216 protein-coding genes, 1 tRNA gene and 7 pseudogenes (2 of these 224 only partly in view) are annotated in these 226,331 nt (G+C 61.0%); 129 read left to right on the top strand and 95 right to left on the bottom strand.

The genetic code is table 11. The features are described from left to right. The 5 genes in view from PF1751_RS16155 to tusD are tightly spaced (at most 1 nt apart) and all read right to left on the bottom strand, a layout consistent with a single transcriptional unit that may run on beyond the window. Positions 1-536 carry the 5' portion of a glycosyl transferase family protein gene (locus tag PF1751_RS16155; RefSeq protein WP_021492755.1) on the bottom strand. The gene continues 466 nt to the left of window position 1, outside the view, so the window shows 536 of its 1,002 coding nt (coding positions 1-536); its start codon is at positions 534-536; its stop codon lies beyond the left edge, outside the window. Beyond that, positions 533-868 carry a TusE/DsrC/DsvC family sulfur relay protein gene (locus tag PF1751_RS16150; RefSeq protein WP_010209617.1) on the bottom strand — a complete coding sequence of 112 codons (336 nt, stop codon included), beginning with the start codon at positions 866-868 and terminating at the stop codon, positions 533-535. The genes PF1751_RS16155 and PF1751_RS16150 overlap by 4 nt, the downstream gene beginning before the upstream one ends. Continuing rightward, positions 865-1,143 (bottom strand): sulfurtransferase complex subunit TusB, encoded by a 279-nt coding sequence (gene tusB / locus PF1751_RS16145; protein WP_010209618.1) that lies wholly within the window; start codon positions 1,141-1,143, stop codon positions 865-867. Before tusB ends, PF1751_RS16150 begins: the two co-directional genes overlap by 4 nt. Beyond that, positions 1,143-1,493: a sulfurtransferase complex subunit TusC gene (gene tusC, locus PF1751_RS16140; RefSeq protein WP_010209620.1), complete on the bottom strand. Its 351-nt coding sequence runs from the start codon at positions 1,491-1,493 to the stop codon at positions 1,143-1,145. The genes tusB and tusC overlap by 1 nt, the downstream gene beginning before the upstream one ends. Before the next feature lies 1 nt (position 1,494). After that, on the bottom strand, positions 1,495-1,887 hold the full coding sequence (tusD, locus tag PF1751_RS16135; protein ID WP_021492753.1) for a sulfurtransferase complex subunit TusD: 393 nt from the start codon (positions 1,885-1,887) through the stop codon (positions 1,495-1,497). Between the two features lie 157 nt (positions 1,888-2,044). Here tusD and PF1751_RS16130 point away from each other — a divergent pair, with 157 nt between their 5' ends. Next, positions 2,045-3,226, top strand: coding sequence for a CaiB/BaiF CoA transferase family protein (locus tag PF1751_RS16130; protein ID WP_044287352.1), 1,182 nt, complete (start codon positions 2,045-2,047; stop codon positions 3,224-3,226). A 105-nt stretch (positions 3,227-3,331) separates the two neighbouring features. Here the strand turns inward: PF1751_RS16130 and PF1751_RS16125 are convergent, their stop codons facing one another. Continuing rightward, positions 3,332-3,826, bottom strand: a complete 495-nt coding sequence (locus tag PF1751_RS16125) for a SprT family zinc-dependent metalloprotease (protein ID WP_010209629.1) — start codon at positions 3,824-3,826, stop codon at positions 3,332-3,334. Positions 3,827-3,954: 128 nt separating this feature from the next. After that, positions 3,955-4,557: a Yip1 family protein gene (locus PF1751_RS16120; RefSeq protein ID WP_010209630.1), complete on the bottom strand. Its 603-nt coding sequence runs from the start codon at positions 4,555-4,557 to the stop codon at positions 3,955-3,957. Positions 4,558-4,819: 262 nt separating this feature from the next. On the opposite strand from PF1751_RS16120, the gene ttcA reads away from it, so the two are divergent. Continuing rightward, the gene (gene ttcA / locus PF1751_RS16115) at positions 4,820-5,644 is read left to right on the top strand and encodes a tRNA 2-thiocytidine(32) synthetase TtcA (RefSeq protein WP_010209631.1); all 825 of its coding nucleotides are present in this window, start codon (positions 4,820-4,822) and stop codon (positions 5,642-5,644) included. Positions 5,645-5,711: 67 nt separating this feature from the next. Continuing rightward, positions 5,712-6,383, top strand: a complete 672-nt coding sequence (locus PF1751_RS16110) for a DNA-3-methyladenine glycosylase I (RefSeq protein ID WP_010209632.1) — start codon at positions 5,712-5,714, stop codon at positions 6,381-6,383. Positions 6,384-6,471: 88 nt separating this feature from the next. Here PF1751_RS16110 and PF1751_RS16105 read toward each other — a convergent pair whose 3' ends face one another. From PF1751_RS16105 to arsC, 3 genes are read right to left on the bottom strand one after another with little or no spacing between them, the layout of a single operon-like run. Beyond that, positions 6,472-6,888, bottom strand: coding sequence for a DUF2069 domain-containing protein (locus PF1751_RS16105; protein ID WP_010209633.1), 417 nt, complete (start codon positions 6,886-6,888; stop codon positions 6,472-6,474). Beyond that, the gene (gene wrbA, locus PF1751_RS16100; RefSeq protein WP_010209634.1) at positions 6,872-7,486 is read right to left on the bottom strand and encodes an NAD(P)H:quinone oxidoreductase; all 615 of its coding nucleotides are present in this window, start codon (positions 7,484-7,486) and stop codon (positions 6,872-6,874) included. Before wrbA ends, PF1751_RS16105 begins: the two co-directional genes overlap by 17 nt. Further along, positions 7,483-7,836, bottom strand: a complete 354-nt coding sequence (gene arsC / locus PF1751_RS16095) for an arsenate reductase (glutaredoxin) (protein WP_010209636.1) — start codon at positions 7,834-7,836, stop codon at positions 7,483-7,485. The genes wrbA and arsC overlap by 4 nt, the downstream gene beginning before the upstream one ends. A gap of 115 nt (positions 7,837-7,951) precedes the next feature. On the opposite strand from arsC, the gene PF1751_RS16090 reads away from it, so the two are divergent. Beyond that, positions 7,952-8,413, top strand: a complete 462-nt coding sequence (locus PF1751_RS16090) for a TlpA disulfide reductase family protein (RefSeq protein WP_010209638.1) — start codon at positions 7,952-7,954, stop codon at positions 8,411-8,413. Positions 8,414-8,552: 139 nt separating this feature from the next. Here PF1751_RS16090 and PF1751_RS16085 read toward each other — a convergent pair whose 3' ends face one another. From PF1751_RS16085 to PF1751_RS16070, 4 genes are all read right to left on the bottom strand, one after another. Beyond that, positions 8,553-8,957 (bottom strand): META domain-containing protein, encoded by a 405-nt coding sequence (locus PF1751_RS16085; protein WP_010209641.1) that lies wholly within the window; start codon positions 8,955-8,957, stop codon positions 8,553-8,555. After that, positions 8,954-9,394: a hypothetical protein gene (locus PF1751_RS16080; RefSeq protein WP_010209642.1), complete on the bottom strand. Its 441-nt coding sequence runs from the start codon at positions 9,392-9,394 to the stop codon at positions 8,954-8,956. The genes PF1751_RS16085 and PF1751_RS16080 overlap by 4 nt, the downstream gene beginning before the upstream one ends. 70 nt (positions 9,395-9,464) lie before the next feature. Beyond that, positions 9,465-10,454, bottom strand: coding sequence for a 2-hydroxyacid dehydrogenase (locus PF1751_RS16075; RefSeq protein WP_010209643.1), 990 nt, complete (start codon positions 10,452-10,454; stop codon positions 9,465-9,467). A 122-nt stretch (positions 10,455-10,576) separates the two neighbouring features. Continuing rightward, positions 10,577-13,330, bottom strand: a complete 2,754-nt coding sequence (locus tag PF1751_RS16070; protein ID WP_021492751.1) for a response regulator — start codon at positions 13,328-13,330, stop codon at positions 10,577-10,579. A gap of 206 nt (positions 13,331-13,536) precedes the next feature. Between PF1751_RS16070 and PF1751_RS16065 the strand changes: the two genes are divergently transcribed. Further along, positions 13,537-14,265: a response regulator transcription factor gene (locus PF1751_RS16065; RefSeq protein ID WP_021492750.1), complete on the top strand. Its 729-nt coding sequence runs from the start codon at positions 13,537-13,539 to the stop codon at positions 14,263-14,265. Continuing rightward, positions 14,252-15,622, top strand: a complete 1,371-nt coding sequence (locus tag PF1751_RS16060; protein WP_010209646.1) for a sensor histidine kinase — start codon at positions 14,252-14,254, stop codon at positions 15,620-15,622. Before PF1751_RS16065 ends, PF1751_RS16060 begins: the two co-directional genes overlap by 14 nt. Here PF1751_RS16060 and PF1751_RS16055 read toward each other — a convergent pair. Beyond that, a complete protein-coding gene (locus PF1751_RS16055) occupies positions 15,619-16,134 on the bottom strand; it encodes a DUF2062 domain-containing protein (protein ID WP_021492748.1) in 516 nt (171 codons plus the stop codon). The genes PF1751_RS16060 and PF1751_RS16055 overlap by 4 nt on opposite strands. 135 nt (positions 16,135-16,269) lie before the next feature. Here PF1751_RS16055 and PF1751_RS16050 point away from each other — a divergent pair, with 135 nt between their 5' ends. The 8 genes from PF1751_RS16050 to murB all read left to right on the top strand — a co-directional run bounded on the left by PF1751_RS16050 (position 16,270) and on the right by murB (position 23,090). Continuing rightward, positions 16,270-18,495: a DNA internalization-related competence protein ComEC/Rec2 gene (locus tag PF1751_RS16050; protein ID WP_226994522.1), complete on the top strand. Its 2,226-nt coding sequence runs from the start codon at positions 16,270-16,272 to the stop codon at positions 18,493-18,495. Positions 18,496-18,568: 73 nt separating this feature from the next. Then, positions 18,569-19,204, top strand: coding sequence for a MotA/TolQ/ExbB proton channel family protein (locus tag PF1751_RS16045; RefSeq protein ID WP_010209649.1), 636 nt, complete (start codon positions 18,569-18,571; stop codon positions 19,202-19,204). Further along, a complete protein-coding gene (locus PF1751_RS16040; protein WP_010209650.1) occupies positions 19,201-19,629 on the top strand; it encodes an ExbD/TolR family protein in 429 nt (142 codons plus the stop codon). Before PF1751_RS16045 ends, PF1751_RS16040 begins: the two co-directional genes overlap by 4 nt. Further along, on the top strand, positions 19,629-20,639 hold the full coding sequence (lpxK, locus tag PF1751_RS16035) for a tetraacyldisaccharide 4'-kinase (protein ID WP_044287350.1): 1,011 nt from the start codon (positions 19,629-19,631) through the stop codon (positions 20,637-20,639). The genes PF1751_RS16040 and lpxK overlap by 1 nt, the downstream gene beginning before the upstream one ends. A gap of 24 nt (positions 20,640-20,663) precedes the next feature. Beyond that, positions 20,664-20,849 carry a Trm112 family protein gene (locus tag PF1751_RS16030; RefSeq protein ID WP_003174668.1) on the top strand — a complete coding sequence of 62 codons (186 nt, stop codon included), beginning with the start codon at positions 20,664-20,666 and terminating at the stop codon, positions 20,847-20,849. Next, on the top strand, positions 20,846-21,610 hold the full coding sequence (kdsB, locus tag PF1751_RS16025) for a 3-deoxy-manno-octulosonate cytidylyltransferase (protein WP_010209652.1): 765 nt from the start codon (positions 20,846-20,848) through the stop codon (positions 21,608-21,610). Before PF1751_RS16030 ends, kdsB begins: the two co-directional genes overlap by 4 nt. Beyond that, positions 21,610-22,074 carry a low molecular weight protein-tyrosine-phosphatase gene (locus PF1751_RS16020; protein WP_044287349.1) on the top strand — a complete coding sequence of 155 codons (465 nt, stop codon included), beginning with the start codon at positions 21,610-21,612 and terminating at the stop codon, positions 22,072-22,074. The genes kdsB and PF1751_RS16020 overlap by 1 nt, the downstream gene beginning before the upstream one ends. Then, positions 22,071-23,090 carry a UDP-N-acetylmuramate dehydrogenase gene (gene murB / locus PF1751_RS16015; protein WP_010209654.1) on the top strand — a complete coding sequence of 340 codons (1,020 nt, stop codon included), beginning with the start codon at positions 22,071-22,073 and terminating at the stop codon, positions 23,088-23,090. The genes PF1751_RS16020 and murB overlap by 4 nt, the downstream gene beginning before the upstream one ends. A 62-nt stretch (positions 23,091-23,152) precedes the next feature. On the opposite strand, the gene PF1751_RS16010 is transcribed toward murB, so the two are convergent. Beyond that, entirely contained in the window at positions 23,153-23,824 is a 672-nt protein-coding gene (locus PF1751_RS16010; protein WP_003174664.1) for a Bax inhibitor-1/YccA family protein, read from the bottom strand. A gap of 152 nt (positions 23,825-23,976) precedes the next feature. On the opposite strand from PF1751_RS16010, the gene PF1751_RS16005 reads away from it, so the two are divergent. Next, positions 23,977-24,067 (top strand) — tRNA-Ser (locus tag PF1751_RS16005). Between the two features lie 233 nt (positions 24,068-24,300). After that, a complete protein-coding gene (locus tag PF1751_RS29510; RefSeq protein ID WP_226994521.1) occupies positions 24,301-24,798 on the top strand; it encodes a hypothetical protein in 498 nt (165 codons plus the stop codon). 179 nt (positions 24,799-24,977) lie between these two features. Here the strand turns inward: PF1751_RS29510 and PF1751_RS28465 are convergent, their stop codons facing one another. Together PF1751_RS28465 and PF1751_RS15990 are read right to left on the bottom strand one after the other, a co-directional pair. Then, positions 24,978-25,952: a fimbrial protein gene (locus tag PF1751_RS28465; protein ID WP_226994520.1), complete on the bottom strand. Its 975-nt coding sequence runs from the start codon at positions 25,950-25,952 to the stop codon at positions 24,978-24,980. Positions 25,953-26,161: 209 nt separating this feature from the next. Beyond that, complete coding sequence (locus PF1751_RS15990; protein WP_021492744.1) at positions 26,162-27,019, bottom strand: sensor domain-containing diguanylate cyclase; 858 nt, start codon at positions 27,017-27,019, stop codon at positions 26,162-26,164. Positions 27,020-27,218: 199 nt separating this feature from the next. On the opposite strand from PF1751_RS15990, the gene PF1751_RS29280 reads away from it, so the two are divergent. The 7 genes from PF1751_RS29280 to PF1751_RS15960 all read left to right on the top strand — a co-directional run bounded on the left by PF1751_RS29280 (position 27,219) and on the right by PF1751_RS15960 (position 33,100). Then, the gene (locus tag PF1751_RS29280) at positions 27,219-27,380 is read left to right on the top strand and encodes a hypothetical protein (RefSeq protein WP_167337370.1); all 162 of its coding nucleotides are present in this window, start codon (positions 27,219-27,221) and stop codon (positions 27,378-27,380) included. Between the two features lie 5 nt (positions 27,381-27,385). After that, on the top strand, positions 27,386-27,703 hold the full coding sequence (locus tag PF1751_RS15985; RefSeq protein WP_010209663.1) for a hypothetical protein: 318 nt from the start codon (positions 27,386-27,388) through the stop codon (positions 27,701-27,703). Between the two features lie 385 nt (positions 27,704-28,088). Beyond that, positions 28,089-28,838: a hypothetical protein gene (locus tag PF1751_RS15980; RefSeq protein WP_031291146.1), complete on the top strand. Its 750-nt coding sequence runs from the start codon at positions 28,089-28,091 to the stop codon at positions 28,836-28,838. Between the two features lie 134 nt (positions 28,839-28,972). Then, positions 28,973-29,242, top strand: a complete 270-nt coding sequence (locus PF1751_RS15975; RefSeq protein ID WP_044287348.1) for a hypothetical protein — start codon at positions 28,973-28,975, stop codon at positions 29,240-29,242. Positions 29,243-29,434: 192 nt separating this feature from the next. Continuing rightward, positions 29,435-31,552, top strand: coding sequence for a TonB-dependent receptor family protein (locus PF1751_RS15970; RefSeq protein ID WP_044287347.1), 2,118 nt, complete (start codon positions 29,435-29,437; stop codon positions 31,550-31,552). A gap of 76 nt (positions 31,553-31,628) precedes the next feature. Then, complete coding sequence (locus PF1751_RS15965) at positions 31,629-32,171, top strand: sigma-70 family RNA polymerase sigma factor (protein ID WP_010209668.1); 543 nt, start codon at positions 31,629-31,631, stop codon at positions 32,169-32,171. Then, entirely contained in the window at positions 32,168-33,100 is a 933-nt protein-coding gene (locus PF1751_RS15960) for a FecR family protein (RefSeq protein WP_010209669.1), read from the top strand. The genes PF1751_RS15965 and PF1751_RS15960 overlap by 4 nt, the downstream gene beginning before the upstream one ends. Here the strand turns inward: PF1751_RS15960 and PF1751_RS15955 are convergent. Beyond that, positions 33,097-34,914, bottom strand: a complete 1,818-nt coding sequence (locus PF1751_RS15955; protein WP_010209670.1) for a sigma-54-dependent Fis family transcriptional regulator — start codon at positions 34,912-34,914, stop codon at positions 33,097-33,099. The genes PF1751_RS15960 and PF1751_RS15955 overlap by 4 nt on opposite strands. Positions 34,915-35,178: 264 nt before the next feature. On the opposite strand from PF1751_RS15955, the gene PF1751_RS15950 reads away from it, so the two are divergent. From PF1751_RS15950 to PF1751_RS15925, 6 genes are read left to right on the top strand one after another with little or no spacing between them, the layout of a single operon-like run. Further along, on the top strand, positions 35,179-36,273 hold the full coding sequence (locus PF1751_RS15950) for an ABC transporter ATP-binding protein (RefSeq protein WP_010209671.1): 1,095 nt from the start codon (positions 35,179-35,181) through the stop codon (positions 36,271-36,273). Next, a complete protein-coding gene (locus tag PF1751_RS15945; RefSeq protein WP_044287346.1) occupies positions 36,273-37,370 on the top strand; it encodes an ABC transporter ATP-binding protein in 1,098 nt (365 codons plus the stop codon). The genes PF1751_RS15950 and PF1751_RS15945 overlap by 1 nt, the downstream gene beginning before the upstream one ends. After that, positions 37,367-38,233 (top strand): carbohydrate ABC transporter permease, encoded by an 867-nt coding sequence (locus tag PF1751_RS15940; RefSeq protein WP_010209674.1) that lies wholly within the window; start codon positions 37,367-37,369, stop codon positions 38,231-38,233. Before PF1751_RS15945 ends, PF1751_RS15940 begins: the two co-directional genes overlap by 4 nt. A 10-nt stretch (positions 38,234-38,243) precedes the next feature. Beyond that, positions 38,244-39,044: a carbohydrate ABC transporter permease gene (locus PF1751_RS15935; protein WP_003174634.1), complete on the top strand. Its 801-nt coding sequence runs from the start codon at positions 38,244-38,246 to the stop codon at positions 39,042-39,044. Between the two features lie 10 nt (positions 39,045-39,054). Continuing rightward, positions 39,055-39,327, top strand: coding sequence for a DUF2160 domain-containing protein (locus PF1751_RS15930; RefSeq protein WP_010209675.1), 273 nt, complete (start codon positions 39,055-39,057; stop codon positions 39,325-39,327). A gap of 32 nt (positions 39,328-39,359) precedes the next feature. Then, positions 39,360-41,102 carry an ABC transporter substrate-binding protein gene (locus PF1751_RS15925; RefSeq protein WP_010209676.1) on the top strand — a complete coding sequence of 581 codons (1,743 nt, stop codon included), beginning with the start codon at positions 39,360-39,362 and terminating at the stop codon, positions 41,100-41,102. Positions 41,103-41,177: 75 nt separating this feature from the next. Here the strand turns inward: PF1751_RS15925 and PF1751_RS15920 are convergent, their stop codons facing one another. Beyond that, positions 41,178-42,191 carry a hypothetical protein gene (locus PF1751_RS15920; protein ID WP_010209677.1) on the bottom strand — a complete coding sequence of 338 codons (1,014 nt, stop codon included), beginning with the start codon at positions 42,189-42,191 and terminating at the stop codon, positions 41,178-41,180. A gap of 48 nt (positions 42,192-42,239) precedes the next feature. Then, entirely contained in the window at positions 42,240-42,671 is a 432-nt protein-coding gene (locus PF1751_RS15915; RefSeq protein WP_010209678.1) for a hypothetical protein, read from the bottom strand. Between the two features lie 163 nt (positions 42,672-42,834). On the opposite strand from PF1751_RS15915, the gene PF1751_RS15910 reads away from it, so the two are divergent. Then, entirely contained in the window at positions 42,835-43,836 is a 1,002-nt protein-coding gene (locus PF1751_RS15910; protein ID WP_044287345.1) for an ABC transporter substrate-binding protein, read from the top strand. A gap of 72 nt (positions 43,837-43,908) precedes the next feature. Here PF1751_RS15910 and PF1751_RS15905 read toward each other — a convergent pair whose 3' ends face one another. Next, positions 43,909-44,697, bottom strand: coding sequence for an AraC family transcriptional regulator (locus PF1751_RS15905; protein WP_010209679.1), 789 nt, complete (start codon positions 44,695-44,697; stop codon positions 43,909-43,911). Between the two features lie 86 nt (positions 44,698-44,783). Here PF1751_RS15905 and PF1751_RS15900 point away from each other — a divergent pair, with 86 nt between their 5' ends. The 3 genes from PF1751_RS15900 (at position 44,784) to PF1751_RS15890 (ending at position 47,536) form a co-directional block, all read left to right on the top strand. After that, positions 44,784-45,782: a bile acid:sodium symporter family protein gene (locus PF1751_RS15900; RefSeq protein WP_010209680.1), complete on the top strand. Its 999-nt coding sequence runs from the start codon at positions 44,784-44,786 to the stop codon at positions 45,780-45,782. An 86-nt stretch (positions 45,783-45,868) separates the two neighbouring features. Continuing rightward, positions 45,869-46,228 carry a type 1 fimbrial protein gene (locus PF1751_RS15895; protein WP_044287344.1) on the top strand — a complete coding sequence of 120 codons (360 nt, stop codon included), beginning with the start codon at positions 45,869-45,871 and terminating at the stop codon, positions 46,226-46,228. A 123-nt stretch (positions 46,229-46,351) separates the two neighbouring features. Then, positions 46,352-47,536, top strand: coding sequence for a sugar transporter (locus tag PF1751_RS15890; RefSeq protein WP_010209683.1), 1,185 nt, complete (start codon positions 46,352-46,354; stop codon positions 47,534-47,536). A gap of 21 nt (positions 47,537-47,557) precedes the next feature. Here PF1751_RS15890 and PF1751_RS29505 read toward each other — a convergent pair. Next, positions 47,558-47,632: pseudogene (locus PF1751_RS29505) on the bottom strand (transcriptional regulator); the annotation flags it as partial. A 117-nt stretch (positions 47,633-47,749) separates the two neighbouring features. On the opposite strand from PF1751_RS29505, the gene aqpZ reads away from it, so the two are divergent. Beyond that, positions 47,750-48,517 (top strand): aquaporin Z, encoded by a 768-nt coding sequence (aqpZ, locus tag PF1751_RS15885; protein WP_044287343.1) that lies wholly within the window; start codon positions 47,750-47,752, stop codon positions 48,515-48,517. On the opposite strand, the pseudogene PF1751_RS28460 reads toward aqpZ, so the two are convergent. Next, positions 48,447-48,660 (bottom strand): annotated as a pseudogene (locus PF1751_RS28460) (NAD(P)/FAD-dependent oxidoreductase); the annotation flags it as partial. The gene aqpZ and the pseudogene PF1751_RS28460 sit on opposite strands and share 71 nt — an antisense overlap. Between PF1751_RS28460 and PF1751_RS30015 the strand changes: the two are divergent. After that, positions 48,647-48,775, top strand: a pseudogene (locus PF1751_RS30015) (FGGY-family carbohydrate kinase); the annotation flags it as partial. The pseudogenes PF1751_RS28460 and PF1751_RS30015 sit on opposite strands and share 14 nt — an antisense overlap. Positions 48,776-48,913: 138 nt before the next feature. Here PF1751_RS30015 and PF1751_RS15875 read toward each other — a convergent pair. Beyond that, positions 48,914-49,858: an aliphatic sulfonate ABC transporter substrate-binding protein gene (locus tag PF1751_RS15875; RefSeq protein WP_010209689.1), complete on the bottom strand. Its 945-nt coding sequence runs from the start codon at positions 49,856-49,858 to the stop codon at positions 48,914-48,916. 245 nt (positions 49,859-50,103) lie between these two features. Between PF1751_RS15875 and PF1751_RS15870 the strand changes: the two genes are divergently transcribed. Genes PF1751_RS15870 through PF1751_RS15850 form a run of 5 tightly spaced genes read left to right on the top strand, consistent with a single transcriptional unit; the run spans position 50,104 to position 55,234 of the window. Beyond that, positions 50,104-51,042, top strand: a complete 939-nt coding sequence (locus PF1751_RS15870) for an aliphatic sulfonate ABC transporter substrate-binding protein (protein ID WP_021492729.1) — start codon at positions 50,104-50,106, stop codon at positions 51,040-51,042. Next, positions 51,039-52,364 carry an LLM class flavin-dependent oxidoreductase gene (locus tag PF1751_RS15865; RefSeq protein ID WP_010209693.1) on the top strand — a complete coding sequence of 442 codons (1,326 nt, stop codon included), beginning with the start codon at positions 51,039-51,041 and terminating at the stop codon, positions 52,362-52,364. The genes PF1751_RS15870 and PF1751_RS15865 overlap by 4 nt, the downstream gene beginning before the upstream one ends. Before the next feature lie 53 nt (positions 52,365-52,417). Next, the gene (locus PF1751_RS15860; protein ID WP_044287342.1) at positions 52,418-53,476 is read left to right on the top strand and encodes an ABC transporter substrate-binding protein; all 1,059 of its coding nucleotides are present in this window, start codon (positions 52,418-52,420) and stop codon (positions 53,474-53,476) included. After that, complete coding sequence (locus PF1751_RS15855) at positions 53,463-54,452, top strand: ABC transporter permease (protein ID WP_010209697.1); 990 nt, start codon at positions 53,463-53,465, stop codon at positions 54,450-54,452. The genes PF1751_RS15860 and PF1751_RS15855 overlap by 14 nt, the downstream gene beginning before the upstream one ends. After that, a complete protein-coding gene (locus PF1751_RS15850) occupies positions 54,446-55,234 on the top strand; it encodes an ABC transporter ATP-binding protein (RefSeq protein WP_010209699.1) in 789 nt (262 codons plus the stop codon). The genes PF1751_RS15855 and PF1751_RS15850 overlap by 7 nt, the downstream gene beginning before the upstream one ends. Positions 55,235-55,389: 155 nt before the next feature. On the opposite strand, the gene PF1751_RS15845 is transcribed toward PF1751_RS15850, so the two are convergent. Continuing rightward, positions 55,390-55,815 (bottom strand): hypothetical protein, encoded by a 426-nt coding sequence (locus PF1751_RS15845; protein ID WP_044287341.1) that lies wholly within the window; start codon positions 55,813-55,815, stop codon positions 55,390-55,392. A gap of 145 nt (positions 55,816-55,960) precedes the next feature. Further along, the gene (locus tag PF1751_RS15840) at positions 55,961-56,683 is read right to left on the bottom strand and encodes a pirin family protein (protein ID WP_010209706.1); all 723 of its coding nucleotides are present in this window, start codon (positions 56,681-56,683) and stop codon (positions 55,961-55,963) included. Between the two features lie 180 nt (positions 56,684-56,863). On the opposite strand from PF1751_RS15840, the gene PF1751_RS15835 reads away from it, so the two are divergent. Both PF1751_RS15835 and PF1751_RS15830 read left to right on the top strand, forming a co-directional pair. After that, positions 56,864-57,814, top strand: a complete 951-nt coding sequence (locus PF1751_RS15835; protein ID WP_010209707.1) for a GlxA family transcriptional regulator — start codon at positions 56,864-56,866, stop codon at positions 57,812-57,814. A 95-nt stretch (positions 57,815-57,909) separates the two neighbouring features. After that, the gene (locus PF1751_RS15830; RefSeq protein WP_010209708.1) at positions 57,910-59,433 is read left to right on the top strand and encodes an ATP-binding protein; all 1,524 of its coding nucleotides are present in this window, start codon (positions 57,910-57,912) and stop codon (positions 59,431-59,433) included. Here the strand turns inward: PF1751_RS15830 and PF1751_RS15825 are convergent. Beyond that, positions 59,380-62,142, bottom strand: a complete 2,763-nt coding sequence (locus PF1751_RS15825; protein WP_044287340.1) for an ATP-binding protein — start codon at positions 62,140-62,142, stop codon at positions 59,380-59,382. The genes PF1751_RS15830 and PF1751_RS15825 overlap by 54 nt on opposite strands. A gap of 58 nt (positions 62,143-62,200) precedes the next feature. Further along, positions 62,201-62,599 carry a helix-turn-helix domain-containing protein gene (locus PF1751_RS15820; protein WP_010209711.1) on the bottom strand — a complete coding sequence of 133 codons (399 nt, stop codon included), beginning with the start codon at positions 62,597-62,599 and terminating at the stop codon, positions 62,201-62,203. A 206-nt stretch (positions 62,600-62,805) separates the two neighbouring features. On the opposite strand from PF1751_RS15820, the gene PF1751_RS15815 reads away from it, so the two are divergent. The 5 genes from PF1751_RS15815 (at position 62,806) to PF1751_RS15795 (ending at position 68,291) form a co-directional block, all read left to right on the top strand. Then, complete coding sequence (locus PF1751_RS15815; RefSeq protein ID WP_010209712.1) at positions 62,806-63,714, top strand: LysR family transcriptional regulator; 909 nt, start codon at positions 62,806-62,808, stop codon at positions 63,712-63,714. Positions 63,715-64,137: 423 nt separating this feature from the next. Then, positions 64,138-64,728: an antibiotic biosynthesis monooxygenase gene (locus PF1751_RS15810; RefSeq protein ID WP_010209713.1), complete on the top strand. Its 591-nt coding sequence runs from the start codon at positions 64,138-64,140 to the stop codon at positions 64,726-64,728. Next, positions 64,725-66,563, top strand: a complete 1,839-nt coding sequence (locus PF1751_RS15805) for an amidohydrolase (protein WP_010209714.1) — start codon at positions 64,725-64,727, stop codon at positions 66,561-66,563. Before PF1751_RS15810 ends, PF1751_RS15805 begins: the two co-directional genes overlap by 4 nt. A gap of 29 nt (positions 66,564-66,592) precedes the next feature. After that, positions 66,593-67,210 carry an isochorismate family cysteine hydrolase YcaC gene (ycaC, locus tag PF1751_RS15800; protein WP_010209715.1) on the top strand — a complete coding sequence of 206 codons (618 nt, stop codon included), beginning with the start codon at positions 66,593-66,595 and terminating at the stop codon, positions 67,208-67,210. A gap of 199 nt (positions 67,211-67,409) precedes the next feature. Then, the gene (locus tag PF1751_RS15795; protein WP_044287339.1) at positions 67,410-68,291 is read left to right on the top strand and encodes a LysR family transcriptional regulator; all 882 of its coding nucleotides are present in this window, start codon (positions 67,410-67,412) and stop codon (positions 68,289-68,291) included. Here PF1751_RS15795 and PF1751_RS15790 read toward each other — a convergent pair. Together PF1751_RS15790 and PF1751_RS15785 are read right to left on the bottom strand one after the other, a co-directional pair. Then, positions 68,278-69,315: an AraC family transcriptional regulator gene (locus PF1751_RS15790; RefSeq protein ID WP_044287338.1), complete on the bottom strand. Its 1,038-nt coding sequence runs from the start codon at positions 69,313-69,315 to the stop codon at positions 68,278-68,280. The two genes, PF1751_RS15795 and PF1751_RS15790, sit on opposite strands and share 14 nt — an antisense overlap. 1 nt (position 69,316) lies before the next feature. Next, the gene (locus PF1751_RS15785) at positions 69,317-70,231 is read right to left on the bottom strand and encodes a GGDEF domain-containing protein (protein ID WP_044287337.1); all 915 of its coding nucleotides are present in this window, start codon (positions 70,229-70,231) and stop codon (positions 69,317-69,319) included. Between the two features lie 381 nt (positions 70,232-70,612). On the opposite strand from PF1751_RS15785, the gene PF1751_RS15780 reads away from it, so the two are divergent. The 5 genes from PF1751_RS15780 (at position 70,613) to PF1751_RS15760 (ending at position 77,028) form a co-directional block, all read left to right on the top strand. Beyond that, positions 70,613-73,126: a TonB-dependent receptor gene (locus tag PF1751_RS15780; RefSeq protein WP_044287336.1), complete on the top strand. Its 2,514-nt coding sequence runs from the start codon at positions 70,613-70,615 to the stop codon at positions 73,124-73,126. A gap of 65 nt (positions 73,127-73,191) precedes the next feature. Continuing rightward, the gene (locus PF1751_RS15775) at positions 73,192-75,057 is read left to right on the top strand and encodes a phytase (protein ID WP_031291138.1); all 1,866 of its coding nucleotides are present in this window, start codon (positions 73,192-73,194) and stop codon (positions 75,055-75,057) included. A 46-nt stretch (positions 75,058-75,103) separates the two neighbouring features. Beyond that, a complete protein-coding gene (gene tolQ / locus PF1751_RS15770; protein WP_010209725.1) occupies positions 75,104-75,796 on the top strand; it encodes a protein TolQ in 693 nt (230 codons plus the stop codon). A gap of 15 nt (positions 75,797-75,811) precedes the next feature. Next, positions 75,812-76,258, top strand: coding sequence for a protein TolR (gene tolR / locus PF1751_RS15765; protein ID WP_021492721.1), 447 nt, complete (start codon positions 75,812-75,814; stop codon positions 76,256-76,258). Further along, the gene (locus PF1751_RS15760) at positions 76,255-77,028 is read left to right on the top strand and encodes an energy transducer TonB (protein ID WP_010209729.1); all 774 of its coding nucleotides are present in this window, start codon (positions 76,255-76,257) and stop codon (positions 77,026-77,028) included. Before tolR ends, PF1751_RS15760 begins: the two co-directional genes overlap by 4 nt. A 68-nt stretch (positions 77,029-77,096) precedes the next feature. On the opposite strand, the pseudogene PF1751_RS29900 reads toward PF1751_RS15760, so the two are convergent. The 6 genes and pseudogenes from PF1751_RS29900 to PF1751_RS15740 all read right to left on the bottom strand — a co-directional run. Then, positions 77,097-77,219 (bottom strand): annotated as a pseudogene (locus tag PF1751_RS29900) (dihydrofolate reductase); the annotation flags it as partial. A gap of 14 nt (positions 77,220-77,233) precedes the next feature. Next, entirely contained in the window at positions 77,234-78,412 is a 1,179-nt protein-coding gene (locus PF1751_RS15755; RefSeq protein ID WP_044287335.1) for an acyl-CoA dehydrogenase family protein, read from the bottom strand. Beyond that, positions 78,409-78,546 (bottom strand): hypothetical protein, encoded by a 138-nt coding sequence (locus PF1751_RS29120; protein WP_010209731.1) that lies wholly within the window; start codon positions 78,544-78,546, stop codon positions 78,409-78,411. The genes PF1751_RS15755 and PF1751_RS29120 overlap by 4 nt, the downstream gene beginning before the upstream one ends. A 13-nt stretch (positions 78,547-78,559) precedes the next feature. After that, positions 78,560-79,534, bottom strand: coding sequence for an ABC transporter substrate-binding protein (locus tag PF1751_RS15750; protein ID WP_044287334.1), 975 nt, complete (start codon positions 79,532-79,534; stop codon positions 78,560-78,562). Between the two features lie 406 nt (positions 79,535-79,940). Then, entirely contained in the window at positions 79,941-81,524 is a 1,584-nt protein-coding gene (locus PF1751_RS15745) for a rhodanese-related sulfurtransferase (RefSeq protein ID WP_044287333.1), read from the bottom strand. Next, positions 81,521-82,132: a cysteine dioxygenase family protein gene (locus tag PF1751_RS15740; RefSeq protein WP_021492716.1), complete on the bottom strand. Its 612-nt coding sequence runs from the start codon at positions 82,130-82,132 to the stop codon at positions 81,521-81,523. Before PF1751_RS15740 ends, PF1751_RS15745 begins: the two co-directional genes overlap by 4 nt. Positions 82,133-82,349: 217 nt before the next feature. Between PF1751_RS15740 and PF1751_RS15735 the strand changes: the two genes are divergently transcribed. Beyond that, positions 82,350-83,255: a LysR family transcriptional regulator gene (locus tag PF1751_RS15735; protein WP_042572179.1), complete on the top strand. Its 906-nt coding sequence runs from the start codon at positions 82,350-82,352 to the stop codon at positions 83,253-83,255. A gap of 107 nt (positions 83,256-83,362) precedes the next feature. Continuing rightward, positions 83,363-84,157 carry a class II aldolase/adducin family protein gene (locus PF1751_RS15730; RefSeq protein WP_042572180.1) on the top strand — a complete coding sequence of 265 codons (795 nt, stop codon included), beginning with the start codon at positions 83,363-83,365 and terminating at the stop codon, positions 84,155-84,157. Positions 84,158-84,196: 39 nt separating this feature from the next. Here PF1751_RS15730 and PF1751_RS15725 read toward each other — a convergent pair whose 3' ends face one another. From PF1751_RS15725 to PF1751_RS15715, 3 genes are all read right to left on the bottom strand, one after another. Next, complete coding sequence (locus tag PF1751_RS15725) at positions 84,197-85,279, bottom strand: LLM class flavin-dependent oxidoreductase (RefSeq protein WP_021492714.1); 1,083 nt, start codon at positions 85,277-85,279, stop codon at positions 84,197-84,199. 199 nt (positions 85,280-85,478) lie between these two features. Next, positions 85,479-86,783 carry an ATP-binding protein gene (locus PF1751_RS15720; RefSeq protein ID WP_021492713.1) on the bottom strand — a complete coding sequence of 435 codons (1,305 nt, stop codon included), beginning with the start codon at positions 86,781-86,783 and terminating at the stop codon, positions 85,479-85,481. Further along, positions 86,780-87,520 (bottom strand): response regulator, encoded by a 741-nt coding sequence (locus tag PF1751_RS15715; protein ID WP_010209741.1) that lies wholly within the window; start codon positions 87,518-87,520, stop codon positions 86,780-86,782. Before PF1751_RS15715 ends, PF1751_RS15720 begins: the two co-directional genes overlap by 4 nt. A 293-nt stretch (positions 87,521-87,813) precedes the next feature. Between PF1751_RS15715 and PF1751_RS15710 the strand changes: the two genes are divergently transcribed. Continuing rightward, positions 87,814-89,235 (top strand): serralysin family metalloprotease, encoded by a 1,422-nt coding sequence (locus PF1751_RS15710; RefSeq protein ID WP_044287332.1) that lies wholly within the window; start codon positions 87,814-87,816, stop codon positions 89,233-89,235. Between the two features lies 1 nt (position 89,236). Here PF1751_RS15710 and PF1751_RS15705 read toward each other — a convergent pair whose 3' ends face one another. Then, complete coding sequence (locus tag PF1751_RS15705; protein WP_042572181.1) at positions 89,237-90,640, bottom strand: aminotransferase-like domain-containing protein; 1,404 nt, start codon at positions 90,638-90,640, stop codon at positions 89,237-89,239. A gap of 123 nt (positions 90,641-90,763) precedes the next feature. Between PF1751_RS15705 and PF1751_RS15700 the strand changes: the two genes are divergently transcribed. From PF1751_RS15700 to PF1751_RS15690, 3 genes are all read left to right on the top strand, one after another. After that, entirely contained in the window at positions 90,764-91,396 is a 633-nt protein-coding gene (locus PF1751_RS15700; RefSeq protein WP_010209745.1) for a LysE family translocator, read from the top strand. A gap of 80 nt (positions 91,397-91,476) precedes the next feature. Further along, positions 91,477-92,535, top strand: coding sequence for a diguanylate cyclase (locus PF1751_RS15695; RefSeq protein WP_029529114.1), 1,059 nt, complete (start codon positions 91,477-91,479; stop codon positions 92,533-92,535). A 48-nt stretch (positions 92,536-92,583) separates the two neighbouring features. Then, the gene (locus PF1751_RS15690) at positions 92,584-93,813 is read left to right on the top strand and encodes a M20/M25/M40 family metallo-hydrolase (protein ID WP_044287331.1); all 1,230 of its coding nucleotides are present in this window, start codon (positions 92,584-92,586) and stop codon (positions 93,811-93,813) included. Here the strand turns inward: PF1751_RS15690 and PF1751_RS15685 are convergent. The 6 genes from PF1751_RS15685 to PF1751_RS15665 all read right to left on the bottom strand — a co-directional run bounded on the left by PF1751_RS15685 (position 93,791) and on the right by PF1751_RS15665 (position 104,209). Then, entirely contained in the window at positions 93,791-94,402 is a 612-nt protein-coding gene (locus tag PF1751_RS15685) for a hypothetical protein (protein ID WP_329605911.1), read from the bottom strand. The genes PF1751_RS15690 and PF1751_RS15685 overlap by 23 nt on opposite strands. Continuing rightward, positions 94,396-94,680 carry a hypothetical protein gene (locus PF1751_RS28450; RefSeq protein WP_080923214.1) on the bottom strand — a complete coding sequence of 95 codons (285 nt, stop codon included), beginning with the start codon at positions 94,678-94,680 and terminating at the stop codon, positions 94,396-94,398. The genes PF1751_RS15685 and PF1751_RS28450 overlap by 7 nt, the downstream gene beginning before the upstream one ends. A 37-nt stretch (positions 94,681-94,717) precedes the next feature. Further along, on the bottom strand, positions 94,718-95,086 hold the full coding sequence (locus PF1751_RS15680) for a hypothetical protein (RefSeq protein WP_044287329.1): 369 nt from the start codon (positions 95,084-95,086) through the stop codon (positions 94,718-94,720). Further along, the gene (locus PF1751_RS15675) at positions 95,083-99,882 is read right to left on the bottom strand and encodes an RHS repeat-associated core domain-containing protein (protein ID WP_044288139.1); all 4,800 of its coding nucleotides are present in this window, start codon (positions 99,880-99,882) and stop codon (positions 95,083-95,085) included. Before PF1751_RS15675 ends, PF1751_RS15680 begins: the two co-directional genes overlap by 4 nt. Positions 99,883-100,016: 134 nt before the next feature. Beyond that, positions 100,017-103,100: an efflux RND transporter permease subunit gene (locus PF1751_RS15670; protein WP_044287328.1), complete on the bottom strand. Its 3,084-nt coding sequence runs from the start codon at positions 103,098-103,100 to the stop codon at positions 100,017-100,019. 2 nt (positions 103,101-103,102) lie between these two features. Further along, on the bottom strand, positions 103,103-104,209 hold the full coding sequence (locus tag PF1751_RS15665) for an efflux RND transporter periplasmic adaptor subunit (RefSeq protein WP_010209755.1): 1,107 nt from the start codon (positions 104,207-104,209) through the stop codon (positions 103,103-103,105). A gap of 99 nt (positions 104,210-104,308) precedes the next feature. Between PF1751_RS15665 and PF1751_RS15660 the strand changes: the two genes are divergently transcribed. From PF1751_RS15660 to PF1751_RS15650, 3 genes are all read left to right on the top strand, one after another. Further along, the gene (locus PF1751_RS15660; protein WP_044287327.1) at positions 104,309-105,514 is read left to right on the top strand and encodes a multidrug effflux MFS transporter; all 1,206 of its coding nucleotides are present in this window, start codon (positions 104,309-104,311) and stop codon (positions 105,512-105,514) included. Positions 105,515-105,590: 76 nt separating this feature from the next. After that, entirely contained in the window at positions 105,591-106,457 is an 867-nt protein-coding gene (locus tag PF1751_RS15655; protein ID WP_010209757.1) for a pirin family protein, read from the top strand. A gap of 177 nt (positions 106,458-106,634) precedes the next feature. Further along, on the top strand, positions 106,635-108,080 hold the full coding sequence (locus tag PF1751_RS15650; RefSeq protein ID WP_021492314.1) for a mechanosensitive ion channel family protein: 1,446 nt from the start codon (positions 106,635-106,637) through the stop codon (positions 108,078-108,080). A 4-nt stretch (positions 108,081-108,084) separates the two neighbouring features. Here the strand turns inward: PF1751_RS15650 and PF1751_RS15645 are convergent, their stop codons facing one another. Continuing rightward, entirely contained in the window at positions 108,085-108,522 is a 438-nt protein-coding gene (locus PF1751_RS15645) for an Rrf2 family transcriptional regulator (RefSeq protein ID WP_029529115.1), read from the bottom strand. 144 nt (positions 108,523-108,666) lie between these two features. On the opposite strand from PF1751_RS15645, the gene PF1751_RS15640 reads away from it, so the two are divergent. Further along, entirely contained in the window at positions 108,667-109,551 is an 885-nt protein-coding gene (locus PF1751_RS15640) for an NAD(P)/FAD-dependent oxidoreductase (protein ID WP_010209761.1), read from the top strand. A gap of 98 nt (positions 109,552-109,649) precedes the next feature. Here the strand turns inward: PF1751_RS15640 and PF1751_RS15635 are convergent, their stop codons facing one another. Continuing rightward, entirely contained in the window at positions 109,650-110,228 is a 579-nt protein-coding gene (locus PF1751_RS15635) for a TetR/AcrR family transcriptional regulator (protein ID WP_029529116.1), read from the bottom strand. A gap of 54 nt (positions 110,229-110,282) precedes the next feature. Continuing rightward, positions 110,283-110,423, bottom strand: a pseudogene (locus tag PF1751_RS29735) (alpha/beta fold hydrolase); the annotation flags it as partial. 202 nt (positions 110,424-110,625) lie between these two features. Here PF1751_RS29735 and PF1751_RS15630 point away from each other — a divergent pair. Next, a complete protein-coding gene (locus tag PF1751_RS15630) occupies positions 110,626-111,213 on the top strand; it encodes a LysE family translocator (RefSeq protein ID WP_010209766.1) in 588 nt (195 codons plus the stop codon). On the opposite strand, the gene PF1751_RS15625 is transcribed toward PF1751_RS15630, so the two are convergent. The 7 genes from PF1751_RS15625 to PF1751_RS15595 all read right to left on the bottom strand — a co-directional run bounded on the left by PF1751_RS15625 (position 111,155) and on the right by PF1751_RS15595 (position 118,114). After that, positions 111,155-112,048 carry an AraC family transcriptional regulator gene (locus tag PF1751_RS15625; RefSeq protein ID WP_044287325.1) on the bottom strand — a complete coding sequence of 298 codons (894 nt, stop codon included), beginning with the start codon at positions 112,046-112,048 and terminating at the stop codon, positions 111,155-111,157. The genes PF1751_RS15630 and PF1751_RS15625 overlap by 59 nt on opposite strands. 63 nt (positions 112,049-112,111) lie before the next feature. Beyond that, positions 112,112-114,574, bottom strand: a complete 2,463-nt coding sequence (locus tag PF1751_RS15620) for a TonB-dependent siderophore receptor (RefSeq protein WP_021492311.1) — start codon at positions 114,572-114,574, stop codon at positions 112,112-112,114. A 98-nt stretch (positions 114,575-114,672) separates the two neighbouring features. Further along, entirely contained in the window at positions 114,673-115,623 is a 951-nt protein-coding gene (locus PF1751_RS15615) for a FecR domain-containing protein (protein ID WP_021492310.1), read from the bottom strand. Then, positions 115,620-116,132 carry a sigma-70 family RNA polymerase sigma factor gene (locus PF1751_RS15610; protein ID WP_010209776.1) on the bottom strand — a complete coding sequence of 171 codons (513 nt, stop codon included), beginning with the start codon at positions 116,130-116,132 and terminating at the stop codon, positions 115,620-115,622. The genes PF1751_RS15615 and PF1751_RS15610 overlap by 4 nt, the downstream gene beginning before the upstream one ends. 252 nt (positions 116,133-116,384) lie before the next feature. Next, positions 116,385-116,810: a GNAT family N-acetyltransferase gene (locus PF1751_RS15605; protein WP_042572188.1), complete on the bottom strand. Its 426-nt coding sequence runs from the start codon at positions 116,808-116,810 to the stop codon at positions 116,385-116,387. Between the two features lie 2 nt (positions 116,811-116,812). Beyond that, positions 116,813-117,304, bottom strand: coding sequence for a GNAT family N-acetyltransferase (locus PF1751_RS15600; RefSeq protein WP_010209781.1), 492 nt, complete (start codon positions 117,302-117,304; stop codon positions 116,813-116,815). A gap of 207 nt (positions 117,305-117,511) precedes the next feature. After that, entirely contained in the window at positions 117,512-118,114 is a 603-nt protein-coding gene (locus PF1751_RS15595; protein ID WP_010209782.1) for a LuxR C-terminal-related transcriptional regulator, read from the bottom strand. 116 nt (positions 118,115-118,230) lie between these two features. Here PF1751_RS15595 and PF1751_RS15590 point away from each other — a divergent pair, with 116 nt between their 5' ends. Next, a complete protein-coding gene (locus tag PF1751_RS15590; protein ID WP_010209785.1) occupies positions 118,231-119,844 on the top strand; it encodes a hybrid sensor histidine kinase/response regulator in 1,614 nt (537 codons plus the stop codon). On the opposite strand, the gene PF1751_RS15585 is transcribed toward PF1751_RS15590, so the two are convergent. From PF1751_RS15585 to PF1751_RS15575, 3 genes are all read right to left on the bottom strand, one after another. Beyond that, positions 119,834-120,169, bottom strand: coding sequence for a hypothetical protein (locus PF1751_RS15585; protein ID WP_010209787.1), 336 nt, complete (start codon positions 120,167-120,169; stop codon positions 119,834-119,836). The two genes, PF1751_RS15590 and PF1751_RS15585, sit on opposite strands and share 11 nt — an antisense overlap. Positions 120,170-120,556: 387 nt before the next feature. After that, complete coding sequence (gene chrA / locus PF1751_RS15580; protein ID WP_010209788.1) at positions 120,557-121,762, bottom strand: chromate efflux transporter; 1,206 nt, start codon at positions 121,760-121,762, stop codon at positions 120,557-120,559. A 214-nt stretch (positions 121,763-121,976) separates the two neighbouring features. After that, complete coding sequence (locus PF1751_RS15575; protein WP_021492307.1) at positions 121,977-122,903, bottom strand: universal stress protein; 927 nt, start codon at positions 122,901-122,903, stop codon at positions 121,977-121,979. A 255-nt stretch (positions 122,904-123,158) separates the two neighbouring features. Between PF1751_RS15575 and PF1751_RS15570 the strand changes: the two genes are divergently transcribed. Both PF1751_RS15570 and PF1751_RS15565 read left to right on the top strand, forming a co-directional pair. Continuing rightward, positions 123,159-124,232 (top strand): NAD(P)-dependent alcohol dehydrogenase, encoded by a 1,074-nt coding sequence (locus tag PF1751_RS15570; RefSeq protein WP_010209790.1) that lies wholly within the window; start codon positions 123,159-123,161, stop codon positions 124,230-124,232. Positions 124,233-124,308: 76 nt separating this feature from the next. Beyond that, positions 124,309-125,547, top strand: a complete 1,239-nt coding sequence (locus PF1751_RS15565) for an MgtC/SapB family protein (RefSeq protein ID WP_010209791.1) — start codon at positions 124,309-124,311, stop codon at positions 125,545-125,547. On the opposite strand, the gene PF1751_RS15560 is transcribed toward PF1751_RS15565, so the two are convergent. Continuing rightward, positions 125,489-126,448, bottom strand: coding sequence for a GGDEF domain-containing protein (locus PF1751_RS15560; RefSeq protein ID WP_010209792.1), 960 nt, complete (start codon positions 126,446-126,448; stop codon positions 125,489-125,491). The genes PF1751_RS15565 and PF1751_RS15560 overlap by 59 nt on opposite strands. Before the next feature lie 200 nt (positions 126,449-126,648). Between PF1751_RS15560 and PF1751_RS15555 the strand changes: the two genes are divergently transcribed. After that, on the top strand, positions 126,649-127,563 hold the full coding sequence (locus PF1751_RS15555) for a universal stress protein (RefSeq protein WP_010209793.1): 915 nt from the start codon (positions 126,649-126,651) through the stop codon (positions 127,561-127,563). 111 nt (positions 127,564-127,674) lie between these two features. On the opposite strand, the gene PF1751_RS15550 is transcribed toward PF1751_RS15555, so the two are convergent. Both PF1751_RS15550 and fnr read right to left on the bottom strand, forming a co-directional pair. Next, positions 127,675-128,238, bottom strand: a complete 564-nt coding sequence (locus PF1751_RS15550; protein WP_010209795.1) for a GNAT family N-acetyltransferase — start codon at positions 128,236-128,238, stop codon at positions 127,675-127,677. 239 nt (positions 128,239-128,477) lie between these two features. Next, on the bottom strand, positions 128,478-129,224 hold the full coding sequence (gene fnr / locus PF1751_RS15545; RefSeq protein WP_021492303.1) for a fumarate/nitrate reduction transcriptional regulator Fnr: 747 nt from the start codon (positions 129,222-129,224) through the stop codon (positions 128,478-128,480). A 319-nt stretch (positions 129,225-129,543) separates the two neighbouring features. Here fnr and PF1751_RS15540 point away from each other — a divergent pair, with 319 nt between their 5' ends. Continuing rightward, entirely contained in the window at positions 129,544-130,446 is a 903-nt protein-coding gene (locus tag PF1751_RS15540) for a universal stress protein (protein WP_021492302.1), read from the top strand. Between the two features lie 36 nt (positions 130,447-130,482). On the opposite strand, the gene PF1751_RS15535 is transcribed toward PF1751_RS15540, so the two are convergent. After that, positions 130,483-130,992, bottom strand: coding sequence for an HIT family protein (locus PF1751_RS15535; RefSeq protein WP_010209800.1), 510 nt, complete (start codon positions 130,990-130,992; stop codon positions 130,483-130,485). Between the two features lie 125 nt (positions 130,993-131,117). Between PF1751_RS15535 and PF1751_RS15530 the strand changes: the two genes are divergently transcribed. Beyond that, positions 131,118-131,447 carry a DHCW motif cupin fold protein gene (locus tag PF1751_RS15530; RefSeq protein WP_021492301.1) on the top strand — a complete coding sequence of 110 codons (330 nt, stop codon included), beginning with the start codon at positions 131,118-131,120 and terminating at the stop codon, positions 131,445-131,447. A 71-nt stretch (positions 131,448-131,518) separates the two neighbouring features. On the opposite strand, the gene PF1751_RS15525 is transcribed toward PF1751_RS15530, so the two are convergent. Together PF1751_RS15525 and PF1751_RS15520 are read right to left on the bottom strand one after the other, a co-directional pair. Further along, a complete protein-coding gene (locus tag PF1751_RS15525; RefSeq protein ID WP_044287324.1) occupies positions 131,519-131,986 on the bottom strand; it encodes a copper chaperone PCu(A)C in 468 nt (155 codons plus the stop codon). Next, on the bottom strand, positions 131,986-132,594 hold the full coding sequence (locus PF1751_RS15520; RefSeq protein ID WP_010209804.1) for an SCO family protein: 609 nt from the start codon (positions 132,592-132,594) through the stop codon (positions 131,986-131,988). Before PF1751_RS15520 ends, PF1751_RS15525 begins: the two co-directional genes overlap by 1 nt. Before the next feature lie 164 nt (positions 132,595-132,758). Between PF1751_RS15520 and PF1751_RS15515 the strand changes: the two genes are divergently transcribed. From PF1751_RS15515 to ubiT, 11 genes are all read left to right on the top strand, one after another. Then, positions 132,759-133,142 carry a DUF2946 domain-containing protein gene (locus tag PF1751_RS15515; protein ID WP_021492300.1) on the top strand — a complete coding sequence of 128 codons (384 nt, stop codon included), beginning with the start codon at positions 132,759-132,761 and terminating at the stop codon, positions 133,140-133,142. Positions 133,143-133,204: 62 nt separating this feature from the next. Next, entirely contained in the window at positions 133,205-133,750 is a 546-nt protein-coding gene (locus PF1751_RS15510) for a putative natural product biosynthesis protein (RefSeq protein ID WP_010209806.1), read from the top strand. A gap of 195 nt (positions 133,751-133,945) precedes the next feature. After that, on the top strand, positions 133,946-135,262 hold the full coding sequence (locus PF1751_RS15505) for an OprD family porin (RefSeq protein WP_010209807.1): 1,317 nt from the start codon (positions 133,946-133,948) through the stop codon (positions 135,260-135,262). A gap of 76 nt (positions 135,263-135,338) precedes the next feature. Continuing rightward, positions 135,339-135,782: a membrane protein gene (locus tag PF1751_RS15500; RefSeq protein WP_010209808.1), complete on the top strand. Its 444-nt coding sequence runs from the start codon at positions 135,339-135,341 to the stop codon at positions 135,780-135,782. A 43-nt stretch (positions 135,783-135,825) separates the two neighbouring features. Next, positions 135,826-137,001: an NnrS family protein gene (locus PF1751_RS15495; protein WP_044287323.1), complete on the top strand. Its 1,176-nt coding sequence runs from the start codon at positions 135,826-135,828 to the stop codon at positions 136,999-137,001. Between the two features lie 170 nt (positions 137,002-137,171). After that, positions 137,172-137,819, top strand: coding sequence for a pyridoxamine 5'-phosphate oxidase (pdxH, locus tag PF1751_RS15490; protein ID WP_010209810.1), 648 nt, complete (start codon positions 137,172-137,174; stop codon positions 137,817-137,819). An 83-nt stretch (positions 137,820-137,902) separates the two neighbouring features. Next, positions 137,903-138,457 carry a molybdenum cofactor biosynthesis protein B gene (gene moaB, locus PF1751_RS15485; RefSeq protein WP_010209811.1) on the top strand — a complete coding sequence of 185 codons (555 nt, stop codon included), beginning with the start codon at positions 137,903-137,905 and terminating at the stop codon, positions 138,455-138,457. Next, the gene (locus tag PF1751_RS15480) at positions 138,454-139,680 is read left to right on the top strand and encodes a molybdopterin molybdotransferase MoeA (RefSeq protein WP_010209812.1); all 1,227 of its coding nucleotides are present in this window, start codon (positions 138,454-138,456) and stop codon (positions 139,678-139,680) included. Before moaB ends, PF1751_RS15480 begins: the two co-directional genes overlap by 4 nt. A gap of 9 nt (positions 139,681-139,689) precedes the next feature. Beyond that, a complete protein-coding gene (gene ubiU, locus PF1751_RS15475) occupies positions 139,690-140,685 on the top strand; it encodes a ubiquinone anaerobic biosynthesis protein UbiU (protein WP_010209814.1) in 996 nt (331 codons plus the stop codon). A 10-nt stretch (positions 140,686-140,695) separates the two neighbouring features. Continuing rightward, entirely contained in the window at positions 140,696-141,586 is an 891-nt protein-coding gene (locus PF1751_RS15470; protein ID WP_044287322.1) for a U32 family peptidase, read from the top strand. After that, positions 141,580-142,041: a ubiquinone anaerobic biosynthesis accessory factor UbiT gene (ubiT, locus tag PF1751_RS15465; RefSeq protein ID WP_044287321.1), complete on the top strand. Its 462-nt coding sequence runs from the start codon at positions 141,580-141,582 to the stop codon at positions 142,039-142,041. Before PF1751_RS15470 ends, ubiT begins: the two co-directional genes overlap by 7 nt. Before the next feature lie 73 nt (positions 142,042-142,114). Here the strand turns inward: ubiT and narL are convergent, their stop codons facing one another. Beyond that, positions 142,115-142,762, bottom strand: a complete 648-nt coding sequence (gene narL / locus PF1751_RS15460) for a two-component system response regulator NarL (protein ID WP_010209820.1) — start codon at positions 142,760-142,762, stop codon at positions 142,115-142,117. Continuing rightward, positions 142,759-144,561 carry a HAMP domain-containing protein gene (locus PF1751_RS15455; protein ID WP_021492292.1) on the bottom strand — a complete coding sequence of 601 codons (1,803 nt, stop codon included), beginning with the start codon at positions 144,559-144,561 and terminating at the stop codon, positions 142,759-142,761. The genes narL and PF1751_RS15455 overlap by 4 nt, the downstream gene beginning before the upstream one ends. A 308-nt stretch (positions 144,562-144,869) precedes the next feature. On the opposite strand from PF1751_RS15455, the gene PF1751_RS15450 reads away from it, so the two are divergent. From PF1751_RS15450 to PF1751_RS15390, 12 genes and pseudogenes are all read left to right on the top strand, one after another. Continuing rightward, positions 144,870-146,120 (top strand): MFS transporter, encoded by a 1,251-nt coding sequence (locus PF1751_RS15450; RefSeq protein WP_029529118.1) that lies wholly within the window; start codon positions 144,870-144,872, stop codon positions 146,118-146,120. Positions 146,121-146,122: 2 nt separating this feature from the next. Further along, positions 146,123-147,520: a NarK family nitrate/nitrite MFS transporter gene (locus PF1751_RS15445; RefSeq protein WP_029529119.1), complete on the top strand. Its 1,398-nt coding sequence runs from the start codon at positions 146,123-146,125 to the stop codon at positions 147,518-147,520. 57 nt (positions 147,521-147,577) lie between these two features. Next, a complete protein-coding gene (locus PF1751_RS15440; protein ID WP_044287319.1) occupies positions 147,578-151,351 on the top strand; it encodes a nitrate reductase subunit alpha in 3,774 nt (1,257 codons plus the stop codon). Position 151,352: 1 nt separating this feature from the next. Then, positions 151,353-152,891: a nitrate reductase subunit beta gene (gene narH, locus PF1751_RS15435; RefSeq protein WP_010209830.1), complete on the top strand. Its 1,539-nt coding sequence runs from the start codon at positions 151,353-151,355 to the stop codon at positions 152,889-152,891. Between the two features lie 3 nt (positions 152,892-152,894). After that, positions 152,895-153,650, top strand: coding sequence for a nitrate reductase molybdenum cofactor assembly chaperone (narJ, locus tag PF1751_RS15430; RefSeq protein ID WP_010209831.1), 756 nt, complete (start codon positions 152,895-152,897; stop codon positions 153,648-153,650). Further along, positions 153,643-154,323: a respiratory nitrate reductase subunit gamma gene (narI, locus tag PF1751_RS15425; protein ID WP_010209832.1), complete on the top strand. Its 681-nt coding sequence runs from the start codon at positions 153,643-153,645 to the stop codon at positions 154,321-154,323. Before narJ ends, narI begins: the two co-directional genes overlap by 8 nt. A gap of 10 nt (positions 154,324-154,333) precedes the next feature. Beyond that, entirely contained in the window at positions 154,334-155,149 is an 816-nt protein-coding gene (locus PF1751_RS15420) for a peptidylprolyl isomerase (RefSeq protein ID WP_010209833.1), read from the top strand. A 1-nt stretch (position 155,150) separates the two neighbouring features. Continuing rightward, entirely contained in the window at positions 155,151-156,137 is a 987-nt protein-coding gene (moaA, locus tag PF1751_RS15415) for a GTP 3',8-cyclase MoaA (RefSeq protein ID WP_010209835.1), read from the top strand. 175 nt (positions 156,138-156,312) lie between these two features. Next, positions 156,313-158,520, top strand: a pseudogene (locus PF1751_RS15410) (ribonucleoside triphosphate reductase). Continuing rightward, positions 158,517-159,212, top strand: a complete 696-nt coding sequence (locus tag PF1751_RS15400; protein ID WP_021492289.1) for an anaerobic ribonucleoside-triphosphate reductase activating protein — start codon at positions 158,517-158,519, stop codon at positions 159,210-159,212. The pseudogene PF1751_RS15410 and the gene PF1751_RS15400 overlap by 4 nt, the downstream one beginning before the upstream one ends. Positions 159,213-159,282: 70 nt before the next feature. Next, entirely contained in the window at positions 159,283-160,902 is a 1,620-nt protein-coding gene (locus tag PF1751_RS15395) for a methyl-accepting chemotaxis protein (protein ID WP_044287317.1), read from the top strand. A gap of 163 nt (positions 160,903-161,065) precedes the next feature. Further along, on the top strand, positions 161,066-161,275 hold the full coding sequence (locus tag PF1751_RS15390) for a DUF3079 domain-containing protein (RefSeq protein WP_042572200.1): 210 nt from the start codon (positions 161,066-161,068) through the stop codon (positions 161,273-161,275). Here the strand turns inward: PF1751_RS15390 and PF1751_RS15385 are convergent. Together PF1751_RS15385 and PF1751_RS15380 are read right to left on the bottom strand one after the other, a co-directional pair. Next, positions 161,264-161,542 carry a hypothetical protein gene (locus tag PF1751_RS15385; protein ID WP_031290936.1) on the bottom strand — a complete coding sequence of 93 codons (279 nt, stop codon included), beginning with the start codon at positions 161,540-161,542 and terminating at the stop codon, positions 161,264-161,266. The two genes, PF1751_RS15390 and PF1751_RS15385, sit on opposite strands and share 12 nt — an antisense overlap. A gap of 65 nt (positions 161,543-161,607) precedes the next feature. Continuing rightward, on the bottom strand, positions 161,608-162,084 hold the full coding sequence (locus tag PF1751_RS15380; protein ID WP_010209845.1) for a hemerythrin domain-containing protein: 477 nt from the start codon (positions 162,082-162,084) through the stop codon (positions 161,608-161,610). 266 nt (positions 162,085-162,350) lie between these two features. Here PF1751_RS15380 and PF1751_RS15375 point away from each other — a divergent pair, with 266 nt between their 5' ends. Further along, on the top strand, positions 162,351-162,557 hold the full coding sequence (locus PF1751_RS15375) for a PLDc N-terminal domain-containing protein (RefSeq protein ID WP_010209848.1): 207 nt from the start codon (positions 162,351-162,353) through the stop codon (positions 162,555-162,557). Between the two features lie 62 nt (positions 162,558-162,619). Here the strand turns inward: PF1751_RS15375 and PF1751_RS15370 are convergent, their stop codons facing one another. Continuing rightward, the gene (locus tag PF1751_RS15370) at positions 162,620-163,180 is read right to left on the bottom strand and encodes a type 1 glutamine amidotransferase domain-containing protein (RefSeq protein WP_044287316.1); all 561 of its coding nucleotides are present in this window, start codon (positions 163,178-163,180) and stop codon (positions 162,620-162,622) included. Positions 163,181-163,379: 199 nt separating this feature from the next. Between PF1751_RS15370 and PF1751_RS15365 the strand changes: the two genes are divergently transcribed. From PF1751_RS15365 to PF1751_RS15355, 3 genes are read left to right on the top strand one after another with little or no spacing between them, the layout of a single operon-like run. Continuing rightward, a complete protein-coding gene (locus PF1751_RS15365; RefSeq protein ID WP_010209852.1) occupies positions 163,380-163,592 on the top strand; it encodes a hypothetical protein in 213 nt (70 codons plus the stop codon). A gap of 2 nt (positions 163,593-163,594) precedes the next feature. Then, the gene (locus PF1751_RS15360) at positions 163,595-164,026 is read left to right on the top strand and encodes a hypothetical protein (RefSeq protein ID WP_010209854.1); all 432 of its coding nucleotides are present in this window, start codon (positions 163,595-163,597) and stop codon (positions 164,024-164,026) included. Next, on the top strand, positions 164,023-164,760 hold the full coding sequence (locus PF1751_RS15355; RefSeq protein ID WP_044287315.1) for a DUF72 domain-containing protein: 738 nt from the start codon (positions 164,023-164,025) through the stop codon (positions 164,758-164,760). The genes PF1751_RS15360 and PF1751_RS15355 overlap by 4 nt, the downstream gene beginning before the upstream one ends. Here PF1751_RS15355 and PF1751_RS15350 read toward each other — a convergent pair. Next, positions 164,725-165,510 (bottom strand): DeoR/GlpR family DNA-binding transcription regulator, encoded by a 786-nt coding sequence (locus PF1751_RS15350; protein ID WP_021492284.1) that lies wholly within the window; start codon positions 165,508-165,510, stop codon positions 164,725-164,727. The genes PF1751_RS15355 and PF1751_RS15350 overlap by 36 nt on opposite strands. Before the next feature lie 121 nt (positions 165,511-165,631). Between PF1751_RS15350 and PF1751_RS15345 the strand changes: the two genes are divergently transcribed. Beyond that, complete coding sequence (locus PF1751_RS15345) at positions 165,632-166,792, top strand: alpha-hydroxy acid oxidase (RefSeq protein WP_021492283.1); 1,161 nt, start codon at positions 165,632-165,634, stop codon at positions 166,790-166,792. Between the two features lie 191 nt (positions 166,793-166,983). On the opposite strand, the gene PF1751_RS15340 is transcribed toward PF1751_RS15345, so the two are convergent. Then, entirely contained in the window at positions 166,984-167,910 is a 927-nt protein-coding gene (locus PF1751_RS15340) for an alpha/beta hydrolase (protein WP_010209861.1), read from the bottom strand. A gap of 163 nt (positions 167,911-168,073) precedes the next feature. Here PF1751_RS15340 and PF1751_RS15335 point away from each other — a divergent pair, with 163 nt between their 5' ends. Together PF1751_RS15335 and PF1751_RS15330 are read left to right on the top strand one after the other, a co-directional pair. Next, complete coding sequence (locus PF1751_RS15335) at positions 168,074-168,931, top strand: SDR family NAD(P)-dependent oxidoreductase (RefSeq protein WP_010209863.1); 858 nt, start codon at positions 168,074-168,076, stop codon at positions 168,929-168,931. Between the two features lie 11 nt (positions 168,932-168,942). Beyond that, positions 168,943-169,530, top strand: a complete 588-nt coding sequence (locus PF1751_RS15330; protein ID WP_021492281.1) for an NUDIX domain-containing protein — start codon at positions 168,943-168,945, stop codon at positions 169,528-169,530. A gap of 199 nt (positions 169,531-169,729) precedes the next feature. On the opposite strand, the gene PF1751_RS15325 is transcribed toward PF1751_RS15330, so the two are convergent. Further along, positions 169,730-170,143: a hypothetical protein gene (locus PF1751_RS15325; protein ID WP_021492280.1), complete on the bottom strand. Its 414-nt coding sequence runs from the start codon at positions 170,141-170,143 to the stop codon at positions 169,730-169,732. A 144-nt stretch (positions 170,144-170,287) separates the two neighbouring features. On the opposite strand from PF1751_RS15325, the pseudogene PF1751_RS15320 reads away from it, so the two are divergent. Beyond that, positions 170,288-170,826, top strand: a pseudogene (locus PF1751_RS15320) (GDP-mannose pyrophosphatase). Positions 170,827-171,022: 196 nt separating this feature from the next. On the opposite strand, the gene PF1751_RS15315 reads toward PF1751_RS15320, so the two are convergent. Both PF1751_RS15315 and PF1751_RS15310 read right to left on the bottom strand, forming a co-directional pair. After that, complete coding sequence (locus tag PF1751_RS15315; RefSeq protein ID WP_044287314.1) at positions 171,023-171,412, bottom strand: hypothetical protein; 390 nt, start codon at positions 171,410-171,412, stop codon at positions 171,023-171,025. Positions 171,413-171,415: 3 nt separating this feature from the next. Further along, positions 171,416-176,188 carry an RHS repeat-associated core domain-containing protein gene (locus tag PF1751_RS15310; protein WP_044287313.1) on the bottom strand — a complete coding sequence of 1,591 codons (4,773 nt, stop codon included), beginning with the start codon at positions 176,186-176,188 and terminating at the stop codon, positions 171,416-171,418. 201 nt (positions 176,189-176,389) lie between these two features. Here PF1751_RS15310 and lexA point away from each other — a divergent pair, with 201 nt between their 5' ends. The 6 genes from lexA (at position 176,390) to uvrA (ending at position 186,444) form a co-directional block, all read left to right on the top strand. Further along, complete coding sequence (gene lexA / locus PF1751_RS15305; RefSeq protein WP_021492567.1) at positions 176,390-177,007, top strand: transcriptional repressor LexA; 618 nt, start codon at positions 176,390-176,392, stop codon at positions 177,005-177,007. Further along, entirely contained in the window at positions 177,007-177,621 is a 615-nt protein-coding gene (gene imuA, locus PF1751_RS15300; RefSeq protein ID WP_010209873.1) for a translesion DNA synthesis-associated protein ImuA, read from the top strand. The genes lexA and imuA overlap by 1 nt, the downstream gene beginning before the upstream one ends. Before the next feature lie 7 nt (positions 177,622-177,628). Next, complete coding sequence (locus tag PF1751_RS15295; RefSeq protein ID WP_044287311.1) at positions 177,629-179,041, top strand: Y-family DNA polymerase; 1,413 nt, start codon at positions 177,629-177,631, stop codon at positions 179,039-179,041. After that, positions 179,017-182,109: an error-prone DNA polymerase gene (locus PF1751_RS15290; protein WP_226994519.1), complete on the top strand. Its 3,093-nt coding sequence runs from the start codon at positions 179,017-179,019 to the stop codon at positions 182,107-182,109. The genes PF1751_RS15295 and PF1751_RS15290 overlap by 25 nt, the downstream gene beginning before the upstream one ends. A 109-nt stretch (positions 182,110-182,218) precedes the next feature. Then, positions 182,219-183,931, top strand: coding sequence for an ATP-binding protein (locus PF1751_RS15285; protein ID WP_010209882.1), 1,713 nt, complete (start codon positions 182,219-182,221; stop codon positions 183,929-183,931). Beyond that, on the top strand, positions 183,928-186,444 hold the full coding sequence (gene uvrA / locus PF1751_RS15280; protein WP_042572208.1) for an excinuclease ABC subunit UvrA: 2,517 nt from the start codon (positions 183,928-183,930) through the stop codon (positions 186,442-186,444). Before PF1751_RS15285 ends, uvrA begins: the two co-directional genes overlap by 4 nt. Before the next feature lie 52 nt (positions 186,445-186,496). On the opposite strand, the gene tkt is transcribed toward uvrA, so the two are convergent. Beyond that, positions 186,497-188,554, bottom strand: a complete 2,058-nt coding sequence (tkt, locus tag PF1751_RS15275) for a transketolase (protein ID WP_042572209.1) — start codon at positions 188,552-188,554, stop codon at positions 186,497-186,499. Positions 188,555-188,729: 175 nt separating this feature from the next. Here tkt and PF1751_RS15270 point away from each other — a divergent pair, with 175 nt between their 5' ends. Continuing rightward, a complete protein-coding gene (locus tag PF1751_RS15270) occupies positions 188,730-188,954 on the top strand; it encodes a DUF465 domain-containing protein (RefSeq protein WP_010209888.1) in 225 nt (74 codons plus the stop codon). Positions 188,955-189,131: 177 nt separating this feature from the next. On the opposite strand, the gene hglS is transcribed toward PF1751_RS15270, so the two are convergent. Further along, positions 189,132-190,508 (bottom strand): 2-oxoadipate dioxygenase/decarboxylase HglS, encoded by a 1,377-nt coding sequence (gene hglS / locus PF1751_RS15265; protein WP_044287309.1) that lies wholly within the window; start codon positions 190,506-190,508, stop codon positions 189,132-189,134. Positions 190,509-190,797: 289 nt separating this feature from the next. Here hglS and PF1751_RS15260 point away from each other — a divergent pair, with 289 nt between their 5' ends. Together PF1751_RS15260 and PF1751_RS15255 are read left to right on the top strand one after the other, a co-directional pair. Continuing rightward, positions 190,798-192,207 carry an OprD family outer membrane porin gene (locus PF1751_RS15260; RefSeq protein WP_044287308.1) on the top strand — a complete coding sequence of 470 codons (1,410 nt, stop codon included), beginning with the start codon at positions 190,798-190,800 and terminating at the stop codon, positions 192,205-192,207. A gap of 69 nt (positions 192,208-192,276) precedes the next feature. Next, positions 192,277-194,913, top strand: a complete 2,637-nt coding sequence (locus PF1751_RS15255; protein ID WP_044287307.1) for an MGH1-like glycoside hydrolase domain-containing protein — start codon at positions 192,277-192,279, stop codon at positions 194,911-194,913. 44 nt (positions 194,914-194,957) lie between these two features. Here the strand turns inward: PF1751_RS15255 and PF1751_RS15250 are convergent, their stop codons facing one another. Beyond that, positions 194,958-195,320, bottom strand: coding sequence for an NUDIX hydrolase (locus tag PF1751_RS15250; protein ID WP_010209895.1), 363 nt, complete (start codon positions 195,318-195,320; stop codon positions 194,958-194,960). A 127-nt stretch (positions 195,321-195,447) separates the two neighbouring features. On the opposite strand from PF1751_RS15250, the gene PF1751_RS15245 reads away from it, so the two are divergent. Both PF1751_RS15245 and PF1751_RS15240 read left to right on the top strand, forming a co-directional pair. Further along, positions 195,448-196,428, top strand: a complete 981-nt coding sequence (locus tag PF1751_RS15245) for a Gfo/Idh/MocA family protein (protein WP_021491604.1) — start codon at positions 195,448-195,450, stop codon at positions 196,426-196,428. A 36-nt stretch (positions 196,429-196,464) separates the two neighbouring features. Further along, positions 196,465-197,094: a ribonuclease T2 family protein gene (locus tag PF1751_RS15240; RefSeq protein WP_010209899.1), complete on the top strand. Its 630-nt coding sequence runs from the start codon at positions 196,465-196,467 to the stop codon at positions 197,092-197,094. Here the strand turns inward: PF1751_RS15240 and PF1751_RS15235 are convergent. Then, positions 197,085-197,951, bottom strand: coding sequence for an AraC family transcriptional regulator (locus PF1751_RS15235; RefSeq protein WP_044287306.1), 867 nt, complete (start codon positions 197,949-197,951; stop codon positions 197,085-197,087). The two genes, PF1751_RS15240 and PF1751_RS15235, sit on opposite strands and share 10 nt — an antisense overlap. Positions 197,952-198,071: 120 nt before the next feature. Here PF1751_RS15235 and PF1751_RS15230 point away from each other — a divergent pair, with 120 nt between their 5' ends. Further along, positions 198,072-198,482 carry a hypothetical protein gene (locus PF1751_RS15230; RefSeq protein ID WP_010209901.1) on the top strand — a complete coding sequence of 137 codons (411 nt, stop codon included), beginning with the start codon at positions 198,072-198,074 and terminating at the stop codon, positions 198,480-198,482. Positions 198,483-198,505: 23 nt separating this feature from the next. Here PF1751_RS15230 and PF1751_RS15225 read toward each other — a convergent pair whose 3' ends face one another. Next, entirely contained in the window at positions 198,506-198,853 is a 348-nt protein-coding gene (locus PF1751_RS15225; RefSeq protein ID WP_010209902.1) for a hypothetical protein, read from the bottom strand. Positions 198,854-198,943: 90 nt separating this feature from the next. Here PF1751_RS15225 and PF1751_RS15220 point away from each other — a divergent pair, with 90 nt between their 5' ends. Both PF1751_RS15220 and glsB read left to right on the top strand, forming a co-directional pair. Then, a complete protein-coding gene (locus tag PF1751_RS15220; RefSeq protein WP_029529123.1) occupies positions 198,944-199,288 on the top strand; it encodes a hypothetical protein in 345 nt (114 codons plus the stop codon). 55 nt (positions 199,289-199,343) lie between these two features. Further along, positions 199,344-200,252 (top strand): glutaminase B, encoded by a 909-nt coding sequence (gene glsB, locus PF1751_RS15215; RefSeq protein WP_010209905.1) that lies wholly within the window; start codon positions 199,344-199,346, stop codon positions 200,250-200,252. A gap of 135 nt (positions 200,253-200,387) precedes the next feature. Here the strand turns inward: glsB and mddA are convergent, their stop codons facing one another. The 5 genes from mddA to PF1751_RS15190 all read right to left on the bottom strand — a co-directional run bounded on the left by mddA (position 200,388) and on the right by PF1751_RS15190 (position 204,745). Next, positions 200,388-201,155 (bottom strand): methanethiol S-methyltransferase, encoded by a 768-nt coding sequence (gene mddA / locus PF1751_RS15210; protein WP_044287305.1) that lies wholly within the window; start codon positions 201,153-201,155, stop codon positions 200,388-200,390. A 128-nt stretch (positions 201,156-201,283) separates the two neighbouring features. Further along, a complete protein-coding gene (locus PF1751_RS15205) occupies positions 201,284-202,552 on the bottom strand; it encodes an NAD(P)/FAD-dependent oxidoreductase (RefSeq protein WP_044287304.1) in 1,269 nt (422 codons plus the stop codon). Then, positions 202,549-203,301, bottom strand: coding sequence for an amino acid ABC transporter ATP-binding protein (locus PF1751_RS15200; protein WP_010209910.1), 753 nt, complete (start codon positions 203,299-203,301; stop codon positions 202,549-202,551). Before PF1751_RS15200 ends, PF1751_RS15205 begins: the two co-directional genes overlap by 4 nt. Next, the gene (locus tag PF1751_RS15195; protein WP_021491600.1) at positions 203,298-203,966 is read right to left on the bottom strand and encodes an amino acid ABC transporter permease; all 669 of its coding nucleotides are present in this window, start codon (positions 203,964-203,966) and stop codon (positions 203,298-203,300) included. Before PF1751_RS15195 ends, PF1751_RS15200 begins: the two co-directional genes overlap by 4 nt. Then, the gene (locus PF1751_RS15190; RefSeq protein ID WP_010209912.1) at positions 203,963-204,745 is read right to left on the bottom strand and encodes an ABC transporter substrate-binding protein; all 783 of its coding nucleotides are present in this window, start codon (positions 204,743-204,745) and stop codon (positions 203,963-203,965) included. Before PF1751_RS15190 ends, PF1751_RS15195 begins: the two co-directional genes overlap by 4 nt. Before the next feature lie 215 nt (positions 204,746-204,960). Between PF1751_RS15190 and PF1751_RS15185 the strand changes: the two genes are divergently transcribed. Continuing rightward, complete coding sequence (locus PF1751_RS15185; protein ID WP_010209913.1) at positions 204,961-205,740, top strand: IclR family transcriptional regulator; 780 nt, start codon at positions 204,961-204,963, stop codon at positions 205,738-205,740. Between the two features lie 174 nt (positions 205,741-205,914). Here PF1751_RS15185 and PF1751_RS15180 read toward each other — a convergent pair whose 3' ends face one another. Both PF1751_RS15180 and PF1751_RS15175 read right to left on the bottom strand, forming a co-directional pair. Continuing rightward, positions 205,915-207,159, bottom strand: coding sequence for a saccharopine dehydrogenase family protein (locus PF1751_RS15180; RefSeq protein ID WP_010209914.1), 1,245 nt, complete (start codon positions 207,157-207,159; stop codon positions 205,915-205,917). 28 nt (positions 207,160-207,187) lie between these two features. Beyond that, positions 207,188-208,285, bottom strand: coding sequence for a carboxynorspermidine decarboxylase (locus PF1751_RS15175; protein WP_044287303.1), 1,098 nt, complete (start codon positions 208,283-208,285; stop codon positions 207,188-207,190). A gap of 277 nt (positions 208,286-208,562) precedes the next feature. Between PF1751_RS15175 and PF1751_RS15170 the strand changes: the two genes are divergently transcribed. From PF1751_RS15170 to PF1751_RS15140, 7 genes are read left to right on the top strand one after another with little or no spacing between them, the layout of a single operon-like run. Beyond that, the gene (locus tag PF1751_RS15170; protein ID WP_044287302.1) at positions 208,563-209,582 is read left to right on the top strand and encodes a LacI family DNA-binding transcriptional regulator; all 1,020 of its coding nucleotides are present in this window, start codon (positions 208,563-208,565) and stop codon (positions 209,580-209,582) included. Continuing rightward, a complete protein-coding gene (locus PF1751_RS15165) occupies positions 209,566-210,570 on the top strand; it encodes an ABC transporter substrate-binding protein (RefSeq protein ID WP_010209918.1) in 1,005 nt (334 codons plus the stop codon). Before PF1751_RS15170 ends, PF1751_RS15165 begins: the two co-directional genes overlap by 17 nt. After that, entirely contained in the window at positions 210,571-211,389 is an 819-nt protein-coding gene (locus PF1751_RS15160; RefSeq protein ID WP_021491596.1) for an ABC transporter permease, read from the top strand. It abuts the gene before it with no gap. Beyond that, entirely contained in the window at positions 211,386-212,180 is a 795-nt protein-coding gene (locus tag PF1751_RS15155; protein WP_044287301.1) for an ABC transporter permease, read from the top strand. Before PF1751_RS15160 ends, PF1751_RS15155 begins: the two co-directional genes overlap by 4 nt. Further along, entirely contained in the window at positions 212,177-213,208 is a 1,032-nt protein-coding gene (locus PF1751_RS15150) for an ABC transporter ATP-binding protein (protein ID WP_010209921.1), read from the top strand. Before PF1751_RS15155 ends, PF1751_RS15150 begins: the two co-directional genes overlap by 4 nt. Positions 213,209-213,217: 9 nt before the next feature. Then, positions 213,218-214,051, top strand: coding sequence for a phosphodiesterase (locus PF1751_RS15145; RefSeq protein ID WP_042572216.1), 834 nt, complete (start codon positions 213,218-213,220; stop codon positions 214,049-214,051). A 7-nt stretch (positions 214,052-214,058) separates the two neighbouring features. Beyond that, a complete protein-coding gene (locus PF1751_RS15140; protein WP_021491595.1) occupies positions 214,059-215,378 on the top strand; it encodes an OprD family porin in 1,320 nt (439 codons plus the stop codon). 170 nt (positions 215,379-215,548) lie between these two features. On the opposite strand, the gene PF1751_RS15135 is transcribed toward PF1751_RS15140, so the two are convergent. Continuing rightward, on the bottom strand, positions 215,549-216,133 hold the full coding sequence (locus PF1751_RS15135; protein ID WP_332880389.1) for a GNAT family N-acetyltransferase: 585 nt from the start codon (positions 216,131-216,133) through the stop codon (positions 215,549-215,551). An 88-nt stretch (positions 216,134-216,221) separates the two neighbouring features. Between PF1751_RS15135 and PF1751_RS15130 the strand changes: the two genes are divergently transcribed. Continuing rightward, positions 216,222-216,830 (top strand): LysE family translocator, encoded by a 609-nt coding sequence (locus PF1751_RS15130; RefSeq protein ID WP_021491593.1) that lies wholly within the window; start codon positions 216,222-216,224, stop codon positions 216,828-216,830. An 86-nt stretch (positions 216,831-216,916) separates the two neighbouring features. Here PF1751_RS15130 and PF1751_RS15125 read toward each other — a convergent pair whose 3' ends face one another. Next, positions 216,917-218,071, bottom strand: a complete 1,155-nt coding sequence (locus PF1751_RS15125) for an acetyltransferase domain-containing protein (RefSeq protein WP_010209932.1) — start codon at positions 218,069-218,071, stop codon at positions 216,917-216,919. A gap of 292 nt (positions 218,072-218,363) precedes the next feature. Here PF1751_RS15125 and PF1751_RS15120 point away from each other — a divergent pair, with 292 nt between their 5' ends. Together PF1751_RS15120 and yfcF are read left to right on the top strand one after the other, a co-directional pair. After that, on the top strand, positions 218,364-218,912 hold the full coding sequence (locus PF1751_RS15120; protein WP_010209933.1) for a DUF924 family protein: 549 nt from the start codon (positions 218,364-218,366) through the stop codon (positions 218,910-218,912). Positions 218,913-219,008: 96 nt separating this feature from the next. Next, positions 219,009-219,626 carry a glutathione transferase gene (gene yfcF, locus PF1751_RS15115; RefSeq protein WP_044287300.1) on the top strand — a complete coding sequence of 206 codons (618 nt, stop codon included), beginning with the start codon at positions 219,009-219,011 and terminating at the stop codon, positions 219,624-219,626. On the opposite strand, the gene PF1751_RS15110 is transcribed toward yfcF, so the two are convergent. After that, positions 219,601-219,873 carry a hypothetical protein gene (locus PF1751_RS15110; protein WP_010209937.1) on the bottom strand — a complete coding sequence of 91 codons (273 nt, stop codon included), beginning with the start codon at positions 219,871-219,873 and terminating at the stop codon, positions 219,601-219,603. The genes yfcF and PF1751_RS15110 overlap by 26 nt on opposite strands. Before the next feature lie 131 nt (positions 219,874-220,004). Between PF1751_RS15110 and PF1751_RS15105 the strand changes: the two genes are divergently transcribed. After that, positions 220,005-220,649, top strand: a complete 645-nt coding sequence (locus PF1751_RS15105; protein ID WP_044287299.1) for a hypothetical protein — start codon at positions 220,005-220,007, stop codon at positions 220,647-220,649. Between the two features lie 36 nt (positions 220,650-220,685). Beyond that, the gene (locus tag PF1751_RS15100) at positions 220,686-221,027 is read left to right on the top strand and encodes a hypothetical protein (RefSeq protein ID WP_010209939.1); all 342 of its coding nucleotides are present in this window, start codon (positions 220,686-220,688) and stop codon (positions 221,025-221,027) included. Between the two features lie 53 nt (positions 221,028-221,080). Here PF1751_RS15100 and PF1751_RS15095 read toward each other — a convergent pair whose 3' ends face one another. Continuing rightward, positions 221,081-221,827, bottom strand: a complete 747-nt coding sequence (locus PF1751_RS15095; RefSeq protein WP_021491591.1) for a creatininase family protein — start codon at positions 221,825-221,827, stop codon at positions 221,081-221,083. A 30-nt stretch (positions 221,828-221,857) separates the two neighbouring features. Then, entirely contained in the window at positions 221,858-222,571 is a 714-nt protein-coding gene (locus PF1751_RS15090) for a murein L,D-transpeptidase catalytic domain family protein (protein WP_044287298.1), read from the bottom strand. A gap of 39 nt (positions 222,572-222,610) precedes the next feature. Here PF1751_RS15090 and PF1751_RS15085 point away from each other — a divergent pair, with 39 nt between their 5' ends. Continuing rightward, complete coding sequence (locus PF1751_RS15085) at positions 222,611-224,206, top strand: L,D-transpeptidase family protein (protein ID WP_021491590.1); 1,596 nt, start codon at positions 222,611-222,613, stop codon at positions 224,204-224,206. On the opposite strand, the gene PF1751_RS15080 is transcribed toward PF1751_RS15085, so the two are convergent. Next, positions 224,121-224,696, bottom strand: a complete 576-nt coding sequence (locus PF1751_RS15080; protein WP_044287297.1) for a P-loop nucleotide/nucleoside kinase family protein — start codon at positions 224,694-224,696, stop codon at positions 224,121-224,123. The genes PF1751_RS15085 and PF1751_RS15080 overlap by 86 nt on opposite strands. A gap of 73 nt (positions 224,697-224,769) precedes the next feature. Between PF1751_RS15080 and dapF the strand changes: the two genes are divergently transcribed. Beyond that, positions 224,770-225,573 carry a diaminopimelate epimerase gene (gene dapF / locus PF1751_RS15075; RefSeq protein WP_044287296.1) on the top strand — a complete coding sequence of 268 codons (804 nt, stop codon included), beginning with the start codon at positions 224,770-224,772 and terminating at the stop codon, positions 225,571-225,573. Here dapF and PF1751_RS15070 read toward each other — a convergent pair. Further along, a protein-coding gene (locus PF1751_RS15070) for a PAS domain-containing sensor histidine kinase (protein WP_010209947.1) crosses the window boundary here: on the bottom strand, positions 225,561-226,331 show its 3' portion. 372 nt of this gene lie beyond the right edge of the window; the window shows 771 of its 1,143 coding nt (coding positions 373-1,143); its start codon lies off the right edge, out of view; it ends in the stop codon at positions 225,561-225,563. The two genes, dapF and PF1751_RS15070, sit on opposite strands and share 13 nt — an antisense overlap.

Here is a 226,331-nt window from a genome sequence, read left to right as displayed (position 1 = left end):
ATGCGTTGCAGTTGCGGCGCCCAGTCACCCAGCGGGATAAACGCCAGGTTGCCTTGCGTGTAGGCGCTCTCGACCTGCTGCCAGTTACGGCATAGCGGGATCTGCAAACCTTCCAGCAATTGCTCGGTGTACAGCCGCCCCGCCGTGTGTGCGCCGCCGCCGTGCATGAGAATACGCACGCCATTTTGCGCCAGGCACTTGGCCGCCAGCAGATACCACGGCAGATGGCGCTTCTTTCCGGCATAGGTTGGCCAGTCGACATCCACGTTCAGCGCCGGGGCGGCCAGGCGTTCGCGCACGGCCTCAGTGAAACCGGCGAGTTCTTCCGGGCTTTCCTCCTTGTGGCGCAGCAGCATCAGGAAGGCGCCGAGCTGGGTGTCTTCGACTTTTTCGTCGAGCAACATGCCCATGGCTTCGCGCGCTTCCTCGCGGGTGAGGTTGCGCGCACCGCGCTTGCCTTTGCCCAGGATGCGCACGAACTGCGCAAACGGGTGCTCGGCAGGGGTTTCGAGGGTCAGCGGGGCAAAGTCGGTCATAAGCAATTCGTCGGCCTGGGCAGGCCCGCCAGTTTGGCGGCGAGTTTGGCGGGAGTGCCGTTGAACAGTTTGTTGAGGTGCAGGCTGTTGCCCTTTTCCGGGCCGAGTTTCAAGGCCGTGTACTTGATCAACGGGCGTGTGGCCGGTGACAGCTGGAATTCGGCATAAAACTGGCGCAGCAATTCGAGGATTTCCCAGTGGGCCTCGGTCAGCTCCAAAGCTTCGGCGGCGGCCAGGGCATTGGCGACGTCAGCGGACCAGTCGTCCAGGTGGGCCAGGTAGCCGTCCTTGTCCAGTTCCAGGGTGCGTGCGCCTACGGTCAGGGTGTTCATAGCCAGGTGTTGACCTTGTCGTAGTCAATCGACAATTGCACGAAGCCTGGGTAGTCCACGCTGTCGGCCCAGTCCGGGAGCGGCAGATTGCGGGCCTGCATGTCTTCGGCCAGCACAAACACCTTCACGCCCTTTGTTTGCAGCGCCGCGTTGTGCAGCCCATAGGCGCCATCGCCGCAGAGCAGGATGGCGTCCGTGGCGCCGCAGATGCGCAGGCAGCTTGCGAGGCGGCTATCGGTAAACGGGGAATGGGATACCACATGTAGAGTCGACATCAGAGGGTAATCACCTGGTCGTAACGGTCAATCAGTTCGCAGATCGCTGCAGTGTCCAGCGGCTGGGCGTTGGCGGGTGTTGAGAGACCGCGCTCGGCCAGGCTGTGGCTGCAGGCGAACACTTCATCAATGCCGAACAGACCCAGTGCTTGAAGGTTGGCGCTGAGGTCTTTTTGCTGCACGGCTTTGGCGTCCTGGTGCGGCGCGAGCTGGAACACACCGTCATCGAGGAACAGCAGGCCGATCGGCAGATCGAAAGCGCCGCCGGCCAACACGATGTCCAGCGTTTCGCGGGCGCTTGGCCCGGACCACGGCGACTGGCGGCTGATCACCAAAAGAGATTTGGACATATCACGCCCCTCCAAAACAGATCAGGCGGTCGGCGGACTGGGCGGCATCGTGCAACTGCCCCAGGCCCGACAACGCCCAAGGTGCGTCGAGGTTGACCGCGCTGCGCTGATAACGCGTGGCTTCCTCCTGGTTGAGCACGCCGCGGCGCAAGGCGGCGGCAATGCACACCACGCCATCAAGCGAGTGCTGGCTGACAAACTCGCGCCATTGTCGGGCGATGTCTTGCTCATCTTGAGGCGCAACGATGTTGCTGGACGCGCTGTGCACGCCGTCCTGATAGAAAAACAGCCGCACAATCTCATGCCCGCCGGCCAATGCCGCCTGGGCGAACAGCAGGGCACGGCGCGAGGAGGGCGCGTGGGCGGCGGAAAACACTGCAATCGCAAACTTCATGGAACACTCTGCAAGCAAACGTGAGCCAATGATAAAGCCGCCGCCACGAAAAAGCCCGCCGTGATCAAAACGGTCACTGTCGGTGACCGTTCCGGCGATTGCCCTCAGGGGCAAGGCTGCCTAGTCTGTGGGCAGTCGAAACGGAAATGGAGTGCCCATGTCAGGTCCCTTGGCGTCCCTCAAAGTGCTGGATTTTTCCACCCTGCTGCCCGGCCCGTTTGCCTCCCTGATGCTGGCGGACATGGGCGCCGAAGTGCTGCGTATCGAGTCGCCCACACGCATGGACCTGTTGCGGGTGCTGCCGCCCCATGATCAGGGCACTTCGGCCAGCCACGCCTACCTCAATCGTAACAAGCGCAGTCTGGCACTGGACCTCAAGCAGGCCGAGGCGCTGGAGATCGTACGGGCACTGGTGAACGACTACGACATTCTGCTCGAACAATTCCGACCTGGGGTAATGGATCGCCTAGGGTTGGGCTATGAGGCACTGAAGGCGATCAACCCCCGGCTGATTTATGTGGCGATCACCGGTTACGGCCAGACTGGCCCCTATAAGGACCGCGCCGGGCACGATATCAATTACCTGGCGCTCGCCGGAGTGGCCAGCTACACCGGGCGCCAGGACGCCGGGCCTTTGCCCCTCGGCGTGCAGTTGGCGGACGTGGGCGGTGGTTCGCTGCATGCGGTGGTGGGGTTGCTGGCGGCGGTCATCGCTCGGCAGCAGAGCGGGGTGGGGCAATACCTGGATGTGAGCATGACCGATTGCTCGTTCAGCCTGAACGCGATGGCCGGCGCGGGTTACCTGGCGTGTGGGGTGGAGCCTGAGTGGGAAAGCCATGTGCTCAATGGCGGTAGTTTCTACGACTATTACCGGTCACGGGATGGGCGTTGGATGTCGGTGGGCAGCCTGGAACCGGCGTTTATGCAACAACTCTGCACAGCCTTGGGCCGCCCCGAACTGGCCGCGCAAGGTTTGTCGCCCAAGCCGGAACAGCAAAAAGCCCTCAAGCAGGCGCTGCAGGTCGAGTTTGAAAAGCGCAGTTTTGATGAGCTGTGTGCGCTGTTTGCCGCGACAGATGCCTGTGTGGAACCGGTGTTGACCCTGAGCGAAGCCGTGGCGCATCCGCAGTTGAAGGCGCGTGCGCTGGTCAGCCAGGTGCCGCGGGGCGACGGCTCGACCCAGTCGCAGCTTGCCTGTCCGTTGAAGTTTTCCGACGGGTTACCGGCGCCTCGGCATATTGGCGTTGCCGTGGGCGCACACAGTGATGAGGTGTTGGTGGAGCTGGGGCTTAGTGCCCAGCGGATAGCCGAGCTGCGACAGGCCAAGGTGGTTGGGTAGTGCCTGATCTGACGCTTTCGCGAGCAAGCCCGCTCCCACAACCGAACGTGTTCTGACCTTGGAATACAGGCGAATGTGGGAGCGGGCTTGCTCGCGAAGAGGCCCTCACTCCACCCGAGTTTCCCCGGTAAACACCAGCGTCTGCCGACACCTGCGACACAAATACCGCCGCCCCTGAGCCACCATGCCATGTCGCTGCGACGAAAACGGAAAGTCGCTATCGGCACACGGGCAACGATAGATATAGCGAGTCACCTGACGACGCTTCACCTCATAGGTATGGCAACGATCCGGCGGCAGTTCGTAGACCCCGCGCATGATCAATTGCCATTCCTCGCCATGGGGCTGGATACGTTCGCCAAACAATTGGTGGGCAATCAGGTGCGCGACTTCGTGGGCCACGGTCTGTTTCAGGAAGTGCTGGCTGTTTTCACGGTACAACTGTGGGTTGAAACGCAGCAGGTTCTCGTGCAAATGCGCGACACCGGCCTTTTGCCCACGCAGCTTGAGGCTGACCTGGGGGCGTTTGAAGCTTCGTTTGAAAAAGGATTCGGCTTGCAGGAAACAATCTTCGACGCGGGTATTGAGTTGCTCGGGCATGCTGTACATATCTCCAGAGACGTCCAGTATGCCGCAAAGCTGGGTGTTTCCGAATCTGTCAGGCGCCGAATGGTCATGCATGATGCACAAAGCCACCTTGCGGTGGCTTTGCCTGGGGGTTGAAAAGGTCAGTTGGTGTAGATAGGGCCCACGCCCAGGCCCCAGACGACCACGGTAAACGCCATGATTGCCACCAGGACCACCAGGCCCACGGCCAGTACCGAGCTGGAAAACAGGAAGCCTTCATCGGGGTCGATGTTCATGAAGGTCGGCAGCCCGACATAGAGCAAGTACACCGTGTAACAAATGGCCGCCGTACCCACGACCATGCCCAGCCACATATGCGGATAGAGCGCGGCCAGCCCACCGATAAACAACGGCGTAGCGGTGTAGGTGGCAAAGGCCACGCAACGCGCCATGCTGGGGTTGGCGTCGTAGGTGCGTGCCATCCAGTGGACAAACGCGCCCATTACCGCCACGCCGCCGAGCATGGCGGCGTAAGACATGAGGGTCATCCACAAGGCGCTTTCCTGGGTCAGCATCACCGGTGCGCGATTGCCGATGACCCAGCCGACCTGGGTGGTGCCGATAAAGGCGGATACGGCGGGGATCGCCGCAAGAATCAAGGTGTGAGTGAGGTACATGTGGCCGATGCTTTCTTCTTTATCGCCACGGATTTCCCGCCATTCCTGGTCGGGATGGGTAAACAGCCCCACGACGTGATGGATCATGCCAGTCACTCCTGTCGTTATTACCATCGCCCCCCATCGGAGCGCCCACGGGCCAAATGGCCTCAAAGGTCCGGATAGATGTGCGACCTCTAGTCGCAGTATAGGAAGTGATGACCGGAATAACTGTAGGGCCTTTAGAGCAAATTGCGCTGTAAACATTGAGCTTAATCGCGGCGAGGTCTTTTACCGCTAGCCCTTTTGATGGTTTTTTTGCGTAAAATAACCGGCTTTTCGTCACACACCTCTAGCGGATCCAAGCGCCATGGGCACTCTTACGGTCAACCAGAACAAACTGCAAAAACGCCTGCGTCGCCTGGCCGGGGAAGCGGTCGCCGATTTCAACATGATCGAGGACGGCGACAAGGTCATGGTCTGCCTCTCCGGCGGCAAAGACAGCTACACCATGCTCGACGTGCTGCTGCACCTGCAAAAGGTCGCGCCGATCACATTCGAGATCGTCGCCGTCAACATGGACCAGAAACAACCGGGTTTCCCTGAGCACGTGCTGCCGGCCTACCTCAAGGCGCTGGGTGTCGAGTATCACATCGTCGAAAAAGACACCTACTCGGTGGTCAAGGAGCTGATTCCGGAGGGCAAGACCACCTGCTCGCTGTGCTCGCGCCTGCGCCGTGGCACGCTGTACACGTTCGCCGACGAGATCGGTGCGACCAAGATGGCACTGGGTCATCATCGCGATGATATCGTCGAGACCTTCTTCCTCAACATGTTCTTCAACGGCTCACTCAAGGCCATGCCGCCCAAGCTGCGCGCCGATGACGGGCGCAACGTGGTGATCCGCCCGCTGGCGTATTGCAACGAGAAGGACATCCAGGCCTACTCCGACTTCAAGCAATTCCCGATCATTCCGTGCAACCTGTGCGGCTCCCAGGAGAATCTGCAGCGCCAGGTGGTCAAGGAAATGCTGGTGGACTGGGAGCGCAAGACCCCAGGCCGTACCGAAAGCATCTTCCGCAGCCTGCAGAATGTGATTCCCTCGCAGTTGGCCGATCGTAACCTGTTCGACTTCACCAGCTTGAAGATTGATGAGACCGCTGCGTCGCGCTTCGTCAATGTTGTGAACCTCTGAGTCGATTCAACGCTCTGACACACGGCGCTTGCGGGCGCCGTTTTCAATTCAATTGCTAGGAGAGGGCATGCGCGATTACAAGTGGCTGCACGAATACTGTCTGAACCGATTCGGTTCGGCGGCCGAGCTGGAAGCCCACCTGCCTGTACCCAAGACCCCGGCGCAATTGCGCAAGATCAGCGATGATCGCTACCTGTCGACCCTGGCGTTGCGTGTGTTTCGTGCGGGCTTGAAGCACAGCGTAGTGGACGCCAAGTGGCCGGCCTTCGAGCAGGTGTTCTTCGGTTTTGACCCGGAAAAGGTCGTGCTGATGGGCGCCGAGCACCTGGAGCGGCTGATGCAGGACACGCGCATCATCCGTCACTTGGGCAAGCTCAAGAGCGTACCGCGCAATGCGCAGATGATTCTCGACATCGAGCAGGAGAAGGGCAGTTTCGGCGCGTTTGTCGCCGATTGGCCGGTGACCGATATCGTCGGGTTGTGGAAATACCTGAGCAAGCATGGTCACCAGCTCGGCGGGCTGTCAGCGCCGCGCTTCCTGCGCATGGTCGGCAAGGACACCTTTGTGCCGAGTTATGACGTGGTGGCGGCGCTGAACGCGCAGAAGATTGTCGACAAGGCGCCGACCAGCCTGCGCGACCTGGCGACGGTGCAGGGGGCGTTCAACCAGTGGCATGCCGAGAGTGGGCGGCCGATGTGCCAGTTGTCGATGATGCTGGCGTATACGGTGAATCATTGAGACCACGTTGATGCTTTCGCGGGCAAGCCCGCTCCCACAGGGGAATGCATCCAAATGTGGGAGTGGGCTTGCTCGCGAAGGCTGAGTTTCAGGCGTCGCGGGCTTCAACCAATCGCCGATTCAACTGATGCCGCCACCGCACATACAACAACGCCGTACAAAACACCGCCAGGCTCGCCAGCATCTCAAGTACCCCGAACCACTGCCGGTTCGGGTCATAGGCCGCCAGCGCGCCCTTGATGAAGTACAAATTCACCACAAAGCACATCCACGAATGCCCGCGCGCGCTGCCCAGCAGCATGCCCGGCGTCAGCACCAGCAGCGGCACCAGTTCGATCAGCAGGATCACCCACGGCCGTGCGCCGTGCAGATCAGCAACGAACAGGTAGTACACGCACAGCAACCCCACCAAGCCGAAAAACGCCAGCAGGCTCAGCACGCGCGCCAGCTTGACCCGCGGCTCCAGCCACGCCTGGGGCGGCAGGACCTTAGGCTTTCTGGCCACGGCCGTTCTCCAGCAGCGTGGCGGTGGTGGCCAGGCGCAGGCCGAGTGCGCGGCACAGGGCGATTTCATGTTGATCGAGCAAGCGCTTGCCGTCAGGCCCGGCATGGTGGCTGGCGCCATACGGCGTGCCGCCGCCCTGGGTGTCGAGTAACGCCTGTTCGCTGTAGGGCAGGCCGGTGATGAGCATGCCGTGGTGCAATAGCGGCAACAGCATCGACATCAACGTGGTTTCCTGGCCGCCGTGCAGGCTGGCGGTAGAGGTGAACACCCCAGCCGGCTTGCCGACCAGGGCACCGGTAAGCCACAGGTTGCTGGTGCCGTCGAGGAAATACTTGAGCGGCGCGGCCATGTTGCCGAAGCGGGTCGGGCTGCCCAGGGCCAGGCCCGAGCAGTGCTTCAAGTCATCGAGGCTGGCGTACAGCGCGCCTTCCTCTGGAATACTCGGCGCCACGGCTTCGCACTCGGTGGAGATCGCCGGCACGGTGCGCAGCCGGGCTTCCATGCCGCCTTGCTCGATGCCCCGGGCAATCTGCCGGGCCATTTCGCTCACCGAGCCATTGCGGCTGTAATACAGCACCAGCACATACGGCGACGTCACGGCAGAATCTCCAGCACGTTTTCCGGCGGACGGCCAATGATGGCGGTGTCGGCGGTTTCCAGGATAGGGCGTTCCATCAGCTTCGGATGCTCGGCGATGGCGGCAATCAACTGTGCTTCGCTGAGGCTGGCGTCCGCCAGGTTGAGGGTTTTGTATTCATCTTCACCCGTGCGTAGCAGTTGGCGGGCGCTGATGCCCAGCTTGCCCAGCAACGCCTTCAATTGCGCGGCGTCCAGCGGGGTTTCCAGGTAGCGCACCACCGTCGGAGTGAGGCCGCGGGCTTCCAGCAGTTCCAGCGCACCGCGGGATTTCGAGCAGCGCGGGTTGTGATAAAGCGTCAGATCGGTCATGTGCGGGTCGCATCTTGCGTAAGGTGGCAGGTATTCTACCCGCGCAGCGACCTGTCCTTAAACCGTAAGAGGCGATAGGTCGCAGCCAACGTTCATTTTTGCGAAGGATTACCCCATGACAAGGCGACTGATCGGAGCATTGGCGATCATCACAACCCTGCTGCTCAGCGGCTGCGGTAACGATTACGGCGTTGACCAATATGGCAAGAAGGTAGCTTCCGAACGCCTGGACAAGCAATGGCTGGTGGTCAACTACTGGGCCGAATGGTGTGGCCCGTGCCGTACGGAAATCCCCGAACTCAATGCGTTGGCCGAGCAGTTGAAGGCGCAGAACGTAGGCGTATTTGGGGTCAATTTCGACAACGTGCAGGGCGAAGAACTGAAAGCCGCCAGCGACAAGCTGGGCATCAAGTTCACGGTGCTGGCGCAGAACCCGGAAGAGATTTTCGATATTCCACGCAGCGAAGCATTGCCGGTGACCTACATCATTGATGACAAGGGCAAGGTACGTGAGCAGTTGATGGGTGAGCAGACAGCGGAAGGGGTGTTGGCCAAGCTCAAGGCCTTGCGCGGCTAAAACCACGACTCAAAACACCTGTGGGAGGGGGCTTGCCCCCGATGACGGCATGTCAGCAATAATATATTGACTGATCCACCGCTACCGGGGGCAAGCCCCCTCCCACATTCAGCTTCCATCAATCCATCGATTGGGTAAATCAGCCTTCTTCGAGCCACAAGCGGATCGGCTTGCCTTCGGCCGGCCAGAACCGCGTCTGCTCGATGGGCGAGATATCCCAACGCTGCACGCCTTGCAGGGCCTGGAAGAAGCGGTGTTCCTGCTCCATCAGGGCCTCGGCGCAGAGTTTGCGGGTGCTGCCGATCTTGCCGAAGCTGAGGCTGTCGCCGTCGACGGTGTAGGGCGCAAACCAGTGGTTGCAGCCGCCATTGCCGTAGGCGCGGCCATCGGCGCCAAGGGTGACGGTCAGGTGCGCATAGTCCATCAGCGGGCGTTCACCAATCCATTCCACCACGTAGCTGTGATCCTGCTTGAGCTTGACCGAATCCCCGGCGCAACCCGTCAGGGCCGCACCGATGGCGGCGAGCAGAAGCAGGCCTCTCATTGCGCGGCCTTCTGGCATTTCGGGCAGCGGTGCTTGTCACCCTCGCTGGCCCAGCCCAGTTCGGCAATGCGCGCATTCGCGGCGGGTTGCAGCGGCTCTTTGGTCAGCTTGGTTTCCACCGCGAATTCGAACTCCAGCACGGCCTCGCAGCTGTCGCAGTTGACCTTCCAGGTGTGAATCTCCAACTCGCCGAACTTCGGCCCCTGGGCCATGGCGACCCACTGGCCTGCCGGGCGGATGGAGTAGCGCGCGTCACCTTCGACGGTGAGGCGCATCGACAGGGTTTTACTACCGCGCAAGGTGACGATCAGCACGTCGCCGTGCTTGATCGAACCACCGTTGCCAGTGACCTGATAACGGCCCGGCACCAGGGCGCGGCATTCGATCAGGGTGTGTTGCGGGCTCAGCAAACTGAAGCGGAAATCGTGTTCGGCCATGGATCCTCCAAATAGGCGCGGCATCCTATCACGGTGCTGGCTCATCATGAGCCCGGTATGTGACCGCTGATCATCCTTCGACAAGGTTCTGCGCCCGCCCATCGGCCCAGGCGGCAATGTTGGCCAGGGTGGTGCCGGCAATCGCCGCCAGGGCCTCGCGCGTGAGGAACGCCTGGTGGGCGGTGATGATCACATTGGGGAAGGTCAGCAGGCGCGCGAGGACGTCGTCCTGCAGGGGCAGGTCGGAGCGGTCCTCGAAAAACAGCTGGGCCTCTTCTTCATACACATCGAGTCCCAGATAGCCGAGCTGGCCGTCCTTGAGCGCCTCAATCAGCGCCGGGGTGTCGACCAGGCCGCCGCGACCTGTGTTGATCAGCATCGCGCCCGGCTGCATCTGCGCCAGGGAGCGGGCGTTGATCAAGTGCTTGCTGTCGGCGGTGAGCGGGCAATGCAGGCTGATGATCTGTGCCTGGGCGAGCAGTTCGGGCAGGCTCACGTAGCGCGTGCCCAGGGCCTGTACCTGCGGGTTGGGGAAGGGGTCATAGGCGAGCAACTGGCAGCCGAAGCCGGCCATGATTTTGGCAAACGTAGCGCCGATCTGCCCGGTGCCAACCACGCCGACGGTCTTGCCCACCAGGTCGAACCCGGTGAGGCCATGCAGGCTGAAATCGCCATCGCGGGTGCGGTTGTAGGCCCGGTGCAGTCGACGGTTGAGGGCGAGGATCAGTGCGACCGCATGCTCGGCCACCGCATGGGGCGAATACGCCGGTACCCGCACGATGGTCAGGCCCAGGCGCTTGGCGCAGGCCAGGTCCACATGGTTGTAACCCGCCGAACGCAAGGCGATCAACCGCGTGCCACCCTTGGCCAGATGCTCCAGGACCGGGGCGCTGAGGTCGTCGTTGATAAAGGCGCAGACCACTTCGTGATGCTCGGCCAGGGCTACGGTGTCCAGATTGAGACGGGCTGGCTGGAACTGAAGCTCCAGGCCAGGCGGCAGCGGTTCGCCGAGGAAACTGTCGCGGTCGTAGGTCTGGCTGCTGAAAAGAATGACGCGCATGGAAATGCTCCCTGCAATGACAAATGAAGGCACAGGCGTTTGTGGTGAGCGGGCTTGCCCCGCTCGCGCGATACGGCGAGCCGACAAGCCCGCTCACCACAAACGCCGGTACCTGTGCAAAATCAGGCGTTGACCCGCGCTTCACTGGCGAGTCGGGCGATGGCCATGTCCAGTTCGTCCAAGGCATGCTGGGCCTTGGCGTCGTCCTGCTTGAGCAGGGTTTCGGCGCGGTGGCAGGCGGCCCGCAGTTGCGGTACGCCGCAATAACGGGTGGCACCATGCAGTCGGTGCACACGCTCGATCAGGGCGTTGTTGTCGTTGGCGTCACGCGCAATGGTGATGGCGAGTCGGTCGGCCTCCAGGGAGGCGAGCAACATGGCGAGCATGTCCGCCGCCAGATCCGCCTTACCGGCGGCCAGGCGCAGGCCTTCTTCATGGTCAAGCACAGGCAGTTGTACGCCGGGGCCGAGGCCATCCGCTACGCGTTCCGGGCCTTGATTGCGCAGGGCCAGGCCGGTCCACTTCAATACCACCTGAGCCAGCTGCCGCTCGCTGATGGGTTTGGTCAGGTAATCGTCCATGCCGCTTTGCAGCAAGGCGCGTTTTTCGTTGGCCATGGCGTGGGCGGTGAGGGCGACCACTGGCAATGGCGTGCCGCTGCGTTCGCTTTCCCACTGGCGGATCGCCTCGGTGCTCTGGCGGCCATCCATGCCGGGCATTTGTACGTCCATCAGCACCAGGTCGAAGGTGTCCTGTTTCACGGCGTCGATGGCGGCATAACCGCTTTCCACGGCACGCACCCGCGCGCCCATGTCTTCCAGCAGGGTCTGTACCAGCAGCAGGTTCGCCGGATTGTCATCCACGCACAATACGCGCGGCGCACGGCTGGACAACGGTTCGCCCGGTTCACTGCGCGACGGACGCGGGCTGATCAGGTCGGACAGCGCACGGCGCAGTTTGCGCGTGCACGCCGGCTTGGCCTGCAACTGGCTGTTGGGGTTGGGCACAGACTGGTTGAACAGCATCTGCTCGGTGGTGGGGCACAGCACCAGCACTTTGCAGCCCAAGTGTTCGAGGTCCCACAGGTGCTGGTTGAGGCGTTCGGGCGGGATGTCGTTGGCCGTCACGCCGAGCACCGCCAGGTCGATGGCCTGTTCGGTCTGATGGGCGCTGGTGATGCCGTTGGTCAGACTTTCCAGGCTATTGAACGGGGTGACTTCCAGGCCGCAGTCTTCCAATTGATGTTGCAGTGCCTGGCGTGCCAGTTCGTGGTTTTCCAGCACGGCGACGCGATGACCCAGCAGGGGCGCGGAAGGCAAGTCTTCGACGTCGTCGCGGGTCTTGGGCAGGTTCAGGCTGATCCAGAATTCCGAACCTTCGCCCGGCGTGCTGTCGACGCCGATTTCGCCGCCCATCTGCTCGATCAGGCGCTTGGAAATCACCAGGCCCAGCCCCGTGCCGCCGGGTTGGCGCGACAGCGAGTTGTCGGCCTGGCTGAAGGCCTGGAACAGCGCGCGCACGTCCTGGCTGGACAGGCCGATACCGGTGTCCTGCACGCTGATGCGCAATTGCACGCTGTCCTCCTGTTCGTCCTCGATCATTGCCCGGGCCACGATGGTGCCCTCGCGGGTGAACTTGATCGCGTTGCTGATCAGGTTGGTGAGGATCTGCTTCAAGCGCAGCGGGTCGCCGACCAACGCCAGCGGCGTGTCGCGGTACACCAGGCTCACCAGTTCCAACTGTTTGGCATGGGCGGCGGGTGCGAGGATGGTCAGGGTGTCTTGCAGCAAGTCCCGAAGGTTGAACGGGATGCTGTCGAGCACCAGCTTGCCGGCTTCGATTTTCGAGAAATCGAGGATCTCGTTGATGATGCCCAGCAGGTTGTCGGCGGACTTTTCGATGGTGCCCAGGTAGTCGAGCTGGCGTGGGGTCAGCTCGCTTTTTTGCAATAAGTGGGTAAAGCCAAGGATGCCGTTGAGCGGCGTGCGGATCTCATGGCTCATGTTGGCCAGGAACTCCGATTTGATGCGGCTGGCCTCCAGGGCCTCCTTGCGTGCCAGGTCCAGCTCAATGTTCTGGATCTCGATGGTTTCCAGGTTCTGGCGCACGTCCTCGGTAGCCTGGTCGATGCTGTGTTGCAGTTCTTCCTGGGCATTCTGCAAGGTCTCGGCCATGCGGTTGATGCCGGAAGCGAGCTGGTCCAGTTCCTGGCTGCCCAGGGGCGGCAGGCGGGTTTCCAGATTGCCGTCCTTGAGTTGAGCCACGGCTTGTTTGATCTGGCCGATCGGCGAATTGATCGTGCGGCTGATGCGCAGCGCCAGCGCGGCGGTGCAAATCAGGCCGATGGCGATCAGCAACAGGCTGGCGAACAGGCTGCGGTAGCCGCGCAGCAACATGCCGTTGTGGGACAGTTCCACCTCGACCCAGCCCAGCAGGCGGTCGGCTTCATCCGGAATCAGCTCGCCGGCAAGGTTGCGATGGCGCCCGAACACCGGCAGCAAATAGCGGGTGGCGTCATTGCCGGTGCGTTGCAGCAGGTGAGAGCTGTTGCCGACCGGCGGTTGGTTGAGCATGGTCGGGCCGGCGTGGGCGAGGGACGCGCGTTCGGGGCTCAGGAAGGACACGGCACGCACGTCCGGCTGTTCCAGGGATTGAGTGGCGATGCGCTCAAGCAGATCGGTGTTGCGCGCGCTGAGGGCGGGCGCGACCAGCGGCGCCAATTGCTCAGCAATCATCTCGCCGCGTTGCAGCAATTGGGTCTGCAGTTCCGAGAGCTGCATCCAGGTGAAATAGCCCCCCAACAACGAGGCCATCAGGCTGGTCGGTAATAAGGTCAGCAACAGTACGCGGCCTTTTATCCCCATTCTTGTCAGCACGCCACTCTCCTGCTACCACATTGATATCTACGAAATTGCGCGGGCATCCGGTCCGCGCCACCTGCGCAGTGTAGCCATTTGCGCGGCGAGGAATCTTGCAAATTAATGACATACGGCAATCTTCAAGGCATTTGGCGCGCGGTGGCGATTGCCTGTGGCGGGTGAATCTTGAATAATCAGTGATTGAGAATGACTTGCAGATACTAATGAATCCCGCAGCGATTGGCCTACCCAGTGTCCTGACCATTGAAGATGACCCCGTGCTGGGCGCCTATGTCCAGGAGCACCTGGGCCGCTGTGGTTTCCACGTCACCTGGTGCCAGAACGGCCAGCAAGGCCTGCAGATGGCGCGCAATCAAGTGTTTGACGTGGTGCTGATGGATATCCTGCTGCCGGGGCTGGATGGGTTGTCGATCCTGACCCACCTGCGTCAGAGCCATTCGATCCCGGTGATCCTGATGTCGGCACTGGGGGCCGAGGCCGATCGCATCAGCGGTTTCCGCCTGGGCGCCGATGACTACCTGCCCAAGCCGTTCAGCATGATCGAGCTGCGTGTGCGCATTGAAGCCATCCTGCGCCGGGTGGCCCTGGACCGACGCCCATTGCCGAGCCTGGCACCCGCACGTGACGATGCCCGCACCCTGCGCTTCGACGATCAATTGTGCGATGTCTTCCACCTGGGGCACTGGGCCGGCTTGACCCGCAGTGAATACCGGCTGTTGGAAACCCTGCATCGCAACGCTGAAGAAGTCCTCAGCAAACCCTTCCTTTACCAGCATGTGCTGCAACGCGGTTACGCGCCCCATGACCGCAGCCTCGACATGCACATCAGCCAGATCCGCCGCAAGCTCAAGGCCATCGGCTACACCGAGCGCGAAGTGCGTACGGTGTGGGGCAAAGGCTATGTGCTGAGCGGTGCCGATGACAGCCTTTGAACGCCCCTTGAAGCGGCTGCCGGGCAAGCACTCGTTGTTCTGGAAGCTGGCCTGCCTGTTGATCGCCTTCTGTTTGCTGATGATCTGGCTCAGTTGGTCGTGGGGTCGGTACATGGAGCAGAAGAACGCCTACCTGTCCGATGAAGCGCGGATCACGTTGAGTGGCTACGCAGTCGGTGCCGAGCAGGCGTGGAGTCAGGGTGGACGTGCGGGTGTCGACGCTTGGCTGCAGGCGATGGGCAAGCGTGAAACCACCTGGATAGGCGTGATCGGCAATGACCTGCAGTCGCTCAGCAGTTACCCGCTGACCGATAAGGAAAGCCAGCGCCTGACCTTTCTGCGTGGCCTGGATTGGCCGGTGAGCCGACATGTCAAAGGCCTGCCGTGGCTGAAAATCCCGTTCCCCGTCGACCCCAACGCGGGTTCGCTGGTGATCGAGTTGCCGCAGCGCTTCATGCCGGGGCGCTATCAGCTGTTCTGGCGGGTGGTGACCAATGGCGTTATCCCCGGTCTGTTTACCCTGTTGTTGTGCGTCGGCCTGTATCGGTTGCTGATCGTGCCCCTGAATCAACTGCGTGAGCAGGCCAACGCCTGGCGTGCCGATCAATTGAATACCCGGTTATCCCACGATGCGACCAGTCGCCGGGATGAATTGGGCGAGCTGGGCCGTGCGTTCGACCATATGTCCGAGCGTTTGCAGGGTACCGTGGTGTTGCAGCAGCAACTGCTGCGGGACATGTCCCACGAACTGCGCACACCGCTGAGTCGTCTGCGGGTGGCCTGTGACAGTGAGCAAGACCTGACGCAACTGCGCGAGCGCCTCGGCCGTGAGATCGACGCCATGCAACGCCTGGTCGAAGACAGCCTGCAACTGGCCTGGCTGGACACTGAACGGGCGCCGCTGCCTCAGGAAGATATCCAGCTGCAGGCCTTGTGGGACATGCTGCGCGAAAACGCGTGTTTCGAGAGCGATTGGCCGGCATCGCGTCTGCCGTGCCTGCTCGGCCCGGATTGCTGGGTGCGAGGCAACCTGAACGCGTTGGCCCAGGCGCTGGAAAACATCCTGCGCAATGCCATCCGCCACTCACCCGTGGGCGGTGTGGTCAGCCTGGATGGGCGTCGCGAAGGTGACTATTGGCATGTGTGGCTGGAGGACCAGGGCGGCGGGATAGATGAAGGGGATCTGGAGCGGATCTTCGCACCTTTTACCCGGCTGGACGGTTCACGCCCGGGCGATGGTGGCTTCGGCCTGGGCCTGAGCATCGCGCGCAATGCCGTGCAGCGCCAGGACGGTAGCCTCTGGGCAGAAAATACCGGGCAAGGGTTACGGGTGCATCTGCGCCTGCGGGCTTGCTAGGCGCGACGTTGTTTGCGTTTTTTCCATTGGTGGGCCACCCACCAGCGCCAATAGCCCATGGTCAGGCAGTACGCGATCGCGCCCAATACCAGCCCCAACACCACTGAACCCAGCAGGAACGGCTGCCATAACGTGCTCAATTGGCCGCTGATCCATTCCCAGGTCAGGTCATCCGGCAAGCTGCGCGGCGGCACATTCATCAGCCAGGCGCCGGTCATGTAAGTACAGATAAACACCACAGGCATGGTAATCGGGTTGGTCAGCCATACCAGGCTGACCGCGATGGGCATATTGGCGCGCACGGTGATCGCCAGGACGGCTGCCAGCAACATCTGCAACGGAATCGGGATAAAGGCCGCGAACAAACCCACGGCCATTGCGCGTGCGACCGAATGCCGGTTCAGGTGCCAGAGGTTCGGGTCATGCAGCAAGGTGCCGAGAAACTGTAATGACTTGTGTTCCCTGATACTGCTGGGGTCAGGCATGTATCGTTTGAATAAGCGCCGGGGCATAAGGGGTCCAGGTCAGTTCGAGGGGCAAGTATGCCCGCATTCTATAAACAGAAAATTCAGACTTTGTGACAAAACATCATAGGCCGTATTGGACAACCGGCTAAGACTGAGTGGATCACTCGAAAAGGAGGATCCATGAGGACAGGGATGTTCGCGTTTGCGCTGGGGTTGCTGGCCTTGCGCTTTTTACCGGCATTGCCGCCGACCGGTTGGCTGATCGCCCTGCTGGTGTTGGCCTTGATGCTGTTGCCGTTTCGCACTTATCCCTTGGCGTTTTTTCTGTTGGGGCTGAGTTGGGCCTGTATCAGCGCGCAGTGGGCGCTGGATGACCGTCTCAGGCCCGCGCTGGAGGGGCAAACACGCTGGGTGGAAGGGCAGGTCAGCGGGCTGCCGCAACAGACGGGCGATGGCGTGCGCTTCGTACTCACCGACAGTCGGTCGCGTAACGCTCGGTTGCCCAAGCGCATCCGGGTGTCCTGGCGCGGTGGGCCGCCCGTGCGCAGCGGTGAACGCTGGCGCCTGGCAATCACCCTCAAGCGGCCGGCCGGGTTGCTGAACTTTCATGGGTTTGATCAGGAGGCCTGGCTGCTCGCCCAGCGCATCGGCGCCACGGGTACGGTAAAGGACGGAGAGCGCCTGGCCCCGGCTACCGCCGCCTGGCGTGACAGTGTGCGTCAGCGCCTGCTGGCGGTAGATGCCCAAGGCAGGGAGGCAGGCCTGATTGCCTTGGTGTTGGGCGATGGCTCTGGATTGGCGGCGGCTGATTGGCAGGTACTGCAGGACACCGGCACTGTGCACCTGCTGGTCATCTCCGGCCAGCACATCGGCTTGCTCGCTGGCTTGATCTACGGATTGATCGCCGGCCTGGCGCGCTATGGGTTCTGGCCTCGAACCTGGCCGTGGCTGCCGTGGGCCTGTGGGCTGGCGTTCACCACGGCATTGGGTTATGGCTTGCTGGCCGGGTTTGGCGTGCCGGTACAGCGCGCCTGTGTGATGGTTGGGTTGGTATTGTTGTGGCGATGGCGCTTGCGCCATCTCGGGCTGTGGTGGCCGTTGTTGCTGGCGCTCAATGGGGTGCTGGTCCTGGAACCATTGGCCAGTGTGCAGCCGGGTTTCTGGCTGTCATTTGCGGCGGTGGCGGTGCTGATCCTGGCGTTTGGCGGACGGCTGGGGCCCTGGAGCCTATGGCAGGCCTGGACCCGGCCGCAGTGGTTGATTGCCATCGGGTTGTTTCCGGTCTTGCTGGTGTTGGGGTTGCCCATCAGCCTGAGCGCACCATTCGCTAACCTGGTGGCGGTGCCATGGATCAGCCTGGTGGTATTGCCGTTGGCCCTGTTGGGCAGCGCATTGCTGGTGCTGCCGTTTGTGGGGGAAGGATTGCTCTGGCTGGCGGGAGGGGCGCTGGATGCCTTGTTTAACGGCTTGGCGTGGCTCGCCGGGCAGATGCCGGCCTGGATTCCGGCCGAAGTACCGCCGGGGTATTGGCTGGTGAGTCTGCTGGGCGCCACGTTGCTCCTGTTGCCCAAGGGCGTGCCGTTTCGTGTGCTGGGCTGGCCGATGCTGTTGCTGGCGGTGTTTCCACCGCGAGCGCCGGTGCCTGACGGGCAGGTGGAGGTGACGCAGCTTGACGTCGGCCAGGGGCAATCGCTGATTTTGCGTACCCGCCATCACACCTTGCTGTACGACGCCGGCCCGCGCTCCGGAGCCTTTGACCTGGGGGCCCGCGTGGTACTGCCATCTTTGCGAAAACTCGGGATAGGGGAGCTGGACATGCTGCTGCTCAGCCACGCCGACGCCGATCATGCCGGTGGCGCAGCAGCCATTGCCAAAGGCATGCCGATCAAGCGCGTGGTGGGCGGAGAGACCGAAGGCCTGCCAATATCGCTCGGCACCCAGCCTTGCGTCAGTGGCGAGCGCTGGACCTGGGACGGCGTGACCTTCGAACTCTGGCAATGGCCTGACGCTATCAGCGGCAACGCGAAGTCCTGCGTTTTGCAGGTGCAGGCCAAGGGTGAGCGCCTGTTGCTGACCGGTGATATTGACCGCGCAGCCGAACACGCCATGCTCGCGTCCCCCCTTGCGGTGCCCACCGATTGGCTGCAGGCGCCGCACCATGGCAGTCGCAGTTCTTCGTCCTGGCCCTTTGTGGAGCGACTTGCGCCGCGATCCGTGCTGATCTCGCGTGGGCGCAGCAACGCGTTCGGCCATCCCCATCCGCAGGTGATGGCGCGTTACCAGCGGTTGGGCAGCCAGGTGTATGACTCTGCCGAGCAGGGCGCCGTGCGTCTGCGATTGGGGGCTTTCGCAGCGCCGGTTGTTGCGCGCAGTCAACGCCGGTTCTGGCGCGAGCGGTTACCTTAGCCGAGGCCGATGGGGTCTGTGGTCTACGCACCTATATGGTAAAGTGGCGCACTTTTTCGAGGGGACATTCACTGTGTGGGAATTGGTCAAATCCGGCGGCTGGATGATGTTGCCGATCATCATGAGCTCTATCGCCGCACTCGGCATCGTCGCCGAACGCCTGTGGACCCTGCGCGCCAGCCGCGTGACCCCCGAGCATCTGCTGGGGCAGGTCTGGGGTTGGATCAAGAACAAGCAACTGGACAAGGAAAAGCTCAAGGAACTGCGCGCCAACTCCCCGTTGGGTGAAATCCTTGCTGCAGGCCTGGCCAACTCCAAGCACGGTCGCGAGATCATGAAGGAGTGCATCGAAGAGGCCGCCGCCCGCGTCATTCATGAGCTTGAGCGTTATATCAATGCCCTCGGCACCATCGCCGCGATGGCGCCGTTGCTCGGCTTGCTCGGCACAGTGCTGGGCATGATCGATATTTTCAGCTCATTCATGGGCGCCGGCATGACCACCAACGCGGCCGTACTGGCCGGCGGTATCTCCAAAGCGCTGATCACCACAGCCGCAGGCCTGATGGTGGGTATTCCTTCGGTGTTCTTCCACCGTTTCCTGCAACGTCGCATTGATGAGCTCGTGGTCGGCATGGAACAGGAAGCCATCAAGCTGGTGGAAGTGGTGCAAGGCGACCGTGACGTCGACCTGGTTGGGGGCAAAGCGTGAAATTTCGCCGCAAGCAACGGGAAAACGTCGATATCAACCTCGCGTCGCTGATTGACGTGGTGTTTATCCTGCTGCTGTTTTTTGTCGTCACCACCACCTTCACCCGGCAGACCGAGCTGCGGGTCGACCTGCCGGAAGCCGTGAGCGGCTCGCCGGCCGAAGACCAGCAAGTCAAGCAACTGGACATCGCCATCAGCGCCGACGGGGTGTTTTCGGTGAACAACCAGTTGCTTGAGAAAAACGACCTGGCCAGCCTGATGGACGCCTTGCAGAAAGAGTCCGGCGGCGACACCAAGCTGCCACTGTCCATCAGTGCCGACGGCAAGACCCAGCACCAGGCCGTGATCACCGCGATGGACGCCGCCGGAAAGCTCGGCTTCAGTCATCTGCGCATGACCACCGTCGAGGCGGCGGGCCAACCCTGATGGCCATGTCCGATCGTTTGCTCAAGGCCTGGTACGAGGGCCATCCGGCACTCTTGCTGCTCCGCCCGCTGGAGTCCTTGTACCGTGGGGTTGTGCAGCGCAAGCGTGCGCGCTTCCTGGCGGGTGAGGGCGAGATCTATCAATCGCCGGTGCCGGTGGTGGTGGTCGGTAATATCACCGTGGGTGGCACTGGCAAGACGCCATTGATCCTGTGGTTGATCGAACATTGTCGACGCAGCGGCTTGCGCGTGGGGGTGGTCAGCCGCGGTTATGGCGCCAAGCCGCCACAGTTGCCATGGCGGGTTGAAGCCAGCCATAGCGCCGAAGTGGCGGGTGACGAGCCTTTGTTGATCGTGCAGCGCTGCGGCGTCCCGTTGGTGATCGACCCCAACCGTAGCCATGCGGTCCAGGCGCTGTTGGCCAGCGAAACCGTGGACCTGATCCTTTCCGACGACGGCCTGCAGCACTACCGCCTGGCCCGTGACCTTGAACTGGTCCTGATCGACGCCGCCCGCGGCCTGGGCAACCGTCGTTGCCTGCCGGCGGGGCCGTTGCGTGAGCCGGTGGAGCGGCTGCAGAGTGTCGACGCGTTGCTGTACAACGGCGCCGTCAGTGATCGAGACGATGGTTTCGCCTTTCGCTTGCAACCCACGGCACTGGTCAACCTGCTGACCGGCGAGCGGCAGCCGGTGGATCATTTTCCCGCCGGCCAGCCGGTGCATGCGGTCGCCGGTATTGGCAACCCGCAACGTTTCTTCAATACCCTTGAAACGCTACACTGGCAGCCGATACCCCATGCATTTGCCGACCACGCGCCCTACAGCGCTGAGGTCCTGAATTTTACGCCGTCATTGCCGCTGGTCATGACCGAGAAGGACGCGGTGAAGTGCCGCGCCTTTGCCCAGCCCGACTGGTGGTACCTTGCGGTGGATGCACTGCCGTCGCGGGCGTTCATCGCCTGGTTCGACACGCAGCTGATGCGTCTGCTGCCTGCCCGTCTTTTGCCTTAAACCGCTGCTTTCCAGGAACCACTCATGGACACCAAACTGCTCGACATCCTCGCTTGCCCGATCTGCAAAGGCCCGCTCAAGCTCAGCGCCGACAAAACCGAGCTGATCAGCAAAGGCGCCGGCCTGGCTTACCCGATCCGCGATGGCATCCCGGTGATGCTGGAAAGCGAAGCCCGCACCCTGACCACCGACGAGCGTCTGGATAAATGACCACCGCCTTTACCGTTGTCATTCCTTCCCGCTACGCATCGACCCGTTTGCCGGGCAAGCCGCTGCAATTGATCGGCGACAAGCCGATGATCCAGCGGGTGTGGGAACAGGCCTGCAAAAGCAGCGCCGAGCGTGTGGTGGTGGCCACCGACGATCCGCGCATCATCGAAGCCTGCAAGGGGTTTGGCGCCGAGGCGGTGTTGACCCGCGAAGACCATAACTCCGGCACCGATCGCCTGGCTGAAGTTGCCACCCAGCTTGGCCTGGCACCGGACGCCATCGTGGTCAACGTACAGGGTGACGAACCCCTGATCCCGCCCAGCGTGATCGACCAGGTCGCTGCCAACCTGGCCGCCCATGGCGAAGCGCGCATGGCGACCCTCGCCGAGCCGATCGAAGACATCGAGACCCTGTTCAACCCCAACGTGGTGAAAGTGGTCAGCGACATCAACGGCCTGGCGCTGACGTTCAGCCGCTCGGTCTTGCCTTGGGCGCGCGACGCCTTCGCCAAGAAACCTGACGTATTGCCGGAAGGCGTGCCTTACCGTCGCCATATCGGCATTTACGCCTACCGCGCCGGTTTCCTGCATGACTTCGTCAGCTGGGGCCCGTGCTGGCTGGAAAACACTGAATCCCTGGAGCAACTGCGGGCCCTGTGGCACGGCGTGCGTATCCATGTGGGCGATGCGCTGGAAGCGCCGCCGGCCGGTGTCGATACCCCGGAAGACCTTGAGCGCGTCCGTCGCCTGCTGGGGGCCTGATGGAGGTTCTGTTTGTCTGCCTGGGCAACATCTGCCGTTCGCCCACAGCAGAAGGCGTACTGCGTCATAAATTGCGCGAAGCGGGGCTGGCGGGGCAGGTGGAAGTAGCGTCTGCAGGGACGGGTGAATGGCATGTCGGCAACCCGCCGGATCAACGCAGTCAGCGTGCGGCGTTGGTGCGCGGCTACGATCTGTCCGCCCAGCGTGCCCAGCAGGTGTCTCGCGCCGACTTTGCGCGCTATGACCTGATCCTGGCCATGGATCACAGCAACCTGCGCAACCTCAAGGCTCTGCAACCGGGCCAGGGCAAGGCGGAGCTGGACCTTTTCCTGCGCCGCTACGACGCCGAAGTGGACGAAGTGCCGGACCCGTATTACGAAGGTGAACAAGGCTTCGAACGGGTCCTGGACCTGATCGAACGCGCCTGTGATTTATTGGTGATCGAATTGAAGGAGCGGTTATGACCTTGCAAGTGCTTGCGCAGGTATCGCTCAAGCCATTCAACAGCTTTGGCATTGATGTCAGTGCCCAGTTGTTTGCCGAGGCCCACAGCGATGATGACGTCCGTGAGGCGCTGGCCTATTCAGCGGTGCACGCGGTGCCGCTGTTGGTGATCGGCGGTGGTAGCAACTTGCTGTTGACTCAGGACATTCCGGCGCTGGTCCTGCGCATGGCTACCCAAGGCATCCGTGTGTTGCATGACGACGGCACGCAGGTGGTGGTCGAAGCCGAAGCCGGCGAAGCCTGGCATCCGTTCGTGCTGTGGACCCTGGAACAGGGATTCTGCGGCCTGGAAAACCTCAGCCTTATCCCCGGCACCGTCGGTGCAGCTCCGATGCAGAACATCGGCGCCTACGGCGTGGAGATCAAGGATGTATTCGCCGGCCTGACTGCTCTGGATCGCCACACCGGCGAGCTGCGCGACTTTAGCCTGGACGAGTGCAACTTTGCCTACCGCGACAGTCTGTTCAAACACGAAACCGGACGCTGGCTGATCCTGCGAGTGCGCTTTGCCCTGAGTCGCGCCAGCCACCTGAAACTCGACTACGGGCCGGTGCAACAGCGCCTGGCGGGGCAGGGGATCACCGAGGCGACGCCGAGTGACGTCAGCCGCGCGATCTGCAGCATCCGCCGGGAAAAACTGCCGGACCCGGCAGAACTGGGCAATGCCGGCAGCTTCTTCAAGAACCCGCTGGTGTCCCAGGCGCTGGCGGCTGAGCTGCAAGCGGTGTATCCGGACCTGGTGGCGTACCCGCAGGCGGATGGGCAGATGAAGCTCGCGGCCGGCTGGCTGATCGACAAGGCGGGGTGGAAGGGCTTTCGCGACGGCGATGCCGGCGTACACAAGTTGCAGGCGTTGGTGCTGGTCAACTATGGCGATGCCACGGGGCACGATATTGCGAACTTGGCCCAGCGTATCCAGCGCGACATCGCTGAGCGTTTCAAGGTTGATCTGGAAATGGAGCCCAACCAGTATTAACTCCCTTGAAACAAAAATGCCCCGCATCTTTCGATGCGGGGCATTTTTTATTGCGTTAACAATCAGTCATCACGGCTCATGATGCCGAAGATCTGCAACAGGCTGATGAACAGGTTGTAGATCGACACATACAGGCTGACGGTCGCCATGATGTAGTTACGCTCGCCACCATGGATGATTGCGCTGGTCTGGAACAGGATGCACACCGAGGAGAACAGCACGAAACCTGCGCTGATCGCCAGTTGCAGGCCGCTGATCTGGAAGAACATGCCCGCAACCACCGCCGCCAGCAGCACGAAGAAACCAGCGGTGATGAAGCCACCCAGGAAGCTCATGTCCTTACGGGTGATCAGCACGTAGGCCGACAGACCACCAAACACCAGCGCCGTCATGGCGAACGCCGAGCTGACCACTTCCGCGCCGCCAGCCATGCCGAGGTAACGGTTGAGGATCGGGCCGAGGATAAAGCCCATGAAACCGGTCAAGGCAAACGCCGACACCAGGCCCCAGGCCGAGTCACGCAGCTTGTTGGTCAGGAAGAACAGACCATAGAAGCCGATCAGCACGACAAAGATATTCGGGTAGCCGACACGCATCTGCTGGGCCACGAACGCCATCACGCCGCTGAATGCGAGGGTAAGGGCGAGCAAGCCATAGGTGTTGCGCAACACGCGGCTGACTTCAAGCTGCTCAGCCTGCGCGTTACCATTCACTGCGTAATTCTGTTCGCGCATGGCGACACTCCTTCGATTTTGAAACGTTCAGTCGCAAAGATCATAACAGACGCTCTGTAACAAGCGATGGCAAGAGTTTGACAGTGTGTTTCATTCGGGTATTATGGCGCCCGCTGAGACGGGATGGGCTACTATAATCCTGTGATGCACAAGGGAAATTGGCAGAGTGGTTGAATGCACCGGTCTTGAAAACCGGCGGACGTTAATAGCGTCTCCAGGGTTCGAATCCCTGGTTTCCCGCCAAGATTCAAACAAAAGCCCCGCGATTGCGGGGCTTTTGTGTTTCTGGGATTAGGTGGTGGAAGATCAGCTTTTACTCGTCATCTCTTTGTTTTTTTACTACTATTGTCCGTCTGTGCGCTCAAGGAAGAGAGGCTGAGTGCCTTGAGTCTGGTAGAGAATTTACACTCGAAGATTGAGTGGGTTATTGCTTTTACCCAGAACCTAACGACTCAGCCAACCATAATGACCTCTTGGTGAACCCGATGGATAAAATGTGTGGCATCGTTGTAGTGGTAGGACTTGCCCTCGCGGGATGCGCTACGAAAACTCCAGAAAAAAAACCTGAAGTGACTCCACCTCCCGCCGTCGTCCATGAAGCACCACCTGAAGTCGCACCTTCGTCACCACCCAATTGGACTGTGCGATATGAGGCTGCACCTGCTAACGCGGCGGCCCACGCCTCTCCAGAGTCCGCTCAGCCAGAATCAGAAACAGACTTAAACCAGAATCGCGCTGAGCAATGCCGTAAAGAGCTGGATGTCTTAAAGGTTTACAACAAAGCGTCCTACGTTAAATACGAGGCGGAATACCAAGCCATTGCTGCCAAGACGGCTAAATATATGGAAATCAAGGACTCGTTGGGTTCCGATTTGAACTATATGGTTATGCCCGCGTATCAATTTCAAATTCGTGAGTTCTGCTTCCGCGTGAAAACCCGGCTGTCGGAGCTTGTGCTTCGCCAAGCCAAATAATTCAGGCGAACCCGCTGCGAGTGGTTTCTGGTCTAGAGAGGTCAGGTGGGGGCCGTAAGGCTTAAAAACCCTGTTGACGTATCCAAGACCACAAAAGTTAATGCCTCGACTTGTCGGGGCATTAACTTTTAGGCGGTGCTGGCGGCGTTTTAACACAGCCAATGCCGACACTCAGCGTGCTACAGATAGTTCATTACAAAGGTAACCGACGCGTTGGCAGTGCCGGCCTTCAGTTCGCCGTCAGCCAGGCGGTAATAAGCCGCAGAAAGAGGGATTTTGAAGCTTGTGCCTGTGGTACTGAAGCCATTGAATGGGTAGGTAGTACCCAGGACAATAGGTTTACCGGTGTCGTCCATCAGTTTCAGGCCGATGCCTTTTGCGGTCGAACTGGCGTTCAACGCTACGATGCCTTGTTGCTGATCAATCACTTGAGAAGTGGCTTTAAGGGCATAGGTGACCTTCTGGATACCTGTCTGGCATTGGTTAAGACCAATGTTGAATCGAACGCTTTGTGACGTATCACCAATCTTGCTGAATTCATCAAGGTAATAGTCATCTCCCATTTGAACAGAAACATCTGGGGTCTCGCAGGATGCAGCGTTCAAGATGATTGGGTTGGTCAGGTTAACCTTCACAAGATCAATATCGCCGTACCGATGCGCTCCCAGGTTGCCTGCGGGAACCTCATTTTTCGATGACAGTTCACCTGATTTAGTAATTTCAAGGGTGTACGTCCTGCTTGGGTCCAGGTAATTCCCGGACATAACCCTGTCTGCACTTAAATAGCCATTTTGTGAGGTCTTGATTTTCATTGACAGCCCTGTTTTACCCAGGGGGAAAGTAGTACCAGTCTTAACGCTACCAAATGTCGGGTTCAGACTAAAGATAAAGGGTGACGATACAGTGCAGTTAAAACCCTGCTTCGGTGCTGTGATGGTTTCTTCGTACACCACCGTGCCTGCGGGCGTATCTCGAGGGACCGTCAAGGTAATTGGCGCGGCGGCGTAGTTAGCCGTGAACGTTTCACCCTGGGTGAAATTGCAACTCGCGGCCATCGTATCCGCTGAATAAGCAGACATAACCGCGGCGGCGGTACTCAGCAGTGCACGCAGTCGGCGTTGTTTTTCTGAAACACACATTTTGTTCACGGCCATGATAGAGGCAAGATGGACGAGCACCCTATCGATCAACTACGGCTGAGAAAATCAGGCGATTCTTAGAGTGTGTGCCGCGATGACGCTATTTGCAGTGGAAGGGGCCGCGGGAGGAGGTCAATCATTTGCACACCTTGATACTTGCCCGCGACTTGATTGGTTTTCGAGCCAGGCAGGTTAGGTAAAACCATCGCCAGCCCGGCTGTTGATTAGTTCCACCGCTGCCTTTTCACCCGATACATCTCCCCATCCGCATGACTCAACAGCGTATCTGCATCCTCTCCATCCGCCGGGTAAAACGCCACGCCAACACTGCAGGACGGCATCTTAACCCCGCCAAACTCGGCACCCAGTGGCTCAGCCATGACTGCAAGTATCTGCGCCACCTTGCCGGCCACCGCATCCTGCGACTGGATATCCGTAATCAGCACCGTGAACTCATCCCCGCCCATCCGGGCCACCAGGTCGCTCTCGCGCACGCAGCGCTCCAGTCGTCGGGCAATCACACAGAGCACGCGATCGCCCATGGCATGGCCATGCACATCGTTGATGCCCTTGAAGTCATTGATGTCCAGGAACAGCAGCGCCAGGATCTGGTTATGAAGCTGTGCGGCCTTCAGGGCGTCGTCCAGCCGAGCATTGAACAGCGACCGGTTGGTGAGGGCCGTCAGCGGGTCATGATGGGCGAGGAAGCGTAGTTCTTCCTCGGCCTGGGTGAGTGCGGTCACGTCCCGTGCGACGCCGATCCGCGCCCCGACCTCTTCGGACCAGAACGCCGCCCACAGGATATGTACGACGCTGCCATCCTTGCGGATATAACGGTTGCGGAAGTCGACATGGGGTTGGCCGTTCATGACCCGGATAATGGAGGCGCGAGTGCGTGCCAGGTCTTCAGGGTGCATGTAGTGAGTGATCAGGGTACCCACCAGCTCATTGGCGCTGTAGCCGAGCAGTGCCTCACAGGCATCGCTCACGAAGACAATCTGGTTATCGCCGTCGACGACGAAGACCGTATCCAGCATCAGGTGGATCAGTTTGGGATAGAGGGCTTCCAGGTCAATGGGCATTGGCAGTCAGGCGTCTGATTCATAGGGGCTGATCATAGCCCGAACACGGCGAGTGGCGGCGAGACGTGCGGTGATTTTTTGATGCCCTGCATCACGGTGGCTCTTTGCCCGGGGTGTTCACAACACCTGGTCAAACGTATGATCGGGCCGAGCGCCCTATCCGGTCGCTGAGACTCACCCCCTTTTGAAGGACATGAGCATGCAAAAGCACTTCGGTAATTCAGGCCTGTTCAAGGCTGCTTCGTACATCTGCGACGAAACCCTCGGCAGCGGCATCGCCGGCTGGGAGTTGAAAAACAGTGCGTTGAATACGAAGGAGTTTTTGATATGTCCAAAGAATTACTCGGAGTTTCTGCTCTAGGGTTGATGGTCGTCGGTGAGTTTTGTGCAATCTACAGTGAGGTAGTCACCGCCAGGCTGGCCCAAGCCAGCGACGGCTCATGGCAAGCTTTCATCATGCCGGTGGTGGTGATGTGCTTCGCAGGACTTTGTCTGTTGGGGGCTTATTGGCTGGGTTATCTGGCAGTCGGTGATATCTGGGTGGTCACGGTGGTTTCCGTGACGTCGTTATTGCTGCTGGAACCGATCGTGATCTGGGCGCTGTTCCAGGAGTTTCCCGGCCGAGGCGCGATGATCGGGTTTTGCCTGGGAGCCTTGGGCATGCTGGCCACTGTCTTGCTGTAGCGGCACGCTCTGGCCCGGCATTTGGATGTCGGGCCAGATTAGAGTGAGCAGCGGGCAATACCTTCCACCGCCGCAAGGGCGGCTGAGTATTAAAGCCGTGACACGCAACTCAGCAAAAAAGCTGCGCCACCGAAAGCAGGCAAATCATCTGGACAACCATTTGCGCACGAATTGGATGTTTCATTGCCGTGACCCTGATTACAGTCGTTACAGTAAGTATAGAGACAGAATAGAATTATTCAGAATGTAAGCCCATTCATCTGCCCAGCGGTCTCTGGTTACAACTCTCTGCCCCCGGTCACTGCACTTTTCTGGATTTCTCCGCTCTATCCTTGTCCCAGCCCCGCCGATCCCCGCGTGGGCGGATGAATCAGATCGGGTGCCGATGGATCGCACGTTTCCTTGTTTCAATCGTCGACGGGTGCGCCAGCCCTTGCTGCTGGCGGCCTTGTTAATGCTCTGTGCCAGCGGCTGCAGCCAGCAGCAGGGGCAGGATATCGTCAAGCAGTTCAGCAATGGCAAGCCCGATGAGTTCTTCCAGACCAGTGTCGATCGCATGGCGACGCTGGGCATGCGTGACAATCTGCAAAGCCTGTATTTACTGATGAGCAAACTCTATCTGCGTAATCCCAGCCAGTGGCGGCAGTCGGGTTACCCGGACGCGGTGACTGCGGCGCGGGAGATTCGCCAGGCCATCGAGCAACGTCGCGCACTACCAGCCCTAGGGGAGCGTCGTGACCTGGCGGCGCTGAGTTACTCCTTGAGCCCTGAATTCAAAGGCGACCGGGTCGGCGCCTTCATCTACGCAATCGGCAGCATGATCGTGACCGCCCACGGTGGACGCACGGAGTTCTACATCACCGATTCAATCAACCCGCAGTTCGTCAGCAATGCCGCGCGCAATATCGAGAAGGCCACGTGGCTGCTGAGCAAACGTCAGGATGCGAATGGCGTGCTGCTGCTGTTTTCCAACGAAATTTCGGAGGAGGGCAGCAACCTCAGCTTCGCGGTGGAGTTCGGCAAGATCGTCGCGCGTCTCGATCTGCTGACCCAGATGCTCGATGAACGCTACCGGCGTATTGGCCTGAACTATGCGCAGAGCTTGTTGCTGATGAATTTTCTGCCGGTGCAATAAACAGGGATACGTCAGCATAAAGGTACGGTGCTTCCCTTTTGCGCGTAGGAATCGGCCTATCTTGCTGCCCACTGCTTGAAACACCCCTTGGTCATCAATAGCCTCGGATTTTTCTGAAATATGAGGCCTTTACCATGGGTAAGCGGAAAACGGTTTGGCCTACTGAAAGAGAAATACGCCTGCGCTTTATCCTGTTGGCTGTGATCGATGCGGCGAGTATTCAGGGTGTCTGCGCCGAACTGTTGTTGCCTGCGCACGAACTCCTGCGTGACTCGCCCATCGAGGCGCAATTGCTCGATGCACTGCGCGGGATACTGGCAACGGATGAAATGTATGGATTCCGATTGGCTCCGGGATCAGAAGCAGAAGAATTGATGCAGGTGCTGAATATCCCCGACAGCTGAGGATTTTGTGTGGGAGGCGACAACGTCCTGGATGGAGTCGCGCCCCATACGGATGTGAACCTCCTATGTGCCAGGTCAGCTTCAGCTGTGTCACGCAAAACAGCCCAGGAGGTCAAAGCGTTAATAAGGCGTGACCTGGCGCGCGTCCCAGCCTTCCCACCACGTGCCCCCCGAACTCCAAGGACCTGCCCGATGCTGTTGCGCCACCCTCCGTTCCTGTTTGCCGCCCTGACGTTAAGCTCGCTGGTGCACGCCGAAGACCTGCAATTGGCCCCGGTCGAAGTCACCAGCAGCGAAGCCAGCGCCGGTGAAGTGGCCGAGGCGCAGCTCAAGAGTGTGCCCGGTGGCACCAACTACATCGACATGAATAGCGTGCAGCAGGGGCGAGTGAGTACCAACGAAGACGTATTCAAGTACCAGGCCGGGGTGTACGCCAAGGCGGCTAACAACGAAGGGGTGAAGCTCTCGATTCGCGGCTCGGGCCTGAACCGCAGCCCCGGGTCCCACGCCTCCGGCCTGTACGAAATGTTCGACGGCCTGCCGTTGACCGGTCCTGGCGGCACCCCTTACGAGCTGAAAGACCCGTTGTGGCAAAGCCGGGTAGAAGTGCTGCGCGGCGCCAACGGTTTTGACCAGGGCGCGTTGGCCCTAGGCGGCGCCGTCAACTACGTGACCCGCACGGGCTACGATGCGCCCAAGCTGCAACTGCGCTATGAAGCGGGCAGCAAAGGCTACGCCCAGCGTGAGATCAGTTCCGGCCAGGTGCTGGGGGATGCCGACTATTACATCAGCCTCACCGATTCCGAATCCGACGGCTACCAGCACCAGAGCGCAGCAACCGGCAAAGGGGTGGCCGCCAACTTCGGTTACCGCTTCAACCCGGACCTGGAAACCCGCTTCTATTTCCGCTACCGCGAAACCACCAACGACACGCCGGGCAAACTCACGCGATACCAGATCAGCCACGACCCGCGCGCGGCCGCCAGCCTCAACGCCGCCCGTGACTCCAAGCGCCTGCAGCCGGGCTCGACCTGGATCGCCAACAAGACCACCTTGCAGCTGGACGATAATGCCCGCGTCGAAGTCGGCCTGGCGTACCACGATTACCCGATGGACCTGCGTGAAGGCACCAACCGCCTCAAAGTCGCGTACACCGATATCAGCAGCACCCTCAACTACATCCGTCAGGACACGCTGTTTGGCCACGACAGCAACACCACCGTCGGCCTGCGCACCACCCAGGCGATGCCCAACAACGGCGCCTCGGAATATGTGCGCACGCCTGCCGGTAATACCGCTGGCTACGCGCCCGGCACCAAGACCCGTGACTACAGCTACCTGGGCTCCGACACCGTGTTGCACATCGGCAACGATCTGGAACTGATTCCCGACCTATGGCTGACCACCGGCCTGGCGGCGATCTACACCCGTCGCGAAACCCAGGTCACCTATCCCGAAGGCCAGGCGCCGCTCAGCCAGCACGACTGGGACTACGCTCCGCGTATCGGCCTGCGGTACGACTTCACCCCGCACCTGCAGGTGTACGGCAACCTGAGCCGATCGGTCGAGCCGCCGCATGCGTGGTCGATGATTTGGGGTTCGAACAAATACTTCCCCAAAGACAGCGGCCCGGCCACCGGCCTTCAGCGTGAAGGCGTGAGCCTGAAAAACCAGACCGCCACCACCCTGGAATTCGGCGGGCGCGGCGAGCAATGGTTCGGCCAGTGGGACCTGGCGCTGTACCGCTCTGAAGTGCGCCACGAATTGCTCACGGTGGAAACCCAGGCGCAAACCGCCACCCGCAATGCCATCGTCGCAGAATCCAACGCCAGCCCCACTGTGCACCAGGGCGTGGAACTGAGCCTGCTCAGCCCGTTGTGGGAAGGCGGCCATAACGGCCAGCTCACTCTGCGCCAGGCCTACACCTTCAGCGACTTCCACTACCGTGATGACGACCGCTTTGGCGACAACGCCCTGCCGGGTATCCCCAAGCACTACTATCAGGCGCAGGTGCGCTACAGCCATCCGACCGGTTTCTACACCAGCCTTAACACCGAGCATTCATCAAGAGTGGCAGTGGACTACGCCAACTCCTACTACGCCGCGTCCTACACGGTGCTCGGTGCCACCTTCGGCTACGATGCGCCCCAGCAGGATTGGCAAGCCTGGGTCGACCTGCGCAATCTCACCAACCGCCGTTACGCCAACACCGTCACGCCGGGATACGACGATAAAGGCCTGGATGTAGCGCGTTCCACGCCGGCGGATGGCCGTGGCATCTACACCGGTGTGTCGTGGAGCTGGCGCTGAGCCCCTTGCCCAAACCCTGTTTTACTGGCATTGTCTGCGCAATTGGCAATTATTCCCATTTGAGATCTTTTTGCGCATGCACGACATTCCGGCCGCGCCAGGCGACTCCGTCCGGCAGCAGACCCTTACGGCGATGTACAGCGAGCACCACGGCTGGTTGCACGGCTGGCTGCGCAAGAAACTCGGGTGTTCCCAGCATGCAGCGGACCTCGCCCATGACGCCTTCATCCGCGTCTTGATGCTGGCCGAACCTCAACAGATCAAAGAGCCCCGCGCGTTCCTGGCCACCACGGCAGGGCGGTTGCTGATCGACGGCGCCCGTCGTCGTCGCATCGAAAAAGCCTACATGGAAGCCCTGGTGATCCAGTGCGAGGACGCTGGCATGCCCGACCCGGCCGCGATTCATGTCGCGCTGCAAGCCCTGGAACGTATTGCGGAGATGCTTGCCGGGCTGCCTGCCAAGGCGCGCGAAGCGTTCCTGCTGAGCCGCCTCGACGGGCTGACCTACAGCGAAATCGCCACACGCCTGGACGTGTCTGCCAGCACCGTCAAAAACTACATCTCCAGTGCCTTGGTTCACTGCTACCACAGCCTGCACCCGGCAGACCCGCTGGCATGAGTTCCGAACAGATCATCCAACAAGCGGCGCAGTGGCTGACCCGCCTGCATGACGAAAACGTCACCGAGGCCGACCACCAGGCATTCAACACCTGGCGCCAGGCCGACCCGCGGCACGCTGTGGCCATCGAACGCATGGGCGCAGTATGGGGCAGCCTCGACACGCTGCCGGCCAAGCCCGCACGCATTGCCTTGAACCGCGCATTCGCCCCGCGACGTGCGCGAGGTGCGCAAGCGGTGGGCTTGCTCGGCGTGGTCCTGTGCGGCTGGCTGGGCCTGCAACACCTGCCGGTCTGGATGGCCGACCAGCGCACCGGCGTCGGCGAGCGCCGGCAGATCGCCCTCGAAGACGGCAGCCAGTTGCAGCTCAACAGCAATTCGGCGGTCGACGTGAAATTCGACGGCCATCAACGGGTCATCGAGTTGCTGCAAGGCGAACTCTGGGTGGACGTGGCCAAGGATGCGCAACGGCCGTTCGTGGTGCGTACCGACCAAGGTACGGCCACGGCATTGGGCACGCGTTATCTGGTCAAACGTGCAGCGGATGGCACCACGGTGGTCACGGTGATCGAGTCCAGCGTCGCGGTCAAAGGCGCCACCCGCGACGGCGTCAACGTCACCGCCGGCCAGCGTTCGGTCCTCGATCACGGCCGCGCCCAGCCGCCGCAAGCCATCGGCAACAGCGACCCGGACGCCTGGACCCGTGGCCTGCTCAAGGTCAACGATCAACCCCTGAGCGACGTGCTGCAAACCCTCGCCAGCTACCGCCATGGCATGCTGCGCTTCGACCCTCAGGCGTTGCAGGACCTGCGGGTGTCCGGTGTGTTCAAGCTGGATGATACGGCGGCGGCGCTGTCGTCACTGGCGGACAACCTGCCGATCCAGGTGGAGTACTTCACCGACCTGCTGGTGGTGGTCAAGCCGCGTTAGCCTTCGTGCTGGCGCAGGCGTTTGTACAAGGTGTTGCGGCTCACCCCCAGCTCCCGCGCCAGGTGGGAGATGTTCCCGCCTGCCGCCTTCAAACGCTGGTTCAGATCGATGCTGTCATCCAGGTATTCACTGGCGGGCAGCGGCGGATCTACCTTCAAGTCCACAAAAAAATCATCTGGCAGGTGTTCCGCGCGGATCGGCTGTTCCTCAGCCATGGCCAGCGCCACCTGCAACACGCTGCTCACCTGACGCAGATTCCCCGGCCACGGGTGCTGTTCGAATAACGCCAGCACTTCGGCGCTGAGGCCTGCCCATTGAGTCGGCTCGCGGTGTTGCTGCCACAGTTGTTGGAACAGTGCCTGCTTATCGGTACGTTCGCGCAACGGCGGCAGTTCCAAGGTCAAGCCGCCGATGCGGTAGTACAAATCCTCACGAAAACGTCCGGCCTGCACCAGCTCGCGCAGTGCACGGTTGGTGGCCGAGATGATTCGCAGATCTACCGGGAACAGCTCGCTGCTGCCCACCGGCTGTACACAGCGCTCCTGCAGCACCCGCAGCAAACGGGCCTGGGTCGGCAGAGGCATATCACCGATCTCGTCGAGAAACAGCGTGCCCTTGTCGGCCTTGCGGATCAGGCCGATGCTGCCTTTCTGATTGGCGCCGGTGAAGGCGCCTTTTTCATAGCCGAACAGTTCCGATTCCACCAGCTCGGCGGGAATCGCCGCACAGTTCACCGCGATAAACGCCTTCTGGCTGCGCGAACTGGCCTGGTGCAGGGCTTTGACGAACACTTCCTTGCCCACGCCGGTTTCGCCATGGATCAGCAGCGGAATGTCCTTTTCCAGTAAGCGTTCAGCCTGGCGCACGGCCTTCTCCACGCGTACATCGCCGAAGTGCAGGGTCTTGAGGCCAATCGACGCAGGCGTCGGTGGCGTCGGCTCGGTGAACACGCGCGCCTGCACGGGCATCTGCTTGGGGCGTCTCAACACGCATTGGAAGCGGTTGCGTCCTGCGGCCTGCAGGGAGAAAGGCAATCCTTCCGGCTGGTTCAACAACTCCAGCAATGACACCTTGAACAAACTGTCGATCATCACCCGCGACAAGCTGATGCCCAGCAGGTTGTCGGCACGCCGGTTGGCTGACAGCACCTGGCCGCTTTCATCAAAGATCAGCAGGCCGGCCCACTGGCTGTCGAGGTTGCTCAGGCCGGTGTTGAAGGTCAGTTGGAAGTGCTCGCCGCGAAACAGGTTGAGGATCAGCCGGTTTTCCACGGTCTGGCTCATCATCTTGACCATGCCCAGGGTGTGCGAGGGCGGCAGGTAGCTGTCGCTGGACACATCCAGCACCGCGATGATCTCGCGCTGCGCATCGAAAATCGGCGCCGCCGAGCCGGTCATGAAGCGGTTGGCCTTGAGGAAGTGTTCATCGTGCTCGATATGCACCGCTTGGGCACAGGCCAGCGCGGTGCCGATGGCATTGGTGCCGCTGGAGCGCTCCATCCAGCTGGCGCCGGGGTTGAAGCCTCTGGCCAGCTTGGGGTCGATAAATCGCTGGGTGCCCCAGCTGGTCAGCACCTGGCCCTGGTTGTCGGCCAGCATGATCAGGCAGTTGGAATTACTGAGGATGTTTTCGTAGTAGGGCAGCACTTCCTGATGCGTGGTCTGTACCAGCGAGTGCTGGCTTTCCAGCAGTTGACTGATGCCCTCGGCGGGGAGCTGGTCGAAGCTGGGCGTGCTCTGGTGGTCCAGGCCGAAGGCGCGGCAGCGGCGCCAGGATTCCTGGATAAGGGTGTCGTGAGCCAGTGGTTCGGCCATGGGGTGACCTTCGTTTTTATTGTTATTGGGCTTGCACAATCTGCCTGGAAAAACCGCTCCCACAGTTGCCCTGTGTTGTGCATGAGAGTGTTGTTCAGAACTGTTCATTGTCAACCCCTGAACTGTTCAATTGTTCAGTCAGATTGTTCACTCTCGAACATCGCTTTCACCCCATTTCCTTGCACATCAAACACTTGTCGTTTTGGCACGAAACTCGCTCTGACAGCTGGCCAGATTCATTCCAATAATAAAAAAGGTCGTGTCATGTCATTGACCCTGGAACATGTCTCCCGCGTTGTCGAAGGCCAGACCTGGATCGACGACGCCACCCTGCGTTTCGAAGCCGGTTCCTTCAACGTCTTGCTCGGCCGCACCCTGTCCGGCAAGACCAGCCTGATGCGCCTGATGGCCGGCTTGGATAAGCCCAACAGCGGTCGCATCCTGATGAACGGTGTGGATGTCACGCAAAAGCCGGTGCGCCTGCGCAACGTGTCGATGGTCTACCAGCAGTTCATCAACTACCCGACCATGACGGTGTTCGAGAACATCGCCTCGCCGTTGCGCCAGGCCGGTGTGTCCAATGAGCTGATCCAGAGCAAAGTGCTGGAAACCGCGAAGATGCTGCGCATCGAGAAATTCCTCCAGCGTCACCCGCTGGAACTCTCCGGTGGCCAGCAGCAGCGCACGGCCATGGCGCGCGCACTGGTCAAGGACGCAGAGCTGATCCTGTTCGACGAACCACTGGTGAACCTGGACTACAAACTGCGCGAAGAACTGCGTCAGGAAATGCGCGAGCTGTTCGCCGCGCGCCACACCATCGCCATCTACGCCACCACCGAGCCCAATGAAGCGTTGGCCCTGGGCGGCACCACCACCATTCTTCACGAAGGCCGGGTGATTCAGAGCGGCAAGGCTGCCGAGGTCTATCACCAGCCGCGTACCGTGCTGGCCGCCGAGCTGTTTTCCGAGCCGCCGATCAACCTGATGCCGGGGCGTATCAGCGGCAATGAGGTGAGCTTTGCCAATTTCGTGCACTTCCCGCTGAACGTCGATCTGCGCCCGATTGGCGAAGGCGAATTCCGTTTTGGCGTACGCCCCAGCCATATCAGCCTGGTGCCAAGCAACGATGACGATCTGGAGCTGGCGGTCACCGTGGAAGTCGCGGAGATCAGTGGTTCGGAAACCTTCCTGCATGTGCGCAGCGAACATTTCCTGCTGGTACTGCACCTGCCGGGGGTGCACGAATACGACGTCGACGCGCCGATCCGCGTGTATATCCCCACCCATAAACTGTTTGTGTTCGATGGGCAGGGCCGTTTGGTCCAGGCCCCCGGGCGCCGTGTTGCGAGGGTTGCCTGATGGCCGAGATCCATTTGCAGAACCTGGCGCATAGCTACAGCCCTACGCCGAGCGGCCCTGAGGACTACGCCATTCGGGAAATGAACCATGTGTGGGAGCAGGGTGGGGCCTACGCCTTGCTTGGGCCGTCGGGCTGCGGCAAGTCGACCCTGCTCAACATCATCTCCGGCCTGCTCAGCCCGTCCGAAGGCCAGGTGCTGTTTGACAGCAAAGTGGTCAATGACCTCACCCCGGAAAAACGCAACATCGCCCAGGTGTTCCAGTTCCCGGTGGTGTACGACACCATGACGGTGTTCGACAACCTCGCGTTCCCGCTGCGCAACCAGGGCATGGCCGAGGCAAAAATCCACAGCAAGGTGCAGGAAATTGCCGAAGTTCTCGACCTGCAGAACCTGCTGACCAAGAAGGCCCGCAACCTCACCGCCGACGAGAAACAGAAAGTCTCCATGGGCCGTGGCCTGGTGCGTGACGACGTGTCGGCAATCCTGTTCGATGAACCGTTGACGGTGATCGACCCGCACCTCAAGTGGAAACTGCGGCGCAAACTCAAGCAGATCCACGAGCAGTTCAACATCACCATGGTCTACGTCACCCACGATCAGTTGGAGGCCTCGACCTTCGCCGACAAGATCGCGGTGATGTACGGCGGCCAGATCGTGCAATTCGGCACACCCCGCGATCTGTTCGAACGGCCCAGCCATACCTTTGTCGGCTATTTCATCGGCAGCCCTGGGATGAATCTGATCGAGGTGCAAGCCGAGGCGGGCGGGGTGCGGTTTGCCGACACCCACCTGCCATTGCCAGCGGCCTTGCAGCAACGTATTGCCAACACCGAGTACAAAAAGCTGCAGGTCGGTATCCGCCCGGAATTCATCCACGTGTGGGACGAGTACAACCCTGACGCCCTGCAGGCCGATATCACTCATCTCGAAGACCTCGGCACCTACAAGATTATTACCCTCAACCTCGACGGCGCGTTGCTCAAGGTACGCCTGGCCGAAGACAAACCCGTGCCCGAAGGCAAGGCCTCCATCAGCTTTCCCGCGCAGTGGCTGATGGTGTACGCCGACGATTACCTGCTGGAGGTGCAGCCATGAACAAGGTGCAAAACAACAAGGCCTGGTGGCTGGTGCTGCCGGTGTTCCTGCTGGTGGCATTCAGTGCGGTGATCCCGATGATGACCGTGGTCAACTACTCGGTGCAGGACATCTTCGACCAGTCCAGTCGCTACTTCGTCGGTGCCGACTGGTATAAGCAGGTGCTGCTTGACCCACGCCTTCACGATTCGCTGCTGCGTCAGTTCATTTACTCGGCCTGCGTGTTGCTGATCGAAATCCCGTTGGGCATCGCCATCGCCCTGACCATGCCGACCAAGGGCCGCTGGTCTTCGCTGGTGCTGATCATCCTCGCCATCCCGCTGCTGATCCCATGGAACGTGGTAGGGACAATCTGGCAGATCTTCGGTCGCGCCGATATCGGCCTGCTGGGTTACAGCCTCAACGCCCTGGGCATCAGTTATAACTACGCCGCCAACACCATGGACGCCTGGGTAACGGTGCTGGTGATGGACGTATGGCACTGGACTTCCCTGGTGGCGCTGCTCTGCTACTCCGGACTGCGCGCGATTCCGGACGTGTACTACCAGGCTGCGCGGATTGATCGCGCATCGCCCTGGGCGGTGTTCCGACATATCCAGTTGCCGAAGATGAAAAGCGTGCTGCTGATCGCGGTGATGCTGCGCTTTATGGACAGCTTCATGATCTACACCGAGCCTTTCGTCCTCACCGGCGGCGGTCCGGGTAACGCTACTACGTTCCTGAGTCAGACGCTGACCCAGATGGCTGTAGGCCAATTCGACCTGGGCCCGGCGGCGGCATTCTCGCTGGTGTATTTCCTGATCATCCTGTTGGTGTCCTGGCTGTTCTACACCGCCATGACCCACTCCGACGCCAACCGCTGAGGCCGCCAACATGAGTAAGCGCAAGGTTATTCCGCTGCTGATCTACATCCTGTTCCTGCTGGTGCCGATCTACTGGCTGCTGAACATGTCCTTCAAGAGCAACACCGAAATCCTCGGCGGGTTGACGCTGTTTCCGCAGGATTTCACCCTGGCCAACTACAAGGTGATCTTCACCGACCCGAGTTGGTACACCGGCTACCTCAACTCGCTGTACTACGTAAGCCTGAACACGGTGATCTCCCTGAGCGTGGCGCTGCCGGCGGCCTATGCGTTTTCGCGCTACCGCTTCCTGGGCGACAAGCATCTGTTCTTCTGGTTGCTGACCAACCGCATGGCGCCACCGGCGGTGTTCCTGCTGCCGTTCTTCCAGCTGTATTCGTCCATCGGGCTGTTCGACACGCACATCGCGGTGGCGCTGGCGCACTGCCTGTTCAACGTGCCGTTGGCGGTGTGGATCCTTGAAGGCTTCATGTCCGGCGTGCCCAAGGAAATCGACGAAACCGCCTACATCGACGGCTACTCGTTTCCTAAGTTCTTCGTGAAGATTTTTATCCCGTTGATCGGCTCCGGCATCGGTGTCACCGCGTTTTTCTGCTTCATGTTCTCCTGGGTCGAACTGTTGCTGGCGCGCACCCTGACCTCGGTCAATGCCAAGCCCATCGCGGCGGTGATGACCCGCACGGTGTCGGCGTCGGGTATCGATTGGGGCGTGCTGGCGGCGGCGGGGGTGTTGACTATCCTTCCCGGCATGCTGGTGATCTGGTTTGTTCGCAACCACGTGGCCAAGGGCTTTGCCCTGGGCCGGGTCTGAGGAGTCGATGATGGAATGGATGGCCTGGACCACCCCCACCGCGCTGTTTTTTGGTGCCATAGCCCTGATCCTGGCGGGCATGACCACTTGGGAGCTGCGTTCTCCGAGTATTCCCCGGCGTGGGTTCTTACCGATCAGCACCACCCGTGGTGATCGTTTGTTTATCGGTCTTCTCGGCAGCGCCTACCTGCATTTGCTGGTCATCGGCGTTACCGACTGGAGCATCTGGGTGGCGTCCGCGCTCTCCCTGGTATGGCTGTTGAGTGTGATGCGTTGGGGCTAGTGCCCTTATGAATAAACAACCTGGAGGTCTCTATGTTGAATAAGAACAATAAGCTGCGACATAGCATTTCATTGGCCGCCGTACTGGCCCTCAGTGGTTTGAGCGCCTCGGCCTGGGCCGATGCGTACGAAGATGCCGCAAAAAAATGGATCGGCAGCGAGTTCAAGCCGTCCACCCTCACGGCTGAACAGCAGCTTGAAGAGCTCAAGTGGTTTATCAAAGCTGCGGAACCGTTCCGTGGGATGAAGATCAACGTGGTGTCGGAAACCCTCACCACCCACGAGTACGAGTCCAAGGTGCTGGCCAAGGCCTTCAGCGAAATCACCGGCATCAAGCTGACCCACGACCTGCTGCAGGAAGGCGACGTGGTGGAGAAGCTGCAAACCCAGATGCAGTCCGACAAGAACATCTATGACGGCTGGGTCAACGACTCGGACCTGATCGGTACACACTTTCGCTACGGCAAGACCGAATCCATCACTGACCTGATGGCCAACGAAGGCAAGGACTTCACCTCGCCGACCCTGGATATCAAGGACTTTATCGGCATCTCCTTCACCACCGCGCCCGACGGCAAGATCTACCAATTGCCCGACCAACAATTCGCCAACCTGTACTGGTTCCGCGCCGACTGGTTCGAGCGTCCGGAGCTGAAAGCCAAATTCAAGGAAAAATACGGCTATGACCTCGGCGTACCAGTGAACTGGTCGGCCTATGAAGACATCGCCAAGTTCTTCAGCGAAGACGTCAAGGAGATCGACGGCAAGCGCGTGTATGGGCACATGGACTACGGCAAGAAAGACCCGTCCCTCGGCTGGCGCTTCACCGATGCCTGGTTCTCCATGGCCGGTGGCGGCGACAAGGGCCTGCCCAACGGCTTGCCGGTGGACGAGTGGGGCATTCGCGTGGAGGACTGCCACCCGGTCGGTTCCAGCGTTACCCGTGGCGGCGACACCAACGGCCCGGCCGCCGTGTATGCCACCCAGAAATACGTGGACTGGATGAAAGCCTATGCGCCACCGGAAGCGGCGGGCATGACCTTCTCCGAATCCGGCCCAGTGCCGTCCCAAGGCAACATCGCCCAGCAGATCTTCTGGTACACCGCGTTTACCGCCGACATGGTCAAGCCAGGCTTGCCTGTGGTGAATGCCGACGGCACGCCGAAATGGCGCATGGCGCCATCGCCCGTCGGACCGTACTGGGAAAAGGGTATGAAGAAGGGCTATCAGGACGTGGGCTCCTGGACGTTCCTCAAGTCGACGCCTGAGAAACAGAAGCTTGCGGCCTGGCTTTACGCGCAGTTCGTGACCTCGAAAACCGTGTCGCTGAAGAAAACCATCGTTGGCCTGACACCGATTCGTGAGTCCGACATCAACTCCCAGGCCATGACCGACATGGCACCGAAACTGGGTGGCCTGGTGGAGTTCTATCGCAGCCCGGCCCGAACCGAATGGTCGCCGACCGGCACCAACGTGCCGGACTACCCACGCCTGGCACAACTGTGGTGGAGCAACATCGCCGCCGCCGCCAGCGGCGAGAAAACCCCGCAACAGGCGTTGGACAACCTGGCCAAGGAACAGGACGCCATCATGACGCGTCTGGAACGCTCCAAGGTGCAACCGGTGTGCGGCCCGAAAATGAACCCCGAGCGTGACGCGCAATACTGGTTCGACCAGCCGGGCGCGCCGAAGCCGAAACTGGCCAATGAGAAGCCGAAAGGCGAGACCGTGAACTATAACGACCTGCTCAAGCAGTGGGAGGCGGCGCGTAAGTAAAACTCTTTTGCGACTAACGCTGTGCAGGTGGTGAGGGAGTACGATCCCTCGCCACCCTTGTATCGCGCCAAGTGATTAAACGGGTTTCTTCCAAGCACCAAGCAGTTTGGCAATCGAGTCGGCTGCATCGTAAATGCTGGGAGGTGGTGCGTTATCGCTGATCACTTCGGAGAAAATCATGTTTTCGAATTTCATGAGTGTTTCGCGCTCCAAATCCTTGGACTTGGCAGCATAATCATGAACGAATGCGCACATTGAACTTCTGAGTTCGAGTTGTGAGATTTGATTTTTCAATACTGCCCAGCGAGAGTGAATGAGTCTGAAGTAGTAGATTAAAATAATTTCCACGGCAATTGAAAATGTGAGGGTCAGGAGGGGCAGTGTCGTTTCTTTTTTGAACAAGAAAAGTGTTATTCCAGCTAGCAACTGAATGAGAGGAAGGGATAAGGCAAGTGCGCCTGCGATCTTGAGTGCTGATAGAAGGCCTGAAGCTTCTTTGCGCTTGCTCTCGACTATTTTATCGAATGCATGGCTCAGGCCGAGGTAGTTATTGCCTGAAGTCACCTCTCTGTAACGGTCTTCTGCTTCAGCTGCTCGTTTTTCCCATTGATCAATGTTTGAGCTCCACGTCTCGATTTTTTTGATATTTTCGTCAAGGTTTCGAGAATTGTATTCAGTTCGTTCACGGTAAATAGTGTACGCAACACCGAATGTGATTTCGTCGATCCTCGAAAGGAGGGTTTCTTCGAATTTAGGGTGGATGTAAAACTGGACAATTGGTGACGTACTAAAATCTGGTGTTGAGCCTAAGGCGCTTATGTATCTTAAAGTTTTCGCTAGCTCAAAGTGAGTATGCTCAATGGTTATTTCATCTATCGGAGAGGATAGTAGGTTTTTGATCGTTAACAGTTGGTCGTTGTAGTAGGTGGACTGTTGAGTGGGAAAAGAGAAGTCTCGGCGACCTAATAGGGTGCTGCCAATCTGTTTTGCCATGGTTTTGACGCAAGCGGATATATCACTTTTGTGCAGCTCAAGATATTCCTTGAGTGCACTTTGGTATTGTTCCGCCTGTTCTAGTGTCGTCAGCATATTTACATCCCTATTAATGTCTCGTCGCCTTGACCTGTTGCACGTCTGTCAGCCGGCCATCTGAGGCAACAGGTGTGATTCTCCGCCCACATCCTTGACCAACCCACTGGCCAAAAACAGCGGTGCCAGGCGTTTATGCAGTTGCGGTTCAACAAACTCCTTCACGGTGTCCAGCGCCAGTACACCGCTCAACGGCAACTCGGCCTTGGTGTACGACAACCAGGCTTTCTTCAGCGCCTGCAGCACATCGCTGCCCGCCGTGGATGCGAAGCGGCGTTGGGTGGGTTTACCGTCGAAGGTGAAGGTGTGCTGGAACTCATAGCCGGTTTCATCACCTTGGCTGGCCGTGCAGCGGATGCAGCTGCACGGGCCGTCGCCGAAGGCGCTGCGCAGGTAGGCGTTGAAGTCCACCACGGGTTTGAGTGACAGGCGCTTATCCACCTCGAACAGGTCCCCGGTCATTTTTTCGTCAGTGTTCAACGTCCATTTCCTCGCAGGTTCGGCAGTTTTTCAAAGCGCGGCACAATACCAGCCGAGCGAGTGTTTGTGGGTGATTTGCATAACAATAGATCCCGATATTCTTTTCCTGTCTTAAAAATCGCCGCTAGGCTCCATCACCTTCTTAAAAACGCGGCAGACTCCTATGACTTTCAAGCGTTCTTCCCTGGCCCTGCTGGCGGTTGCGACAGCGTTGATCAGTATCGGCGCCCAGGCCGAAGGCAAGATCAGCATCGCCCAGCAATTCGGCATCGGCTACCTGATCCTCGATGTGGTGCGCGACCAGAACCTGATCGAAAAGCACGGCAAGGAACAGGGCCTGGACATCAAGGTGGAGTGGAACAGCATTTCCGGCGCCACCGCGATGAACGAGTCGCTGCTGGCCGGTGCGCTGGATGTGGTCTCTGCCGGTGTGCCGCCGATGCTGACCCTGTGGGATCGCACCAAGGGCAAGCAGAACGTCAAGGCCATCGCCTCCCTCGGCTCGATGCCCAACTACCTGCTGACCAACAACCCCACCGTGAAGACCCTCAAGGATTTCACCGAAAACGACCGCATTGCCGTGCCAGCCGCCGGCGTGGGTTTCCAGTCGCGCACGCTGCAGATCGAGACCGCCAAGCAGTTCGGCGATGCCCACTACAAGAAATTCGACGACATCTCCATCAGCCTGGCGCACCCCGACGCGACCGCCGCGTTGATTGCCGGTGGTTCGGAGATCAACTCACACTTCTCCAGCCCGCCGTTCCAGTATCAGGAATTGCTCAATCCGAATGTGCACAAGGTGCTCAGTTCCTACGACATCCTGGGCGGTCCGGCGACGTTCAACGTGCTCTACACCACGCAGAAATTTCATGACGAAAACCCCAAGACTTACAAGGCGTTCTATGACGCGCTGGCCGAGGCCGAGAAGATCATAAAGGCCGATAAACCGGCAGCGGCCAAGGCATACATCCGCGTAGAACAGTCGAAACTGCCGTTGGACCTGGTGGAGCAGATCGTCCAGGACCCGGAAATCGATTTCACCATCGTGCCGCAGCGCACCTACCTCTATGCCGAGAAATTGCAAGCGCTGGGGGTGCTGAAAAACAAGGCTGCCAGTTGGAAAGACTACTTCTTCGAAGAAGCCCATGGTGGCGATGGCAGTTGATATCCGCGAAGGGCGTGCCACGGCGGGCATGGCGAATAGCTGTGGCGCCAGGCAATTGTGGCGAAGGCCTGCCTAGCGGAAGAACTCCCCTGGCGTCGCCTCGAACTGCTGGCGAAACGCATTGATAAACGCCGAGGTGGATTCATACCCACAGGCCAGCGCCACATCCGTCACGCGCTCGCCCTGCTCCAGGGCGGGCAGGGCAGTCAGCAATCGCAAACGCTGGCGCCACGCCCGAAAGGTCAGCCCGGTATCACTCAGAAACAACCGGCTGAGGGTCTTCTCACTCACGCCCAGCTTCTGGCTCCACTGACTCAATGTGGTTTGCTGTTCCGGGCGCAGGTTCAAGCTGCGGTAGATGTGGCGCAAACGCGGGTCCAGGGGCAGCGGTAGCATCAGATCCACCTGAGGCGCCGCCGCCAGTTGGTCCAGCACCACCTGGGCCAAGCGCCCATCCGGCCCATCCTCGGCATACTCCACCGGCAGTTCGCTGAAGCTGCGGATCAATTCCCGCAGCAAACTGCTCACCTCCAGCACATGACAGCGTTCGACCGCCCAGGCGGTGACGCTGCAATCCAGGTACAAGCTGCGCATTTCCGTGTGGGGCGAACTGAACACGCGGTGCGGCACACCTGCCGGGATCCACACCGCACGCTGAGGCGGTGCGACGAAGCGGCCGACGCTGGTCTGGATCTCCAGCACCCCGGAAATCGCGTAGGACAGTTGCACCCACGGGTGGCTGTGCCGGCGGGTCAGCGCACGATTGGGCAAGGATTCGGTGCGCCCGTACACCGGCCGCGGCAGGCTGGAAAGCCCAGGCACACTGCGGCGGACGGTCTTGTCATGTCCTTTAGGCGGCATTTAGTGGCTCATTGGCGTTAGTCGGTAACAAGGCGTTACGTTAGAGTCGCGACGACGCTCTTGGCAACCCCCGGAAGATCCTGCTTATGACTCGCCCCCGTTTTCTGCCTGACAACTTCACCCTGACCCTGATCGCCACGGTGATCCTCGCTTCCCTGCTGCCCGCCAGCGGCCAGACTGCCGTGGCCTTCGGCTGGGTCACCAACCTGGCGATTGCGTTGCTGTTCTTCCTGCACGGCGCCAAGCTGTCGCGCCAGGCCATCGTCGCCGGTGCCGGCCACTGGCGCCTGCATCTGCTGGTGTTCAGCCTGACCTTTGTGCTGTTTCCACTGCTGGGCCTGGCGCTCAAGCCACTGCTGTCGCCGCTGATTGGTAAAGACCTGTACATGGGCATGCTTTACCTCTGTGCCTTGCCGGCCACGGTGCAATCGGCGATTGCCTTCACCTCCCTGGCGCGGGGCAATATCCCGGCGGCGATTTGCAGTGCGGCGGCGTCCAGCCTGTTCGGGATCTTCCTTACGCCGTTGCTGGTGACGCTGCTGCTCAACGTACACGGCGAGGGTGGGTCTACCGTCGACGCGATCCTGAAAATCAGCGTGCAATTGCTGTTGCCGTTCATCGCCGGGCAGATCGCCCGTCGTTGGATCGGCGAATGGGTTGGCCGCAATAAATCCTGGCTGAAGTTCGTCGACCAGGGCTCGATCCTGCTGGTGGTGTACGGTGCCTTCAGCGAAGCGGTCAACGAAGGCATCTGGCATCAGATCCCGCTATGGGAACTGGGCGGACTGGTGGTGGCGTGCTGCGTGTTGCTGGCCTTGGTGCTGGTGGCCTCGACCGTGCTGGGCAAGGCCTTCGGCTTCAACCAGGAAGACCGCATCACCATTCTGTTCTGCGGTTCGAAGAAGAGCCTGGCGACGGGCGTGCCAATGGCCCAAGTGTTGTTCGCCGGAGCGACCATGGGCGTGCTGATCCTGCCGCTTATGCTGTTCCACCAGATCCAGCTGATGGTCTGCGCGGCGCTGGCACAGCGTTATGCCAAACGTGCGGAAAGCATTCCGGAAATGATGGGGCAGGTGGATCCTTGAACTACGTCACAGCGTTTGCCGAATAAACTCAAGTAAGCGGCGGGCCCGACGACTACCTTCTTAACCACCCAAGAAGGAGCGTCGACATGAACGTTAAGCGTTTTTCACTGATGACCGGCGTTCTTGCGGTATGGGCGGGGGCTTGCATGGCGGGATCCTCTGGCGTCATTCAGTTTCACGGCAGTGTTGTCGAGCCCAGTTGTCATGCGGCGTCGCCGGGTGGGTCGACGCTGGAACTCAAGAGCTGCCCGCAGGCCCTGCGTAGCAGCCATTTCGAGGTGCGGCCGGTGCGCACGGTGAAGGCAGTGGGCAACGCCCAGGCTGACGTCAAGTTAGTGGCCGACAGCAATGATGGGCGCTATTACGACCAGCGGTATGTACTGGTGGATGCCCTCGGCAAACCCATTCAATCGGGGGCCTACGTGGTCACCCTGACCGCGCCGTGACGCCACCGAGGTTGTTTTGAGCTGGATCGGCGTCAACAGCCGCGCCAGAAACCTATAGAATGCTCGGCGGCGGCGCTTGTCCTGGGTGGCCGCTTGATCACCGTCAGAGTACCGCGCCGTTCAATGAGCCTTTCAGCCGCAACGCCCCAAGCCAATTGGCAACCGGTCATCGCCCTCGCGTTGGCCGCCTTTGTGTTCAACACCACCGAATTCGTGCCCGTCGGGCTGCTCAGCGCCATCGGCGCCAGCTTCGACATGCCTGTGTCCAGCGTCGGGTTGATGCTCACCATCTACGCCTGGATCGTGTCGCTGACCTCGCTGCCGGTCATGCTGCTGACCCGTAACGTTGAACGGCGCAAACTGCTGATCGTGCTTTTTTGCATGTTTATCGTCAGTCACATCCTTTCCAGCGTCGCTACCAGCTTTGGCATCCTGATGCTCAGTCGCATCGGCATCGCCTTGTCCCATGCGTTGTTCTGGTCGATCACCGCATCGCTGGCCGTTCGCCTGGCACCGGAAGGCAAGCAGGTGCAAGCCCTCGGCCTGCTGGCTACCGGTACTTCCCTGGCGATGGTGCTGGGTATTCCGCTGGGCCGCCTGCTCGGCGAAGCCATGGGCTGGCGCACGACGTTCCTGGTGATTGGCGCCTTCGCCGCTGCCCTGGTGTTCTGGCTGGCGCGCACCTTGCCGCTGCTGCCGAGCCAGAACTCCGGCTCCTTGCGCAGCCTGCCGCTGTTGTTCAAGCGCCCGGCGCTGGTGGCGTTGTACGTGCTCACCGCCATGACCGTGACCGCGCAATTCACCGCCTACAGCTACATCGAGCCCTTCGTCGAAGGCGTCGCCGGCATGAGCGGCAGCGCGGTGACCCTGATCCTGCTGGTGTTCGGCGGCGCCGGCATCATCGGCTCGCTGTTGTTCAGCCTGGTGCACCGCTTCAACCCGCATGTGTTCGTGGTCGGCGCGGTATTCATTCTCGCCGCGTGCCTGGCGCTGCTGCTGCCGTTGAGCGGTGCAGAATCCTACCTGGTGGTGCTGAGTGTGTTCTGGGGCATGGCGATCATGGGCTTCGGCCTGGCGATGCAATCCAAAGTGCTGGTGCTGGCCCCGGATGCCACCGACGTGGCCATGGCGATGTTCTCCGGCATCTACAACATCGGCATCGGCGGCGGCGCCCTGGTGGGCAGTTGGGTCGGCAGCCAGTTCGGCTTCGCCTGGATCGGCGCGGCGGGCGGGTTGCTGGCGGCGCTGGCGTTGATTGGGTATTGCCTGGCGATCCGCCGGTTTGGGCAGGGTGTGGCGCGAGCCTGAGTCAAACTCCCGCGCCACCGTCAATGCATTCAACGCATGCATCGGGCCATTGTGAATGGCCCTCAACAGCGCTTTGGCCGGCCCTGTCGGTTCCCTCCAGACGTTAAACGTTCAAAAGCAGTAATCCAGACAAGTCTTACACAGCAATTTGATACCCATTGCTACCGTCGCCCAAGACCGCCCACGGCCTGTGGTGACGGCACTTGAACAGCAATGGAGTCGATTGTGCAAAAGCGTTTGACCGCCGAGTTTATCGGTACTTTCTGGCTGACGTTCGGCGGCTGTGGCAGCGCCATCCTGGCGGCGGCTTTCCCGGAACTGGGCATTGGGTTTGTCGGCGTTTCGCTGGCGTTCGGGCTCACGGTGCTGACCATGGCCTATGCGGTAGGCGGAATATCCGGTGGGCATTTCAACCCGGCCGTCACTCTTGGCTTGTGGGCGGGTCGCCGTGTAGCGGCCGGTGAAGTGCTGCCGTACATCGCGGCGCAGGTTGCCGGTGCGATTGGCGCTTCTGCGGCGTTATACCTGATTGCCAACGGGCAGCCGGATTTTGCAATAGGTGGCTTTGCCGCCAACGGTTATGGCCCATTGAGCCCTGGCCTCTTTGACATGAAGGCCGCGCTGCTTGCGGAATGCATCGCCACGTTCTTTTTCTTGTTCATCATCATGCGCGTGACCTCGTCGGGCGCTGTGCCTGGCTTTGCACCCATTGCGATTGGCCTGGCGCTGACCTTGATTCACCTGGTGCTGATCCCGGTGACCAATATTTCGGTGAACCCTGCACGCAGCACCGGGCCGGCGTTGTTTGCCGGGGGCGAGTACCTTGCGCAGCTTTGGCTGTTCTGGCTGGCGCCGATGGTCGGCGGGGTGATGGGAGCGTTGGCGGCGCGTTCGTTGGGTGAGCGCGACAAATCAGCGGGTCCGCCGCAGCCAGCGCCACCGTGCGATCAGCGGCGGGTGGGCAGATCCACACCGTGTTGATCTGACCGCTTGAGGTCCTTGGCTTCCTGGCCAACCAGCTTCATCTGGCGGTCCCAACCTTCGGTGAACACGGCGCCCCAGGCGCCGAGGTCGAGGCAGGTCACGTATTTGGGCTGGCTGTAGGTCATCGGCGCGACGCGCAACCGTTGGCTGATGCCGTTTTTGGCCAACCTGCTGCAACGCCCGGTGGTGCGCAGCCTGTCACCGGAGGTCTCGGCGCTGGGCGCGGCGCATCTGGCGGGAAGGGCGTTGGGGGTGCGCGACAGCCAACCACTCTCCAACTGTTGCGCCGCGGTCCACCTGTGGGAGCTGGCTTGCCTGCGATAGCGGTAGATCAGCAATGGGCAAAGCGGCCGACCCACCGCTTTCGCCACCGGATCTATCCTTGTTCCGCCCTCAAGGTTTCCAGGTCTGTACATCCTTGGCGTCCACGGCCTTGGGCAATAAGCCCGCCTTGAAGAAGGCATCGGCGATTTTCTGCTGTTCGCCCAGTTGATCGATCGTCACTGGCTGCACTTGATAGCTGCGGTGCGCATTGGCTGCTTCAACCGTCGCTACATCCAGGTTGCCCCACAGCGGGCCAAGTACTTTGGCCGCGTCTTGCGGGTGGGTTTTCACCCACTGGCCGGTCTTTTCCAGTTGTGCGTACACCACTTTCAACACGTCCGGGTGGGCCTTGGCGTACGGCGTGCCGGTGAGGTAGTAGCGCTTGTAGCTGGCCAGCCCCGCGCCGTCCGCCAGGGTACGTGTTGGCAGTTGGCGCTGCACGCTGGTGAGGAAGGGTTCCCAGGTGACCCACGCGTCCACCTTGTTGTTCTCGAACGCTGCGCGACCGTCGGCGGGGGACAGGTAGGCCGGTGTGATATCCGAAAATTCCAGGCCCGTCTGGGCCAACGCGGCAATCAACAAGTAGTGGGTGCCCGCCGCCTTGGTCACGGCGATTTTCTTGCCTTTGAGGTCCGCCAGTTGCTGGATCGGCGAGTCCTTGCGCACCACGATGGCCTGGGCTGAAGGCGAGGGGGCTTCCTGGGCGAAGTAGGTGAGCTTGGCCTGCGCAGCCTGGGCGAAGATCGGCACGGTGTCGGCCACGTCGGCACTGATGTCGACGTTGCCCACGTTCAACGCTTCGAGCAGGGGCAGGCCACTGGGGAACTCATGCCAGCTCACGTCGATGTTGTCGGCCTTGAGGGCTTTTTCCAGGGTGCCCTGGGTTTTCAGCAGGGTGATCAGGGTCGAGGATTTCTGGTAACCGATGCGCACAGTTTCCTGGGCCTCGGCGCTGACCGCAACGGAGAAGGCCAGCAACCCTGCTACCGCAGCGAGGGGACGACGTATGGACATGGCACGCTCGATTTTTGACGAAACAGTATTGAGCTTAAAGTTCTAAAAACTATTCGTTAAATACTTTTTCGATCTGAACTTAGGACGCTTTTTCCACCTGCCTATGAATTGAGCATAACCATAGAATTATAAGATTCTTTCATCATCTCCAATCATTAATATAATCGAATCAACTTTGCTGCCAGGCCTTAAGCGGTTTTTTGGCATATGCAGTTCTCTTCGTTTCTTCCTCGCCAAGGCCTCCCATGACGTTTAAAAAACTAATCGTTGCCGCCAGCCTGCTGTTCGCCGCGACCGCGGCCCATGCCGAGCAAACCCTGGACATCAGCTATCAGCGCTCATCCACCCTGTGGATCCTGCTCAAGCAAAATGGCCACTTGGAGCAGCGCCTCAAGCCCCTGGGTTTCACGGTGAACTGGCACGAGTTCAGCACTGGCTTGCTCAGCTCGCTGAACGCCGGCAGCGTCGACCTGCACGCCGACGTGGCCGACGCCTTTGCGCTGTTCACCCAGGCTGCCGATGCACCGTTGACCTACTACGCCCAGGAAAACTCATCGTCGAGTGCCCAGGCGATCATCGTCCAGGATCAATCGCCGATCCACAGCATCGCCGACCTCAAGGGCAAGACCGTCGCCGTGTCCAAGGGCTCTGGCAGCCATTACCTGCTGATATCCGCGCTGAGAAAAGCTGGCTTGACCCTGGCCGATATTACCCCGCGCTACCTGGAAGCCCCGGACGGCGGCGCCGCCTTCGCCAATGGCAGCGTGGACGCCTGGGTGATCTGGGACCCGTTCCTCGCCACCCAACAGCTGGATCACCACGTGCGTGTCATCGCCGACGGCAAGGACGGCCTGGCCGACTACAACCGTTTCTACTTGGCGACCACGCGATTCGCCAAGGCCCACCCGGACGTGTTGCAGGTGACCTTCGATACCCTGCGCGAGACCGGCCAATGGGCGAAGGCCCATCCCAAGGAAGCTGCCGAGATCCTCGGCCCGCTGTGGGGCAATATCGCCCCGGCTACAGTGGAGCGCGCCAATAGCCGCCGCAGCTACGACATCATCCCGGTGAAGGTGGAAAACCTCGCCGAGCAACAGCGCATCGCCGACACCTACTACGCCGCCAAGTTGATTCCCAAGCCGTTGAAGGTCAGCGCCATCACCGTGTGGACACCCAAGCCATGAGCCGCCAAATCCATTTATCCGCGTTTTTGTTGAGTGGGCCGGTGGTGCACAGCCATGCGGTGTGGCGCCACCCCGAAACCGTTGGCAATTACCTCGATCCCGAGTACTACGCGCGGGTCGCCAAGGTGGTGGAGGAGGGGCTGTTCGACTTCCTGTTCTTCGCCGATCGCCTGGCCGTGGGTGATCAGATGGGCGGCTCCCGCGAGTTCGCCTTGCGCTACGGCGCCCAGGACGCCACGCGCCTGGACCCGTTGCCGATCCTCTCTTACCTGGTCGGCAAGACCAGTAAGCTGGGCCTGGGCGCGACGCGTTCCACCACCTATTACGAACCGGCGCACATCGCCCGTGAATTCGCCACCCTCGACCACCTGTCCAAGGGGCGGGCGGCGTGGAATATCGTCACCTCGATGAACGACAGTGAAGGGCGTCTGTTCGGCAAGGACAAGCACCTTGAACACGACCTGCGGTATGACCGCGCCGATGAGTTTGTCGAAGTCGCACTGAAGCTCTGGAACAGCTGGGGCAACGGCGCGCTGAAGCTGGATCGCGAAAGCGGCGTGCTGGCGGACCCGGAGTTGATCCGTTCGGTGCAGCATCAGGGCGAGTGGTTCAGGGTTGAAGGCCCGTTGAATATTCCGCGCACGCCCCAGGGTCGGCCGGTGCTGATTCAGGCCGGTTCTTCCGGGCGTGGCCGGCGCTTTGGCGCGCGTTGGGCCGAGGCGATTTTCACGATTCATCCGCACTTGGCGGCCATGCGTGCGTTTCGCGATGACGTGCGTGCGCAGGTGGTGCAGCAAGGCCGTGAGGCTGACAGTTGCAAGGTGCTGACGGCGGTGATGCCGTTCATTGGTGGCAGCGAAGCGCAAGCCCGCGCCAAGCGCGATCAACACAACGCGCTGGCACGGCCGGAGCTGGGGCTGGTGACCCTGGCGTCGCAGCTGAATGTGGACCTGTCGCCATTCCCGCTTTGCGCGACGCTGGCCGAGATCGCCCAGTCGTCGCTGATCCACCCGGCCGCCGCTGAAAAGCTGTTGATGCAAGGGCCGGAAACCACCCTCGAACAGCTCGGGCGCATCTTCGCCAGCAGCGTGCGCGTACCGCAATTAGTAGGCACGGGCGCGCAAGTGGCCGAGCAGTTGGCCGAGCTGTTCGAACAGGGCGGTTGCGACGGGTTTGTGATCTCTCCGGGGTATTTGCCGGGTTCGTTCACCGAGTTTGTCGAGAGCGTGATCCCGCATTTGCAGCGCAAGGGGCTGTTCCGCACCGCTTACGAAGGGTCGACGTTGCGTGAGCACCTGGGCCTCTCCGAGCTTACTGGCTGAAACGCAAAGCTCGCTCCTACACACCGCACTACCGCACATAAAGGGATTCTTCTGTGGCTATATTCGATCATTTGACCCGCCGCCGCCTGCTCGGCCTGGCCGGCATCACTGTGGCCAGCCTGTCGCTGCCACGCTTGGGCGTTGCCGCCGACGAACATGCCGGTCACAACACTGCCCAGGAGCCCGCAGGCACCGGTGAGTTCATCCGCCTCGACGCACCGCGCAAGCTGAAACTGGCGGTCAACCTCAACGCCGTGTGCCTGGCGCCAGTGGTGATCGCCCATGGCCAGGGGTTTTTCACAAAGCACAATCTGGACGTGGAGCTGGTCAACTTCGGCAACTCCACCGAAGTGCTGCTGGAGGCCATCGCCACCGGTAAAGCTGACGCGGGCGTGGGCATGGCGTTGCGTTGGCTCAAGGCGCTGGAGCAGGGTTTCGATGTGAAGCTCACCGCCGGCACCCACGGCGGCTGCCTGCGTTTGCTCAGTGCCGTGAACGGCGCTGTGGCCAAGCTGGAGGACCTCAAGGGCAAGGCCATCGGTGTGACCGACATGGCCAGCCCGGATCGCAATTTCTTCTCGATCCTGCTGAAAAAACACGGTGTGGACCCGGTGCGCGATGTGGAGTGGCGCCTGTATCCCGCCGACTTGCTGGGCACTGCGCTGGAGCGTGGCGAAGTGCAGACAGTGAGCGGCAGTGACCCGTTCATGTACCGCCTGATCAAGTCTGGCGTGGCGCGTGAACTGTCTACCAATCTGGTAGAGGAATACGCCAACCTCAGCTGCTGCGTGGTCGGCGTCACCGGCAAACTGGTGCGTGAAGACAAGCGCGTGGTCGCGGCCTTGACCCAGGCGATCCTCGAAGCCCACGACTATTCCGTGCAGCACCCGGAAGAAGTTGCCAAAGGCTTCCAGGCCCATGCATTGAATACGTCGATAGAGGAAGTGCAGGCGATCCTCCACGACCACACCCACGGTCACCACGCGGTGGGCGCGGCATTGACCAGGGAAATCCTCACCTACGTCACCGACTTGAAAACCGTCGAAGTGATCAGCAAGAGCACTGACCCGGTGGAGTTTGCCAAGGAGATCACCGCCGATGTCTTCAGCTGATGCGACAACCCTGAACCCGTCCCTGGCGTTCAAAGTCCGGTGGCAAGGCGTGGCGGTGGTTGGGGCCTGGCTGGCCGTCGCGCTGCTGATCAGCTTCTGGCCCAACGCGACGCGTAATTGGCCGATGACCCAAGGCCTGGCCAATCTGTGTGTGGGTATTGCGGGGCTGTACGTCGTGTTGAGCCTGTTGGGGCGCACGGTATCCAAGCTTGGCCAGCGCTTGCGCAATGCCGGCCCTTGGCTGATCGCCTTACCGGTGCTGCTCGGAGGCTGGGAGCTGTTGACCGCCAAACTGGCGCTGTTGCCGGTGCCGTTTTTTGCGCCGCCCCAGGCGTTGCTGGCGGTGTATATCGAAGACTACGCGCGCCTGGCCGACAGCCTGTTGCACTCGGCATTGCTGCTAGGCTCGGGCGTGGCGCTGGGGACGATCACCGGGTTTATCGCCGGGGTGGCGATCGGGTGGTCGACGCGCATCGGTTACTGGCTGCACCCGGTGTTGCGCATCCTCGGGCCGGTGCCGTCCACGGCGCTGTTGCCGCTGTGCTTTTTTCTGTTTCCCAGCAGTTGGAGTGCCAGTGTATTTCTGATCGCCCTGGCCACCTGGTTTCCGGTCACGGTGCTCACCTGGTCTGGTGTGGCGAGTGTGGACAAAGCCTACTACGACGTAGCCCGTACCCTCGGTGCCAAGCAGGGTTTTCTGATTTTCAAGGTGGCGATTCCCGCAGCGTTGCCACATGTATTCGTCGGCCTGTTCATGGGCCTGGGGGCGTCGTTTTCGACCCTGGTGGTGGCAGAAATGATGGGCGTCAAATCCGGCATCGGCTGGTACCTGCAATGGGCCCAGGGCTGGGCCGCCTACGCCAATATGTACGCCGCCTTGCTGATCATGGCGCTCGCTTGTTCGGGGTTGATCACCGGGTTGTTCCTGGTGCGTGACCGGTTGTTGGCCTGGCAGAAAGGATCGATGAAATGGTAGCCCTGGCACACGCAGTATCGGCGTCGGAAAGTCTGGCGCTGCGGATAGAAAACCTCAGCCATGGTTTTGCCCTGGACGGCCAGCATCTGCCGGTGCTGGAGCGGGTTTCGTTGGACGTGGCGCCGGGCGAGTTCGTGGCGTTGCTCGGGCCTTCGGGGTGCGGCAAGTCAACCTTGCTGCGCCTGGTAGCCGGCCTGGAGCCCGCGGACTCCGGCCGCTTGCTGGCCGACGGTGAGGCGATCACCGGTCCGGATCCCAGCCGTGTGGTGGTGTTCCAGGACCCGACGCTCTACCCGTGGCGCCGTGTATGGGACAACGTCGCTGTTGGCCTGGAAGCCCAGGGCCTGCTTAAGACCCATGCGGCCAAGGTTGATGAAGCCCTGGAAAAAGTCGGCCTCAGCCAGTTCGCCCGCGCCTATCCCCGGCAGTTGTCGGGTGGCATGGCGCAGCGAGTGGCTTTGGCCCGTGCACTGGTCAATCAACCACGCCTGCTGATCCTCGATGAGCCGTTGGGCAAGCTCGACTCCCTGACCCGTATCACCCTGCAAAAGGAGCTGATCGACTTGTGGCAGCGCCAGGGCTATACGGCTTTGTTGGTGACTCACGATGTGGAAGAAGCCTTGCTGCTGGCCAATCGCGTGATTGTCTTCAGCGATCGCCCCGCCAGGATCCAGGCACAACTGACGATCGACCGCGCGTACCCCCGGCACCGCGACGATCCTTACCTGGTGGACCTGCGACGGCAGATTCTGGGCCTGCTGGGGTTGGGTGAAAACTGGTAGCCGACGGCGCTACTGTGTAGGCCCTACATGTGCGCATCGAAGCGCGGCAAAAGATCGGCAAGGCGGTGTAGGGGGCGACCGCGACCTGCATTAATCACAGGCGAAAAAAAACCGGCTGATCAGGCCGGTTTGGGGTTCCCGCCAGCAGCGCGGGGTTAAACGTTGTTGCCTTGCAAGCGATCAGCCCCGCCTTCAGCCAGGCCACGTTCCTGCAGACGATCAGCCCCGCCTTCAGCCAGGCCGCGTTCCTGCAGACGATCAGCCCCGCCTTCAGCCAGGCCACGTTCCTGCAGACGATCAGCCCCGCCTTCAGCCAGGCCACGTTCCTGCAGACGATCAGCCCCGCCTTCCGCCAGGCCACGTTCTTGCAGACGATCAGCACCACCTTCGGCGATACGACGTTCCAGCAGGCGGTCCGAACCGTTTTCGGCAACGCGGTTACCTTGCAGGCGGTCCGAGCCACCCTCTGCGACACGATTTTCGATCAGGCGATCCGAGCCGCCTTCAGCAACGACAGGGTGAGCAAATGCGTTTGCAGCGAGTACCGAGAAAGCGAGGCTAAGCAAGATTTGGCGTTTCATGAGGGTGTGCTCCGAGTGTTTTAGTTGGGTTGTTGCTGGTATGGGGTTGATGTTACGCGTTGCATTTTTTAAGAGAACTTCATTGGGCTGATGGTGACTATCGACCTCAGCGATGGCTCGTTCCGCCGAGCCATCGCAGGGCCGGTCAAGGCATCTGCGGCAGTTCCTGCGGGCGCAGGTCGAACACCAGCACCTCGGCGTCTTCGCCGTGGCCCAGGCGGATCTGCCGTTCATCCCGCACACGGGCACCGTCGCCTTCCTGCAAGCGTTGGCCGTTGACTTCAACGCTGCCTCGGGCCACATGGATGTACACATGCCGATCGGGCGCCAGGTCCAGGGTTGCGGCCTCGTCGCCGTTGAACAGCCCGGCGTACACCCGTGCGTCCTGGCGCACGCTGAGGGAGCCATCGCTGCCGTCCGGCGAGATGATCAACTGCAGGCGTCCACGTTTCTGCGCCTCGCTGAAGTGCTCCTGCTGATAGCGCGGTTCGGCGCCGGCTTGATTCGGCACGATCCAGATCTGCAGGAAGTGCACACCACGGGTCTGGCTATGGTTGAACTCGCTGTGGGCCACGCCGCTGCCGGCACTCATCAGTTGCACATCACCAGGGCGGATCACCGAGCCCGTGCCCAGGGTGTCTTTGTGTTCCAGCGCGCCTTCCAGCACATAGGAGAAGATCTCCATGTCGCGGTGCGGGTGCTGGCCGAAACCTTTGCCGGCCGCGACGCGGTCATCGTTGATCACCAGCAGGTCGGAAAAGCCTTGTTCTTTCGGGTTCCAGTAGTTGGCGAACGAGAAGGTGTGGAACGACTTCAACCAACCGTGATTGGCGGCGCCGCGTTCGGAAGCTTTGCGAAGGGTCAGCATGGTTTTGTCCTCAAGTGGGAGCGGGCTGCGACATGCAGGGCTCCGGCGTTGAGAAGAAGGTTAATGGTTACTGAAACATTCATTAAGAAGATGAAAACTGAATAACTGTCTCTCATGAGTTGACAGTGGCGGACGTGCCATAATGCCGTCCGCACTCCTTGACGATGGATCCTCCCCGATATGAAAACCGTGGCCATGGCGCTGTTTCCGGACTTCCTCCTGCTCGACATGGCCGGGCCGCTGGAAGTATTTTCGATTGCCAATCGCTACCTGCCGGCGGCGGAGCACTACCGGATCCTCACCCTCGGCACCGAGCCCGGCCCGCTGCGTGCCTCCAATGGCGTAGCGGTGCAGACTGATCTGTTACTGGACCAGGCCCAGGACGCCTATGACCTGTTGCTGGTGCCCGGTGGTCCCGGTGCCTACAACGAATGCCACCCCGCGTTGCTGCCCTGGCTCAAGGCAGCAGCCCCGCGGGCGCGGCGCTTCGGTTCTATCTGCACCGGGGCCTTTGTGCTTGGGCATGCCGGCCTGCTGGACAATCACCGCGTGACCACCCATTGGCACTACACCGAGCGGCTGATCAAGGCGTTCCCCAAGGCTATTGTCGAAACTGATCGTATCTATTTGCAGGACGGTCGCTTGATCACCTCGGGCGGCGTTACGGCCGGTATCGACCTGGCACTGTCGGTGGTGGCCCAGGACCACGGCAAGCAAGTCGCGGTGGACGTGGCCAAGGTGCTGCTGGTGGTGATGAAGCGCCAGGGCGGGCAAGCCCAGTTCAGCCCGATGACGGCGGCGGTTGCGCCTCAAGAAACCGCGATTACCCGTGTGCAGAACCATGTGCTCGAACATCTGTGCGAACCCTTCACCATCGAGTCCATGGCCGCGTTGGCTGGCATGAGTGCGCGGCATTTTGCGCGGCTGTTCGCCAAGGAGGTGCAGATGACGCCCATGGCGTTCCTGCAAGGCGCGCGCATCGACCGCGCCCGGCAGTTGCTGGAAACCACTGACCTGCCGCTCAAGACCGTGGCGTTCCACGCAGGCTTCGGCAGCGTGCGGCATATGCGCTTTTTGTTCAGCGAGAAACTGGGCCTGAACCCGACCCAATACCGACAACAGTTCAGTTAACGACAGAATGTCCGTGTTGCGCACCCGAATGTCCGTGTCGCTCCCCGTGCCAGCATTGTCCTGCCATCCCCAGGTGGCAAGATAGCGTCAGGCCCATGGAAAAGGATGCGCAGACGCCCAAGGCCGGGCGTTTCAGCGCTTTTACACGCATGAATAACCCTCAGGCGATTGACATTAATGGCACGCAGCGCTTCGGCGCTTATGTCTTTCACCGGCAACAGCGGAGGGTCAGCAAGTCTGGCTGGCCGGTGCCCTTGGGGGGACGTGCGCTGGATATCCTCACGGTGCTGCTCGAAACACCCGGGCAATTCATCAGCAAGGCGACGTTGATCGAGCGGGTCTGGCCGAACAGCGTGGTGGAGGAGAACAACCTGCGCGTGCACATCGCAGCACTGCGCCGTGCCCTCGATGGGCAGCGCTATATCCTCAACGACCCCCAGCGTGGTTATTGCTTCGCAGTCAAGCTGCAGGAAGGGCTGCCAGCCACGTTGCCCCGGCACAATCTGAGCGCACGGCTCAGCGCGGTGATGGGCTGCGAGGCATTGCTGGGTGTACTGGTGCGGCGTCTGTCCGGGCTGCAGTTGATGACGCTCACTGGCTGCGCCGGCGTCGGCAAGAGCACCCTGGCCCTGGCGTTGGCCGAACGCGTATTGCCGCGCTACCGGGATGGCGTGTGGTGGGTCGACCTGGCCACCGTCGAGGCGCCGGTGGCCATGCTGCGCCACCTGGCCACGGCATTGCACCTGGAGCCCATCGCCAGTGCCACCGAGCTGGGCCATCAATTGGCCTCCCGCCAGCTCTTGCTGGTGCTGGATGGCGCCGACCTGCTGCTGGGCGCCTGCCGGCACCTGGTGCGGGTGCTGCGCGAAAAAGCGCCCCAGGTCAGCGTGCTGGTCAGCAGCCGTGAAGCCCTGCATGTCGCGGGCGAGTGGGTGCAACGCGTGCCCCGGTTGGCAGTGCCTGCACCGTCGGCGCTGGGCAGTGTTGAGCAGGCGATGGCGTATCCGGCCGTGCAGTTGTTTGCGGCGCGGGCAAGCGCCGGTCAGCAGGGGTTTGTGCTGCGGCCCCAGGACCTGGCGCCACTGCGCGATATCTGCCGGCGCCTTGATGGCATCCCACTGGCCCTTGAACTGGCCGCCGCCCAGGTCGATGCGCTCGGCGTGCGCGGCTTGCAGCAGCAACTGAGCAAAGGCTTGCAGGTGCTGACCCGCGGCCGGCGTACGGCGGTGGAACGCCATCAATCCCTGACTGCCGCCCTGGACTGGACCTACCAACGCCTGAGCCTGCCGGAGCGCTGGCTGTTCCTGCAGTTGAGTTTGTTCAAGATGGCCGTGACCTTGCCCACTTTGAGCAAGCTGGTCAGCGGGACTGAATTGGAACACGCTGACCTGTCGTACCTGCTGGGGCGCCTGGTTGATACCTCGTTGCTAAGCCTTGAACCTGGCCCGGGCCTTGCGCGCTACCGCCTGCTCAACTGCGTGCGCAGCTATGCCCTGGCGCAGCTGCGTGACCCGGAGCAGGTGGCGCGCTTGCAGCAGGGCTATGGGCATTACCTGGGGCCGTTTTCAGGCCGGCCGTTTGTCCTGCAACTCGTCGAGCAGGCGGCGTACGCGGACTAGGTCAGGGGTGGCAAAACCTTCAGTGAACCGCGCGTAAATCGAGCCCAGCAAGTCCCGTGCAGCCTCTAGACGGCCTTGGGACAGCCACACACCCGCCAGTGACGTTGCACAGCGCAATTCCCAGGCCAGCGCGCCTTGCTGGTGCGCCAGGCCCAGGGCCTCCAGCAACAGTGCTTCGGCTGCGCGGGCATCGGTCATGCTTTCGGCGTGTACCCGCAGGATTTCCGGGGTGCACCAGCCCGCGTCGCCGGCGCGGGCACGGTCGAACCCGGGCGCGTCCACAGCGTGGGAACCCAGCGTGACAAGGATGTCCTCGATCAACCCCAGGCCTTGCAGGTCCTTGTGCCCGAGGATTCCCGCGTAGTGGCCTGCCCAGGTCTTGAATAACTGCACCGAATGCTTGTGGGCGTGTTCCAACAGCAACGCCTGCAGGGTTTGGGCGGCGTCTTCGTCACCGTTGTAGCGGGCGATGGCCACGCCCGCCAGGGCCAGGGTGTAACAGATTGAGGTGCCATGATTGATCTGCTGCGCCAACCCCAGCGCTTGGCTGGCGGTGCGCCAGGCTTGCTCGGGAAAGCCTTGCAACCACAGGATTCGCGCCAGCACCGTGAGTGAGGCGACGCTCTGGTCGTATTGCACACCGATGCCGTGGGCAAACCGGTTGAGGTGGCCACTGTGCGCCATGCGTTGGATCACTTGCTCGGCATTGTGCCGGGCGAGTGCCTGGTTGCCGTTGTAGTGCTGGGCCAGTACGCGCAAGCGCTGGGCGCTGATGTCCAGTTGCGGGTCGGTGCGTGGGTCGAGACGATCGAACTGCAGACTGTGCGCCAGCGCCTGGCGATACTGGCCAGCACACAGGTTCACCGCCATATGCCCGGAAACCGCACGCAATTGCCCTGGGACATCTTCGCTCGCGTCGGCCAAACGCCGTGCACTGACAAACGCGGCAATGGTCTGCGGGGCACCGCCCATGGCGTGATAGGACAGGCTGCCCAGCGCCAACTGCAGTTGCATCGTCAAACGGGGGCAGGGCGAGACGGCCTGGTCCATCAACGCCAGCGCCTTGTCCACGTACAAGCGGTGTTCCCTGAGCAACGACAACTCTTGCCACAGTGGCATTGCGCTGACCGTCAAGCGGATCGCCAGCAGGTGTTCGCCCTCCTGCGCGAGCCCCCAGTCGAGGGCCGAGCGGATATCTTCACGCAGCGGTGCATAGCGGTCGATCCAGGCTTGAGTGGCGACCGACTCCCAATCCTCGCGCGCCTGTTCCATCAGCGCCAGGCAGCGCTCGACGTGGCGGTCGCGGGTGGCGTCCAGCTCTTGGGCAACGCTAAGCTTTTCCAGGGCGTAGGTGCGGGTGATGTCCAGCAGGCGATAGACCATCTCGTCATCACCGGCTTCTACATTGAGCAACGACTTGGCAACCAATTGCGTGATCGAGGCCAGCACCTCGGTCGGCGCGACCTGTCCCCCGGCAATCACCGCCGCCGCGCTGGCCAGGCTGAACCCGCCGCGAAACACGGCCAGGCGACGCAGGCAGATCTGCTCGCAGGCCGTGAGCAGTTCAAAGCTCCAGTCCAGCGTGGCCCGCAGGGTTTGATGGCGGGGCAGGGCACTGCGCCGACCGCGGGTCAGCAAACGGAAGTTGTCCTCCATTTGCACCAGTAGACCTGGCAAACCAAAGCGTTCGATCTGCGCCGCCACCAACTCGATCGCCAGGGGAATGCCGTCCAGGCGCTGGCAGATATCGATCGCCAGCGGCAGTTCGGCGTCGCTCAGTTCAAAGCTGTCCTGGTGGGACATGGCCCGTTCGATCAACAATTGCAGGGCCGGATAGCCCAACGCCTGGGCGCGGTTGCCGGCGGCCGGCGGGCAGGCCAGGGGCTCCAGGCGCTGCACGTACTCACCTTCGGCGCGCAGTGCCTCGCGGCTGGTCGCCAGGATATGCAGCCTCGGCGCGTGGCGTAGCAGGGTTTCGCTGATCAGGGCGATGTCGTCCAGCAGGTGCTCGCAGTTATCGATCACCAGCAGCACCTGGCGTTCCTGCAGGCTGCGGGCGAACGCGACCAGGCGCTCATGCTCAGTGTGGGTGAGGTCGAGCAGCGCTGCGAGGTTGGGCAAGATCATCGACGGCGCACTCAGCGGCGCCAGGTCCAGAAAACGTATGCCGTCGCGGTAATGCCCGATCAGCAGTTCCGCCACCCGCAGCGCGACAGTGGTCTTGCCGATCCCGCCGGCGCCGGTGAGGGTGATAAAGCGCTGTTCGGGCAGTTGCTGCACCAGGCTGTCGATCAGGGCCTGGCGCCCGAGCATCCGGGTACGGCGCAGCGGCAGGTTGTGGCACGTGCCTTGCGGGGCGCCCTCGGTGGGTAGCGTCATCGGTTCGATGCTCAGTGGCGCAACAAAACTGTAGCCGCGCTGGGCGACGGTCACGATATAGCGCTGCCCGGCCTGGCCATCGCCCAAGGCCTTGCGCAACGCCGCCATATGCACCCGCAGGTTGCCGTCTTCCACCACACTTTTGGGCCAGACGCGGGCGATCAATTCCTGCTTGCTCACGACATTGCCGGCCTGTTCGAGCAGGATCAGCAGGATCTCCACTGCGCGCCGCCCCAGGCGCAACGGGCGACCGGCCTCCAGCACCAGGCGCTGGCGCGGGTGGATACGATAGGGGCCGAAATGCACAGCCTGGTCGCTGAGGTCACTCATGGAAGGCCATGCTCGAAAAGGACAGAGCGGCCAGCATATTCCAGGTAAGCACCGACCACTAGGCTGCGATCACTTGAGGCTTATGGCGTAAGTAGCGATTTCGCCAGGTCATGGGATTGACGCCTTCGCTGCGGGTGAACATATGGCAGAAGTGCGCCTGGTCGCAAAACCCGCATTCCAGGCTGATTTGCGTCAGGCTCAGGGATGAACTGGTGATCAGTTCCTTGGCCCGTTGGATGCGCTGTTGACGGATCCACTCCTGCGGCGACAACCCGGTGGTGCACTTGAACGCGCGGGAGAAATGGCTGCGTGACAACGCGCAGGCCTGGGCCAGGTCGGCAATGGCCAGGCTTTCGCCGAGGTTGGCCAGGATCAGTTGCTTGGCGATGCGCTCGCGCCGAGGGCACAGGCCTCCGGTCGCGGACAGACGAGGGGCATATTGCTCGAGTCGGGCCATGACAAATATCCGCAGTCGATGGGAGCGTTCCCGGTGGATGGATGCAGTGTAGACGGGGCCCATCTTGTTGCCGGACCATCCGGCTGACGAGTTAATCGTTGTTAATTTCGCCAGGTGCCGAGCTGGAAAAGACAGCACAGGCATGCAATGCAGGGCGCTTTTCCCATGCTTATCTGTAGGCTTGCCAACCGTTTGGACATGCTCCTATGAACCGCAACGACCTGCGCCGCGTCGACATGAACCTGCTGGTGATTTTCGAAGCGTTGATGTTCGAGAAGAACCTGACCCGTGTCGCCGAAAAGCTTTTTATGGGGCAGCCGGCGGTGAGTGCGGCCTTGGGGCGTCTGCGCGATCTGTTCGACGACCCGTTGCTGCTGCGTAACGGGCGGGGCATGGAGCCCACGCCACGCGCCGTGGCGATACTCAAGGAGTTGCAACCGGCCATGGACACTATTTCCGGCGCCGTCAGCCGTGCCAAGGATTTCGACCCTTCTACCAGTTGTGCGGTGTTCCGCATCGGCCTCTCGGACGACGCTGAATTTGGCCTGTTCCCACCCCTGCTTAGTCAACTGCGCGAGGAGGCCCCAGGGATAATCGTGGTGGTTCGCCGGGCTAATTACCTCTTGATGTCGTCGTTGCTGGCCAGTGGGGAGATCACGGTAGGGGTGAGCTACACCACCGAGTTGCCGGCGAATGCCAAGCGCAAGAAACTGCGGGACATTCCGTGCAAGGTCTTGCGTGGGGATGACGGTGCTGCACCGCTGACCTTGGATGACTACTGTGAGCGCCCCCATGCGATGGTGTCGTTTTCCGGGGATTTGAGCGGCAACATTGACCTGGACCTTGCGCGCATCGGCCGGGCGCGGCGGGTGGTGTTGGCCGTGCCGCAGTTCAGCGGATTGCGGGCGCTGTTGGCGGGCACCCAGATTATCGCGACGGTGCCCGATTATGCGGCGTGTGCGTTGACCGAAGGCACCGCCTTGCGCGCGGAGGACCCGCCGTTCGCCATCGACGCGGCGGAGTTGTCGATGGTGTGGAGTGGGGTGCATGACAATGATCCGGCGGAACGCTGGTTGCGGGCGCGGATTGGGGAGCATATGGCGCGGGTGGTTTGATCTTTTGAGTCCATATCCATTTCTGCGGTAACGACTGCTATTGGTTCCGCCCTTGCGCACGCTCCAAAGCCTGCGTTCGGTCAGCGTGTTTTACGGGGGCGCCGAAGATCAAAAACCAAAGCGCGGCAGTCTTATAGCCGACCGGTATTGTGTGGTCGAACTCGGTCAAAAACTGTGGGAGCGGGCTTGCTCGCGAATGCGGTGGGTCAGTTACAGATATATCAACTGACCCACCGCATTCGCGAGCAAGCCCGCTCCCACATTTGGGTCTGCCTCTATCAGCCGATATCTTGCTGCTCTTGATCTGGCTGTTGATCGTGATCTCGGGCAACCCCACCAAACAGCACGTACATCCAATTTTCCCCACCGCACCCCCGGCAAACTCCCCCTCATCGCTGAAACATCAAGGCAGAGGGACATCCCATGGACCCAGCAGCAAAACCCGGCCCCGACGAAGTCGTCACCCTCGTCGTCAAACACCTGATCAAACAAGGCCATGAAGCCGACTACGAAGCCTGGCTACGCCGCATCGTGCGCATCGCCGGCGACCGTCCTGGCCACCTCGGTGTCGACGTAGTGCGCAGCAAGCAGGGCAAACTGGCACTGTTCACCTGCATATTGCGCTACCGCTCCACCGACGACCTTGAAACCTGGCTCGACTCTCCCGAACGCAAGACCTTGATCGCCGAAGCCACTCCGATGCTGGCCGAAGGTGACAACACCGAAATCGGCGCGGTTAACGAATTCTGGTTCAACCCCGAATCTGAAAACGCCGCCAAGCCGCCGCGTTGGAAACAGGCGGTGGTCACCTTGTGCGTCATCCTGCCGCTGACCCTGCTGGTACCCATCGTGTGGGGCCCGGTATTGCGCCTGCACCCGTTCCTGTCCAACTACGTGGTCGCCACGTTCCTGGTCACCGTGACTATCGTTGTGCTGGTGGTCTACCTGTTGATGCCGGCGGCCACCCGCCTGTTCGCTCCCTGGCTTGAAGCCTCTGTAAAGGAAACCCTATGAACGCCGATCTGATTCTGTTCAATGGCCAGTTCCACACTGTGGACCGTGAAAACCCACGCGCCACTGCCGTCGCCATCCGCGAGGGGCGCTTTGTCGCCGTGGGCAGTGACGGTGAAGCCATGGCCCTGCGCGGCAGTGGTACCCAGGTCATCGACCTCAAGGGCCGTACCGTCATCCCCGGCCTCAATGACTCCCACTTGCACCTGATCCGTGGCGGCTTGAACTACAACCTCGAACTGCGTTGGGAAGGCGTGCCGTCCCTGGCCGATGCCCTGCGTATGCTCAAGGACCAGGCCGACCGTACGCCAACCCCGCAGTGGGTGCGCGTGGTGGGGGGGTGGAACGAGTTCCAGTTCGCCGAAAAACGCATGCCGACCCTCGAAGAGTTGAACCAGGCAGCGCCCGATACGCCGGTGTTCGTGCTGCACCTGTACGACCGCGCCTTGCTCAACCGTGCTGCGCTGCGCGTGGCCGGCTACACCAAGGACACGCCAAACCCGCCGGGTGGCGAGATCGTGCGTGACAGCCACGGCAACCCTACCGGCATGCTGGTGGCCCGTCCCAACGCGATGATCCTGTATTCGACGCTCGCCAAAGGCCCGAAACTGCCGCTGGAATACCAGGTCAACTCGACTCGCCAGTTCATGCGTGAACTCAATCGCCTGGGCCTGACCAGCGCCATTGATGCCGGCGGCGGTTTCCAGAATTATCCGGACGATTACGCAGTGATCGAGCAACTGGCCAAGGACGAACAGTTGACGGTGCGTATCGCCTACAACCTGTTCACCCAGAAGCCCAAGGAAGAACTCAGCGACTTCAAGCAGTGGACCGGCAGCGTCACCCTGCACCAGGGCGATGACTACCTGCGCCACAACGGCGCGGGCGAGATGCTGGTGTTCTCGGCGGCGGACTTTGAAGACTTCCTTGAGCCACGCCCGGATTTGCCGTTGAGCATGGAGCAGGAGCTGGAGCCGGTGGTACGCCACCTGGTGGAGCAGCGCTGGCCGTTCCGCCTGCACGCGACCTATGACGAATCCATCTCGCGCATGCTCGACGTGTTCGAGAAGGTCAACCGCGACATCCCGTTTAACGGCTTGCCGTGGTTCTTCGACCACGCCGAAACCATCACCCCGAAAAATATCGAGCGTGTGCGCGCCCTCGGCGGGGGGATCGCGATCCAGGACCGCATGGCATTCCAGGGCGAGTACTTTGTCGAGCGCTACGGCGCCAAGGCCGCCGAAGCCACGCCGCCGATCAAGCGCATGCTCGCCGAAGGCGTGCCGGTCGGGGCGGGCACTGATGCCACGCGGGTGTCGAGCTACAACCCGTGGACTTCGTTGTACTGGATGGTCAGCGGCCGCACCGTCGGTGGCCTGGAACTGCACGCCGAGGGCCTGCCGCGCCTCACCGCGTTGGAGCTGTTCACCCATGGCAGCGCCTGGTTCTCGTCCGAGCAGGGCAAGAAGGGCCAGATCAAGGTCGGGCAGTTGGCCGACGTGGCGGCACTGTCGGCGGACTTCTTCAGCGTCGACGAAGAGGCCATCAAGTGGATCGAGTCGGTACTGACCGTGGTCGGTGGCAAGGTGGTCTACGGCGCCGGTGACTTCGAAGATTACGCACCGCCGCGCGTTCCGGTGCTGCCGGATTGGTCGCCGGTGGTCAAGGTGCCAGGGCACTGGCGCCCAAGCTCGCCCTTGCAGGCTCAGGTGCACCAATGCAGCGGCCCGTGCGGCGTGCATTCCCATAGCCATGAAAAGGCGCGCCTTTCCAGTGTGCCGGTCAGCGACTTCCAGGGTTTCTGGGGGGCGTTTGGCTGCTCGTGCTTTGCCTTCTGAATTCCATACATCCCTAAAGGAGTTACCCCATGCCTTACTCGCGCTTGAACAAAGATGACGCCGTGGTCCTGTTGGTCGATCACCAGACCGGCCTGATTTCTCTGGTACAGGACTTCTCCCCGAACGAATTCAAGAACAACGTGCTGGCGTTGGCTGACGTCGCCAAATTCTTCAACCTGCCGACCATCCTGACCACCAGTTTTGAAAGCGGTCCCAACGGTCCACTGGTTCCAGAGCTCAAAGCCCTGTTCCCGGACGCCCCGTACATCGCCCGCCCTGGCCAGATCAACGCCTGGGACAACGAAGATTTCGTCAAGGCGGTCAAGGCGACCGGCCGCAAGCAGATCATCATTGCCGGCGTGGTGACGGATGTTTGCGTCGCTTTCCCGACCCTGTGTGCCCTCGATGAAGGCTTTGAGGTGTTCGTGGTCACCGATGCCTCCGGTACCTTCAACGAAACCGTGCAACAAGCTGCCTGGGCGCGCATGACGGCCGCCGGTGCGCAACTGGTGAACTGGTTCGCCGTGGCCTGCGAGCTGCAAGTGGACTGGCGCAACGACATGGAAGGCCTGGCCAACCTGCTGTCGCCGCGCATTCCCAACTACCGCAACCTGATGAACAGCTACTCGGCGTTCACTGCCAAGTAACTAGCCTTCAAGGATGTAGGTAATTCCCTGTGGGAGGGGGCTTGCTCCCGAATGCAGTGTGTCAGTCCCAGCATCTGTGACTGACCCACTGCATTCGGGAGCAGGCCCCCTCCCACATTTGTTCGTGTTTCCCTATTTTGGTTTGTGGCGTGCCCACTAAACCGCTATAAAAACCGCAAATGTCCACCGAGAAGCGACAATGAACCCCTTCGAAGACATGCGCCTGTTCTGCCAGGTCATGGAGTCCGGCAGTTTCACCGCCGCCGCCGAGCAATTGGGGCTGTCCAAGCAGTTCGTCAGCCGCCGCCTGATCCAACTGGAAGACCGCCTGGGCGTACGCCTGCTCAACCGTTCCACGCGCCGGCTGGACGTCACGCCACTCGGCCAGAGCTACTACGAGTCCGCCTTGCGCCTGCTCAGTGAAGTCGAGCAGGTGGAGCAGGGCATCGCCGGCCAGAACAGCGAACCCCGCGGTACCATTCGCCTGAGCGCGCCTTTGTCGTTTGCCATGGCCCACCTGGGTTGCCTGTTGCCGCTGTTCCTGCGGCGCTATCCCCAGGTCGCGGTGGAGGTGGACTTGAGCGACCGCCCCGTGGACCTGATCGGCGAAGGCTACGACCTGGTGCTGCGCATCGGCACCCTGGAAGACTCCACCTTGATTGCCCGTCGCATCGCCAGCATTCCCCGGGTGTACTGCGCCAGCCCCGACTACCTGGCCCTGCGCGGTACGCCGCATAAACCCGACGACCTCGCCGAACACGATTGCCTGCCCTACGGCCATGGTCGTCAGGTGCAGTGGCGCTTCAAGGGCAAGGTGCAGGCGCTGAACGTCAGCGGGCGCATGCGTGTGAACAACGGCGACCTGCTGCGCGACACGGCCATCGCCGGCCTGGGCGTGACCTACCTGCCGACCTTTATCGTCGGCGACGCGTTGAAGGACGGCCGCCTGGTCACCGTCCTCGACGAATTCGCCCCCGAGGCCCTAACCCTGTCAGCGGTTTACCCGCAACACCGGCAAGGCTCGCGGCCGGTGCAGGCACTGGTGGAGTTCCTGCGTGAACGCCTGGCTAGCGACTGTTGAACAGCTGGCGGATCAGGTGGGGCGTGCTACCGGTCCAGCGCTTGAATGAACGGCGAAAGTTTGCCGCGTCGTTGAAGTTCAGGTACGCCGCCACTTCGTCATTGCTGTAACCCTTGACCTGATACAGGTGCAGCGCCACCTGCTTGCGCACACGGTCAACCTGCTGCTGAAAGCCGGTGGCATGTTTATGCAGCTTGCGCTTGAGGGTCGCCGGGCTCATGGCGAAGGCGTGCGCGGCCTGTTCCAGGCTTGGCGGCTGGCGCACCTGCTCGTGCAGGTAGTCGTAGAGACAATCAAGAAAACTGCTGGTGAAACCCAGCTGTTCGATCTGCTCGCGGGCGTGTTGGCGCGCGACTTGGCCTGCGGTGGCCGAGGCGCCGGGCCACGCGCGGATGAGGTGTTCGCGGGGGATGCTCAGCATGTCCAGCGGTCGCTCGAAACGCGTGTCTTCCCCCAGGTGCACCCAATACTGTTCGACATAACGCGGTTCGGCATGGCTGAAGCTGGCCGTCCACGGCAGGCGCTCGCCGCTGAGCCATTGGCTCATGGCAACCAGTGAGGTCATGCTGGCTTCGAGCAGGAAGCGCCAGTGTTCACCGGCGCCGCAACTGTCCAGCCAGTACAGGTAGGCGTGGTGCTCATCCAGCTCCAGTTGCAGGGTGACCAGCGGGCTGAGCAACACCTGTTGCTGGATCAGAATGTCCAGGGCCTGGTGCAGGTTCTGTGCATGACCCAACGCGTGGCTGGCGGCGCCGTAGTAGCCGGGCAACAGGCGTTGGCCAAACAGAAAACTGCTGTCATCCGCGTCCAGTAACTTGCGACTGTTGCCGATCAATCCGAGGAACTGCTGCGGGCTCAACCGCGCAGTGCCGGCCAGGATGTCTTCGTGGAACAAGCCGGTGCCGCGCAGCAGGCGATGGCTGTCGATGTCCCGTGACAGGGCCAGGTCGATCAGCGTGGCCGGTTGGTAGTGACCGGGAATAAAGCGGCTGTCGGCTTCGTACCAGCTGGTTTTGACGGCCATCTCAGGCGCTTTTCGCCAGGGGCTGCTTGGCCCTGGCCAGGGCCAGGTTGAGGCGCTTGAGCAGGTCGTGGGGCGGCTCGTTCAGGGCCATGACCACGGCAGTGGTCGCCGCCAGTTGCAGACGTTCACCGTGCAGCCGGGTTTTGTGGGCCAGGCCGCGCACTGCCTGTTGCAACTCCAGCGCCAGCGCCTTGGCCTGGCGCTCGCCGGTATTGGGCAGCAGCACCACAAACCGATCGCCGGCCAGGCGGCACAGCAGGTCCTGCCGGCGCAGGTTGAGCAACAACAAATGGCTGAGGGCCTGCAGCACCGCGTCGCCCTCGGCATGCCCGTAGGCCTGGTTGATGGCGGCGAAGTTGTCCAGGTCCAGAGCCAGCAGCGACAGGGGTTGTTGCTGGGTGTGGCTGTCCTGCAGGCTGTCGGCCAGCTGGCGCTTGAGGTAGTCGGCACCGGCCAAGGGGGTGAGTTTGTCGAACAGCCGATGCTCGCGAAACAACCGCTCGCGCTTTTCCATCTGCGCGCTGATCGCCAGTTGCTCGCGGTGCCAATGGTAGATGCCGATGGTCAGCAGGATCATGCCCACCGGCATTGGTCCGGATTCCAGCCAGTGGTCCCAGGTGATGCTGTCGGGCAGGCGGATGAATTCGTCGAGGCTGTCGATCCACCAGGAGAAAAAGATGCATGACAGGCCTAGCGCCAGGTAGTTGGTGACGCGCCCGGCGGGGCGGCTTTTCAGCACCAGGCCCAGCCAGACCAACGCCAACAGCGCGGAGCCGCCTTCGCCGACGATATCCAGCCACACCCATTCGCTGAAGCTTTTCAAATCGCCGCAGGCCAGGTGCAGGATCAGCCCGAGGTTGGCCGCGATCAGCAACAGGGAGAGTTTCCAGCGGTGGGGCTTGAGCACGGAAAACATGGCCGCGAGTCCTTGGGCAAATAAGCGATGGGCGCCAGCACAGCAGATGGATGTGACGGTTGCGTGACGGTGGGGAGGGGTCGAATCAGCTCATCCGTCCAGGCATTGAAAATCAAAAATGGGGGAGGGGGCTTGCCCCCGATAGCGGTGTGTCAGCGGAAAATCAGGTGACTGACCTACCGCCATCGAGGGCAAGCCCCCTCCCACAGTTGATCTTCACAGGTCATATCAGCTCATTTCACATCGAATCCCAGCGTAGAGCCCTTGTTTACGGGCCTTCACGCCACCCCTTGTCACAGAACCGTCATCCCCCACCCCTAGCGTGCCCTTCCAGTTGCCGGGCCTCTTGCCTGGCGCCAACGGATTCTTGGGGAGGATTGCATGTACAAGCGCACCGGGCTCGTCGGCTTCACGCTTACTGCCTTGGCCCTGGCAATTGCCAGCGAGCGGCTTTCGGCGGCCGAAGTGAGCAACACCGAGCACGTCGAAGTGGTCGGCCAGGCGGCAGCCATGGATCAGGCGCTCAGGGAGCAACGCAGCGCCGACAGCATCAAGAGCGTGGTGCATGCCGACGGCGTGGCCCAGTTGCCGGATGAAAACGTCGCCGAAGCGGCGCAGCGCCTGCCGGGTATCAGCGTGGAACGCGACCAGGGCGAAGGGCGCTTTGTCAGCGTGCGCGGCCTGGGCCCGGACCTCAACAGCGTGACCATCAACGGCACCCTGGTGCCCGCCCCGGAAAGCGCACGCCGCGCGGTGGCCCTCGATGTGCTGCCTTCGGAGCTGGTGCAGTCGCTGTCGGTGATCAAGACCCTCACCCCGGACATGGACGCCAACTCCCTCGGCGGCACCGTGGATGTGCAAAGCCTGTCGGCCTTCGACCACAAGGGCCTGTTCTACACCGGGAGCACCGAAGCCAGCTACGACAAGAACACCCACCAGACCAGCCCGAAATTCTCCGGCGCTGCCAGCAACCGTTTCAGCCTCGGCGACGGCGTCGACAACTTCGGTGTGGCCGCCGCGCTCAGTTGGCAGAAGCGTGACTTCGGCTCGGACAACGTCGAGACCGGCGGCGCGTGGGATTTCACCAATGGCGCCAAGCTCAACGAATTCGAACAGCGCGACTACGACATCAGTCGAGAACGTGCCGGTGGCGGTCTGAACTTCGACTACAAGCCCGATGACCTCAGCAGCTACTACCTGCGCACCCTCTACAGCAGCTACAAAGACACCGAGACCCGTAACGCCACCAGCATCGAATTTGCCGACCCACTCGCCGCCGGCGAACTGGGCGATGCCGAGGCCAAGCGCAAGCTGAAGAACCGCGAAGAGACCCAGAAAATCCAGTCCTATGTGTTCGGTGGCGAGCGCATGCTCGGCCTGTGGACCCTGAGTGGCCAGGCCGGCTACAGCCAATCCAGTGAAGACAGCCCGGCGCATATCGCCGGCGCCACGTTCGACGGCGGTGACTTTGCCAGCAGCGGCTTCTACGACAAAGACACGCCACGCCCGATCATTGGCAGCGGCTTCTATGACGCACGCAACTTCACCCTAGACAAGGTCGACTGGGAAAAACAGAACACCAAGGACACCGAGAAAAACCTGCGCCTGGACCTGGCCCGCGACTACGACCTGAGCGGCTATGCGTCCCAGGTGAAGTTCGGCGGCAAGGTCAGCCGTCGCAACAAGGACAACGACCTGGAAGCCTGGGTCTACAAAGACTTCGACACCCTCGGTTTTACCGACGACCAGCTCAACCTCAGCCAATTCCAGAAAGGCAACGTGGACTACCGCCTGGGCAACTACGGGCCAGGCATCAGCCCCAGCAGCATCAAACACCTGATCGGCAACCTCAACGCCGCAGACTTCTATGACGAGACTGAATCCCGGGTCAACGACTTCACCCTCCGTGAAGACATCAACGCCGGTTACCTGATGAACACTATCGATATCGACGACTGGCGCTTCATCGCCGGCCTGCGTTACGAAGGTACCGAGTTCGAAGCCAAGGGCACGGGCGCCACCGATGGCGTGTTCACGCCCACCGAGACCAAGCGCCGCTATCACCACTGGCTGCCGGGCCTGCATGCGCGCTACCAGATCGACAAGAACACCCAGGTGCGCGCGGCCTGGACCAAAGCCGTGGTGCGCCCGACCTTCGGCCAATTGGCGCCGGGGTTTGTCATTGACGATGACGAGGCCACCTTCGGCAACCCGGACCTCAAGCCCCTGGAATCGAGCAACCTCGACCTCGGCATCGAGCACTTCATGGGCCGCGCCGGCACCGTCTCGGCGTTTGTGTTCTACAAGGACATCAAGAACTTCGTCTACAACACCGACCTGGCCGGCAGCGGGGCCTGGGCCAACTTTTCCGAGGCGCATACCTATGCCAACGGTGACAGTGCCAAGCTCTACGGCCTGGAACTGGCCTACTCACAGAAATTCGATTGGCTGCCTGCACCGTGGAACGGCCTGCTGATCGGTGCCAATACCACGTTCAGCCGTTCCAGCGCCGACATCGAAGGCTTCGACAGCGCCAGCGGTTCGAATCGCAAACGCAACATCAGCCTGCCTAACCAGTCAGACACCGTCGGCAACCTGATGCTTGGCTGGGAAGACGACAAGCTCAGCCTGCGTCTGTCGGCCAACTACAAATCGGCCTACCTCTACGAGCTGGCCTCAATCAACGACAAGGCCCACGACCTGCACGTCGACGCCCAGACCTTCGTTGATTTCAGCGCGCGCTACTCACTGACCAAGAACCTGCAAGTCAGCTTCGAGGCCCAGAACCTTACCGATGAGTCGTACTTCGTCTACACCGGCCACCGCAGCTACAACGGCCAGTACGAAGAGTACGGCCCGACCTACAAGCTGGGCCTGACGTTCACCCACTTCTAACTCGCCATTTTTCCACTGTAGGCGCGAGCGAATTCGCTCCTGCACGACAAGGATTTTGATTGTTCATGAGAATGTCCAAGCTCTACCTAATGATGGTGTTGGCCGCGTGCTCGCCGGTCATGGCCGCCGACCTGGCGCTCACCCCTTGGGCGCCAAGCCTGAATGCTGACGCGGTGACTTTCCTGCCGGGCCGCACTGAGCGCCTGGCCGCCGGTACCCGCAACGGCCTGCAACTGCTCGACGGCAAAGGTGCCGAACTGGTCCGCTTCAACGGTAATTTCAGCAGCCTTGACACCCGCACCGCTGGCAACCAAGTGCTGGTTGCCAGCCTCGACAACGACCGCCAGCAAGCGCTGTTGGTGAACCTCGATGCCTCGGCTAAAACCTTCGGCAAACCGCTGTACCTGCCGACTCGCGACTACCCGGTCAATGGCCTGTGCCTGTTCCGCGACGCAGCCGCCAACCTGTTTGTGTTCCTGGTGGGAGACGAGGGCAAGGGTGAACAATGGCTGGTGGGCAATGGTTCGACGCTGTCAGGCGAGCCTCAGCGCGTGCGTGGTTTGCCACTGCCGCCGTCGGCACAGTTCTGCCAGGTGGATGACGCGACCCAGCAGTTGCTGGTCAATGAAGAAAACGTCGGCTGGTGGGCCTACCCGGCGCACCCGGAGGCGGAGGTGAAACGCACGCCGGTGGCGCTGTTTGACGCTCCCAAACGCGAGGCTGGCGCCATGGCGTTGGTGCCGGGTGGGCTGGTGACGCTGGACCCGAAGACTGCCCAACTGCATCTGTTTCAGCACACCGGCGAGCGTTGGGTGGAACAGGGCAGCCTGACGCTGCCGGGCCTGAAAGAACCGGAGCAACTGAGCGTCAACGGCCAGCAAGTGCTGGTGCGCGATGACGACACCGGTCGGCTCTACCAAGGCCAACTCGACTGGCAGCCCAAGCCTGTGGCCACCGAGTCGGTATTGCCGGAAGTCGCCGCTCTGCGCCAGACCGACCCGGTCGGTCGCCAGGGCGATGCGGCGGATGATCCCGCAATCTGGATTCACCCCGAACAACCGGCCCGCAGCCGCGTGCTCGGTACCAACAAAAAACACGGCCTGCTGGCCTATGACCTCGACGGCAAGCTGTTGCAGGAGCTTGCGGTCGGTCGCCTGAATAACGTTGACGTGCGCCCCAACTTCAAGCTCGGGGCGCAGACCGTCGACCTGGCCGTAGCCAGCAATCGTGATCACAACAGCCTGAGCCTGTTCAGCATCGACCGTCGCAGCGGCGAACTGCGCGAAGCCGGTGAAGTGCCGACGCCACTCAAGGAAATCTATGGCATTTGCCTGTTCCAGCCCGCCAGCGGTGAGATCTACGCGATTGCCAACGGCAAGGACGGCACCTTCCTCCAATACCGCCTGAGTGCACCGGACGGCCGGGTGCAGGGCGAGTTGGTGCGCCAGTTCAACGTCGACAGCCAACCCGAGGGCTGTGTGGCCGACGACCAGCGCCAGCGTTTGTTCATCGGTGAAGAAGACGTCGGCGTCTGGGCGGTGGATGCGCGTGCCGACCAACCGGCCACGCTCACCAGCGTGATCAAGGTCGGCCCGCAGCTGCATGCGGATGTCGAGGGCCTGGCGTTGTACCAGAGCGATGAACGCGACTACCTGGTGATCTCCAGCCAGGGCAATGACAGCTACCTGGTGCTGGATGCCGAGCCACCGTTCGCCATGCACGGTGCCTTTCGCGTCGGCCTGAATGCGGCGGCAGGGATCGATGGCGCTTCCGAAACCGACGGCCTGGAAGTCACTGCCATCAACCTTGGCGGCCCCTGGAGCAAGGGCCTGCTGGTGGTGCAGGACGGGCGCAAGCGCATGCCCGAACAGACCCAGAACTTCAAGTTCGTGCCCTGGGCCGACGTGACCCGCGCGTTGAAATTGCCGTAGGCGTCATCACCCGGTCATCACTTTTTAATCGAATAGGAGCTTAACCATGCACGCGACGATGGAACATATGACGATCTGGGGCTTGATCAGTGACGCCAGCCTGTTGGTCAAGGCAGTGATGGTCACATTGCTGCTGGCGTCCTTGCTCAGTTGGTACCTGATCATCCAGCGCGCCAGTGTCCTGCGACGCCTGGAGCGGCAGTTGAAAGGTTTTGTGCTGCGCTTTCGGGCTGCGCCTGACTTGCAGCCGCTGTACCGCGAAACCGTGCAGGCGGGCGAGGGTGGCGTTGCGCCGATCTTTATCGCGGGGGTGCAGGAATATCAGCACCTGCAGGGCCACGACCCGGCGGTGCTGGAAGGTGTCGAGCGCGCGCTGCAGGTGGCGATCACCGAGCAGGAAATCGAGCTGGAAAAGGGTCTGCAATTCCTCGCGACTGTGGGTTCGGTCAGCCCCTACATCGGCTTGTTCGGCACGGTGTGGGGCATCATGAATTCCTTTATCGGTTTGTCCCAGGTGCAACAGGCCACGTTGTCGACGGTAGCGCCGGGCATCGCCGAGGCATTGATCGCCACTGCCATCGGCCTGTTCGCGGCCATCCCGGCGGTGATCGCCTACAACCGTTTCGCGGCACGTGGGCAGACCTTGCTGACCCGCTACTACGCCTTCGGTAACGAACTGCAAGTGCGTCTGCACCGCACCCTGCGCGGTACGCCGATCAACCTGGCCGTGGCCGCCTGAACAAGGAGCAAACCGATGTTGACCAGGCCACAACGCAAGCACGGGCCCAAGGCGGAGATGAACGTGGTGCCTTACATCGACGTGATGCTGGTGCTGCTGGTGATCTTCATGGTCACCGCCCCGATGTTGACCCAGGGCGTGAAAATCGAGCTGCCCAAGGTCGCCGCCGAGGCACTGGCGAGCGACACGCGCCAGCAGATCCTCACGCTGTCGGTCAAGGCTGACGGCGGCTACTACTGGAACCTGGGCGGCGAACTCGACACCACGCACCAGACCGACAGCGCCGTGACCCTGGATGAAATGGGCGCCAAAGTCACGCAGGTGGTGGCGGCGCGCAGCGACACCCAGGTGTACATCCGCGCCGATGACAACGCCGGATACGGCAAGGTCGTGGCGGCCATGGCGGTGTTGCAGAAGGGTGGTGTAAGCAACCTGGGGCTGGTGACCGAGGCCCCGCAATGACGGCGATGATCATGCACAGTCCGCTGCTGACGATGGCGCCCCCGGCGTTTTCCGGGCTCTGGAGAAACAGCTTGGCGGCCAGCCTCGCGGTGGCGCTGCATGTGGGGGTGCTGGCGGCGCTGATGCTGGGTTGGTCGACGGAAGCACCCACGCTGGAAGCGCCAAGGGTGATGCATACCCAGTTGGTGATAATGCCGCCAGCGCCAGTGCCAGTGCCTGAGCCGGCGGCGGTCGCAGCGCCTGCGCCGGAGCCTGTCGTGGTTCCCGTGCCGGCGAAACCGGTCGTTGATCCACAGGTCCAGGCACAAAAACTGGAAAAAGCCGCGTTGGCGCGCAAGCGGGTTGAGGAAAGGAAGCTGGAGCAGCAACAGCAACAGCAACAGCAACGCCAGGCCGCTGAACAACGCAACCGCGAGCTGGAGCAGCAGCGTCTGGCCCAGGAGCGCCTCGCCGCTGAACGCGCACGCCCTGCAGCCCCGGCCGCTGCGCCGGCATTCGACAGCCGCCAGTACCAACCCTTGAGCAAGGAGGCGCCGGACTATCCGGAGCGTGCCCTGGACAAGAACATTGAAGGCGATTGTTCGGTGGAGTACACCGTCAACACCCTGGGCCGCGTGGAAAACCCCAGGGTGCTGGACGGCTGCCACCCACTGTTCATGCGGCCTTCCCTGGCGGCGGCGAATACCTTCCGCTACCAACCGAGAGTGGTGGACGGCAAGGCAGTAGCGGTGCCGGCGGTGCGCAACACCTTCCACTACCGCATCAAATAATCCTAGATTTTTACCGCGTTAGGCGTTGGCGAGATTCGCCAGTTCGGAGCTCGCCGCATACCGCTCCAGATCTCATTGCGGCTGTTGGTGGAAATCGCCGACGTACGCGGCGACAACCTCACGCTCGGGTGGGTATACAAAGGATGCCCATCCCGCAACGCCTCGTGATTCAGCAACCCGCCCCGCGCGATCTGGCTCACCGGGCTCACGTACGTTCCTTCTGGCGTTGGACGAAGACGGCTTTGCCGATGCCTTGCAATACGGCGTCGTTCTGTGGGGTGTGTACGCGGCTGCACAGCACGTCGCGGTAATGCCGTTGCAACGGACTATGGCGCGACAGGCCGGGGTTGCCCGAGGCTTCGATGGCCAGCTCCACGGCGCGGATGGCGTTGTGGGTCACCAGGTATTTCAACTGCGCCGCGTTGGCGGCTGGCGTGTGACCTTCGGCGGCAGCGTCAAGCAGGCTGCGGTTGGCGAACAGCAGGGTGTCGATATGGCCGACGGTTTCCTGGAACCGCGGCAAGGTCGACAGCGCAGCACCAAGGTTGGACGGCGTACGCGCTTCCAACCAGTTCACCAGCCAGTCCCGCGCAGCCTGGGCCACGGCGTCGTATACCGAGGACAGCAACACCGACATCCACAGCAAGCCTTCGCCATCCAGCTCCGGCGTCGGCGCGCTCCACGGGCTGACGCTGACGGCATGGTCCAGCGGCACCAACACGTTGTCGAGCACCACTTCATGGCTGCACGTAGCCCGCATGCCCAGGTGGTCCCACGTGTCGATGATGGTCACGCCGGGACTGTCTTTGGGCACCAACCAGGCGCCCACCAGTGGGTCGGCATCATCACTGCGGCCCCACACGCTGAGCCAGCTCAGGCCGTGGCTGCCGGTGGAGTAGACCTTGCGGCCGCTGATGCGCCAGCCCTCGGCGGTGCGTATCGCGGTGGTCGCCGGCAGACCGCCGCGGGCCGGGGTGCCAAGGTCAGGTTCGACACGCAGGGCGTTGATCAAGGCGCCGTTGCGCACGGCGTCTTCGGCCACTTGCGTGCGCAGGTGGGCGGGCCAGGTCTTGCTGTCTTGCAGGCGCGTGTGTTGCAAGTACTGCATCACCAGGATCAGCGCCGTGGACGGTTCGCCCTTGGCGATCGCACTGATGGCCTTGCGCGCCTGGAGCAGGCTGGCACCGCCGCCGCCAAAAGCCTTGGGCACGGTGAGGGCGACCAGGCCATGTTGGTGCAGCAACTGGAAGTTGGCGTGGGGAAAGGCGCCGCTCTCGTCGTAGAGGTGCGCGGTGCTGGCCAGCTCGACGGTGAGGCGTTCGAGCAGGGCTTCGAAGTGGGCGACTTCCACGGAGCGTAGGGCAGGGTGCGAGGATTGGCTCATGCCAGCGCCTGCTGCTGCGCTTCAACCTCGGCGGCGACGCTGTAGCGGTCGGAGCCGCCTTTCTGGCTGTTGGAACCCAGGTCACCGAGTTCCGGGAACGGCGCATCCAGTTTCAAATGCCGTGGCTCGCTCATGTTCTGCTCCTATTTAGCGCGATGCTTGGGAAAGGGGGACACGCTTGGCGTTGAAGCTCTTGTCGAAGCCCTGAGACACGTCGATGTGCTTGAGCAACAGGCCCTCTTTTTGGTAGGTGTCGGCGGTCGTTTGCAGGCCGCTGATAACCGCGTCGTCGATGACGACCGGTGTCAGGTGGGTGTCCTTGGCCACTTCGACATGCACATCCAGCGGCAGGCCGGTGATCTTGGCCTGGGCGGCCGCGTATTCATGAGGGTGCACGTTGGCCCAGGCATAAGCGCGGTCGACGCGGGCGACAAAGTCATCCAGTTGCGGGCGCTTGTCGGCGATGGCTTGGCGGGTGGCCGCGAGGTACAGGTGATTGCTCAACAGCTTGTTGCCACTGATCAGCACGCGGGCCTGGCTTTGCGAGGTGACCACCGTGGTGTACGGGTCCCAGGTGGCCCAGGCGTCGGCAGTACCGTTATCCAGCACCAGGCGCGATTCGCTTGGTAGCAGGAAAATGAACTGCACATCCTGGGTGGTCAAGCCGGCGGTGGCCAGGGCCTTGATCGCCAGGTAATGGCCGATGGAGCCGCGCCCGGTGACGATCTTCTTGCCCTTGAGGTCGGCGACGGTCTTGATCGGTGAGTTCTTGGGGACGACCAGGGCGGTGGTGTTACGTCCCTCAGCGTGAATGATGCTGACCACCTTGAGCGACGCACCGGCACCCAGGGCGAACACGTAGGGCGCATCACCGAGGGCGCCGATGTCTACGGCCCCGGCATTCAAGGCTTCGCCCAGGGGTGAGGCGGAGGGGAACTCCGCCCAGCGAATGTCGTAGGGCACGTTTTCCGATTCGCCGGAAGCTTCCAGCAGTGCTTTGATGGTGGATTTCTGATTGGCTACGCGCAGCGGTTGCAGGTCGGCGGCGTGGCTGCTGCCGATCAGGCCGAAGGCGAGTGCGGTGCCCAGGAGCAGGCGCTTGAAGGGGGTGGTAAAGACCATGGAATGCAGGCTCCAGGCAGATCAAGAAAAGGTTCGTTTACCTCCGCCTGGAGAAGGGGTCGGTGCATGGGTTAACGTTATGCCTATAAAAACTGGCTGTGAAGTTCTTTTTGGTTATATTGTAATTATGAAAATAAATGATTAAGTGGAAGAATATTATTCTCTAGCCGTATTTTTTGGTGTGATTCGGGTCAGGGTCAGGTTGCCCTACAGGCCCCGATAATGGGTGTCGCCCCGTTTGTTCAGCAAGCATGCATAGTCGTCGCCCACGCCCGGTAAAAGGGGACGCGTTGATGTCATGGCGACGCCCTGTAGGAGCGAGCTTGCTCGCGAAAACCGTCAACGAAAACGCGGGCATCCGGATTAAAGCCTGCGCCGCGTGTGGGTGCAGGCAGCTTGGGGGATTTCAGATCACATAGAAACCATGGGTGCCGTCGCGGGCCAGTTGGTCGACCAGGCCGAATTCCCAATCCAGATACGCCTGCATGGCTTCCTTGGGATTGTCGGTGCCTTCGTACGGACGGCGGTAGCGGTCGATGCGCGGTGAGGCCAGGTGAGTTTCACCTTCTTCGAGTGGCAGTTGCGCGTCGATCCAGCCGGCGGTGCCGCCTTGCAGCAGGAACACGGGCTTGCCGGTGATGGCTTCGACTTCAGCTACCGCCAGGCGCGCCAGTTGGCTGCTGCCACACGTCAGCACATAGCGTTGGGCGGTGGGCACCTTGGCCAGGGCCTGGGGCAGTTGTGCGCGCAGGGCCCACCAGGCACCGGGGACGTGGCGCTTCACGTAGTTGGCGCTGGCAGTGAAGTCCAGTACCACGGTGTCGCCATGGGCCTGCCATTCGGCGAGGGTATGGGGGCTGATCAGTTCGGCCTGGGGCGGTGCCGGCACTGGTGCGACCCAGGCGCCTTTCTCGCTGAATTGCGCGGGCTGCAGGTTATCCAGCACGTACACTTCCCAACCCAGTTGGGCCAGCCAGGAGGCGGACATGTTTGCGCGCACGCCGTCGTCATCCGCCAACACCAACCGTGCGCCACGCACGCTGGCGACGTGGTCGGTTTCCTGCACCAACTGACCGCCTGGCGTGGAGCGCGCGCCCTGCAGATGCCCGGCGTCAAATTCTTCCGGAGTACGTACGTCGAACAGGTACGTCGTACGTTTCTGCTCCCGCTGCCAGGCGTGCAGATCGGCCAGAGTGGCACGGCCGACGCGAGCCTTGTCGGCAACCCGACGCGCATCGGTAGCGGCGAGCTGGCGGTGCTCTTCCGAGGTCGGCGCAAAGCGGCGCGACTGGCCGTGTGCGAGCGTCTGCCCGGCCAGTGTCCAGCCGATGGTGCCGTTGCGCAGCGCCGAGACGGGGTTGGCCACGCCGGCATTGATCAGCGACTGGGTGCCGATAATGCTGCGGGTGCGCCCGGCGCAGTTAACGATGATGCGGGTGGCCGGGTCCGGCGCCAGTTCGCGGGCGCGCAACACTAACTCGGCACCGGGCACGCTGATGCCGGTGGGAATGCTCATGGTCTGGTATTCGTCAAAGCGCCGCGCGTCGAGCACCACCACATCGGCCTGGCTGTCGAGCAGGGCCTGCACTTCTTCGGCGGCCAGTGACGGCGTGTGTCGTTCGCTCTCCACCAGTTCGCCAAATGCCTTGCTCGGCACGTTTACGTCGATGAACAGCTCGCCACCGGCTTTGCGCCAACCGTCCAACCCACCTTCCAGCAGGCTGACCCGGGTGTAGCCCAACTCGCCCAGGCGCTCGGCAGCACGGACAGCCAGGCCTTCGCCGTTGTCGTAGACGGTGACCTCGGTATCGCGCCGCGGGATGCGTGAATACACCTCCAGTTCCAGTTTCGACAGCGGAATGTTCGCGGCAAACAACGGATGGGATTCGGCGAACGGCGCTTCTTCGCGCACGTCGACCAGGGCGACTTCTTCACGGTCCAACAGGGCCTGGCGAATCTGCGCAAAGCTGCGGGTCGATACAGGGGTCATAGGGCAGGGCTCTTTTCTTTAGACAAATCCCAGATGTTCGGGAGGAAGGCGTTGGAATAACCGGAGATAAACAGTTTCTCGCTGCCGTCGGGCTGGTACACCGCGCGGCGCACCGCACCGATATTGGCGCCGTACACGTGGATGCTGATCGACACCTGGTCGCTGTGGGCGTTGCTCACCTGGTGAATGTCACCGACCTTGGGCGACACAGCCTCGACTTGGCCCGGCACCAACCGGACCGGCTTGCCATCGGCAATCAGGCTGCCATCGGGGGCGCGTTCGAACCCTTGGGAGAACTCCGAGCCGCGCAGCATCCCGATCAATCCCCATACCCGGTGGTCGTGGATCGGCGTGCTTTGTCCTGGTCCCCAGACAAAACTGACGATGCTGAAGCGCTGGCGCGAGTCGGCATGCAGCAGGAATTGTTGATAGCGCTCGGGATCGGGTTGGGCGAACTCATCGGGGAGCCAGTCATCATGGCTGACCAGTTGCGCCAGCAACTTGCCGCCACGGTGCAGCAGGTCGCCCTCGCGTGGATTGCCGTCGATCAATTCCGCCAGGGCGCCTATGAAGGCTCTAAGTCTCTCGGGGTGTCGGGCCTGGGTCATGACAATTCCATCGTGTGGTCGGTAATGATGGGTTTATCTAAGCATAATGTTTATTGTTAATATGCTATTTTTTAATGATTAGCTTATAGCCGAAGGTAATTTAGAACCGATCTGAATAGTGTAAGACGTTATCGATCACAGCGCGGGCTATCCAGACTTCGTTCCTGCAACTATGCTTCCCACACATCTTAATGACTGTTCTCTATGTGCGGCCCAAATGAAAATTGACGATATCGATGCCTTTGTCGAAGTGATTCGTTGCCAGTCCATCAGCCATGCCGCCGAGTCGTTGCAGCTGACCCAGCCGGCTATCACTCGCCGGGTGCAGAACTTCGAGCAGGCGCTGGGGGTGGAGCTATTCGACCGCAATACCAAACCTCTCAAGCCTACGCTGATCGGCACCCGGGTCTACGAGCAGTGCCGGTTGATCCTGCGCGAGATGGACGCCCTGCGTGAACTGGTGGCCACTGACGCACCCCCCACCGGCCTGTTGCGCCTGGGTGTGCCGCAGACCATAGGTGATGTGGTGCTGCTGGACGCGCTCAAACACCTGCGTACGGAGTATCCGGACCTGCGCGCCCAGGTCGCTACGGGCTGGGGCAGCCAATTGGTGGGCAAGATCGAGCGCGGCGAGTTGGATGCGGCGGCGGCACTGTTCCCGGCGGGCAAGATCTTCCCGGACAACATCGTCGGCGAGTCGATCGGCAAGATGGAGCTGGTGGTGGTCTGCGCCAAGGCGCAACTGCCGAAGAAGCCCTGCAAACTGGCGGATGTGTACCAGAACGGCTGGATTCTCAATCCGGATGGCTGCGGTTTCCGCGCGGGGTTGCAGCGGACCTTGTCCGATCAGGGGCTGGCATTGCGGGTGAACCTGGAGACGTTTGGCACTGAGCTACAACTGGGGTTGGTGGCGGACGGCCTGGGCCTTGGCCTGGTACCACGCCCGTTGTTGGAGCGCAGTGTGCACCGTGAGCAACTGGCGGTGATGCCGCTCAAGGATTTCAAGCCGGTGATGGATCTGTGGCTGATCTATCCGCACTTCCTGGGCAACCTGCAAGGGCCGGTGGATGCGTTTGGCAAGTTAGTAGCTGCCTCGTTGCACCCGATCAAGCATGCAGCTTGATATGAAAAATAATAATAATTAGCTTAGATTAAAATGTGCTTTTTATTATTTTTTTGCATCCCATAGGCTTGCCTGGAAGTCCTTAAGGCCATCCAGGAAGTTTTGCCATGAGCAGCGTCACCTCGATTTCCAACGTTTCCAACCCTGTACGCCAGCGCGTCACTGCGGAAGAATGGGAGGTGCGCGTCAAACTGGCCGCCGCCTATCGCCTGGCGGCGTTGTACAAGTGGACCGATCACATCTACACCCACTTCTCCGCTCGCGTGCCGGGCCCGGACGCGCATTTCCTGATCAATGCATTTGGGTTGTTGTTCGATGAAATCAATGCGTCCAACCTGGTCAAGGTCGACCTCGACGGCACTATCGTCGACGACCCTACCGGCCTTGGCATCAACTACGCCGGCTATGTGATCCACAGCGCCATCCACGGCGCACGCCACGACCTGCAAGCGGTGCTGCACACCCACACCCGCGACGGTATTGCGGTGTCGGCGCAAAAAGACGGCCTGTTGCCGATTTCCCAGCATTCCATTGGTTTCTCCGGGCGTGTGGCGTACCACGGCTATGAAGGCATTGCCCTCGACCTGGACGAGCGCGAGCGATTAGTCGCGGACTTGGGCGACAAAAGTGTGATGATCCTGCGTAATCATGGGTTGTTGACCGCCGGCGTTAGCGTAGAGCATGCGTTTCAGCAACTGCAGCAACTGGAGCGGGCCTGCAATATCCAGATCGCAGCCCAGGCAGCGGGGAATGCGGCGTTGATCTTCCCGCCGGTGGACGTGGTGGAGAAGGTCGAGCAACAGGCCAAGGCGAACGCCAGCGGCGAAGGACCGGGCGTGGCGCGGCATTGGAATGCGTTGATTCGGCAGTTGGAGCGCAGTGATACCGACTACAAGAACTGAACTTTCCTAAGGGAGCTGGCTAACCAGCTCCCCTATGAATCAAGCCACTTGCTGGGCCTGTTCGCGTTCAGCGATCAGCTGACGGGTGAGAGGAATCAAGCGCTTGCCATAGTCGATGGCATCATTCAAAGGATCAAACCCACGAATCAGGAACGTGGTAATCCCCAGGTCGTAGTAATCCACCAATGCCTCCGCGACTTGCTCAGCCGTGCCCACCAGTGACGTTGAGTTGCCCTGTGCCCCCAGTAGCCCGGCAATCCCCGTCCACAAACGTTTATCCAGCCGCGATCCCTGCGCCGCCGCCGCGAGCAACCGGCGCGAGCCTTCGTTCGGCGGTTCACGTCGGACAAATCCATTTTTCTCTGCCAGCTCGGTGGCCTGCTGCAAGATGCGGTCGGCCCGTGCCCACGCCAGTTCTTCGGTCTCGGCAAGGATCGGCCGCAACGAAAGGCTGAAACGAATCGTGCGTCCATGCTTGGCCGCTTCGGCGCGTACCTGGGTCACGATCTCGCGCACTTGTTCATAGGTTTCGCCCCACAGCGCGTACACATCGGCGTGTTTGCCCGCCACTTCGATCGCGGCTTTGGACGCACCGCCAAAATACAAGGGGATGTGCGGTTGTTGCGGTGACTTCACCGTGGAATGTGCACCTTCGACCTGATAGTAGGTGCCCTTGAAGTCAAAAGGTTGTTCGCTGGTCCATTCCTGACGCACCACGCTCAGGTATTCATCGGTACGTGCGTAGCGTTCGTCCTTGCCGATGTGGCTGCCATCGGCACGCAATTCGCGGTCGTCACCACCGGTGATGATGTGCACTGCCGTGCGCCCGCCGTTGAACACGTCGAGCGTGGCGAATTGGCGCGCCGCCAAGGTAGGCTGGGCGAAACCGGGGCGATGGGCGATGAGGAATTGAAGTTTTTGCGTCACGCTGGCGGCATGGGAGGCGATCAGCGTGCTGTCCGGGCTGTTGGAGTGAAAGGCCACCAGCGCGCGGTCGAAGCCGGCTTGTTCGTGAGCGCGGGCCACGGTCTCGATGTAGTCGGGTTGCAGGGTAGGGCCGCTGCGTGGGTGAATTTCGGAAGCGTGATGGCCGCCAATGTAGCCGATGAATTCGATGCTCATGGTCTGTCCTGGTTCAGTGCGTGATGGACACCTCCACCGGGCAGGGGGTCGGTTATTCGCCTCTAAAGTAGGGGCCGAAGCCAGGGCTGTAAAATGCCGATTGGTTCTATCCTAATTATTAAAATGTTGAATCATGGGTGAGTTGATGTATCAGTAATTTGCATCTGTATCCCGCACCGGCAACACCGGTCTCTGAGGCTTAAAGCCCCAGGCGTATCTCGGCACACAACCCACCTTGCGGCCGATTGCTCAAGGTCAGCGAGCCGCCTATCGCGACTGCCAGTTGTTGTGCAATCGCCAAGCCCAGTCCGGTGCCACCGGTGCCGCGGTTGCGTGAACTTTCGACGCGGTAGAATGGCTGCATGACCTGAACCAGTTCGTCTTCGGCAATTCCGGGGCCACGATCCAATACCTTGATCGACAATTCCCCGTCCGCCGTCGAGCCCACTTCCAGTTCGGCACTGCCTGCAAACTTCAATGCATTGTCCACCAGATTCACCAGCACCCGGCGCAAGGCGTGGGGGCGCGTGTCGAACACGACTGCGCTTTTTCCCGTGAGGCTGACCTGTTTGTGCATGTCCTGGTAGTCGAACACCAGGCTGTCGAGGAACGCATCGAGGTTGATCCGGTGGCTGGTTTCGGTAGCGCCGTGAACGCTGCGCGCATAGGCCACGCCTTCGCGTACCAGGTGTTCCATCTCGCCCAGATCACTCCAGAGCTTGTCGCGTTCGGCGCTATCTTCCATGAACTCAGCGCGCAGTTTCATGCGGGTGATCGGGGTTTGCAGGTCATGGGAAATCGCCGCCAGGATCTGCATGCGTTCCTTCAAGTATTCGGCGATGCGTTTTTGCATTTCATTGAACGCGGCAGCGGCATGGGCAACTTCGGTTGGCCCCTGTTCGTCCAGCGGTGTGGGATGGGCGTTGGGGTCGAGGGTTTCCACGGCGCGGGCCAGGCGGGTCAGCGGGCGGATGGCCAGGCGCACGGCGATCCAGGTGCAGCCCAGCAATAGAGCCAGTTGCAGCACCAGTACCACCGGCAGCCAATAGGCGACCGGCAGGGCGGCGGGGCGCACGTCGATGGTGATCGGGCTGCCATCGGCCAGGTTCAGGTGCGCCTGGAAGTGCTTCTGAATACCGGGGATGTCGCGGAAGGTCAGCGCGTAGTGTTCACCCAGCGCATCCGCGATCGAGGTGGCGGCCATGGGCACATCATCGCTGCTCATCGGTTCGCCGGTCTCGCCCGCGTTGAGCAGGTAGCGATAGTTCTGACGGTCGAGACGCGGCAACCAGCTGGCCCGTTCGTTGACCGGCAGCCGGTCGAGGATCGCCACCGAGGTGGACACATCGTTTTCCAGGTTGCCCAGCATGGCGGTGCGCGCGCTGATGTAGCGCTCGTAGAATTGCGCACTGAAGGACAAGCCATGGGCGCACACCAGGCTGATCAGGAAGATCAGCGACAGTTGTGATGCCAGGGTGCGCGGCCATCCCAACCTGAAGGTCATTGCTCGGCCCCGAGGATTTCCACCGGCAGGGAGAACACGTAGCCCTCGCTGCGCACGGTCTTGATATAGGCCGGTTCACGGGCGTCATCCAGCAGACGTTGACGCAGGCGACTCACCAGCAGGTCGATGGAACGGTCGAACAGGTCGGCGTCGCGGCCCTGGGTCAGGTTAAGCAACTGGTCGCGGTTGAGCACGCGTTGCGGGTGGTCGAGGAACACCCGCAGCAAGCGGTATTCGGCACCGCTCAGCGCCACGAGGGTGTCATCGTCGTCGAGCAGATGGCGGGCGGTGGTGTCCAGGCGCCAGCGACCGAAGCGGATCAATCGTCCGGTTTCACTGACCACAAGGTTCGGCGGCAGCATCCGCGTGCGGCGCAATACGGCGTTGATACGCGCCAGCAGTTCACGGGCGGCGAAGGGTTTGACCAGGTAGTCGTCGGCGCCCATTTCCAGGCCGATAATGCGGTCGGTTTCATCGTTGCGCGCGGTGAGCATCAGCACCGGCGTGGCCTTGTGTTTGCCGACTCGCAGTTCGCGGCACAGCTGTAGGCCGTCATCACCGGGCATCATGATGTCCAGCACGATCAGGTCCACCGGGGTGGTGTCGAGGAAGCTGCGCATCTGACGGCCGTCCGCGACCACGGTAGTACGCATGCCGTTCTTCTTCAGGTAGTTGCCTACCAGTTCGCGGATCTCCCGGTCGTCATCGACGATCAGGATGTGATCGACATGATCCATGCTGTGCCTTCCTCGTTAATTACTCATTGGGGCGCAGTCTAGCCACTGTCGGCGCCTTTGCCTTGTGCCCTTTGTATTGCAGTGTATCTGGCGATAAGGAGATACACGATGAAGCAAAATTGCGGCGTCAATGCTCCAGGGGAGCGCAAGCGTTGAGCGACGTCCTACGCGCTGCGGGCATAAAACGATGGATTCACTTGAACGTAATCGCTCGAATTCCCGGCTTAAACGCACATCCGATTATGTGCCCAAGGTTGCAAGATCAGGCTTCATTGCCTGATGAGAGCGCATTCATGACAGCCATTACCTCGCGAGCGAGCACCACATTCCAGACGATTGAACAGTTTCAGCACCGAGATGATCGCGGTGGCGGCATCCAGCACAACGGATTACCGTCCAAGACGCCCGAAGAAGCAACCGCACGACTTTGGCGTGGGAGTGCTGGCTGGCCGGATAAGAACGGCGACGGCCGTTATGATGTGACCTATACGTTTCGAGAGCCTCCCGAGGACAAGCATCAAAGACAGCACAATAAATCCGGGTTCACTCACGTGCTCGAAAATCAAAGGCAACAGACCCGGCGCAGCTTGCAATCCATTGCGGATGTGGCAAACGTGAGGTTTACCGAGGGGCCGAAAACGGCGAGCAGCGAAGGTCACATCACCCTCGGCAATTACGCTGATTTGTACAATAAGAAGGGCCAGTCCGTTGCGGCTTATCCTCAGACGTCCTTGCCCAACCCCAAGGACAGATTCAGCGGCGATGCTTGGTTCGTCGATACAAAAGACGATCAGAGCGTGCCGAATGCGTCCCACGGTGATGCAGGTCGCTTCACCCTCGTGCATGAGTTGGGCCATGCCTTGGGATTGAGCCACCCTAGCCAATACGACGTCAGTTCCGGGTCTGCCAAAGCCGGGTATCTGGAAGACTCCGAAAGCCATACCACCATGAGTTACTTGGGCGAACGTCACGGCTATATGAATCACGGCGGCATCCGCGCGTCGGCGCCGCAACTTGACGATATCAGCGCCTATCAACAGGAATACGGCGCCAACCCTGAAACCCGCAAGGACGACACCACCTACGGTTTCAATTCCAATACCGATCGGGATTTCCTCAGCGTCAAGGCCGACCAGGACAAGATGGTCGCTGCCATCTGGGATGGCGGCGGCACCGACACATTGGACTTCTCCGGCTACCAGCAGGACCAACAGATCAGTCTCAAGGCCGGGACGTTTTCGGATGTCGGCGGCCTCAAGGGCAATGTCTCGATTGCCTATGGCGTGACTATCGAAAACGCTGTGGGCGGCTTCGGCAATGATTTGCTAGTGGGTAACGACGCGGCCAACACCCTCAACGGTGGAGAGGGCAACGACCGCATATATGGGGCGGGCGGGGCGGACATCTTGTGGGGCGGCAAAGGCAATGACGTCTTTGTCTACGGGAAAACCAACGAGTCGACCCGCGACGCGCCGGATCAGATCATGGACTTTGTCAGTGGCGAAGACCGCGTGGATGTGTCCGGGATCCGCGCGACGCTGGGCGACAAGCCGCTGACGTTCGTGCGTGCATTTTCGGGCGCCAGCGGTGAAGCGATGGTGACCTATGACCCGGCAGTTCAGAGGAGTACGTTGCAAATCAGCGGCAAACCTGACGAGCCGGCCTTTCTCCTGGTGGTCCACGGCAAATTGCAGCAGAGCGACATCGTGAGTTGATTCAGCCGGTGCTTCGCAACAGCGTCTCAAACAGCTGCTGCACCCGTGGCTCATCACTGTGGGCCACATTGAAGCGCATCGAATCACGCTGGACCGGGTCGTAGCCAAACAGCGCGCCCGGTGCCAGCACCATGCCCTGTTTCAATGCCGCCTGGGCCAGCAGCTCGCCGTTGACCCCAGGCGGCAGCCGCGCCCAGATAAACATTCCGCCTTCGTAACCCATCGGCAGCTCGCAGCCGCAACGCTTGAGCCATTGCTCCACGCGTCCACCGGCCTCCATCAAGCGCTGCACCATGCGCTTGCGGTGCTTGGCGTAACTGCCTTCGCTGAGCATGCGGTACACGACCTGCTCGAACAGCTCGGAGGTCACGCCGCCGCTCATCAGTTTCATGTTGGTGAGGTTGGCTGCCAGTTGCGGTGCGGCCACCACAAAGCTGACGCGGGCGTTGGCGCTGAGGATCTTGGAGAAGCCCGACAGGTAGGTGACCTGGTCCAGGCCGGCGAGGGCGGCCAGGCGCGGCGGCGGGTTGGGGTGCAGGTCGCCGTAGAGGTCGTCCTCGACGATATGGCAGTGGTAGCGCTCGGTCAGTTGCAGCAGGCGGAACGCCTGGCCGGGGCTTAAGGAGTGGCCGGTGGGGTTGTGCAACACGCTGGTGGTCAAGTACAGGCTGGGGCGATGCTCGGCCAGCAGCTGTTCGAGGGCCGTGAAATCAAAACCGTCGGGGCGACGCGGGATCGTCACCACCTTGACCCCGTGCAAGGCCAGGTTGGCGTGGAAGTTGAAGTAGCACGGTGCGTCGAGCAGGACCGTGTCACCGGGACGTGCCAGCAGGCGCATCAGCATGTCCAGGCCTTGTACGGTGTTGGGAGTGGTGATGATTTGTTCCACCGACACCGACAGGCCCTCGCCGTGCAGCTTCTGTTGCAGCGCCTGGCGCAAAGGCAGCAACCCGGCCGGTGTGCCCAGGCTGGCGATGCGCAGCGACGGCGCCCGCACCACGCTGCGCAGGGTTTGGCGCAGGGCTTCGCTGTCCAGCCAGGTTTCCGGCAGGTGGCCGCCGCCGGGGCGCAGGTCGCCGTGGGCCGTCGCAAGCGGTCGACGCAACACGCTGAGCAGGTCCTGTGGCAGCAGATCGACCCAGTTCGAGGTTGTCGGGCGTGCACGGTCTGTCGCGACGAAATAGCCACGGCCTTGACTGGAAGTGAGCAGGTTGCGCCCGCGCAGGCGGTCAAGGGCCTCATTGAGGGTGAACTTGCTCACACCCAGTGTCTCGGTCAGTTCGCGCACCGAGGGCAACTTGCTGCCGGGCGTCCATTCGCCGTTTTCGATGGCCTGGCTGAACGCCTCTACGATCTGTAGCACCTTGGGGGTGCCTTCTACAAAGGTGATGGCTGATACGAACACGCGACGTCCTTGCCTTTGCTGGAAGTTTTACCGGTAAAGTTCGGGCGGATTAGGCCTCACTTTACCTGCCTTGCGCAATGCCAACTGCCTAGACTGCGGGCTCCATCCTCCAGGTCCCCGGCCATGACAAGTGCGTTAACCCTCTCCTCGTTCCTGTATTTCCTGCTGTTTTGCGCCACCATGACCTTCAGCCCCGGCCCCATGACTCTGCTGTTGTTGAGCCTGGGCGTGCGTGACGGTCTGCGCCGTTCGATCCCGGCGCAGATCGGCGCCAGTGTGTCGTACCTGATTTCGATCCTGATCTTTGCCGTGGGCTTTTCCGAGTTGATCAAGGGCTATCCGGTGATCACCCAGGTTATCCAGGTGGTCGGCGTGGCGTACATCCTGCATCTTGCCTACAAACAGTGGACCAGCAGCGGCGTGGTGATCGAACGGATCGGCCAGGTCGAAGCGGCGCGCAACCTGTTTGGCAAGGGCTTGCTGACTGGGTTCTCCAATCCCAAGACCCTCATCATGTTCAGTGCCGTGTTCCCCCAGTTCGCCGGTACCGGGGCGAGCCGTTCGACGGTGGACATTGCGATCCTTGGGCTGACGTTCCTGTTGCTGCAATTCGCCAGCGGCTGCCTGTATTGCTACTTCGGTCAGCGCATCAAGCATGTGCTGGAAAACCCCAAGCGCCGTGTGTTGTTGCAGCGCATCACGGCCGTGTTGCTGCTGGGCGTGGCAATGATGCTGGCGCGGGGCTTTGCCCACTGAGTCTTGAGCTAACGAGCAATAGTGGCGATCTGCCGTTACCCTGATAGACTCCAGGCATTCATTCAGGATCTCACCCCACCATGTCAGCTGCAGAAGGCACCGGACTTCCGCTCGCTTCTCGGTTGTACAGATCCCGTACCCTCGGGCTGACGCTCGGATTTGTCTGCGTGGTGTTCGGGATGTATCCCCTGGACCCGGCCTGGTGGGTGTGGGCCTGGATGTTGATCAATGCCTTTGTCTGGCCGCATGTGGCTTTTCAACTGACGCGGCGCAGCGCCAGCGCCCTGCGCAGTGAACGGCGCAATCTATTGTTCGATTCCTTTTGTGGTGGGTTCTGGGTCGGCGCCATGCACTTCAACCCGCTGCCGAGCGTGACCACCTTGTCGATGATGAGCATGAACAACGTGGCCATCGGCGGCCCGCGCTTCATGCTGGCGGGGTGGGTGGCGCAGGCGTTGGGTCTGGGCACTGCGTTGCTGATCTTCACGCCCGCATTCATCGCTGTGACCACCCAGGCGCAGCTCTACGCCTGCCTGCCGATCCTGATGCTGTATCCGCTGGCCTTAGGGTGGATCTGCTACCGTCAGGCGCTGACCCTGGCACGACATAAACGTGAACTGCTGGCCCTTAGCCGCACTGACAGTCTGTCCGGGCTGCTCAACCACGGCGCCTGGAAGGATCACCTTGAGATCGAGTTCCAACGCTGTCGCCGCGATTCCATGGGCGCCGTCATTGCGCTGATCGACATCGACCATTTCAAGACCATCAATGACACCTACGGCCATGTCACCGGCGATATCGTCCTGCGCCAGCTCAGCAAAGTGTTGCGCCAGAACCTGCGCGCCACCGACCTGGCCGGGCGTTACGGGGGTGATGAGTTCTGCGTGATCCTGCCGGGCATGCCGCTCAACCGCGCCACAGAAGTGATGGACGCCTTGCGCGATCGCTTCAACGCCTTGGCCTACGCCCAGGACCCGACCCTGCGCGTCAGCCTGAGCATCGGCCTGGCGCCGTATCAACCGACCCACGCAGATTCGACCAGTTGGTTGAATGACGCCGACCAGGCCTTGTACGACGCCAAAAGCAGTGGGCGGAACCGCGTCAGCACGGTACAGGAGGGTTGGTTGCGATCGGTCTAGTGGAGTAGGGTGTCACGGCACCTTCCAACAAAAAACAAGGATCGGTTCATGCTCTTCAACTTCCCCCGTACCCTCCTGGCCGCCACCCTGGCCATGTCCTTCGCCGTGCCGGCCTACAGCGCCGAACCCCACAAACAGATCCAGGCACACGCCGAGCAGTATAAGGCCGACGCCCTGAAACTGCTGGAGCGCCTGGTGAACATCGACTCGGGTTCCGGCTATGAACCGGGCCTGACGCAAGTGCGCGACATTGCTGTGGACGAGTTGAAACAGCTGGGTTTCTCGATTGAGCTGGTGCCGGATAAAGCGGCCAACAACAGTCACGTGGTTGCCACCCTCAAGGGCACCGGCAAGGCCAAGATCCTGCTGATGGCCCATATGGACACGGTGTTCAAGGAAGGCTCGGCCGCCGAGCGTCCGTTCCACATCAAGGACGGTCGCGCCTATGGCCCTGGCGTGATGGATGACAAGGGTGGCATCGTCGCCGGCATCTACGCGCTCAAAGTCCTCAAGGACCAGGGCTTCAAGGACTATGCGCAGATCACCTTCCTGCTCGACGCGAGCGAAGAAACCGGCTCCGACGCCGCCTCTGATCTGATCCGCAAGACCGCCAAGGCCCACGACGTCACTCTCAACCTCGAACCCGGCCGCCCAGCCGATGGCCTGGTGGTCTGGCGCAAAGGCAGCGCCACCGCCGTGGTTGAAGTCAAAGGCAAAGCCGCCCACGCCGGCGTCGCCCCGGAACTCGGGCGTAATGCTGCGATGGAAGCGGCGCACCAGATTCTGCAACTGGGCAAGCTGGGGGATGAAGAGAAGAAAACCACCATCAACTTCACCGTGATCAAGGCCGGCGACCGTACCAACGTCATTCCCGACCAGGCCACCGCCAAGGCGGACGTGCGCGCGGCGTTGCCGGAGGAGTTTGACCGCATCGAGAAAGACCTGGCCCGCGTATCAGCGAACAAACTGATCCCGGAAACCGAAGTGAAGACCAGCTTGCAGCGTGGGTTACCACCGATGCCGCAGACGCCGGAATCGGACAAGTTAGTGGCGATTGCCCAGGGGATTTATGGGGAGTTGGGCAAGAAGCTGACGATTGAAGGCAGCGGTGGCGCGGCAGACGCGAGTTTATCGGCTGGGGTGGGGACGCCGACGTTGGATGGGTTTGGGATTGTCGGCGGGAATATTCATACCCCGGAGGAGTATGCGGAGGTTGAGAGCGTGGTGCCGCGGGTTTATTTGCTTAGTCGGATGATTATGGAGCTTTCGAAGCGGTGATTTTCCGCTGATTGGCTTGCTTTTGTGGTGGGCAGGCTTGCCCTGCGTTGGGCTGCGAAGCTGCCCCAAAACAGGTGATGCCGATCCGCCTGAAAACCCTATTGCCTGGAGTGGGGCCGCTGAGCGGCCCAACGCGAGCAAGCCAGCTTGCCACAATGCCTTGGAGAGTAGTATTACCAAGTTGATTGGTCCTCAAGGCTGGCTTTTTGAAGGTCGTCTTCCACCATTCATTCGCTAACCGATATATATCTTCGAAAAAGCCTCGAGGCCTTACCATGTCGCTCCATCCCCTGGGCAGGGAACAGTAGAACCCAGGAGCCTGGCGTAGCACGTGCGAAAAATTATATGTTTCGTCATTGAGCGCAACGCTCAATTTGTCAACTAAGACTTTTCGATGTCGATAATTTAAATCTGTGCTTTTGTCTATTATGTATTTTTTAATTAATCGCTCCCTGTCGGTCTCATTGTTTATGTCATAAGTTTCGAGCTCTTTACCTAGCGTCTCTTCGCGGTCGTAGATGTCGAATGGTCCGAGGAAGTATCTAAGCTTTGGCTGGTACGGGATATTCAGAAAAGGGTGTTTTAACATTGATAGTCGCTCACTGGAAATACGGTGTAAAGTTTCTTTGTCTCGCGATCAAATTTAGCAATTGCCGTATTCATGTTTTCATCAAGTGTCGGGTTGTTTAAATCTGTGGGGTTCGGTATGTATCCTCTTCCACAACCTTGCATTTCTATCCGGACGATGGGATTTCCGTAGTAGTCCTCTCCGGTGAATGGGTCGAGGTTTTGAGTTGTGCGTGTGGAAGCTTCATTTAGAGCAGCGAATTGCATTTTATGACTTTTGAACTGGGAGCTCAATTGCATTATTTATAGTCCTTTAGTGTGTTTGCTTGTATGTTAATCAGATGTCGGTTTTTTTTAAGGTTGCTTCTTTATGATATTTTTTAAGGCATTTTAGCAACACTTTCATGAAACGCCGTTTGTCGGTGATCTCGTCTTCAAAATGTGTGTCGAAAAGATAGAACACTGATTCAAAATCTTCATCTGTTTGTAGCAGGTATTCTAGGTTTTCAACATGACGTTGCCTTTCGTCGACTTTGTATCTGACGAATTCTGGTTTTGTAAGTTTGTTGAATAGATTTTCCAGTTCTTTGTCATTGTTAATGTTTGTGGCTGCGATGAGTTCTTCTCTAGCCGGATTTTTTGCGTTTTCGACGCAGTAGGTGAATAGCAAACCTTGGGTGATTGATGTGCTTGGCTTAAGTTTCATTCGAACTCCGTAAATGCTGTAATAGGTTTGCCTTCGTCATTCAAAAAAACTCTGGCTTTTCTTTGTTTTCCATATTCGTACCCTTCTCGCTTGTATCCTTCACCAATTATTTTTCCCATGTGCATTGGCTCTTTTGACCTCGAATGGTCAGTAAGCTTGAAGATGAGTTGTGAGCGGTAAATTGCGTTCAATTGGTCCCTGTGGTTTAGAAAGTGAGTAGCGGCACTGGGTGGCCTTGGTAGCCCCCTTCTTCTCCCATTAAGAAAGGTCTCGACTTCGCCGGTAGTGGGATTTGTAGCTGTCATCACTCGTTCGAGCTGAGACTCTCGCGACGTCTGAGCCCCATGTTTTTCCAAGAAGTGTGCTCCCGGAATTGATCCCTCGAGTTCCGATAAACGCCGATGAGCATTTGATTCGGCAAGCTCATCAATTCTTGCTTGTCGCTGCCTACTTGTCAGTTGCGGTAGGGCCGGCTCTGAGTGATTAACACTTTCAGCTGGTTTTTGGGCGGAAGCGTTTGGCTCGCAACCATTCTTGTCAGGACAGGCGTTCAGCCCTAATGGATCTACCCACCCTATAGGATTGGGCACGTACTGGTACGCATTGATCCCACCCGCCAACTTCACCGGGTCCGGCGTGAGGTAGCGACCAATATCCGGATTGTAGTAGCGATGGCGGTTGTAGTGCAGCCCGCTTTCTTCATCGACGTATTGGCCCTGGAAGCTCAGCGGGTTGTCGATTTTTCCGATGTCGAGACGAGTGATTTCGCCGTAGGCGCGGTAGTGGGCGGACCAGACGATTTCGCCATCTGGGGCGGTGAGTTCCTGTGGGTTGCCGAGGTGGTCGAGTTGGTAGTGATAGGGCTTGGTTTCGTTTGGACCAAAGCCTTCCAGTAGCGCCAATGGCCTGAAGCTGTCGGGTTCGTAGAGGTAACTGCGATGGCGATCCGCTTGGTGTTCGGCGATGAGTGTGTCGCCCTGCCAGAAAAACTCCGTAGTGATGCCGTCAACGGTTTTGCTGATGCGCCGCCCAAACGGGTCATAGCGGTAGCTGGCGGTCTGGCCATTGGGTTTTTTAATGCCGATCAGACGGTGCTGGCAGTCGTAGCGGTATTCGGTGACGAGCGCGTGGCCTTTGCCGCGTCGTTGGCGGATAAGGTTGCCGAAGGCGTCGTAGTCGTAGTGGTGGTCGCCCTGGATCATCAGGCGATTGCCCGCGACGATGTCGGGGCCGGGGCGGTTTTGCATGAGCAGGTTGCCAGCCGGGTCGTGGGCGAAGCGTTCTTGCTCGCCTTGGGAGTGGTCGGCGCGGGTGAGGCGGTTTAGTGGGTCGTAGTGGTAGTGATGCTCGCCTTTGCGAGTGTCGAGGAGGCGGGTGAGGTTGCCGGATTGGTCGTAGTCGTAGTGGCGCTGGTAAAGGGTGTGTTGTTGCTGGGTGACGGCGTGGGCGTGCAGGCGTTGCTGGTCGTCATAGTGGTAGTGGCTGATCAGTTGGCCTTGTTGGCGTTGGAGTTCCTGGCCGGCTTTGAATAGGTGGGACGTCAGCACCGTGCCGTTCAGCTCGACGGTGGCGAGGTGGCCGCCTTTGTCGTGGTTGAAGGTGAGACGGTTGTTGTCCGGCAGGCGCAGGTTTTGCAGTTGGCCGCAGGCGTCGTAGCCATAGCGCAGCGTGCCCCAGCCTTGGTGTTCGGCGGTGAGACGGTTTTGGCTGTCGTACTCGTAGGCCAACGCCCAGTGGCCGTTTTCGACGCTTAAGAGATTCCCCTGACGGTCGTAGGCGTAATCGACAAGGCTGCCGTCGGGTAGGGTTTTTCTTACGAGGCGACCGGCATGGTCACGCTCGTAACGGGTAACCAGCTGACTGCCGTCATCGCCGTGTTCGGTCTTCTCCTGAAGGTTGCCGTTGAGGTCGTAGACGTAAGCCGTGCGCTGGCCATCAAAGCCGGTTTCCTGTTGGATCAGGCCGTTGCTGTGGTATTGGAGTCGGTAGGTTTCGCCCACCTCGTTTTCGATCTCGGTCAGCAATAACCTAACGTTGTCGTACCGGTATTTGACCTGGGTGCCATCAGCGTTGATGCGACGGCTGATCAGGTGCAGGCCGTCGGCGTATTCGTAGCGGGTGAGGTGACCCAGTTCATCGCGTTCGGAGGTGATTTTTCCGTAAGCGTTGTAGCTGTATTCCCGTGCGGCACCGCCCGGTAGCACAACACGGATCAACCGACCTACGCTGTCCCACTGATACTGGGTTAGCGCCCCCTGTGCATCTTCACGGGCAACCTGTCGCCCAAGGTCGTCATAGCGATAGCGCTTAACGCCACCGTTCGGCAACTGCTCCTCAAGCAACTGCCCACGCTCATTCCACACCAGCCGATGACAGCTGTGATCCGGGTACCAAACACCAACCAGCTGCCCATATTTGTTGTAGCTGTAGTCAGTAGCGTTGCCGTCAGAGTCGGTCTTGCGCGTCACGTCGCCCTGGTCATTACGCTCGTATTTCCAGACCGCGTGACCCCGCCTTACAACCCGTACGAATCCATTGTCATGCTCGTAGGTCGTCGGCTCATCGTCCCCCGGAAACAGCGCCACCAAACGCCCGGCTTCGTCGTACTGATACGCCGTGATCGCTCCCAGCGGATCCTGCTCAACCGTCAGTCGGCCTTTGTCATCGTAGGACTTAAAGTGTTGGGCACCGTCAGGGTCCACGCGCTGCACCAGCCGCGCCCGCAGGTCATGCACGTAGACTTCCTGGCTTGCGTCGGCGTTAAACACCGTGACCTGCCCGTTGTCATCCCAGGCGTACCGCGTGTCCATCTGCGAGAAACTGGCCCAGTGCCGGACACACCGCGCGGCCTTGCCAGACCGTTCCCAGGCCCAGAAAAAACTTGCCCCACCGGCCAAGCCACGCTCAAGAATTACGTGCTGATCGTCGTACCGGTAAACCTCGCTTTCACCGACCGCATTGGTCGCCGAAATCAGTCGCCCAGCGTCGTCATAGGCGTAGGCAACAACGGTCTGCTCTGTTACCCAGACAAATGGGCCGTCATCGACAGCCCGCTCGATCTGGTAATCCACCGCCACGATCCGGCTCGAGGCATAGCGCAAAAACAGCGAACGTCCGACACCGTTATCCAGCCGCTCAATGCGTCCTAGAAAATCCCTGCAAATGCGCAGCCGGTTGTCATACGCATCGCTGATCGCTGTCAGCACACCGTCGTGGAAGTGGTAGAAACGTGACCCTTGAGACAGGACTAACTCATCGGGCACAGCCCCCAGGTAGATCGCCGCTTCGGCCAGGCTGTTGGTAATTGCAGGTCGCGAAACAGTGGGCAAGGGGAGGGTGGTCGAGCGATTTTCATGATCGGTCCACACCACCGCATCGCCGGAAACACTCAGCCGATGCGCCAGCGAGTGACTCCAGCCAAACCCCAACCCGCAATCCATTTCCACCGCACTGCTGCGGTACAAGCGGGTCCACTCAAATGGCAAGAGCCCGTCCAGCGTTCCATCGGTGAGGGTCAGCAGTTCCTCGCCCGTGACCATCGACACCGGGCACCCGTTGGTGGCTGTCTTGTCCGAAGACGCAGCGGCATTCCCAGCCGGGTTTCGAGCGGAAGCAGGCACATCGTCGACAGGCTCCTGCCGCACCAACACCGTCCGTTGCGTGGCCTTGTCCCGAACCAGCGGTACCGGGTTGGCAACCACCTGATCCCCAACCTTCAATGGCACATCCGGAATTACCCTGATCGGCGTCGCCGCGCTGCCCAGCAACAATGGCTTGGCCGCTTCGACATGCGCGTCCAACCGAGGCCCGACGAGCTGATCGGCCAGCCTCTCCAGCCATCTACGCGTGCGGCCGGATTTGATATGCCCCACCACCTGGGGGCCCAGGCGCAGGGTCACACCCATGGCGCCTGCAACCCTCACGAGCAGCAGCCCGATCAATACATCGCCGGTGATTTCCCCCATCACCTCGTTCATTTCTTGCGGCGGCAACATCCGTATCCAACTGGATATCGCCGACACATAGATAAACACCAGCGGTTCATCGCTGAGCACCAGCAGTCCGCGGCCAATGGCCTCCTTGCCCAGTTTCAGCAGTTCATCAAGTTCGGTCTGGGTAACGTATTGCAGCCACTTCTCACTGTGGGTCTGGATATCCGCCAGCAGGCCATACAGTTGCGTGAAGTTGTCCCAAAGGCTGTAAAGCGCCTTACCCATTCCCTGAAGAAACGCCTTCTCCAGCATCCTGCGTTGATCAAGAGGGTGAGCGTCTGTGTAATCCTTCCACTGCGCTTCGTAGGTACTTTCCCACGCTTCGCGCAGGCGAACTTCCAGCGCGTCAATCACCGTTTGATAAGACGCATACAGTGCCTTGACGTGGTCTCTTGAGACATTGGGATAGAAGCTGACGCGGTACTGCTGGTCGCGCTCACACTCGTCGACTTCGAGAATGCCGCTCGGGCCGATGGTTTTGTGGATCGGCTCGCCCAGTGGGCCGCCGTTGGGGTCGACGCGCTGAAGCACCACTGGCGTGTTGCCGATGGGTACAGCTCGCGTGCTTTGAAACATGTGCACCAAGGTCAACGTGCCGGTGGCCTGGCAAGTAGCGACGGTGCTGCTCGGAAAAAGGGAGCGGTTGATCGGCGCGACCAGCGCCACCTCATCCCCGACCTTGAAGACCTGTTCAATATCCAGCGCGGAAAAGCTCCAGAAGCTTTCCGCCCAGTCATCAAAAGTGTTCAGGCAATCCCGGAAGTCGCGAAAGACGCCCTCGATATCGACCGTCTTCACATCCATTGGGGTCAGGGCCAGCCTGCCAATGGCCGGGTTCAAGAAACCGCTCCAACAACAAGAAAATCCATCTGCAATCCCTCGCACTGTGTAGTCAGGCGAGGGACTTTGCAGAGGTTCCCGGAGGAGGGGAGTAGAGCTTATCCGGCAGTTATGTGGGAAGTTTCGACAACTCTCGTCTTCTCACGCCCCAGCACCAGGCTGCACAACGCCGGCAGGAACAACAGCGTCAACACCGTGCCCACCAGCACGCCGCCGATCAGTACGTAGGCCAGGGACGACCAGAACACCGACAACGTCAGCGGAATAAACGCCAGCGCCGCCGCCAACGCGGTCAGGATCACCGGCCGCGCACGCCGTACGGTGGCCTCGATGATTGCCGCGTGAATCGGCATGCCGTGGTCCTGGTTCTGGCGGATCTGGTCGGTAAAGATCAGTGTGTTGCGCATCAGGATCCCACCAATCCCGATCAGGCCCAGGATCGCGTTGAAGCCGAATGGCTGGTTGAACAGCAGCAACGTCGGCACTGCACCGATCAAGCCCAGCGGCGCAGTGGCGAAGACCATGAACATCACCCCGAACGAACGCACCTGGAACATGATCACCGTGAGGGTCAGCAGGATCATGATCGGGAACAGCGCGGCCAGGGCAACGTTAGCCTTGGCGCTTTCCTCAACCGGGCCGCCAATATCGATCTGGTAGCCGGCGGGCAGTTTGGCGATCAGCGGCTGCAGGTCTTTGTACACGGCCATTTCCACGTCGGGCGGTTGCACGCCGTCGATGATATCGGCGCGCACTTCCACGGTGGTCGCGCGATTGCGGCGCTTGAGGATCGGTTCTTCCATCACCGCCTGGAAATGTCCGACCTGGGCCAGCGGCACAGAGGTGCCGGCGCTGTTGGTGAGGGTCATGTTGTTGAGGTTGCCGAGGTCCTCGCGCTGACTACCCTGGGCGCGGGCGACCACGGAGACGGTGCGGTTGCCTTCGCGCACTTCAGTGATCGGGTTGCCGCTGAGCAGGGCATTGAGCTGGGATTTCACCTCGTTGGGGGTAAAGCCCAGCAGGCGCAGACGGTCTTGGTCCAGCACCAGCCGATAACCGCTGGTGCGCTCGCCCCAATCGAGGAAGGCGTCCTTGGTCAGTGTGTTGGCGGCGACGACTTTGCGCACGTCTTCGGACACGCCACGCAGCACATCCAGATTGGGTCCAGAGACCCGGAACACCACCGGGAACGGCACGGGCGGGCCAAACAGCAGTTGGGTTACGCGCACCCGCGCCGAGGCAAACTCACCCGCGCCAATCCGCTCCCGCATGCGCAGTTTCAACGCGTCGCGGGCATGAGAGTCGGGGGTTTGCACGATCAGCTTGGCAAACGCCGGGTCCGGCAGTTCCGGGTTCAACGACAGGAAAAAGCGTGGTGCACCGCCCCCCACATAGGTGTCGACCAGGGTGGTTTGCGGCTCTTGCAGCAGGGCTTTTTCCAGCCGCGCGGCCACCGCTTCGGTGCTTTTGAAGGCGCTGCCGGGCGGCATGTACACCTCCAGAATCAGCTCGGAACGGTCGGAGTTGGGGAAGAACTGCTTCTTCACCACGCCCATGCCCGCCACGCACAGCACAAACGCGCCGACGACCAGCCCCGTCACCAGCCAGCGGCGCCGCACGCAGGCTTGCACCAGGCTGCGCAGTTTCTGGTAGTAACGCCCGGCGTAAATCGCATCATGGCCGCCGGGCACCGGTTTGATCTGCGGCAAGAGCTTTACGCCCAGGTACGGCGTGAAGACCACGGCCACCAACCACGACGAAATCAGCGCAAAGCCGACGATCCAGAAAATATTGCCGGCATATTCCCCGGCCCCGGAACGCGCAAACCCCACCGGCAGGAAACCAATGATGGTCACCAGCGTACCGGTCAGCATCGGCGCCGCTGTGGAGCTCCAGGCAAAGGTGGCGGCGTGGATCCGGTCGAAGCCTTCCTCAAGCTTCACCACCATCATCTCGATGGCGATAATGGCGTCATCCACCAGCAAGCCTAGGGAGATGATCAGCGCGCCGAGGGTAATGCGGTCGAATTCGCGCCCGGTCAGCAGCATGATCACAAACACCACTGACAAGGTCAGCGGCACAGCCGCCGCCACCACCAACCCGACGCGGAAGCCCAGGGCCAACAGGCTGATCACCATGACCACGGCCAGGGCGACGAAGAATTTCAGCATGAATTCGTTCACCGCCAGGCGGATATTTTTTGCCTGGTCGGAGACCTTGGCGAAGTTCACGCCCAGGGGCAGGTCGGCCTGAATCTTCGCTTCCTGGGCCTTGAGGCTCTTGTCCAGTTCCAGGCCGTTCCAGTGTTTCTCCATGATCACACCCAGCATCAACGCCGGGTCGCCCTGGTGGCGGATGCGGTAACTGGGCGGGTCTTCATAGCCACGGCTGACGGTTGCCACATCGGCGATGCGCAGCACGCGGCCGTTGACTTCCAGCGGTACGTTTTCAATCAGTGACAGGCTGTCGAACGCGCCGTCGATGCGGATATAGGCGCGAGCCCCGGCGGTCTCGACGAAGCCCGATGGCGCCACGGCATTCTGTGCGGCGAGGGCGGCAAAGATCTGGTCCGGCTTGATGCCCAGGGTCGCCAGGCGTTCATAGGAGAACTCGACAAACACGCGCTGTGCCTGTTCGCCGAGGATGTTGACCTTCTTCACGCCCGGCAGGTTGAGCAGACCCTGGCGCAGTTCTTCGGCCATCTGCACCTGTTGCCGATGGGGCAGATGTTCGGCCTCCAAAGCGTACAGCGCGAAGTACACATCGGAATATTCATCGTTGAAGAAGGGCCCGATCACGCCCTGGGGCAGCTTCGCGGCTTCGTCGCTGAGCTTTTTGCGGGTCTGGTAGAACAGGTCCTGGATTTCGCTGGGGCGTGTGGACTCCTTGTAGGTCATGCGCATCGATACGAAACCCGGTTGGGCGATGGTCTCGACGCGGTCGTAGTAGTCCAGCTCTTGCAGGCGCTTTTCCAGGCGATCGGCCACCTGTTCCTGCATTTCCTGGGCGGTGGCGCCAGGCCAGGCAGCGGTGATGGTCATTACCTTGACGGTGAAGGACGGGTCTTCGGCGCGCCCCAGTTTGCCAAACGAAAAGATCCCGGCGGCGAGGATCGCAATGATCAGGAACAACGTGACCGCACGATGCTTGACCGCCAGTTCGGAAAGGTTGATACCGCGCATGCTCAGTTGTCCTGTTTGCGGTTGAGGGCCAGCACCTGGGCGGGCAGTAGGCGCACGGGATCACCGCTGTGCAGCAGGTGTGCGCCGAGGGCAACGATGACTTGGCCGGGGCTTACGCCGCTGTCGAGCAGGGCGTCTTCCTGGCCAAGACTGGCGACTTTCACTGGCGCGAAACTGACCTTGTCATCTGCGCCGATCAGCCAGACGCCGGTGCCTTGGCCTGAATCCAGCAGGGCGCCGATGGGCACCCGGGTTTGCTGCGCCTGGCCATTGCCTTGCAGGCGTACGGTTATGGTGGATCCGAGGGCAAAGCGGTCGACTGCGCCGTGCAGGACGTAGCGGGCGCGGTAGGTGCGGGTGGTCGGGTCGGCGCTGGCGGACAGTTCGCGCAGGGTGGCAGTCACCGCCTGGTCCGGGGCCCCGAAGGGGAAGGCCAGGGCTTTCTGCGCGGCCTGGTCGCGCTGGTTTTCCGGCAGGTTGACGATGGCTTCGCGCGCGCCGTCATGGGCCAGGCGTGCGACGATCTGCCCCTCGGCGACCACCTGGCCACGGTCCACTCGCACGTCGGTAATGATGCCGTCGCCATCAGCCTTGAGCACGGAGTAGGTACGGCGGTTTTCAATCTGGCTGGCGTCGGATTGTGCCGAAGCCAGCTCGGCTTCGGCCACGCGCAGGAGGGTCGCCGACTGGTCGAAGATCTGCCGCGACACGGCGCCGGTGCTGGCCAGGCGCTGGTAGCGGTTTTCGTCGTCACGGCGCTGGCGCAGTTGTGCCTGGGCGGCATGCACGCGGTTCTTGGCCGAGCGCAGGGCCAGTTCGAAATCGCCGATGTCCAGTACCAGCAGCGTGTCGCCACGGGACACGTGCTGGCCGGGGTCGACCTTACGCTCGATGACCTTGCCGCTGACCCGGAAGCCCAGGTCGCTTTCGGTGCGTGCCGCAACCACGCCGGTATAGGCGCTTTGCTGGGTGCCGGCGGCTTCGACTTTGGCCGCGAGGACCGGGCGCGGCAGTGGGGTTTCAGCGGCGGTGTCGGCCTTGCTGTTGCAGCCATTGAGGATGATCAACAGGGCCAGGGGCGTGAGAAGACGCAAGGGAAGAGGGTGCATGGCGGGCTCCGGGGTAACCGTGGGCAAAAAATTATGGACATAATTTTTTACGCATATTATGGTCGAAATATAAATTAATCCAGCCCCCGGATGCTCCTCATGACAAACGCCCCGGCGCCATCGCGAAGCTTGTTGTTTTTATTGGTGGCCCTGACGGCGCTGGGTGAGGTGTCGACCCAATTGATCATTCCCGGCCTTGGCGCCATCGAGCAGGCACTGGCCGCTCCAGCGGGCTCGTCATTGATGGCGCTGTCGGCGTTTGTCGCCGCTTTCGGCCTCGGGCAATTGCTGTTTGGCCCGCTGTCGGACCGCCTCGGCCGTCGGCCGGTACTGATCGGCGGTCTGGTGCTGTATGGGCTGGCGACCTTATCGATGCTGTTGGTCGATGACATCGAGCACTTCATCGCCGCCCGCGTGCTGCAAGGCCTGGGCGCGTGCGCCGCGTTGGTACTGGCGCGCACGGTGGTGCGCGATGTATGGAAGGCAGAAGCAGGGCCGGCCCTGGCATTGACCATGATCGGCATGCTCTACGCCATCGTGGTGGCGCCGATGGTCGGTGGCCTGCTGATCAAATGGCTCGGCTGGCGTGCGCCGATCATGCTGGCACTGGCGATTGGTAGCGTGGTGCTGTTAGTGGTCCTGCTGTTCTTTCGCGAGAGCAATCACTTCCTGGACCCCAAGGCCGGCCACTGGCGCTCCCTGGGCGGGCAATACCTGGATCTGCTCAGGGGGCGCCAGTACCGTGCGTTCGCCGTGGCGCTGGCGTGCACCTATGGCGCCATGTTTGCGGTGATCGCCGGCTCGTCGGCGGTGTTTATCAACTTGCTGGGCTTCAGCAGCCTTGAGTACGGCATCAATTTCGGCCTGATTGTGTCGATGCTGATCGTTGGTTCCACCTACACCCGGCGCAACATCATGCGCCTGGGCCCCCAGCGGATTGTGACAATGGGCGTGGCGATGGTGGCCGCTGGCGGGGTCTCGGCCGTGGTCATTTATGCGCTGTTCGGCCTGTCGGTGCTGGGTCTGGATATTCCGATTGCGCTGGTGACCCTCGGCGGCGGCCTGGTCTTGCCAGGTTCGGTGACGGGCGGGGTAATGCCCAACGCCCACCGCGCGGGCCTGGCAGCCGGGCTGATGGGGTTTGCGCAAATGTTCGGCGCCACCTGCAGCGGCGTGCTGTTGAGCCTGCTACGCGATGGCAGCGCCACGCCGATGATCGTCATCCAGGCGTGCTTTGCGGCGACGGCCTGTGTGGCGTTTCACCTGTTGCGTCAGCGTCAGGCCAACGGATTGTCCTATACATAGGACAGTTACGGCCGTATCTGCCGGCTAGTGCTCAACGGCCCGACGTCTTATGGTGGACTCACTTTGGAGGATCACCATGAAAAAACTCATCGGCATCTACACCAGTCCCCGCGCCCACTGGGTGGGCGACGGCTTCCCGGTGCGCACACTATTTTCCTACGACACCATGGGCAAGCACATCAGCCCATTCCTGCTGCTGGACCACGCCGGCCCGGCCGACTTTACTCCGACCGAGCAACGACGCGGCGTCGGCCAGCATCCTCATCGCGGCTTTGAAACCGTGACTATCGTCTACGACGGCGAAGTCGAACACCGCGATTCCACCGGTGCTGGCGGCAAGATCGGCCCTGGCGACGTGCAATGGATGACCGCCGCCAAAGGTATCCTCCACGAGGAATTCCACTCCGCCGCCTTCGCCCGCAGCGGCGGGAAGCTGGAGATGGTGCAACTGTGGGTCAACCTGCCGGCCAAGGACAAAATGGCCGACGCCGGTTACCAGACCCTTGTCGACGGCGATATTCCGGTACTGCCGCTGGCCAACGACGCCGGGCAACTGCGCCTGATTGCCGGTGAGTTTGCTGGCACCCAGGGCCCCGCCCGTACGTTTACGCCTATCGACGTGTGGGACCTGCGCCTCAACGCCGGCAAGCCAGTCACTCTGGACCTGCACGCAGGGCGCAACACCGCGTTGGTCATCCTGCGCGGAACAGTGCTGGTCAATGGCGAGGAAGTCGCGCGCCAAGGGCAATTGGCGTTGTTCGAGCGCGATGGCAGTCAACTCACACTGGAGTCCAATGACGACGCCAAGGTGTTGCTGCTCAGCGGGGAGCCCATCGACGAACCCATCGTCGGGCATGGACCGTTTGTGATGAATACCGAGCAGGAGATTCATCAAGCGTTTGCTGATTTTCAATCGGGCAAGTTTGGGCAAATGCAAATTTAACGGCCCCGTGTAATCCAGTGTGGGAGCGGGCTTGCTCGCGAATGCGGTGCATCAGTCACAGAAACATTGACTGGCCGACCGTATTCGCGAGCAAGCCCGCTCCCACATTTCGTTTGTGCTATACCCGATAACTCCATTTCATGCGATCTTCTGCGCATTCGCCCTGGAGTCGCCTGGATGCCCTCATTTATCGCTGATCACCCGATGCTGTGCGCCCTGGCGCTGATCTTTATCGACATCGCCGTGTGGCGTCTTATTTCCGTCAACCTCGCCAACTGGAAGCTGGCGGCGCGGTTGGCGATTTTTGCCGTGTACAGCGCCGTGCTGTTCAACGACGGCATGAACCCCATGCAAGTGGCGCCTTATGCGGACAACACCGCCTTGCACCTCTCGGCCACTGCCTTGCAGATCGGTTGGTGGCTGTTTGCGGCGCGCACGCTGACGGTGTTGCTGGGTGCGGTGATGATGCAGCGGGTCGGCCACACCGGGCGCCTGTTGCAAGACCTGGTGGGGGCTGTGATCTTCCTGATCGCGATCATCGCCGCCATGGCGTATGTGCTCGATTTGCCGGTCAAAGGTGTGCTCGCCACTTCCGGTGCGGTGGCGATCATTGTCGGTCTGGCATTGCAGAGCACGTTGAGCGACGTGTTTTCCGGGATTGTCCTCAATACCACCAAGCCGTATCAGATCGATGACTGGATCTCCATCGATGGCACCGAAGGCCGAGTGACTGACATCGACTGGCGCGCCACGCGCCTGCAAACCTCTCAGGGCAGTCTGGCGGTAATCCCCAACTCCCTGGCGGCCAAGGCCAAGATCATCAACTTCTCGCGCCCGGCGGACATGTTCGGCCTGTCGGTCAGCCTGCAGGTCAGCCCCCATGCGCGCCCGCAAACCGTGATCGAGGCGCTGGAGCGGGCGATGCAAGGGTGTCGGCCGCTGCTGGGCAATCCGGCGCCGAGCGTGGCGTTCAAGGCCTCGGCCAGTGGCGGCGTCGAGTATGAAATCAGCGGATTTGTACCCGCCATGAGCCTCAAGCGTGAGGTGCGCAACCAGCTTTACGACCTGGCCTTCAGGCACCTGCAAGCGGCCGGGGTGGGATTGCTGTCGGCCACCGAAAGCAGCACACCGCCGGCCATGTCCGCGGCGCGCGCATTGCTCGAACGCTCGTCGATTTTCTCCACCCTGCGCCAGGAAGAGAAAGACACCTTCAGCCAGAACATGACCCTGAACGCCTACCGCGCCGGCGAGATGATCCTGCCGGCGGGGGAGGTCAGTGACCATTTGTTTATTGTCGAGTCCGGCGTGGTCTCGGTGATGCTGACCAAGGGTGGGCACAAGGTCGAAGCAGGACGAATGGGGCCGGGCGAGGTGATTGGCGAGGCAGGGATCCTGTCGGACCAGGCGGCGCTGGCGGACTTCTCGGCCAAGACGTTCTGCACCTTGTATCGCATTGAGAAGGAATACCTGAAACCCTGCCTGGATGCGCGTCATGACATCAGCGAGGCCATGAAGACCCTGCTGGATTTCCGCCTGCACGCCGCGCAGGCCTTGACCCAGGAAGCGCCGGTGGTGCCGGTCAAGAAGGGGTTCCTGCAATGGTTGCGCAATCGCGGATTGTAGTTGATCAAGGCGCCATGGCAATGCGGTAACGCTGGTCAAAATCCTCGGCCAACTGCGCCAGCGTCACGTCGCCCAGCCGTGCCAGCAACAGCGCCTGGGCCTGATCGAAGGCATCCGTCAGCGCTGCGTTCACCGCTTGTTCGACCAGGCACTCCGGGTGGTCGGTGGACAGGCCGATGGCGAATATCGACGGCGTGCCCAGGGCGCTATGAATGTCCAGCAAGGTGATTTCATTCAAGGGTTTACCCAGGCACCAGCCACCCTGGTGACCTTTTTCCGAGCGTACATAGCCCTTTTCCTTCAGCAGCCCGAGGGTGCGCCGCACCACCACCGGGTTGGTGCCGAGCATCTGCGCGATGGTCTCCGAGGTGGCGCGCTCCTCATGTCGGCCCATATGGATCAGCACGTGGAGCATGCGCGAAAGTCGGGTGTCGTTTCTCATCGATAGGCCTCAGGTTGATTCGGACGAAAGTATCGTTCGTAACCTAAAAAGTTGCGAGACTATTGACGCGGTATTTTTATGTAACTTATGGTGTGTCGTGAAAGCGTTCGGATAACCGGATGCACATGACCGGGGGTCACCTTCATGCTGTACGACGTCATTATCGTGGGCGGCAGTTATGCCGGCCTGTCAGCGGGCCTGCAATTGGCAAGGGCACGGCGCCAGGTGTTGGTGATCGATGCGGGGCAACGGCGCAACCGCTTTGCGGCGACCTCCCACGGTTTTCTCGGCCAGGACGGTCAGGCCCCGGAAGCCATCGCTTCGCAGGGGCGCGGCCAATTGATGGCATATCCGACGGTCACTTGGGTCCAGGACCGCGTGATTCAGGCGAGTGGAGAGTCGCAAGGCTTCGCCATTGGCACTGAATGCAACGGCACGTTTCACGCCAAGCGCCTGATCCTCGCCACCGGGGTAGTGGACGAGTTGCCCGCCATCGAAGGCCTCGAATCACGGTGGGGCAAGCACGTGTTCCATTGCCCTTACTGCCACGGCTACGAGCTGGACGAAGGCCACATAGGCGTCTTGGCCACCTCAGCCTTGGCCATGCACCACGCACTGATGCTGCCGGATTGGGGCACCACCACCTTATTCACCAACGGCGTATTCATCCCGGATGCCGAGCAACAGGCACACTTGGATCGACGCGGAGTCAGCGTGGAATGCGGCGCGGTACGGCGCATCTGTGGCGAGCGCGCCGACCTGGAGCTGGACGATGGGCGGCTGTTCAGCCTCGATGGGATCTTCACGATGTCCCGCACCCGAATCAGCCCTTTGGCCGCGCAACTGGGCTGTGAGCTGGCGGACGGCCCAACCGGTCCCTACCTGCACACCAATGACATGCGCCAGACGTCCCAGCCTGGCGTGTTCGCCTGCGGCGATGCGTCCCTCGCCGCCGGTTCGGTCGCGCTGGCCGTGGCGGAGGGCGTGCGCGCCGGTGTGGGCGCGCATTTTTCCTTGATCAACGGTTGAGGTGCACCGGGCTGTCCGTGGACAGCGAGGCCTTTACCGCCAGGGCATGATCGGTGGTCAGCACTTCTTCGCGGCCTTCGCTCAGGGCTTGAAGCGCTTCAGCCATCCACCAACTGCTGGAACAGCGGCGTCAGCAGGTCGATCAGCACTTGTGGATCGGCCTTGGCCAGCGCCGACAACTCCAGCATCTGGCGCATGACCTGGAAACCCGACACCAGGGCTATCACCAACGCGGCACGCTCTTCGTGGTGGGCGCCTTTGAGTGCTGCGGCCATGGTTGCCTGATGACCTTTTTCCACTTGCTCGCGACCGATGATGGCTGCGCGTTTGCTGGACGCCGCATGCAACATGATCAGGAAACCTTCCAAGGGCTTATTGCCGGCTTCGGTGAGGCTGACCAGTGCGGTGGCGATGGTACGGCCGAGGTTTTCCGAGCTGAGGTTGCCTGGCGTCAGGATGATCGGGCTGGCCAGGGTCTCGGCGATCACTTCGGCAAACAGCTCTTCCTTGGACCCGAAGTAGCGGTTGACCAGCATCTCGGTGAGCCCCGCGCCAGCGGCGATCTCGCGCACCCCGGCGCCGTCATAGCCCGATTGGGCAAAGGCCTTGCGCGCGGACAACAGGATGGCTTCGCGGGTGACGGCGGCATCGCGCCGTCGTGGAATCGGGTTGGGCATTGGTGTCCTGATAGGGCGGGTATCGGTGGGTGCGCAGGTGATGCGCGCCGACAGGATGCTCTGCAATTGCGCGTCGGTCCAGTTCGGTGGGCTGGCCCACATATGGCTGATCTGCTCGACACAGGCGTCGTACTCTTTAGGCGTCGGCGAGCTCTTGGCGTACTCCTTGCCAGCGCGTTCGATAAAGGCGGCGAAGTTTCTCAGCGTTCAGCGGCTTGAACCGCAGAAAAAGACAGCATCAGGCAGGCAGAAGTTACGCCGCCTTTAGGGCCGACGATGGAATAAGCCTGCACACGCATACACGATCATTCGGCGAGGGTGATTTTGTTCAATACCCCGGCCGACTCGCCGTTTACCGTGGCCTCACCATCACGGGTTCGAATAAAAAGGAACTGCAATGAGCTTGATCATTTCCATGGCTGCCTTCGCCCTGGCCACGTCCATCACGCCAGGCCCGGTCAATGTGGTTGCGCTGAGTTCGGGGGCGCGCTTCGGCTTTGTCGCCAGCCAGAAGCATGTGTTTGGTGCTGCTGTGGGCTTCACGTTGCTGTTGGTGTTGATTGGCCTGGGCTTGCATGAGGTGCTGGTACGCTGGCCGATATTGACCCAGTTGATCCAGTGGGGCGGGGTGGCGTTCCTGCTGTACATGGCCTGGAAACTGGCGGCGGACGATGGCCGTCTCGACGCCGAAGGTAACGCCACCGCGCCATCGATGCTGTACGGGGCGATCATGCAATGGCTCAACCCCAAGGCCTGGCTGGCCTGCGTGGCGGGGATGGGCTTGTTTGTCGCGGATGGCGATGCCGCACAGGTCTGGCTGTTTGCGGCGCTCTACCTGGTGATCTGCTACCTGTCCGTGGCGTGCTGGGCCTACGCCGGGACGTTCCTGCGCCGCTACCTCGGCAACCCTCGGGGTGTTCGCGTGTTCAACCGCTCAATGGCTGCGTTGCTGGTGGCCAGTGTGGGTTATTTATTGATGGCTTGAGCCGGTCGCGGTACTGCCCCGGCGTGGCGGCGAAATGCTGTTTGAACGTGCGCTGGAAATGCGCTTGGTCGGCAAACCCCGCGGCCAGCGCGACATCGGCGATCAGCTCACCCTGGCGCAATTGCGCGCGGGCAAACTGGATACGCTGGTTGACCAGGAATGCGTGGGGCGTCAGCCCGTAATACTGCTTGAATGCACGGATCAGGTAGGACGGCGACAGCTCGGCCGCCACGCAGATATCTTCCAATCTGAGTGCGTCGGTGCAGTGTTCGCGGATGTAGTCGGCGGCGCGTTCCAGCTTGTGGTTGACCTCGCGCACCGGCGTGTCGGAGGGGTTGAGGCGCTGTTGCACTTCAGTGAAGTAACTCACCAGCGCGCTCTGTTTTTGCAGGTGTTCGGCCTGTTCATCCACCAGTATCCCGTACAACTCCAACAGGCCTTCGTAAAGCACCGTGTCCCGGGTGTAGGGCGTGTTGAAGGGCCGATAACCCTGCTCCGTGCTGAAGCCCAGTTGGTGCTGCAAGTCCGTCAGCCAGGGCGTGTCGATGTACACCATTTGGTAGGACCACGGCTCATTGGCGATAGGGTTGCAGGCGTGTACGTCGCCGGGGTTCATCAACACCACCGTGCCGGCGCTGATCTCAAAGGTGTCGGCGCCGTAGTGGTAATAGCTGCGCCCCGTGGTGACCACGCCGATGGAGAAATGCTCGTGCGCGTGACGGCTGTAGGTGACCTTGCGCCCATCGGCAATGGTGCGTGCTTCGACGAAGGGCAGGCGCTCGTCGCGCCAGAAGCGCGGCGAGCGTGAAAGGTGAGCGAGGCTGTTCGGCGACATGGCGGCGGGTCCCTCCCTTGAGCGAGTGAAGGGATCATTGCACAGACCGCCACCGTCGTCAGCTCAGAAGTCCCATTTGGTCGCCAGTTGCAGGCTGCGCGGTTCGCCGTAGAAACCGGTGCCGAAGTTGCCCAGGCCGGTGTAGTACTTTTTATCGAACAGGTTCTTCACGTTCAGCGTGGTGCTCAGGTGCTCGTTGAAGCGGTAGCGCGCCATCAGGTCGACCAGGTAGTAGCTGTCCTGGGTGATGCGCGCGTACTGGCCGAAATTGACCGTGTCATTCGGGTTAGGCTGGAACACGTTGCCGAAGAACTCGCTCTGCCAATTCACGCCGCCGCCCACGGTGACATTCTCCAGCGCGCCGGGCAGGCGGTAGGTGCTGAACAGACGCACCACTTGCTGTGGCGTGGTGGTTTGCAGCACCGAGCTGTACACGTAGCCGTTGTTGGCATCGCGGGTGTGCTGGTAGGTGTAGCCCGCGGAGACGTTCCAACCGTCCAGCACCTCGCCCGACAGTTCCGCCTCGAAGCCTTTGGTGGTCGCACCGGCAATCGGGCGATACACCGAGTCGGTCTCGAAGCCCGAGACGTACTCGGCGACATTGTCCTGCTCGATGCGGAACGCCGCAAAGCTGGCGTTCAGGCGGCCCTCGTAAAACGCGGCCTTGATCCCGGCCTCATAGGTATCGCCTTCGATGGGGTCAAGCAGCTTGCGATCGGCGTCCTTGCTGTTCTGCGGGCGATATATCTGGGTGTAGCTCGTGTACACCGACCAGGTGTCGTTGAGGTCGTAGACGATCCCGGCATACGGCGTGACCACGCCGCTCTGGTGGTAGCGGGTGCGGTTGTCGGCTTTGGTCGGGTCGTAAAAGTCCGTGTTGTCGGTGCCGCTGAAATTGCTCACGCGGGTGCCAAGGATTACCGAGAGGTCATCGGTGGGTTTCAGGCGTGTGGCCAGGTAGGCACCGGTCTGGCGCTGCACGATATCGTTCTGGCCGCTGCGCGGGATGTCTGGTTTAGCGTATTCGCCGTGCCAATCGAAGATGCTGCCGCCCACGGGCGGGTAGACCGAACCGTACACCGGCACATCTTGTTTCGAGCGGGTGGTCATGAAGCCCATGATCAACTCGTGTTCACGACCGAGCAGGCTGAACGGCCCGCTGAGGTTCACGTCCAGGGTGTTTTGCACCTGGTCGCCCTTGTACTTGCCCATGAACATGTACATGTTCTCGCCGCTGACCGGGTCCGGGTTGCCGCCGCTAGCGGAGGCGAGCAGGGTGTCGTGCTGGCTGCGCTTGCGGTCGAGGCTGACTTTGAGCGACCAGTCATTCGCCAGCTTCTGCTGCACCGAGGCGAAGAGTGTCTGGTTGTTGAAGTCGCGACGGCTCCAGTCGGCGGCCGGGTTGAACGAGCGCGAGAAGTTCGTGCGCGAGCCGTCGCTGAAGTACATCGGGAAACCGGTCCAACTGGCACCGCGGGAGCGGGTGTCTTGCTGATCGATGCCGAAGGTCAACAGGGTGTCGGGCGTGAGGTCGGCTTCAAGGATGCCGTAGGCGATGTCCTTGGTGTTCTGGTAGTGGTCCAGGTACGACTGGCGATCCTGGTACACGCCGACAAAACGCCCGCGCACGTTGCCGGACTCCGTCAGTGGGCCGGAGATGTCGCCTTCGGTGCGGTAGTTGTCCCAGGAACCGAAGGTCTGGGTTACCGAGGCCTGGAAGGCAGCCGTAGGCTTTTTGCGAATCAAGTTGACCGTGGCCGAAGGGTCGCCGGCGCCGCTCAGCAGGCCGGCCGACCCCTTGATGATTTCCAGGTGGTCGTACACCGCCATGTCGGTGCTGGTGGTGCCGTAGTCATATACGCCGTCATAGGTGGAGTTGACACCGTCGTACTGGAAGTTGGTGATCGGCAGGCCACGGCTGGAGAACTCCCAGCGCTCGCTGTCGTAGTTCTGCACGCTCACGCCGGGGGCGCGGCGCAGGGTGTCGGCGATGCTGTTGGTGCCCTGGTCGTCCATCTGCTGGCGGGTGATCACCGTCACCGATTGCGGGGTTTCACGCATCGACAGCGGCAGGCCGGTGGCCGAAGCCATGGAGCCGGTGGTGTAGGAACGGGTGTCTTCGGTGGTGGCGCCCAGGTCCTGGCCGGAAACCGTGGTGGCACCCAGCTCCAGCGCGCCGGTGTTGGCGGGAATCGGGTCCAGCACGTAACCGTTGTTGCCTTGGGGCAGGGCCTGCAGACCGCTGCCCTGCAACAGGCGCTGCAAGCCGGCCGCCGGGGTGTAGTTGCCGTTCAGGCCGGGGCTGGTCTTGCCGGCGGCGAGGCTGTTGTGGCCGGCGATGAAAATGCCCGACTGCTCGGCGAAGTTGTTCAACACACTGACCAGGGAGCCGGCGGCGATGCGGTAGGGACGCGCGGCCTCCTGGCTCGAAGGCGAGTCGGCGGCGTGCACCATCGGCGCGCCAAGGCAGAACAACGAAGTGGCCAGCGCCAATGGGCACAGCGCGAAGCGAGCAGGTTGCGACATGGATGTTTCCCTTTGGATCAAATCGATCGGCGAATTGAAAGCGTCTGCAGGGTTAACCGAACGAGTGTTGAAAAAGGGAACTGGCGGTTGAAGATTTTTTACAGCGGCCCGACCGATACCCACCACGGCAACGGCCGGTCGACCCGAATCGGCAGCGCCGCCTGCAACAGGTGCAGGGCATGATCGCTGTCCTTGAGCGGGAACGAGCCCATCACCGGCAACTGCGCCACCGCCGGATCACATCCCAGATGGCCGGGGCGATAACGGTTAAGCTCGGTGATCAACTGCCCAAGCGGCAAGTTGTCCGCCAGCAGCACGCCACGGCTCCAGGCCTCCCGCGCTTGCGAGGCAGTCGCGGTGGGTTTGAAGCCATCGCGGGTAAAGGAGGCTTGCTGGCCCGCTTCGATGATGCGCACATGCCGGTCTTGGGTGGTGATCTGCACGCGGCCTTCGAAGACATTGAGCTGGGTGTGATCGTCGCCTTGCAGCACACTGAAACGGGTGCCCAGCGCCTGCATGCGCCCGTGTTCGGTATCGACCAGAAACGGCCGACGGGCATCCTTGGCCGTGTCGATCAATACCTCGCCAAAGCGCAGAAGCAGCAAGCGTTGCGCCGCATCAAAACGCACATCCAGCGCACTCAACGCGTTCAGCCACACATGGCTGCCATCGGCCAGCAGGGTATCGCGGGTTTCGCCGCTGGTGGTTGCATAGTCTGCGCTCCAGCCGCCCACCAGTCTGGGCAGGGCGGTGTTGCGCCAACTGCCCCAGGCCAGCGCCGAGCCGCCGCACAGCACCAGCAGGGTCTTGAGTGTCTGGCGCCGCGAACTGCGCAAGGCGCGGCTGGCTCCCTGGGCTTGTTCCTGCAGCGGGGCAAAACGCTGGCTCACCCGCTGCACGTACTGCCAGGCCGCCAAGTGTTCAGGGTTTTGCGCGACCCAGGCCTGCCAGCGCAGTTGCTCCAAGGCGCTGCCGTGGTCCTGCAGGCGCACATACCATTGCGCGGCCTGCTCAAGGCTGGCATGGCTGAGCTTGCCGGAGGCGTTCATTGCACGAGCATCCCGTCGAGTTCGGCTTCCAGGATTGCGCAATGCAGCAGGGCCTGGGCCATGTACTTCTTGACCATGCGCTCGCCCACGCCAAGCTGCTCGGCGATCTGCTTGTAGGGCAGGCCGTGTAACTGGGCGAGCAGGAAGGCTTCGCTGACTTTCTTCGGCAGTCGCGCGAGCATGGCGTCCACCTCAACCAGTGTCTCGACGATGATCGCCCGTTGCTCCGGCGACGGTTGCAGCGCTTCCGGCCGTTCGGCCAGCGTTTGCAGCCACGTGCGTTCGAGCTGGCGCCGGCGCCAATGGTCGATGCACAGTCCACGGGCGATGGTGGCCAGGTAGGAGCGTTGGCGGACGGGGTCGGTCTCGGCCGGTGGGCGGCTGAGAATCCGGATAAACGTGTCGTGAGCCAGGTCGGCGGCATCCCAGCGGTCGTTCAGGCGCCGGCGCAGCAGGCCGAGCAGCCAACCGTGATGGGTGCCGTAGAGGTGGGTAAAAGAAGTCGACACACTGCCCGTCCAGCTCAAAAAAGCATGCAAATAAGAATTGGTCGCGATTAAAGCAAAGCGTCGGGCTGCGTGCAAATGATTAAAACCGCTCAGCCAGGCCAACGATGCCCTTTGAAGGCGCGAGCTTGCTCGCGAAGAACGTGAGAGATGACGCAGCGCTATCGGGCTGCCCGGGGTGGCCTATTGGTTATTCGCGAGCAAGCGCGCTTACCAAAAACCAATCCGCGCTGCTATTGCCGCTGCAAGCGGCAGTCACAGCGGTTTAGACAGAAACACCCGGCTGCTGCCTTCAGGTGCGCAGGGCACTTCACCGAATTTCACCCACCCGTGCTTCTCGTAGAACCCCGGCGCCTGGAAGCTCAGGGTGTAGAGCACCGCATTGCGACAACCCCGCCGACGGGCTTCGTCTTCGAAGGCTTGCAACAGTTGGCTGCCCAGGCCCGACCCCCGCAGGTGTTCGGGCAGGTGGAAGAGGTCGAGAAAGGCCATGCCTAGCGTGGTTTTACCGGTGATGCCGCCGACGATCTGCTGGGTGGCAGGGTCTTTGATCAGCACCGTCAGCGGCTGGCGATCGTTGTAGCCCGTGATGCTTTCGTTGAACGCCGCCAGGCCGCTGCCGAGGAGGCGCTCGGCTTCGGGGTTGGGCTGGTCGCTGATTTCAATCAACGGTATGTCCATCGTCAGAGCGCCCTGACCATTTCATGCCACGCCATTCCTCCGTGATCCGATGGCGAAGGGCGCACATAGTCATAACCCATGCGCTCGTACAACGGCACGTGCTGTTCTTTGCACATCAAGTGAATCGTCTGTTTGCCCATCCCGCGCATACGCTGCACGAACTCAGTCATCAACGCTTTGGAATAGCCCTTGCCCTGATGCGCCGGGTCAACCACCACCGACATGATCACGACGTTTGGCGCCTCGGCGCAGTGGCCTACCAACTCCTTGAACGCCTCGTCCGACATCACCACCTCATGGGCGCACCCACAGTTGATGAAACCCACCACTTCGCCCTCGGCTTCCAGGATCAAGAAACCTTGCGGGTATTGCGCAATACGCGTGGCGATCTTCTCCAGCGTCGCGGCTTCGTCGCCTTCGTAGGCGCTGATTTCGATGTCAAAGCAACGCGCGGCATCGGCGGGGAGGGCGGTGCGGAAGGTGAGGGCGGGCATGGTATTTCCTGAGGCATTGAGCGAAAGGCCCCATCATAGAGAAACATCCTGTGCCTGGCACTGAAACGCTCTCTCCCAATACTCGATAAGCTGAAGGCGATACCCTGCTGGCCGGTTTCGGCGCAAATCCTTCGGGTGTGCCAGCGCTCGGCAATACGGCCGCGCTCCAGTACCGCTGCGCAGGGTGAGGCGTGCTTCCCGCTCCCCCTAGAACTCCCCGGAATACTTCACCGCTGCTGCCGCCCGCGACGGCACATCCAGCGTGCGCAACAACGACGACACATGGATGCGCACCGTAAACGGCGAGATTTCCAGGGCCTTGGCGATTTCTTTGTTGGTCTTGCCCTGCGCGATCAGGCGCAGCACGTCCTGCTGACGGGCGGTGAGGGCGTAGGTGTCCAGTGGCAGCAAACCGGAAGGGGCAAACTTGACCAGCACTTCGCCTTCGCGGATAGCCAGCAGCGCCTGGCCGATCTCGTCGGGGGCGATGTTCTTGCCGATGAAGCCGTCCGCGCCCAGGGCCATCACCTGATCGATCAATGCCGGGTCATCCACCATCGACACCACGATCAGTGTAGTGCGCCGCAGTTGCTGGCGCAGTTCGACCAGTTGGCTCATGCAGGTCAGGCCGGGAAAGCGCAGATCGAGGATCAGCGTATCGACCTCGCCGCCTTCATGGATCAGTGCGAGCACCCCGTCAAGGTCCCCGGCTTCCTGCACCACGGCGTCCGGCAACAAGCGCTGCACCGTGCGCAGCATGGCTTCACGAAACATCGGATGGTCATCAGCGATGATGATGCGACTGCTCATGTGGGTGCTCCTTCCTGGGGCAAGGGTGTGCAATTGCATGCTACCTTACCACCGCGCCCAGGGCCTGCCTGTGGTGTGTGAAGGAATTGATCACTGCCGCACAAGGACGTAACCCCATGAGTCTTGAGACCAACTCCGAACTCGACCAAGCCAACCTGCGCATCGTGGTGGCCAGCATTGCGATTGTCTACATCGGTGCATTGGGCTTCCTGCCCGGACAGTCGGTGGACACCTACCTGCCGGTGATCCTGTATATCTTTCTGTTCCTGCTGGCCTCCATCGTGTTGCGCCAGGTGATCGCCCGATGGCCCGGACATTACCCGGCGCGGCGGATCTTCGGCATGCTTCACGACTACACCGGCACCTCGTTCGGCATGGTGGTCGGTGGTGAGGCGGCATTGCCGCTGTATGCGGTGATGGTGTGGGTCAACCTCGGCAACGGCATGCGTTACGGCTCGCGTTACCTGGCGATTGCCACGGCGTTGGCGCTGCTGGCACTGCTGATTGTGTATCGATTGACGCCGGTGTGGCAGGCACAACCCTTCATGGTGCTGATGCTGATGATCACCAGCACGGTGATCCCGGTGTATGCGCACATTCTGCTGGAGCGCACGCGCAAGGCGTCGGAGCAAGCCATCGCCGCCAACCTGGAGAAATCCCGTTTTCTCGCTCAGGCCAGCCACGACCTGCGCCAACCCATCCATTCCATCGGCCTGTTCACTGCCTGCCTGCGCGAAGCCCGGCTGGGCGACGAAGAACGGAGGCTGGTGGACAATATCGACCGCTCCCTGCTCAACGTGTCGCAACTGTTCCGTTCGATTCTCGACCTCTACACCCTCGACAACGGCCGCCTGATGCCCAAATACCAGGCGGTGCACCTGGGCGAGTTCCTCGCCGACCTGGTACGCCAGAACGCCGAAGCTGCGCGCTGGGCCGGCGTGGAGCTGCGCCTGCGGCCGTGCGCGCACTGGGTGCTGGTCGACCCGGCGCTGCTGGCGACCATGGTGCAGAACGTGCTGTCCAATTGCTTCAAATATGGCGCGCATCGTCCGGTGCTGATCGGCGTGCGCGTTCGCGACGGCGGCTTGGCGGTGGAGATTCATGACCGGGGGCGGGGAATTGCCGAGGAGCATCTGTCAAAGGTCTTCGAGGAGTTTTATCGGGTACGCCACCTGCGTGACAAAGACGTCGAAGGCGTGGGCCTCGGGCTGTCCATCGTCAAGCGCCTGGGGCAATTGATGGGCGTGCAAGTGAGCCTGCGCTCCCGGGTTGGCCATGGCACCTCCGTGTGCCTGTATGGCCTCACTTTGGCCACTGCACCGCGGACTACGGCACCGCGTGACGACACGCGCCAGGCCGGGTTGCTCACGGGTTTGAAGGTGTGCCTGGTGGAGGATGACCACAACGTGCTGCTCGCCACCCAGGCGCTGCTGGAGCGCTGGGGGTGCGAGGTGCAGGCGGAGTCGTCTGGGCGTGACCTGGTCAGCGACTGCGACATCATCGTCGCCGACTATGACCTGGGTAATCATGCCACCGGTATCGAATGCATCGACGCCCTGCGCGCGCAACGTGGCTGGGCGGTCCCGGCGCTGATCCTCACCGGGCACGATGTGGAGAAAATCCAGGCCGCGTTGTACGACCGTCAGATCGCCATTCTCTCCAAACCCGTACGCCCCGCTGAACTGCGTGGCAGCCTGCGGGACCTGAGCCAGGAGTCCGTTACTGGGTGAAGCCCTGCAGTGGGTTGCCGCGTGCGCCTTTGGGCTGGCAGTAGGCGGCAGGCTTCATCAGGCCAAAGCTTGCGACCGCAAACGCGCCGCCGCTGGCACCGCTGGGCACCGAGCAGTTGTACTCGCCAGACGCCGCGGTGGCCACGTAGTAGGTGGTCATCGAGTCGCTGCGTACGTTGGAGATACGCTTGACCGGCTCGCCCAGGTTGGTTTCCGACAGGGTCTTGAGGTGGTCTTCAGTAGGCTTGATGTTGCTGCAGCCGGCCACGCCTATGATCAGGGCACCCAACAGGGTCAGGCGAGTAACAGAGGATTGCAGTTTCATGGTGATTCTTCCTTGGGGTTGTTATGGTTTTTCCAGCGCACAACACGCCCACGCGCAAGAAATGCACGGTGCCGGAGGAGCGTTGGAAGTGTCGGGGAATATAGCGCCGCAGGGGGGAGGGGTCGATTAGCACAGGTGTGCTAATGGCACGATGATTTCATGGAAATCGCGTGAAAGGCTGAAGATAAAACCGGCCACTCCAAAGGATGCCCAGGTAGCGTTCGCTACCCGTTTGCAAGCCGTTCGCACTTCCGGCAGGCGCTTCCTGACATGGATCTCACGTAGCAGCCGTAAGAAAGCGTTTTCACCGTTAAATGATAAAGCCGTCCCAGATGGCTTTCTGTTCAACAGAATCGGCCAATAGCGCAGTTCAGCATGAGTTTTTGCTTATAAAGCGATACTCAACAGCCCGCCCATGACGCCGCTGCCGAGTACCACCAGCCACGGCGCAACTTTACAGAACATCAACGCAACCAGCGCCACAAGGGCCAGGGCAAAGTCCTGCGGGGCGTGAATCGCACTCGTCCATACCGGCTGATAAAGCGCCGCGAGCAACACACCGACCACCGCCGCATTGATGCCCATCAGCGCCGCTTGCGTGCGGATGTTGTGCCGCAGACGCTCCCAGAACGGCAAGGCGCCCAGGACCAACAGGAAAGAAGGCGCAAATATCGCCAGCAGGCAAACCAGGCCCCCAAGCCAACCGTTGGGCGCTTGGTTCATCGACGCGCCGAGAAATGCAGCGAAGGTGAATAGCGGCCCAGGGATGGCTTGCGCGGCGCCATAGCCCGCCAGGAATGCATCGTTGCCGACCCAGCCGGTAGGTACGACTTCAGCCTGCAACAGCGGCAGTACCACATGTCCGCCACCGAAGACCAGCGAGCCAGCGCGGTAGAACGCATCCACCCTCGACAACATTTGACTTGGAAACCACGTTGCCAGGAGCGGCAGCCCGAGCAACAGAGCACAGAACAGAACCAGCCAAAACATGCCGGCACGACGGCGGATGCGAATGGGCAGCGGATCACGGGCTTCGCTCGGCTCGGGCTTGAAGAGGCACAAGCCAATGATCGCACCCATCGCTATGACCCCGACTTGCCCCAACGCGGAGGGTACGAGCAGCACGAAGCAGGTTGCTGCTGTCATGATGGATCTACGCGGCGTATCGGGACACAGATTGCGCGCCATCCCCCATACCGCCTGCGCGACCACCGCCACGGCTACCACCTTTAACCCGTGCAATACGCCAACGGGTATGACATCGCCATAACGGGCTATGCCCAACGCAAAGAGGATCAGGGCAATCGCGGAAGGTAAAGTGAACCCCATCCACGCCGCCAGCGCGCCACCGTAGCCTGAGCGAGAAAGCCCAAGCGCGATGCCGACCTGACTGCTTGCAGGCCCTGGTAGAAACTGGCAAAGGGCGACCAGATCCGCATAACTGCGCTCGCTGAGCCACTGTCGACGCACCACGAACTCGTCTCGGAAGTAGCCCAGGTGGGCGATTGGGCCACCGAAAGAGGTCAGGCCCAGGCGCAGGAAAATTAGGAAAACTGTCCAGTGGCGGCGGTCAGTCTGGCGGGTGTCGGTCATGTTGATTGATTCATCATCGGCCTATTCAACAGACATTAATCGAAAATTGTTAACGAAAGACAATACTCAAGCTGCGCGCATCACAGGATGCAGAGGCCTGCTGAGTCTTCACCGAGCGGATTGAGCCCGAACGTGGCACGAGTGATGCGACGGATGAATTCGCTAACAGAGCAGCAAAGGCCAACGACAGACCGAAAGACCACTCCATTCATTTTCAGTCGGCGACGTCTTCCGGCGAAACCACCCAAACACTGCAAGGCATTTTGTATAACAGGTGTTCCACGGTGCTGCCGATCAACTGACCGATCCCTCGATGGACGACGCGTCCCATGACAATAACGTCAATGTCATAAGCATCCGCATAGCTGGAAAGCACCTTGGCCGGGTTACCCATGATCATGTGCTGGTTTTCCGCCGGGATGTTATTGCGCTTGGCCAGCTCATGGAAAGCATCGCTTTGTGCATCGAACAGCGCCTTGGCGGCGCTTGGAGAGAAGAACGCGGAGGCATTGTTGAAACCGAACTCGGCGGCGCTGATCGAGGACAGGTCGTGGGCGTAAATAACGTCCAGCTCAGCATTACAGTTGCTCGCCAGTTTTGCCGCTTCGTGCAGAATTCTGTCGTTAAGGCCTTCGTAGTGGTCATTGCGATGGAACGGGTCGACCGCAGCAACGATTCGCCGTGGAAGGGCGTGGTGCAGATGACTGACAAAGTGCAGGGGCACCGGGCATTCGCGTAGCAGATGAATATCCAACGGAGTGAACATCAGGCGTGACAGGACTGACTCGTGCTCCAGAGCTTTCACCAGTGCTGTCATGGGTTGTTCCCGGAGGTGGATGAGAATCTCTTGCAGGGGGCTTTGCACCCACACCACTTCAGTGGTCACGTGCACGCCGAGCTTGCGCAAGGGGCGGGCCTGATCCTCTAGCCATTGGTGGTGGCGCTCGACATATCCCAAGCGCATCTGTTCCAGAGCTTGCTCATTGACCAGGCCAGCAGTCGCCAGCCCCTCCAGATAGTCGAATGCCACGATGTGCAAGGCGGCGTCCGACGCCTTGGCCAGAGCGGCAGCGCGCTCGAAGGCCGGGCTGTTTTTCATGAGGGGCGAAACAACCAGCATGAAACGTGATTGCGCAGACATGGCAAATCTCCCATTGGTAATCGCTCAAACGCTCGCCAGTCGAACGTCCGGGCAGTGAGCCTTGCGCCTAGGGTGGCGCTGGCTACGCCAACGGGCTTGATTTTTGTCAAAGAGACGAGTGAGAGCGCCAAACGATCTGCGGCAGGCGCTTTGATTCTCTGATTGTTGACCATTATCAATCTGCGGTTGGTCGCCCTGGCGCAGTCTCGGGTGAGTGCAGCACTCACGAACTCGATCTGCGTAGGAGAACCGATGATGGCCACCATGAAAGCCGCAATATTCGTTGAGAAGAACCGCATCGTGCTCGAGGACAAACCGATCCCCGAGGTCGGCCCGCTGGATGCTTTGATTCGCATCACCACCACGACCATCTGCGGCACCGATGTGCATATCCTTCGCGGCGAGTACCCGGTGGCCAAAGGCTTGACCATCGGTCACGAGCCAGTGGGCATCATCGAACGGCTGGGTTCGCAGGTGCGCGGTTTCGTCGAGGGACAACGGGTCATCGCTGGGGCAATTACCCCAAGTGGCCAGAGTTATGCCTGCCTGTGCGGCTGCGCCTCACAGGATGGCCCCGACACCCGGCACGGATTTCGCGCCACGGGTGGCTGGAAATTCGGCAATATCATCGACGGCTGCCAAGCCGAATACGTGTTGGTACCAGATGCACTCGCCAATTTGTGCCCAATCCCCGATGGTTTGAGCGATGAACAGGTGCTGATGTGCCCGGACATCATGTCCACCGGGTTCTCTGGGGCGGAGCGCGGTGAGATCAATATCGGTGACACAGTCGCCGTATTTGCCCTCGGGCCGATCGGTCTGTGTGCCGTGGCCGGTGCACGACTTAAAGGGGCCACCACCATCATCGGCGTCGATGCCGTGGCGCAGCGCATGAGCGTCGCCCGTCAGTTGGGCGCGACCCACGTGGTGAATTTCAAGGAGGCAAATGTGGTCGAGCAAATCATGGCCCTGACCGATGGCCGGGGAGTCGATGTCTCGATCGAGGCTCTGGGCACCCAAGGTACGTTTGAGTCGGCATTGCGCGTGCTGCGCCCCGGCGGCCGGTTATCCAGCCTGGGGGTGTACTCCAGCGACCTGCGCATCCCGCTCGATGCCTTTGCCGCCGGCCTCGGTGATTACAGCATCGTGACGACGCTGTGCCCCGGTGGCAAAGAGCGGATGCGCCGGTTGATGGCAGTGGTGCAAAGCGGTGCCGTCGATTTGTCACCGCTGGTGACTCACCATTTCAAGCTCGATGACATCGAGGCGGCCTATGAGCTGTTTGCCAATCAGCGTGACGGTGTGATGAAAGTGGCGATAACGCCTTGAGAACGTCTTTCGCAGGTGTTCATGAACTTCGAGATCACGCACTCACAACCCGCTCATTACTGGGATCAGGGCCACCATGATTGAAACCATTGGCATGGCGGGGGCGGCCGCCGCGCTGGGGATCGGCATGTTGATCGGTCTGGAGCGCGAGCGCCACAAAGGGACCGGAGATACCCGCGACTCCGCCGGATTGCGGACCTTCGCGATCACCGCACTGCTGGGATATGCGGCGATGCAGGTGGGAGGGGCGTTGCTGGTCGGGATGGTCGCGATCAGTCTAACCGCGCTGGCGACTGTCGCCTATTGGCGAAGTCTGAGTGACGACCCCGGCGTGACCAGCGAAGTGGCTTTGCTCACCGTGCTGATCCTGGGCGCGCTGTGCAGTACCGCTCCCGAACTGGCCGTCGCTATGGGTGTGGTGGCGGCGGGGCTGCTGACGTATCGGGAGACACTGCATCATTTCGCCAAAAGCCAGTTGACCGAGCCTGAGATGCGCGATGGACTCGTCTTGCTGATTACGGCGCTGGTGGTGCTGCCATTGCTGCCGGATCGTTACATCGGCCCTTACGCAGCCCTCAATTTGCGCACCGTCTGCAGTTTGACCGTTTTGTTGATGCTGGTGGGCGCCGCGGGGCATATTGCGGTGCGTACGCTGGGAACTCGCTACGGCTACGCTATCAGTGCGATCGCCTCCGGATTCGCCTCCAGTACCGTGACCATCGCCTCGATGGGACATCGCGTCGCCACGGAGCCTGGCAATATCCGCGCCCTGAGTGCTGCGGCGATATTGTCCAATTTGGCCACCGTGATTCAGGTCGGGCTGATTTTTGGCCTGGTTGATCCCGCACTGTTGCGCAGCATATGGGGGCCATTGGCCTGCGGATTTGCTGTCACGGGGTTATATGGCGCATGCCTGATGTTTCCCGTCCAGAGCGGGGGCGCCAACGGGCCGATCAAGGTGGGGGGCGCATTCGATCTCAAGCTTGCCTTGATTGTGACGTTGACCATGACCGGTATCACCCTGGTTTCATCAGCCATGCTGAGCCACTTCGGTCAGGTCGGGATAATGTTGACTGCGACCTTGACCGGTTTTGCCGACGCGCATTCCTCCACAGCGTCCATCGCCTCCCTCGCCAAGGCCGGCTTGTTGCCGTTCGATGCCATCGTCGGCCCTGCGCTGGTTGCTGTCAGCAGCAACTCTTTGAGCAAGTGCCTGATGGCTTGGGTCAGCGGTGGCAGACGATTTGCCGCCTATGTTATCCCGGGCCAGGTGTTGCTGACGCTGGCCATGTGGGCGGGCACCTTGCTGCATTGAGTTCGGCCGGTATGTCCAGAACGCTGAAACGGCAACCGTTGCCACCGTTTCTCTTGGCCTGGTACATCGCGCTGTCGGCTTGGGCGAGCAGATCATCCACACTGCTTCCATCGCCGTGAAACAGGCTGATACCGATGCTTATAGCGGTTTCGATCCGATGATTGTCCACCATGAAAGGCTGATGGATAGCGGCGACCAATTTGTTCGCCAAGGGCTCAAGTTGGTCAATCTGGTCCACGCCGGAGATCAGGATCGCGAACTCGTCACCGCTCAGGCGGGCGACCACGTCGGAGCGGCGCACTGACTGGCCCAGGCGTTCAGCCACCGCGACCAACAGCCTGTCCCCGCAAGCGTGGCCGAGGGTGTCGTTGATGGATTTGAAGTGATCCAGATCGATAAACATCAGCGCCAATGGCTGCTTGTATTTGATCGCGCCATTGATTGCCTGGTTGAGCAGGTTCAGGAACAGCAAGCGGTTGGGCAACCCCGTCAGAGCGTCGTGGAATGCCAGTTGCTGCATGGCGGCGCGCTCTTCGTCTATGAGACTGAAGTTGTGCAGGATGGCGATGAAGTGCGTCACCACACCGTCCTGGTCGAGCACCGGAGTGATGATCTGATTGACGGTGCAGGTGCCTCCGTCCTTGCGCCTCTCGACCATTTCGCCTTGCCAGCTCAGCCCCGCCATAATCGTCATCCACAAATTGCGATAGAACGTAGTGCTTTGTCTGCCTGAAGACAGCAGATGCGGGGTCTTGCCCACCAGCTCTTGCTTGGAATAGCCGCTCATCAGGCAGAATGCTTTGTTGAGCCACACGATGCTGCCACTGCGTTCGGTGATTAGCACCGGGTTTGTTGCAGCGTCCAATGCCCTTACCAACACTTGCTGGTCATTTTCGATCATTGCCTATTCTCTCTGCAGACACAGGACGCTTTGGTTCAGGCTATGAGGGTGCGAGGGGGTACTTGTTGATCAATATCAACTTTATTCGGGGCGATGTTCACCCTTACGACTGGCATACCTGACAAATATCAAACAGCTGAAGCCTGTAACGCTCAACCTAGAGCAATAGCCATCCAGATGGCCCCGTCCCGAGGTGCCCCATGTCACAGATCCAGCGTTTATTATTGATTGCCCCTCCAGCCATGATCCGCACTCCAGCCTTTGAGCGTGCCACGGCTCTGGCTCGGGCGATGCAACTGCCGTTGCACATCGTCGCGTTTGATTATCTGCAGGCACTAGCGGTGGCAGGCCTATTTGCCCCCGAACAGATGGGTGTAGCGCGGGAAGGGTATTTGCAAACTCATCGACAGTGGCTTGCGGAACAGGCCGAGCTGATGAGCAAACATGGCGTTGCAGTCTCCAGTGAGGTGGTGTGGGTACAGCATCCTTATGAAGAAATCCTGCATTTCGTCAGCGAGCTGCCGTTGGCACTGATCATCAAGGATGCTCACGAAGAGTCGGCGTTGAAACGGATATTTTTCACCCCGCTGGACTGGCAGTTGCTGCGTGATTGTCCAGTGCCGGTGCATCTAGTGATCAATGACCTGCATGCTCGACCTCGCCAGATCCTGGCTATTGTCGATGTCCTGCGCAGTGAAGAGCAGGATCAGGTATTCAACGATCAGATTATCGATGCCGCCGTGAAGCTGGCCGAGCAATGTGGTGCCACATTGGAGTTGGTGCATGTGTATGACTGGATGGCGGTGTATGCGACGGACATGGGCGTTGGTGCGTTACCGCTGGCCACGGGTCTCTATGAGGCGTTGGGCAGCGCAGAGCGTGAGGCGTTTGCGGCGCTAGCCGAGCGCCATCATGTGGCACCGCAGAACCGTCACTTTATCGAAGGTGCGGCGGTTCCAGGCATTTGTGAGTTCGCGACTAAACACGCTACGGACGTGATCGTCATGGGGACGGTGCAGCACCATGGCTTGAGTAAACTGTTAGGCACAACCGCCGAACAGCTCTTGCATAGGGCGCCTTGCAGCGTATGGGCGATCAAACCGTCGCGCGACTGATACGTGGCCCAGCCGGCAGGGCAGGCCGGCACTCCACGCCTACGGCGTGTCCCCTACCTTTAATGACGCGGCGCCCTTGAGCAAAGGCGCGCGTTATCGCGGGGCAACTGTTTACAGGTGAAGACGATGGATAACCTGAGATGAGTTGTCGGGGTCGCTAGACGTGTCGAACCCCAAGCTTCTTGCCAGGTCACGCATCGGCGTATTGCTTGCCGCGTCAATCGAGTACATCTGGGTGAAAGCGTTGCGACGCGCCGCCTTGATCAAATGCGTCATCAGATGCGTGCCCAAACCCAGATGCTTCCACTCATCAGCAACGGTGACTGCGCATTCACATACATGTTCTCCGGTGGCGGCATACCGACTGATACCGATCTCGGTAAGCTTGCCGTTATCGTGAGTCAGTGCGATGTAGGCCATGCGCTGGTCGTTGTCAGTGTCCATCAACTGATCCAGCATCGCTTTGCTCGGCTCATTGATCTGGGCAAGAAATCGCATATGCCGCGACTCGGGAGACAGGCGCTTGATAAACGCATACTCACGCTCGCGGTCTTCATCCGTGAGCGGCCGTATCAGCACGTGGCGGCCGTCTTTAAGGGGTTCGATCCAGTGGTGGCCGGTCACTTTGGCGTAGACATCAACGGCGCGTTCATTGTGTTCTTTGACGGTTTGCATGAAAAACCTCCATCCAGTTCAGATCGGCGCGCCGTGATTACCGCGCGGGTCATACCTTTCTACGTCGATGGGGCGGTCTGATTCTGATCTGGATCAGAAACCCGTGAGGTCGGTGCTCAATCGTGAGGTACTTATTCAAACTGTCGTCGTGATGACAGTCGGGGGAATGCGCCTGATTGCAACGTTTTCCACGGCGCTGGCTGCCGCGCGTACGCGATGGGGCGCCAAGTGTGCGGGCGTTAGAGGACGGTCGGACGATTGCAGCCTGATACCAGTTGTTTAAGGCCCTCCATGTCCTGAATCTTGACGTTCCGGCCGGCAATATCCACCAGGTTCAGGTCTCGCAGGTGCGCGATACCCCGGCAGATGGTCTCCAGGCGTAGTCCTAAGTAGGAACCGATTTCCTCTCGGCGCATTTTCAGAACAAAGTCCTTGGGGGAATAACCGCGAATGCTCAAACGTTGTGAAAGGTTGAGCAGGAAGGCCGCTAGGCGCTCGTCCGAGTTCATGTTGCCCATGAGCATCAGCATTGTCTGGTCACGCACGATTTCCCGGCTCAACAGGCGGTTGAGGTTGTGTTGCAGCGACGGCAGGCTCTGCGAGAGTTTTTCCAGTTGCGCAAAGTGGATGGGGCACACTTCGCTGTCTTCCAGGGCAAACGCGCTGCACGCATGTATGTCGGCACTGATAGCGTCCAGGCCCAGCATCTCGCCAGGTATCTGAAAGCCGGTGACCTGCTCACGACCGTCGACTGACACCATGCTGGTCTTGAATGAACCAACTCGCACGGCGTAAAGCGAGCGCAAGGGGTCGCCGGTGCGGTACAACGCCGTACCTTTTTTGATCTTGAAGCGCTGGACGATCAGTTTGTCCAAGCGCTTCACTTCATCGCCCGATAGCCCTATCGGCAGACAAAGCTCTAGAACACTGCACTGTGAGCAGGCTGATTTGAGGCTCTGGACTTGTAACGGACGGGTTCCAGTCATCGGGTCTCGCTCCGCCAGGTATCTCCTGAGCATAGCGGGGGGGCGTGTGGGTCCGCACTTAATTTGCCCTTTTTCAGGTTAAAGGTGACGAGTGGAGAAGAACGCTATTCGAACGAACAGTCCTGCCGTTCCATGCTGCCCAAATTGATGGGTGCATCTGAACCGGCAGCGCGCCTTGCTCGCGGCCCGTTATTTACTTGATAAAGATCAGAGTCTGCCGTGGGCCGAATCCGATACTGCAGTCACAGCGCCGCCTGCAGTCCGAACAGGATGTCGGGTTTGCAGTCGGGTACAACGCTGTTGTCAGGAGACCGCGGTGATGCAGAAACTTAAACGTATTTTATTGATCGTACCGACCGAAATGACCCGTACTCCAGCATTCGACCGCGCGCAGGCGCTGGCCTGCGCCACCGGAGCGTCGTTGCACATGGTTGCGTTCGATTACGTCCAGGCCTTGGCGGTAGCAGGCTTGTTCGACCATGAAGCCATGACGCGTGCCCGAGAGGGTTATTTGCAAGTGCATCGGCATTGGTTGGAGCAGCAGGCGCGCCTTGCGGGAGGACAGGTGACCAGTGAGGTCGTCTGGGCTAAAGCAAGCCCTGGCCATGTACTCGATTATGTGAACGACTTCCATGCAGATCTCGTGGTCAAGGATATTCACCACGTGCCTGCACTGGGGCGGGCCTTTCACCAGCCACTGGACTGGCGGTTACTGCGCGAGTGTGAAGCGCACTTTCATCTGGTGACCGAAGCCAGGCACCCCAACCCTCTGAAAATACTCGTTGCCATCGACCTGTCCCACCTTGAAGAGTTGACTCAAGGTGTCAATGAGCAAGTGCTTGAACTGGCGTCGACACTGGCAGCCTCCTGCGGTGCCAGGTTGCACCTGCTCAGTATCAGCAACTGGTCGGTTGTGGGAGACACATCGACGAGTGTGTCCACGCTGAGTCTGAATGAAAGCCTTAGGGACGCGGTCAATGACGCGCAGGAGGAGGCGTTCGAGGTGCTTGCGTCACGCTACGGGATTGACGGCCACCGCCGTCACCTGCTGACGGGCATCCCCCACGCGGTCATTGAGCGGTTCGCCCAGCAGAATGAATTCGATATCGTGGTGCTAGGCGCCAGCCATGCTCGTGGCGGCGACATGTTCATCGGCAGCACAGCCGAGCGCTTACTCAATCACCCGCCGTGCAGCCTGTTGGTTGTGCAACCGTTAGCCTGAGCATGCACGTGCGTCAAATTTCGTTGCATCGACGCTTTATCGCCGTTCTCTGCCGCTCATGTCTCGACTAAAAGCGGCGCGCAATCGCGCTATCACGTGCTGGACTGACTCTCCTTGAACCTGCGGTGGTGTCGCGCTTTCTCCAAACTCACGCCATACAAACAGCGTCAATTCGGCCCCGTCGGTCAATGTCTGCGTCAGTTGCTGTGTGCCAAAACCTTGCAGCAACCGATAACGCTCATCTTGCCAGAACGCGTCCTCCACCCAGTCGTACACCGGAATGAAATGAAAGTGCAGCGCAAATCCCGGCATGTGCCCATAACGGCTGATATACAGCCATTTCGGTTTGAGCTGCGCCTCCATCACTCGCTGGGTTTTTGCCAGCAGCCCACCCAACTCGGCCAGCGCCGCTTCCGGCATGTCGGCCAGGGAGTGAATCGGCGCCTTGGCGCCTAGCATCAGGTAGCCGGGCAAGGCTGAAGCCAGGTGATGGTTGAGCAGCCAGTGTTCGGTTTCGTGAAGGACGTAGGCGGGGTCGATCTGCATAAGCGAATCCCTGTTAGCGATGCGGGCAGGATACCTGTATCCCAGAAAAGTGGTGGATCTGTGCCTATCGCCCGCGGGTCCAGATGGATAGCCTCAAGCCCCGCTAATCAACCACCGAGCCCACCATGGACCTCACTGCCGTCCCCTTTGGCACCACTGACTGGACCACGGTCGAATCCGTGACTTACCCAGGCATTACCGGCAACGCTTTATGGCGCACCTGCCACTTCGGAACCACCCGCGTGCGCATGGTTGAGTACACCCCCGGCTACTTGGCTGATCACTGGTGCTGGAGAGGGCATATTCTCTTGTGCCTGGAAGGCGAGTTGCATACGGAACTGGAAGACGGCCGCCAGTTCACCCTGACGGCCGGAATGAGTTACCAGGTGGGCAATGACATGGAGGGCCATCGCTCGTCGACGAGCGTAGGGGCGAAGCTGTTTATTGTGGATTGAGGCGGTATATCGGGTTGTTCAGCCAGTTGCGGATGCAAGCGCAGGCCGCTCACCACAGAGCTCCCATGCCCTCAATGCATCTTGCTGTGGTCCATCCCATCCACGCCACGGGCTGGGGCCTTCACTTCAATCGCCTGCTTCTCACCCTTGGCGTTTTGCACGGTGAGGGTCAGCGGCACCTGGTCGCCTTCCTTGATCTGGCCGGTCAGGCCCATCAGCATCACGTGGTAGCCGTTGGGGTCGAGGGTCACGGCCTTGCCGGCGGGCAGGGCCACCGAGTCCACCGGGCCCATGCGCATCACGTCGTCCTTCATGCTCATTTCATGGATCTGCACGTCCTTGGCCACCGGCGAGGCCACGCTCAGCAGTTGGCTGTCGCTGTCGGCGGTGACGGTCATGAACGCGCCGCTGGACGGCTGGCCCGGCACCGTGGCGCGTACCCACGCGTCGGTTACTTGCACCTGGGCACTGGCGTGGGCGGTAAGGCCCAGCAGGGTCAGGCCGATAAGGGTATGTTTGAGGTGTTGAACGGCAGTCATTAGCAGACCTCCATGACGGTGAGCAGGTCTTCTGCGCACTCTTTAGCGGTAAGGGATGCCTGCAGGCCCAGGCGCAGGTTGCCACGGGTGTCGAACACGAAGCTGGTGGCGGTGTGGGACAGGGTGTAGGTGTCGCCGGCAGGGATCTTTTCATAAAAGATCCCGAATTCCTTGGCGGCCACGGCGATTTCTTCCGGGGTGCCGTACAGCGCTTCGAAGCTGGGGTCGAAGGCTTTGACGTACTTGTTGAGGATCTCGGGGGTGTCGCGTTCCGGGTCCAGGGTGATGAACACCACCTGCATGATTTCGCCGTCGCGACCCATCAGTTTCTTGGCCTGGGCGGCGCGCGCCAGGGTGGTCGGGCACACGGCCGGGCATTGGGTGAAACCGAAGAACACCACCGGCATCAGGCCACGGTACGAGCTCAAGGTGACGGTTTCGCCGTCGGTGTTCTTGAGCTTGAAGGTACGGCCCATGATCTTGTCGCTCAGGTCCTTGCCGTACTTGAAGTTCAGCTTCGGGCTGTAGTCACAGCCGCCCAGCAGGCTGCCCAGGCCCAGCAGGCCCATTCCGGTCAGCACTTTGCGGCGGGTGAATAAGGTACTCATCAACTGTGCATCCTGTGAAACGCCTGCATTGCTCTGGATCAATACGTCAGGCTTTGAGGGCGTCCAGTCTACCAACCCTGGGAAGTGCACGTAATCTGCGACGTTCTGCCACAGGGGCAGGCGGCACTTCATCCTTTGGCGGCTCTGGTGGTAGAGTCGCCGCCATGAAATTGAGCCACCCCGACCGTTCCCTGATTGCCTGGGCCCTGTACTTCTGCGTGCTGATGAACCTGTTCGTCTGCGGTTTGGGGCATGGTCAGATGATGGGCCAGACACTGAATGGCATCGGTGGGGCGTTTTGTTCGGTGGACGGCAAGCAGGCGCCACTTTCCGACAAAGGGTTGGGCAGCCCGTCTTCCAGCAACATCTCGAACTACTTTGCCTGCCCGGTCTGCAACGCCTTGACGGTTGCCCTGGTGTTCTTGGTCGGTCTGGCCTGGTTGCTGGGGCTGGGGCAAACTCCACGGCCCGCCCATGAACGTCGCAACAAGGCGCCGCCGCGTTATTCCTGGCCTTCGGCCAACCCCCGCGCTTCCCCTGCATTCTGACGTTTGCCTTGGGCTTCCTGAGACCAGGAGGCATTCCATCGTCATGACTGTGAGTGCGTTTCATGAACCACCTGTTGCCCGCAGGCGCCAGCCGCCTGGTCAGCAAGGCGTCCCGCCGCCTGCACGCGGTACCGACGCCGCCTGAATACCCGAGCAATTCCCGCAACTTCGTGCACCTGGATGCACGGTTATTGCCGTATTGGCACACCCTGTTCGATATCTGCCCGGCGCTGCTCAAGCTGGATCCGCCCGAAGGGTTGAACCTGTTCCGCAGCTTCATGACCTGGGCCTACCGCAACCGGCCGCCGCAGGACTGGACCTATCACCTGAATGTCTGCCGCTGGCTGCTGGGCTCGCCGTATCGGTCGCAGATCGACGACGAGCCGATCGAGGCATTCATGGCGGCGGCCGCCGCGTGTTGGGTCAATACGGACGAAAGCCAGGCCCAGGGCGTGGCGCTGGCCTGGCAGTCGTCGAGGGTTGTCGATTGGAAAGACGCCCGGAGTGCCGGGGTCGAACAGCAGGCGCTGCCGCCGCCACCGTGGGATTTCGCCTGGTGCCCGTTGAAGGCGCCGGGTGGGTTCAGTGGGTGGTTGGCGGTGCCTTGACATGCGGCTGAATACCTTGAAGTGACACGTGGATTGTTACGCAAACTGAAAAAGTGAATAGCGGTTTTGACGGCTTTTTCCCGTGGGACCAAGCCTATACCGTGCGCGCTCCCGTCGAATGTCACACGTTAGAGGCCTGCAACAAGAACAGGCTGAACGCCGACGGTGTCGCCTCAATCACTTCTCGGAGCCTTCATGAACCACAAGACTTGCCTGGCGCTCGCCGTCTCCCTCGGCGCTGCGCAGCAGGCGGCTGCGTCGGGTTTTATCGACGACAGCAAAGCCAGTCTCGACCTGCGCAACTTCTACTACAACCAGGACACCCGCAACGCCAAGGCCGCCTCGGACAAGGAGTGGGGCCAGGCCTTCATGTTCAATTACCAGTCCGGTTTCACCGAGGGCACGGTCGGCCTGGGCCTGGATCTGCAAGAGTGGTACGGCCTGCGCCTGGACGCCTCGGGCCGGGCCGGCAAGGCCGGTGCAGACAACACCCCCGGCAGCGTTTTCCCGCTGGACGACGGCAAGGCCGTCCATGATTTCAGCAAGACCGGCGTCACCGGCAAACTGCGTATCGCCCAGACGCAACTCAAAGCCGGCAACCTGATGCCCAAGCTGCCGGTGCTGACCACTGAGGACGGTCGCCTGTTGCCCCAGACCTTTCGGGGCTATCAGGTGGAGTCCAAGGACTTCAGGGACGTCAATCTGATCGCGGGCAAGATCGAGCAGGTGATGGACCGGAACTCCAGTAACGGCCAAGGCTTGTCGATTGCTGGGGCCAATGACCCGGTCAAGGGTAAGGCCAGCAACCAGTTCTACTACGGCGGTGTGGATTACGCCGTGAGCAAACGGCTGCAGGTGCAGTACTACTACGCCAGCCTGGAGAACTTTTACCAGCAGCATTTCCTCGGCTTGGTGCATAACTGGCAACTGCCGGTGGGCCAACTCAAGAGCGACCTGCGGTATTTCTACAGCACCGCCGACGGCAAGAATGGCAGCGTTGCCGGGCGCGGCGAAGGTTATGTCAGCTCGGGCTACTACGGGCCTGGCGTCAACGCCGGCAAAGTCGACAACCGCTTGTGGAGCGCCATGTTCACCTATGCCTTGAGCGGGCATTCGCTGAGCTTGGGCTACCAGAAAACCACCGGGCAAAGTGACTTCCCGCACATCAACCAGGGCCAGGGCCGCTCGCTCTACCTGATCACCAATTCCCAGTCGCTCAAGTTCGTGAATGCCGGTGAGCAAGCCACGGTTGGCAGCTATGCCTATGACTTTGCCGGCCTGGGCGTGCCGGGGTTGCGCTCCAGCGTGACGTATATCCACGGCAGCCACATCCGCACTGTCGGCCGCGACAACAGTGAGTGGGAGCGTGACCTGCGCCTGGATTACGTGATCCCCACCGGCACCTTGAAAGGCCTGGGCTTTACCTGGCGCAGCGCGGTGCTGCGCGGCAACGACACGGCGGACAAGGACGAGACGCGGCTGATTGTCAGCTACAGCATCCCGTTGATGTGATGGGTTGACCGGAATCAAGGTGTGCACGCTGGCAGGTCGTCACACTGGCGTTCCGGTCCCCCCCCGCGAGGCCATCATGCCTTACCTACTATTTCTGCTGGCGCACCTCTTCGCTGCGTTGATTTTTATCGGCACAGTGTTTTTCGAAGTGCTGATCCTGGCACGACTGCACCACCAATTGCCTGCGCGGGTGATGGTGCTGGTGGAGCAAGGCGTCGGTCAACGCGCCAGGGTGATGATGCCCTGGGTATTACTGGTGCTGTTCGGCGCGGGGCTGGGCATGGTCTGGCTGCGTTACCTGCCGGTGCTGACCGCGCCTTTCGCTTCGTCCTTCGGGACTTTGCTGACCGTTAAGTTGACCCTCGCCGCCAGTGTGCTGCTGCACTTTCTGCTGACGATGCTGCGTATGCGCCTGGGGCGTGTAGGGCCGCGCTATCTGCGGTTTGTGCACTTGAGTTTGTTTGCGCATATGGTTGCGATTGTGGTGTTGGCCAAGGGCATGTTTTACCTCACTTGGTAAAACCCTCGATAGATAAACCGATAATGAGTTGAGGAGCCGTGGCATGCACGTACTGGATCGGCGCAAGGCAATGTCGATTACCCCGTTGTTGCGCCTGGCCTTCCGGCCATTTTTTCTCGGCGCGTGCCTGTTGGCGGCGCTGGTGGTGCCGTTGTGGCTGTTGGCCCTGGGCGGGCTGACTGGCGAGTGGCAACCGGCCGGCGGCTGGCTGGCCTGGCATCGGCATGAGTTGCTGTTCGGCTTTGGCCTGGCGATCATCGCCGGTTTTTTGCTGACGGCGGTGCAGACCTGGACCGGGCGCGCCGGCCTCAGCGGGACGCCCTTGGCGGTGTTGGCGGCACTGTGGCTGGCGGCTCGCGTGGGCTGGTTGCTGAATGTTCCGATGCCGTTGCTGGCCGTGCTGGAGTTGAGCTTCCCATTGGCAGTTGCCGGGGTGATGGGGTGGACGCTGTGGAAGGTCCGGCAGACGCGCAATTACCCGATTGTGCTGGTGTTGGTGTTGCTGGCCTTGGCTGACGGGCTATCGCTGTCCGACCCAGCGTTGCAGCGCCAGTCGGTTCTGACCGGCTTATGGCTCGTCGCGGCGATGATGGGCCTGATCGGTGGCCGTGTGATTCCGTTTTTTACCCAGCGTGGCCTGGGCCGGGCCGAAGCCGTCAAGCCCTGGCCGTGGTTGGACCACCTGTTGCTGAGCGGGTCGATTCTGGTGGCGCTGTTGTATGCCAACGGATGGGCCTTGATGCCTAATCTCTGGGTTGGCGTGCTATTCGCCGCGTTGGGCCTGGGCCATCTGCTGCGCTGGCTGCGCTGGCAGGATCGCGGCCTGTGGCGAGTACCGCTGCTGTGGTCTCTGCACCTGGCCTATGCCTGGCTCGCGCTGGCGTGCCTGGGCATGGCGCTGTGGCATTTCGGTGCCGCCTTCAATCCAAGCCTGGCGGTGCACGCGCTGACCATTGGTGCGATGGCTGGGTTGATCCTGGCGATGATCGCACGGGTCAGCCTGGGCCATACCGGTCGACCGTTGCAGCCGCCACCAGGCATGACGCTGGCTTTCGCGTTGCTGAACCTGGCGTGTGTATGCCGCGTGTGGTTGGTGCTGGTTTGGCCCTTGGCAGCCCTGTGGTTGGCAGGACTTTGCTGGTCCATTGGGATGGGCCTGTACCTGTGGCGCTATGGACCGATGCTGTGGCAGGCGCGGGTCGATGGGCATCCGGGCTAGGAGAGGTCAATGTCTTCTGTGTTGTGGATGGTTCATCGGTTGACGGTCCTCGCCAAGTCGTTGTGGTGAACCGCGATGCGGCGTCATGCCGCGGCGGAGTGTTGACCGCGGTCAAGGGATAGCGGCGCGGCAGTTCCCACACTGTGGCGAACTTTCTGGAGGACCGCGCCATGCCCCTGTCCCTTGCGCAATTGCGCCGCAACTACACCCTTTACGGTCTTCGCGACGATTGTGCGCAGGCCGACCCGTTGGCATTGTTTGGCCAGTGGCTGGACCAGGCACGCAAGACCGAAGTGCCCCCGGCGGAAGCCAACAGCATGGCCCTGGCCACGGTGGACAGCCACGGGCATGCCCATTGCCGCATCCTGTTGCTCAAGGGGTTCAGCGTCGACGGGTTTTTCTTTTTTGGTAATTACCAGAGTGCCAAGGGCCAGGAGTTGGCGGACAACCCCCATGCCGCCATGACGTTTTTCTGGCCGGGCCTGGAGCGTCAGGTCCGTATCGAAGGGCCGGTGGTGAAGGCCGCTGCGCAACTGTCGGACGACTACTTCGAGGCGCGTCCGACCGCCAGCCAACTGGGCAGCTGGGCCTCACCCCAGAGCCAGCCCCTGGCCCATCGCAGCGAGTTGGAAGGACGCCTGCGTGAGGTCACCGAGCGCTTCGCCGGGCGCCAGCCGCCTCGGCCCGAACATTGGGGTGGTTTCTGCCTGCAACCCCGGCGCATCGAGTTCTGGCAGGGCCGTCCCAACCGTCTGCATGACCGCCTCGACTACCGCCTGCTGGACGGCGAGTGGCAGCGCACGCGCCTGGCTCCCTGACGGCATACCTCCTTCGAGGAATAGGCCCTGCGCTCATTGCGGCGCAGGCTGGATGCATCTTTTCAATACCTGGAGCCTGGACCATGGCCCATCTGACCCAACGCAGTTTTGTCTCCCTGCATATCGCGGTGCTGACCATCAGCGATACCCGCACCTACGACACCGACACCTCCGGGCAAACCCTGGTGGACCGCCTGAAAGACGCCGGACATAGGCTGATCGACCGTAGCATCGTGATGGATGACATCTACCAGATCCGCGCACGGGTCTCCCAGTGGATCGCTGACCCTCACGTACAAGTTGTACTGATGACCGGCGGCACTGGCTTTACCGCCCGTGACAACACCCCTCAGGCCGTGCTGCCGTTGCTGGACAAACAGGTAGACGGGTTTGGCGAGTTGTTCCGGCAGGTGTCTTTGGCGCAAATCGGCATGTCCACCTTGCAGTCCCGCGCCCTGGCAGGGGTCAGCAATGGCGTGCTGGTGTGCTGCATGCCCGGTTCGCCGGGCGCCTGTCGGACTGCCTGGGACCAGATCCTGGTCGGCCAACTGGACAGCCGCACCGGCCCGTGTAACTTCGCGCCGCACCTCAAGCCGCAACTCGATCAACCGCTTCAAGCCTGTGGGGTACGGTCATGAGCCTGTGCGACAGCGGCGACCTGCTGCCGGTGGAGGAGGCCATCGAACGGTTGCTGGCTCAGGCACCGCCGCCACCGCCCACTGAGGTGATTGCGTTGACCGAGGCCCTCGGGCGTGTCACTGCCGAAGAGGTGTTTTCACCGATCGACCTGCCGGGCTGGAGCAACAGCGCCATGGACGGCTATGCGCTGCGCGCGTTCGATGTGCCGGAGCAGGGCGGTCATTTGCAAGTGGTTGGACGGATCGCCGCGGGGCATAGCAGTGACGTGCCGTTGCAGCCGGGGCAAACCGTGCGGATCTTTACCGGTGCGCCGCTGCCCCCAGGTGCCGACAGCGTGGTGCCCCAGGAGCGCTGCCGCGTTTACGGTCAGCGCATCTGGTGTCCGCCGGTGCGCCTGGGCGAACACGTACGCAGGCGCGGCGAAGAGTTGCAGCGCGGGCAGCGTGTGATGAGTGCCGGTAAACGCCTGCGCGCCCAGGAAATCGGCTTGCTGGCGGCCGCGGGCATACCGCGGGTTAAGGTCTTCCGGCCACTGCGCGTGTGCCTGCTCAGCAGCGGTGATGAACTGCGCGAGCCGGGTGAGTCCCTGGCGCCAGGGCAGATCTACAACAGCAATCGCTATCTGGTCGCAGCGCTGCTGCGCGGCTGGGGCGTCACGGTTCACGATTACGGGGTGATGGCAGACGCTCTCGCGACCAGTCGTGATGCGCTGCTGCTGGCCTCTTCCGAATGCGATTTGCTGCTGACGACTGGCGGTGTGTCGGTGGGCGAAGAGGACCACCTCAAGCAAGCGATCCAAGCGCTGGGCAAGATCGAGTGCTGGCGCTTGGCAATCCAGCCCGGCAAGCCGCTGGCGTTCGGTCAGGTGGCGGGTAAACCCTGGATTGGCCTGCCGGGTAACCCGACGGCTGCGCTGGTGACCACGCTGATCGTAGTGCGCCCATTCCTTTTGCGTGCTCAAGGCGCGGAGCGAGTGCTGCCAGTGCCCATCAGCGTGCCCGCCGCGTTTGAATGGGTGAAACCCAACAAGCGCCGCCAATACCTGCGCGCACGGCTGAGCCCCGGCAGCGACGGGCAATTGCGCGCCGTCCTGCACCCCCAGCAAAGCTCGGCGATGCTCGTCGCCGCCTGCTGGGCCGATGGTCTAGTGATCATCGAGCGCGAGCAGCAAGTATCCAAGGGAGCGGCAGTGTCTTTCCTGCCCTTCACCGGTTTTGAATAAGGAGCGGTCATGCAACTGGTTTGTCCGGCGGGTAACCTGCCTGCGCTGAAAGCCGCCGTGCGCCAAGGCGCCGATGCGGTGTACGTAGGGTTTCGCGATGACACCAATGCTCGGCACTTTGCGGGGCTGAACATGGACGACAAGCAGTTCGATGCCGCTGTCGCCCATATCCGCCAGCACCAGCGCAAGCTCTATGTGGCGGTCAACACCTACCCGCAACCGAAGATCTGGCCGCGCTGGCAACGCGCAGTGGACCGTGCCGCCGATCATGGCGTCGACGCCTTGATTGCGGGCGACCCTGGCGTACTGGGCTATGCCGCGCGACGCCATCCGCACATGGCGTTGCACCTCTCGGTGCAAGGCTCGGCCACCCATGCGGCAGCATTGAAGTTCTACGTCGAACACTACGGCATCCGCCGTGCCGTGCTGCCACGGGTGCTGTCCCTGGCCCAGGTCAGACAGGTGGCGGCCAGCGGCACCGTGCCCATTGAGGTGTTCGGTTTTGGCAGCCTGTGCATCATGGCTGAGGGGCGTTGCCATTTGTCGTCGTATATCACCGGCGAGTCGCCCAACCTCTGTGGCGTGTGCTCGCCGGCCAAGGCCGTGCGCTGGAGCGACGACGCCGACGGCCTCAGCGCACGGCTCAGCGACGTGCTGATCGACCGCTATACCCCGGACGAACCTGCTGGCTACCCGACCTTGTGCAAGGGCCGTTTCCTGGTGGGCGGCAAGCGCTTCCACGCGCTGGAAGAACCCACCAGCCTCGACACCCTCGACCTGCTGCCCGAACTCAGCGCCATCGGCGTGGAAGCGGTAAAGATCGAAGGCCGGCAGCGCAGCCCGGCCTATGTGGAGCAAGTCACCCGTGTGTGGCGTGCGGCCCTCGACGCCCACCGCGCCAACCCCGCGAGCTTTGTGGTCAAGGACCCATGGCGCCAGGTGCTCGCCGGGCTTTCCGAAGGCAGCCAGACCACCTTGGGTGCTTACCATCGTGCGTGGCAGTGAGGAGACACAGATGAAACTCAGCCTGGGACCGGTGCTGTTTTATTGGGGCAAAGATCACCTGGGGCGCTTCTATGCCGACATGGCCGGCTTGCCCCTGGATGTGATTTACCTGGGGGAAACGGTGTGTTCCAAACGCCGCGCGTTCAACCTGGATCAATGGCTGGGCCTGGGCCGCGAATTGCAAGCGTGCAGCTCGGCGCAGATCGTATTGTCGAGCCTCACCTTGATCGAAGCCGCCTCCGAACTGTCCAGCCTGCGACGGCTGTGTGACAACGGCGATTTTTTGGTGGAGGCAAACGACATGGGCGCCGTGCAGTTACTGATCGAGCGCAAATTGCCCTTTGTCGGTGGCCCGGCACTCAATCTCTACAACGGCCACGCGTTGGTGCAGTTGCTCGATGCGGGAATGCAGCGTTGGGTGCCGCCAGTGGAGTGCTCCCACGATCTGATCGCCGATGTGCTGGAGCAAGTGCGTGAACTGGGGAGGCCATTGCCGGAAGTGGAGATCTTCGCCTACGGGCATCTGCCCCTGGCGTACTCGGCGCGTTGTTTCACTGCGCGGGCGGAGAACCGGCCGAAGGATGATTGCCAGTTCTGCTGTATCAACTATCCGGATGGCATGGCGTTGACCAGTCAGGAAGGGCAGGCGTTGTTTACCTTGAATGGGATTCAGACGATGTCTGCCGATGTGACCAACTTGCTGGCTGACTATCCCGGTTTGGTTTCGTGTGGTGCCGATTTACTGCGCCTGAGCCCGCGGGCTGAAGGGATGGCTGATGTGGTGCGCGCCTTTGATCAAGTGCGCCAGGGAGCCCTGCCGCCGTTGTTTGTGGACGGGTGTAATGGTTATTGGCATGGGCAGGCAGGAATGTTGCGGGTTGAGGAGGTGGTGGGGTGTTGAGTCGCAAGCAGTGGGTGCTCAAGGGCGTGGATCGGGTGTTGCCGTTGATTCGGCAGGTGCCGTTTGCCGCGCAGCGGTTGGTGTTGGAGCAGGGGCTTAATCGGTGTTTGGCGGAGCCTTTGCGCGATGGAGGTTTCGATCTGCTGCGTGGGCGTTGGATGTGCCTGCGTGTTGCGGATTTGGGGGTGTGTTGGTATCTGACGTTGGGGCGGGAGGGGTTGCGCGTGGCTTCGAAGGCTGCTGCCGAGGTGACGATCAGTGGGAATTGGCGGGAGTTTTTGTTGTTGGCCAGTCGGCAGGAGGACCCGGATACGTTGTTTTTTCGGCGGCGATTGGTGATTGAAGGGGATACGGAGTTGGGGTTGGGGTTGAAGAATCTGATTGATAGTCTGGATTCGGATGTGTTGCCGGGGTGGTTGTGGTGGGGGTTGGAGAGGGCTGGGTTGGCTGTTTGACTGTGGGCATATCCGTTGCTGCGGAACCCATACCCGCCATCACCCCAATAACGGATATGCCCAAAAGCCCCTGTCACCCCGCCTGCCTCAGATGCTCCATCGCCCAAACCGCCGCCTCCACCCGCGACCTCAACCCCAGTTTATGCAGCACATTCTTCACATGCACCTTCACCGTCCCCTCGGTAATCCCCAGCTTATGCCCGATCACCTTATTGCTGTACCCCCCGGCAATGGTCCTCAACACCTGCCGCTCCCGCTCAGTCAGCTCCACCGCCGCATGCGGCTGCGGCGAACGCAATGCCTGGGCCAGTACGCGGGTCAAGCCAGGGCTGATCACCAAGGCTCCCTGCAAGGCATCACGGATGAACTCCACCACCAACTCCGGTTCCATGTCCTTGAGCAGATAACCATTGGCATCCAGTCGTAGCGCATCACGAATATCGTCCTCCGCGTCGGACACGGTAAACAGCAGCACCTTCCCTGCATAGTTCATGGCCCGCAGGCGACGCAGTGTCTCCAGGCCGTTCATGTGCGGCATGTTGTTGTCCAATAACACCAGGTCCGGTTGCAACGTAGCGATCTGATCAAGGGCCTCCTGGCCGTTACCGGCCTCACCAACCACGTGCAAATCGTCTTCCAGTTCAAGCATCTGACGCATGCCGTGACGCATCATCGGGTGGTCGTCGACCAACAGGATTCGGTGGCGAATAGCGGTGTTCATGAGGCGGTGCCTTGTAGTGAGTGGCCAAGAAATTCCGGCTGGAAACGCAATTGCACCCGCGTGCCCTGGGGCTCACGCGGGCTGATGTCGAGATGGCCGTGCAGGCTGCGTGCGCGCTCGTCCATGATGGTCAGGCCGTGGTGTTCGCGTTGGTCGACGTCGCCGCCGAAGCCACGCCCATCGTCTTCGATGCAAAGGCTCACGGTCTCACCAACCTGGCGCAGTTGCAGCCAGGCATTTTGCGCATGAGCGTGGCGCAGGCAATTGGACAGGGCTTCGCGGGTGATCTGCAGCACGTGGATCTGTTCACTGGCCGACAGTTGGAATGCCAAGGCGTCCACGTGCAGGTGTACCTGGAACTCGCCACGGCGGGAGAACTCTTCGGCGGTCTCCCGCAGCTCCTGCACCAACCCGGCGTCATGGATCTGCAAGCGGAAGGTGGTGAGCAGTTCGCGCAGTTGGCGGTAGGCGTTATTCAGGCCGTCACGCAATTCACTGGTGACGCAGGCCAGGGTTTCCACGGGCTCGCCACGGCGGATCAGGGTCTGCATGCGGCTCACTTGTAGCTTCATGTAGGACAGTGCCTGGGCCAGGGAGTCGTGCAGTTCGCGGGCGATGATGGTGCGCTCCTCCAGCAGTAACAGGCGGTGGTCCTGTTCCCGCTGGCGCTTGAGAGACAGCGAGGTGCCGATCAGGTTGGCCAGGGCCTGGATCAGTTGTTTTTCCCAATCCTGCGGGGGGTGGCCGTCGAGGAAGTGCGCCTTGAGTTCGCCCAGTTCTGCGCCCTGGTTGCTGATGCTGAATACCTCTGGCGGCGCCGCGTGGTGGCGTTCGCACGTCGCGCAGTCGCCGATCGCGCAGACGTTGCGGCTGTGCTCGCCATGCAGCGCCAGCATCTGCTGCGCCGGTGCGAGGAAGTGACCTTGCAGGCACAGCGACAGGCGCAAGCCCGGCAGGCGTTTCTGGAAGCGCCGGATCAGTTCATCCAGGCCTTCGGCATTGGCCAGGCGCGTGGCCAGGCTGCGGCTGCTCTGGTAAAGCAATTCCAGGGCGGCATTGGCTTGTTGCAGGTTGAGAGTTTTGAGCTGCACCTGGGCTTCCAGAGTGCGGTGGGAGGCCTCGATGGTCTCGGCCATGGCGTTGAAGCTCAGGGCCAGTTGGCCCAGTTCGTCCTCGGAACGGTGGTTGACGCGGGTCTGGTAGTTGCCATCGCGAAAGCGCCGAGTGGCGTGCACCAGTTCCTGCAAGGGCGTGACCACGCCGTACTGCAACTCGTAGAGGCCGATCAGCAGGATGATCAAGGTGCTGAACAACGCCAGTCCCTGGATCGCTTGTTGCCAGCTTTGCTTGTGCTCGCTCTGTTGCTGCAACAGGCTGACGAACTGGTTCAGTTGCTCGACGAACGCCGGCGCGCTGGCCTGGAACAGCACCGCATCGCCGCGCATCACCGCCGGGCGCAGCTCGTCGTTCCAGCGCCGCTGGATCTGCTGGTAGCTCTGTAGCAGGGCGCTGTGGGGGCCGTCTTCGAGCACCGCCTTGAGCGACTGGCTGTCGAGGCGCCGTTGCAGGCTCTGGCTGACCTCGGCGACCTCATCCGGGCGTGCACCGGCCGCCAGTTTCCAGCTGAGGTGATAGGTCTCCATGCGCACCGAGCCCGCGGTGTTGATCGCGGCGGCGTCGCCCTGGCTGAACCAGGCGATCAGCCCGGCGCTGAGGGAACTGGCCAGGGCCAGGATCGCAATCAGGATCACCGCCAGACCGGCGCGGGCGGGCAGGGAGCTGCGCAGCCAGTCAAACATGACGGCACAGTTGAAGGGGGCAGCAGAGCAGCATGGTCGCACCTGGAGCGGGAAAGGGGGGGAGATGGCCTTCCCTGGCGCACTACCTCTAAAGAATTGCCGGCGAACCCTCCCACGGACAAAAGCCGGCACAAGAGAACAATCCATTGATAAATAAAGGCTTTCTCTTGTCTTGCGGGCTACCTCCTTGGAGGTAGACGGGGCCAGCATAGCGCCATACCCAACCGGCCCTCGTTGATCTGGGTCAAGTTCTGCGAGGGGGTCGCCCCTAACCTGCGCTCATGGAATCACTTTCTGGAGCGCATACCGTGACTCAACCCCGTATGAGACAAGGCCTGGTGCTGGGCATGAGCACCCTGGCCTTCACCGTCTGCTTTATGGTGTGGATGATGTTCGCCGTGCTCGGCGTGCCCATCAAGGACCTGCTGCAACTCAACGAAACCCAGTTCGGCCTGTTGGCCGCCACCCCGGTATTGACCGGTTCCCTGGTGCGCCTGCCCCTGGGGTTGCTGACCGACCGTTTCGGCGGGCGCATCGTGTTCTTTGTGTTGATGCTCGCCTGTGTACTGCCGCTGTACCTGATCACCTACGCCACGGCGTATTGGCAGTTCCTGGTGCTGGGCCTGTTTGTCGGTTTGGCCGGCGGCTCGTTTTCAGTGGGCATCGCCTATGTCGCCAAGTGGTTCGATAAAGAGAACCAAGGGTTTGCCATGGGCGTGTTCGGCGCGGGTAATGCCGGCGCTGCCGTCACCAAATTTCTGGCCCCGGCGCTGATCGCCCTCGGCACCTGGCACCTGGTGCCCAAGGTGTTCAGCGCGATCCTGTTTGTCACCGCGCTGTTGTTCTGGTTCCTCACCCGCGAAAACAAGGCCCACCGCAGTGCTGGCGGCGCCACCCTGCGTCAGCAACTGCTGTGCCTCAAAGACCCGGCTGTGTGGCGCTACTGCCAGTACTACTCGATTGTGTTCGGCGGCTACGTGGCCCTGGCGTTGTGGATGACCAAGTACTACGTGCAGGAATACGGCTTCAGCCTGCAAAGCGCCGCACTGCTGGCCGCGTGTTTTTCCTTGCCTGGCGGTGTGTTGCGGGCGGTGGGCGGCTGGATGTCCGACCGCTGGGGCGCACACAGCGTGACCTGGTGGGTGCTGTGGGTGAGCTGGATCTGCCTTTTCCTGCTCAGCTATCCGCAGACGCAGTTGCAAGTGATGACCGTCAACGGGCCCGTCTATTTCCATCTCGGCCTCAACGCCACCCTGTTCACCGTGCTGCTGTTCGTGATGGGCATCGCCTTCGCGTTCGGCAAGGCCTCGGTGTTCAAGTACATCGCCAATGACTACCCGCAGAACATGGGCGCGGTGTCCGGCATCGTCGGCCTGGCCGGCGGCCTGGGCGGCTTTGTACTGCCGATTCTATTCGGCGCCCTGGTGGACCTCACCGGTGTGCGCTCCTCCTGCTTCATGTTGATGTACGGCGTGGTCTGGGTCTCCCTGACCTGGATGTACATCAGCGAGATCCGTAAACAGCCGTTGCTCGGCAAACAAGCGCTCCAAGGAGAATGATCATGTCTATCGCGCAAAAGCCCGAATCGGGGCCGGTGATCCACGACTGGCGCCCTGAAGACCCGGCGTTCTGGGGCGCCAGCGGCAAGAAGACCGCCACCCGCAACTTGTGGATTTCGATCCCTGCGCTTTTGCTGGCCTTTGCGGTGTGGATGGTGTGGAGCACGGTGATTGTGCGCCTCAACGCCATTGGCTTCAGCTTCACCACTGACCAGTTGTTCTGGCTCGCGGCGCTGCCGGGTTTGTCCGGCGCGACGTTGCGGGTGTTCTACTCGTTCATGGTGCCGATCTTCGGCGGGCGCCGCTGGACCGCCCTGAGCACCGCGTCGCTCTTGCTGCCGTCACTGTGGATGGGCTTTGCGGTGCAGGATCCGAGCACGCCTTACAGCGTCTTCGTGTTGATCGCCTTACTCTGCGGTTTTGGCGGCGGCAACTTTGCCTCCAGCATGTCCAACATCAGCTTCTTCTACCCTAAGGCCCAGCAGGGCACCGCCCTGGGGTTGAACGCCGGCCTGGGCAACCTGGGCGTTTCGGTGATGCAGTTCTGCGTGCCGTTGGTGATCACCTTTGGGGTATTCGGGCTGATCGGCGGGCAACCGCAAACCCTGGCGGACGGTAGCCAACTGTGGCTGCAGAACGCCGGCTTCATCTGGGTGCCATTCATCATCCTCGTCACCGTGGCGGCGTGGTTCGGCATGAATGACCTATCCAGCGCCCGCGCGTCGTTCAGCGACCAGGCGGTGATCTTCAAGCGCAAGCACAACTGGCTGATGTGCTGGTTGTACCTGGCGACTTTCGGTTCGTTCATCGGCTTCTCGGCGGCGTTTCCGCTGCTGATCAAGACCTCGTTTCCGGACGTGGTAGCGCTGAAGTTCGCCTTCCTCGGCCCACTGGTTGGCGCACTGGTGCGGCCACTGGGCGGCTGGCTGGCCGACAAACTGGGCGGCGCGCGAGTGACTCTGTGGAACTTCGTGCTGATGATCGTGATGGTGTTCGGCGTGCTGCACTTTTTGCCGCAGAACCAGCAGGGCGGCAACTTCTACGGTTTTCTCGGCCTGTTCATGCTGCTGTTCATCACCACCGGCATCGGCAACGGCTCCACCTTCCGCATGATCCCGGTGATCTTCCGCACCCTCCACGAAAAAGCCAGTGTCGGCAAACCCGCCGCCGTGCGTGAACAGGCCTTGAAGGACGCCAGCAAGGAATCCGCCGCCGTGCTCGGGTTCAGCTCGGCCATGGGCGCGTTCGGCGCGTTCTTCATTCCCAAATCCTTCGGCAGTTCCATGGCCGCCACCGGCAGCCCGGCCATGGCCTTCTACCTGTTTGTCGGTTTCTACCTGAGCTGCATCGTCGTGACCTGGTGGTGGTACGCCCGCAAAGGCTGCGCCACACCCTGCTAGTCCGACCCGAACTCGCGGGGCAACGCACCCCACGGCACGCCTGATGAGGAAAGCATCATGAGTCACCTACTGGATCAACTGCGGTTCTTCAACCGCAAGCAAAACGAGTTCTCCGAGGGCCACGGCGAGACCCGCAAAGAGTCCCGCGATTGGGAGAACGTCTACCGTTCGCGCTGGCAGTACGACAAGATCGTGCGCTCCACCCACGGGGTGAACTGCACCGGTTCCTGTTCGTGGAAGATCTACGTGAAAAACGGCCTGATTACCTGGGAAACCCAGCAGACCGACTACCCGCGTACCCGCAACGACTTGCCCAACCACGAACCCCGAGGCTGCCCGCGTGGCGCCAGCTACAGCTGGTACATCTACAGCGCCAACCGGCTCAAGTACCCGAAAATTCGCAAGCCACTGCTCAAACTGTGGCGTGAAGCGCGCCTGACCCTGACCCCGGTAGACGCCTGGGCGAGCATTGTCGAGGACAAGGCCAAGGCCGAGTCCTACAAGAGCAAGCGTGGCATGGGGGGATTCATCCGCTCCAACTGGGAGGAAGTGAACGAGATCATTGCTGCTTCCAACGTCTACACCATCAAGCAGTACGGCCCGGACCGCATCGTCGGCTTCTCGCCGATCCCGGCCATGTCCATGGTCAGCTATGCCGCCGGCTCGCGTTACCTGTCACTGCTCGGCGGGGTGTGTCTGAGCTTCTATGACTGGTACTGCGACCTGCCACCGGCTTCGCCGATGGTGTGGGGCGAGCAGACCGACGTGCCGGAATCGGCCGACTGGTACAACTCCAACTATATCATCGCCTGGGGTTCCAACGTCCCGCAGACCCGTACACCGGACGCGCACTTTTTCACCGAGGTGCGCTACAAGGGCACCAAGACCGTGGCCATCACCCCCGATTATTCGGAAGTGGCCAAGCTCACTGATCTGTGGCTCAACCCCAAGCAGGGTACCGACGCCGCGTTGGCCCAGGCCTTCAATCACGTGATCTTCAAGGAGTTTCACCTCGACCACCCAAGCGCCTATTTCACCGACTACGCCAAGCGCTTCACCGACTTGCCGGTGCTGGTGATGCTCAAGCCCGTGACCGGTTTTGCACCGGGCGCCGGGTTCCAGCCTGACCGCTTCCTGCGTGCCTCGGACCTTGTGGGCAACCTTGGCCAGGACAATAACCCGGAATGGAAAACCATTGCCCTTGACGAAAGCGGCGAGCTGGTCTCGCCCCAAGGTTCCATCGGCTATCGCTGGGGCGAGAAGGGCAAGTGGAACATCCTCGCCAAGGAAGGCGGGGAAGGTCGCGCCATCGACCTCAAACTGAGCCTGATGGGGGCGGACGTAGCGGAGGTGGGCTTCCCGTACTTTGCCGGCGAGTCCCACGAGCACTTCCAGCACGTGGCGGGCGATGCCGTGCAGTTTCGCCGCGTGCCGGTGCACAGCGTGACGTTGGCCGATGGCAGCGTGGCCAAGGTCGCCACGGTGTTCGACCTGTCGGCCGCCAACCTGGCCATCGACCGTGGCCTGGGCGGCAGCAACGTTGCCAAGGACTACGACGACGCCAGTGTGCCCGGCACCCCGGCGTGGCAGGAAGCGATCACCGGCGTCAGCCGCGAGAAAGCCATCCAGATCGCCCGTGAGTTCGCCGACAACGCCGACAAGACTAAGGGCCGCTCGATGATCATCGTCGGTGCGGCGATGAACCACTGGTACCACATGGACATGAACTACCGCGGGCTGATCAACATGCTCATGCTCTGCGGTTGCGTCGGCCAGACCGGCGGCGGCTGGGCCCACTACGTCGGCCAGGAAAAACTGCGCCCGCAATGCGGCTGGCTGCCCCTGGCGTTCGGCCTGGACTGGAGCCGCCCACCCCGGCAGATGAATGGCACCAGCTTCTTCTACGGCCATAGCTCGCAGTGGCGCCACGAAAAAATGAACATGCACGATGTGCTCTCGCCCATGGCGGACAAGTCGCAGTTCCCCACCCACGCGCTGGACTACAACATCCGCGCCGAGCGCGCCGGCTGGCTGCCGAGCGCGCCGCAACTCAACACCAACCCGTTGCACATCTGCCGTGAGGCGGCTGCTGTTGGCATGGATCCCAAAGACTATGTGGTCAAGGCCTGGCAGGACGGCACCCTACGCTTTGCCTGCGAGCAACCGGACAGCCCGGCGAACTTCCCGCGCAACATGTTTATCTGGCGTTCCAACCTGCTCGGTTCGTCGGGCAAGGGCCATGAGTACATGCTCAAGTACCTGCTGGGCACCAAGAACGGCGTGATGAACGAAGACATCGGTTTTGGCGGCGAAAGCAAGCCCACCGAAGCCGAGTGGGTTGACGATGGTGCCATCGGCAAACTCGATCTGGTGACCACGTTGGACTTCCGCATGTCGTCCACCTGTGTGTATTCCGACATCGTCTTGCCGACCGCCACCTGGTACGAAAAAGACGACATGAACACCTCGGACATGCACCCGTTCATCCACCCGTTGTCGGCAGCTATCGACCCGGCGTGGGAGTCGCGGTCCGATTGGGACATCTACAAGGGCATCGCCAAGGCGTTCTCGGCCATGGCGGTCGGCCACCTGGGTGTCGAGAAGGACCTGGTCACCGTGCCGCTGATGCATGACAGCGTCGGCGAGTTGGCCCAGCCTTTCGGCGGCACTGATTGGAAAAGTGCCGGTGTGGCACCGGTGCCGGGCAAGAACGCGCCGAACATGGCGGTGGTGGAGCGCGACTACCCGAATATCTACAAGAAATTCACCTCCCTTGGCCCGCTGCTGGAAAAACTCGGCAATGGCGGCAAGGGCATCAACTGGAATACCGATGAGGAAGTGAAATTCCTCGGTGAACTGAACCATCACGAAGGCGACGCGGGCATCAGCCTGGGGCGGCCGAAAATCGACACGGCCATCGACGCCGCCGAAGTGATCCTGTCCCTGGCCCCGGAAACCAACGGCCACGTGGCTGTCAAGGCCTGGGCTGCGCTGTCGGAGTTCACCGGCATCGACCACAGCCACCTGGCATTGCCCAAGGCTCACGAGGCGATCCGCTTCCGCGACATCCAGGCGCAGCCACGCAAGATCATTTCCAGCCCCACCTGGTCGGGCCTGGAAGACGATCACGTGAGCTACAACGCCGGCTACACCAACGTCCATGAAAACATCCCATGGCGCACCCTCACCGGGCGCCAGCAGTTCTACCAGGATCACCCGTGGATGCAGGCATTCGGCGAGCAGTTGATGAGCTATCGACCACCGGTCAACACCCGCACCATCGAAGGGGTGAAGGGCAAGCGCAGTAATGGCGAGACCGAGATCGTACTGAACTGGATCACCCCGCACCAGAAATGGGGGATCCACAGCACCTACAGCGACAACCTGCTGATGCTCACCCTGAGCCGTGGGGGGCCGATCGTGTGGCTCTCGGAAATCGACGCCCAGCGCGCCGGTATCGAGGACAACGATTGGATTGAGTGCTTCAACGTCAACGGCGCGCTCACCGCCCGTGCGGTGGTGAGCCAGCGGGTCAAGGAGGGCATGGTGATGATGTATCACGCCCAGGAACGCATCGTGAACGTGCCGGGTTCGGAGACCACCAAAACCCGCGGCGGCCACCACAACTCGGTGACCCGCGTGGTGCTCAAACCGACCCATATGATCGGCGGTTATGCCCAGCAGGCCTACGGCTTCAACTACTACGGCACGGTCGGCTGCAATCGCGATGAGTTCGTCGTGGTGCGCAAGATGGCCAAGGTCGATTGGCTCGATGGCTCCGACGGCGATGATCTGCCACGCCCATTGCCGACCGATATCGAGGAGAACTGAGATGAAAATTCGCTCACAGATCGGCATGGTGCTGAACCTGGACAAATGCATCGGCTGCCACACTTGCTCGATCACCTGCAAGAACGTGTGGACCAGCCGCGAAGGCATGGAATACGCCTGGTTCAACAACGTCGAATCCAAGCCCGGCATCGGCTACCCCAAAGAATGGGAGAACCAGGACAAGTGGAAGGGCGGCTGGATCCGTAACGCCAATGGCACGATCAACCCGCGTATCGGCGGCAAATTCCGCGTGCTGGCAAACATCTTCGCCAACCCCGACTTGCCTAGCCTGGACGACTACTACGAGCCGTTCGACTTCGACTACCAGCACCTGCACACCGCGCCCCTGGGCGAACACCAGCCCACCGCGCGCCCGCGTTCGGTGGTGTCGGGCAAGCGCATGCAGAAAATCGAGTGGGGGCCCAACTGGGAGGAGATCCTCGGCACTGAGTTCGCCAAGCGCCGCAAGGACAAGAACTTCGACCAGATCCAGGCCGATATCTACGGCGAGTACGAAAACACCTTCATGATGTACCTGCCGCGCCTGTGCGAGCACTGCCTCAACCCGGCATGCGCAGCGTCATGCCCCAGCGGTGCGATCTACAAGCGTGAAGAAGACGGCATTGTGCTGATCGACCAGGAAAAATGTCGCGGCTGGCGCATGTGCATCAGCGGTTGCCCGTACAAGAAAATCTACTTCAACTGGAAGAGCGGCAAGTCCGAAAAGTGCATCTTCTGCTACCCGCGCATCGAAGCCGGCATGCCCACGGTGTGCGCCGAAACCTGTGTCGGCCGTATCCGCTATCTCGGTGTTCTGCTGTACGACGCCGACCGCATCAGCGAAGTCGCCAGCACCGCCAACGAGCACGACCTGTACGAGAAACAGCTGGAGATCTTCCTCGACCCGAATGACCCGGCTGTGATCCGTCAGGCCCTGGCCGATGGCGTGCCGCAGTCGGTGATCGACTCGGCGCAGCGCTCGCCCGTCTACAAAATGGCGGTGGACTGGAAGCTCGCGCTGCCGCTGCACCCGGAATACCGCACCTTGCCGATGGTCTGGTACGTGCCGCCGCTGTCGCCGATCCAGAACGCCGCCGCTGCCGGCACCGTGGGCATGAATGGGGTGATCCCGGATGTGGACAGCCTGCGCATTCCTTTGCGTTACCTGGCCAACATGCTCACGGCGGGCGATGAAAAGCCGGTCAAGCGTGCCCTTAAGCGCCTTCTGGCAATGCGCGCCTTCAAGCGTTCCCAGCAGGTGGACGGCGTCCAGGACCTGCAAGTCCTTGAAGACGTGGGCTTGAGCGTGCCGCAAGTGGAAGAGATGTATCGCTACCTGGCCATCGCCAATTACGAGGACCGCTTTGTGGTGCCAAGCGCCCATCGCGAGGACGCCATGAGCGATGCCTTCGCTGAGCGTTCGGGCTGTGGTTTCAGCTTTGGCAGCGGCTGCAGCGGCAGTTCCGACACCAATATGTTCGGCGCGAAGAAGGCCAACCGCCGCGACGTGTTGAAAACCGTACAGATCTGGGAGGACTGAACCATGCGCATTCTTAAAGTGATCTCGCTGCTGCTGGACTATCCCACGGAACACCTGGTGAGCGGCCGCGATGAGCTGGAGCAGGCGATTATCGAGTCACGGGAAATCAGTCCCAAACAACGCGGCGCCTTGTTCGAACTGCTGGAGCTGATCTGCGCTAACGACCTGATGGATGGCCAGGAACACTACGGCGCGTTGTTCGGGCGCGGGCGTTCGCTGTCGTTGTTGCTGTTCGAGCATGTGCACGGCGAATCCCGCGACCGTGGTCAGGCGATGGTCGACATGATGGCCCAGTACGAGGCGGCTGGTTTTGCCATCGGCGTCAAGGAGCTGCCCGACTTCATCCCGCTGTACCTGGAGTTCCTCTCCACCCGCGAGGACATCGAGGCCCGCGAGGGCCTGGCGGATGTGGCGCACTTGCTGGCGTTGCTCGCGGCGCGCCTCGAAGAACGTGAAAGCGCCTATGCCAGTTGCTTCCGGGCACTGCTGCAAATCGCCGGCGCCGAGCCGCACCAGGCGGTGGCCGAAGTGCGCGCCCAGGTCGCTGCCGAGCCGCGTGACGACTCCCTCGAAGCCCTTGACAAGGTGTGGGAAGAAGAGGCCGTGGACTTCATGCAGGCCGAACAGCAGGACCGTTGCAGTGCGCTGCCGAGCGCTCCGGGCAAGGCGCGGGAAGAAAGCGCCGTGCCGTTGCACTGGGTGGATTTTCAGCAGGAAGGGCGGGCCGTGCTGCCTGCCGGGGAGGTGGGTAATGTCTAAGTGGAATTTGCTGGTATTCGGGGTGTACCCCTATGTGGCCCTGGCGATCTGCCTGTTGGGCAGTTGGGCGCGGTTCGACCTGTCGCAGTACACCTGGAAGGCCGGCTCCAGCCAGATGCTGAACAACCGTGGCATGCGCGTGGCGAGCAACTTCTTCCATATCGGCGTGCTGTTTGTGCTGGCCGGGCACTTTGTCGGCTTGCTGACGCCCGCGTCGGTGTACCACCACGTGATCAGCACGGAAAACAAGCAACTGCTGGCAATGGTCTCCGGCGGTTTTTTCGGCCTGCTGTGCCTGGTGGGGTTGCTGATGCTGATCAAGCGTCGTCTGAGTGACCCGCGTGTGCGGGCTACGTCGAGCGCGTCCGACATTCTGATCCTGCTGGTACTGCTCGCGCAGTTGCTGCTGGGCTTGCTGACCATTGTGGCCTCCACCGGGCATATGGACGGCTCGGTGATGGTGATGCTCGCCGATTGGGCGCAGAACGTGGTGTTGCTGCGGCCAGTGCAGGCGGCGGAGTCGATTGCACCGGTGTCGCTGATCTACAAGGCCCACGTGGCGCTGGGTCTGACCCTGTTCGTGCTGTTCCCGTTTACCCGCCTGGTGCACATGGTCAGCGCGCCGGTCTGGTACCTGGGCCGTCGTTATCAAATCGTGCGGCAGAAGTCGTGAGGAACACATGATGACCCAGCCTGAATTGATTGCCAGCAGTGAACAGGAATGGCCCATCGTCAGCGTCAACGGCGTGTCGATCACGCCCGAGGCGATGGCCCTGGAGCTGCAATACCATCCTGCCGAAAGCCGCGAAGCCGCGGTGTACCTGGCCGCTCGCGCGCTGGTGATTCGCGAGCTGCTGCAACAGCGCATCACCGAGTTGGGCCTGGCGGTGGACATCGCCCCCGGCGAGAACGAAGAAGAAGCCGCCACGCGCTTGTTGCTGGAGCGCGAGATCACCGTGCCGCAGTGCGACGAGGCGACCTGCCGGCATTATTTCGAAAGCAATCGAGGGCGCTTCCACAGCGCACCGTTGCTGGCGGTGCGGCACATCTTGCTCGAATGCGCGCCGGACGATGCCGAGGCACGGCAGATGGCCCATGTGCAGGCAGAAATCCTGCAGCTGAGCCTGGCGCAGACACCCGCCAGCTTCGCCGAACTGGCGCTCAAGTATTCGGCGTGCCCGTCCAAGGCCCAGGGTGGCTCATTGGGCCAGATCAGCAAGGGCCAGACCGTGCCGGAGCTGGAGCGCCAGTTGTTTACCCTGGCGCCCGGCCTGGCCGATAAGCCCTTGGAAAGCCGTTACGGCTGGCATGTGATCAGCGTCGACCAGCGCATCGAAGGCCAGCCGTTGCCTTACGAAGCAGTGGCGGGCGCCATTCGCACCCAGTTGCAGCAGGGGGTGTGGCAGAAGGCGCTGGTGCAGTACCTGCAAACCCTGATTGGCGCCGCGGACATCCGTGGTCTCGCGCTGCAAGGCGCCGACTCGCCGTTGGTGCAGTGACATGAGCCTGGTGGATGGGCTCGGCCGTTCAATCGATTACCTGCGTCTGTCGGTGACCGACCGTTGTGATTTTCGCTGTGTGTACTGCATGGCGAAAACCATGACCTTCCTGCCGCGCCAGCAGGTGTTGAGCCTGCAAGAGCTGGAGCGCCTGGCCCGGCTGTTTGTGGGCCAGGGCGTGCGCAAGATCCGCTTGACCGGCGGTGAACCTTTGATCCGTCCTGGCATTGTGGGGTTGTGCCGCACTATTGCTGCGTTGCCAGGCTTGCGTGAGTTGGTGATGACCAGCAATGGCTCACAGTTGGCGCGGCTGGCGCAGCCGCTGGCGGCGGCGGGGGTCAAGCGCATGAATATCAGCCTCGACAGTCTGGATCCCGTGCGGTTTCGGGCGATCACGCGCAACGGTGATTTGCGCCAGGTGCAGGAGGGGATAGAGGCGGCGCGGGACGCCGGGTTCGAGCGGGTCAAGCTCAATTGCGTGGTGATGAAAGGGCGTAATTTTGATGAGGTGCCCGCGTTGGTGCGGTATGCGATCGAGCAAGGGATCGATATCAGTTTCATCGAAGAAATGCCTTTGGGGGATGTAGGGCGTTCGCGGGGGGAGACGTTTTGTGCCAGTGATGAGGTGCGGGAGGTGATCGCTCGTGAGCATCTGTTGCTCGACACTGCGGAAAGCAGTGGGGGGCCGGCGCGGTATGTGCGTTTGGCGCGTTACCCCGACACGCGCATCGGGTTTATCTCGCCCAATTCACAGAGTTTTTGTGGGAGTTGTAATCGGCTAAGGATGACGGTGGAGGGGCGGCTTTTGTTGTGCCTCGGGCAGGACGACGCGCTGGATTTTCGTGAGTTGCTCAGGCGGTCTCCGTTGGATGATCGGCCGTTGGTTGAGGCGTTGCATCGGGCGTTGAGGGGAAAGCCAGCGCGGCATGATTTTTCGGGGGCGGGGGAGGTTCAGGTGGTGCGCTTTATGAGCATGAGCGGTGGGTGAGGTTGGGGGGCACCGTAAGGGCGGAACCATGGATAGCCGTGACGGAATAAAGGGATATGCCCCGATCAGAAAACGTTGATCCCGATCAAGGGTTTCCAACGCTTCTCTCCGTAATATCACTGCATATTGTGTTTTATGTTATCGGATTGTCTATATGTAGTGTTTGGAGCTTCCAATGCAAAGCACGCTCACCCCGCTCACCAGCACCCACCTCCACAAACGCGACGGCAGCCTGGCCCCCTTCGACGCCGAAAAAATCCGCCAAGCCCTGATCGCCGCCGGCACTGCCACCGCGGAGTTTCAAGCGAACGACGCCGACCTGTTGCTGGGCGCAGTATTGGCACGCCTAAGGGGCATCGAACAACTGGACGTCGAACTCATCCAGGACAGCGTCGAACGCGTGCTGATGGACGCCGGTTACTTCCAATCGATGCGCGCCTACATCGTCTACCGCGAACAACACGGCCGCATGCGCCGTGACCGCAAGACCCTGGTAGAGGTCGCCACCTCCATGAACGAATACCTCGATCGCGAAGACTGGCGCGTGCAGGCCAATGCCAATCAGGGCTATTCCCTGGGCGGATTGGTGCTCAATGTGGCAGGCAAGGTCACTGCCAATTACTGGCTGGACGAGGTCTACAGCGAGCAGATCGGCCGCGCGCACCGCGAAGCGGATCTGCATATCCATGACCTGGACATGCTTGCCGGCTACTGCGCCGGTTGGTCACTGCGTTCGCTGTTGCACGAAGGCCTAAACGGTGTGCCGGGCCGGGTCGAAGCGGGCCCCCCCAAGCACTTGAGCAGCGCCTTGGGGCAGATGGTCAACTTCCTCGGTACCCTGCAAAACGAATGGGCCGGCGCCCAGGCCTTCAGTTCGTTCGACACCTATCTCGCACCCTATGTGCTCAAGGATCAACTGAGCTACCCGCAAGTGCGCCAGGCCGTGCAGGAGTTCATCTACAACCTCAACGTGCCGTCGCGCTGGGGCACCCAGACACCGTTTACCAACCTGACCTTCGATTGGGTCTGCCCAGAAGATTTACGTGAACAGGTGCCGGTGATCGGCGGTGAAGAAATGCCGTTTGCCTACGGCGACCTGCAAGCCGAAATGGAGCTGATCAACCGCGCCTACATCGAGGTGATGCAGGCCGGGGATGCCAAGGGCCGGGTGTTCACCTTTCCGATTCCCACCTACAACATCACCCATGATTTCCCCTGGGACAGCGACAATGCTGACCGCCTGTTCGAGATGACGGCGCGCTACGGTTTGCCGTATTTCCAGAACTTCCTCAATTCCGATATGCAACCCAACCAGGTGCGCTCGATGTGCTGCCGCCTGCAACTGGACGTGCGTGAATTGCTCAAGCGCGGTGGCGGGCTGTTCGGTTCGGCGGAACAGACGGGCTCCCTGGGGGTGGTGACAATCAACTGCGCGCGCCTGGGCTACCTGTTCAAGGGCGACACCTCAGGCTTGCTGCAACGCCTGGACAGTCTGATGGAAATGGCCATGGAAAGCCTGGAGGTCAAGCGCAAGGTGATCCAACACCACATGGATGCGGGCCTGTATCCCTACACCAAGCGTTACCTGGGCACGCTGCGCAATCACTTCTCCACCATCGGCCTTAATGGCATGCACGAGATGCTGCGCAATTTCAGCGCTGACGAGGAGGGCATGCACACCGAACAGGGCCGCGCCTTTGCCCTCAAATTGCTCGACCATGTGCGCGCCACTTTGCTGCGCTTCCAGGAAGACACCGGCCACCTCTACAACCTTGAAGCCACCCCGGCGGAAGGCACCACCTACCGTTTTGCCAAGGAAGACCGCAAGCGCTACCCAAACATCCTGCAAGCGGGCAGCGACATCGCGCCGTATTACACCAATTCCTCGCAACTGCCGGTGGGCTTTACCCAGGACCCCTTCGAAGCCCTGGAGCTGCAAGACGAACTGCAATGCAAATACACCGGCGGCACTGTGTTGCACCTGTACATGGCCGAGCAGATCTCGTCGACCCAGGCCTGCAAGCAATTGGTGCGCAAGGCGCTGGGGCGTTTCCGGCTGCCGTACCTGACGGTGACGCCGACATTTTCGATCTGCCCGGTGCATGGCTACCTCGCCGGTGAACATGAGTTCTGCCCCAAGTGCGATGAAGTCCTGGCCCTATAGGAGCGAGCTTGCTTGCTCCCGTATGAAGCCATTCAACTCAACTCCACCCCAAGGAGATTCACCATGCAAACCTCCCAGCCACAACGCCAGCGCTGCGAAGTCTGGACCCGAGTAATGGGTTACCACCGGCCGGTGTCGGCGTTCAATCCAGGCAAGCAATCCGAGCACAAGGAGCGTGCGCACTTCACTGAAACGGCCGCTGCGGCCGGTCGCCAATGAGTCGAGCGCTGCGGGTCGGGGGCCTGGTGCCCCTGACCACCCTCGACTACCCCGGCATGCTCGCCTGTGTGCTGTTCTGCCAGGGCTGTGCCTGGCGTTGCCGTTACTGCCACAACCCGGACCTGATCCCGCCGCGCGCGAGCACGCAAATGGATTGGCGCCGGGTGTTGCTGTTTCTGCAACGGCGCCGAGACCTGCTCGACGCCGTGGTGTTCAGCGGCGGCGAGCCGACCTTGCAAGAGGGTTTGCCGGCGGCGATGGATGAAGTCCGGGCGATGGGTTTTCACATCGGCCTGCACAGCGCGGGGATCAAGCCGGCGGGGTTTGCCCATGCTTTGCGGCATGCCGACTGGGTTGGTTTTGACGTAAAGGCCCTGGCCGAAGACTGCCAGTCGATCACCCAGGTCAAGGGCAGCGGCGCTGCCAACTGGCGCAGTCTCGATATTTTGCTCGCCAGCGGCATGGACTACGAATGCCGTACCACGGTGCATTGGCACCTGATCGACCCAGCCCGCCTGCTGCGGCTGGCCCAACGTTTGCAAGCCCGTGGCGTGCAGCGCTTCGCCGTGCAGATGGTGCGCACCGCCAGCATGCTCGACACGCAACTGCCGAGTTCCCCGGCACAGGCTGCGTTACCGGAGCTGTGGGGCCGCTTGCGTGAGTTGTTTCCCGCGTTTGTATTACGAGGGTGACCCGCGCCCTCAACCGCGTTTTTATCGATGCTGCCCCTGGTGGGCAGGTGTTCATCAAGGAAGGTTCAGAATGAAGCAATTAACCACGGCACAACGCATTGTCATCGGTTTCGCGATTGCGCCGCTGGCTCTGGTCGGTTTGGTGTTCTACGCCCTGCACGACCTCGCAACCCTCAAGCAACAATCCGAACAGATTGTGCAGCAGGACTGGCCGAAAATAGCGCCGATCATGGTGATCGCCACCGGCGTACGCGATAACGGCCGCAACACCCGTGACTTGCTGATCGACCAGGACAACCAACAAGCCCAGGAAGCCATCGGCACCACCCGGCAACGCATCACCGAGGCGTTCGCCACCCTTGAGCCGCTGCTCGATACCGCCGAAGGCAAGGCCGCCTATGCGACCTTGAAAACCCATCGGGAAGCCTATGTGGCCGCTTTCACCCAGGTGCAGGCGCTGATCAAGCAAGGCGCTCGCGAACAGGGCCTGGCCCAGCTGAAGCAACAGGTGATGCCCGCCGAGCTTGCGGTGTTCAAGAGCCTGGACGCGTTGATGGCCATGCAGGGGCGTCTGTTCGCTGAACGCGAGCAGGCGGCGCAGGTCCTGTACGACGAGGCCCGGCGCAACATGATCGGGTTGTTCCTGTTGTGTTTGGCCCTGGTGGTTGGCGCCGCGATTATCGTCACCCGCAGCGTGATTCGCCCATTGGGCGGCGAGCCGGACGAAGCCGCGCGCGTGCTGAGCCATATTGCCCAGGGCGACCTGACCATCGTGGTGCCAGTGGGCAACAGCGCCGAAGGCAGCGTGATGCGCAACCTGCACCAGATGCAGCAGAACCTGAACCAGATGGTGCGGCACATTGCGACGTCGGTGGACGGCGTGGCCAGTTCCTCCGAAGAACTGAGCGCGGTGAGCAGCCAGACCAGCAGCAGCTTGCAGTCCCAGGGCCAGGAGATCGAACAGGCGGCGACGGCGGTGAATGAAATGACCGCTGCCGTGGATGAAGTGGCGCGCAACGCGGTGAGCACCAGCGAGGCTTCGCGTCTGTCGGAACAGACCGCCCAGCGCGGTCGTGCCCAGGTGCAGGAAACCGTGGCGTCGATCAACACCCTGGCCACCGGCGTAGTGGAAACCTCCGAACGCATCCAGCAACTGGCGGGCCGCGTACAAGACATCAGCAGTGTGCTGGAAGTGATCCGCAGCATTGCCGACCAGACGAACCTGCTAGCCCTCAACGCCGCCATTGAAGCAGCGCGGGCTGGGGACGCCGGGCGTGGGTTTGCGGTGGTGGCTGATGAAGTGCGGGCGTTGGCCCATCGCACCCAGGCTTCGACCCAGGAGATCGAGCAGATGATCGGCAATATCCGCCAGGATACCGAGCATGCGGTCGCGGCCATGCACAGCAGCAGCGAGCGCGTGCAGGCGACACTGAGTGTGGCGCAGCGTTCGGGTGAAGCCTTGGATGAGATTACCCGGTCTATTTCGCAGATCAACGAGCGCAACATGATGATTGCCAGCGCCACCGAGGAGCAGGCGTTGGTGGCGCGGGAAGTGGATCGCAATCTGGTGGGCATTCGCAATCTGTCGCAGCAGGTGCTGCAAGGGGCGTTGCATACCGAGACGGCGGGGCATGACCTGGCGGGTATGGCGGGGGCGCTGCACCAGACGGTGGCGCGCTTTAAAGTCTAGCCAGATACCGGCAAAAAACTGCACTTCGCCAGGGCGTGAATAGCGGCGGCGAGCATCGAAACAGTGCGTGATCGAGAGTGAGGCTGGGCGCTTGATTTCGGTCAAGGCGGCATGGGTGTTTTAACACTAGGGTGTGAACACCGTCTCCAACAAGGCAAATGCCATGGCCAAGCCTTTTCCGCTGCACCCCAAGCATCCCGAGCGTATCTGCTGGGGGTGTGATCGCTACTGCGCTGCGAGCGACCTGGCCTGTGGCAACGGAGCCGACCGCACCATGCACCCTGCGGAGATGCTCGGTGATGACTGGTATGAGCACGGCGACTGGGGCGTTACGCCCGAGCCGCCGGATAAGGATGAGCCGTCAGCTGCTTGAGCGGGGTTTATCTTTACTGGGCTTATGGGTATCAGCAGGCTTGGCCGGCCTGGGCGGCTGCTTGTCGGTGTCTTTGGTCTTCTTACTGCTGTCGGAAGGGCTGCTGGGGTAGGTCCCCGGCGGCAGGGCGGAACCGGCGGCACCGTTACCATTCAAGGCGTTCGCGGCTGGCTCTGGGTTATCGCCGAACGCGGCGAGGGCGGGGCCAGTGAGCAAAGCGGACAGGCCGACAATGAGTAAAATCCTTTGGGACGATCTGGTCTTCATGACGCAATCCCCTCGTGTGATGGTTCCAGAGCCTGGATTACTCTCAGGCCCTGGTCATGCCTCGATCAAGCCGCCATGGGCTTGGTCGACTGCAACTTCTTGTGCGCTGCTTTCATCGCTTCCATTTCGGCGCCCAGTTCTTCCAGCAGCGCTTTGCCTAGCAGCTTTTTAGCTTGCGGGAACATCTCGGTTTCCTCTTCCTCGATATGGTGCTCCAGCAATTCCTTGACCACTTTGACGCGGCCGGAAAACTCCGTTGTCGAAGGCTCGGTTTGCTTCAGGTCCGGCAGTACCAGGGTGTCAACGGTGCGATGCTCTTCCTTGGCCTCGTGGTACATGATGTCTTGTTCCTTGCCACCAGCCTTCCTGAACGCCGGGTAGAGGATTTCTTCTTCCAGCCTGGTATGCAGGCTGATTTCGGCTTCCAGCTTGGCCAACAACTCAGTGCGTTTTTTCACCCCACGTTCGGTGGATTCACTCAACTGAGTCAACAGGGCCTTTACGCGTTCGTGGTCGGCTTTGAGCAGGTCAATCGCATTCATGGGTGACACCTCACGGGGAAATCAGGGCGTGTCGACATGCACACCTCGTCCATGACAGGAGTGCATCAGTTGTACCAACTTGAGCTGTTTTTAATTCGTGAGGAAATTCAAAGGCCTACGATGACATGGCGACTGAACCTGTCGTGCAGGTTGCATGGTCGGTGCGGTTGCACGTTGCATTCCACAACCCCGGGACATTCGCGCAAATTTTAATGAACCCTCGCGCTAAACACTTGACCTAACGTGTACGACCTAGGAGGTGAAGCATGGAAATTCAATATATCTGGATCGGTTTGGCGGTGGTTCTACTGCTACTGGAATTGTGGGCGATCAATATCGTATTGCGCAGCACTGGGGGCTGGGAGACCAAAGGATTGTGGGTGGTGGTGCTTATCTTTGTGCCACTTTTGGGCCTTATCGCTTGGGCGATGTTCGGGCCGAAACGCGAAATGCCGCAGCAGCATAAAAGCTGAGGCAGGAGTCGATAGAGAACAGGCGCCGTCGAGGCGCCTGTTTTCGTTGCGCGGTAGGCTTATCAGCCTGCCAATGCCTTGGCGATCGCCTCATTGAACGCCGGCAGATCATCCGGGGTGCGTGAGGTAATCAGGGTCCAGCCATTGGCTTTGCAGACCTTGACCTCTTCATCGACCCATCCGGCGGCGCCGGCGTTTTCCAGATCGATGCGCACGCTCTTGTAGGAGGTCAGGGTCTTGCCTTTGATCACACCGGCATCGATCAGCGCCCAGGGGCCATGACAGATTGCCGCCACGGTTTTGCCTGCCTTGACGAACTCGTTGATCAACTTCTGCGCCGCTGCATCCTGGCGCAATGTGTCAGCGTTGACGGTACCGCCAGGGATCACCAGTGCATCGAATTCACTGCCCGACAGCTCGGACAGCTTCGCATCGGACTCAACCGTCGTGTCTTTCTCGGTATCGCCGACGAAGGTCTGGGTGATGCCGCCTGTGCTGGAGCCGTGGGTCACTGTCGCGCCATAACCGCGCAGCGCTGCCAATGGTTTGAGCAGTTCATCGCGCTCGATACCGGTGTTGGACGTGATGACCAGAATCTTCTTGCCGTTAAGCTTTGAACTCATGATCGAGTGTCTCCTGATGGGTGTACGAAGGATGGGATATGGGAGAGTTGATCCGGGTCGGGTGGCAAAGGTTTAAATTAATTTTCAGCAAATTTGCACCGTGTTGGCGCGGGCAATTTCGTTGAACTATCCAGGGCCGCAGGCTTCTGCTGCATAGGCGCTCGCTATTTTTACCCGCGCCATTGATTGGAGAACCACCATGACTGCCGATAAGACCCCAGCCCCCATCAGTTCCGAAGAAACTCAGAAGGGCACTGATAAAGCCACAAAAGGCCAGACCCTGGAACGCCCGAATCCCAAGACCGAAACCGTCGATAAAGTGCTGACCCCCACCTCGATCAAGGACACCGAGCGCCAGACCGATGCCATCAACGAACAGGCCGCCAAGGCCGAGCGCAAGCTGGGCCACTGAACATGGCCCGTTCTATCTCTGCGTCGGAGTTGGGCATCGAGCTCAAACCTGGCGATGACGGCAGCCTGTTCAAGTGGTTTATCGCCAGCTTCCTGATGGGCAAGCGGATCCAGGCACCGATTGCCGCACAGGCCTACAAAGTGATCGTTGAAGAGCAAGGCCGCGATACCGCGCGTAAGCTGCAGCACTGCACGTCGCGTGAGTTGGTAGCCATGCTCGGACGCGCGCATTACGTGCGTTATGATGAAACCACCGCCCAACGTTTACTCGACCTCAGCGCCAAGTTGAACGCCGAGTATGCCGGCAAGATCACTCATATGCGCAGTGCCAGCGAGAGCCGAGAGGCCTTCGAAAAACGCCTTGGGGCGTTCGACGGGGTCGGGCCCAAGACCATCGAGATTTTCATGCGTGATGCCGCCAAGGTGCTGTTTTGACGGCAACGCTGTTTGTGGGCTGTGCCGGCTGGAGTTTGCCGCGTGAGTACTGGGCAGCATTTGCCGAGGAGGGCACGCATTTGGAGCGTTATGCGTCGCGCTTCAATGCGGTGGAAATCAACAGTTCCTTCTATCGCCCGCACTTGGCGAAGACGTACGCGCGGTGGGCGCATTCGGTGCCGTCGGGCTTTCGTTTTTCAGTCAAGGTGCCCAAGCGCATCACCCATGAATTGCGCTTGCATGGCTGCCAGGCCGCACTGGAGGCGTTTCTTGGACAATGTCTGCAACTGGGTGAAAAGCTGGGTTGCCTGCTGGTGCAATTACCGCCTTCGTTGCAATACGAACCGAGTGTTGCCGACGCATTCTTCACGGCGTTGCGCCAACGTTTTACCGGTGCCGTGGTGCTTGAACCACGGCACGCGAGCTGGTTGGCGGCTGAAGAGATGATGCAGGCTCTGCAGATCGGGCGGGTGGCTGCCGACCCGCCGGTGGTCCCGGCGGGAGAGGTGCCGGCCGGTTGGCAAGGCGTGCATTATTGGCGTCTGCACGGAACACCGCGTGTCTATCACAGTGGCTATGGGGCTTCACGCGTTCAGGCGTATGCGCGTGTGTTGAGCGCGTCCGTAGCGGCTGGTATTCCTACCTGGTGCATCTTCGACAATACTACCAGCGGCCTGGCTACGCCTGATGCGCTGTCACTACTCGACGTCCACTCGCAACACTTCCAACCCTAGCTGCTCATACGCCTCTACACTGGGCACATGCCATTCGGTGATCAGCGTGTGAATGCGACTGCACGGCGCCACCACAAAGGGCTCCACGGCGCCGAGTTTGTCCGCCATGGTCACCGCCACCACGTGGGACGCACTGTCGAGCAAGGCTTGCTTGACCGCCACCTCATCGAAGTGCAACGAGCTGATGCCCACTTGCGGATGCAGTGCGCACACGCCGGTGAATAGCACGTCGGCCTTGATGCCCTGGATCATGCGCACGGTTTCATGGCCGCTGGTAGACAGCGTCGCCGGGTTGAGCTGGCCGCCCGTGAGGATCACCTTTACGTCAGGGTGGTCGGCCAAGGCGATGGCGATCATGGGGGATGTCGTGACCACAGTGAGACGCATCGAGCGTGGCAACGACTGGGCAATCTGCAGCGTGGTAGACCCGGAGTCGAACAGTACGATTTGCCCCTCTTCCACGCGGTCGGCAGCGAGCCGGGCGAGGTGACGCTTGGCCTCGTTAGTCTCGCCGACACGGGTGAAGAAGTCTTTGCCGGTGTCCTTGGGCCGGGGCAGGGCGCCGCCGTGTACGCGTTGCAGCAGGCCGGCGGCGGCGAGTTCGCCGAGGTCGCGGCGGATGGTGTCCTGGGACACTGCAAAGTGGTCCACCAGCTCCGAGGCGGTGACTTTGCCGTCACGTTCCAGCAGCAACAAAATCTTCTGCTTGCGCAAAGAAGGCAGGTCGATGGCTTGATGAGTGGTGTGCATGGTTTTGCGTCTTTTTGCGTGTTTGTGCGAGATTAGTCGCGCTGCGATCTAAACGCAATGGCTGGTTGTGCGGCTGATGGGCGGTTACTCTCAGCATTCAGTTCAGGGAGAGGTGACCTAGATGCCGTTGATCACAACCATCGAAGATTTACGCAAACTCGCGCAAAAACGTGTCCCACGGATGTTCTACGACTACGCCGATTCCGGCTCCTGGACTGAGAGCACTTACCGGGCAAATGAAAGCGATTTTGCCTCTATCAAGTTCCGCCAGCGGGTGGCGCGCAACATTGATGAACGCTCGATCCGCGCCACGATGATCGGCCAGGAGATGGCCATGCCGGTGGCGCTCGCACCCACCGGGTTGGCCGGCATGCAGCACGCCGATGGCGAGATTCTCACCGCCCGCGCCGCCGCCGCGTTCGGCCTGCGCTACACCTTGTCGACCATGAGCATCTGCTCCCTGGAAGACATTGCCGAGCACGTCGGCCAGCCGTTTTGGTTCCAGTTGTATGTGATGCGCGACCGCGCCTTTATCGAACAACTGATCGAGCGCGCCAAGGCTGCCGGCGTGGACGCGCTGGTGCTGACCCTCGACCTGCAGATCCTCGGCCAGCGCCACAAGGATCTGATCAATGGCCTGTCCGCGCCGCCGAAATTGACCCTGCCGAATATCCTCAACATGGCCACCAAGCCGCGCTGGGTGATGGGCATGCTCGGCACCCAGCGTCGTGGCTTCGGCAATATCGTCGGGCACGTGAAAGGTGTGGCGGACATGAGTTCGCTGTCGTCCTGGACCGCCCAGCAATTCGACCCGCGCCTGAGCTGGGACGATGTGGAGTGGATCAAGAAGTGCTGGGGCGGCAAGTTGATCATCAAGGGCATTCTCGATGTGGAAGATGCGCACCTGGCCGCGAATGCCGGTGCCGACGCACTGGTGGTGAGCAACCACGGCGGTCGTCAACTCGATGGCGCGCCTTCGAGCATCAGCCAGTTGCCGGCGATTGTCGAAGCGGTGGGCGAGCGCATTGAGGTCTGGCTCGACGGTGGCATTCGTTCCGGCCAGGACGTGCTCAAGGCGATGGCATTGGGCGCCAAAGGCACCATGATCGGTCGCCCGCATTTGTATGGTTTGGGGGCGATGGGCGAGGCAGGTGTAACCAAGGCGCTTGAGATTATCGCCCGAGAGCTGGACGTGTCGATGGCGCTGTGTGGGTATAACGATATACGCGATGTGAGTCGCGAGATTTTATTGCCGGGGACATTTCCCGAAAGCGTTTACTGAGCAAAAAAATCGTAAAAATATAAAAAGAGTTGTCCACGAAAACCGTGGGTATCTCTGTGGATAACTTTGCGAAGCCCCGGCAGGGTTGGCGATTTATGCAGAGATCATTATTTGATCAACTTCTGATTTGGCCCCGCATGGGCTGGGTTTGCGCTTGACACGCAAGCGCGAACCCAGTGCCGGAAAGCGTTTTATGAGTCGCGATCACGGCCTGTGGAGTGCGTGACAACGTGGGGTGGTGCCTTCGCTTGCATCAGTTTGTCCAGCGCCTGGCCATAACTGCGACCGGCCAGGCTCATGCTGTTGTTATGGCTGGCACCGGGCACCAATAACAGCCGCTTTGGCTCCTGGGCGGCTTCAAACAGCTGCTGGCTGAAGCGCGGCGGCACGTAGCGATCGTCAAGGCCATGTACCACCAGCAGCGGCATACGGATATCGGCAATCTTGTCGATGGAATTGAATTTTTGCGACAGCAACCAGCGCACCGGCAACGACGTATTCGCCACGGCCGTGGCCACATCCGCCAGCGATGTGAAGGTGGACTCGATCACCAGGCCGCGCACCGGCAGTGGTGTTTGTCTGCCCAGTTCGGCAGCCAGGTCGATGGCCACCGCGCCGCCCAGGGAATGTCCGTAGATCAGGCGTTTGCTTGGGTCCGGTTGCAGTACCTGGAAACGCTCCCAGGCAATGCGTGCGTCTTCGTACACGGTGGTTTCCGACGGTAATTCGCCGCGGCTCTGGCCGAAGCCGCGATAGTCGATGGCCAGTACCGAATAACCCAGGGCGTGCAGTTGCTCGATGCGAAACAGTTGCCCGGTGAGGTTCCAGCGTACGCCGTGCAGGTAGAGGATGGCAGGTGCGTCCTTCTTGTCCGCCGGGTACCACCAGCCATGGATATTCTGTCCGGATTTGAAACTGGCCGGCTTGAGTTCGAACTCCTGCACCGCCTTGGGCAAGCCGCTGTACCAACTGGCGGTGCCCGGCTCGATGCGAAACACCAGTTCGCGCTCCTTGTGTTGCAGCACGGCGCAACCCACCGGCAGACCGACGATCAACAAGGCCATGCACACCATGGGAAACCAGCGCAGGCTCAGGCGCGAGAGGAAACGAGAGGACATGAAGGTTCCAGGAAAAAGATGAATCAGGGGTTTTACCAGATGGCCCAACCAGGCAGGAATTATTTCGACAGCCGTAAACGGGTATTCCTTGCAAAGTGTTACACCATTGAACAACGCGTGCCGGGGTTGTTAGGGTGGGCGGCCCGAACAGGAGAGCAAGCACATGGAATTCACAGGCAAAACCGCACTCGTCACGGGTGGCGCACGCGGGTTGGGGCTCAGCTATGCACGGGCTTTGGCCCAGGGCGGCGCGCGGGTGGTGATCAGCGATATCGGCGCCGATAATGCCGGCGTTGGCAGCGATGCTTCGGTGGTCCAGGCCGCGGCAGACACCTTGCAGGCCGAGGGCTTGAACGTGATAGGTCACGGTGGCGACCTGTCCACGAACACCGGCTGCCAGCAACTGATCGCGTACGCCATCGAAGCCTTTGGCCAACTCGACATTCTGATTCACAACGCCGGCTGGGTCGGTTACCAGAACATCGCCGACCTCGACGCCGCGTTCCTGCAACGCGCCATGGACATTAACCTCTATGCGCCGCTGTGGCTGTGCAAGCATGCCTGGCCGCACCTGCTGCGCTCATCCGCGCCGCGCATCATCCTCACCACTTCCGACCGCGCCATGTACACACAATATGAGCAGACTGGACTGGTGGCCTACAGCGCGGGCAAGATGGCGCAACTGGGGATCATGAACGCGTTGAGTCATGAAGGTGCTGAGGCGGGGATCAAGGTCAATGCGATCTCGCCGGTGGCCAAGACGCGCATGTGGGGCGTTACCGAAGAACCGGATGAACTCAAGCCCGACTGGGTGACGCCGGGGGTGGTGTTCCTCGCCTCTGAGCAATGCCAGGACAGCGGTTACATCCTGCGCGCCAGCAACGGGCAATTCACGGCCACGCGCTTCACCGAGAACCCCGGGGTGGACTACCCGCGGAACCTCGCACGGATCAAGGCGAGCAGCGCAGAAGCAGTCGCCGCCGCCTGGAACAGCATCAAACAAGCACAACCCCTTTCTTGAGAAACCCGAGCATGGACAACAGCCCCGTTCGCATGACCGCCGAAGAAACCCTCTCGGAAAACTGGTACCTGCTGAAAAAATACAGCTTCAACCTGCGCCGCCGCGACGGCAGCTGGCAAGCCCAGACCCGCGAGGTGTACGACCGCGGCAATGGCGCGACCATCCTGCTGTACAACCGCGAGCAGCGCACGGTGTTGCTGATCCGCCAGTTTCGCATGCCGACGTTCGTCAACGACTATCACGGCTACCTGATCGAAGCGGCGGCCGGTTTGCTCGACAATGCCACCCCCGAAGAACGTATTCGCCTGGAAGCGGAAGAGGAAACCGGGTATCGCGTGGGGCATGTGGAGAAGATTTATGCAGCATTCATGAGTCCGGGGTCCGTGACGGAGCGGATTCACTTTTTCATGGGTGAATATCAACCAGGGGATCGGGTGGGGAGCGGTGGCGGCCTTGAGGAGGAGGGTGAGGATATCGAGGTGTTGGAGTTGGGCTTTGATGAGGCGTTGGCAATGGTGCAAAACGGCGAGATTGTGGATGGGAAGACCATCATGTTGTTGCAGCATCTGGAATTGCGGATGCTCAAAGAAGGGTGGTGAGTTGGTTGGTTAGGGTGTGAACACTCATTGTGGTGAGCAGCCTTGCCCTGCGTTGGGCTGCGGAGCAGCCCTGAAACAAACACTGCTGATTTAACTGAAAAAACCATTGCCTGGATGGGGGCCGCTGGGCGGCCCAAGGCGAGCAAGCTCGCTCACTACAGGACGGTAGATTAGGTTGAGTAATCATATGAAGAAAGACTCAGTTGAACTTTTCATAATCTTGGGCACCGAGTGATGCTAGCCACTTTTTAAAGAAGTCAATTTGTTCTTGTGGGTTGTTAGTAAGGTTTTCTTCTTCGTAATCGAACAGGTGAACGATGTTTTCGTTAGTGGCTTGCTTGCCTAGCGTCATTTCGTATGCGACAAGGCCAGCGCTCATTTGAGATGCCATTCTTGAAGGCTTGACATTCAACTTCGCGCCTTTGCATAGAAATGTTATGTGGGGGAAGTCTGCCCTGATTTTTGCGAGGCAGACATACATGTCTCTTCCTTCGTAAACTGTTTTGAAATTATCAGCCTCTGAAAAAACCATGATTGATTTCGATGTGTCATATTTTACAGTCACTTCTTTTTTCTGACTGCCGATTATTGCGAGTATTTTTTGTGTTTTCATGTTATTTCCTGTTTGGGTTCGGGATCGAATAACCTACATAACTTCCATCGGCTTTGAGTGGTGTAGCAAGGCGAGCAGCGCAGAAGCAGTCGCCGCTTGGAACAGTATCAAACAAGCACAACCCCTTTCTTGAGAAAACCGAGCCTGGACAACAGCCCCGTTCGCATGACCGCCGAAGAAACCCTCTCGGAAAACTGGCACCTGCTGAATAAATACAGCTTCGACCTGCGCCGCCGCGACGGCAGCTGGCAAGCCCACACCCGGCGAGGTGTACGACGTTGCTGATCCGCCAGTTTCGCATGCCGACGTTCGTCAACGACTATCACGGCTACCTGATCGAAGCGGCGGCCGGTTTGCTCGACAATGCCAGCCCCGAAGAACGTATTCGCCTGGAAGCGGAAGAGGAAACCGGGTATCGCGTGGGGCATGTGGAGAAGATTTATGCAGCATTCATGAGTCCGGGTTCGGTGACGGAGCGGATTCACTTTTTCATGGGTGAATATCAACCAGGGGATCGGGTGGGGAGCGGTGGCGGCCTTGAGGAGGAGGGTGAGGATATCGAGGTGTTGGAGTTGGGCTTTGATGAGGCGTTGGCAATGGTGCAAAACGGCGAGATTGTGGATGGGAAGACCATCATGTTGTTGCAGCATCTGGAATTGCGGATGTTGAAGGACGGCTGGTGAGTCAATTTTTGTCGTGAGAAGGCTTGCCCTGTGCCGGGCTGCCCAGCAGCCCTAAAAACGGTCAACACGTGTTCACTTGAAAACACCCATCGTCTGGATCGGGGTTGTTTCGCGGTCCAGCGCAAGCAAGTAGATTGTTTAAATGGCGGATTATCGTAAGATCTAGTTGGATTCCTCGTGAGGCAGACGGCGGTTGTTAACGGGTTTGCAGAGACTCGGCCCACTTATTTCGATAAGCGATCTGCTCATTGATATCGTTTGTAAGATTGCTTTCTTCGTAATCGAATATACGAACGAGTTCCGCATCGGGCTCACTCATTGTTACGTCATAAGCAACTAATCCGCTTGACATCTGTGAGGCCATTGCAGAGGGGTAGACACTCACCTTTGAACCTTTACACAAAAAAGCTATTTCACTGAACTCTCTTCTTAATAATCCAAAGCATGTATATATATCTATGTCAGAGTATGTTTTTTTTGTGCCGTCGGTAAATGTTATAGAAAGTGTTGATGTCGCTCTGTCAATCCCAAGTGTAGCGGTTTCTCTTTGGGTGTTTTTGATTATGGTTATGTCGAGTTCTTTCATTGGTCATTTTCTATTTGGATTAATGAGTGAGTAGCCTTTATGCGTTCCATCATCGTGGACGGGTGTGGCTCCTAGAATATCCTTGGTATCTATCCGGTTTGGTATGGCAATTTCGCGCTCCTTTTTATAGTCGGATAAAATGCCTAGTTCTTTGTTGACATCCCGACCCGGGATTTTCTTTAGGGTGTAAAGATAGCCTTCCTCAAACCCAAAGGATGTTGCGAACGTCAACCCTTGCTCCCTTGATATCGATGTGCTCACAAAATTGCTTGGTGGACTCGCATTGTTTTGCGAGTGTAAGTATAGGTCAGTGCTTTTTCCTCTGCTCTCAAAGCCTGTTTCAAAAATTTCGTCCGGGTGCCTTGAGTCCCCTCGATATAAATATTCTTGTTTTTTACTTGATGCTGGTAGCGAAGGAGTGCCGTCGTCTACGTTCAGCTGTTTATTTAAGTTTTCTGAGTTTGTGTGTGGTTTGCATCCGTCCCCGCCGGGACACGTGCTCAAACCCAGTGGATCAACCCAGCCCGTAGGGTTGGTCACGTACTGGTACGCATTGATCCCACCCGCCAGCTTCACCGGGTCCGGGGTCAGGTAACGGCCATTATCCGGATTGTAGTAGCGATGGCGGTTGTAGTGCAGCCCGCTTTCTTCATCGAAGTATTGGCCCTGGAAACGCAGCGGGTTGTCGACTTTTCCGATGTCGAGGCGGGTGATTTCACCGTAAGCGCGGTAGTGCGCGGACCAGACGATTTTGCCATCGGAGGCGGTGAGTTCCCGCGGCGTACCCAGGTGGTCGAGTTGGTAGTGGAAGGTCTCGGTTTCCTTTGGACCGAAACCTTCCAGTAGGACCAGCGGGCGAAAGGTGTTCGGCTCGTAGAGGTAACTGCGGTGGCGATCCGCGTGGTGCTCGGCGATCAGTGTGTCGCCCTGCCAGAAAAACTCTGTAGTGATGCCGTCAACGGTTTTGCTGATGCGCCGCCCAAACGGGTCATAGCGGTAGCTGGCGGTCTGGCCATTGGGTTTTTTAATGCCGATCAGACGGTGCTGGCAGTCGTAGCGGTATTCGGTGACGAGTTGATGGCCTTTGCCGCGTCGTTCGCGGATAAGGTTGCCGAAAGCGTCGTAGTCGTAGTGGTGGTCGCCTTGGATCATCAGGCGGTTACCCGCCACGATGTCCGGGCCGGGGCGGTCTTGCATCAGCAGGTTGCTGGCGGGGTCATGGCCGAAGCGTTCCTGGTCGGCGCGGGTGAGGCGGTTTAGCGGGTCGTAGTGGTAGTGATGCTCGCCTTTGCGGGTGTCGAGGAGGCGGGTGAGATTGCCGGCCTTGTCGTAGTCGTAGTGGCGCTGGTAAAGGGTGTGTTGTTGCTGGGTGACGGCGTGGGCGTGCAGGCGTTGCTGGTCGTCATAGTGGTAGTGGCTGATCAGTTGGCCTTGTTGGCGTTGGAGTTCCTGGCCGGCTTTGAATAGATGAGAGGTAAGGCTTTCACCGTTCAGTTCGATGGTCGCGAGGTGGCCGCCTTTGTCGTGGTTGAAGGTGAGACGGTTGTTGTCCGGCAGGCGCAGGTTTTGCAGTTGGCCGCAGGCGTCGTAGCCATAGCGCAGCGTGCCCCAGCCTTGGTGTTCGGCGGTGAGGCGGTTTTGGCTGTCGTACTCGTAGGCCAACGCCCAGTGGCCGTTTTCGACGCTTAAGAGGTTGCCTTGGCGGTCGTAGGCGTAATCGACTTGGTTGCCGTCGGGCAAGGTTTTTCTTACGAGTCGACCGGCATGGTCACGCTCGTAACGGGTAACCAGCTGACTGCCGTCATCGCCGTGTTCGGTCTTCTCCTGCAGGTTGCCGTTGAGGTCATAGACGTAAGCGGTGCGCTGGCCGTCAAATCCTGTTTCCTGTTGGATCAGGCCATTGGCGTGATACTGGAGTCGGTAGGTTTCGCCCACCTCGTTTTCGATCTCGGTCAGCAATAACCTAACGTTGTCGTACCGGTATTTGACCTGGGTGCCGTCAGCGTTGATGCGACGGCTGATCAGGTGCAGGCCGTCGGCGTATTCGTAGCGGGTGAGGTGGCCCAGTTCATCGCGTTCGGAGGTGATTTTTCCGTAAGCGTTGTAGCTGTATTCCCGTGTGGCACCGCCGGGCTGAGTCAGTTTCAGTAAGCGGCCTGCTGCATCCCATTGATACTGGGTCAGCGCCCCATGCTCATCTTCACGCGCAACTTGCCGCCCAAGGTCGTCATAGCGATAGCGCTTAACGCCACCGTTCGGCAACTGCTCCTCAAGCAACTGCCCACGCTCATTCCACACCAGCCGATGACAGCTGTGATCCGGGTACCAGACACCAACCAGCTGCCCATATTTGTTGTAGCTGTAGTCAGTAGCGTTGCCGTCAGGATCGGTTTTGCGTGTCACGTCACCCTGGTTATTACGCTCATATTTCCAGACCGCCTGACCCCGCCTTACAACCCGTACGAATCCATTGTCATGCTCGTAGGTCGTCGGCTCATCGTCCCCCGGAAACAGCGCCACCAAACGCCCGGCTTCGTCGTACTGATACGCCGTGATCGCTCCCAGCGGATCCTGCTCAACCGTCAGTCGGCCTTTGTCATCGTAGGATTTAAAGTGTTGGGCACCGTCAGGGTCCACGCGCTGCACCAGCCGCGCCCGCGGGTCATGCACGTAGACTTCCTGGCTTCCGTCGGCGTTAAACACCGTGACCTGCCCGTTGTCATCCCAGGCGTACCGCGTGTCCATCTGCGAGAAACTGGCCCAGTGCCGTACGCACCGTGCAGCCTTGCCAGACCGTTCCCACGCCCAAAAGAAACTCGCCCCACCGGCCAAGCCACGCTCAAGAATCACGTGCTGATCGTCGTACCGATAAACCTCGCTTTCGCCTACAGCGTTGGTCGCACAAACCAGTCGTCCACCAGCGTCATAGGCGTAGGAAACAACGTTCTGCTCCGTCACCCAGACAAATGGGCCGTCATCCACAGCCCGCTCAATCTGGTAGTCCACCGCCACAATGCGGCCCGACGCATAGCGCAAAAACAACGAGCGCCCGACGCCGTTATCCAACCGCTCAATCTGCCCCAGGTAGTTACGGGAAATGCGCAGCCGGTTGTCATACGCATCGCTGATCGCTGTCAGCACACCGTCGCGGAAGTGGTAGAAACGTGATCCTTGAGACAGGACTAACTCATCGGGCACAGCCCCCAGGTAGATCGCCGCTTCGGCCAGGCTGTTGGTGATCGCGGGCCGAGAAGCGGTCGGCAAGGGCAGGGGCGTCGAGCGATTTTCATGATCGGTCCACACCACCGAGTCGCCGGAAACACTCAGCCGATGCGCCAGCGAGTGACTCCAGCCAAACCCCAACCCGCAGTCCATTTCCACCGCACTGGTGCGGTACAAGCGGGTCCACTCAAACGGCAAGAGCCCGTCCAGCGTTCCATCGGTGAGGGTCAGCAGTTCCTCGCCCGTGACCATGGACACCGGGCACCCGTTGGTGGCGGTCTTGTCCGAAGACGCAGCGACATTCCCAGCCGGGTTTCGAGCAGAAGCAGGCACATCGTCGACAGTCTCCTGCCGCACCAACACCGTTCGTTGGGCCTTATCCCGAACCACCGGCACCGGGTTGGCAACCACCTGATCTCCAGCCTTCAACGGCACATCCGGAATCGTCTTGATCCTCGTTGCCCGGCTACTGAGCAATATCGGCTTAGCCAGCTCCGCGTGGTCATCCCCACGGAACTTCCCGAACTGCCCAGCCATATGCTCCAACCACTTACGCGCTCGCTGAGACTTGATGCCGCCCAGCACCTTCGTACTCAAGCGCACCGCCATCCCCATTCCTGCGGTAGCAAGACACAGCAGCAAATTGATCAATACTTCAGCGCTGATTTCCCCCAGCAACTCGTTCATATAAGGCGGCGGCAACATCCGCATCCAGCTGACCATCGCCGACACATAAATGAACAGCAGCGGCTCATCGCTCAGCACCAACAAGCCCTTTGCGATGCTTTCGGTGCCGAGCTTCAACAGCTTTTCAAATTCATCCTGGGACAGGTAATGCAGGAGTTTTTCCGCGTAACCCATTGGGTCCGAAAGCCACTGAAACATCTGCTTGATGTTGTCCCAGAGCGCATACAACGCCTCACCAAACCCCCGAGCGTAGGCTTGGTGCAGCGAGAGATAGCGTTCGAGGAAGTTGGCTTCGGAATACCCCTTCCACAGCGGTTCAAACGTGGTGGTCCATTCAGCGCGCAGCCAACCTTCCAGCGGCGCGATAACCGACTGGTAAGAGGCGTACAGCGCCTTGAAATGCGCTGTGGAAACGTTGGGGTAGAAACTGACCCGGTACTGCTGGTTGCGATCACATTCAGTGATTTCGAGAATGCCGCTCGGGCCAATGGTTTTATGGAGGGGCTCCCCGAGCGGGCCACCCGTTGGATCGATGCGTTGCACCATCACGGGCGTATTGCCAATGGGCACGAACCGTGAACTCTGGAACATGTGCACCAGGGTCAACGTGCCGTTGGCCTGGCAGGTTGCGGTGGTGGTGCTGGGAAGCAGGGAGCGGTTGATCGACGCGACCAGCGCCACTTCATCCCCGACCTTGAAGACCTGCTCGATATCCAGCGCCGAAAAGCTGAAAAAGCTTTCCGCCCAGGCATCGTAGTGATTGAGGCAGCGCTTGAAGTCGCTGATGACCGATTCAACGTCTCGCGTCTTTGAATCCAGGGTGGCCAGTACCAAATAGCCGATGGTTTGGCTGGTCACTTCGATCATGAGGCGGCCCCATCAACCGGGGGCCAAACAAACAACGCCATCCGCAATCCCTCGCACTGTGTACTCAGGCGAGGGACTTTGCGGACCTTTTCACGGGAGGGGAGTAGAGCTTATCCGGCAGACATGTAGGACGTTTCGACAAACCTTGTCGTCCCTCACGCGACTAGCGGCTATTGTCAGAAATTTCCCACAGGAGTACAAATGTACTCCATGACAACTCTAACGCCCCGCCGTACCGCCATCCTGACCTTCATCCGCGACCGTATCGCGCAGCAAGGCCAGTCCCCCAGCCTCGCCGAGATCGCCGAGGCGTTCGGCTTTGCCTCGCGCAGCGTGGCGCGCAAGCATGTGCTGGCGCTGACTGAAGCCGGGTTTATCGAGGTCAACCCGAACCAGGCACGCGGTATTCGCTTGCTCAATCAACCGATGCGTCCGCAATGGCTGGATGTGCCGGTGCTTGGCCGTGTCGCTGCAGGCTCGCCTATCGGCGCCGATGCCGAGGTGCATAGCCGCCTGCAACTTGACCCGTCGACCTTCGCGAAAACCCCGGATTACCTGCTGCGCGTGCAGGGCGATTCGATGATCGAGGACGGCATTCTCGATGGCGACCTGGTGGGCGTGCGCCGCAGTGCCGAGGCCTTGAACGGGCAGATTGTGGTGGCGCGCCTGGACGGTGAAGTGACCATCAAACGTTTCGAACGCCATGGCGACAGCGTGCGCTTACTGCCGCGCAACCCCGCGTATCAACCCATCGTGGTCGGGCCCGATCAGGACCTGGCGATCGAGGGGGTGTTCTGCGGTCTGGTGAGGCAAGGTTGATGGGCGCCGTGGTTGCACTGGACACGCTGTTCAATGGCGGGCGTGTCTGGAAAGGCCGGCCTGCCACGCCGCCAGCCAGTGTGCACCCCACCGGGCTGGCGGCGCTGGATGCGGTGTTGCCCACGGGCGGCTGGCCGGAGGCGGCCCTGAGTGAAATCCTCATGGCCAAGGAGGGGGTGGGCGAACTGCAACTGGTGCTGCCGACCCTGGCACGCTTGTCAAAGGCGCGGGAGCGCATTGTGCTGGTGGCGCCGCCCTATACACCGTACCCCCATGCCTGGCAGAACGCCGGGGTGGATCTGCGCTTGCTTTCGGTGATCCAGGCCGAAGAGCGTGATGCCCTGTGGGCGGTGGAACAGTGCCTGCGTTCCGGCAGTTGCGGCGCGGTGTTGTGCTGGCCACGCAAGGCCGATGACCGCGCGCTGCGGCGCCTGCAAGTGGCGGCGGAAACCGGGCAGACCCTGGCCTTTGCCTGGCGCGCCTTAAGTGAGGCGGTCAACTCATCTCCCGCCGCCTTGCGCCTGGCCGTGGAAGCCAAACCCGCGCAGGTGCGCGTGCTCAAGTGCCGGGGCGGCCTGGCCCATCCGGCGCCGATTACGCTGGCGGGGCATTGAGGTTGCCATGCGCTGGGTGTGTATTGTCTTCCCGCAATTGGCGCTGGACGGAGTGCAGCGTGCGCATCCCGAACCGGAGCAGCCTCTGGTCTTGCTGGCCGGTACGCCACAGCGGCGTGTGCTGCAAACGGTCAATGACGCCGCCCGCGCCTTGGGCTTGCGCCCCGGTCAATCCCTGACAGCTGCACATGCCCTGGCCAAGACCTTTGCCAGCGCCGAATATGATCCCGCCGAGATCGAACGCTACCAGCAGTTCCTCGCCGCCTGGGCCTATCAGTTCAGCTCTCAAGTCAGCCTGTATTATCCACGCGCTTTGTTGTTTGAGATCGAGTCGAGCCTGGGGCTGTTCGGACCATGGCCACGGTTCGAAGCGCGCTTGCGCAGAGAGTTGACCGAACTGGGTTTTCGTCACCGTATCGTCGCGGCACCCAACCCGGCGGCGGCGCGGGTGCTGGCAAATATCTACGATGGTTTGGCGGTGCAGGATGACGGCTTGATGCAGGCCCTGGCGCCGCTGCCCATCGACCGCGCCGGTCTTGGCCCGCAGGCCGCTACGGCCTTGTCGCGCATGGGCCTGCGCACATTGGCCCAGGTGCAGGCGCTGCCTCGGCATACCCTGGCGCGACGCTTTGATGCCGGCTTGCTCAAGCACCTGGATGCACTGGTCGGGCACCGGCCGCTGGGCCTGGCGTTCTATCAGCCGCCGGACCGGTTCGATGTGCGTATCGAGCTGAATTTCGATGTGCAATCCCATCAGGCGTTGCTGTTTCCTTTAAGGCGTTTGACCGGCGATCTGTCCGCCTTCCTCTGTGGTCGCGACAGTGGCGTGCAGCGCTTCGACCTGCACTTGGAGCACGCCCAGGCGCCCGATAGCGTGATCAAGGTCGGCCTGCTCAGTGCCGAGCGTGAACCGGCGCTGCTGTTTGAACTGGCGCGTGGCCGCCTGGAGCAAGTCCAAGTCACCTCACCGGTCCGCGGCTTTCGCCTGGTGGCCCAGGACCTGCCGGTGTTCGTGCCCCAGCGCCAGGACCTGTTCGACGACCGCCCGCAACAAACCCTGCCATGGGAGCAACTGCGCGAACGCCTGCGTGCCCGCTTGGGCGATGAAGCGGTGCAGGGCCTGCGCTTCCACGCTGACCACCGACCTGAATGCGCCTGGCAAGCGGCTGCGGATAAAACCCTGTGCCCAACCCTGAACAACGTGCAGCGCCCCGGCTGGCTGCTGAACGAACCGACCTTGCTGGGCGAGCAGGGTGTGCAGATCCTCATGGGGCCTGAGCGCATCGAGTCCGGCTGGTGGGACGGCGCCGATATTCGCCGCGACTACTACCTGATCCAGACGCGCGCCGGTCAGCAAGGCTGGGCCTTTCGCACCGTGGGGCAGGGCGATGGATTATGGTTGCAGGGTTGGTTTGCATGAGTTACGCCGAGCTGCACTGCCTGTCCAACTTCAGCTTCCAGCGCGGCGCCTCCAGTGCGCTGGAGTTGTTCGAGCGCGCCAAGCGCCAAGGCTACAGCGCGCTGGCGATCACCGACGAATGCACTTTGTCCGGCATTGTGCGCGCCTGGCAGGCGGCGAAGGCGGTGGAGCTGCCGCTGATCATCGGCAGCGAGGTGCGCATCGACAACGGCCCGAAACTGGTCCTGCTGGTGGAAGACCTCAGCGGCTACCAGCACCTGTGCCGCTTGATCACCCTGGCCCGGCGGCGTGCCGAAAAGGGCAGCTATCGCCTGCTGCGCGAGGACTTCGATCAACCGCTGCCCGGCCTGCTGGCGCTGTGGGTGGCCGAAGACAGCGACACCCAGGCCGATAGCCAATGGCTGCGCCGCACCTTCGGTGAGCGACTGTGGCTGGCGGTGCACCTGCACTGCGGCCAGAACGATGCGCGTCACTTGGAACAACGCCTGCAACTGGCCGCCAGCCTGCACCTCCCCGCGGTGGCTTGCGGCGATGTGCACATGCATGCGCGTGGCCGCCGCGCCCTGCAAGACACCATGACTGCCATTCGCCATCACGTACCGGTGGCCGAAGCCGGCACGCGCCTGCACCCCAATGGCGAGCGGCACCTGCGCAGCCTCGACGCCCTGGCCGCGCTGTACCCGCAAGCCTTGCTCGACGAAACCGAGACCATTGCCCGCCGCTGCACCTTCGACCTCAGCCAATTGCGTTATCACTACCCGCGCGAACTGGTGCCCGCTGGCCACAACGCCCAATCCTGGCTACGCGCCGTGACCGAAGAAGGCATCGCCAAACGTTGGCCGCAAGGGGTCGACGCCAAGACCGCGCAGCAGATCAACAGCGAGCTGGAGTTGATCAGCGAGCTGGGCTACGAAAGTTACTTCCTTACGGTGCACGACATTGTGCAGTTCGCCCGCAGCCGGTCGATCCTGTGCCAGGGGCGCGGCTCGGCGGCGAACTCGGCGGTGTGTTATGCCCTGGGCATCACCGAGATCGACCCGAGCCTGACCAGCATGTTGTTCGAACGCTTCCTTTCAAGGGAGCGCAATGAACCGCCGGATATCGACGTGGACTTCGAACATGAACGCCGCGAAGAGGTGCTGCAGTACGTGTTCCAGCGTTACGGCCGTACCCGTGCGGCGCTGACGGCGGTGGTCAGCAGTTACCACGCGTCCGGCGCGGTGCGTGATGTGGCCAAGGCCCTGGGGCTGCCGCCGGACCAGATCAACGCCCTGGCCGACTGCTGCGGGCGCTGGAGTGACGCAGCGCCCCCGCTGGATCGCCTGCGTGAAGGCGGCTTCGACCCCGACAGCCCGATCCTGCGCCGCGTGCTCACGCTGACCCAGCAATTGATCGGCTTTCCCCGGCACCTGTCCCAGCACCCGGGTGGCTTCGTGATTTCCGAATACCCGCTGGACACCCTGGTGCCGGTGGAAAATGCCGCCATGGCCGAGCGCACCATCATTCAGTGGGACAAGGACGACCTCGATGCCGTCGGCTTGCTCAAGGTGGATATCCTCGCCCTGGGCATGCTCAGCGCAATCCGTCGCTGTTTCGACTTGCTGCGCCGCCATCGCAACCGGGACCTGGCCTTGGCAACCATCCCCAAGGAAGACCCGGCCACTTACGCGATGATCAGCAAGGCCGACACCATCGGCGTATTCCAGATCGAGTCGCGGGCGCAGATGTCGATGTTGCCCAGGCTCAAGCCGCAGAAGTTCTACGACCTGGTGATCGAGGTCGCCATCGTGCGACCTGGGCCGATCCAGGGTGGCATGGTGCACCCGTACTTGCGGCGGCGGAACAAGGAGGAGGAAACCACTTATCCTTCGCCGGAACTCAAAGTTGTGCTGGAACGTACCCTGGGCATCCCGCTGTTCCAGGAGCAGGTGATGCAGATCGCCATGGTCGCCGCCGACTACGGCCCAGGCGAGGCCGACCAGTTGCGCCGCTCCATGGCCGCCTGGAAACGCCACGGTGGCCTGGAACCGCACCAGGAACGCCTGCGCACCGGCATGCTGAAAAACGGTTACAGCGAAGCTTTTGCCGCGCAGATATTCGAGCAGATCAAGGGGTTTGGCAGCTATGGCTTCCCCGAATCCCACGCGGCCAGTTTCGCCTTGCTGACCTACGCCAGTTGCTGGCTCAAGTGCCATGAGCCGGCGGCCTTCGCCTGTGCGCTGATCAACAGCTGGCCCATGGGGTTCTACAGCCCGGACCAGATCCTGCAGGACGCACGGCGCCATCGCTTGCAGATCCGGCCAGTCGACGTGCAGGCCAGCGACTGGGATTGCAGCCTGGAGCCGATCGACGGGGCACAGCCGGCGATTCGCATGGGCTTGCGCATGATCTCGGGGTTTCGCGAAGAGGACGCGCGGCGCATCGAAGCCGCACGCCACCGCCGGGCATTCAGCGATATTGCCGACCTGGACGATCGTGCCGGGCTGGATGCACGCGCCCAGGCACTGCTGGCGGATGCCGGTGCTTTGCGCGCCCTGGCGGGCAACCGGCACAAGGCGCGCTGGGAGGTCGCCGGTGTACACAAGCAACTCGGGCTGTTTGCCGGCCTGCCGAGTCCGGACGAAGCCGTGGTGGAGTTGCCGTCGCCCACGGTGGGTGAGGATTTGCACGCCGACTATGCCACGATCGGCACCACCCTGGGCCCGCATCCGTTGGCGTTGTTGCGTGCGGAACTGCGCAAGCGACGCTGCCGCAGTTCCCAGGAGCTGATGGCGGTGGAGCATGGGCGCAACGTCAGCGTTGCCGGCCTGGTCACCGGTCGTCAGCGTCCCGGCACAGCCAGTGGGGTGACTTTTGTCACGCTGGAGGATGAATTCGGCAATCTCAATGTGGTGGTTTGGCGCGATCTGGCTGAGCGTCAACGCCAGGCGTTGGTGGGCTCGCGTCTGATGAAAGTGGATGGGCGCTGGGAAGCGGTGGGTGAAGTGCGGCACCTGATCGCCGGGCGCCTCACCGACCTGACGCCGTTGCTGGAAGGCATCACTGTGCGCAGCCGGGATTTTCATTAGGGGCTGTGGTTTCTGCGGGCATTCCTCCCTAAGTTATATAAGATGAAACCATCAGCTTCTGACGCGCTCCAAATTTCGCAGCTGTCTTTTCTTTGCGCAGAGTTCAATGATGCAATTTTTATCCAACCCTCATGGCTGTGAAGGTTGGGCCGGTGAAATGGCCCAGCGAATCCGCGCTTTCGATTGGGCAACCACCGACCTGGGCCCTATCGACAAATGGTCCACCAGCCTGACCTGCACCGTGCAGATGATGCTGGCATCACCCGTGCCCATGGTGATGCTGTGGGGGCAATGGGGGTACATGATCTACAACGACAGCTATTCGGTCTTTGCCGGTGGTCGCCACCCGTACTTGCTGGGAACGCCGGTAGAACTGGGGTGGCCGGAAGTCGCCGAGTTCAACCGTCACGTGGTGGACACTTGCCTGGCAGGCGGCACGCTGTCATTCAACAACAAGGACCTGGTGCTGTTGCGCAACGGCAAGCCAGAAACCGTATGGCTGGACCTGTATTACAGCCCCGTCGCCGGCGACAACCAGCAACCGGCGGGGGTGTTGGCGATTGTGGTGGAGACCACCGAGCTGGTGAAATCCGAACAGGTGCGCCAGGAGCTCACGCACAACCTGGAGCAACGAGTCGCCGCTGAAGTGCAGGCGCGCTCGGCCGCCGAGGACCAACTGCGTCAGTCACAGAAACTCGAAGCCATCGGCGGCCTGACCGGCGGTGTGGCCCACGACTTCAACAACCTGCTGCAAGTGATCGCCGGCAACCTGCATTTGCTGGCCCGCCACGAACCGGACAACGCCCAGGTGCAGCGCCGTGTCGCCGCGGCCATTGCGGCGGTGGAGCGCGGGTCCAAGCTGTCATCGCAATTGCTTGCGTTTGCCCGTCGCCAACCTTTGTCACCGGCGGTCTACAACCCGCAACGTATCTACGCAGGCCTCGGCGAGCTGCTGCAACGGGCGCTGGGGGAAACCATCCATATCGATGTGCAACTGCCCCAGGACTCGTGGTTTATCAACGTCGACCGCAACCAACTGGAAAATGCACTGCTCAACCTGGCGATCAATGCCCGGGACGCCATGAACGGCGAGGGCGTGATTCGTATCACCGGCGAGAACATCATCCTTAATCCGGACGATTGCGCGGGTAAAGGCATCAAGCCGGGCGAATATGTGCGCCTGGCGGTCATCGACACCGGTGTGGGTATGTCCGAGTCCACGTTGAAACGTGCGTTCGAACCCTTCTTTACCACCAAGCGCGAAGGCCATGGCACCGGCCTGGGCCTGAGCATGGTGTTCGGCTTTGTGCGCCAGAGTGGCGGGCATGTGGAGATGTGGAGCGAGGAGGGCAAAGGCTCGGTGGTGCAGATGTATTTCCCTCACAGCCTGGAGCCGGAAAGCCTCGATGTGCATATCGACCAACTCCCCCTTAGTAGCGGCCAGGAAACCATCCTGGTGGTCGAGGACAATGAAGGCGTGCGCCTGACCGTCGTCGAGTTACTCGAACAGTCCGGCTACACCGTGCTCACGGCCGATGACGGTGACCAGGCCATGCTCAAGCTACAAGCCGGTTTGCAGCCGGAGCTGATTTTCACCGATGTGGTCATGCCCGGCCGCGTCAAAAGCACCGACCTGGCCAACTGGGCGCGTGCGCAAAACCCGCCGGTGGCAGTCCTGTTCACCTCCGGCCACACCCGTGACATTCTCTCCAGCAATCATCTGCTGAGCGCCGATATTCATCTGCTGAGCAAGCCCTACAGCCCCGAAGCGCTGACGCAACGGGTGCGCAGCGTGCTCACCGCCCGACAAGGTTGTCCATGACTTCACAGCGCAACACGCCTGCAATCACTGCCCAGCAAACCGGTTTCGTCCGTGTGCGTGGCGCCCGCGAACACAACCTGCGGAATGTTGATGTGGATATTCCCCGGGATGCCTTGGTGGTGTTCACCGGCGTGTCGGGTTCCGGCAAGTCGTCCCTGGCGTTTTCCACGGTGTATGCCGAAGCGCAGCGGCGTTATTTCGAGTCGGTGGCGCCGTATGCCCGACGGCTGATCGACCAGGTGGGCGTGCCGGACGTGGACAGCATCGAAGGCCTGCCGCCCGCCGTGGCCCTGCAACAGCAGCGCGGTACGCCGAGCGCGCGCTCATCAGTGGGCAGCGTGACGACGTTGTCGAGCCTGATCCGCATGTTGTATTCCCGCGCCGGCAGTTATCCGCCGGGACAGCCGATGCTGTACGCCGAGGACTTCTCGCCGAACCTGCCCCAGGGCGCGTGCCCGCAATGCCATGGCTTGGGCCGTGTGTATGAAGTGACCGAAGCACTGATGGTGCCGGACCCCTCGCTGACCATCCGCCAGCGCGCGGTGGCATCCTGGCCGTTGGCGTGGCAAGGCCAGAACCAGCGGGACATTCTGGTGACCCTTGGCTACGACGTGGATATCCCCTGGCGCGACCTGCCGAAAAAACAGCGCGACTGGATCCTGTTCACCGAAGAAACTCCCACCGTACCGGTCTATGCCGGCTTTACCCCGGAGCAGACCCGCGATGCGCTGAAACGCAAACTGGAGCCGAGCTATCAGGGCACCTTCATGGGCGCCCGGCGTTACATCCTGCACACCTTCGCCCACACCCAGAGCGCGCTGATGAAGAAGCGCGTGTCACAGTTCATGCAGGGCAGCGCCTGCCCGTTGTGCGAGGGCAAACGCCTGACCAAGGCTGCGCTGTCGGTGAAGTTTGCCGGGGTGGACATAGGTGAGTTGTCACAGTTGTCATTGGCGCAATTGGCTGAGTTACTGCGGCCGGTGGCGGCGGGGCAGGACACGATGAAACTCTCGGTGGAAAAACGCCTCGCCGCCCAGCGTATTGCCCAGGACTTGCTGGAGCGGGTCAGCACCTTGACCGAGTTGGGCCTGGGTTATCTGTCCCTGGAGCGCAGCACGCCAACCTTGTCGTCCGGCGAGTTGCAGCGTCTGCGCCTGGCCACGCAATTGGGCTCGCAGTTGTTCGGCGTGATCTATGTGCTGGATGAGCCTTCGGCAGGCTTGCATCCTGCGGACGGCGAGGCACTGTTCACCGCACTGGACCGGTTGAAAGCGGCGGGCAACTCATTGTTTGTGGTGGAGCATGACCTGGAAACCATGCGCCGCGCCGACTGGCTGATCGACGTTGGCCCGGCGGCCGGCGAACATGGCGGCCAGGTGCTGTACAGCGGCCCGCCTGCGGGGCTGGCACAGGTGCAGGCGTCACAGACCCGCGCCTATCTGTTCGCTGAAAAGCGTGTCTCCAAGCAAGAGCGCCGTGAACCCACCGGTTGGCTGACACTGCAAGGTGTGACGCGTAATAATCTCAAGGACCTGAATGTCGATTTTCCGCTGGGCTGCTTCACGGCGGTCACCGGGATTTCCGGGTCGGGCAAGTCCAGCCTGGTCAGCCAGGCGCTGCTGGAACTGGTGAGCGCCGGTTTAGGGCGCGTGGTGGAAAATGACGAAGAACCAAGCCTGGAAGACGATGCGCCGCAAACCAGCGGCGGGCACATCCACGCCGGTCTGGAGCACATCCGCCGCCTGGTGCAGGTAGACCAGAAACCCATCGGCCGCACTCCACGTTCGAACCTGGCGACCTATACCGGGCTGTTCGACAATGTGCGCAAGCTGTTCGCGGCTACACCGGCGGCGAAGAAACGGCACTACGATGCCGGGCAATTCTCGTTCAACGTCGCCAAGGGGCGTTGCCCGAACTGCGAAGGGGAAGGGTTTGTCAGTGTCGAGTTGCTGTTCATGCCCAGTGTGTACGCGCCATGCCCGACCTGTCATGGGGCGCGCTACAACCCCGAGACCTTGGCGGTCAAATGGCGAGGTTTGACCATCGCCCAAGTGTTGGGGCTGACGGTCGAGCAGGCGGTCGAAGTGTTTGCCGAACAACCGAGCGTGCTGCGCTCGTTGCAGGTGCTGCGGGATATCGGCCTGGGCTACCTGCGTCTGGGCCAACCGGCCACCGAGCTGTCGGGCGGTGAAGCGCAGCGCATCAAACTGGCGACCGAGCTGCAACGCAATGCGCGGGGCGCGACCTTGTACGTGCTGGATGAGCCGACTACAGGCCTGCATCCGCGGGATGTGGACCGCTTGCTCAGCCAGTTGAATCACTTGGTGGATGCGGGGCATACGGTGGTTGTGGTGGAGCATGAGATGCGGGTGGTGGCGCAGAGTGATTGGGTGATAGATATCGGGCCGGGGGCAGGGGATTTGGGCGGGACGGTGGTGGCCAGTGGTACGCCGCAAAAAGTTGCGAAGAGCAAGAAAAGCCGGACTGCCGCCTTCCTGGCGAAAGCACTCTAAACCTGTGTAGGCGCGGGGCTTGCCGACAAGCCCGGCGCCTATACAAAAGCTGTCAGGTCTGTTGGATTTGCTGCTTGGCCTGCCTCACCACATTCTCCACGGTAAACCCGAACTTCTCCTGCAACTTGGCCAACGGCGCGGACGCACCGAAGCTGTTCATCACCACCTTGGCGCCGGTCTGGCCTACATAACGGTCCCAGCCCAATGGGCCTGCCTGTTCCACCACGACCCGCGCGTTCACCGCCGGCGGCAGCACACTGTCGCGGTAGGCCTGGTCCTGGTCTTCAAACAATTCCCAGCTGGGCATGGACACCACTTGCGCGGCAATCCCTTCGGTCTTCAGCTGCTCATAAGCCGCCACGGCCAGGCCGACTTCGCTGCCGGTCGCCAACAGCAGGACCTTGGGGTGGTCGGCAGCGGCCAGCACGTAAGCCCCCTTGGCCGCCCCGGACGCCGCTGCGTACTTTGTACGATCCAGCGTCGGTAACGGCTGACGCGACAACACCACGCAACTCGGCCGATGGGTTTGCGCCAGGGCAACCTTCCACAGCTCCAGGGTTTCATTCGCATCGCCCGGCCGCAGGGTCAGCAGTCCCGGCGTGGCGCGCAACTGCGTAAGGTGTTCGATCGGCTGGTGCGTCGGCCCATCTTCACCCACGCCAATCGAGTCATGGGTAAACACGAACACCACCGGCAACTCCATGATCGCCGCCAGGCGGATCGGCGGTTTCATGTAGTCGCTGAACACCAGGAACGTCGAGGTGTATGGCCGCAGGTAGGACAGCGCCAGCCCGTTGGCGATCGCGCCCATGGCGTGCTCACGAATGCCGAAGTGCAGGTTGCGCCCGCTGTAGTCGTCGGCACTGAAACGCCCGGCACCGTCAAAGGTAAGGTTGGTCTTGGTCGACGGTGACAAGTCCGCCGAACCGCCCAGCAGCCAGGGGACCTGTTCGGCGAACGCATTCAGCACCTCGCCGCCAGCGGCGCGGCTGGCGATGCCCTTGGGGTCGGTATCGAAGTCCGGCAGGTGCTTCTGCCAGTGTTCCGGCATTTCCCCGGCACGCATACGTCTCAATTCATCGGCCAATTCCGGTTCGAACTGCTCCAGCAAGGACAGGTGTTCGGTCCATTTTTCATACAGGGGCTCGCTGCGTTCAAGCAGGGCATCACGCAATTGCGCGCGTGCTGCTTCGGGGACCAGGAAGCTCGAGTCCTCGGGCCAGCCATACGCCGACTTGGTCAGGCGAATTTCCTCTTCGCCCAAGGGCTCGCCATGGGCGGCGGCCGTGTTGTGTTTGTGCGGTGAGCCATAGCCGATCACGCTGTCGACCACAATCAGCGTGGGTGCGCCACGATTGCAATGAAAGGCTTCCAAGGCATTGCTCAGGGCTTGCAAGTCGTTGGCATCGGTAACGTGCAGGGTGTGCCAACCATACGCCTGGAAGCGCTGGATCACGTCTTCGCTGAACGCAAGTTCAGTGTGGCCTTCAATGCTGATGGTGTTGTTGTCATAGATCCAGCACAGCTTGTCCAGCTTCAAGTGACCGGCCAAGGACGCGGCTTCACCGCTGATGCCTTCCATCATGTCGCCGTCGCCGCACAGGGTATAGACGTTGTAGTCGAACAAGGTTTTTTCTTCGCGGTTGAAGCGCTTGGCCAGCCAGCGTTCGGCCATGGCCATGCCGACACTGTTGGCACAGCCCTGGCCGAGCGGGCCCGTGGTGGTCTCCACGCCAGTGGTCATGCGGTATTCGGGGTGGCCGGGGGTCTTGGAGCCGGCTTGTCGAAATTGCTTGATATCGTCCAGGCTGACCGCGGGTTGGCCGGTGCGCTTGCCGTTGGCATCCAATTCCACTACGCCGGCCAGGTGCAGCAGCGAATACAGCAGCATCGAGGCATGACCAACGGACAACACAAAACGGTCACGGCTGGGCCAGTCGGGATGCTGGGGGTGATAGCGCAGGAAGCGGCTCCACAACGTATACCCCACCGGTGCCAGGCCCATGGGCGTGCCCGGATGGCCGGAATTGGCCTTCTGCACGGCGTCCATGGCCAAGGTGCGAAGGGTGTTGATGCATTGGGTGTCGATATCAGTGGCAGCATGAGTCATGAAACCGGTCTCCCTCGGTTGGCTATCTAGAGTGGAGGGCAGGGGGCGGCAAAGGTTTGATCAAAACGCCCGCGCTGCGACGAACGGGGCTGTATTGACCCCGGACATGACAAGACCCCTCGCAATGGTCTAGCTTCTAGGGCGTAAGCCATTGATCAACTTGCGGAGGTACGCCATGCCAGTGAAACACGACCTGTATCAGGACTTGGGGTTGAGCAAGGAAGTCGTTCACGAACGCAGGGCGAGCGATAAACGCCTGGACTCGCTGCTCACTCAATACGATGACGCTGATAAGGAGGTGCTGAAGGCAGAATCGGCAAGCGCCAGCGATGAGGATGTGGAGAAGCTGAAGAAGAAGCGGCTGTTGATCAAAGACGACATTGTCGCAAAGCTGGGGTAAACCAAAACGCCTCCCCTGTAGGAGCAAGCTTGCTCCTACAGCAGGGACGGACATATTTGTTCAGAATTGTCTGGGGGACAGGATGCTTCTCTCTGCCTATCATGCCGACCGCCCACCCGGCTCTGGGGACTGTTGCGGCGCAAGGATTGTGCTGGTGAGTCGGGTGGGCACTTCATTTCAGGCCAGCAGTGCCTTTGTGCATTCATCGATAGAGCGTTGCTGCGTCTCGCTATACAGCTTCAATTCATCAATCGTCCGACGTCCTAGCGCCTTTTCAAACTCGGCCCGATTCGAGTTGGCCGCGTAGTGACTCTGGGCTGCATCCCCCAGGTTCGACTGAAAAATCCCCGCCGCACTCACCGGTAGGAAATCCTCATACACCAACGGCTCCACATCGATGTGGCCGGCCTCGACCAGCGCTTCCAGTGTGCGCGGTTGAGCGGCAGTGCCGCGCGCCGCCAAACCTTGTTCGGTGGCGAAGTAGCGGAAGTAGGCCAAGCCCTGTTCGCGCATCTGTGCGTGGTTATCCGGGAACGCCTGGAAATGCCGTTCCATCAATTCGACATAACGTGCAGCGTTGCCCTCATTGGGAAAGGCGCCCAATTCGTCGCGCACGGCGTTCAGCAACTGGTCGTACAGCGCGCGGCCTTTGGGGGTGAGCGCCACGCCGCGCTGTTCGATTTCGCCAAAGCGCGCACTGTGGCTGCCTTGAGCGTCGGTAAAGGCGATGGGTTCGTCGAGGGCCTTGAAGCTGGTCTGGCGCAGCAGGATCGGGCAATGCCGGCGCGGTGGGCCTTCGATCACAGCCTTGGGGGTGATGCCTTTGCCGGGCATGGCGGCCTGGACCTGGTCGATGTCCAGGGTGCGCGGGGTCAGGTGGTTGATATGCGGGCCTTTGAAGGCGACCACGTCGGCGATCAGGCGGTGCTGGTCGCTCAGTTGCTGGTACTGCGCGCCGGTGACGGTGGCGGTGTGGTGCCAGCGGAAGGTTTCCAGGGCCTGGCGGATAAACTCATCGGCGTCCTCGGCGTTGAGGCCGCCGTCCTTTTCCGCTTGTTCGATCAGCGTCAGGGCGCCAGGGGTGAAGATCGAGCGCTTGGCCAGCGCGGTTTCGGCGAAGGCGCGCAGGTCGGGATTTTCGATCAGTTCCAGGCGCAGCAATGAGGTAAATACCCGAAACGGGCTGGTTTGCAACGCCTGTTCATGCACGGCGCGAAACGCGGTGGAGTGCACCGGTACGCCGGCCGGTGTCAGGTCGTAGTAGCCCACCGGTTGCATGCCCATTACGGCAAACAGGCGGCTGATGGTCGCCAGCTCTGCCGCGGTGCCCAGGCGGATCGCGCCGTGGCGTTCCATGTCCAGGCGCTGTATTTCGCCGGTGCGTTGCAGCTGCTGCGCCAGCTGCGGCTGGGTGTCGAGTACGTGGGCATTGGTCTCGGCCACCAGCTCCATCAGGGCGCCATACAAGGGAACTTCATCTCGGTACATGTCGGACATGGCCTTGGAAAAGCCCCTACGGATCTGGTCGGGGCTGACATGTGCGGTGCTGGGCATAGAAAAATTCCTGATGGCTATAGCGGTAGAGGTGGCCTTTGCCTGGATTTTGTTGAGCGCAAAGCACCCTTGCAAACGAAGATTCCTCAGGACTTCATTCTGCAAATGAATGAGATGACGTGAATATGACAAAAAACAGCCCGTGAGAAATTTCATTTAACGGCGGCTTTCCTAACTAATTCTTCACGGATTCCGCCCTGGTCGGCATGAAAGAATCGTCACGTTTGCAAGGATGAAAACGCCGTTATGCACACCAGACACATAAAAAAATGTTTAGGGGCTGTCGTTAATGAAAATTTCTACACTGGCGTTGTCGATCACCGCCGCCGTTCTTGCACAACAGGCGTTCGCTGATGATTTCGGGCTCGGTTCGCTGGGCACCGGCAACGGTCACAGCGGCTTCTTGGAAGACAGTCATGCGGCCATCAGTTCGCGGACCATGTACTACAGCGCGGATAACCGCTCGGGGACCAACAACGACCTGCGCGAAGCCGCAACCGCGCTGCGTTTTGACTACAAATCCGGTTTCACCCAAGGCACCATCGGCTTGGGCTTTGACGTCATGGCTTTCGGCGCGCTGCGTCTGGATGGCGGTGATGGCCACACGGCGGGCGCGGGCCTCTCGGGCAACGGCAACAGCTTCTTCCCGACCAAGAACAACGGCACCGAGCCTGCGGATTCCTTCGGTCGCGCGGCGGGCAACGTGAAGTTCCGCATTTCCCAGACCGAATTGCATGTCGGTGGCGGCTTGGCGCCGGTGTTGCCGATCCTGGTTTCCAACGACAGTCGCGTGGCTCCGCAGACCTTTGACGGTGGCATCCTCACCTCCAATGACATCCCCAATGTCACCTTCACCGGCGGTGAACTGAAACGCGCCGAAGGCCGTGCTTCCAGCAACTCCACGGGCTTGAGCGTGGCAGGCGGTACCCGCGACAGCGACAGCTTCAAATTCGGTGGGGTGGACTACAAACCGTTTGGTTCTTCCGACAACGTGATCGCGAAAAACCTGACGTTGCAGTACTACTACGCGCAACTGCAGGACTTCTACAAACAGAACTACTTCGGCCTGGTCCACGTGCTGCCGCTGGGCAATGATCAGTCGTTCAAGACCGACCTGCGCTACTTCGACAGCTCCAGCGACGGCAAGAACGGCGAGAGCGGTTACCAGTTCAACAACAACGGTGGCTACGCCAAGCACGCCAACGAAGTGGACAACAAAACCTACAGTGCGGCCTTCACCTACCAGTTGGGCGGCAGCAGCCTGATGCTTGGCCACATTGGCGTGGGTGATGACGGCGGCTTCGTGTGGGTGAACCAGGGCAGCCTGGCCGACCCGCACGCACAAGGCGCCGGCGGCAGCGACTTCTACCTGTTCACCGATGCCGTGGTCGGCCAGTTCTCCCGTGCGGGCGAGCAGGTCAACTTTGGTCAGTACTCGTATGACTTCAAGGCCTATGTGCCGGGTCTGAAGGCGTCCGTGGCTTACCTGGACGGCAGGGACATCAAGTCGAAGGTGGCCGGTGGCCCTGACCAGAAAGAAAACGAAGCCGACTTCCGCCTGGACTACGTCGTGCAGGCCGGTCCGCTGAAAGGGTTTGGTACGACTTTCCGTACCGGCACCTATCACGGTAAAAACACCGGCACCGCCGACCAGGACCAAACCCGCCTGATCTTCAACTACACCTACGCGATCTTCTAAGTCTTCATGTGCGCCCGGACGTCATTGGGCTCTACACTGCCTCTCACTGGGTAGGCGATGGAGGACCCGATGACGGCCACACCCGACAACCGGATACTTGGAACCCTCGAAGGCCAACGCTTGGCGCAGCAGGATGCCGAACGTTGGCGCGAGTGGGGCCCTTATTTAAGCGAACGCCAATGGGGCACGGTGCGCGAAGACTACAGCGCCGATGGCGACGCCTGGACCTATTTCCCCCATGAACACGCGCGCAGCCGTGCCTATCGCTGGGGCGAGGATGGTTTGGCGGGGTTCAGCGACAAGGCACAACGCTGGTGCCTGGGCCTGGCCCTGTGGAACGAGCGCGATGCGATCCTCAAGGAGCGCTTGTTCGGCCTCAACAACGCCGAGGGCAACCACGGTGAGGACGTCAAGGAACTGTATTTTTTCGTCGACGGCGTACCGAGCCATGCCTATATGCGCATGCTCTACAAATACCCGCATGCCGCCTTTCCCTATGACGACCTGATCAGCGAAAACGCCCGCCGTGGCCTGGCGGATGCCGAGTACGAAATCCTCGATACCGGCGTGTTCGAAGACAACCGTTACTGCGATGTCAGCGTCGAATATGCCAAGCATCAGCCCGACGACATTTTCATGCGCGTGACTGTGCACAACCGTTCGGAGCAGTCGACGCGCGTGCAGGTAGTGCCTCAACTCTGGGCGCGCAATGACTGGAGCTGGACCTTCGACGCGCCCAAGCCGCAATTGACGATGGACGGGGAACAGGTGCTGGCGCGCCACCCTGAGTTGCCTGATCGGCATCTCGGCGCCTGGGGCCAGGACGGCGTGGAGTGGTTGTTTTGCGAGAACGAGACCAACGTTGCGCGGCTGAATGGGCGGCCGGCGCCGGGACCGTTCAAGGACGGGATCAATGATTACGTGGTCGCGGGTGTGCAATCGGCGATTCGCCGTGACCGCGGCACCAAAGTCGCGGCGCGCTTCATCCTTGAGCTGGCAGGCCTGGAAAACAAAACCCTCTACCTGCGTTTTGCCCCCGTTGATGCGCCGCAGGTCAACGCCCGCAAGCTGTTCGAACAGCGCCGCCAGGAGTCCGATGACTTCTATGCCGCCTTGCAACACAACATCGCCGATGAGGATGCGCGCAATGTGCAGCGTCAAGCCTTGGCCGGGTTGCTCTGGTCAAAGCAGCTCTATTATTTCGATGTGAACCAATGGCTCGACGGCGACCCGGCACAACCTGCGCCGCCGTCCGAGCGCCTGCATATCCGCAATACCCATTGGCGGCACCTGTCCAACTTCGACATCCTCTCGATGCCTGATACCTGGGAATACCCGTGGTACGCCTCATGGGACCAGGGCTTCCAGGCGGTGGCCATCGCGCTGATCGATCCGGGATACGCCAAGCAACAGCTGTTGCTGTTGGTGAAGGACCGTTTCATGCACCCCAACGGCCAGTTGCCGGCCTATGAATGGCGCTTCGACGACGCCAACCCGCCGGTGCATGCCTGGGCCAGTTGGCGTGTCTATCAGCAGGACAAAGCGCTGACTGGCGTAGGCGATATGGATTTTCTTGAGCGAATTTTCCACAAGCTGCTGCTGAATTTTTCCTGGTGGGTCAACCGTAAGGACGCGGAGGGACGCAACCTGTTCCAGGGCGGCTTCCTCGGGCTGGACAATATCGCGTTGTTCGATCGCTCGGCCGCGTTGCCACCGGGTTACCAGCTGGACCAGGCCGATGGTACCGCGTGGGTGGCGGCCTATGCGCTGGACTTGATGCGCATCGCCCTGGAGCTGGCCAAGCGCAATGGCGTGTACGTCGACATTGCCGTGAAGTTCTTCGAGCACTTCCTGTATATCGCCGGCGCCATCAACCGCGTCGACGACAGCGCGGAAGGCCTGTGGGACGAGCAGGACCTGTTCTTCTACGACGTGCTGCACCGGCCCGACGGCGCGAACGAGCCGGTGCGCCTACGTTCGATCGTCGGGCTGATGCCGCTGTTTGCCGTGTTGGTGCTGGAGCAGCGCGAGCATGAAGGCCTGGAAGGTTTGCGCGAGCGTTTGCTGGGGTTTATGAAGCACCGGCCGGACCTGGCCAAATTGGTCTCGCGCTGGAACGAGCCGGGGCAGGGCAATCGCCTGTTGCTGGCATTGTTGCGTGGTGAGCGCACCAAGGATTTGTTGCGGCGCATGTTGGCTGACGAAGAGTTCTTGTCGGCGTTTGGCGTGCGCTCCCTGTCCAAGGCGTTCGCGGAACAACCGCTGGCGTTGAAGATGAACGGCAATACCCTGTGTGCGAGCTACCAACCCGGCGAATCCGACTCGCGGTTGTATGGCGGCAACTCCAACTGGCGCGGGCCGCTGTGGATGCCGGTCAACTACATGCTGATCGAGTCGTTGCGAGAGTTTCACCGCTACTACGCGGACAACTTCTCGGTGGAGTACCCGGCCGGCAGTGGTTACCTGTCCTCCCTGGAGGACGTCGCCAACAGCCTCAGTCAGCGCCTGACGCGTCTGTTTCTGCGCGACGAAAATGGCTCAAGGCCGTCGATGGCAGGGTACGCCCAGCTGGAAGCTGACCCGGCCAGCCGCGACCTGGTGTTGTTCCACGAGTATTTCCACGGGGAAACCGGGCGCGGACTGGGCGCGTCCCACCAGACGGGGTGGAGCGCGCTGGTGGCGTTGCTACTGCAGCCAGGGGCTTGAGTTTCTTTGTGGCGATTGTTGTGGTGAGCGGGCAGAGCGCTGAACTACAGGCGACGCAGGAAGGATTTAACGATGTGCCGGGTGGCGTCGGTGGTGTCCAGTTCATCCATGGCGCCATAAGGGTGCCACTGGCAATCGATTATTTCATTGCAGGGTTTTGCATCGGCGATGTTCACCACTGACGCTTCGAACACGTGGTGAACGGTGTCGCGAGCCTTCAGTTCCTGCAAGTACAGCAAGCCATCCACGTTCAAGCCGGTTTCTTCTTCCAGTTCGCGTTCCGCCGCGCCGACCGGGCGCTCATTGCGTTCGACCTTGCCGCCCGGCAGCGCCCATTTCGATCTGGCCTTGCGTACGAAGAGGATATGCCCCTCGTGTTCGCAAATGACCGTGGCCCTTATTTTCATCGTCTGTGCCCCCGCAGTGGGATGAATGTCATAAAAGTGTAATGCAATTGTCATGCTAAGTGGTTATGGCGCTGACGCGTGGGGTTGTGGATACTGCCCGATTGATCAAAACGGACGAGGAGAGCAGATGAGCACCGTACGCTGGGGCATGATCGGCTGTGGCAGTGTCACTGAGTTAAAGAGTGGACCCGCTTTCTACAAAGCGCCAGGTTCGGCGCTGGTCGCCGTGATGGGGCGCCGTGAAGAGGCTGTGCGCGATTATGCGACACGCCATGGGATTGCCCGCTTCTACACCGATGCCCAGGCTCTGATCAACGATCCCGAAGTGGACGCGGTGTACATCGCCACGCCACCCGACAGCCACCTGGAATACAGCCTGATGGTGGCCGCCGCGGGCAAGCATTGCTGTGTCGAAAAGCCGATGGCATTGAATGCCGAGCAAAGCGCATTGATGCAGCGCACCTTCGAGCGTGCCGGCCTGCATCTGTTTGTCTCGTATTACCGCCGCTCACTGCCGCGTTTCCAGCAAGTGCGCCAGTGGCTGCAGGACGGGCGCATTGGCCAATTGCGTCACCTGACCTGGACCTTGTGCAAGCCACCGGGCGCCGACGACGCCAGCGCCGCCAATTGGCGTACCGACCCGCTCATTGCCGGTGGGGGTTACTTTGCCGACCTGGCCAGCCATGGGTTTGATCTATTCCAGTACCTGGCCGGGGATATCGTCGAGGTCTCGGGCTTTACCGCGCGACAGGCCGGGCGCTACGCCGCCGAGGATGCGGTGACCGCCTGCTGGACGTTCGCGTCCGGCGCGCTGGGCATGGGCTGCTGGAACTTTGTCGCCGACCGCCGCGAAGACAAGGTCGAGCTGATCGGCAGCAAGGGGCGCATCACGTTTGCAGTATTCGAAGACCAGCCGCTGCGCCTTGAAGGCGAGGTGGACGAGGTGCTGGAGGTGCCTTGCCACGCGCATATCCAATGGCATCATGTGCTGGCCATGAACGCCCATATTCGCGGGGAAGCCGAACACCCCTCACAGGCGATCGAGGCGTTGAAGACCGATCGGATCCTCGACAAGGTGCTACAGCGTAACCCCCATCATCCTGGCTAGGTACGATAGGGTTGTGTTTTTTCAAGGAACAGATGGATGAAATTCTGGATGATGGTGTGGCTGGTCATTGCCACCAGCGCAATGGCCGCACCACGAGAACAACGCCCGGCAGGGGATTTTGATTTTTATGTGTTGTCACTGTCGTGGTCGCCCACGTTCTGCCTGACGCACCCGAGCAACGAGCAATGCACGGGTAAAGGCTACGGCTTTGTATTGCACGGGTTATGGCCGCAGTATGCCCGAGGCGGGTGGCCGGCGTCGTGTGACCCGCAATCGCGGCTGTCGGCCGAAGACATTGCCAAGGGCGCGCTGATGTTTCCCACCCAGGCATTGCTCAAGCATGAGTGGGCCAAACACGGTACGTGCAGCGGCCTGGGACCCACGCGTTACCTGGACGCCACCGACGCGGCGCTGGCCACGGTGCAGATCCCGCAGCAACTGCAGCCATTCAATGTGCCCAATTACCTTGAAGCACGGGACATCGAACAGTTGTTCCGCCAGAGCAACCCCGCCATGGGCGATCACAGCATGGCGGTGATCTGCAAGGGCAAGGTGCTGTCCGAAGTGCGCGTGTGCCTGAGCAAGGAACTGCGCTTTGCCGGCTGCCCCAAAAGTGTGAAAACCCAGTGTCGCGGCGGTGATATTCGTATTCCGGTTCAGCGCTGATCCGGCGTCTGGAGCGCGTGCAACGCAATGGTTGCCGCGGCGTTGGCCGTTGGCGCCCCGGCGCGATCTGCCAGGTAACGTGCTGGCGGCTGGCCTACCGCCTTGCGGAACATGGTGATGAAGCCGCTGGCGTTCTCGTAGCCCAGGTTCAGGGCGACCCGCTGCACACTGTCGCCCCTGGCCAGGCGTTGCAGTGACAGGATCACATGCAACTGCCGGCGCCAGCGGCCGAAACTCAAGCCAAATTCTTCCAGCAACAGGCGCGTCATGCTGCGCTCGCTCATGCCGATGCGCATGGCCCATTGGCCGAGCGTGGCTTTGTCGCCGGGGTCGGCCAGCAGGCTGTCGGCCAGGCGCCGCAAGCGCGGATCCCGGGGCATCGGCAGATGCAGGTCCTCGATGGGCGCCTGGGCCAGCTCGTCCAGCAGTGTGCGGATCAGGCGCCCCTGTGCGCCGTCCTCGTCGTACAGTTGCGGGAAGCTTACGGCTTTGCTGATCAGTTCATGCAACAGGCCGGACACCGACAGCGTGCAACATTGCGCGGGCAGGGCGCCGGCGGCGTCCGGGTCGATCAACAGGCAATACACCTCCGCTTCGCCGGAACCGCGCGCCGCATGGGGCAGGCCGCCGGGAATCCACAGCGCGCACTGGGGCGGCACGATCCAGATGCCAGCCTCGATCTGGCAATGAATCACCCCGCGCAGGGTGTACATCAGCTGCCCCTTGCGATGGGAATGCGGGGCATGCTCCCAGCTCTCGGACGTGCTGGTGGCGTTCACGGCCACCACGGCGCGCGGGAGCAGGTCGGCGTCCCTGACTCTGGAGGGATCACGATGATCAAGGCGGTGGCGTTGCATGGCGGCTTCACGTTTTGGCTGAATTGCGAAATATTCTGGCTATTCTGTGCAATGCCGTCCAGCGGGTTGAGCCTTATGATGAGATTCACTCTCATCAACGGCTACTCAAGGGGCTTTGCCATGCGACTCGACAGTTCAACATTCCCAGTGGTGAAAATCGTCTTCGATGCACCCAACGAGGGCGGGCCGGAAGATGCCTTCCTGACCTTCGAAAGCCTGCTGGCCCGCCAGCAATCCTTCGTGCTGCTGCACGAGAAATCCGTGGATGAAAACAACCACGAGCACTCCCACGAGGAGCGCAAGCACGCGTCGATCTGGATGAAGAAAAACAAACAGGCGCTGCGCACCTACGTCAAAGGCATGATTCAGGTGGAGCCCAGCGCCGCGCAACGCTTGGCGCTCAAGCCGTTTGCCGCGATGTTCGGCAAGGCCTGGGGCTACCCGCTGCTGGTGGTGGAATCCAGGGAAAGCGCCTGGGCGCTGGCGCGGGACGTGCTGGATGAGCGGGTGTCGGATGTGGCGCACTTCTAACCGCTCCTACAGGGGGATATGGCTCAGTCCACGCAGATCGCCCGCCCCAGCTTGCCTTTCTCCACCGTCGCCGAGCAGCCGAAGTGGCTGTTATCCACCTGGCAGGTGCCGCTGATCGGTGTGGTGCCTGTTTGTGTGGTCACGCTGGTCTGGCACTCACCCTCGCACTGGCTCGAATCGGTGCACGCCTTGCCCGCGTCCCTGTACGGCGTGATGCACTTCCAGGTCTGCAACTTGCCGACTTGCTTCATCGTGCCGCCGCCGGCCAGGCATGTTGACGCAGCGGAGTCTTGGGCGGGGGGCGTGGTGGGTGTGGTCGTGGTGCAAGCCGATACCAACAGCAGGGCGGCCAGGCCGATCATCAATTTCATGCAAAAGTCCTCATGGAGTAAGCGCAACGGTGCAGTGTACGGGCATTTGGACTACTTTGATTGACGAGCGATCCCTACCCGGTACTGGCCATGCGCACGTTATGGAAGCGGTATATGGCGTTGTTGGAAAACGATCTGAGCACGCAGATCTTCGACAACGTGAAAAACTTGCTGGTGTGTGCACTGCTGTTTGCGGCGGGGACGAATACGTTGCTGGGTCAGCGTGACTTGTTTATCGGGGTGTTTGCCTCCAGCGTGGCCGGCTGGGGCCTGATCATCCTGTCGACGCTGTTGATGCTCCTGAATATCAGCGACGGTATTCGCCGGCTCGCCAAGCTGCGTTATCACCTGGCGCTGCAGTTATTATTGATCCTTGTCTACCTGGTGATCGCCGAACGGGTGGTCGAGATTGTGTGGGGCTTTCGGGCGCATTGAAGTATCCTCCGCGACCCGTTTGCCAGTGATTCAAACACAGATGACAGGACAAGACATGCAGGCGATGCTCTCGTCGATCCTCGACGAAGTGCGCCCCCTGATCGGCCTCGGCAAAGTCGCCGACTACATCCCCGCACTTGCCGATGTGCCCGCCAACCAACTCGGCATCGCCGTTTACGGCAACGATGGTGCGGCCTACTGCGCCGGTGATGCCGATACGCTGTTCTCGGTGCAGAGCATCTCCAAAGTGTTCAGCCTGGTGCAGGCCATCGACCACGGCGGCGAAACCATCTGGGAACGCCTGGGCCACGAACCTTCGGGGCAGCCGTTCAACTCCATGGTGCAACTGGAGTTCGAACGCGGCCGCCCGCGTAATCCGTTCATCAATGCCGGCGCGCTAGTGATCTGCGACATCAACCAATCGCGCTTCGCCGTGCCGATTTTGTCGATGCGCGACTTTGTGCGGCGTCTGTCCGGCAACCCGCAGATCCTGGTCAACAGCGTCGTCGCCGAGTCCGAAGCCCAACACGGCGCGCGCAACGCGGCCATGGCCTACCTGATGAAGTCGTTCGGCAACTTTCACAACGATGTCGATGCGGTGCTGCACAGCTATTTCAATTATTGCGCGCTGCAAATGAGCTGCCTGGATTTGGCCCGGGCCTTCAGTTTCCTGGCCAACGAAGGCGTGAGCGCCCACAGCGGCGAGCAGGTCCTCACCGCGCGCCAGACCAAGCAGGTCAACTCGATCATGGCCACCAGCGGGCTCTATGATGAAGCGGGAAATTTTGCCTATCGCGTGGGGTTGCCGGGCAAGAGCGGGGTAGGCGGCGGGATTGTCGCCGTGGTGCCGGGGCAGTTTACGGTGTGCGTGTGGTCACCGGAGTTGAACGCGGCGGGGAACTCGCTGGCGGGGATGAAGGCATTGGAGTTGTTGAGTGAGCGGATTGGGTGGTCGGTGTTTTAGATCGCGTCGGATGGCAGCACTCAGGCCGCTCAGGCAGAGATGGGTAAACGTCCAACTTTGTGGGGTCAGTTCACTCTGCGTGGGAGCGAGCTTATCTCCCCCTGTGGCGGGGACCTGTTCAGTATTTGTGTTGCTTCATTTTGAACGTCTCTTCGGTATCGGAAAAATCATGCTGACCTCTCCCTGATACTCGCGATACCTGTCTCCAAACAACACCGTCAGATCCTTCTCTTCAAAGTAGGTGCCGATAAAGAGATAGACCGTCAGCCCCATCGCAAACTGTAAATGACCGACCGTCATGTCCGGCGTAGCCCAAAAGGCAATCAGGAACCCAAGATACAGCGGGTGACGAATGATCTTATAGAGCAGCGGGGTCCTGAACACTGGCGCGTGTTGCGCTGTGTCGCGCCAGCGGTCAATCGCTTGCTTGAGCCCGAAGAGTTCGAAGTGGCTGATCAACAGCGTCGCCAATAACACAATGGACCACCCCGCCCAGAACAGCCCCGTTATCAAAGCCCTCGCCCAGGCTGTTTCGATATGCCATACCTGATAGGTGATGGGGTGCCACAGCCAGAACATCACCCCCAGTACCAGACTGCTGAACAACACATAGGTGGAGCGTTCAGCCGCCGTCGGAATGAGTGCAGTCAACCTGCTCTTGAAGCGTTTACGCGCCATGACGCTGTGCTGTAGACCAAACAGGATGATCAGCAAACCGTTGATCAACGTTGCCAGTGGCCAGTCGATAAGTCGCCCCGCGTTGATGTTCTTGGGCACCACGACGCTGCCCAAGAACCCCATCAGGTATAAAAAGGTGACTAGGAAAACCACGTAGCAAGCGATGCTGTACACCAACCCGACCAAGCGCGCGGGGAGGCTGTCGGCGTGTGTTTGTGGGTTCATGGACGATTCCTTTCGCACATGGTAAAGGCGTGAGCCAGACGAGGATTGAGTTCGACTGGCTCAGGCTAGCAGGGTGCGTCGGTTCAGTAACCTGTGAGTGTTGACAGCTCTTTAGAGTGTTTAGCGATTCAAACGATGTTCAACCGGTCCAACAGGCTATACCACGCCACCCCCGCCCCGATGTAGAAACGCTGCAACCCATGCATCGGTAGCCGTTGCAACGGTGTCACCGGGTAGGCGAACTCCGCCTGGCTGTCACACAACTTGCCCGCCAACTGTTGCCCCAGGCTGGTACACAGTGCGATCCCGCGCCCATTGCAGCCCAGTGCCAACGTTAAACCCGGCGCGGGCTGGTGAACGTGGGGCATGAAGTCCCGCGTGATCGCGATACGTCCGGCCCAGCGATACTCGAACTGCAGTGGCCCCAACTGCGGAAACAGCAGCGCCAGCGAGCGTTCCAGGTGGGCGAAATCCGTCGGTGAAGTGGGGTCGTTGAACAGCCCGCGGCCGCCCATCAACAAGCGCCCATGGCTGTCCTTGCGAAAGTACAGCAGCAGCCTTTGCGCGGTGGAGACGGTTTCCTGGCCCGGCAGGATGCGCTCGGCGACGCTGCCACTCAACGGTGTGGTGGCGACGATAAAGCTGTTTGCCGCAAGGACGCTCTGCGCCATGCCCGGCCACAGGTTGCCGCTGTAGCCGTTGGTGGCCAGCACGACTTGATCGGCCATGACCCGTGCACCCGAAGCCGTCTGCAATTGCCAGCCCGCTCCCTGGCGCCGCAAGTCGGTCACCGCGCTCTGCCCATGAATGCGTACACCCGCCGCCAATGCCGCGCCCACCAATCCACGGGCATACGCCAACGGTTGAATCGCCCCTGCACGACCATCCAGCCAGCCGCCGGCAAATGCGTCACTGCCCATGCGTGACGCCACCGTCGACGCATCCAGACGCTGCACCGGCACACCGCGCCGCGCCCACTGATCCGCTCGCGCGTGCAACCCGGCGACGCCTTTTTCGGTGTATGACACCTGCATCCAGCCCTTGCGTACCGGCGCGCAATCAATGCCGTGCTTTTCGATCAGCTTGAACACCAGGTCTGCTGAACTCGACACGGTCGAGATCAACGGTTCGGCGCGCTCCGGCCCGAACATCTGCACCAGTTGCTCGGGGTCGTATTTGAGCGTGGGATTGACCTGCCCACCATTGCGTCCAGATGCCCCCCAACCGGGCTCATTGGCTTCCAGCACGCACACGCTGACACCACACTCGGCCAAGTGCAGTGCGGTCGACAAGCCGGTGTATCCCGCCCCGACAATCGCCACATCCACCTTCATCGACTCCCTCAACGCAGGTGTCGGCACCACCGAGGGCGCCGTCGCGGACCACAATGACTTCATGACAGGCTCCGCGTATCGCCAGTGGGGTGCAGCACCCGCCGCAGGAAATCCTGGGTACGCGGATGCTGCGGATTGCCCAGCACCTGTTCCGCCGCACCACTTTCGACGATGTAACCGCCATGCAGGAAACACACGCGGTCGGCGACTTCGCGGGCAAAGCCCATTTCGTGGGTGACCACAATCATAGTCATGCCTTCGTCGGCCAAGGTGCGCATCACCGCCAGCACATCGCCCACCAGTTCCGGGTCGAGGGCGGAGGTGGGTTCGTCGAACAACATGGCGTCGGGTTTCATCGCCAAGGCGCGGGCGATGGCCACGCGTTGTTGCTGGCCGCCGGAGAGTTGCTCCGGGTAAGCATCGGCCTTGGCGCTCAGGCCGACCTTTTCCAGCAACACCAGGGCTTCTTCGCGGGCTTGCGTGGGCGGTTCGCCTTTGACGTACACCGGGCCTTCCATCACGTTTTCCAGCACGGTGCGATGGGGGAACAGGTTGAAGCGCTGGAACACCATGCCCATGCGGCTGCGCAGGGCGTGCACGGTCTTGCTGCCGCGCTGCACGGTTTCGCCGAACACGGTGATCACGCCGCCGTCGTAGGCTTCCAGTGCATTGATGCAGCGCAGCAGGGTGGATTTGCCCGAGCCCGAGGGGCCGATCAGGCACACCACTTCGCCCTTGGCCACGTTCAGGTCGACACCGTGCAGTACGCGGTGGCTGCCGTAGTGTTTGTGCAGTTGGTGAATGTTGATCATGCTTTTTTCCTCCGACCCAGGTGTTGTTCCATGCGGCGCAGGCCATACACCAGCGGCAGGCTCATCAGCAGGTAGAGCAGGGCGACCAGGGTGTAGACGGTCATGTTCTGGAAGGTCGACGAGGCGATCAGCTGGCCCTGTCGGGTCATCTCGGCCACGGTGATGGTCGACACCAGGGACGAGTCCTTGAGCATCATCACCAGGGTGTTGCCGTAGGGCGGCAGAGCGATGCGAAACGCTTGTGGCAGGATCACCCGGCGCATCATCAGCGCCGAGCGCATCCCCAAGGCTTCGGCAGCTTCGCGCTGGCCTTGTTCGACGGCAATGATGCCGGTACGGAAGTTCTCGGCCTGGTACGCCGAGTAGGCGATGCCCATGCCGATCACACCCGCATAGAACGCGGTGAGGTGCACGCCCATGTCGGGCAGTACGAAGTAGATGTAGAACAGCTGCACAATGATTGGCAGGCCACGGATCACGTTGATGATGGTGCTGGCCGTCCAAGACAGTGCACGAATCGGCGACAGCTTGAGCAGCGCCAGTACCAACCCGAGCGCACTGCTGAGCAGGAACGACAGCACGGTGATCTGGATCGTCACCCAGGCGCCTTGCAGCAGGATCGGCAGGAAGTCCAGGGCGTTTTGCAGGAACTCAGCCGGCTTCATGGGCGCACCTGGGTATCAAGTCCCCACTTCTTGAGGATGCTGTCGAGGGTGCCGTCAGCCTTGATGCTGGCGATGGCGGTGTTCAGGCGCTCCAGGGTTTGCGCATCGCCCTTGCGCACCACCAGGCAGACTTCGCCGACGTTGCTGGGCGTGTAGTCAGGAGCGAGCTTCACGCCTTTGAACAGCTTCTGGCGGATCTGGTAGGCCACCACTGGTTGGTCGCCCACAGCGGCCTTGATGCGGCCCAGGGAGAGGTCGCGGACCATCTCGCCGATGGAATCGTAGGTGCGGATCTCCTTGAAGATGCCGAGCTTGTTCAGCTGGTCATAGAAGATCGTGCCGGCCTGCACGCCGACCACCTGATCCTTGAGTGGCATGAGATCAGGGTAAGCGGCGTTGTCGTCGGCATTGATGATCAGGCCTTCACCGTACGCGTAAACCGGGGCGCTGAAGTCGACGACCTTGGTGCGCTCTTCGGTCTTGAGCATGCCGGCGGAAATGAAGTCGAGCTTGCCGGAGGTGAGGGAGGGGATCAGCGCGGCGAAGTTGGTCTGCTCGATCTGGCTGGTGAAACCGCCGGCCTTGCCTACGGCTTCAGCGACATCAACCATCACGCCCTGAATGCTGTTGCTCTTGATGTCGAGGAAGGTAAACGGCGAACCACTGGCCGTTGCACCGACTTTGTAAGAGGACGCACTTTCTGCGTGCACGGCGGTAACGCAGAACGTGGCGCAGAGGCCGAAGGCAAGGCGGCGAAACAAGGGCGAAAGACTGTTCATCGGGTTACTCCAGAAGGAAAACGGAAAGTCAGTACCGCAAGCGGCTGCCGATGAAATCGCAAGCTCTGTGCCATTTCGATTAATAAAAATCGTATATCGCTACACAAAATTGAAAAAATGAAGCAGTCGTATCGATATGCGATATTAGATGGTCTATTTTTGTAATTTAAGGTAGAAATATCGCCACGCCTGATCGACCTGACCACGAGTACGCCATGTCCGAAGATCGCAACAGTCTGCACAACCAATCCCTGGAAAAAGGCCTGTCGGTGCTCAAGGCATTCAGCGCACAGCGCCGCAGCATGAGCCTTGCGGAGGTGGCCGAGGCCGCCGGCATGACCAAAAGTTCGGCCCAGCGCATGGTATTTACGCTCGAAAGCCTGGGTTACCTTCGGAAACACTCGCGCACACGGCATTACCAACTCACACCTCGGGTGTTGGAGTTGGGCTTCAGCTATCTGGATGCGCATTCGTTGATCGAGGTGGCCAACCCGTTTTTATCGGAACTGACGCGATTGACCGGCGAGACGTCGTGCCTTACCGAGCCTGCGGGCTACGACATGACCTACATCGCACGCTTCGTCAGCTCGGGTTTCGTGCCGGTGCACATGCCGATTGGCTCGCGGGTACCGATGTACTGCACGGCGTCGGGGCGGGCGTATTTGAGCGCGTTGCCGCAGGAGGAGGCGTTGGTGTTGATCGAGAACAGCCAGCGCATTGCGCATACCAGCCAGACATTGACCGAGGTCGACAGGATTCTGGAGTCGTTGCAGCAAGTGCGCGAGCAGGGCTATGCGGTAAATGGCCAGGAGCTGTTCCTGGGCGACATGACCATCGGCGCGCCGGTACTGGGTGCCAATGGCCGGCCGGTGGCAGCGGTGCATGTGGTGGCGCCGACCAGTCGGTGGAGCAGGGCGGATGCGCAGAAGCAACTGGCGCCGGCGTTGTTGCAGTGTTCGCGGGCGCTGAGCAATTCAGCGCGGAACCTCGAATAACCGACAACCTCTGTAGGCGCTCGCGAAAAACCAACAGGCACCGCGTGCATCCAGAATGCCCGCGTCTTCGTTGACGTTCTTCGCGAGCAGGCTCGCTCCTACAGTAGGGTGGGTTGGCATCAAAAAAAATGCGCCCCTCAGGACGCATTTTTTGTTCGGTCAACGATTGCCTATTCAGGCAATTGCATCCCAGGCACGATCACCGTGCTCGTCTTTGATCCGCGTCGGCAAGCCCATCACGTCCAGCGCTTTCAGGAACGGCTCGGCTGGCAGTTCCTCGACGTTGGCCATGTGCTTCACATCCCATTCGCCACGGGCGACCAGCAGCGCAGCGGCCACCGGTGGTACGCCTGCGGTGTAGGAGATGCCCTGGCTGTCGGTTTCGGCAAAGGCTTCTTCATGGCACGCCACGTTGTAGATGAACAACTCGCGTGGCTGGCCATTCTTGGTGCCCTTGACTAGGTCTCCAATGCAGGTTTTGCCGGTGTAGCCCGGTGCGAGCGAAGACGGGTCGGGCAGCACGGCCTTGACCAGTTTCAGCGGCACGACTTCCAGGCCTTCGGCGGTGGTGACCGGCTTCTCGGAGAGCAGGCCGAGGTTCTTCAGTACGGTGAACACGTTGATGTAGTGTTCGCCGAAACTCATCCAGAAACGCACGTTGGGCACGTCGAGGTTTTTCGACAGCGAGTGCACTTCATCGTGGCCGGTGAGGTAAAGGTTCTGCGAACCGACTACCGGCAGGTCGTCGGTGCGTTTGACTTCGAACATGGTGTTGCTGGTCCACTGGCTGTTCTGCCAGCTCCACACCTGTCCGGTGAACTCGCGGAAGTTGATTTCCGGGTCGAAATTGGTGGCGAAGTATTTGCCGTGGGAGCCGGCATTGACGTCGAGAATGTCGATCGAATCAATGCGGTCGAAATGCTGTTGCTGCGCCAGCGCGGCATACGCGTTGACGACACCCGGGTCGAAGCCCACGCCAAGGATGGCGGTGATGTTCTTCTGTTTGCACTCTTCCAGGTGGTTCCACTCGTAGTTGCCGTACCACGGCGGGGTCTCGCAGACCTTGCCCGGCTCTTCGTGGATGGCGGTGTCGAGGTACGCAACGCCGGTGTCGATGCAGGCCCGCAGGACCGACATGTTGAGGAACGCGGAACCGACGTTGATGACGATCTGCGATTCGGTCTCGCGGATCAGGGCCTTGGTCGCTTCCACGTCCAGGGCGTTCAGCGCGAAGGCTTGGATATCGGCGGGAACCTTGAGGCTACCCTTGGCCTTGACGCTGTCGATGATGGCCTGGCATTTGGAGATGTTGCGCGACGCGATAGCAATACGACCGAGTTCGTCGTTGTGCTGCGCGCACTTGTGGGCCACCACCTTGGCGACACCTCCTGCACCAATGATAAGAACGTTCTTTTTCAATTGCTTTATCTCTCCTTTATCCGCCAGCTTACGAAAGGCTGGACAGGTAGTCGTCGTAACCAAATTCACGAACCACTTCGACAGTACCGTCGAGTTGTTTCACTACGATGGACGGCATTTTCAGGCCGTTGAACCAGTTTTTCTTGACCATGGTGTAGCCTGCGGTGTCGATGAACGACAGCCGATCGCCGATGGCCAGCGGACGATCAAATTGATACTCGCCGAAAATGTCCCCGGCCAGGCAGGATTTGCCGCACACCATGTAAGTGTGTTCGCCATCGCTCGGTGCCAGCTTGGCATTGAGGCGATAGATCAGCAGGTCCAGCAGGTGGGCTTCGATGGAGCTATCTACCACGGCGAGGTTCTTGCCGTTGTAGAGGGTGTCGAGCACGGTGACTTCCAGGGAGGCACTGTTGGTGATCGCCGCTTCGCCGGGTTCCAGGTACACCTGCACGCCGTACTGTTCGGAGAACGCTTTCAGGCGCGCGCAGAACGCGTCCACCGCGTAGTCTTCCCCAGTGAAGTGGATGCCGCCGCCGAGGCTGACCCACTCGACCTTGTGCAGCAGCGCGCCGAAGCGTTCTTCGATCACGCCCAGCATCTTGTCGAACAGGCTGAAGTCGCCGTTCTCGCAGTTGTTGTGGAACATGAAGCCGGAGATCTGCTCGATCACACCTTCGATCTTCACCGGGTCCCATTCGCCCAGGCGGCTGAATGGACGCGCTGGGTCGGCCAGCAGGTAGTCGGAACTGCTCACCTGTGGGTTCACGCGCAGGCCACGGGTCTTGCCTTCGGAACGTTCGGCAAAACGCTGCAGCTGGCTGATGGAGTTGAAGATGATCTTGTCGCAGTTATTCAGCATCTCTTCGATTTCATCGTCGGCCCAGGCCACGCTGTAGGCGTGCGCCTCGCCTTCGAACTTCTGGCGACCGAGCTTGAGCTCATACAGCGACGACGACGTGGTGCCGTCCATGTATTGCTGCATCAGGTCGAACACCGACCAGGTGGCAAAGCACTTGAGCGCCAGCAACGCCTTGGCGCCGGACTGCTCGCGCACGTAAGCAATCTTCTGCATGTTGACCAGAAGCTTCTGTTTATCGATGAGGTAGTACGGCGTTTTGATCATTTTTGAGAGCCTGCGGCGGTGCCTGCCAAAAAAGGACACGCATTGTGCCCGCACTTGGATCGAATCGAAAGGTTAGTGGGCGGATTTTGCGTGCCCGATTTTTCCAGACTAGCCCAGGAGTATGACTGTCTATGGAGAGACACCGGCCCACATTTGGATCGCTGTTCATCCTGCTGCAGGGTATTTGCTGTCATCAAACCGTAACCCTCCCACCACCGTCCTGCCATATTCCCCCGCTACTGTCCTCGCCAATGAGATCGATCTCAAGCGAGTGACAATGACTGACCTGAAAGACGTAGCACGGCTGGCTGGGGTATCCCGCGCCACCGCCGCCCGTACCTTTGCTTCCCCTGACCAGGTGCGCCCGACCACCCGTGAGCAGGTGTTCGCCGCCGCCCGTGAGCTGGGCTTTCGCCCCAATCTGCTGGGCCGCCAACTGCGCCTGCAAACCACCCAGTTGATTGGGGTGGTGGTGCCCAACCTGCTCAACCCGGTATTCGCTGAACAGTTCCAGGCCATGGAACGTGCGGCGCGGGCGCGCGGCTACAGCCTGTTGCTGGCGACCACCGACTACAGCAGCGAACGCGAGTGCAGTGTGGTCGAAGAGCTGCTGCGCCAGCGTGTCGACGGCCTGGTGCTGACGGTCACCGATGCCGAAAGCAACAGCGTGCTCAGCAGCCTTAACACCGAACAGACCCCGTTCGTGCTGGCCTACCACCAACCGAACAACCCCGACTACAGCGCCGTGTCGGTCGACAACCGCGCCGGCATGGCAATGGCTACCCGTTATCTGCTGGATGCGGGCCATCGACGCATCAGCATGGTCGCCGGCCCCGCGTTGCAGTCCGACCGTGCCCGCCTGCGCTACGCCGGTTATTGCGATGCCATGCTCGAATACAGCCTTGAGCCCCGCTCAGTGATCGAAATGCCGGCCCACACCCAGGCCGAATTCGCCGCCATCCAACCCGTTCTCCAAGGTGCTGATGCGCCCTCCGCGCTGGTGTGTTCCAACGACTTTCTGGCAATCAGCCTGATCGCCGAACTGCGCCGTAACGCCTGGAACGTGCCCGAACAACTCTCGGTGATGGGCTTCGACGGCATCAGCCTCGGCACTCAGATGCACCCGACCCTGTGCAGCGTGGTGCAGCCCATCGCCTTGCTGGCCAGCACCGTAATTGACCAACTGCTGGCGCAAATCGCCGGCAATGCCCCGACGTCCCATTGCCTGCCTTGCCATATCCGGCCGGGCGACAGTACTCAATCCCACGAGGAAACCCATGATGCGCGCACTCAGTAAAACCCTGGCAGCCGTGCTGCTCTGCGGTGCGGCCAGCCTGGCCCAGGCCGCCGACACTGCAATCTGCTACAACTGCCCGCCGGATTGGGCCGACTGGGGCACCCAACTCCAGGCCATCGCCGCCAGCACCGGTGTGCAAGTGCCGCTGGACAACAAGAACTCCGGCCAGTCTCTGGCACAGTTGGTGGCGGAAAAAGCCGCACCGGTGGCGGACGTCGTTTACTACGGCGTGACCTTCGGCCTGCAGGCGCAAAAAGCTGAAGTGGTCGACACTTACAAACCCAAGGCCTGGGACCAGATTCCTGCAGGTTTGAAAGACCCCGCCGGCCATTGGTTCGCGATCCATTCCGGCACCTTGGGCATTATGGTCAACGTCGATGCGCTCGGTGGTTTGCCGGTGCCGCACAGTTGGGCTGACCTGCTCAAGCCGGAATACAAAGGCATGGTTGGTTACCTCGACCCGTCCAGCGCCTTTGTCGGCTACGTCTCGGCAGTGGCGATCAACCGCGCCATGGGCGGCGACCTGGACAACTTTGCGCCGGCCATCGATTACTTCCAAAAGCTCGCGAAAAACACGCCCATCGTGCCCAAGCAAACGGCCTATGCGCGCGTGCTGTCTGGTGAGTTGCCGATCCTGGTGGACTACGACTTCAACGCTTACCGCGCGCGCTACAAGGACAAGGCCAACGTCGCCTTCGTGATCCCGGAGGAAGGCAGTATCAGCGTGCCCTATGTGATGAGCCTGGTGGCTAACGCGCCGCACCGCGCCAATGCGCAAAAGGTCCTCGATTTCGTGCTGTCGGACGAAGGCCAGGCACTCTGGGCCAAGGCCTACCTGCGCCCGGTGCGCCCGATGAAAATGCCGGCTGACGTAGCTGCACAGTTCCTGCCCGACAGCGACTACGCCCGCGCCGGGGTGGTGGACTACGAAAAAATGGCCGCCGTGCAGGAAGCCTTCGCCGCCCGTTACCTGAACGAGGTCAAGTAAGTGGCAGCATCGTCAAGACATGCGGTCTGGGCGCTGGCCCCGGCCTTTGCGGTGCTGCTCGCGTTCTGGCTGTTGCCGCTGGCGCACTTGGTGGTGCTCGGTGCCGACAGCCGCGACAGCAACGGCAGCGGGTACTGGCAGGTGCTCAGCAGTGCGCAGTACTTGGGCAGCCTTGGGCAAACGTTGGTCCTGGCCGTGGTGGTAACGCTGGTCGCGTTGGTGATTGGCGGCATCAGCGGGGTATTCCTCGCCCGGCAGCAGTTTTTCGGGCGCTCGGCGTTGGTGGCATTGCTCACCTTTCCTTTGGCCTTTCCCGGTGTGGTGGTGGGCTTCCTGGTGATTTTGCTGGCTGGCCGGCAAGGCCTGCTGGCCTCACTGGGCCTGCAACTGGCCGGCGAGCGCTGGATCTTTGCCTATTCGTTGGCGGGACTGTTTGTGGGCTACCTGTATTTCTCGATTCCACGGGTGATCCTCACGGTGATGGCCGCGTGCGAAAGCCTTGACCGCAGCCTGGAGGAGGCTGCGCATTCCCTCGGCGCCGGGCATTGGCGCGTGGTGTGCGACGTGATCGTGCCGGGCCTGGCGCCCGCGTTGGCGTCTTGCGGCGCGATCTGTTTTGCCACGTCCATGGGGGCCTTCGGCACGGCCTTTACCTTGGGCACGCGACTGAATGTCACCCCGGTGGCGATCTACAACGTATTCACCAACTACGCCAACTTTGCCGTCGCCGCTGCGCTGTCGGTGGTGCTTGGCGTGGTGACCTGGGCGGTGTTGCTGCTCACGCGACGCCTGGTGAAAAACGCGGGAACTGTGCTGTGAAACGCTCATCACTGTTTGTGCTGCAACTGCTGTTCACCCTGCTGGTGTGTGCCTTCATGTTGGTGCCGGTGCTGATGTCTTTGCTGGCCGGCTTGACCCGCAACTTTTTCGTGGGGCTGTCCAGTGGCTTGACCTTTGATTGGTTGATCCAGGTGTGGCAGGCCTATTCGCCCACCGTGTGGTTGTCGCTGCAATTGGCGCTGGCCTGCGCGGTAGTTGTCTGCGTGATCGGCGTGCCGGCGGCCTACGCGCTGGTGCGGATGAACAACCGCTTCAGTCGCGCCTTCGAAGAGTTGATGGTGCTGCCGGTGGCGATGCCGGGGTTGGCCAGTGCGCTGGCCTTGCTGCTCACCTACGGCCAGTTCGGCAGCTTTCGTAGCAGTTGGCTGTTCATCTTGGTTGGCCATGTGCTGTTCACCTTGCCGTTCCTGGTACGCCCGGTGATGGCGGTGATGCAACGCCAGCAACTGCCGCTGCTGGAGGAGGCGGCGGCCAGTCTGGGCGCGGGTCCGATCAAACGCTTTTTCAGCGTGGTGGTGCCCAACTGCCGGGCGGGGATTCTGGCGGGCGTGCTGATGGTGGTGACCTTGTCCCTGGGTGAATTCAACCTGACCTGGATGCTCCACACCCCCATGACCAAGACGCTGCCCGTGGGCCTGGCCGACAGCTATGCCTCGGCGCGCCTGGAAATCGCCAGTGCCTACACCCTGATCTTTTTGCTGATGATCGTGCCGCTGCTGATTGCGTTGCAGGCCATCAGTGCCCGTTTGTCCCGTGGAGAACGTCGATGACCGCTATCACTATCCGCCTGCAAGGCTGTCGCAAGGCGTTCGCCGATGGCACCGTGGCCGTGCATGACCTGAACCTGACCGTCGAGGGCGGCGAAACCCTGGCGATCCTTGGCCCATCCGGCTGTGGCAAAACCACCACGTTGCGCCTGATCGCCGGCCTGGAGCGCCCGGATGTGGGCCAGGTGCTTTTCGGCGATCAGGACGTGACCCGCCTGCCCATCGAGCGCCGCGACGTGGGCATGGTGTTCCAGAACTATGCACTGTTTCCCAACCTGAACGTGGCGGGCAACATTGTTTATGGCTTGAAGATTCGTGGCATGGGGGGAGTGGAGCGCGAGAAGCGCTGCGAAGAGCTGCTGGAGCTGGTGGGCTTGCAACACCACGGCAAGCGCAGCATCCACGAACTTTCCGGCGGCCAGCGTCAGCGCGTAGCACTTGCCCGCGCCTTGGCGCCACGTCCGAAAGTGCTGTTGCTGGACGAACCGCTGGCGGCCCTCGACGCGCAATTACGTGAGCGCCTGCGCAGCGAACTGAATGACCTGTTGCGCGGTCTTGGCATCACCTCGGTGTTCGTCACCCATGATCAGGGCGAAGCCATGGCCCTGGGCGATCGCATCCTGGTCATGGAGCACGGCCGTGTGGCGCAACTGGCCAGCCCGCGTGACATCTACCACAAACCTGCCAACGCCTTTGTCGCCGGCTTCGTCGGCAACCTCAATGCCTTTCCGGTCATCGAACCGTCGGCCCATGGCTTGAAAGTCTGCGGCGGCGAGTTGCCGTGGCACGCCGCCGAGCTGCCCAGCACAGTCTATTGCCGCCCCGAACACCTGAGGGTGATGGAGGGTGAGGGGCACCTGCACGGCCACCTGCTGGCGCAGTTCTTCCAAGGCGCGCAAAGCCGCCTGCTGGTGGATGTGGGCGGCCCGCAACCGCTGTTGGTCGACAGCAGCGACAACCAGTTGTACGCCGTCGGCGCGCCAATTGCCCTGGCGATTGCGCCGCACATGTTGTTCACCCTGAATGCTTGAGAATCTATTGTGAATCGACCGTTTCTTGTCGCGCAGATCAGCGACCTGCACCTTAAAGCCGGCCAGCGTCTCACTTATGGGGTCGTCGACACCTTGGGCGCATTGCGTCGCGCCGTCGACCACCTGAACGCCAGCGACCCGCGCCCCGATATCGTGGTGATCAGCGGTGATCTGGTGGACTTCGGCCGCGCCGATGAATACGCCGTGCTGCACCCCGAACTCGCCCGACTGCACATGCCGTACTACCTGGTCCCCGGCAACCACGACAGCCGCGGGCCGTTGCTGGAGGCGTTTCGTGATCACGCGTATTTGCCGTTGTCCGCAGAGGGTCCATTGGACTGGGTGGTGGACGAGCATCCGCTGCGCCTGATCGGTCTCGACTCCACCCTCCCGGGCAGTCACGGCGGCCAGCTGCATGACAGCCAATTGCAGTGGCTGGACGCGCAATTATCCTTGCGTCCGGAGGCGCCGACCTTGCTGATCCTGCACCACCCGCCGTTCATCAGCGGCATTGGCCATATGGACCGCGAACCCTTCATCAATGCGGCCGCGCTGGAGCAGGTCGTTGCCCGCCATCCGCAAGTGGAGCGCCTGCTCTGTGGGCACTTGCACCGCCCCATGCAGCGCCGTTTCGGTGGCAGCTTGAGTTGTGTGTGCCCCGGCACCTCCCACCAAATCGTACTGGACCTACAAGAAGCGGCGCCCGCGCATTTCAACCTGGAGCCGGCGGGCTATCTGTTGCATCGCTGGGAGGCGCAACAGGGTTTGATCAGCCACAACGGCGTATTCGGGGACTACCCGGGGCCGTATCCGTTTTATGACGCTCATGGGTTAATTGACTGAGGTTGTGATGAAAGCCACTTTGAATGTGTTAAGCGTGTTGACTGGCGGCCTGGGCGTTGCCCTGAGCCCTTTGGCGTCGGCTGATTTCTTGAGCGACAGCAAAGCCAACTTGAGCATGCGCAACTTCTACTTCAACAACGACAACCGGGATGGCACCGCCGCCCCGTCGAAGACTGAAGAGTGGGGCCAGGCGTTTATCCTCAACTACCAGTCGGGCTTCACCGACGGCACCGTGGGGTTTGGTCTCGATGCCATCGGCATGCTCGGCATCACCCTCGACAGCGGCGCCGGTCGCCATGTGGGCAGCTCGATGATCCCCAACGATGACGGCAAGGCCACCGACAACTGGGCCCGAGGTGGCGCCACCGCCAAGGCACGTTTTGCCAAGAGCGAACTGCGCTACGGTTACCTGCGCCCGAACCTGCCGATCCTGGTGAGCAACGACGGCCGCCTGTTGCCGCAGTCGTTCGACGGTGGGCAAATCACCAGCAAGGACATCGACAACCTGACCCTGATCGGCGGCCAACTGCAACACACCACCGGCCGTGGCTCCAGCGACCGTAGCGGCCTGGCGGTGGCGGGCGGCACCCAGGAAAGCAACAAATTCAACTACGCCGGTGCCGATTATCAGGTGACCAAGGACCTGATGCTCCAGTACTACTACGCCAACCTCGAAGACTATTACCAACAGCACTTCGCCGGGCTGATCCACGTGTTGCCCCTGGGCGACTACGGCTCGTTGAAAACCGACCTGCGCTACTTCAAGACCACCTCCGACGGCAAGAACAGCAGCGTCGCCGGCCGTGCCGAAGGCTACAAGCTCGGCGGCTACACCAAGAACGGCACGGGTGAAATCGACAACAACACGTGGAGCGCGGCGTTCATCTACTCCCTGGGTCCGCACGCGATCACCGCCGGTTACCAACAGGTCTCGGACGACAGCAACTTCGCCCAACTCAACCAGGGTGGCCTGGTGAATAAAGGGGAGGGCGGTTCCAGCCTGTACCTCTACACCGACCGTACTGTGCAAACCTTCATCCAGGCCGGCGAGCGCACCGCCTTTGCGCAATACGCCTATGACTTCGCGTCACTCGGCGTACCGGGGTTGAAAGCCTCGGTGATGTACTTGAAGGGTGACCACATCCTCACCGCCAGCGGCAACGATGCGAGCGAGTGGGAGCGGGACATCTCGTTGGATTACGTGGTGCAGAGCGGGACGTTCAAAAACGTCGGGTTTGGCTGGCGCAACGGTGTGTCGCGCAGTGAAGTGGCGCGGGATCAGGATCAGAATCGGGTGTTTGTAAATTACTCGATTCCGTTGATGTAACGTCCCTTCAAACACCGCAAAGCCCAATGTGGGAGCCGTCGAACCCAGTGAGGTCGCGATGACCGCAGCACTGTCGATAGAGATGCCGCCTGACACACGGCTATCGTCGCCTCGCTGAAGCTCGACAACTCCCACTTTCGCGCTCTGTCATTGAGCCTGCAGCATCCGTCTCAGCTGTGCCCCAAGGTTTTTGTGTGGGTGGCCGTGTCATCAGCCACTTGATCAAAACCGCAGCGAAGGTAGAAAGCTGCCGCCTCAGAGGAATCGGTGGACAGACGTACCTGGTAAAAATGCACGGCAGCGTTTTCCAGCAATTGATGCACCAAGGCCTTTCCAGCCTGCCGCCCACGGTGATTGCGCTCTACGTAGACCCGGCGAAGCCGTCCAACGCCCGGTCCCGCAAAGGGATCACAAGACAGACCGCCGACTGCTATCAACTGCCCTTCACAAAACATCCCTAGAAAGCATTCACCCGGTTGATCAAATCGATGGGTGCCATCTTCCCACTCTGTGATCAATCGTGTCAGGAACCTGAAACCTTCGGCGACTGCCTGAACTTCGAGCGCGCGGATCTGCACCGGAAGTTGCTCCAGTTTACGTATCGAGACGTTTGCGTTGCGCTGACTCAAAGGAACTGTCCGTGAATCCAGGTTGCCTTGATTCGTTGTGTCCATGCCTGGTTTTATCCCGAAGAGTTCGACAAACACTATACCCGTGGCGAGGCAGCTTACTCCCGCCGGAAGGCGCAGCATCATCCCCATATCGGCCACAACCACAAACGTGCAAGAATCCCCCCAACGCCCCTCAGTAGACTCGCCGCACTCTTTCTACTGCAGGTCTCCCATGGACATCTTCCTCTACGCCTTCAGCGTCATGTACAGCCCCGGCCCCGTAAATTTCATGGGCCTTAACGCCGGGCTCACGGGGCAGTTCCGTCGCTCCACCGGGTTTTTCGTCGGCGTGGGGTGCGCGATGCTGGTGTTGTTCATGCTGTTCGGCTACACCGGCGAAGCGATCATTTCTCAGGCGGCGTTGCCCTATATCTCATTGATTGGCGGCGTGTACACCTTGTACCTGGCTTATCAGGTGTTCACCGCGCGCACGGTGGTCGATGAAGAAGCCTCAACCGCTCCGACCAGGACCCTCACGTTCTGGAACGGCCTGGTGATCCAGTTGCTCAACCCCAAGGGCATCATGGCGGTGCTGCCGATCACCAGCGTCATGCTGCCGGCGGCGCATATCACCGGGGTGTCGATTGCGGTGGTGTCGGGGTTGCTGGCCTTTGGCGCGTTTGGCGCGCCGTGGATCTATGCGTTGCTCGGCGCACTCCTGGGACGGCGGATCAACGGGACGTCAGCGTTTACGGTGTTCAACCGCTGTATGGGCCTGGCGCTGGCGGTGTGTGCGTATTTCATGTTTCACGCGTTCTATCTGCATCTGGTCGCGACATGAAGGGCCCTGCGCGCCTCGGTAGCCTGCATAGACCGAGGTGATGCAATCGCAGGCAAGCCAGCGCCCACAGAAAAGCTGTCCGGATTCTATAGATATTTGAGCCAGGCCAGGTCGCGGCGCCGCGCCTTCAGCCCGGCGAACCAATGTACCGGCGGGTACAGCGCCAGCGGCAGCAGCAGCGCCACCAGCCAAATGGCGCCCATGCCGTCAAAGCCGAAGTAGTTGCCGTGATTCAGGCCAAACAGCGCCACGCACACGACGTAGAGGATTTTCAGCACATACAGGTGCAGCAAATAAAAGAACATCGGCGCCGCCCCGAAGGTGGCGAGCATGCTGATCCAACGCTTGGCCCCAGCTTGTTCAAACGCCAGCAACAGCAACAATCCGATACCCAGCGTCAGGGCCAAAAACAGCAACGAAGGCGGGTACTTGGTGATGTTGAAAAAGCTCATCAGGGTTTGCACGCCGTTGTCATAGGCTTGCCATGGTGTGTCGCCATACCCATTGGCCGCTCGCACCACCACGAACCCCACCCACGCACTCACACCGCCGAGCAACAGATAACGTTGGCGCAACGTCGGCTGCATGCTTTTGGCAAACCACGGGCCCAGGCAATAACCCAGGGCTATCACACCGATCCACGGCAGCACCGGATAAGTGATGCGCAGGCGCAGCGAGTCGCCCACCTCGATCCAACTGCGCTCATGCAGGATCGCCCATGGAACATGCAGTGCCGAACCGGTCTCGAAGTGCAGCCCGTCCAGCAGGTTGTGCCCGGCGATAATCACCACCGCAAACGCAATCAACAGCGGACGCGGCAACCACACCAGCGCAGCAAGGGCGATCATGCTCACGCCAATCGCCCAGATCACTTGCATGTAGATCACGCTGGGCGGCAACTGGAAGGTCCACGCGAAGTTGACCAAGGTGAATTCCAGCACCACCAGAAACAGCCCGCGCTTGAACAGGAACGCCGACACGTCGCGTCGGCCCTGGTATTTCTGGCCATACAGCCAGGCCGATAACCCCGTGAGCAACACAAACACGGGCGCACACAGGTGGGCGAGGGTACGGCTGACAAACAGCGCAGGCTCGGTGCTGTCGATGGTCATCGGGTCGCTGACCTGGCGGTGCAGCAGGAAGGTTTCGCGCACGTGGTCCAGCAGCATGAACAGGATCACCAGGCCGCGCAGGGCATCGATGGAGAGCAGGCGTTGGCGCAGGGGAACAGCATCGGTCATGGGCGGGGTCACAGGGCAGGGCGGAAGTGGGGTGTTATCCTATAACATTAGTGTGCGCGTTGCTGCGATTCGTTGCTCAAATTTGAATGCGATCAGCTCTTAACTGCTACCGGGGGCGGGGGATCGGCATGTCGTCTTCGCTCCCTCTGCCTGTCCAGGCGTTGTATTGCGAACATCGCCGGTTTCGGCAGCGAGCCGCACGCAGTCAAGTGCTCGGCAACAGTGGACTTCTGATCCGCAAACACGGTCCACTGTAGGCGCCGGCGAGCCGGTTCCTACAGGAGATAGCCCCGTGAGTGCGACCCAACACACCCCACAATCCGTCATCGAGTTCTGGAAACACGCCGGCCCCAAGCGCTGGTTTGCCAAGGACGAAGCCTTCGACGCCCGCTTTCGCGACACCTTCCACACCACCCACCTGCAAGCTGCCCGGCGTGAACTCGAACACTGGCTGGACTCTGCGCAAGGTGCCCTGGCCCTGCTGATCCTGCTCGACCAATACCCGCGCAACGCCTTTCGCGGCACCGCCCATATGTTCGCCACCGACCCGCTGGCACGCTTGTACGCCCGCCGCCTGGTCGACGCCGGGCTGGATCAACAGATCGACCCGGGGTTGCGCGCATTCTGTTACCTGCCGTTCGAACATTCGGAAAACCCGGCGGACCAGCAGCGCTCGCTGATCCTCAACCAGGCATTGGACGCCAGCACCTACCATTGGGCCAAGGAGCATGCCCGGATCATCGAGCGGTTCGGGCGCTTTCCTCATCGGAATGAGGTGTTGGCTCGGGAGACCACGGAGGAAGAACGCGCCTTCCTGGACGAGGGTGGGTTTGCCGGCTAGGCCAGTATTCCGCCAAGGAATGCCCCCATAAAAACAGCGCATTGTCTTTCTTGCGGCACATCTCGTAGCGTGGTGTTCCCCTCAAGGAGAATCGTTATGCGCCTGTATGTTGACCATATGTACACCAGCCCCTACGCCCTGTCGGTGTTCGTCACGCTGCGCGAAAAAGGCCTGGCGTTCGACACGATCACCCTGGACCTGGATGCCGCGCAACAGCACGCGGCCGACTTCGCCCGCCTGTCCCTGACCCAACGCGTGCCGACCTTGGTAGAGGGCGACTTCGCCTTGTCTGAGTCCTCGGCGATCACCGAGTACCTGGAGCAAGCCTACCCCGGAACGCCGGTGTACCCGGCCGACCCAAAGCTGCGGGCGCGGGCGCGCCAGATACAGGCTTGGTTGCGCAGTGACTTGCTGCCGATCCGCCAGGAGCGTTCGACGATGGTGGTGTTCTACGGGCAGAAGATGCCGCCATTGTCCCCAGTCGCTGAAGCGGCGGCGGCCAAGTTGATCAGTGCGGCGCAGGACTTGTTGGTCGGCAACCCAGCGTATCTGTTCGGCGACTGGTCAATCGCCGATGTGGACCTGGCCGTGATGCTTAACCGCCTGATTCTCAACGGCGACAGCGTACCTGCCGAATTGGTGGAATACGCGCAGCGCCAGTGGCAGCGGCCCTCCGTACAGGCGTGGGTCAATCAGCATCGTCCTGCGCTGTAGAGCGCTCAGAGATTTGCAGGACCCGGCGATCCAGGTCCTCCCAATCCGCCATGCCCAGCACCCGCGTTGTGTTCAGGCCGCGCAGGTAACCGCGCAGTTGTTGGGCGCTGGCGCTGACTTGATCGTTGTCAGCCGCCTCGTCCAACAGCACGTTTTCATAATCGACCAGGTAATCGGCGACCCGCTCGCGAAACTCCGGTAGTACGGCTTCGCGGATGCGGTCGAAGGTTTTCTGGTGGGGCTTCATGGCGGGGTCCTTATAAGTTTTATGTCAGCACTATCGGTTCAGATAATAGTCACCATCATGGAACGCAAGTTCTGTTTTTGCGGGAAAAGCGCAAAATCACCCCATCGAGATGCTGTTCAAGGAAATACGCGATGAGGACGTTTATTCAGCTGGCTTTGATGACTTTGATGCTCGGCACGGTTGCCTTCAACAACGCGGCAGTCGCCGATGATCTGCGCACGCGCCATTTGCTACCTGTCAACGGTAGCGTAGAATCCCTGCAGCACGCGCAGTCGGTGGGTGTATTGCTGAGTGACAACACCCGCGACAACCTCAGCTACCTCGAACGCTACCACGACATGGCCTTGAATGGCGCCAGGGATGCCCTCGACGGGCGTATCCGCCAGGCGTTCGTCAACAGCTCCGACCCGGAGCTGGCCATCGATTGGTTGATGAGCTCGCTGCAAGGCACCTTTTTGTCGGTGACGGTCTACGACAACCTGGATGCCCTGGTGCAGGCTCACCCCGATGTGGTGGTGATGCTCGATACCCATAACCAGTTGCTGACCCAGCGTAACGACCAGGTCGAGGCGCGTTTCATTGCGCGGTTCTACGATGCGAACCTGCAATACATCGCCAAGGCCGAAGGCTCGGTGCACAAGCAGGTGCCATCGGTGTGGGTACACGACAAGGCCGCGCCGGAAATTGCCGCGCAGATCGAGCAGCAGCGGGATGTGCAACTGGATGCCTTGAAGCAGTTCGATGCCTCGCTCAAAGCGTTGGTTCGTGCCGGTTGATGTGAACCTTTATTTTTTTATCGTCAGGAATTTTTGATGCGCGCTTTTTTCGCCCCGGCCTTGGCCCTTGCTTCCTTGTTGTTGGCCGGTTGTGTTTCCGCCCCCAACGCTCCAACCATGACCTTCCAGACCAGCAAAACGCCTGAAGCCTATGTGCAGTGTGTGCTGCCCAAGCTGGAAAAACACGGGATCGCCGCCACCGTGACGCAGAACTCGCGCCACGCCAAAGTGGTATTGACCAGCAAGATTGCCGCCGATGATGTGCTGGAAGCCTACAAGACCCAGGACGGTGGCAAGGTGTTCCTGTATGAGCGCAAGCCGCTGGCGTCGACGATTAAGCCGTCGCGATTGGAGCTTGCCGCACAGGAATGTAAGTAACACCGCCCCCAGTGGGAGCGGGCTTGCTCCCACATTTTGAATGTGTGTCAGGCCTAGGGTTTGGCTTCGTTGCTGAAGGCGTTGACCGTCTTGATCAACCCCTGCGCCGCCAACGCCACCAGCTCCCCACCTTTTTCCACTGTCGCCAGCGCCGGGTCCGAACCCATGCGTCCGTCCGGGAAGCGTGCGCGGAAGTCCAGGGCTTCACGGATCGGCCCGGTGTTGGCAATTTGCGGCGAGTAATCCGCCGTCTTGATCGCGTCGGGGTAGGCCCATTGGGTCACTGCAATCTCCGAAGGCGTGGCATGGCTGCCATGGCCCACCGGGAATTGGCGTTGCGCCAGGTCGTTCACACCTTCCAGGTCCCACCAGTTCACCAGCTTCAAGGCAAACCCGGCCGGGCGCCGGGCGAAGCTGGCTTCGGCGTACAGCTCGGAAAATGCGGCTTCAATGGTGGCGATATTGCCGCCGTGGCCGTTCAGAAACAGGATCTTCTCGAAACCATGCCCGGCCAGCGAGCGCACCCAATCGCCAATCGCGGCGATAAAAGTGGAAGGGCGCAGGGAAATGGTGCCGGGAAAGCCCAGGTGATGCTGGGCCATGCCGATGTTGAAGGTGGGGCCGATCAGCAGGTCGGCGTTCTTCTGCGCTTCATGGGCGATGATTTCCGGGCACATCCAGTCGGTGCCCAGCAGGCCGGTGGGGCCGTGCTGTTCGTTGGAACCGATCGGAATCACCACCGTGCGGTTACGCTCCAGAAACTGCCCGATCTCGATCCAGGTGGATTTGTGTAGAAGCATGCGACGCTCTCTTTTATCTATGGGGACAGGCTATCCGCCACGGATTGTACGACTACTCGCCACCTGTTGGGGTTTGCAATTGAGGTAGGTCGAAGACTTCAACCAGCGCTGGTCGGGGTACCACGAAAACATGAACTGCCCATCCTTGAGCTTATCCACTACCTGGCGCGCCACTTGCGGGCGCACGGCCGGGCAACCCTGGCTGCGGCCGATACGGCCTTCGCGCTTGCTCCACAGCGGGCTCACATAGTCGGCGGCGTGAATCACGATGGCACGATCGCGGGCCTGGTCATTGAAGCCCGGCTCCAGGCCGTCCATGCGCAGCGAGTAGCCGTGGGTGCCCAGGTAGCTTTCCTGGGTGCGGAACAGCCCAAGGCTGGACTGGTGGCTGCCTTCCAGGTTGGAGAACTGTGTGGCGAAGTTCTCCCCGGATTTGGCACCATGGGCCACCAGGTCGCGCAGCACCAGGGTCTTCTTGCGCAGATCGAAGATCCACAGCCGACGGGCGGTCGATGGCTGGGAGTAGTCAATAACCGCTAGGCGCTCGGAACGTTCTTCGCCGTTATTGACCGCACACTGCACCGCGTTGAGGGCGCTTTTGAGTACGGTGGGATTGAGTTCTGGAGCCGAGCGCGCCAGGCTGCTATACAAGTTAGGAGAGGTCTGATTGGCAGCAAGCGCAAAATCGCTCAGCGTAGCCAACGCCACGGTCATCAAACCGAGGCGGCGCATGAAAGTCAGCATCTACGAAGTGTCCCCCGGTGTGGATTGGAGCCTGGTCAATTGTTCAAAAAACACGCATGTTACTTGAGCATTTGCCTGCTCGTTGCACCATTGGTCGCGACAGCCGTCGCGCTGCCGGTCGAGCCGTTGCCGGTGACCACGCCGGCGCCGGTCGATCTGGCACCCGTGCAACAGGCGTTGGCGCAACTGCCCAGTGTCTGCCCGGACCTGGCTCGGCAGGTCGACGCCGCCGCCCAGTTGCGCCTGCAAGCCTTCTACCAGCAGCAAGGCAACATGCCGCTGTGGTCCGCCGATGACCGTCGACAAGCCCTGCAATCTCAGTTGCTGATGCTCGCCGATGACGGCTTGGACCCTACCCACTATAGCTTGCCTGTGCCAGATGCCACGGCTAACGTGCTGTGCAGCGATATCACCAGCAGCCAGCACTACCTGCAAGCCCTGCAGGATCTTCATTACGGCCGCCTGCAGCAATCGCGCTTCGAACCGCTGTGGCACGCTCAACCACCCACCCGCGACCCCAACGTCGAAGTGCTGGCGTTTGCGGCCCAAGGTCTGCAAGACATGGCCCAGGCGTTCGACCAGGCACGGCCCAGTGCCGATTTGTATCGCAGCCTGCGCAACGCTTATTCCACCGTGCGCCAGCAACCCTTACCGCATTGGGACCCTGTGGCCAGCGGCCCGCTGCTGCGTCCGGGCATGGAAGACCCACGCGTGCCGGAGCTGGCGCGGCGCCTGATCAGTGGCGGCTACCTGGCCAACGCGCCCAGCGGCAAGCAGTACCGTGATGAACTGGTCAAGGCGGTCAAGGCCTTTCAGCTCAGCCATTCGTTGCAGGCCGACGGGGTGATCGGCGCCGGCACTGTGGCCGAATTGAACATCAGCCCGGCGGTGCGCCGCGAACAACTGCGCATCAACCTCGAACGTTTTCGCTGGCTGGCCCAGGACTTGGAGCCCGAAGGCGTGTTGGTCAACGTCGCTGCCGCGCAACTGAGCGTGTACCAGAGCGGCATCCCGGTCTGGCAAACCCGCTTGCAAGTCGGTCGCGCCGAACGTCAGACGCCGCTGCTCAAATCGCGCATTACCCGGCTGACCCTCAACCCCACCTGGACCATCCCACCCACCATCATGCGCGAGGACAAACTCCCGGCCATCCGCCTCAACCCCGAATACCTGCGCCAGCAGAACCTGCAAGTACTGGACGCCGAAGGCCACCCGCTGACTGCCGAACAGGTGGACTGGGCCCGACCCGGCAATATCCTGCTGCGTCAGGAAGCCGGTCCGCGCAATCCGCTGGGCAAGATCGTGATGCGTTTTCCCAACCCGTACTCGGTGTACCTGCATGACACGCCGAGCCAACCGCTGTTCACCAAGGGACCGCGGGCATTCAGCTCAGGGTGCGTGCGGGTCGAGCAACCGTTGTTGCTGCGGGATTTGTTGGTGAGCCCGGCTGAGCGCGCCCGTACCGATGAGCTGCTGGCTACCGGCCTGACCCATGAGTTCAGGTTGGCCACGCCGGTACCGGTGCTGTTGAGTTATTGGACGGTTGAGGTCAATCGCGAGGGCGGGTTGGTGTATGCGCCGGATATCTATGGGCGGGACCTGGTGTTGATGAAGGCGATGGGGAGCGTGCTTTGAGCGTCGCCAGCACTCTTGTTACCGCCTCATACGGCGTCATGAGTGCGGTATCGAGCGTCATCGGCACTTCGGCCCACGCCTCGTACTCATGCGCCAGCACCGACTCCCAAGGGGGTGGAGCCAGGCCGGGAATATCTCCCGTTCGGGCTTCCACCCGCCGTTGATGTTCCTGCCGGTCAGAACAAATCACCCGAATATCCAGCAACTGCGCACCTGCCATTGCCGCCGATGTTTTCCACGCCTCCCGGCTTTCCTTGACCGGGTTCACGCAGTCAGCCACCACCGTCTGCCCCAATCGCAGATTGCTCAACGCCAAGGCATTCGCTACCCCATAACCGCTGGCACCCACATCGCTCGCCAACACGCCCGCGTCACGGATCGCCTGCTCAATCACATCGATGCGCAGGTACACTGCGCCGATCTGGCCTGCCAGCGCCTGGGCGATGGTGGTCTTGCCGGTGCCGGGCAGTCCGCTGAAGACAATTAGCATGGGTGGCTCTCGATAAGATGGGTGCGGTTCAGGGTATCCTTCAGTTCCCCATCGGTCGACCACAGGACAGCCCATGCCTCTGCCGTTTGTGAAAATGCACGCCCATGGCGATGATTTCATCATCATCGATCGCCGGGGCCTGCACGATCCGATTACCGCGAAAGTTGCCCGCCAACTCGGTAACCGCCACACCGGTATCGGTTTCAACCAACTGGCCGTGCTGCTCGATTGTGATGACGCCGCCGCGCGCATCAAATTCTGGAACCCCAACGGTACGCCGCTGGCCACCTGCGGCAGTGCCACCCGTGGCGTGGCTGACCGTCTGATGCATGAGGCGGGCACGGATTCGGTGGTGCTGCGTACCGACCGCGGCTTGCTGACCTGTGTGCGGGCTGCGGGGCGGCAAATTTCGGTGAACATGGGTGAGCCGTCGCTGGACTGGTCGGCCGTGCCGCTGGCCGAGGCCATGGATACGCTCACCTTGCCCATCGATGGCAACCCGGCGGCGTGCAGCATGGGCAATCCGCATTGCACCTTTTTCGTGGAAGACCTCACGGCTGTCGACGTGGCGACCGTGGGCCCGGCGCTGGAAATTCACCCATTGTTCCCAGCCAAGACCAATGTGCATTTCGTGCAGGTGCTCGACCGTGGCCATATCCGCCTGCGCATCTGGGAGCGCGGCGGTGGCGTGCCGCTGGGTTCCGGGTCGTGCTGCTGTGGCGCGGTGGTCAATGGGATCCGCCGTGGGTTGCTGGACGCCACGGTGCAGGTGCACTGCGACGGCGGCACGGTGACTGTGCACTGGGAGGGCGAGGGCGCAGTGGTGCTCACAGGCAGCGTGGAACCGGTAATGCAGGGCAGCGCCTACGTAGGCTGAAAGTTGACGGTAAACGTCGTGCCGCCCGTGACACAGGAACTCACCGCTACATCGCCGCCATGCACCCTGGCCAATTCGCGCACGATGTACAGGCCAAGGCCGACGCTGCGTACGTCACTGCCCTGATCGGTACCACGTGTCATGGGCTCGAACAATTCGGCCAGCAACGCTTTCGGGATCACTCGGCCGTAGTTATGTACCGACACTTCGCACCGGTTATCTCCCAGGCGTGAAGTGATGGTGATTGGTCGTTGCGGGTCACCATACGCCACGCTGTTCGCCACCAGATTACCGATGATCTGCTGCACGCGGTCGGCGTCCAGACTGGCGTCGCCATTGCCATCGGCGAGGTGCACCAAGGATGCCTTGGGAAAGGCCACGCGCAGTTCATCCACAGCACGATGAATCACCTCATGCAGGTCCAGCGGCGCTGCCTTGATGGTGATGCCCTGGCCGACGCGTGCCTGGGTGAAGTCCAGCAGGTCGGCGATCATGCGTTGGGCACGCTCGGACGACTGGCCGATATGCCCGAGCAGTTGGCGTTCCTTGGTCGTGCGTTCGCCCCTTGCCAGAAAATCCGAGGCCATACGTATGGCGGTCAGCGGGTTTTTCAGGTCATGGCTGACAATCGCCACCATTTGCTCGGCAAACCGTGCGCGACTCTGGGAAATGGCATAGGCCTCGTGCAATTCGGCCTGGGCGTGCTGCAGGGCAAGTTCGGTGTCAGTCTTTTCCTGAAGCAAGGCCTCGGCCAGTTT

The organism is Pseudomonas simiae (genome assembly GCF_000934565.1).
Taxonomy (GTDB): Bacteria; Pseudomonadota; Gammaproteobacteria; order Pseudomonadales; family Pseudomonadaceae; genus Aquipseudomonas; species Aquipseudomonas simiae.
This window is presented reverse-complemented; position numbering and strand designations above follow the sequence as displayed.

Coding starts and splice junctions, on each gene's coding strand:
- PF1751_RS15990 (WP_021492744.1), bottom strand. CDS start 27,019: ATGCCCATTGACCTGGAAGCCCTCTATCCCAAACTGATCCACCTGATG.
- PF1751_RS15480 (WP_010209812.1), top strand. CDS start 138,454: ATGAGCCTGTGCGACAGCGGCGACCTGCTGCCGGTGGAGGAGGCCATC.
- PF1751_RS15340 (WP_010209861.1), bottom strand. CDS start 167,910: ATGTCCTCTCGTTTCCTCTCGCGCCTGAGCCTGCGCTGGTTTCCCATG.
- narI (WP_010209832.1), top strand. CDS start 153,643: ATGTCTAAGTGGAATTTGCTGGTATTCGGGGTGTACCCCTATGTGGCC.
- PF1751_RS15290 (WP_226994519.1), top strand. CDS start 179,017: ATGGTTGCAGGGTTGGTTTGCATGAGTTACGCCGAGCTGCACTGCCTG.
- ycaC (WP_010209715.1), top strand. CDS start 66,593: ATGCCTTACTCGCGCTTGAACAAAGATGACGCCGTGGTCCTGTTGGTC.
- PF1751_RS16110 (WP_010209632.1), top strand. CDS start 5,712: ATGCGCGATTACAAGTGGCTGCACGAATACTGTCTGAACCGATTCGGT.
- PF1751_RS15605 (WP_042572188.1), bottom strand. CDS start 116,810: ATGGACATACCGTTGATTGAAATCAGCGACCAGCCCAACCCCGAAGCC.
- PF1751_RS15335 (WP_010209863.1), top strand. CDS start 168,074: ATGGAATTCACAGGCAAAACCGCACTCGTCACGGGTGGCGCACGCGGG.
- ubiU (WP_010209814.1), top strand. CDS start 139,690: ATGCAACTGGTTTGTCCGGCGGGTAACCTGCCTGCGCTGAAAGCCGCC.
- PF1751_RS16125 (WP_010209629.1), bottom strand. CDS start 3,826: ATGCCCGAGCAACTCAATACCCGCGTCGAAGATTGTTTCCTGCAAGCC.
- PF1751_RS15935 (WP_003174634.1), top strand. CDS start 38,244: ATGAGTAAGCGCAAGGTTATTCCGCTGCTGATCTACATCCTGTTCCTG.
- pdxH (WP_010209810.1), top strand. CDS start 137,172: ATGCCCCTGTCCCTTGCGCAATTGCGCCGCAACTACACCCTTTACGGT.
- aqpZ (WP_044287343.1), top strand. CDS start 47,750: ATGGAGTCGATTGTGCAAAAGCGTTTGACCGCCGAGTTTATCGGTACT.
- PF1751_RS15790 (WP_044287338.1), bottom strand. CDS start 69,315: ATGGCCGTCAAAACCAGCTGGTACGAAGCCGACAGCCGCTTTATTCCC.
- PF1751_RS15875 (WP_010209689.1), bottom strand. CDS start 49,858: ATGTCCATACGTCGTCCCCTCGCTGCGGTAGCAGGGTTGCTGGCCTTC.
- tusB (WP_010209618.1), bottom strand. CDS start 1,143: ATGTCGACTCTACATGTGGTATCCCATTCCCCGTTTACCGATAGCCGC.
- PF1751_RS15675 (WP_044288139.1), bottom strand. CDS start 99,882: ATGGATGTGAAGACGGTCGATATCGAGGGCGTCTTTCGCGACTTCCGG.
- PF1751_RS15560 (WP_010209792.1), bottom strand. CDS start 126,448: ATGATCGAAAATGACCAGCAAGTGTTGGTAAGGGCATTGGACGCTGCA.
- PF1751_RS15660 (WP_044287327.1), top strand. CDS start 104,309: ATGACAAACGCCCCGGCGCCATCGCGAAGCTTGTTGTTTTTATTGGTG.
- PF1751_RS15515 (WP_021492300.1), top strand. CDS start 132,759: ATGAAATTGAGCCACCCCGACCGTTCCCTGATTGCCTGGGCCCTGTAC.
- narL (WP_010209820.1), bottom strand. CDS start 142,762: ATGAACACCGCTATTCGCCACCGAATCCTGTTGGTCGACGACCACCCG.
- PF1751_RS15760 (WP_010209729.1), top strand. CDS start 76,255: ATGACGGCGATGATCATGCACAGTCCGCTGCTGACGATGGCGCCCCCG.
- PF1751_RS15295 (WP_044287311.1), top strand. CDS start 177,629: ATGCGCTGGGTGTGTATTGTCTTCCCGCAATTGGCGCTGGACGGAGTG.
- narJ (WP_010209831.1), top strand. CDS start 152,895: ATGCGCATTCTTAAAGTGATCTCGCTGCTGCTGGACTATCCCACGGAA.
- PF1751_RS15960 (WP_010209669.1), top strand. CDS start 32,168: ATGAGTTCCGAACAGATCATCCAACAAGCGGCGCAGTGGCTGACCCGC.
- PF1751_RS15595 (WP_010209782.1), bottom strand. CDS start 118,114: ATGAGCAGTCGCATCATCATCGCTGATGACCATCCGATGTTTCGTGAA.
- PF1751_RS16050 (WP_226994522.1), top strand. CDS start 16,270: ATGAGGACAGGGATGTTCGCGTTTGCGCTGGGGTTGCTGGCCTTGCGC.
- murB (WP_010209654.1), top strand. CDS start 22,071: ATGACCTTGCAAGTGCTTGCGCAGGTATCGCTCAAGCCATTCAACAGC.
- PF1751_RS15260 (WP_044287308.1), top strand. CDS start 190,798: ATGAAAATTTCTACACTGGCGTTGTCGATCACCGCCGCCGTTCTTGCA.
- PF1751_RS15930 (WP_010209675.1), top strand. CDS start 39,055: ATGGAATGGATGGCCTGGACCACCCCCACCGCGCTGTTTTTTGGTGCC.
- PF1751_RS15815 (WP_010209712.1), top strand. CDS start 62,806: ATGAACCGCAACGACCTGCGCCGCGTCGACATGAACCTGCTGGTGATT.
- arsC (WP_010209636.1), bottom strand. CDS start 7,836: ATGACCGATCTGACGCTTTATCACAACCCGCGCTGCTCGAAATCCCGC.
- PF1751_RS15735 (WP_042572179.1), top strand. CDS start 82,350: ATGAAAATTGACGATATCGATGCCTTTGTCGAAGTGATTCGTTGCCAG.
- PF1751_RS15795 (WP_044287339.1), top strand. CDS start 67,410: ATGAACCCCTTCGAAGACATGCGCCTGTTCTGCCAGGTCATGGAGTCC.
- ttcA (WP_010209631.1), top strand. CDS start 4,820: ATGGGCACTCTTACGGTCAACCAGAACAAACTGCAAAAACGCCTGCGT.
- PF1751_RS15805 (WP_010209714.1), top strand. CDS start 64,725: ATGAACGCCGATCTGATTCTGTTCAATGGCCAGTTCCACACTGTGGAC.
- PF1751_RS15230 (WP_010209901.1), top strand. CDS start 198,072: ATGCGACTCGACAGTTCAACATTCCCAGTGGTGAAAATCGTCTTCGAT.
- PF1751_RS15685 (WP_329605911.1), bottom strand. CDS start 94,402: ATGTTAAAACACCCTTTTCTGAATATCCCGTACCAGCCAAAGCTTAGA.
- imuA (WP_010209873.1), top strand. CDS start 177,007: ATGGGCGCCGTGGTTGCACTGGACACGCTGTTCAATGGCGGGCGTGTC.
- PF1751_RS15345 (WP_021492283.1), top strand. CDS start 165,632: ATGCCGTTGATCACAACCATCGAAGATTTACGCAAACTCGCGCAAAAA.
- PF1751_RS16090 (WP_010209638.1), top strand. CDS start 7,952: ATGACAAGGCGACTGATCGGAGCATTGGCGATCATCACAACCCTGCTG.
- PF1751_RS15455 (WP_021492292.1), bottom strand. CDS start 144,561: ATGTTTGACTGGCTGCGCAGCTCCCTGCCCGCCCGCGCCGGTCTGGCG.
- PF1751_RS15105 (WP_044287299.1), top strand. CDS start 220,005: ATGAGGACGTTTATTCAGCTGGCTTTGATGACTTTGATGCTCGGCACG.
- PF1751_RS15950 (WP_010209671.1), top strand. CDS start 35,179: ATGTCATTGACCCTGGAACATGTCTCCCGCGTTGTCGAAGGCCAGACC.
- PF1751_RS15370 (WP_044287316.1), bottom strand. CDS start 163,180: ATGAGTTCAAAGCTTAACGGCAAGAAGATTCTGGTCATCACGTCCAAC.
- PF1751_RS15090 (WP_044287298.1), bottom strand. CDS start 222,571: ATGCTGACTTTCATGCGCCGCCTCGGTTTGATGACCGTGGCGTTGGCT.
- PF1751_RS15625 (WP_044287325.1), bottom strand. CDS start 112,048: ATGTCGCCGAACAGCCTCGCTCACCTTTCACGCTCGCCGCGCTTCTGG.
- PF1751_RS15965 (WP_010209668.1), top strand. CDS start 31,629: ATGCACGACATTCCGGCCGCGCCAGGCGACTCCGTCCGGCAGCAGACC.
- PF1751_RS15630 (WP_010209766.1), top strand. CDS start 110,626: ATGAGCTTGATCATTTCCATGGCTGCCTTCGCCCTGGCCACGTCCATC.
- PF1751_RS15235 (WP_044287306.1), bottom strand. CDS start 197,951: ATGCAACGCCACCGCCTTGATCATCGTGATCCCTCCAGAGTCAGGGAC.
- PF1751_RS15635 (WP_029529116.1), bottom strand. CDS start 110,228: ATGCCCAACCCGATTCCACGACGGCGCGATGCCGCCGTCACCCGCGAA.
- PF1751_RS15380 (WP_010209845.1), bottom strand. CDS start 162,084: ATGAATGCGATTGACCTGCTCAAAGCCGACCACGAACGCGTAAAGGCC.
- PF1751_RS15710 (WP_044287332.1), top strand. CDS start 87,814: ATGACAGCCATTACCTCGCGAGCGAGCACCACATTCCAGACGATTGAA.
- PF1751_RS15170 (WP_044287302.1), top strand. CDS start 208,563: ATGACTGACCTGAAAGACGTAGCACGGCTGGCTGGGGTATCCCGCGCC.
- PF1751_RS15220 (WP_029529123.1), top strand. CDS start 198,944: ATGCGCACGTTATGGAAGCGGTATATGGCGTTGTTGGAAAACGATCTG.
- PF1751_RS15250 (WP_010209895.1), bottom strand. CDS start 195,320: ATGAAAATAAGGGCCACGGTCATTTGCGAACACGAGGGGCATATCCTC.
- glsB (WP_010209905.1), top strand. CDS start 199,344: ATGCAGGCGATGCTCTCGTCGATCCTCGACGAAGTGCGCCCCCTGATC.
- PF1751_RS15695 (WP_029529114.1), top strand. CDS start 91,477: ATGTCAGCTGCAGAAGGCACCGGACTTCCGCTCGCTTCTCGGTTGTAC.
- PF1751_RS15095 (WP_021491591.1), bottom strand. CDS start 221,827: ATGCTTCTACACAAATCCACCTGGATCGAGATCGGGCAGTTTCTGGAG.
- PF1751_RS16055 (WP_021492748.1), bottom strand. CDS start 16,134: ATGCCCCGGCGCTTATTCAAACGATACATGCCTGACCCCAGCAGTATC.
- PF1751_RS15110 (WP_010209937.1), bottom strand. CDS start 219,873: ATGAAGCCCCACCAGAAAACCTTCGACCGCATCCGCGAAGCCGTACTA.
- PF1751_RS15810 (WP_010209713.1), top strand. CDS start 64,138: ATGGACCCAGCAGCAAAACCCGGCCCCGACGAAGTCGTCACCCTCGTC.
- PF1751_RS15390 (WP_042572200.1), top strand. CDS start 161,066: ATGGCCAAGCCTTTTCCGCTGCACCCCAAGCATCCCGAGCGTATCTGC.
- PF1751_RS15350 (WP_021492284.1), bottom strand. CDS start 165,510: ATGCACACCACTCATCAAGCCATCGACCTGCCTTCTTTGCGCAAGCAG.
- PF1751_RS29280 (WP_167337370.1), top strand. CDS start 27,219: ATGCAAAAGCACTTCGGTAATTCAGGCCTGTTCAAGGCTGCTTCGTAC.
- PF1751_RS15725 (WP_021492714.1), bottom strand. CDS start 85,279: ATGAGCATCGAATTCATCGGCTACATTGGCGGCCATCACGCTTCCGAA.
- PF1751_RS15550 (WP_010209795.1), bottom strand. CDS start 128,238: ATGCAAACCGTCAAAGAACACAATGAACGCGCCGTTGATGTCTACGCC.
- PF1751_RS16075 (WP_010209643.1), bottom strand. CDS start 10,454: ATGCGCGTCATTCTTTTCAGCAGCCAGACCTACGACCGCGACAGTTTC.
- PF1751_RS15470 (WP_044287322.1), top strand. CDS start 140,696: ATGAAACTCAGCCTGGGACCGGTGCTGTTTTATTGGGGCAAAGATCAC.
- PF1751_RS15385 (WP_031290936.1), bottom strand. CDS start 161,542: ATGAAGACCAGATCGTCCCAAAGGATTTTACTCATTGTCGGCCTGTCC.
- PF1751_RS15440 (WP_044287319.1), top strand. CDS start 147,578: ATGAGTCACCTACTGGATCAACTGCGGTTCTTCAACCGCAAGCAAAAC.
- PF1751_RS15325 (WP_021492280.1), bottom strand. CDS start 170,143: ATGAAAACACAAAAAATACTCGCAATAATCGGCAGTCAGAAAAAAGAA.
- PF1751_RS15525 (WP_044287324.1), bottom strand. CDS start 131,986: ATGACTGCCGTTCAACACCTCAAACATACCCTTATCGGCCTGACCCTG.
- tolQ (WP_010209725.1), top strand. CDS start 75,104: ATGCACGCGACGATGGAACATATGACGATCTGGGGCTTGATCAGTGAC.
- PF1751_RS15125 (WP_010209932.1), bottom strand. CDS start 218,071: ATGACCGATGCTGTTCCCCTGCGCCAACGCCTGCTCTCCATCGATGCC.
- PF1751_RS15540 (WP_021492302.1), top strand. CDS start 129,544: ATGCAGAAACTTAAACGTATTTTATTGATCGTACCGACCGAAATGACC.
- moaA (WP_010209835.1), top strand. CDS start 155,151: ATGAGCCTGGTGGATGGGCTCGGCCGTTCAATCGATTACCTGCGTCTG.
- PF1751_RS15730 (WP_042572180.1), top strand. CDS start 83,363: ATGAGCAGCGTCACCTCGATTTCCAACGTTTCCAACCCTGTACGCCAG.
- PF1751_RS15780 (WP_044287336.1), top strand. CDS start 70,613: ATGTACAAGCGCACCGGGCTCGTCGGCTTCACGCTTACTGCCTTGGCC.
- PF1751_RS15905 (WP_010209679.1), bottom strand. CDS start 44,697: ATGCCGCCTAAAGGACATGACAAGACCGTCCGCCGCAGTGTGCCTGGG.
- PF1751_RS15945 (WP_044287346.1), top strand. CDS start 36,273: ATGGCCGAGATCCATTTGCAGAACCTGGCGCATAGCTACAGCCCTACG.
- PF1751_RS15565 (WP_010209791.1), top strand. CDS start 124,309: ATGATTGAAACCATTGGCATGGCGGGGGCGGCCGCCGCGCTGGGGATC.
- PF1751_RS15775 (WP_031291138.1), top strand. CDS start 73,192: ATGAGAATGTCCAAGCTCTACCTAATGATGGTGTTGGCCGCGTGCTCG.
- PF1751_RS15285 (WP_010209882.1), top strand. CDS start 182,219: ATGCAATTTTTATCCAACCCTCATGGCTGTGAAGGTTGGGCCGGTGAA.
- PF1751_RS15975 (WP_044287348.1), top strand. CDS start 28,973: ATGGGTAAGCGGAAAACGGTTTGGCCTACTGAAAGAGAAATACGCCTG.
- PF1751_RS15240 (WP_010209899.1), top strand. CDS start 196,465: ATGAAATTCTGGATGATGGTGTGGCTGGTCATTGCCACCAGCGCAATG.
- PF1751_RS15680 (WP_044287329.1), bottom strand. CDS start 95,086: ATGAAACTTAAGCCAAGCACATCAATCACCCAAGGTTTGCTATTCACC.
- PF1751_RS15535 (WP_010209800.1), bottom strand. CDS start 130,992: ATGCAGATCGACCCCGCCTACGTCCTTCACGAAACCGAACACTGGCTG.
- PF1751_RS15720 (WP_021492713.1), bottom strand. CDS start 86,783: ATGACCTTCAGGTTGGGATGGCCGCGCACCCTGGCATCACAACTGTCG.
- PF1751_RS15895 (WP_044287344.1), top strand. CDS start 45,869: ATGAACGTTAAGCGTTTTTCACTGATGACCGGCGTTCTTGCGGTATGG.
- PF1751_RS15825 (WP_044287340.1), bottom strand. CDS start 62,142: ATGAGTGACCTCAGCGACCAGGCTGTGCATTTCGGCCCCTATCGTATC.
- PF1751_RS15640 (WP_010209761.1), top strand. CDS start 108,667: ATGCTGTACGACGTCATTATCGTGGGCGGCAGTTATGCCGGCCTGTCA.
- PF1751_RS16065 (WP_021492750.1), top strand. CDS start 13,537: ATGAATCCCGCAGCGATTGGCCTACCCAGTGTCCTGACCATTGAAGAT.
- PF1751_RS15700 (WP_010209745.1), top strand. CDS start 90,764: ATGACAAGTGCGTTAACCCTCTCCTCGTTCCTGTATTTCCTGCTGTTT.
- PF1751_RS15080 (WP_044287297.1), bottom strand. CDS start 224,696: ATGCTAATTGTCTTCAGCGGACTGCCCGGCACCGGCAAGACCACCATC.
- PF1751_RS15970 (WP_044287347.1), top strand. CDS start 29,435: ATGCTGTTGCGCCACCCTCCGTTCCTGTTTGCCGCCCTGACGTTAAGC.
- PF1751_RS16080 (WP_010209642.1), bottom strand. CDS start 9,394: ATGGCCGAACACGATTTCCGCTTCAGTTTGCTGAGCCCGCAACACACC.
- moaB (WP_010209811.1), top strand. CDS start 137,903: ATGGCCCATCTGACCCAACGCAGTTTTGTCTCCCTGCATATCGCGGTG.
- PF1751_RS15130 (WP_021491593.1), top strand. CDS start 216,222: ATGGACATCTTCCTCTACGCCTTCAGCGTCATGTACAGCCCCGGCCCC.
- PF1751_RS16130 (WP_044287352.1), top strand. CDS start 2,045: ATGTCAGGTCCCTTGGCGTCCCTCAAAGTGCTGGATTTTTCCACCCTG.
- PF1751_RS15375 (WP_010209848.1), top strand. CDS start 162,351: ATGGAAATTCAATATATCTGGATCGGTTTGGCGGTGGTTCTACTGCTA.
- PF1751_RS15505 (WP_010209807.1), top strand. CDS start 133,946: ATGAACCACAAGACTTGCCTGGCGCTCGCCGTCTCCCTCGGCGCTGCG.
- PF1751_RS15980 (WP_031291146.1), top strand. CDS start 28,089: ATGGATCGCACGTTTCCTTGTTTCAATCGTCGACGGGTGCGCCAGCCC.
- tolR (WP_021492721.1), top strand. CDS start 75,812: ATGTTGACCAGGCCACAACGCAAGCACGGGCCCAAGGCGGAGATGAAC.
- PF1751_RS16120 (WP_010209630.1), bottom strand. CDS start 4,557: ATGATCCATCACGTCGTGGGGCTGTTTACCCATCCCGACCAGGAATGG.
- PF1751_RS15445 (WP_029529119.1), top strand. CDS start 146,123: ATGTCTATCGCGCAAAAGCCCGAATCGGGGCCGGTGATCCACGACTGG.
- PF1751_RS15200 (WP_010209910.1), bottom strand. CDS start 203,301: ATGATCAACATTCACCAACTGCACAAACACTACGGCAGCCACCGCGTA.
- PF1751_RS15195 (WP_021491600.1), bottom strand. CDS start 203,966: ATGAAGCCGGCTGAGTTCCTGCAAAACGCCCTGGACTTCCTGCCGATC.
- lpxK (WP_044287350.1), top strand. CDS start 19,629: ATGGCCATGTCCGATCGTTTGCTCAAGGCCTGGTACGAGGGCCATCCG.
- PF1751_RS15225 (WP_010209902.1), bottom strand. CDS start 198,853: ATGAAATTGATGATCGGCCTGGCCGCCCTGCTGTTGGTATCGGCTTGC.
- PF1751_RS15365 (WP_010209852.1), top strand. CDS start 163,380: ATGACTGCCGATAAGACCCCAGCCCCCATCAGTTCCGAAGAAACTCAG.
- PF1751_RS15940 (WP_010209674.1), top strand. CDS start 37,367: ATGAACAAGGTGCAAAACAACAAGGCCTGGTGGCTGGTGCTGCCGGTG.
- PF1751_RS29120 (WP_010209731.1), bottom strand. CDS start 78,546: ATGAGCGAGCCACGGCATTTGAAACTGGATGCGCCGTTCCCGGAACTC.
- PF1751_RS15315 (WP_044287314.1), bottom strand. CDS start 171,412: ATGAAAGAACTCGACATAACCATAATCAAAAACACCCAAAGAGAAACC.
- PF1751_RS15510 (WP_010209806.1), top strand. CDS start 133,205: ATGAACCACCTGTTGCCCGCAGGCGCCAGCCGCCTGGTCAGCAAGGCG.
- fnr (WP_021492303.1), bottom strand. CDS start 129,224: ATGACTGGAACCCGTCCGTTACAAGTCCAGAGCCTCAAATCAGCCTGC.
- PF1751_RS15140 (WP_021491595.1), top strand. CDS start 214,059: ATGAAAGCCACTTTGAATGTGTTAAGCGTGTTGACTGGCGGCCTGGGC.
- mddA (WP_044287305.1), bottom strand. CDS start 201,155: ATGAACCCACAAACACACGCCGACAGCCTCCCCGCGCGCTTGGTCGGG.
- PF1751_RS15650 (WP_021492314.1), top strand. CDS start 106,635: ATGCCCTCATTTATCGCTGATCACCCGATGCTGTGCGCCCTGGCGCTG.
- lexA (WP_021492567.1), top strand. CDS start 176,390: ATGTACTCCATGACAACTCTAACGCCCCGCCGTACCGCCATCCTGACC.
- PF1751_RS15645 (WP_029529115.1), bottom strand. CDS start 108,522: ATGAGAAACGACACCCGACTTTCGCGCATGCTCCACGTGCTGATCCAT.
- PF1751_RS15360 (WP_010209854.1), top strand. CDS start 163,595: ATGGCCCGTTCTATCTCTGCGTCGGAGTTGGGCATCGAGCTCAAACCT.
- PF1751_RS15840 (WP_010209706.1), bottom strand. CDS start 56,683: ATGCTGACCCTTCGCAAAGCTTCCGAACGCGGCGCCGCCAATCACGGT.
- PF1751_RS15620 (WP_021492311.1), bottom strand. CDS start 114,574: ATGTCGCAACCTGCTCGCTTCGCGCTGTGCCCATTGGCGCTGGCCACT.
- PF1751_RS16030 (WP_003174668.1), top strand. CDS start 20,664: ATGGACACCAAACTGCTCGACATCCTCGCTTGCCCGATCTGCAAAGGC.
- PF1751_RS15185 (WP_010209913.1), top strand. CDS start 204,961: ATGTCCGAAGATCGCAACAGTCTGCACAACCAATCCCTGGAAAAAGGC.
- PF1751_RS15590 (WP_010209785.1), top strand. CDS start 118,231: ATGAGTCTTGAGACCAACTCCGAACTCGACCAAGCCAACCTGCGCATC.
- PF1751_RS15890 (WP_010209683.1), top strand. CDS start 46,352: ATGAGCCTTTCAGCCGCAACGCCCCAAGCCAATTGGCAACCGGTCATC.
- PF1751_RS15985 (WP_010209663.1), top strand. CDS start 27,386: ATGGTCGTCGGTGAGTTTTGTGCAATCTACAGTGAGGTAGTCACCGCC.
- PF1751_RS15270 (WP_010209888.1), top strand. CDS start 188,730: ATGCCAGTGAAACACGACCTGTATCAGGACTTGGGGTTGAGCAAGGAA.
- hglS (WP_044287309.1), bottom strand. CDS start 190,508: ATGCCCAGCACCGCACATGTCAGCCCCGACCAGATCCGTAGGGGCTTT.
- uvrA (WP_042572208.1), top strand. CDS start 183,928: ATGACTTCACAGCGCAACACGCCTGCAATCACTGCCCAGCAAACCGGT.
- PF1751_RS15135 (WP_332880389.1), bottom strand. CDS start 216,133: ATGATGCTGCGCCTTCCGGCGGGAGTAAGCTGCCTCGCCACGGGTATA.
- tusD (WP_021492753.1), bottom strand. CDS start 1,887: ATGAAGTTTGCGATTGCAGTGTTTTCCGCCGCCCACGCGCCCTCCTCG.
- PF1751_RS15165 (WP_010209918.1), top strand. CDS start 209,566: ATGCGCGCACTCAGTAAAACCCTGGCAGCCGTGCTGCTCTGCGGTGCG.
- PF1751_RS15530 (WP_021492301.1), top strand. CDS start 131,118: ATGGACCTCACTGCCGTCCCCTTTGGCACCACTGACTGGACCACGGTC.
- yfcF (WP_044287300.1), top strand. CDS start 219,009: ATGCGCCTGTATGTTGACCATATGTACACCAGCCCCTACGCCCTGTCG.
- PF1751_RS15745 (WP_044287333.1), bottom strand. CDS start 81,524: ATGACCCCTGTATCGACCCGCAGCTTTGCGCAGATTCGCCAGGCCCTG.
- PF1751_RS15900 (WP_010209680.1), top strand. CDS start 44,784: ATGACTCGCCCCCGTTTTCTGCCTGACAACTTCACCCTGACCCTGATC.
- PF1751_RS15150 (WP_010209921.1), top strand. CDS start 212,177: ATGACCGCTATCACTATCCGCCTGCAAGGCTGTCGCAAGGCGTTCGCC.
- narH (WP_010209830.1), top strand. CDS start 151,353: ATGAAAATTCGCTCACAGATCGGCATGGTGCTGAACCTGGACAAATGC.
- PF1751_RS15715 (WP_010209741.1), bottom strand. CDS start 87,520: ATGGATCATGTCGATCACATCCTGATCGTCGATGACGACCGGGAGATC.
- PF1751_RS15395 (WP_044287317.1), top strand. CDS start 159,283: ATGAAGCAATTAACCACGGCACAACGCATTGTCATCGGTTTCGCGATT.
- tkt (WP_042572209.1), bottom strand. CDS start 188,554: ATGACTCATGCTGCCACTGATATCGACACCCAATGCATCAACACCCTT.
- PF1751_RS15925 (WP_010209676.1), top strand. CDS start 39,360: ATGTTGAATAAGAACAATAAGCTGCGACATAGCATTTCATTGGCCGCC.
- PF1751_RS15420 (WP_010209833.1), top strand. CDS start 154,334: ATGACCCAGCCTGAATTGATTGCCAGCAGTGAACAGGAATGGCCCATC.
- PF1751_RS15255 (WP_044287307.1), top strand. CDS start 192,277: ATGACGGCCACACCCGACAACCGGATACTTGGAACCCTCGAAGGCCAA.
- PF1751_RS15755 (WP_044287335.1), bottom strand. CDS start 78,412: ATGAGCCAATCCTCGCACCCTGCCCTACGCTCCGTGGAAGTCGCCCAC.
- PF1751_RS28450 (WP_080923214.1), bottom strand. CDS start 94,680: ATGCAATTGAGCTCCCAGTTCAAAAGTCATAAAATGCAATTCGCTGCT.
- PF1751_RS15910 (WP_044287345.1), top strand. CDS start 42,835: ATGACTTTCAAGCGTTCTTCCCTGGCCCTGCTGGCGGTTGCGACAGCG.
- PF1751_RS15920 (WP_010209677.1), bottom strand. CDS start 42,191: ATGCTGACGACACTAGAACAGGCGGAACAATACCAAAGTGCACTCAAG.
- PF1751_RS15615 (WP_021492310.1), bottom strand. CDS start 115,623: ATGAACGCCTCCGGCAAGCTCAGCCATGCCAGCCTTGAGCAGGCCGCG.
- PF1751_RS15100 (WP_010209939.1), top strand. CDS start 220,686: ATGCGCGCTTTTTTCGCCCCGGCCTTGGCCCTTGCTTCCTTGTTGTTG.
- PF1751_RS28465 (WP_226994520.1), bottom strand. CDS start 25,952: ATGGCCGTGAACAAAATGTGTGTTTCAGAAAAACAACGCCGACTGCGT.
- PF1751_RS15245 (WP_021491604.1), top strand. CDS start 195,448: ATGAGCACCGTACGCTGGGGCATGATCGGCTGTGGCAGTGTCACTGAG.
- chrA (WP_010209788.1), bottom strand. CDS start 121,762: ATGACCGACACCCGCCAGACTGACCGCCGCCACTGGACAGTTTTCCTA.
- PF1751_RS15570 (WP_010209790.1), top strand. CDS start 123,159: ATGGCCACCATGAAAGCCGCAATATTCGTTGAGAAGAACCGCATCGTG.
- PF1751_RS15835 (WP_010209707.1), top strand. CDS start 56,864: ATGAAAACCGTGGCCATGGCGCTGTTTCCGGACTTCCTCCTGCTCGAC.
- PF1751_RS15205 (WP_044287304.1), bottom strand. CDS start 202,552: ATGAAGTCATTGTGGTCCGCGACGGCGCCCTCGGTGGTGCCGACACCT.
- PF1751_RS15845 (WP_044287341.1), bottom strand. CDS start 55,815: ATGAAACGCCAAATCTTGCTTAGCCTCGCTTTCTCGGTACTCGCTGCA.
- PF1751_RS15865 (WP_010209693.1), top strand. CDS start 51,039: ATGAGCCGCCAAATCCATTTATCCGCGTTTTTGTTGAGTGGGCCGGTG.
- PF1751_RS15310 (WP_044287313.1), bottom strand. CDS start 176,188: ATGATCGAAGTGACCAGCCAAACCATCGGCTATTTGGTACTGGCCACC.
- PF1751_RS15750 (WP_044287334.1), bottom strand. CDS start 79,534: ATGGTCTTTACCACCCCCTTCAAGCGCCTGCTCCTGGGCACCGCACTC.
- PF1751_RS15175 (WP_044287303.1), bottom strand. CDS start 208,285: ATGATCAAAACGCCGTACTACCTCATCGATAAACAGAAGCTTCTGGTC.
- PF1751_RS15495 (WP_044287323.1), top strand. CDS start 135,826: ATGCACGTACTGGATCGGCGCAAGGCAATGTCGATTACCCCGTTGTTG.
- PF1751_RS15575 (WP_021492307.1), bottom strand. CDS start 122,903: ATGTCTGCGCAATCACGTTTCATGCTGGTTGTTTCGCCCCTCATGAAA.
- PF1751_RS15785 (WP_044287337.1), bottom strand. CDS start 70,231: ATGTTTTCCGTGCTCAAGCCCCACCGCTGGAAACTCTCCCTGTTGCTG.
- PF1751_RS15500 (WP_010209808.1), top strand. CDS start 135,339: ATGCCTTACCTACTATTTCTGCTGGCGCACCTCTTCGCTGCGTTGATT.
- PF1751_RS15830 (WP_010209708.1), top strand. CDS start 57,910: ATGGAAAAGGATGCGCAGACGCCCAAGGCCGGGCGTTTCAGCGCTTTT.
- PF1751_RS15665 (WP_010209755.1), bottom strand. CDS start 104,209: ATGCACCCTCTTCCCTTGCGTCTTCTCACGCCCCTGGCCCTGTTGATC.
- PF1751_RS15670 (WP_044287328.1), bottom strand. CDS start 103,100: ATGCGCGGTATCAACCTTTCCGAACTGGCGGTCAAGCATCGTGCGGTC.
- PF1751_RS16010 (WP_003174664.1), bottom strand. CDS start 23,824: ATGCGCGAACAGAATTACGCAGTGAATGGTAACGCGCAGGCTGAGCAG.
- PF1751_RS16020 (WP_044287349.1), top strand. CDS start 21,610: ATGGAGGTTCTGTTTGTCTGCCTGGGCAACATCTGCCGTTCGCCCACA.
- PF1751_RS15850 (WP_010209699.1), top strand. CDS start 54,446: ATGGTAGCCCTGGCACACGCAGTATCGGCGTCGGAAAGTCTGGCGCTG.
- dapF (WP_044287296.1), top strand. CDS start 224,770: ATGCCTCTGCCGTTTGTGAAAATGCACGCCCATGGCGATGATTTCATC.
- PF1751_RS15855 (WP_010209697.1), top strand. CDS start 53,463: ATGTCTTCAGCTGATGCGACAACCCTGAACCCGTCCCTGGCGTTCAAA.
- PF1751_RS15740 (WP_021492716.1), bottom strand. CDS start 82,132: ATGACCCAGGCCCGACACCCCGAGAGACTTAGAGCCTTCATAGGCGCC.
- PF1751_RS15520 (WP_010209804.1), bottom strand. CDS start 132,594: ATGAGTACCTTATTCACCCGCCGCAAAGTGCTGACCGGAATGGGCCTG.
- PF1751_RS15190 (WP_010209912.1), bottom strand. CDS start 204,745: ATGAACAGTCTTTCGCCCTTGTTTCGCCGCCTTGCCTTCGGCCTCTGC.
- PF1751_RS15655 (WP_010209757.1), top strand. CDS start 105,591: ATGAAAAAACTCATCGGCATCTACACCAGTCCCCGCGCCCACTGGGTG.
- PF1751_RS15690 (WP_044287331.1), top strand. CDS start 92,584: ATGCTCTTCAACTTCCCCCGTACCCTCCTGGCCGCCACCCTGGCCATG.
- PF1751_RS15330 (WP_021492281.1), top strand. CDS start 168,943: ATGGACAACAGCCCCGTTCGCATGACCGCCGAAGAAACCCTCTCGGAA.
- PF1751_RS16060 (WP_010209646.1), top strand. CDS start 14,252: ATGACAGCCTTTGAACGCCCCTTGAAGCGGCTGCCGGGCAAGCACTCG.
- PF1751_RS16150 (WP_010209617.1), bottom strand. CDS start 868: ATGAACACCCTGACCGTAGGCGCACGCACCCTGGAACTGGACAAGGAC.
- PF1751_RS15555 (WP_010209793.1), top strand. CDS start 126,649: ATGTCACAGATCCAGCGTTTATTATTGATTGCCCCTCCAGCCATGATC.
- PF1751_RS15955 (WP_010209670.1), bottom strand. CDS start 34,914: ATGGCCGAACCACTGGCTCACGACACCCTTATCCAGGAATCCTGGCGC.
- kdsB (WP_010209652.1), top strand. CDS start 20,846: ATGACCACCGCCTTTACCGTTGTCATTCCTTCCCGCTACGCATCGACC.
- PF1751_RS15585 (WP_010209787.1), bottom strand. CDS start 120,169: ATGAAACTGCAATCCTCTGTTACTCGCCTGACCCTGTTGGGTGCCCTG.
- PF1751_RS15820 (WP_010209711.1), bottom strand. CDS start 62,599: ATGGCCCGACTCGAGCAATATGCCCCTCGTCTGTCCGCGACCGGAGGC.
- PF1751_RS15600 (WP_010209781.1), bottom strand. CDS start 117,304: ATGCCCGCCCTCACCTTCCGCACCGCCCTCCCCGCCGATGCCGCGCGT.
- PF1751_RS15870 (WP_021492729.1), top strand. CDS start 50,104: ATGACGTTTAAAAAACTAATCGTTGCCGCCAGCCTGCTGTTCGCCGCG.
- tusC (WP_010209620.1), bottom strand. CDS start 1,493: ATGTCCAAATCTCTTTTGGTGATCAGCCGCCAGTCGCCGTGGTCCGGG.
- PF1751_RS15400 (WP_021492289.1), top strand. CDS start 158,517: ATGAGTCGAGCGCTGCGGGTCGGGGGCCTGGTGCCCCTGACCACCCTC.
- PF1751_RS16085 (WP_010209641.1), bottom strand. CDS start 8,957: ATGAGAGGCCTGCTTCTGCTCGCCGCCATCGGTGCGGCCCTGACGGGT.